We start from the raw sequence: 230,686 nt of genomic DNA, 5'->3' as shown, positions 1-230,686 counted from the left end.
CGGTTAACGCCAAGCTCGAGAGGGCGCAGCCGGTGCTGGAGAAGATGCCCGGATGGCGGACCGATATCTCCAGCGTCCGATCGTTCGGCGAACTGCCGGCCGAAGCTCAGGCGTATGTGCTGCGGCTCGAACAGCTGATCGGGGTGCCGGTGAAGCAAATATCGGTAGGCCCTCATCGGGATCAAATGTTCACACGGTAAAACGGTATGTGAACAAAACGGCCGTTTCCTTCAAGTCAGGAAGGGAGCGGCTTTTTGATTTGTCCGGAGAAATAAAAAAGCCTCAAAAAACAGGACATCGGCTTCACCTCAGAAAGCGGGGTTGACAGTTCCTCATTTCACCCTAAAAATGGGAGTACATGGCCGGATCGATCTATGGCTTCCAAAGGGAGGAAACATTGTGCGTGTACGAACGTTCAATTCTCATACGCTTCATCCGGACGATATCGGAAACAACGGCGGCACCCATCCTCACAGTGAATTGCTGTACATTACAAGAGGACAGGCTCATCTGGAATGGATGGGGGAGACGTATATTTGCGCCGCTCCCTGCTTGTTTCTGCTCACTCCCAATACGCCGCATCGTCTCCAGTGCCACCGTACGCCGATCGACTTCTGGTTTATCGAGCTTCATGTGGAAGAGGATGACCGGTTTGCGACCTCCGAGCAGGCTATCCGATGGAATAGTCTGCAACGGAACGCGGATTACAGCTCGCCCGGGATGACGGCGATCGCCCATACGCTCGAAGCGCTGGTCCGTTCCCTGGAAGCGAAGTACGCGGGCGACGGCGAATATGACGAGGAGATCGTTCTGCTCGATATTCAAAAAATCATCCGGCTCGTTCAAAACCGGCTCCGCACGAATAAACGGACCGTCTTCGACGCTCATTACAAATCGACGAGAGAACTCGCCCAGACGTTAATGCGCCATATGGAGTCCAACTATTTCGAACCGATCGATCTGGCGGCCCTGTCGTTGCAGGTGCATTTCAACCCATCCTACCTCGTACGCGTATTCAAAAGCGAGACCGGGGTGACCCCCATGCAATATTTGAGCAATCTCCGGCTGAGTGCGGCGACGAGTTTTCTGATCCATACCGAGATGGGCATTCAGCAAATTGCCGAGGAAACGGGCTTTAACAGCATCCATTATTTCTCCCGGCTGTTCAAACGTACTTATGGAGTCAGCCCGCAGCAGTGGAGAGCCGAGCGGCGCAGCGCGGCGGAGGAGCCTGCGGATCAGTAGGACAGCGGGCAGCAGGGGGACCGTGTTCGCGTTGGGCGAAAGAGCGTATCCGCAACGAACCGGGTCCGGGCGGACTGAATCCGGCCAATCGTGCGGAAGCTGCGGCAGCAAGTCAATATTGTGCAAATTGATTTCGCAACCGGCAGAAAGAAAGCGGTTTCCCGGTTCGCGGAAGCTGGCGATTTCGTTGGATTCATCTAAAGACCGCCCGGCGCCTTTTCCTTAAGATAAAGCTGTACGGACGGAAATTACTCCAATTATGGGGGGATGATGAGATGATGAAACGTTGTTGGCCGCTGCCGCCGGCGCTTGTCTTGCTGACCCTGTGTGTCAGTTGCAGCCCTGGAGCCGCGAATCAGCCGGAAGAGAATGCCGGGAAGGACGCTCCTCCGTCGCCGGTTACGCTGACGTTGTACATGCAATCCGCATTTCCGATTCAAAATCAGATCATGGACATCATTCACAACAAGTATCCTCATATTACGATCAAACCGCTGCTTAGGGAAAAAGGGCAGATGCCTGAAGATCTTTTGGCGGCGGGCACGTTCCCGGATATCATTTATGCGAGCACACCTTGGTATACCGATTATTTGGACTTGAAAGTGCTTCTGGACTTAAACGAGCTGGCGAAGCTGAAAGGTCTGGATGTCGGCAAGCTCGACCCGCTCGCCATCGACGCGATCAAGATGTGGGGGGAGAAGGGAGAGCTGTATGCGCTGCCGATCTACCGCAACTTTGCCGTCACCTATTACAACAAGGACTTGTTCGACAAGTTCGGCGTTCCTTACCCGAAGGACGGCATGACGTGGAAGCAGGCGATCGAGATCGCCAAGACGATGACCCGCAAAGAAGGCAACGTGGAATACAAAGGACTCGACGCGAGCGAATCGTACTCCGCCATATCGGCGTTGTCCACGCCGTTCGTGAGACCGGATGGCAAGGCGAATCTGCTCCATGAGCGGTTCGCGCTCGCGCTCCATAACTTGAAGGAAATATACGGCATCCCCGGCAATCGGCCCGGCATCAACGTATCGGAGTTTTACAAGGGGACGGTGGCGATGTCCGTATTCTGGAACGTGATTGCATCGTTCGAGGAAATGAGTAAAAAAGGAACCCCGCTCAACTGGGATATGGTCACGACACCGACTTACGACGCCGCGCCGGGCAAGTCGTTTCAGGTCGATTCGCACAATTTGAGCATATCCGCGCACAGCAAACATAAAGAGGAGGCGTTCCAGGTGATCGCTTACCTGCTGTCCAAAGAAGTGCAGGCGGATATTAGCAAAAACGGGTATTTGCCGAGCCTCGTCGATCCCGATCTGGAGAAAGTGTTCGGTGCCAACCTGCAATCGCTAAAAGGGAAAAACGTCTCCGCGATTTTCAAGCAGCAATCGGCGCCGCTGTATAAGATTACCCGATACGACTCGATCGTAATGGGCGAACTGGGCAAGGCGATGAACGAAGTGCTGGACAATCAAAAGGATGTGAACAGCGCTTTGCGGGAGGCGAACGAAAGGGCGGACAAAGCGATTGAGCAGGTAAGGAAACCTTAGCCTGCGAAGAGGTAGAGGAACTATAGGGCGAGTAAGCCGGAATCATTCGGCTGCTCGCCTTTTTGGCGATGAAAGAAAGGATACGTTTCAACACGTCAAAGACTGTCCGGGCGCTGTACCGGCGGTTTTCTCTTACTGTTGTGTGCATTTACCAAAAAAAACAGCTTGCCAAACCGGGAGGTGACTGCTACTATTGGTTTAAGGTTCGAACTTTATACCATTAGAACGAGACGTGGAGGCAAGTCCGATGGAATCATCCTACTTTGCTCGCTTCAAGCAGGTAACACCCAAACGAGTGAGTGATTTTATTCTGGAACAGCTGGAAGAGGCGATTATCCTCAAGGAAGTATTGCCTGACGAGCAATTGCCGCCCGAGAGGGAACTGGCGACGCTGTTCAAAGCAAGCCGGCTCGCGGTAAGGGAAGCAATTGCCGAGCTCGAACAGAAGGGGTTGATCGAAAGGCGTCTCGGTGCAAAGGGCGGAACTTTTGTACTGCCGCTTACCGCCAACACGCATGAGCGGACGATCAAGCAAATCGCCGAGAACTGGGACGAAACGAAAGAAATGCTGGAATACCGCTCGATTATCGAGCCGGAGGCGGCGAGATTGGCTGCGGCGCGGATTACGCCGGATCATCTTGCATTAATCCGCGAATTGGTCGAGAAAAGCAGCGGGGAAGACTGCAGCCGCGAAACGTTCCGTTCGCTTGACGTCCGATTCCATCTGGAGATTGCCCGTGCATCCGGCAATTCGTATATTGAGAACGCTGTCAGGAAGGTTCGCACGAAGATTAATCCCGGTCTCGACCTGATGCCCTACAACCGGCAAATTCAGCTGGCCAGCTATGAGATGCACCGTATTCTGCTGGAAGCGCTCGAGGGGCGCGACGGCGACAGGGCCGGCAAAACGATGAGCTTGCACGTAGGCAAAACGCTGGATGCGCTCAGTCAATTCGTCGAGTAACTTACCCGCTACTGTAAGGAGGTGACAACATGAAGCATTCAGGGCGATTACCCCGGATTGGCGTAGTCGGATATTACATCTCGGAAGAGGAGGCGGTAGGGGGACATATACGGGGCATCCCTAGACAGTCGTTTTCCTTGTTCAGCAACGATATGATTCATGCGATCTTCCAATCGGGAGCGACCCCGATTCCGCTGCCCGTTGTGGACCGGGACAAAATCGGCCGGCAATTGGACACGATTGACGGACTTGTATTTTCGGGCGGAGAAGATGTGGACCCGCGGTTGTACGGGGAAGAGCTGCAGCCGACCTCGCATCGGATCGACCCGGTTCGCGACAAGTACGAGATGGAACTGATGGAGCTTGCTCTCGAAAGAAATATGCCGATATTGTGCATATGCAGAGGAATGCAGCTTCTGAACGTATTTTGCGGCGGGACGCTGCACGCGGACATCGGCGAATTGGCCGATCCGACGCTGACTCACTGGGAGACGAAGGAACCTTGGCGGTCGGTTCATCCGATCGAGCTAAAACCCGATCATTTTGTAAGCGCTGTACTGGGCGGCGCCCAAATCGAAGTCAACAGCATTCATCATCAATCGGTGAACCGGCTGGGGGAAGGGCTGGAAGTTGTCGGCCAATCTTCAGACGATATTGTGGAAGCGATTGCAATGAGAAACCGCAGCAACGTTCTCGCTTTGCAATGGCATCCGGAAATGATTGCACGAAAGGACGAATCGGGCCTGCGCCCGTTTCATTGGCTCAATCAGCAGGCAACCGCAACCAAGAGCGAGTAGAAGGAATTGACGGGAAAGCGTGGAGAGAAAGCAGCTACTGAGGAAGATCAACAGCTCGTATGGATACGCCCAAGCTCAACAACTCAAGGAGGGGTCTGTGCATGTTCGCTAAAAAATCTTGGATGAAATTTTCCGCTGCCGCCGTACTTTCCGGTCTGCTCGTCATTACCGGCTGCGGGGGCGCTGCGACGCCAACACCCGATGCCAAGGCCGGCGACAACAAAGCTTCCGAGCCTCCCAAGAAACTGATTGTCACTTCCTTCGGCGGGGACTATGAAACCGCTCAGAAAGAATATTTGATCAAACCGTTCGAGAAAGAATTCAACGCGAAGGTGGAAGTCGTCACCTTGTATTCGGCCGATGCGCTGGTCCGGATGCGTGCGGAGAAAAACGCTCCGACGCTCGACGTTGTCCAGTTCTCCGGCGGCCAGGAAGTGCAAGCCGCCAAGGAAGGCCTGATCCTGCCGATCGACGAGAAAGCGATGACCAATCTGAAGGATCTGTACAAAGCGGCGCTGAATCCGGGCGGTTACGGTCCGAGCATTGCGTTTGACGCTTTGGGGATCATTTATAACGAGAAAAAAATTACGAAAGCGCCGACGTCGTGGAACGACTTGTGGAATCCGGAATACAAAGGGCATGTGGGACTGGTCGACCTGACGAATACGTTCGGCCTGCAGTTCGCCGTGATGAACGCGAAGCTGGCCGGCGGCGATGAGAACCGGATGGGACCGGGCTTTGAGAAAATCAAAACGCTTCTCCCGCATACGGCCGCCATCGTTGCTTCGACCCCGGATGTGGGCAATCTGTTCGCTCAGGAAGAAGCATGGATCGCCGCCTACGATTCCGGATACGCTTTCAATTTCCGCAAAAAAGGACAACCGATCAAGTTCGTCGTTCCGAAAGAAGGGGCGATGGCTACGTTCATCAACGCGCAGGTTGTCAAAGGGACGAAAAACGCCGAGCTCGCCCAACAGTTCGTCAACTACATGCTGCGGCCGGAAGTTCAGCAGAAGTTCGCTGAGCAGACCGGATTCGCGCCGTCCAACAAAAATGTGAAGCTGTCCGACGACCTGGCGGCCGTTATGCCGTACGGCGAAGCGGCGGTAAACTCTCTGGTGCCGCTTAACTGGGAAGTGGTTAATGCGAACCGCAACGCCTGGACGACCGAGTGGAATAAACTGATCAGCAAATAATCCGGTTGGCCGGGAGGAGCTGCGGGGACGATTGTCGCCAATTATCCCCGCAGCTCCTCCGCGAACAACGGAAAGGACGGAAATCCTATGCTTCGACGCTTGCCTCCGCAGTGGATTTTGATGGCGCCCGGTGCGCTGATAATGTTGTTTTTCTTCATATTGCCGGTAGGACAGCTGCTGCTTTTCAGTTTTTTTCGCTCGACTCCCGATGGAATGATGGAGAAAGCTTTTGTTTTCGACCAATACATGACCTTTTTTAAAGATCCGCATTATTTGAAAATATTAGGGCGCACCTTGGTTCTCGGCATCACGATTAGCTTCATCAGCCTGATCCTCGGCTATTGCCTTGCCTACGGAGTAGCCCGCTCCAATCCGAAACGCAAATATTTGCTGCTGCTTCTGATCGCTTTGCCGCTATTGACGAGCGCTGTTATCCGAAACTTTGGCTGGATCGTCATTTTGGGCCGAAAAGGACTACTCAACCAATTGTTCCTGAACATTGGTTTGATCGATAAACCGCTTGACTTGCTGTATACATCCACTGGTGTAGTTATTGCGATGGTTCATGTGCTGCTGCCATTTATGGTTCTAGTCTTGTACAGCGTGCTGGAAGGGATGGACCGGAACCTGGAGTCCGCCGCGGCGAATATGGGCGCTTCCCCGGCCAAAGTATTCTGGTTCGTGACGCTGCCGCTGTCGCTGCCGGGCATTGTGGCAGGCACGCTGCTCGTGTTCTCGATCTCGATCAGCTTTTATATTACGCCGGCGCTGATCGGAGGTCCGAGGGTGCAGGTGATGGCCACCGAGATCTACAACCAGACGATTCACTCGATGAACTGGCCGTACGCGTCCGCGCTTGCCGTGATCCTGCTTGTTACCGTATTCGTCATTACCAACCTGTACAACCGGGCGCTTAGACGCAGTACTTCGCAGGGGGCGGGTATCTTATGAAGAAACGTTTCTCCTTGTTGACGCTGGTCAACCTGTTGATTTATTTGTTCATCATCGCACCTCTTGCCGTCGTGGTGTTTACTTCTTTCGGTGAGAGCTCTTATCTCGTCTTTCCGCCCAAAGGGTTTACGTTTCATTGGTACATCGAGGTGCTGACAGGCGGCCGCTACACCAAGCCGTTCTGGAACAGCATCTGGATCGCGGCGACGACGACCTGCCTCGCGCTGCCGGTCGGCACGCTGATCGCGCTGGCGTTCAAGAAGTATCAGTTCCGCTCCAAGGAAACGATGCGGTCGTTGTTTTTATCGCCGCTTATCGTACCGACACTGCTGTTCGGGATCGGGCTGCTCATTTTTTACAGCAACCTCGGAGTAAGCGACTACTTTTTCCGTCTGGTGACGGCTCATGTCATATTAACCGTACCGTATGTGGTCCGGACGATGAGCGCGGGCTTTGCCCGGCTGGACGCTTCGGTCGAAGAGGCGTCGCTTATTCTCGGCGCCAGCCCGTGGCAGACGTTCCGGCTTGTGACGATTCCGCTCGTGCGTCCCGCCTTGATGGCCAGCGCCTTCTTCGCCTTCATCATGTCGTTCGACGAGCTCGTGATGGCTTTGTTTCTGACCGGGCCCGGCATGGTGACGCTGCCGATGCTGATTTACTCGGATATTCAGTTTAATATGACTCCGGCGATCGCCGCCGTATCCTCCATTATTATTCTGGGCACCGTACTGATCGGATTAATCGGTATGGGGATGCTGAAACGAAACAAAATTTTGTAACGGGGAGGTCCCTATATGAGTGAACTGCGATTGCGGCAGCTTCGAAAGCAATATGGCGGCAATGTCATTGTCGATAATCTGGATCTGACTGTCGGAAGCGGCGAGATGGTGTCGCTGCTGGGCCCGAGCGGATGCGGCAAAACGACGACGCTGCGGATGATAGCGGGGCTGCTGGAGCCGACGAGCGGTTCGATCCATCTGGCGGAAAAAGAACTGACCCGGGTCGCTCCTTATAAACGTAATGTCGGCTTGGTGTTTCAAAATTATGCATTGTTCCCGCACATGACCATCTTCGATAACGTGGCGTTCGGTCTGCGCCGTCACGGGACGCCCAAGCATGAAGTGAAGGAGCGCGTGCTGCAAGCGCTGCAATCGGTTCAACTGGCGGGAATGGAGCAGCGGATGCCGGCCCAGCTGTCGGGCGGCCAGCAGCAGCGCGTCGCTCTGGCGCGTACGCTCGTGCTGCGTCCTCCGCTAGTTTTGTTCGACGAGCCGTTAAGCAACCTGGATGCGAAATTGCGCCAAATGCTGCGCATCGAAATTCGCCAGCTGCAGAAACGGATCGGATTCACCGCGATTTTCGTCACCCACGACCAGGAAGAGGCGATGGTGTTGTCCGACCGGATCGCGGTGATGAACAAAGGCCATATCGTCCAGCTGGATACGCCGGAGAACGTGTACACCCGCCCGAGCGACTCCTTCGTAGCCGATTTTGTCGGCGATTCGAATCTGCTCGGGGTTCGGGAGCTAAAGACAACTAACGGTAGCCCGGAAATTACGTTAGCCGGAGGGCAGAACATCAAAGCCGCCGATTCCGGAAGCCGGGAGTCGAGCAGTACAGTGATGATCCGCCCGGAAGCCGTCCGGCTGTTCGCGGCAAACGGCGGGCCGGGCGCTCAGCACGAGTCCGACAAGTATAATCAGATTGCGGGGACCGTCCTGTACGTCCACTACACGGGGACATCGTATCTGATCGGACTGCAGGTTCCGGGATTGGACAAGCCGTTTCTGGTCAAGGCTCCGATGCACGGTGCGGAAGCGTCCCCCGTCGTGCGCGAAGGCGACTCCGTCCATGCGGTATGGCCGATCGCGTCCACTCTGCTGCTGTAAACGAAGGTACAACGATCATTTCACTCAAATCGGATATGAAACGGGAGGAATTACAATGACCGATCACAATACGCAAACGTTCGTAATCGCTCAAGGGACGGACGCTTCCACGATGGACCCGTACGCCCATTCGGAGACGACGACGGCCAATATATTGCTGCAAGTATACGACGCTCTCGTCCGCCGCAATCCTTCCATGGACATCGAGCCTTGGCTGGCCGAGAGCTGGCAGGTGATCACTGATACCGTTATCGAATTCCGTCTTCGCGGCGGCGTAACGTTCCACAACGGCGAGAAGTTCGATGCGCAAACGGTGAAGTTCTCGCTGGAACGGATGGTCGATCCGCAGCGCGAGCCCAAGTTCCCGCCTTACGGCCGCTTTAACTCGATCGATCATGTCGACATCGTGGACGACCGGACGGTGCGCGTCGTCACGAATCGTCCCGATCCGAACCTGCTCGCGCAGTTGACCGGACTGATGATCATTCCTCCACAGTATATAGCCGAGCATGGCGAAGCGCATTTCAGCCGCGTTCCGAACGGAACGGGACCGTACAAGTTCGTCCGCTGGGACAAGCCGGGCGGGACGGTAGAGCTGGAGGCGAACGACGGCTACTGGCGGGGCAGCCCGTCGGTTCGGAAGCTGGTCTTCCAGGCCGTGCCGGACGGAAGCGACCGCGTGCAAGGCTTGCACGACGGCTCGATCCATCTGGCGGCCAACTTTCCGCCGCTGATGCGCAAGCAGGTGGAGACCGACCCGGCGTTGTCGGTCGTCGGGACGCCGAGCGTAGGCGTGATTTATATGGGGATCAATACGCATCACCCTATATTGAAAAATAAAAAGCTGCGGCAGGCGATGGCGCATGCGATCGACGTCCGCGAGCTGATTCAGGAAGAGCTCAGCGGCTGCGGTTCTCCGCTGGCCGGTCCGGTGTATCCGCAAGCGTTCGGCGTCGATCCGAAAATCGCCCCTATCGCTTACGATCCCGCGCTTGCCAAACAACTGCTCGCGGAAGCGGGGTATCCGGACGGGGTCGAGGTGAAGCTGGAAGTGCCGGACGGCCGGTTTACGCAGGATAAGGAGATCGCCCAAAGGATCGGGGAGCAGCTCGCCAAGGTCGGCATTCGCCTCCATGTCGATATTCAGCCGTGGCCGCAGTTTATTAGCCGGTTCCGCAATCATGAGTACGATCAGATGTATTATGTGGGCTGGGGCAATTCGACGTTTGATCCCGACGAAGTATACCGCAACGCGTATATTGCTCCCAACCCGTGGAACCCGACCGATTTCCACCATGACGATATGGCCGCGATGGTGATGGAGGCGAGCAATATTTTGGACGCGGAGCGACGGAAGGAACTGTACCGGATGGCGTGTCTCATTTTCCGCGACGAGCTGCCCTGGATTCCGCTGTTCCAGCAATACGACTTGTACGGCTTGAACAAAAAGTGGAACTGGAAGCCGCGCATGGACGAATACATCTACGTCTGCGACATTACGGCGGCCGAATAAGGCGTCCGTCCGCGGGCCACGAAAGCGAAAGCCGTCTTTGGAGCGAATCGGACTTCCTTTCGGGGGCGATCCCCGGGAAGAACCTATATATTGGAGGGAACAGCTATGGCAGCGATCGACGGGATCGGCAAAATGTACATCGGCGGAGAATGGGTGGAGGCGTTGTCCGGCAAAACCCGTGAGATTACGAACCCGGCTACGGGCGAGTGCATCGCCGTCGTGACGGAAGGCGGGCTTGAGGACGTGCGGCGCGCGATCGAAACGGCCCGGCATACGTTTGACGAGACGGGGTGGCGGGATACTTCGTCACGGGAACGGGCGAGACTGTTATTTGCTTTGGCGGACAAAATCGAGCAGCATGTGGACGAGCTGGCACGGCTTGAGACGCTGAACAACGGGAAGCCGCTCGGGGAAGCCGAGTCGGACGTATCGAGCGCGGCCAGCTGCTTCCGCTATTACGCCGGATTGATTACGAAGCCCCACGGGCAAACGTATGAGGTCCCGTATCCGATTCAAGCGATGGTCGTCCGGGAGCCGGTCGGGGTGTGCGGCCAGATCGTGCCGTGGAATTTCCCGCTGATGATGGCGGCGTGGAAGCTCGCTCCGTGTCTCGGCGCCGGAAACGTAACCGTCTTTAAGCCTTCGGAGCTTACGCCGCTGACGGCGATTCGGCTGTTCGAGCTGATCGAGGAAGTCGGATTTCCGAGAGGAGTCGCCAATCTCGTGCTGGGCGAAGGCCGGACGGTCGGCGCGGAGCTGGCCGCCAGCCACCTGGTGGACAAGGTCGCCTTTACCGGCGGTACGGAGACCGGACGTTCGGTCATGAGAGCGGCTGCTGGCAATATCAAAAAAGTGTCTTTGGAGCTGGGCGGCAAATCGCCCAATATCGTGTTTGCCGATGCGGACCCTTCCATCGTCGCGGAATACGTCATGTACGGCATCTATATCGGCTCCGGCCAAGTGTGCTCGGCAGGCTCCCGTCTGCTGATCCAGGACGAAATTTACGATACGTTTATGCAAGAGCTGGTGGACCGGACGAACCAAATTCGGGTAGGCAACGGAATGGAGCCCGGGACGGAGATGGGGCCGCTCGTCTCGCAAGCGCATATGGAGAAAGTGCTGTCCTATATCGAGATCGGGCGTCAGGAAGGAGCGACTGTAGCGGCAGGCGGCCGCCGGATGACGGAGGGGGAATACGCCCGGGGTTACTTCGTCGAGCCGACGATTCTGACCGATACGACGCCCGACATGCGGGTCGTGCAGGAAGAAATATTCGGACCGGTGCTCGTCGTCCAGAGGTTTCGGGATGAGGAGGAAGCGATCCGACTGGCGAACGGTACGGTATTTGGGCTGGCGGGAGCGGTGTTTACGAACGATGCGTCGCGATCGATGCGGGTGGTAAGAAAGGTGCGCTCCGGCATTATGTGGGTGAATACGTACCATCCGACCTATAATGAGGCGCCGTGGGGCGGGTTTAAGCAAAGCGGCCTCGGCCGCGAGCTGGGCACGTTCGGACTGGACGAATATACGGAAGTGAAGCAAGTGAACATCAACATGGAGCTCAAACCTTTAGGATTTTACAAAGGCAAAGGGGAATAGGAGATATGGACACCAAGACGAGACGGTTTGTTTCGATGCAGACTTCCGTTCCCGGTCCCAGGACGGCGGATTTGCTGGAGCGGAGAATAGCCGCCGTGCCGAAGGGGGTAGGCAACAATACGCCGATTTTCGTCGACAAAGCGGAGGGAGCGCAACTTACCGATGTGGACGGCAACGTGTATCTTGATTTCGCCGGGGCGATCGGCACGATTAATGCCGGCCATTGTCCGCCGGAAGTGGTGCAGGCGATCCAGAAGCAGTCGGAAGCGTACATCCATACCTGCTTCCATGTTGCGATGTACGAGCCTTATGTCGAGTTGGCCGAGAAATTGGCGCTGCTTACGCCGGGACGGTTTCCGAAAAAAGCGATGTTTCTGAACAGCGGTGCGGAAGCGGTGGAAAATGCGGTCAAGATTGCCCGCAAATTTACGGGCCGCAGCGGGATCGTCTCCTTCTCCCGGGGGTTTCACGGCCGCACGCTGCTGGGCATGTCCCTGACGAGCAAGGTGAAGCCTTACAAGTTCGGGATGGGTCCGTTCGCGCCGGCTACGTACAAGGCGCAGTACCCGTATCCGCTCCATCGTCCGGAAGGAATGAGCGAGACCAACTATGCGCTTCACTGCGTACGCCAGTTCGAAGATTTTCTGTATACGGAGGCGGCGCCCGAGGACATCGCAGCGGTCATCATGGAGCCTGTACAGGGCGAAGGCGGCTTTATCGTGCCGCCCGCCGCATTCGTTCAAGGGATCTACGACTTGTGCCGCAAACACGGCATTTTGTTTATCGCCGATGAGATTCAGACCGGCTTCGGCCGGACGGGCGAGATGTTCGCCTCCACCCACTTCGGCATCGAACCGGATCTGATTACTCTGTCCAAGTCGATTGCGGCCGGCATGCCGATCAGCGCAGTCGTCGGAAGAGCGGACGTGATGGACGCCCCGAATCCCGGGGAAATCGGCGGCACGTACGGCGGCAGCCCGCTGGGCTGCGCGGCGGCGCTGGCCGTTCTCGAGCTGATGGAACGCGACCGTCTGGTTGAACGTTCCCGGGTCATCGGCGAGACGATCCGGTCGTATTTTCTGTCGCTGCAGTCTAAGCTTCCGCTGATTGCCGACGTTCGCGGGCTCGGGGCGATGTGCGCCGTGGAATTTATTCATCCGGATACGAAGGCTCCGGCCAAGGAGTTCGTCGCCGGGCTGACGAAGGCTTGCTGCGAAAACGGGGTCGTGCTCTTATCGGCAGGCGTCCACGGCAACGTCCTCCGCTTTCTGACGCCGCTTGTCATAACCGACGATCAGTTGCAGGAAGGTCTGGATATTATCGGGTCGCTGGCCGTGTCGCTGGTTACGGCCGAATAAAGGAATGGGGGAGAGAGCCGTGAAGCATTTGTACATGAACGGGGTGTGGAAAGAGGCGTCATCGTACGTCGAGCTCCGCTCCCCGTACTCGGGCGAGAAGATTGTCGACGTTGCGCAAGCGGACGAAGCGGATACCGGGGAAGCGATTCGCGCCGCTTCGGAAGCCGCGGCTGTGATGGCTGCGTTGCCCGCTTTTCGGCGTTCCGCGATTTTGGAGAAAGCGGCCGCTTTACTGGAGGAGCGCAAGGAGGAGATGGCGCGTCTGATCGCCCTGGAAGCGGCCAAGCCGATCCGCACCGCGCGGGGCGAGATCGCCCGGACGATTCAGACATATAAATTCGCCGCCATGGAGGCATGCCGCATTCATGGCGAGACCGTTCCTGTGGACGCGGCGCCGGGCGGGGAGGGACGGATCGCCTTTACGCAGCGCAAGCCGCTCGGCGTAGTCGGGGCGATCACTCCGTTTAACTTCCCGTTTAACCTCGTCGCTCACAAGGTCGGTCCGGCGATTGCGGCGGGCAATACGGTCGTGCTGAAGCCGGCGGGACAAACGCCGCTGTCGGCTCTGGCTCTCGCCGATGTGTTCGCGGAAGCGGGGCTTCCCGCGGGGGCGCTTAATATTGTTCCCGGCAAAGGCTCCGTTGTCGGCGAGAAGCTGGTTCGGGACCCGCGGGTTGCCGCGATTACGTTCACCGGCAGCCCGGAGGTGGGAATCGCGATGAAGCAAAAGGCGGGTCTCAAGCGGGTCACCCTGGAGCTCGGCTCCAATTCCGGCTTGATCATCGACGGGACGGCGGACATTACCCCGGAGCTGATCGACCGGTGTATCGTCGGAGCGTTTTCGTTCAGCGGACAGGTTTGCATTTCGATCCAGCGGATTTTCGTTCATGAAAGCAAGTACGACGAGTTTGCCGAAAAGTTTAAGGAAGCGGCGGAGAAGCTCGTCATCGGCGATCCTCTGGACGAGGCGACCGATCTGTCCGCGATGATCAGCGTCAAGGAAGCGGAGCGCATGCAAGCTTGGGTGGACAGCGCCGTTGCTGCAGGGGCCGTCGTATTGACCGGGGGACGGATGCTCGAGCCCGGGCTGTTCCCGCCGACGATCCTGACCGGAGTGCCGGCGAATGAGCCGGCATCCTGCCAGGAAGTGTTCGGACCGCTGGTTACGCTGACTCCCTTCCGTGAGCTGGACGAAGCGATCGAAGCGATCAACGATTCCCGCTACGGCTTGCAGGCCGGCATCTACACCCGCGATATTCAAGCCGCGATGCGCGCTGCGGACCGGCTTGAGGTCGGCGGGGTGATGATTAACGATTTCCCGACGTTCCGCGTCGACAACATGCCGTACGGCGGCGTGAAGGAAAGCGGATTCGGCCGGGAAGGGGTCAAATACGCGGTCGAAGAAATGACGGAGCTGAAGCTGGTCTGCATCAAGCTGTAACAGACAGGCGGACAAGATAAAGGGGGGATCGGATTGGCTTCCAATACAAGTATCATTATCCGGCTCGAGCTGGCCAAAACGCCGAGCTCCTTCGCGGCTATCGCCGAGGTGATCGGGCAAGCGGGCGGCGATATTGTCGCCGTCGACATGATTCATGCCGGCAAGGAAACGACCACGAGGGATATTACCGTAAATCTGGTAGGCGTTCTCGCCAAGGACATTACAGACCGGCTGCGGGACGTGCCGGGCGTTTCCTTGATCAACGTATCCGACCCGACTTTTCTGGCCCATCTGGGCGGGAAAATCGAAATGATACCGAAAATGCCGATCAAGACGCGCGAAGATTTGTCCAAAGTGTACACGCCGGGTGTGGCGAAAGTATGTATGGCGATTCACGACAATCCGGCCAGCGCGTTTTCGCTGACGATCAAGCGCAATACGGTAGCGGTCGTCACCGACGGAACGGCCGTGCTCGGCCTCGGGGACATCGGTCCGGAAGCGGCGATGCCAGTCATGGAGGGCAAGGCGATGCTGTTCAAGCAGCTTGCCGGAGTCGACGCCTTCCCGATTTCGCTCGCATCCAAAGACACGGAGGAGCTCATCCGCACGATCAAGCTGCTGTCTCCGGCGTTCGGCGGCATCAATCTGGAAGATATTTCGTCGCCGCGCTGCTTCGAGATCGAGGAACGGTTGAAGCGGGAGCTGGATATCCCCGTCTTCCATGACGATCAGCATGGCACGGCCGTCGTCGTCCTGGCCGGGCTGCTGAATGCGCTCAAAATCGTCGGCAAGCCGGTCGACGGCATCCGTGTCGTCGTGACGGGGATCGGGGCGGCCGGAGCGGCGATCCTTAAGATGCTGCTGGCGGCAGGCGTCCGGGATGTGATCGCGGTCGACCGCGATGGGGCTTTGTGCCGGGGCGAGTCTTATCCGAATCCGATGTGGACCTGGGTCGCGGAGCGAACGAATCCACAGATGAAGCGAGGCGCTCTGTCGGACGTGATCAAAGGAGCGGACGTCTTTATCGGCGTTTCCCGCAAAGGGGTGCTGAAGGTCGAGGATATCCAAAAGATGGGCCGCGACCCGATCGTATTTACGATGGCGAACCCCGAGCCGGAGATCGAGCCGGAGCTGGCCGAGCCGCATGTGCGGGTCCTCGCGACCGGTCGGAGCGATTATCCGAACCAGATCAATAACGTGCTTTGTTTCCCAGGCATGTTCCGGGGGGCGCTGGATTGCCGGGCCACGGTCATTAACGAGGAAATGAAGCTGGCCGCGGCTTGGGCGATCGCTTCCGCGGTGAGCGACAAAGAGCTGAACGACCAATACATCATTCCGAGCATCTTCAACGACAAGATTGTGCCGCTTATCCGCAAAGCGGTCATCCAGGCGGCGATCGAGACGAACGTAGCGCGGAGAATCCCTCCCGAGTTCCGCGAGGACAACTAGCAGCCGGCTGGAAGACTAAGCGTCGGGTTTGAAGGAAATGGTACAGCATGGAAAACGGCTCCCCGACTGTAAAGGTCGGGGGGCTTTTGTGTTGTTGTGTTGGGTGTGAATGAGGCATCCGGTTCGGCCGAAGTCACGTTAGGTGTGAGAATGAGGCATACGTGGGCCGAAAATGACGCTAGGAGTGAGAATGAGGCGTACGTCCGCCGAATGGCGCTGACTCCCCCATACCACGCCGAAGTCATCGATTCTAACGAACCTCATCGTTCTTATTGCGGTAAAAACACCTCTATTCTCATCTAACGAACTCCAGCGGTCTTATGGAGTAAAACCGACGTAGAAATGTGCTCGAGAGGAGGAAATAACGTCTCTGGAGTTCATTACCTTCTCAAATTGCAGCATGCTGGCGTAATAAGGGCGGCTGAGTTCGTAAGCTAGCTCCGAGTGCAAGTGCAAGTGCAAGTGTGCAATTTCAATACAAGATCCGCGAGGGCTTTCCGCTAACCACGATCAAGTGTTGGTTCTCCGCTAACTTCCAGGTTCTGATTCATTCATAAAATCATTCATTAAATACGGCAAAAGTTCGGTTTGGATATATTTACAATCCGGCATTTAGAAGTTATAGTAAAGGTGCACTTCTATTTAAATACTCTGTAACATAATAAGAGACGTCGACATCAATTAGAAACAGATTAGGGCTGCAAACAAACAAACAAACGAATGAGGTCTACCTGGTCGGTGTCAACGGGCGGCGGCACATCCGCATTGGAACTTCGAACGATGAATCCGCGGGGCCGGGCTGCCGAGCAGCAAGAGTAACCAACGGATACCAGGTGGGAACCGCCGGAGCGGAGGACGACGAGAGTGAAGGAAGCGGTAAGCATCGGTTCAAGATTGGAAATGTTTGTGGACGACTGGCTTATAGAGGACAAACAAGGTGTCGGTCTGAAGCTTCACTCCCCGGTACGAAAGGAAACGGTACTGGAATTCGACCGGGAATGGGAGGGGGCGTTCAGCGGGTATGTAACCGTGATTCAGCGGGAGGGCAAGGTGCAGGTGTACTACAGGGGCAACTGTACCACGGACCTGTCCGAAGATCAGGTAACCTGCTATGCGGAGAGCGCGGACGGCATTCATTTCGACAAGCCGAATCTCGGGCTCTACGATTACGCCGGATCGAACCGGAACAACATCGTGCTGAAAGGAAGCATCGCCCATAACTTTGCCCCGTTTTACGACACGAATCCTGCGGCGGACCCGAAGGAACGGTACAAGGCGGTAGGTGGCATTCATGGCGATATTATTAATAATCGCGCCGCGCTGCACGGGCTCGTATCCGAGGACGGCCTCCGCTGGACGATGAAACAGCAGGAACCGATCATGACGAACGGCGCCTTCGATTCGCAAAATATCGCGTTTTGGGACGCGAATCGCAGCATGTACCGCTGCTACAACCGTTACTTTACGCCGGACAAGATCCGGGGCGTCCAAAGCGCCTTGTCGGCCAACTTCGTGGAATGGGAGCCGCAGCAGTTGAACCGGTACGCGGAGGGCGTGCCGTTCGAGCATTTCTATACGAATGCGACGATCTTATGTCCGCAGGCCGAGCATATGTACGTGTCGTTTCCGATGAGGTTCATCGAATCGAGGAAGAAGGTAGCGGAGCATCCTTACAACGGATTAAGCGATGCCGTATTTATGACGAGCCGGGACGGGGTGAACTGGGACCGGACGTTCCTCGAGGGCTGGATTCGGCCGGGTCTGGATCGGCGCAACTGGACGGATCGCAACATGGCGACCGCTTACGGCTGCGTGGAGAGCGATACCGAATTGTCATTTTATTTAACGGAAAATTACCGCTGGCAGACGGCCCATTTACACCGGTACGCAGTCCGGAAGCACGGCTTCGCCTCCGTCCATGCCGGATACGAGGAAGGCGAATTCACGACGAGGCCGGTCCGGTTTGCCGGCAGCCGGTTGTTCCTCAACTACTCGACATCGGTCGCGGGCTCCATCCAGGTCGAAGTGCTGGACGAGCAGGGCCGGGCGATCGAGAACCTGTCCTTTGCCGATATGGAGCCGCTTTACGGCGACGAGCTGCAGGGAGAGGTCACGTGGAAGTCGGGGGCCGGGCTGGAGGCACTTGAAGGGAAAACCGTCCGTTTCCGGTTCCGGTTGAAGGATGCGGATCTGTTCGCGATGCAAGTCAAGTAACCTGCTAACTAACAAACCAACAAAACATCAAACGAACAAAACATCAAACCAACTAACTTAACCAACTAACAAGCGATAAATATCAAGCGGTCGCCTCTCGTCGGGAGAAGCGGCCGTTTTTTATTTTGGGAGTAACATATTAAGTTTTCCACGAAACTGAACTCCCAGCATAGGGACGGTGGGTAGCCGAATAGGAGCGGTTTGTACCTCTTAATTTGTCCGAAATCTGCTTAGACGGGGAAATACGAGCGGTTTGAGACTTTTATTCTCTGCGAAAATGGTGCTGACCCGGCCTATTGGTTGGAATAAGGGGTGTAAACGAGGCTGTCGATTCAAAACCAAGTGGAAAAGGAAAATATTACCTTTTGGCGAGTTTTGTCTGGAATCCCCTACCTTACAATCCTTATTCAATCAAGGGATTCCGGACAACCTGTTTGAGCAGAAGATGGAACGGCCTGCTAACACTTCTACACAATGAATCGACAGTCTCGTAAACCGCCTTTATTTACCTCTGTCTTTCGAATATGCCGAAAATAGAGGATGCGAAAGACTCTTAATTCCGTAAAGAGCCTGAACGAATGTGTTTTCTTAAATACTGAAGCTTCTACTCGCAAGTAAGCAGTCGCAAAGCCGGCTCGCTCGCCCCCCGGACAGGTGTCGCTTCAAAGCGCTGCTTCGAGCAGCCGCTGCGTCAAGTCGCTCGCCCCAAGGACCAGATGCCGCTTCAGAGCGATGCTTCAAGCAGCCGCTGCGCCGCCTCGCTCTCCCCCCGGACAGGAGGCGCTTCAAAGCGCTGCTTCAAGCAGCGGCAACGCCGGCCTGCTCGGCCCACGACCAGTTGTCGCTTCAAAGAGCTACTTCGAGCAAGCGTGATGCGGATTCTTAATACATGGTCATGCACCGTGGCAGAGGCTTCGTATAAAAGCTTTTCTTCCCCTAACCAGCCAGGGCGGCGAAACGTGAGGATGGAGCAATAATTTGCTATCCAATCAAAACAATCTCCTATATTTCGCAGCCGGTGCATTTCGTATAATCCAAGTAAGGAGCAAGATCTTCTCCCCATCGCCGGAGAGAAGCGAGTGGGAGGTTCCCCCTCTTCGGCGGTCAGCAATTCTTTACCAAGTCGCGTTATTGTAAGCGGTTTCGAAAAGGTGGGAAACAAACAAGCTTCCAATCGCACAGAGATATGGAAGTTGGGGGTGGTGTTCACTTTCAAAAAGAACATATGTTCGCTATCGTTCATTATGAAGCGAAGACTTGCCGCTGTCCGGCACGATGCAGCTCGATCACATTCCACCGGGAGGTCATGACCATGTCATTCAAAGCAATCGGGTCCGCCCTTATGCTCGGCGTAACGATGGCGGCATTATCCGCATGCGGCGGCGAAAGCCGGCAGCCCGGCACCGCGGAACCCCAGCCCGCCACACCGCCCAAGGCGGAGAAAGCGAAAAAAGACCCGATCACGATGTCCGTCTTCGGACTCGGGGTCAAGGAGGAGGAGTTTAACGACAGGTTTCGAAGCGTGCTGGAGAAGAAGTTTCCGCACATTACGCTGAACTATATCCCGCCGGATAAAGGCAATTCGTTGCCAGAGCTTGTCGCGCGGGGAGAGACGCCCGATCTGATCCGGACCGATGTGCCGAACCTGAAAAACAACTATATCGATCTGAAAATTGCGACGGATCTGAACGAATTCGTCAAATCATCCAATTACGATCTGACCCGGTTCCACGCCCCGTTCATCCAGGAGATGATCGATGCGAGCCAGACGGGCGCTTTGTACGGATTGCCGTACCCGCCCTATTTTCCGATGGTGCTCACTTACAACAAAAGCTTGTTCGACCAGTTCGGCGTTCCCTACCCGAAGGACGGTATGAATTGGGATGAAGTGTACGAGATCGCCAAAAAAATGAGCAGGGCGGAAGGCGACAAAACGTATCGTGGCTTCAGCGCCAACATCATGTCGATGCTGCGGGATAACCCGTACGGCTATCCGATTCTCGATCCCGCTGCCGACCAGTTGTTCGATGCGGAGAAGTGGAAGCCGCTGTTCAGCAACTTCAAGCGGTTTTACGAGCTGCCGAACAACAAGATCGCGACGACCCGTCCGGCCGAAATCAACGAAGCGTTCAATAAAGGAAATGTGGCGATGCAGGTCAACCAGTACAGCCAATATGCCCCGATTCCGAAAGAAATCGAATGGGATATGGTCGCTTACCCGGTGTTGCCGCAGGGTCCGAAGACGCTGACGTGGAGGGGGCCGGCCTATTGGTCCGTTTCCGCGACGAGCAAGCATAAGGAGGAGGCGTTCCAGGTCATCGCCGCCATGGTCTCGGATGAGGTTCAGCTCAGTGACGCGAAAAAAGGAATGCTGCCCACCGTCGTGAACAAATCGATCCGGGATGCATTCGGTCAAGACCGGCCGGACTTGAAACCAAAAAACACGAAAGCGCTGTTCTACTACGAGCAATGGTCGCCGTATTCACCGAAACGCAAAGCCGGATTGGCGAACGTGCCGACGGTCGTCCAGCAGGATTCGATGGCCCAGACGTTCCACGATGTAGCCTCGGAGAAGGTAGATATCAACACCGGACTCCGGCAGCTGGACGAGAAGCTGAAGCAGGAGCTGGCGAAGGAGAAGAGCAAGTGACGTAAGCGAAGCGGTATGATGCAAGCCGCGAGTTGTAGTCGTGCCGTGCGGCGGGCGCGGGGGAGAGCCGGGATTTGAGCGTGGAGGAAAGGAAAGGGAAGGGGGCTCGCTGCAGCCGATAAGCCACCCAATCGGTCCGGCTGCTCGGGCAGGCTGGCATTCCGCAGGAACTTTCCGGCATAAGCCGCCTCTCCCCGTCGGAACGGCAGCCGTTTATTTTTCGATGCGAAGAGCATGCGCCGATTCGTCGCCCAAGCTGAGGCGGTATTGGTTCGGCGTCATGCCGACGATCGATTTGAATACGCGGATGAAATAATTGCTGTTGTCGAAACCCGTCTCGCGTGCGATCGTCTCGATCGATTTGGTCGACTGCGCGAGCTGCGCCGACGCCTTCTCGATGTGGATTTTGCGCAAATATTGCATCGGCTGAATACCGGTTTTGCTCAGAAACACCCGGCTGAAATGGTACTTCGACAGCCCGGCGTTAGCCGCGATATCGTCCAGCGACAGCGGTGCGGCGTATTGGGACTTCATATACCGGATCGCAATCCGAACCGGCTCGGGCGAATCTTTGAACTCCACGATATCGTAGCCTTCGGATATGCGGTTCAGCTCCATGACGAACCGGTAAAGCTGGGACGAGACGTAATATTTGTCGAGCTGGGTATCGTTGTAAATAAGCGAATACAGCTCGCTGATGTAGCGGATCGGCTCCAAATGCTGCTCGAATGAAATGACCGGACCGAACCGTTCGATGAGCGACAGCCAGTGGCGGATGGCGTCTTCTCCGCGTACGGCGATAAACAAAAATTCCCAGTGTCCGAACGATTCGTCGAAATAATACAGATGATCGCTCGGCAGCGTACAGAGGAAGCCGCAATGCTTCGGCACGGCATATTCGCGGTCGCCGTATCGGATCGCTCCTTGGCCGGACAGCGTGAACTGGAAGATAGCGCTTTCACCGTCGGGCCGTTGAATACCGTTCCAGCGATAACTCGGCGAAGTGATATATTCCCAGCCGATGCCGCCGAGGCGCATACTTAACGTCGATGGGGTAAGGTAGCGATACTGAAAACGTTTGCGGCTGCATGACTCATGCGGGAACAGCAATAAGGTCCACCTCGATTCCGGGAATTTGCTGTTTTTCATCAATATTATAGCAAATGAGGCAGCGAATATAAGATTGAATTTTCATAGAACGATAGAGCCAAAAACAACATAGACATTTATTTATTTTCGGAGGGAATGGAACATGAACAAAATGACGTTTATCGGGGCGGGCAGCGTGGCGTTCGCCAAAAATGTGCTGGGCGATTGCATGCTGGTGGAATCGCTGCAGCAATTCGAGTTCGCTTTGTTCGACATCGATGCGGAAAGGCTGAAGGATGCCGACCGGATGCTGAATCATTTGATCGTCAAGCTGGGATCCGGCTGCACCGTCAAATCGTACGGCGACCGGAAGGAAGCGCTCCGCGGAGCGAAATACGTCATCAACACGATCCAGGTCGGGGGTTACGACCCGTGCACGATCACCGATTTCGAAGTGCCGAACAAATACGGCCTGCGTCAGACGATCGCCGATACGGTCGGAATCGGCGGCATTTTCCGCAATTTGCGCACGATTCCGGTGATGCTCGGCATCGCCCGGGATATTCAGGAAGTGTGTCCGGACGCTTTGTTTTTCAACTACACGAATCCGATGGCGGTATTGACGAATGTGATGAATACGTACGGAGGGGTCAAAACCGTCGGCCTGTGCCACAGCGTTCAGGTGTGCGCGTCCCGGCTGTTGAAGCATCTGGAGATGGACGGGAGCGGCGTCCAGTGGAAAATCGCCGGCATCAACCATATGGCGTGGCTGCTCGAAATTACGAGAAACGGCGAAGATTTGTACCCCGAAATTAAGCGCCGCGCCGCCTTAAAGCAGCAGGAAAAACATTTCGACAGAGTCCGGTTCGAGCTGATGCTGCGGTTCGGTTATTACGTAACCGAGTCGTCCGAACATAATGCCGAATACCACCCGTATTTTATCAAGCGGCAGTATCCCGAATTAATCGAGAAGTTCAGCATACCGCTGGACGAATATCCGCGCCGCTGCGTCTGGGCGATCGACCGGTGGAAGACGATGCGCGAGGAGCTAGTCGGCAACAAGGAGCTGACGCATACGCGTTCCAACGAATATATCTCGTACATTATGGATGCGATCGAGACCGACGTACCGTTCAAATTCGGAGGCAACGTGATGAATACCGGACTGATTACGAACCTACCCCGCGAGGCTTGCGTCGAAGTGGCCTGCATCGCCGATTCGAGCGGAGTGACGCCGACGTATGTCGGGGATTTGCCGCCGCAATGCGCCGCGCTGAACCGGACGAACATCAACACCCAGCTGCTCACGATCGAGGCGGCGATGACGCTCAAGAAGGATCATATTTATCAGGCGGCTATGTTGGACCCGCATACGTCAGCGGAGCTGTCGATCGACGATATCGTGGCGATGTGCGACGAGCTGATCGAGCGTCATGGCAATTGGCTGCCGGCTTACCATTAATTCGGGGACGGTTCAGCAATGCCGGATAATCAAAACCAACGTCAAGAGGAGCCGGGTACCGGTCCCAATGGAAGAATGCTGCCGGCGATCCGGAGTCCGATTCCGGGCAACCAAGAGAATCCGTACAGCGGCAACAGCGTTCAAGACGCCGTATCTAGCGCGGCCGGCGCCCCCGGTTACAATCAACTGGCATGACCAGTAACGTTATGGAGGAATCATGAGTATGACAGCTTACGAATTTCAAATGAACGATTCGTTTATCGTAGATAAGCCGGAAGGGGACCGCATGTGCGCCTTTCCCGCTGCGGCCTCGTTTCAAGTGGACAACGGAGGCCGCTGCCATACGAGGCTGTTCGTGTTTTACAGCCAGACGAAAGACGACGCCCATGTCCCCCCGTCGGTGGGGGTGCGGATCTCCGACGATTTGGGGCGGACCTGGCCGGTCTACCAGTCCCACGAGTGGTTTCCGATCTCGCTCGTGCAGCTGGCCGGCGGAGCGATCGGAGGGCCGTCGTTCGTCACGGAGATGATCGGCGGGGACATCTCGAACGAGCAGCGGGTCCGGTGGGTGCAGTCCGCCGACGGCGGGGAGACGTGGACGACGACGGCCGGGAAGCTGGTCGCCCCGGAGCCGATGAAATGTATCGTAGCCGGATCGGGCAGGGGCGGGTTCGCTTTTACATGGGTGATGGACATGGGGAGCGGTATGCTTGGAGCTGCGCTGTACGGTTACTTCGCCGCCGATACGAAGTACCGGACCGTATGGGCGCAGTCGACGGACGGAGGCATTCATTGGAACATCGTGTCTACGATCGCCTACGATCCGGAGGTCGGGCCCGAAGGGTACTGCGAGCCGGCTGTTGCGAGAACGTCGGACGGCTCGCTGCTGTGCGTGATGCGGATCGGCAGCAACAAGCCGCTGTACCAGTCCCGCTCGGCGGACGACGGACTGACCTGGAGCGTGCCGGAGCGGCTGCCGGGACAGGAAGAGGAGCATACGCACAGCGTACTGCCGGCGCTTCGGATGCTCCCGGACGGGATGCTCGTGCTCAGCTACGGTAGGCCGAATACACGGCTGCTGCTGTCGGCGGACGGGACCGGAAGGCGCTGGACCTCGTTCGCGGAGACCTCCCAGGGCACGACGACCGGTTATACCGGCATCGCCGTGACCGGAGAGCGGCAGTTTTTGCTGACAGGAGACAACGGAGCGAATTGGCACTTCGATTTCTCCAAAGGGTTTCCGAATCCGAACCCGTTCTCGATCTGGGGCAGGCTGGTCGATATTGTTGGGCATAACGGGGACTAACCGGAAGTCGAAGTCCGTACTGCAAATGCGGGGAGTGACCCGGCACGGGTCGCAAGGCTGGCCCAACACCGGGAGAGCCAGCAACGGCGACGGGGTTTTGCTACATATAATCCGGGATCGCTAAATCTTATGAAACGGGAGGCTTGCGGATATGACGGAACAACGCGAACCGATGGAAATGCCGATTGAAGAACACGGGGCTGCCGATCAGCCCAAACGGTTGTCAAGGAGAGCGATGCTGTCCTCGCTCGGGCTGGCGGGAGCGGCGCTGGCCGTAGGAGGCGTCGTGGGCGGCACAACAAGTACGGTGCTCGGGGCGGGAGCCACGGTCACGAATCAAGTCTACGGCTGCGGAGCGCAAGGCCCGAACGGACTGGACTGCTGCTTATCCGTCACGATTGGCGAGCTGCGTTCCACGATCGTGCCGGAAGAGGGGCGCGTGTACTTCGTCACCGACGACAAACGCGCCGGTCCTTTCGTATACGTGCCGGGGGATACGACTTCCGCCGACAATGGCGGTACGGTGCTGGTTTCGTCCGCAGGCGCCCGCTTCAAGCGATTGTTCGACGGACCGCTGAACGTCAAATGGTTCGGGGCCAAGGGGGACGGCGTCGCCGACGACGGACCGGCGATCCAGAGCGCGATCGATGCAGGCGGAGCGAGGAGCCATATTTATTTTCCGCAGGGGTCGTACCGGATTACCGCAACGCTGAACGTGAATCATCCCGAGGTGACGCTGTTCTCCGACTTCAAGGCGGAGTACACCCCGCGTATTCTCTGCACCGTGCCGGGAATCTGGATGATCCGGGTCAAGAATTACTCGTTATGCATGAAGGGCATCCAGTTGGACGGAGACGGCGTTCCCGGGCAAAACCCGTTCGTACCGACCGTAAACGGCGTCCTGATCGACCGTTCCGACGGCTCGGGGACCGAGACGCTGTCCAATCTGGACGCGGACATCCAGTTTTGCGGGTTTTTCAAGCTGAACGACTGCGTCCGCTGCGTCGGCCGCAACGTCTTTTTCAATTACAATATCTTCTCGAACAGCGTGAACGGCGTTATCGTCGACCAATACACGAACGCACACTGCCGGGGATACCGGTTCGTCCAGAACCGGTTCCATTCGATGGGCGGAGGGGCGTCCGTGCTTGCCCCGGGGGCGGAATCCTGGTGCATCCGGTTTACGTCGATCCGGGCGTTCGGCAACCAGGTGATCGGCAACATGTTCGATTTCGGCAAAGGTTTTTATCAGGGGCCGGTCGACAGCAGCGTAATCAACGACAATCAGATATACGGCTGCTTCGGCGACGGCATCCGCATCGTCCATTCCGAAGGCGGCACGATCGCTTACCAGCAAAGCTACGAGATCTGCAACAACCTGATCGCGGCTTCGCAAAATTTGAATTGGACCAAGCCGGTCAGCGACGCCACTCCCCAGATGAATTACGGCATCGTGGCGGAAGGCGCTTTGCTGCAAAACGGCTGTATCGCCGGCAATGTCATCACGTATCCCAAAAAAGACGGCATCCGCTTCGCCAACCTGGGCCAGTCTATGGTACAGAACAACTACATCATGTCCCCCAACAAGCGGGCGGACATCGACGGCTCCTTGTACAGCGGCATCTCGATCGGGGCGGGCGCGCAAAATCTGGTGTCCGGCAACATGATCCGCACGACCGTACCGAACGGAGCGGCGCACAAGCACGGCATTTATAATGGGTCGGCGAATTCCCGGCTGATCGATAATTACGGCTTCAACCAGTCGGGCGACTTTATCGTTAATACGGCTCCGGACACGACCGACGTCATCGAGCCGGGCATACCGAAATATGCGGAAACGTACAAGCGCAGCGCCGCGGCCGATACGTTCGGGATGAAGCTGTATACGCATAACGCGTCCGCCCAGAAAACGCTGTATGCCGAAATGGTGGCGATGCAGCAAAGCTCGTCGGCGGGTGCGGAGAAAGCCGATCTATTGTTCAATGCGCTGTCGAACGGGGCGATGAAACCGCTCATGCGCGCGTCCTGGCAAGGCGCTTTGTCCGTTGGGGACCGTGCGGGCAAGGAAACGCTGCAGAACGGTTACGTGAACGCCAAAGCGGTGAACGGCGAATATATATCGCTGATCCCGAGTGCGGCGGTGGCCATTCCGAACGGGTCGATCTTTATCGATACGGCCGATTCGAAGCTGAAGTTCAAAGACGGCAGCGGCGCGATCGTTGCTTTGTCCTGAGTAAGGGGAGCGGCATTGCCGCCGGAGCGGGGCAGGCTGGGGGCAGCGCAGGGACCGAGGAGACCTTATTTGTGCCGCTCGGTGACCGAGCTTGGACAGCCGTGTTTGACCGGTTTCCACGCGCCGGGTGATTGAGCGCTGTACGGAAAGTAAGGTGTTTGGTCGATAGTTTGCAGTTTCACTTTTAGATCGTGGGGTCAGCCGATTACGCGGCGGGCCTTTTTGCATTTGTGCATTCCCGGCTCATGGGGAGGATGGACGGATAGATTGGTAGATAGATACGAAGATAGATTGGTAGATAGAGCCGAATATGAGCAGCAACTTGTACACGGATGGCATCGGTTACCAGGTCCCAACCAGCTCGGATGGGTAGATAGGAGCGGTTTGTACCCTCTATTTGCTCCATAACCAGCTTCGTCGGAGAAATAAGAGCGGTTTGCAACTCTTATATCCGCGAAACCGACGCTTCCCCCACCAATTGGTTGAAATAATTGGTACAAACCGCCTTTATTCGCTACAGATTTCTAGATAGGCCGACAATAGCGGGTGCCAAAGACTCTTATCTCATTCAAGAGTCAGCAAGAAGCTTAGCATTAAATTGCGCCTGACTGCCGGCCGATATCCAGCGAAGATGACGGGATCGCCGGTATGTCAGTCTCATGATGCGCAAAATAGTTCCATCCGATCAAAACATCGTGCTATTGTCGGAAGGCGCTGCAGCGTCTATCGTTAAAAGTGTCGACAGGTAAGCTGCAATTGCAGAAAACACGGTTTGGTATCCAGGTGAAAAAAACGAGGGAGAGTCACACATTCATGTTTTTGTTCGATCAACAAACATCGTCGCTTCAATTTGAGGGTGTGCCGGATATCGCACTGCGCGGACTGTCCGTTCAGGCGATGGTCGCAGGGGAGCCGGCGGTTGTGCTGACGCTGACGGACGTGCAGCTGTGCCGGACGAATGAGAACGAAGACGCCGGCGCAGAAGCCCGCGCAAGCGTAGACACGGCTGATTGCGACGAAGAAGCCCGCGTAAGCGCAGACACGGCCGGCGACTGTGCAGAAACCCGCACAATCGCGGACGCAACTGGCCGTGGCGATGGAACCGGCGCCGCCCGGCCGGACTCCGGCGAATACCGGCTCGCGTTCGGCAGCGCGGACGGAGCGATTGCCGCCCGGCTCGTTCTGCGGCAGCGCGGGGCCTTTCTGGCGGTGCATGTGGAAGCGTCGATCCGCAATCAGACGGCCTATCACGCCCAGCGGACATTCGCGGCCGAAGGAGGCATCCGTCTTGCGTTCCGGGAGCTGTCGGGCCTGCAAGGGCTGCTTGCCGCCGCGAGGCATAAGGAATGGTGGACGCGTCCTCACTTCGATCCGGACCTGCGTCTGCTGCCGCCCCGCACGCAATCGCTGCTGTGGAAAACCGGCGCAGGTTACGGGTATATGCTGCCGCTGTGCGACGAGCTGTACCGGACCGATCTGGCCGGCTCCGAAGGCGGGCTGACCGTGCTTGTCTCCTCCGGCGAGGCCGGGCACGAGACGATCCGTACGGCCGCTCTCGTACTCGGAGCGGATACCGATCCGTTCCGGCTGGCCTCCGCCGCCGCGGACGAAGGGTTTGCCGTGCGCAACAAGGGCGGAAGTCCGCGAACGCGCAAAGCCTATCCGGACATCTTGGAATATGTCGGCTGGTGCAGCTGGGACGCCTTTTATGCCGATGTGGACGAAAAAGGGCTGATGGAAAAAGCAGCGGAGCTTCGCCGGCTCGGCCTGCCGGTCCGCTGGTTTATGATCGACGACGGCTGGTCGGAGGTGAAGGAGCGGAAGCTGGCTGCATTCGGGGCGGATAAACGAAAATTTCCCGGCGGTCTCGCCCGCACGGTAAGCCGGCTGAAGCGGGACCATGGCATCCGCTGGGTCGGAGCTTGGCACAATATCGCCGGCTACTGGGGCGGCATCGATCCGGAGGGTGAAGCGCATGCGGAAGCAAGAACGTTTGTGCACCGGACGCGCAGCGGCCGATGGATTCCTCATCCGGAGGCGGCTCTGAATTTCGGTTTCTGGAATATGTGGCACTCGCAGCTCAAGCGGCAAGGGATCGATTTCGTCAAGGTGGACAATCAAAGCTCGCTGTACGCCTACATGGGCGGCGAACGGTCGATTGCGGCCACCGCTCATGCCGTTCATACCGGACTGGAAGCGTCGGCCGCCCTTCATTTCGGAGGCTGTGTCATCAACTGCATGGGGATGGCTTCCGAGAACGTATGGCATCGTCCGTTGTCGTCCGTCTCGCGCAGCAGTAACGACTTTTTGCCGAAAATCGCCGACGGGTTCGGGGAGCATGCGCTGCAAAACGTGTACAACTCGGTGTACCACGGCCCGTTTTATTGGGGCGATTGGGATATGTTCTGGACGGGGCATCACGACGCGGTCCCGCATATGACGCTGCGTGCCGTAAGCGGCGGACCGGTCTACTTTAGTGACGGCCCGGGGCAGACGGTGCCGGATATCATTCGTCCGCTTATTTACGGGGACGGCAAAATCATCCGCTGCGACCGGATCGGCCAGCCGACGGAGGAATGGCTGACCGTCGATCCGCTCGCGACGCCGCAAGCTTTTAAAGTATGGAATACGGCCGGGGGAGCCGGGATCGTGGCCGCTTTTCACGTCTACAACGGCCGGTGCGCCGTCGAAGGCCGCGTTGGGCCGGGAGATATCCCGCTGCTGGAAGGATCGTCGTCGTCGTATATTGCGTTCGATTCGTTCCGGAAAAAAGCGTACCGCCTGCAAGCGGGCGAGTCGATTCCGGTCCGGCTGTTGCCGCTTGAGGCCGAGCTGTATGTGATCGTCCCGGTGACGGGTGAGTTCACCGCCATCGGCTTAACCGACAAGCTGGTATCTTCCGGCGCTATGCTTGGCACCGAGTACGACGAGCAAGCCGCGACCGTCCGGCTGAAGGACGGAGGGACGTTTGCGTTCGTCTCGGAGAGGAAACCGGCTGCCGCTTTCGTAAACGAAAAGCCTGTGGTGATCGAGGAGGACGAGGACATGTCCGGTCTGTACACGATCATCTGTCCGGCGGCGGATGGGGAGCCGGGACGGGAAGTGACCGTGCGGATCAAGTATGGACCGGTTGCCGCTGCAGCTATAGAGCGCTAGCACCCCATCACTTCTCGATCCGCAGTGTGTGCGCCGATAAAGAGCTGCAGCTTTGGCGGTACTCGTTAGGCGTCATCCCGACCAACTGTTTGAAGATGCGGATGAAGTAATTGCTGCTCTCGAAGCCGGTTTCGCGGGCGATCGCTTCCACTGTTTTGCCGGTTTGAGTAAGCAGCGCCGAAGCTTTCTCGATGCGGATTTTGCGCAAATACACCATCGGCTGCAGCCCGGTTTTCGCATGAAACGTCCGGCTGAAATGGTATCGGGACATCCCTGCGCAAGAGGCCAGCTCATCCAGCGACAGCGGCAGGGCGTATTGGGACTGCATCAGCTGGATCACCCGCCGGATCGGTTCGGGCGTATGCCCCGGCAGTACGATATGGCGCCCTTCGGCCATCCGCTGCATCTCCATCACGAACCGGTACAGCTCGGCGGAGATGGCGAACTTGTCGAACTGCAGGTCCTTATCGTAGATATGGGCGTACAGCCTGCTGACGCATAGAAGGGGCTCCAACTGGTCCTGGAACGAGATGACGGGGCCGAACCACTGAATAAGCGAATTCCAGTGCCGGAGCGCATCTCCTCCTTGTACGGCGATAAACATAAACTCCCAATCTCCGTCGTTTTCGTCGAAATAATAGATATGATCGCCCGGCACGGTACACAAAAACCCGCAATCTTTCGGCACGAAGTATTCTCGGTTCCGGTACCGGATAATTCCTTGCCCGGACAACGTAAATTGGAAGATGGCCCCGTCTTCGGCCTGCCGCTTCAAGCCGTCCCACCGGTACGAGGAGGAGTTGACGTATTCCCAGCCGATGGCGAGCAGGCGGAGGCTGTCGGACATCGGGGTCAAATAGCGGGTATAAAACGACCGCGGAGTCAGCGATTCATGAGGGAAGCGCAATATCGTTCACCTTTTCCGAAAAATTCAGAGTTCTATTACCCCTCATTGTAACGGATATCGGCAATATGGCAATATAGATTCAGTGAATTGAAAGCGGTTCCGAATGTATGCGGAAATATAGGCGCAGCGACAGCAAAATAATGGAATGTACGTCGAACACCACACTTTGCACACATGAAAGGGAGAGGTCGATGAATAAACGAAACAAGTATGTGCTGATTCCTTTGTCCGGATTGCTGCTGCTCGGGGCGGCATGCTCGGACGGAGGCAAGCAGGGCGGGCAAGCCGGAGAAGCGGCGCCCGAGACGAAACAGGAAACGGCGGTAAACAAGGAGCCGATCGAGCTCGTCTTTTACGACGGGGTATCGGATTATAGCGAAGAACGATTTATGAAGGAAATCGGCGAGCCGATCAAGAAAAAGTTTCCGCATATTACGCCGAAGTTCTCGCCGTTTACGAAGCTGACGCAAGTCCAGGATTTAATCTCGGCGGGCCAGCCGCCCGATGTCATCTTCGCTTCCAGCGGCATGTTTAACGACGTAGTCAACAAATACAGCATGCAATCCGACATTACGCCGCTGATCGAGAAATACAAATACGACCTGAAAAAGATCGATCCAGTGTCCGTAGACATGATGAAGGAAACGTCCAAAGGCGGCATGTATGCGCTGCCTACCTTGATGTCCCCGTCGCCGATATACTACAACAAAGATCTGTTCGATAAATTCGGCGTACCGTACCCGAAGGACAACATGACATGGGACGATTTGTACGAGCTGGCGAAAAAGCTGACCCGCAAGGACGGGGCGCAGCAGTATTACGGATTCATGGTCTCCTTCCAGCATCTGATGGTGCGCAACCAGTTTTCGCTCGATCTCGTCGATCCGGCGAGGGAGGAAACTTCTTTCGCGGATGAAAGATGGAACAAGATGGTGGCGAACATCTCCCGGTTTTACGAACTGGACGGCGTAGAGCCGAACGCGCAGAAGATGGGAGCGGCTCATCAGCGCGTTTTGTTTACGAAGGAGAAGTCACTGGCCATGTGGATGCCGGTCAGTACGCTTCTGACAGGTGCCGAGCTGGAAGGGATGAACTGGGATATGGCGGCGTTCCCCGAGTTTAAGGAGCTGCCCGGCACCGGTCCGCAGCCTTATCCGATTTCCTTCTATATCACGACCACGAACAAGCATAAGGACGCCACGTTTGAGGTGATCGCTTATCTCGCATCGGAGGAATACCAGCTGCCGATGGTGAAGCAGGGTCAATTCCCGACAGCGCTCGCAAGCGAACTGCTGCGCAATTCGTTTGGACAGGACACGGCCATGTACAAAGGGAAAAATATTAAGGCGATGCTGCCCGCGAAATATGCGAAAGCTTCGGCGTTTACGAAGTTCAACAACTTGTCCCGCAACCAACTGCAGGCGGTACTGGAAGCCAACGTATTGCAAAAAAAAGATATCAATACCGCGCTGCGCGAGGCGGCCGAACGGACGAATGCGGCGATCAAGGCGGAGAAGGCGAAGTAAAAGTAAACCCAGTAACTCGCGATCCGACTAGTTTACGGTTTAATGCTGCGTGGGATAGAGCGGATGAAACCTGGTATGAGCAAGGACAAGAGAGAAGCAAGGAGCACCGCCGCCGCGGAGTTGCAGAACAAGCACGAGAGGAGCATGTCAATTGTTGATCAAACCTGTCCGGAATATTATCGTGTACAACGACGAGCAGTACAACACGTTCCCGAGTGTCGTCCGAAACCAGAAAGGGCAATATGTCGCCGCCTTTCGGCAGGCTCCTGACCGACTCGGCACGTACGGGCTCGAGCATATCGACCCGTCATCCAAAGCCGCATTCGTCACTTCCCGGGACGGCATCGTCTGGGACGAGAGATCTTCCGTCCTGTACGACGATTTTTTCTGCGGGGTGCAGGACCCGTGCCTGAATGTTCTTGGCGACGGCACCGTATTCGCCACGTTATTCATGTGGAAGGTGGCGGACCGGGAAGAGGTGAAGGACCGTTCCGACTATACGCACCGGGTGTTTGACAAGTGGATGGCCAAACCGGCGGGAGCCTACACGGTGCGTTCCGTGGACGGCGGACAGACGTGGGATCGTCCGGCAGACGTGGCGATACCCGGTGTCTATATCCGGGGCAACTGCGTCGAGACGGAGGACGGAGCCGTATTGGCTCCGTTCTACGGCCCGGCGGACGGCGTCTGGCGCGTTGTCGTCGGCCGGACGGACGACCGGGGCGCTACATGGTCGGTCCACGCGGAGATATTCCCTGAGGAAGGCTACGGTTTCTTCGAGCCGAACTTGTACCGGACGCCTGCGGGCAAGCTGGTGCTGTTCAGCCGCTGCCATAAGAGCAAGCCGGAGCCGGGAGACGGCCAAGCGGCTTACCCGCTCGTGACGAGCGAATCGGCTGACGGAGGACGGACCTGGAGCCATCCGGTCCGCCGTCCGATTTATTCACCGAGCCCGTTCCATGTACTTCCTCTTGCCGACGGCCGGGTGCTGATGTCGTACGGCTACCGGTTCCGGCCCTTCGGCATTCGCGCCGTACTTCTGAATCCGGAATGCGACAATCTGGACACGGCGGAGGAAGTCGTGCTGCGTGAGGACGGACACGGCTCGGATATCGGTTATACGAGCGCCGTTCAACTGGAGGACGGGCGGGTGCTCGTCATGTACTACTATTCGGTGCCGGGGGAGCGGCACCGGTATATCGCGGGGACGGTCTGCGAGATCGATTAGTCCGGCCCCGTTCGTGGGAAGCCGGCGACGGGAAAGAGTGGAGAAAGAAACGAAGAGGAAACGAAAAGAAACGGGAGGAATCGGAAATGAAGCTACCCTTTCATCACCGGACATCATTCGTCGCTTTTGTGGTTTCGTTATGGTTGTTTGCTTTACTGCTCTTTCCCGCCGGCAAGGCATTCGCGGAGGTGCGGCATACGACGATCCCCGACGTAGTCGTTGCGGGGGCGTCAGGCAGCTATAAGCCGTATTTTCCCGATATCGTCAAGGCGGGGAACGGCGATTTGCTTGTCGTATATTATTGGTCGGAGAGTCATGCCGGCGGCAACGGTCAAATCAGGATGAAGCGAAGTACGGACGACGGAGCGACTTGGGGAACGGCGGCTACCGTCATCGACACGGCCTACGACGACCGGGACCCGTCGATAACCGCCTTGTCGGACGGAACGCTGCTCGTATCGTGGTTTACGTACAGCGGGGGCGTGATCGACGTCCGGGTAATCCGGAGTACGGACAACGGAACGACATGGGGCAGTCCGGTGACCGTCGGTACGAATATGCCGTGGGCGGCCACATCTTCCAAAATCATCGAGCTGTCGAACGGCGATTTGTTAATCCCGCTATACGGCCCTTCTCCCGGTCCGGGCCATCAGCAATCTACCGTCGTACGGAGCGCCGATCAGGGAGCGACATGGCTTTCTTCGACGGAGACCGTCATGGGATACTCGTATGGCATCCATATGGTGGAACAGGCTGTCGCCGAGCTGGAGAACGGACATATCCGCGGGCTTATTCGGGTAACGTCTCCGGATAACATGGGATATGAAGTGAATTCTTACGATTACGGGGTAACCTGGGATACTCCCGTCAAGCTGGACGCCAAAATCCACGCTCCTGAGCTGTTCCGCATTCCCGGAACTGATCGCATCTTCCAGGCGTGGAGCGAATTCCAGCATCCGTCCGGCGGCCGCCCGGTTCTCGTGAAGATCGGCGACATCAGCGACCCTTGGAATACCGCGGAAAGCCGGCTGTTATACGCGAATCGGCAAACGTCCGATATGGGCTATTCATCCACCGTACTGTTGGACGGGGGAACGTTGTTTACCGTCTATTACGACGCTCAGAAGCAGATGCTTGGCGGCACGTATTCCAAGCTAAGCGATTGGGAAGGCGATTTCGGCACGAAGATGGACCTCGCAGGGCTGTACGCGGCGTCGGCGATTACCGTGACGACGGATAAGCAATACCTGGACCCGAACAATCCGGCAACCGGCCCGAAAGGAGCGCTGGACGGCAGCATCGCGTACGGCAGCGCCGCTTTCAAAAATGCGGCGGCTACAGCCGGTTCGCCCTCGACGTACCAGATCGATCTGCAGGGTAATCATACGATCGTCGCTCTCGGTGTGCTGCTTAAGGTGGGCTACGCGGAGACGGCGGACGTAAACGTTTCGGCGGACGGCGTCAACTGGGTTACGGTACAGACGTATACGAATGCGAGTATGAACCAAGTCGATTACCGTTATTTCGATTCCCCGCTGTCGATCCGGTATGTGAAAGTGACGGTAACCGCCTCGTCGGGCTGGGCCGGCTTGAATGAAATCCAATTGTACGAAGTCGTTCCGTGAGAGCGGCAGAAAGGCGGACGAATCTGATGAATCCAAGCAGCAATATCCAAGTAGCGGCTTATTATTTTCCGAACTACCATCCCGATCCGAGAAACGACCAGTGGCATGGGAAAGGCTGGACCGAATGGGAGCTGGTCCGCCGGGCGACCCCGCGGTTTGAAGGCCACAACCAGCCGAAGGTGCCGCTCTGGGGGTATGAGGACGAGTCCGATCCGCTCGTTATGGGCAAAAAAATCGATGCAGCCGCAAGCCACGGAATCGATGCGTTTATTTTCGACTGGTATTGGTACGAAGACGGACCATACCTGCAAGGGGCGCTGGAGCGGGGATTTCTGAACGCGCCGAACAACGACCGGATGCAGTTCGCTCTCATGTGGGCGAATCACGACTGGCTGGACATTCATCCCGCGACGAGAAGCCGTCCCTACAAAACGCTCGCTCCCGGCGCGGTATCGAGAAAGGCGTTCCGTGAGGCGTGCGAGCATATGATCCGGACGTATTTCGCTCATCCGTCGTACCTCAGGGTGGACGGCAAGCTGTATATGTCGATCTACGAGCTGATGAGTCTGGTGGCCGGTTTCGGCTCGATCGGGCAGATGCGGGAGGCGCTGGAACAGTTCCGCGGCATGGTGCGGGAGGCGGGGCTTGGCGAGCTGCACCTGAATGCCGTCGTCTGGGGCGTGCAGATTTTGCCCGGTGAGAAAGAAGTGACGAACGCGAATGAAATGCTCGAGCTGCTCGGCTTCGATTCGGTCGCTTCCTACGTCTGGATTCATCATCACAAGCTGGAGAAGTTTCCCGAGACGCCTTACGACGAGATTCGCGAGAAAGCGAAAGGTACGATGGAGACGCTTAGCCGGCAATACCGGCTGCCGTATTACCCGAACGTAACGATGGGCTGGGATTCGTCGCCGCGGACGATCCAGTCCGACCGGTTCGACCCGCTTGGCTACCCGTACATGGCGATGCTCGCGGACAATACGCCGGAGCGGTTCGAGCGGGCGCTGCGGGAGGCCAAGGCATTTCTCGCGAACCGGAGCGGGCCGGGAGAGTCGATTCTGACGATCAACGCCTGGAACGAATGGACGGAAGGCAGCTATCTTGAGCCGGATACGGTGAACGGGATGGCGTATTTGGAAGCGGTGCGGAACGTATTCCGGCGGGAAAGGAACGATTCTCGATGAGCGAAGCAGGGATGACGAGAAGAGCGATGCTGTCTTCGCTCGGCATGGCGGGAGCGGCTTTCGCCGCAGGAGGAATGATGGGAACAAATGCGAACGCCGTATATGGCGCGGGTGCGGCAGATCTTGTGATTACGGATTATGGTGCGGTCCCGGGCGGAACGCAGGATGTATCCGCGGCGATTCAGAATGCGATCGACGATGCCAAGAGCGGCATGATCGGAGCCGTCCGGATTCCGAAAGGCCGCTGGAAAGCAAAAAATCTCGTCGTCGAAAACTGCACGTTGGCATTCGATGACGGAGCCACCTTGGTGTTCGAGCTGGGAGCGCGCGACAACGGGCTGCTGCTGCGGTCTAATGTGCGGCTGTATAACGCCACCTTCGAAGTCACGAATTCGGCGCCGCCGCCTGACGGCAATTTCGGCAACGTATTTCGCATCGGCGATTATGAAGCCGTCCCGGAAGAGACTTACTCCCATATCCGGGTGCAGGGTGCGAAGGTGATCTGCGGCAATGCCGGCCGGGTCGCGCAAGCGGTCGAGGTGCTGGGCTATGTCAGCGATTTTATACTGGAGGATATTAGCTTCTACGGGCCGTTCGACGCGGGAATTATCGTGCATTGGGGCGGAGATGTGGGCGGCACGGACGCTCATAACCAGTTCGTCACCTACTCCTGCCATCCTCATGACGGAGTGATCCGCAATATCCGGTTCTTGCCTCGCGACGGCAAGACGGGCAATTACGGCATTATTTTATCGGCTGTATATGATATTACGGTCGAAAACGTCGTCTCCGACGGCTGGAGCTGTCCGCTTCGCATACTGCCCGGAGACGTCTACGCTCAAGTTGCTCTGAACGACCAGAAAAACAAAGTACAGACCGGGATCGTGATCCGCGACCTCGAAATTGCGGACCCGCCGGTACGGGCTTCCAATAAAGCTTCCGCTCCGATCTTTATCCAAGGATCGTCGGCTACGATCCGGACGCCGGCCGCTCCGACGTATACGCTCGATTCGATCTCGGATATCCGGATCTCCGGGGTCCGTTACGTGCTTTCGCCGGGTAAAGCTTACAGCGGAAGCCCGCTGTTCCTCCTTTATTATTCGGCGGGGATCACGGTGGAAGACGTCACTGTCTCCGGGTTCGAGGCGGTGAATGAATATTTGGCGCTCGTCGAATACTGCAACGATTGCGCGATCGCTTTCACCGGAGCGACCGCGGAGGGCAGCCGCATCTTCGGTTCGTTGAACTGTACGGTCGACGCCCGGACGACCGGCACGCCGGCAGCGCAATCGGGAGGCAAAACCGGTTTGACGGCGGCGGGCAGATCGCTCCCCGCAACGGTTGCGGCAGCGCTTGCGCCGGGGGCGACCTCGATCACGCTGTCGGCTGTCAGCACCGCGCTTACTGTGCCGAGCGGCCAGCGAATCCGGCTGACGAACGGCAAGTCGGTTGTGATCGCCAAGACGACGCCGCTCTCCGCGACCGGGACGAACCATGTCCCGATCGAACGGTCCGAAGTCACGGAAAACGCCGGGGCGGCAGCCGTTATACAAGTGATCTGCTCCGGCTTGAAGATTAAAGGTTCCTTCTCCAAGTGGGAGCAGGGCGTGATGCTGTCCGATGTGAACGGGGCGCTTATCGAGGCTGATTTTGAGCGGAACGGCAAATACGATCTCTTATTGTCCGGGTCACGCGCGGATGCGATCCGGATCAGCCGGTCGCGGTTTCAAAGCGGCGGGCAGAAGCAGGACGGCACGTTGATGGCCAACATCCATCTGGGCACGAACGGCGACAACGTATCGATCGTCGGCTGCGACTTTGAGCCGGTGGGTCTTCCGATTGTGCACCGGAACATCGTCGGCGGCACGGAGCTGTCGAACGTAACGATCAGCGGCAATCATTTCGGCGGGAGCACGCTGCCGTCGATCGCGATCGGGCCTCAATCCGCGGCCGCTTCGCAGCTCGGGAAGATTTGCATGACAGGAAATACGAGCGCAAACGGCACGACGCTTACCGCCCCGGGGACGATTCAAGGCCGGTATGTCGGCGGCTTGTATCAGGGCTTCGCCGAGGATGTGCCGGCGACCGGGTATTGGCGGGCCGGAGACAGCCTGACGAACTTGTCGCCTGCGGCGGGCTCGCCAAAAGGCTGGCGGTGTGTCGCGGCTGGGACGCCCGGGACATGGGTCAGTGAAGGCAATTTGTAAGAAGCAGGTTTAACCATAAATATCCCGTCATCCAATAAGTCGCGATGGCGGGATTTTGCATTCGGAAGCGGGGATCAGATAAGGGAGCAACCTTTCCGGGACGGGCAAAATGAAGATTTACAGCCCATTTAATGTGGGATATAATAAAACTCTAAAGAAGTTATTGATACAATGTAACATAATAAGAGACAAAAGCCCGTCCGTAAAAACTTTTTGATCACATTGCGGATCGAGCACGGTTGTTCAGGGCCGATGTACGGCCCCCTAAATAAAGGAGCGGAGCGAATGTTCGAGAAACTATTTGCATTAGACGGCAAAACAGCTGTCGTTACGGGTGGCAACGGATATTTGGGAAGTTCGGTTGCAAGGGCGCTTGCGGAATTCGGAGCGACGGTAGTTGTGGCCGATCTGCAGAAGCGAGAGCTGGAGCATGAACGGATGCACGCCATCCCGTGCGACGTGTCAGACACCGACTCGATTCGTAGCCTGTTCCGGGAAGCGGACGCCGCATTCGGCCGGATCGACGTGTTGGTCAATTGCGCGACTTACGGCGCGGGTTACGGGCCACTCGGCACCGTGGAGCGGATGAGCGACGAAGATTGGCGGAAGGGGCTGGACGGAGCGGCCGGCACGGTGTTCCGCTGTACGCGCGAGGTGATCCCTTATATGGAGAAGGCGGGACGCGGCAATATAATCAATTTTGCCTCCATGTACGGCGTCGTATCGCCGGACCCTTCCATCTACGGGGACAGCGGCGCGAACAATCCGGCCAACTATGGGGCGGGCAAAGCGGCTGTACTTCAGTTCACCCGCTACTGTGCGGCGCATCTGGCCGGCAAAGGGATTCGCGTCAACAGCGTGACGCCCGGGCCTTTCCCGAATCCGCATACCCAGCAAAACGAGCCTTTTCTGGAGAAGCTCGCCAAGAAGACGATGCTCGGCCGGGGCGGAACGGCGGAAGAGATTGCCGGACCGGTCGTCTTTCTCGCCTCCGACGCATCGAGCTACATGACCGGAGCGAATATCGTCGTCGATGGCGGCTGGACCGCCTGGTAATCGGGCGGGGAATCCAGCGTCTTTTCACATAAGGATCACGTTCGGGGCTTTTGAAAGGTCAGGAGCCTCTCCAAAAACGATCATACTTAAACCGTCCAGTAAAGGAGAAATTCCCTGTATGAACGAGAGTCGCATTCAAGCCATAGTCAACGCCAGACTGGTTACGCCCCGTTCCATCGTGGACAATGGGGTCGTGCTGATCGAGAACGGCCGGATCGCCGATTGCGGGCCGAGAGCAACTGTCACCATACCGATGGGAGCGGCGCTGATCGATGCCGGCAATCAATATGTCGGCCCTGGATTTATCGACATTCACTGCCACGGGGGAGGCGGCTTTTGGTCGTGGGAAGAGCCTTATTTGTTCGCGCTGTCCCATCTGAAGCACGGCACGACCGGCATTCTGCCGACGCTGGTTTACAACCAGAGCCGTGAAGAGATGGCGCAGGGGGTCCGCAACATTATGCAGGTCGGGGAACGGCCCTACAGCTCGGCGATCGTCGGTATTCATATGGAAGGCCCGTTCATCAATCCGAAGTACGGGGCGATTACTTCGCCGATCCGCCCGGTAGACCCCGAAGAATACGGAGAGCTGCTGGCGATCGCGGGCGATACGATCAAAGTATGGACGCTCGCTCCGGAGCTTCCGGGACAAGCCGAGTTTGCGGACGCCGCCGCGCGGTACGGCATCGCCTTATCCGTCGGCCACTCCGAAGCCGATGCGGAGACGATCTTCTCGTTCGTCCGCAAAGGGCTGCAGATCGGCTGCCACTGTACGAACGCTTCGGGCACGACGCCGTCGCCCTCCCGTTTCGAGGGGACGCGGGAGGTCGGTGTGGACGAGGTGGTGCTCGTTCATGACGATATTTATGCGGAAGTCATTCCCGATGCGCACGGCATTCATGTGAGACCGCTGATGTGCAAACTGATCCATAAGACCAAGGGGACGGACCGTGTCATCATTATTACCGATGCGATCGACGAGGCCGGACTGCCGGGAACGGATGGCGGCGAATACGAGGACGTCCGGTTTATCGAAGGAGTGGGCCTCTCCGGCAGCAAGCTGACGATGGACCGGGCGGTCCGGAATATGATGCGCCATACCGGCGCGGGCTTGGTGGATGCGTTCATTATGGCTTCGCTGAATCCCGCCAAAGTGCTGAAGCTGGACCGCGAGATGGGAAGCCTGGAGAAAGGCAAGCTGGCCAATCTTGTGATCGTATCGGAAGCGATCGAGGTCGACCGGGTGATGCTGCGTGGCGTGATTGTGCAATAATTCGACTTCCTGGCAGGGGAACCGAGGTGCTTATGCACGTGATGGGAAAACGATCTGGTTTGCGATTCAGAAAACGACAAAAGCGGACGCCCGCGTACCTGCAATCAGGTAGGGAGCGTCCGCGTTGGGGTTGGGACAGCCGGGCTTGAGAGAACCCGGCTGCTCACGGCTGCGGAGACGGAGATTAGTCCATCGCCACTTTGATGACGACTTTCCGGACTTTGCTCGGTTCATCGACCGCTACACAAGGGCTATGGACGTCATGCGGCGCAAAATATGCGAAGTAGCCGGCATCCAGCTTGAAGTAATTGCCGTTCGCCGAATACAGCGCATAATCGGAATCTTCCTTGTAAGCGGTCGTTTCTTCCGCCGTCTCGATTGGGGCATGTCCGAGCAGTTCCTCGCCCTCGACTACGATCTGGATATCCGCGTATTTGCGGTGCGCTTCCCAGATGCTGTCTTCCTTCCGTTTCGTCTCGTACTCCTGTACGATGGCGAACAAGTGCGGGCCGTCGATCTCATATTTGCCGAGCTCCAGCGTGTGCAGATCGTTGGCGTTCAGAAAGTCGATCGCTTGCTGGAACCGGGGGCTGATCGCTTTGTACGAGCCGAGCCGGGCAACTGAATCTAGTATCATGGCAATCTCTCCTTTTACAATCATGCGGCTGATCTGTCCGTACCTGATGAAAGGCTTCGTGTTGTCGAAGTTCATTGTAGTTGGAACCGCCCGAGTTGTAAAGTTTTTTCGGCTAAAACCGGCCGGAACGAAAGATTGCGATGAACAACCAGCCGAACATGATCAGAGCAAACCCGAAGCCAATCTCGATGACCGGAATTTTCCACAGCACCGTGTCCGGGTTGCCCATCGACAAAGCGATCATCAGACCGACCATGATGATGCAGAACGACAGCAGGACGATGCTGAACGAGATCCGGTTGACGATCCGGTCCATCTTCTTCATCATCCATTCCAGGTCGGGGGCGGTAACCTCAAGCCCGATCTTGCCCTTGCGCGCAAGCGTCATCAGGTCGCGCAGCCTCATCGGCAGCTCGTTCAGCATGTCTACATAATCGGGAATGTGGCGCAGCCAGGCGGAGGCTGCACGGCGGGGATCGAACCGCTCCAGCAGGAGGCGGCGTCCGAACGGCTCGGCGACATCGAAGATGCTGAACGACGGGTCGAGCGCGGTGACGACGCCCTCCATCGTCAGAAACGTTTTGCCGAGCAGCGTCAAATCCGCCGGGATGCGGATATTGTGCCGGAGCGCCAGGGCGAACAAGTCGTTAACGGCTTCGCCCATGCTGACCTCCTTCAGCGGCACTTTGTAATATTTGTCGCGCATCTCGTCGACATCGGCCCGCAGCTCCTGCAGATCGGTCTCGTCCGGCACGAGTCCCATCCGGAAAATCGCGCGAATGACGCCGCTCGTGCTCTGATTGCGCAGGGCGATGACAAACGAGGCGAAATGGTGCTTCATCTCCGGGGACAGCTTGCCGACCATGCCGAAGTCGAGGAGCGCCAGCTTGCCGTCCGGCAGCGCCAATACGTTGCCCGGGTGGGGATCGCCGTGGAAGAAACCGTCGATCAGTACTTGATGCAGAATGGTCGTCGCATACCGCTCCGCAAGCAGTTTCCGGTCGCAGCCCGCTTCCAGCAGACGCTGCTGGTCGGACAGCTTGATGCCGTCGACGAATTCCATCGTCAGCACTTTTTTGGAGGAAAGTTTGCGGTAAACGCCGGGAATCCGGATATAACGCAGCTTGCTGCATATCGCCGCACATTTCTCCGTATTGCGCGCCTCGGCTTCGTAATCGAGCTCTTTCAGCAAAGCTTTGGCCATCTCCTCCATCATATCCGCGAGCCGGTAAGAACGGGCCCACTCCATCCGGTGTTCCGCCAGCTTGGCAAGCTCCGTCAAGATGTCGAGGTCGGTCTCGATGACCGTCCGGATATTGGGGCGTTGCACTTTGACCGCTACGGCGGCGCCGTCCGGCAGTAAAGCCCGGTATACTTGACCGATCGATGCAGCGGCCATAGGGGTTTCCTCGAATTCGGCAAAAAGCCGGGAGAGCGGGGCTCCGAGCTCTTCCTCGATAATACGGGCCGCCTGCTCGAACGGAAACGGGGCGACCCGGTCCTGCAGCCGTTCCAGCTCGACGATCAGCTCGGGAGGAATCAGGTCGGGACGGGTGCTGGCGATCTGCCCCAGCTTCACGAAGGTCGGCCCGAGCTCTTCGAGAAACAGCCGGATTCGCTCCGAGAGCGTTTTGCCGGGCGACGGCTCCTGAGACTTCCGGCGGAGATACGGCAGCGTTTCCGGCAGCCCCAGCTCTTTGGCCACATAACCGAAGCCGTTGCGAACGAACGCCCTGGCGATTTCCTGGTACCGGTGCAGATGCCTAAGCTTTTTCCCTACGTCCATGCGTTCCCTCCTTCCGATAAACTAAAACGAGCCGTAGGGCGCACAGGAGCAGCCCGCTCCGTCCGGGCTCGTCCGGCTGCGGAGTTGGCCTTGACCGAGCAGCCCGCGCTGCTCAGTTTCATCCGGCCGCGAATTGCCCGATGCTTGCTGTGTGGATTAATATCCATCACTTTACGGATAAGCCGCCCGGTCTTAAGACAGCTTAAGCTCCAGCGCGTCAAGCCTGCGTTCCAGCCGTTCCAGCTCCTCTTTGGTGGCATATCGGTCTTCTCCGAGCATCGATTGGACGCGGTCACGAATCATCGAGTCGGCTTTATCCCGCGCTTCCTCGCCTTTCTTCACCAATTCCTCGACGAATTCCTTCGATTCGGCCCGGCTCAGCTCGCCTTTTTTGACCCATTCTTCGGCCAGCTTCTCGATCTGCTCCTTGCTTGCGGCTGCGAGGCCGAACCCCAGGGAAACGGCTTTGTTCAGCATCTCTCTCATAGCGATCTTTCTCCTTTGGCTGTAATGTCGATAGATGCGGATAGTATGCCCCCGATCGCTGTAAACTATTTCCTTGTCCTGAGGGCGAAGGAACAGTTAGAAAAAATGTAAAATAAGCATACAAAAATAACCAGTAATATCGTATAATTGACACATCCCCTATAGAATGAAGGGAGGCTTTACGATGACGCCTTTGGCGGCCAAAATTTTATTGGGCATGACGCTCGTCGCTTTATACTTCATATGGAAAATCGTGTTCAGAGATACGTTAAAGGGCGAAGCGGGCGCTTCGATGATTTTATTCGTCTGTCTCGCTCCGACGGCAGCGATGATCGGCATCGTCCTGCTGCTCTTCTTGGGCAGAATGCTGTATTATTTGATTTCCACCTCTTCCTTGTTCCACTTGTGACGCCCGGCAGCCATACCGCTGCCGTATGCGGACGCGGATAACTAACAATGATAAATCCCGCCAAGGGCTCGGACGGTCGTTCCGTGCCTGGACGGGATTCTTTTTTTTGCCGAAAGGAGAAGGATTAGCGAACGGCCTGAATTCGGCCAAGAGGCCGACTCGCCCGGCTCCAACCGCCGAATACAAGGCAGCGGCTGTGCGGTTGCGCCGAGCAGAGTAAGCAGCTCTCTCCGGCTGCACCGAGCAGGGGGAGCAGCGCTCTCTCCGGCTGCCATTGCTTGGATCTGCCATCCTCCTGGCTTCTTTGCTTCGTCGTTGAATTTCCCTCGAAATAGGTGTAACGTTTTCTCTCATTATGCTACGATGTATATCAATTTTTAAGCTAACTTCTTTTTATAAAAATGAAAATATGAAATATCGCGACATTGCTGCAAAAACCGAAAAGACAGCGTTATCCGGCGAATGTGTCTGATGGATGAGGAGCCGTCAGGAAATGAGGCGTAAATGAAGATTTACAGCCCTTTCAAAGTCGGATATAATGAAATTGCAGATTATAATGGATACACAGTCTCACAATAAGAGACGTTAAAGACTGTTCATCCAGGAGAGGAAACGGATATGACAGAAGCGGATAGGACTGAAACCGATAGGACGTCAGGAGAAACGATCGATAGAACTTCAAGAGAAACGATCGATAAGACGACAATGGATAAGATCGATAGGAATGCAAGCCGGCCGCTCGTCCGGCAAGCGCCCATACGGCTTGCCATGTTAGGGATGGTCGACGGCAACGGACACCCGTATTCGTGGAGCGCGATCTTTAACGGGTACGATCCGGAGGAGATGAAGCGGTGTCCTTTTCCGGGAATCCCCGCTTATCTGGATAAAGAGCCGAAGCATTCGCTTCCGATCGAGGGGGCGCAAGTGACGCATATCTGGACGGACGACCCGGAGGATGCGGTACGTGTAGCGAAAGCGTCGCTTATTCCGAATGTGGCAAGCCGGCCGGAGGACGTCATCGGCGAGGTGGATGCGGTTATCGTCGCTACGGACAAAGGGCATGAGCACGCCAGGCGGTGCCGTCCGTTCGTCGAGGCGGGAATTCCCGTCTTCGTCGATAAGCCGCTTGTGGACAACGAGCAGGACTTGCGTACGTTCGCAAGCTGGATCGGGCAGGGGAAGCCGATCTTGTCCTCCAGCAGTATGCGCTACAGCAAGGAATTCGCACCGTACCGGGAATCGACGCACAATCTGGGCAAAGTCCGGTTTGCGACCATCACGACTCCGAAATCGTGGGAACGGTACGGCATCCACGCCTTGGAGGCGATCTATCCGATCTTCGGCCCGGGCTTCGTCTCGGTGCGCAATACCGGTACGGCGGAGCGGAACGTCGTGCATATCAAGCACGTCAGCGGAGCCGATATCGTCGTGGCGGCGCATGCCGACATGTACGGGTCGTTCGGGCTGCTGCAGCTGTGCGGTACGGCGGAGCATGCGTTTGTCCCGTTTCAGGATACGTTTTATTCGTTCAAGGCGCAGCTGCAAAGCTTTATCGATTACTTACGGACGGGAATACGCCCGTTCCCTTTCTCGGAAACCGCCGAACTGATGAAGATGATTATAGCCGGCATTCGAAGCCGCGAGCAGGACGGACGCGAAATCCCGTTGTCGGAGATCGGTCCTGACTTACACGATCTTTAGGAGGAAAAACGATGCCGGAAATGACCTTTTCGATGCGCCCTAGCCGGGTGCTGCAAAAGCTGAGGGCAGGAGAGGTCGCTTATGCGACGAAGCTTAATCTGGGGGATGCCCGGGCGGCGGAAATTGCGGCGATGAGCGGCTTCGACTGCATCTGGACCGATATGGAGCATGTGCCGAACGACTGGTCGGTGATCGAGAAGCAAATTCTCGCAGCGAAGGTGCACGGCGTCGACACGATCGTGCGGGTAGCCCGCGGCGGCTACAGCGATTACATTCGTCCGCTGGAGATGGATGCGGCCGGGATTATGGTGCCGCACATTATGAGCGCAGCCGATGCGAGAGAGGTGATCCGCAGCACGAAGTTCCATCCGCTCGGATTGCGGCCCGTCGACGGGGGCAATGCTGACGGCGGCTACTGCGGCCTTGGGCTTGCCGATTATTTGAAGCAGGCGAACGAGCAGCGGTTCAACCTTTTGCAGATTGAAGATGTGGAGCCTCTGGAAGAGCTTGAAGAGATTATCGCCCTGCCTGGGCTGGACATTATCTTCTTCGGACCCGGCGACTTCAGCCAATCGATCGGGGCGCCCGGCCAGATGAACCATCCGCTGCTGCTGGAGACGCGCAAGCGGATCGCCGAGCTGGCTGTGAAGCACGGCAAAATTGCCGGGACGGTCGGCTCTACGGGCAACGCCGCCGAGCTGACGGCGATGGGGTACCGGTTCATCAGCATCGGCGCGGATGTAGTCGCCCTGATGCAATATTACAAGTCGATCATGGGAGAGCTTCGCAACCAGAAGGTGGACAACGTCGCAAGCGTGTACGCCGGATTGCCGAAGGAGGCAACGACATGAGCGTTCTGCAATCGTTTTCGCTGGAAGGCAAAGTAGCGCTGGTCACCGGCGGTGCCGGACTATATGGCCGGCAAGTCGCGCTGGCGCTCGCTCAGGCGGGAGCGGCTACGAGCATGACCTCGCGCGACCGCGAACGGCTGCCGGAGCTGAAGGAAAGCTTCGCGGAGGATGGCGTGAGTATCTCCGCCTACTGTCTCGACCAGGAGCAGGAGAAGTCGATCCTGGAGCTGAGAGACAGACTGCTTGCCGATCACGGGCGGATCGATATACTCGTAAACAATGCGGTAGCCCGTACGATGGGGCACTGGAATGATCCGCTGGAGACGTTCGACCAAAGCATGCGGATTAATGCGACGGGACTGTTCGCCATTACCCGTGCCTTCGGGGACCGGATGGCCGAGCAGGGTTCGGGCTCGATCATTAATATCGGCTCGATTCAGGGGATGGTCGGCGCAGACGCTTCGCTTTATAAAGATATGGGCTTCCACGGCTTCGTACCGGACTACTTTTTCCACAAAGGCGGGATGGTTAACTTCACTCGCTTTGCGGCCAGCTATTATGGTCCGAGCAATGTCCGCTGCAACTGCATCAGCCCGGGCGGGCTCGCTTCGCACCGTACGCCGGACGCGTTTATCGAGCGGTACAGCGAGCGGACGATGCTGGGCCGGATGGCGGGCAAGACCGACTTGATGGGCAGCGTCGTTTTTCTCGCTTCGGATGCATCTGCCTATATAACGGGCGCCAACCTGCCGGTAGACGGAGGATATACGGCGAAATAACGCCGGATTGGAAGAGGAAGAGAGAAGCGTTTAGCGGCTGTTAGACGCAGTCAGACACGGAGAGAAGCCGCAGCCCGCTGGCGAACAAAAAGGAGAATCACGATGGGGGAAACAAAACGCGCGACCGGCCAGCCGAAGCTGACTCTCGGCACGGTGCAGCTCGGCCTGCCGTATGGCATTCATAACCGCGACGGAATGCCTTCGGAGGAACGCAGCTTCGGGATTTTGCGGGAAGCCTGGGAGGGTGGCGTCGTCTGCTACGATACGGCAGCTGCTTATGGGCAGTCGGAAGACGTGCTGGGTCGTTTTTTTGAAGGAAAACGTCCTACGATCGTCACGAAAATCCATCTGAATCCCGAGCCCGGAGCAAGCGGCGAACAAATCGGACGGGAGATGCGAAGCTGTATCGAACAATCGCTTTCCCGTCTGCGGATGAATTCGATCCCGGTCGTGATGCTGCACAACACCCGGATCATGGAGCACTTCGGCGACCAAGTTACGGCTGCGTTCCAGATGATGCTCAGGGAAGGGCTAATCGGCCAGGCGGGCATATCCGTCGCCACCAATACGGAGGAAGAGTACCGCTATCTGTCGGTATATCTGGATCATCCCGCTTATGAAGCGATCCAACTGCCGATGAGCGTACTGGACCACCGTCCGGTTGTGAACGGCTGCTTAGGAAGACTTGCCGGAGCGGGGAAGACGGTTTATGTGCGCAGCGTGTTTTTGCAAGGACTTCTTTATATGAAGGAAGACGAAGTACCGGATCATCTGCACGAAGCCAAAAGCCTAGTTCGATCGCTGCAGAACCTTTCCGAAAAATACGGCGTATCGATTGCGCAAATGGCTGTCTCCTACATCCGCGACTTGGAGGGAGTGGACAGTCTCGTCATCGGAGCCGAGACGGAAGAGCAGGTCCGGGCCAATTTCGAGCTGGTCGAAGGTCCGGCGCTGCCCGGCCGTTTACGGGAGGAGATCGCGGAGCGGTTCCGCAGCGTTCCGGAATACGTGGTCACTCCACCCATATGGAGGAAGTAGGCCGGAAGGCCGATGAGCGCGATACGGCAAGGTTCGGGTAACCATACGGAGAGAAGACGGATTGTTCCAGCGAGCAAGCAGCGGGGCAGTCCGTTTTTTTGTGTCAGGTGCCGCAAAATGAGGTAACGTCCGGCTCTTTCCAGGAAGACTACCCTTTGCGGGCGGTTTTTTGATATAATATAATGTAACGCAATAAGAGACGGTACGAATGGCATTTGAAGCGGTACAGAAATGAGCTTTGGTACAAGCTGTAGCGTATCAAAAGTGATCTGTATCATGAAGGGATGCCGGTACGAGACTAAGGAGACTACGCGAAATGGACACGGAACCGAAAAAACCGCAAAAAGACGCCCCTTACTTTATGATCCAGTCCGTCGACCGGACGCTAATGATTTTGCAATGCTTCATCGAGGACCGCCGCCCGCTCGGCGTCAGCGAGATCGCCCGCAAGCTGGAGCTGAACAAAAGCGTGGTGCACCGGCTGATGCTGACGCTGCTGACGCACGGTTATTTGCAGCAGCTCAAAAATACCGATAAATATATGATCGGGCCGAAAGCGTTCGAGCTGGGATCGGTATTTACGAATTCGACGAATCTGGTCGACGAAGGGAAGAAAGTGCTGATCGAGCTGGTGGACCGGATCGGGTCTACCGCTCATTTGGCCATTCTCGAGAAAGACTCCGTGCTGTATCTGGTTAATGTAGAGCCGGATCATATGAAATATTTGTTCGGAGCGATCGGGCAGCGCAGACCCGTCTACAATACGGCGCTAGGCAAATGCTTGACGGCGTGGCTGCCCGAGCAGCAGCTGGACAAGGTGATGGAAGGGTGCAAGTTCGAGAAGCTGACGGATCATACGATTACGTCCATGGACGCATTCCGCAAAGAGCTGGAGCGGGTACGTCAGGTAGGCTTCGCGGTCGACAACGAGGAATCGAGCTACGGTATCCGCTGCTTCGCCGCGCCGATCCGCAATAAAGACGGCGATGTGATCGCCGCCATCAGCACGAGCGGGTACGGCATCGCAGAGGAGAAAATTAACGAGCTCGGCATTACGGTTAAAAGTCTGGCTTCCCAGCTGTCCCGGCGTATTGGATATTTCGATAACTAGGACAGCCTGAGCCTTGGATGCGAGTACGAGCGGACAGAAGGTTGGAGAGTGCCGGCACGCCGATTTGAAGACTTGGATCGGCTCTGACGCAGCGGCCCGTCCGCCAACAACAAACAAGCGACTCTGCCTTAGCCGGCCGGGTCGCTTGTCTAGTTTCCTATATTCCGTACGTCCGATCGATGACAGCTCCGCCCAAGCACACATCCCCATCGTAGAAAACGACGGCTTGTCCCGGCGTAACCGCCTTCTGCGGTTTGTCGAACTCGACCTCGCAGCGGCCTTCGCCCAGGAAGCGGACCGTCACGCCCTGATCGGGCTGGCGGTACCGGAACTTCGCGGTGCAGGCGAGCGGAGCGTCCGGGAGGACCGGATGAATCCAGTTCAGGTCGGTCGCGGTGAGCCCCTTCGTGTACAGATGCGGGTCGGTCTCGCCCTGCACGACGTACAGCACGTTGCTCTCGAGGTCTTTGCCGGCTACGAACCAGGGCTCGCCCGTGCCCGATCCGCCGATGCCGAGTCCTTGCCGCTGCCCGAGCGTGTAATACATCAGACCGTCGTGGCGGCCTTTCACCTCGCCGTCGTACGTGCGGATCTCCCCCGGCTTCGCCGGCAAGTATTGGCTCAGAAACTCCTTGAAGTTCCGTTCCCCGATGAAGCAAACGCCGGTGCTGTCCTTTTTCTTGGCGGTGGCGAGCCCGGCCTCAAGCGCGATTTCCCGCACTTTCGGCTTCGGCAGATGCCCGATCGGGAACATCGCCTTGGAGAGCTGCTCCTGGTTCAGCGCGTTCAGAAAGTACGTCTGATCTTTGTTCGCATCGACGCCCCGAAGCAGACGGTACGCTCCGTCCTTGCGCTCCACTCTCGCATAATGCCCGGTGGCCAAATAGTCGGCGCCGAGCGCAATCGCTTTTTGCAGAAATTCGCCGAACTTGATTTCCCGGTTGCACATGACGTCGGGATTGGGCGTCCGGCCTTTGCGGTACTCATCGAGAAAATATTGGAACACTTTCTCCGAATACTGCTTCTCGAAGTTGACCGTATAAAACGGAATATCGATCTGGGCGCATACGCGGCGCACGTCCTCGGCGTCTTCTTCTGCGGTGCAGTGGCCGAACTCGTCGGTGTCGTCCCAGTTTTTCATAAAGATTCCGATCACGTCATAGCCTTGCTGTTTCAGCAGCAGCGCCGTAACGGACGAATCGACTCCGCCGGACATGCCGACGACGACTCTAGTATTTGCATGATTCGTAGCCATGTTGCCCTACCTCTTTCTATAAGCAAATAGGCGCACTGCGATCGAGGAACCGCTAGTCACCCGGTTGTTCTCCTATATTACCATATAAAAGCGGTTAATTCGAAGAGGGATGACGATTCGCTTCATGAGAGCGTTTCGTTTTGCCGACAAATTCGATCGAAATTAAAAACTTTTCATGAAGATGTCAAGGTTTTCGATACCATAACCGTTCTTTATATGTTAACATATAAATGATATTCGCATCATTATGCAAGTTTTTTCCAAAGATTCGGCCAGCAGAAGCGTTAAGCGGCTTCCTGAACCGGCGGCGCAGCGCCGCATTTCCCCGGTCGTTCATCGTGGAATGACGACAATTCTCGTTTTTCCTCCTTTTCTTTAGATTAACACGTAAATCCAGTCCAATTATTGGCTATGCTATAATTCGGAAGCAATTTCCTTCTTGCAGCTGTTATTTACATAGTTGCTGGGCTAAGCACGTTTCCTTACGAAAGGCACGGAAAGACGATCATCCGGATTGCCGAATAAGCAGGGGACTAACAACCGACGAATGAGGTGTCACCTTGAAAATATCGACGAAAGGCCGATACGGGCTCACCATCATGATGGAACTAGCCACCAGATTCGGCGAGGGACCTACATCTTTGAAAAGTATAGCGGAGAAGCATCAGCTGTCCGAGCATTACCTGGAGCAACTGATCGCGCCGCTTCGCAACGCCGGATTGGTGAAAAGCATCCGGGGCGCATACGGAGGGTACAATTTGTCGCGGATGCCGGATGAAATAACGGCGGGCGATATCATTCGCGTGTTGGAGGGGCCGATCAGCCCCGTCGATTTTACGGATGAGGACGATCCGGCGAAGCGGGATTTGTGGATTCGGATCAAAAACAGCATCGCCGAAGTGCTGGATTCGACCACGCTTGCCAGCTTGATTACGTTCCAGGACGAAGGCAAAAACGAAAATTACATGTTTTATATTTGATCGGGTGACCGTCCGATGAGTCCGATATATCTCGATCATGCAGCTACAACTCCGGTTCGGCCGGAAGTGCTGGAAGCGATGCTTCCTTATTATAAGGAAACGTTCGGCAACCCTTCCAGCCTTCATTCCTTCGGCCGGGAGAGCCGGATCGCCATAAGCCGTTCCCGCGATTCGATCGCGAGGCAGCTCGTCTGCTCGCCTGCCGAGCTGTTATTTACAGGCGGCGGCACCGAAAGCGACAATACGGCGCTGTTCGGGGCGGCCGAGCAGTACGGGACGAACCGCAAACATATTATCACTTCACAGGTCGAGCATCATGCTGTCCTGCACGCCTGCGAACAGCTTGAGCGTAAAGGTTACGAGGTAACGTATATACCGGTCGACGAATCCGGACAGATCCGTCTGGAGGAGCTGATTGCGGCGATCAGGCCCGATACGTTTCTGATCAGCATCATGTATGGCAATAACGAAGTCGGAACGCTTCAGCCGATTCGCGAGATCGGGATGATCGCCCGCGAGCGGGGGATCGTATTCCATGTCGATGCGGTGCAGGCGCTAGGGCTGATGCCGCTGGACTTGTCCGATCTGCCGGTCGATCTGATGAGTTTCACCGCCCACAAAATTTATGGCCCCAAAGGGGTAGGCGCGCTGTACGTGTCCAAGCGGACGACGATCGCCCCTCTGCTGGTAGGCGGCTCTCAGGAGCGCAAACGGCGGGCGGGCACGGAAAACGTAGCCGGCATCGCCGGCTTTGCCAAAGCGGTGGAGCTTGCGGTGCGGGAGCAGGAGAGCAACTTGCAACACGTCAGCCGCTTGCGGGCGCAAATGATCGAAATTTTGCGTTCGGAGCTCGGGAACGACGGCTTTATTGTAAACGGCCACGCTACTGAACGATTGCCCCACATTCTTAATGTAAGCTTCCCCGGTGCCGATACCGAAACGATGCTGATGAGCCTGGATCTGGAAGGGATCGCGGCAGCTAGCGGTTCGGCCTGCACGTCAGGCTCCCTGGAGCTTTCGCACGTCCTTCGCGCGATGCGCCTTCCGGAAGAAGTCAAACGTTCCGCAATCCGGTTTAGCTTCGGATTCTCGCAAAATATTGAACAAATCCGCGCCGCAGCGTTAAAAGTTGCAACCATTTCGCGGCGAATTCGTAATAGTTTGTAAGGCAACTGATCCCCCGTATAGTATGCTAGGAGGTGGGAAGGCGGCGATTGACTGTGCCGCTCCGATACAATGACCGACATCAGGAATAGACGTTCTCGACTGCAGCTTAGAATACGGGTAGCCTAGGACAACCTGCACCTTATGGAATGAAATTCCGAAGGTGCGTGCATGATATAGGTATGCTTTTAACCGGTTTTGCCGCAGGAGGGGACCGCCTGGTCCCCTTTAGGTAAAGCTTAGTGGATGGTGACGAAGCCAGCTTTCATTTTCAGGAGGGCACCACCTTGAGAAGAGCAAAAGACATCATGGGGCTTCCCGTACTCGATATCGAAGCGGGCAAGCAATTAGGCATAGCAAAAGATTTCTTGATCGATCGCGATTGGAATCTTCAAGGTGTACTGCTGGAATCGACAAATTGGTTTGCTTCTCCCCGCTACATCGGATGGGAAGACATCGTATCGATCGGGACGGACGCCGTCACCGTGAAGGACGAGCAGGCTGTCCGCAGTATGGACGACTCCGGGTCCGAATGGGTCGCTTTGCTGGACGGCGGCTTCAAATTAAAGGGCCTGCCGGTCATCACGCTGGACGGGGAAAATCTCGGTTTGGTGGAAGATGTTTACTTTGGAGATAAAATGGATAAAAAGATAGTAGGTTATGAGTTGTCCGACGGTTTCATATCCGACATCAAAGAAGGGCGCAAGTGGCTGCCTTCTCCGCAATCGGCTACGATCGGGGAAGACGCTGTGATGGTGCCGGTCGGCTGCGTCGCACAAGAAACGCCATCATTTCATGAAATAGGGTGAGTATAATGCTGAGATGTCCGAACTGCAATTCAAAGGATATAGGGAAAATCGGCTCCCATCAGTTTTATTGCTGGAGCTGCTTTATCGAATTAACGGTAAACGGAGACAAAATGTCCGTCTACCAGGTAGAGGAAGACGGCACATTGAGTTCGCTGGACGACTTGTTCTTCGAGGAAGAAATGCCTGAAGTTCACGCTAACTAATCGCCGGCTGCAAGCCGCACAGAAACAGCCCGTCCTTTCCGGACGGGTTTCTTGCATTTATACAGCCTTCGGCCGCCCATCGGGCGGTTTTTTCTTTTGAATGAAGTGCCCGGGGTTGTACATATACTGTAACGAGGAAAGGAGGCGCCAGCGGTGGATAAGTTTATGAAGAGCCGGACATTCGTCACATTGGTATACGTGCTGCTCGGACTGGTCATTTTGTTTTTGCTGCAGCAGATCAAACCGATCCTGTCGACCGCATTCGGGTTTTTAAAAGCGGTGCTTGCACCGTTTGTCATAGCGTTGATTATCTCTTACGTCCTGAATCCGATCGTACGGCTGCTGAACGAACGCAAAGTGCCGCGTACGGCCGCAGTTCTGCTCATTTATGCCGTGTTTATTACGTCTGTCGTTGTCGTCGTGATGAATCTGACCCCGATGTTCGTCAAGCAGCTGGGCGAGCTGAACGAGCATATGCCGGAGCTGACCGTCCGGGCGCAAGGGTTGTTCGACGGCTTGAACGAAAACCGTCTGGTGCCCGAGAGCGTCCGCAACGGCATCAACAATGCGCTGTTGAAAGCGGAGGACGCGCTATCGACATTTATTTCGAACCTGGTCAACGGCATCGGCAGCACGATCAATACGCTGATGGTCGCTTTTATCGTCCCGTTCCTGGCCTTTTATATCCTCAAGGATTATCAGCTGATCGAGAAAACCGTACTCGCCACCGTCCCGCGCACCCACCGCAAAAACGCGATCAAGCTGGTAATCGACATCGATACCGCTCTGGGCAACTACATACGGGGCCAGTTTCTCGTCTGCTTGCTCGTAGGTCTGTTCGCTTATCTCGGCTATTGGCTGATCGGAATGCCGTACGCGCTGCTGCTGGCCAGCATCGTGGCGGTATTTAACATTATTCCGTATCTCGGCCCTTTTTTCGGAGCTGCGCCGGCGATCATTATGGCCTCCACCGTATCGCTGAAAATGGTGCTGTTCGTCGTCCTGGTCAATTTTATTGTGCAAATACTGGAAGGAAATGTAATATCCCCGCAAGTCGTAGGGCGCACGCTGCATCTCCATCCGCTGCTGATCATCTTCGCGCTGCTCGTCGGAGGCAAGCTCGCCGGGATTATCGGCCTCATATTGGCCGTCCCGGTATTTGCCGTCCTGAAGGTGATCGTTCAGCACATCTTTATTTATTACGTGCAGCGCAAGCCCACGACGTAGCTTCATGCAACGCCCTTAGCGGTGCAGGCTGCATCCGTTGCAATCAGGTGCGGTGCGCATATGCGGCATACAGCTCCGGACGGCGGTCCCGGAACGGAGCCACGCCCCCCTGGGTCCGGTTTTCCGTCAGCAGACCGAGATCGGCATCGCCGTAGACGAGACCGCCGCGGCTGCCGGAGCCGACCGCCAATATGCCGTCCGGAGGAAACGGTCTGTCGCACGGAGCGAATATGCCTGCACGCGAGAAGCCGACATCGACCTGTTCGACGCCGGCCATGCTGCCGACCAGTCCGCTTAACGCCACGTACAGCTGGTTTTCGATCGCTCTTGCCTGGCTGCAGTTGCGCACCCGCCAGTATCCCGCCGCCGCATCCGTATAGGAAGGGCAGAGAATGATGTCCGCTCCCATATCCGCCACAATGCGCGACCCTTCGGGGAATTCGATGTCATAGCAGATCTGAATCGCAACCTTGCCGATTTCGGTATCGAGAACTTCATATTGGTCGCCGGGCAGCAAGGGCCACGCGCGCTGCTCCTCGGGCGTCAGATGGTTCTTTTTGTGCCGCTCGATCCGCCCGTCGGGGAAAAACAGAAACGCCTCGTTATAATACGCCTTGGATTCCGGGCCGGGGGCGGCAGACGATCCTTCCCGGTGAATATGGGTGCCCGCCAATATCATCATCCCGTACTCGCGGCTTAAATCCGTGAACCGGGTCATATATTCGTCCGTCCGCGCGTGCAAATATTCGCATGCCTCGGCGTTGGTCATCGCAGGGGCGAGGGATAGCAAGTGTCCGGTCAAATATTCGGGAAATACGATCAGCTTCGCCTGCTCGTCGCCGGCTTTAGTTATATAACGGCGGACATTCGCCCAGAACGCTTCACCGGAGCGAAGTCTGGACAGGCCGTATTGGACGGCCGCGATGCGGTTTGTTGGCAACATGTTGTTCCTCCTAGTCGGTGAGCTGCGGGTTTCTCCATTCAACCAGCACGGCTTTGTTCAGAGACTCTTCGTCCTCCAGATAGCCGTCCAGCACTTGAACAGGCTTCAGCCCTTGGCGGATCATGAACGACAGGACCAGATCCTTACGTTCTCCAGCGGCGACTTGCCGGACATATTCCTCGGCGCTTATCGAATGCGCGACTTCGTGGTAGCCGGGGATTCGGCAGCCGGCCATAAACCGTTTCAGGCCGGAACGGACGACGAGCGCTTTGCGCGCCTCGTACAACGCCGCAGCAATGCCCCGCGAGCGGAAGGACGGCCTGACGCAAAGATCGATTCCGTATAAGCTGTCGCCTTCGGGATCGTGGCTGCCGCGAATATAGCCGTTGTCGGACACTTCCTCCCAAGTATGGGGCTCGCCGGTAAATTTGACGAGCAGCGAAGTTGAGGAACCGGCGATCTCGCCGTCGCATATCGCCACCATCGCACCGTCCGGGTAAGTGGCGGCATGAGCGGCGATCTGCTCGGGCTTCCACCACAGCTCTTCCGGAAAGGGAGGAGGGAACGCCTCGCGCTGGACCGTCAGCAAAGCTTCATAATCGTTTATCGTATAAGTGCGAACCGAGATCGACATCCGCAAACGCCTCCCTATATAAGCAGAATAAACAACTTAGAATAATGCCTTGATCGACCTTAGCGGGTCGGTGACGAGCAGGTAAGCGACTCCGCCGCATTCGCGGAGCGTATAGTAGGCCAGCTTGTGCGGCCGGAGCTGCACCGGTTCGACCGTGGACGGGATGCCGAGCATCTCTGCCATCATATCGGCGCGGAACGCGTGAAATCCGTGCGTGACAAGAATCGCCGTGCGCAGGTTATGCTCGTCCATCAGTATGCGGCTGTTTTGCAAATTTTCATAGGTGCTGCGGGACTGATCCTCTACGAGGATGGCGCTTGCAGGAATACCCTGCTGGACTAAATATTTTTTCATTGTCGCCGCTTCCGACGGCTCGCCGGGCAGACCGATTCCGCCCGTTGTTATGATGCGTGCAGCTCTTTTCTCATTCCAGAGGGCGACGGCGACGTCGAGCCGCTCTTTGAGGGCCGGACTCGGCTTGCCGTTCCAGACGGCTGCCCCCAAGATGATCATCGTGTCGCTGTTTGCCCCTGCGGACGTTTTCCAAGTATGCAGAATGAGCCAGCTCATCCCACCGAAATAAAGCGCGACCGCAAGCACGACCGACAGCAGCAGCCGGAGTATGTATCGGAGCGGGTTCCGTTTACGCTTTGGTATCTTCATTTCATATCCCCGCCATTGTCATAAGTATGTCTATTATACCCGGATTCGTCCCTGATCTAAAGTCCGGGAGGATGCTTATGCGAGGCCTTTGCAACAAAAAGCGATTTTGTGTCGAAATTGTGAAACTCGAGTCGCTGAACAACGTAATACATAGTGAACTTACAGCATCGTTCAATATATGGGAAATGCTTGCAGAACTACAGGTGTTGTTTAGCTAGCTATGGTTAGACGGCACCGGCGCGGGGAGGGATCGGATGTGGAGCAACTGTTTTGGGCTTGTTTGGCTGGAGGGGCCTTGTTCGCCCTAGTAACCGTCATCTTCGGAGACCTGATCAGCAACGCGATCGACGGGGTGCTTGATTTCCTGTCGGTCGACGGCTTGTGGAAGATTCGCCCGATGGTGCTCGTTAGCTGGATTACTTCATTTGGCGGGGCCGGACTTTTACTTGCTCATTACACCGCACTCGGGTCGCTATGGGTAGTCGTTATCGCGCTGGCAGCCGCAATCGGTCTGAGCATTCTGGTCTTCGTCGCTTATGTCCGGCCGATGGAAAACAGCGAAAACTCCACAGCCTTCTCGATCCGCGAGCTGTCCGGTCTTATCGGCGAAGTGCTTGTGCCGATCCCGCCCAGAGGATACGGCGAAGTGCTGCTAAAGGTAGGCGCCGGACGGACCAACCAGATCGCAGCCAGCTTCGACGGGAATACGCTTGCGGCCGGGGAAAGGGTAGTCGTCGTTGAGGTCCGGGACGATACGTTGTTCGTATCCCGGCTGGACGATGCGCTCAATGGGGAATAACCCGTAATCAGAGAGGAGAGATTGGATGGAATTTTCAGAAGCTTTGGTCATTCCGGCGATAGTCATCGGCGTAATTGTCGTGCTCGGGCTGGCGTTTTGGGCCAGGTACAAGACGGTTAGCCCGGATGAGGCGATGATTGTAACGGGATCGTTTTTGGGAAGCAAAAATGTGCTCACAGACGATTCGGGACGGCGAATCAAAATCGTACGCGGAGGCGGAGCTTTTATCCTGCCGATTTTCCAGAAAGCGGAGTTCTTATCGTTACTGTCGCTTAAGCTGGACGTATCCACCCCGGAAGTGTATACCGAGCAAGGCGTGCCGGTTATGACGGACGCGGTGGCGATCATCAAGATCGGCAGTGTGGTCGAAGACGTCGCTACGGCGGCGGAGCAATTCATGGGCAAGCCGACCGAGGCGCTGAAGGGAGAAGCGCAGGAAGTGCTGGAAGGGCATCTCCGCTCCATTCTCGGCTCGATGACGGTCGAGGAAGTGTACCGGAACCGCGACAAGTTCGCCCAGGAGGTTCAAGGCGTAGCGGCAAAAGATTTGAAAAAGATGGGGCTGCAGATCGTTTCGTTCACGATCAAGGACGTGCGCGACAAGCACGGTTATCTGGACTCGCTCGGGAAGCCGCGGATCGCCGCGGTGAAGCGCGACGCCGAGATTGCCGAAGCCCAGGCGGTGCGGGATTCCCGGATTCAGAAGGCGAAAGCCGAAGAGGATGGGATGAAGGCCGAGCTTTTGCGGGATACGAACATTGCCGAAGCAGCCAAGGAGAAAGAGCTGAAGACGGCCGCGTTTAAGAAAGACCAGGATATGGCCAAGGCCGAAGCCGACCAAGCCTATCACATCCAGGAAGCGCGTTCGAAACAAAGCGTCGTCGAAGAGCAGATGCAGGTGGAACTGGTCCGTAAAGAGCGGGAAATCGACCTTGAGGCGAAAGAGATTTTGCGCCGCGAGAAGCAGTACGATGCGGAAGTGAAAAAGAAGGCGGACGCCGACCGTTACGCCGTCGAGCAGGCGGCCGAGGCGGATAAGGCGAAGCGTATTCGCGAAGCCGATGCGCTGCAGTACAAGATCGAAGCGGAGGCGAGGGCGAACGCCGAGCAGAAGCGTCTCGAAGGTTTGGCGATCGCCGATGCGGAACGGGCGAAAGGTACGGCCGAGGCGGAAGTGATCCGTCTGCGCGGTCTGGCCGAGGCGGAAGCGAAGCAGAAGCTGGCTGAAGCGTTCGAGAAGTTCGGCGAAGCAGCGGTTCTCGATATTATCGTGAAAATGCTTCCGGAGCTCGCCGGCAAAGTGGCGCAGCCAATCAGCTCGATCGACAAGCTGACGGTCGTCGACACCGGCAACGGGGAAGGCGCCGCACGCTTGAGCAACTATGTGACATCGCTTATGGCGACGGCGCCGGAGATGCTGAAGAGCGTGTCGGGCATCGACCTCGACAAGTTGGTCAAAGGCTTCACCAGCAAGCTATCGGGAGGCGCCGGCGTTGCGAGTGGCGCAGCCGTCGGCCCTGCGCCGGAAATCTCCATCGTTCCTCCGGCTCCGGCCAAACCGTCGGTTTCTGATCCGACTCGCGAATAATACCGTCCTGACGTGCATAGAAGCCGTGACTATCCAGTCTGCGGCTTTTTATTATGCGCACGCAAACGAATCGAATCTGCCTGCGTGGGAAAGCTAATCTCTAAAAGGCGGAGCGGAGGGGACACGACATGAGGCGGAACGGAGCAGCAGCTCAAGCGATAGCCGGGATCAAGGTTCTGGTAATCGCCGGCAGCATTGGTCTGATTGCGGCATTAACCGCATGCGGCGGAGAGAAAAAAGCCAAGGAGGAGCAAAGCAAGCAGCAGCAAACCCAGCAGCCGAGCGTTATCGACCAGGAGCTTAAGAAACAGTTTCAGATGTATAAGGAACTGCAGCAATATGAGCAGGAACAGCAGAAAAAGCTGGAGAAAGCCGAGCAGGAAGCGCAGAAAAAAGAAAAAGAATCCGCAAAAAAATCGGGAGAGAATAGCAAAGGCAGCGGCGGCGGAGAGGGAGACGAGAACGAATAACTTCCCTCTGCGCGACAGCGGCCGGCCGGGCTTGCAACCGCTGGTCACTCGCCGCCGCTGTCGATTTTGCGCAAATACTGCTTGGGGGTGCAGCCGTTAAACCGTTTGAACAGCTCATAAAAATGAGCCATGTTCTCGATGCCGACCGCCCGGGCAATTTCCGTCACATTCTGGCTGCTCGTCACGAGCAGCCGTTCCGCCTTGGCGATCCGCTTCCGGTTGACGTAATCCGTAAACGAGGAGCCCATCGCTTTTTTGAAATATTTGGAGAAGTAAAAGTAACTCATTCCTGCGAGATGGCTAACCCGTTCCATATCGATTTTCTCCGACAGATGGTTGTCCACATGTTCGAGAATCGGCTTCATGACGCCCGGATCGACCAGATCGTGCGCCTGCAGCAGTCCTCTCGTATCCCCGCGCAGCAGCGTCAGCAGCAGATGCTTGATATGCATGCTGGCCGCAATCTCATAACCGGTCGATTTGCCCATAATCTCGTCGTGAATCCGTTCGATGATGCGCCCGACCTCCCGGCGGACGTTCTCGTTCTCCCGGAACATATAGTTCAAGTCCTCCAGCGGGTGGTGCACTTCCGAGAAATGCCGGTAATACCTCATCATCGCCGGATCGAAATAAGCTTCCAGATCGACGTGGAGCACGATATAGACAAGCCCTTCCTCGCTATAGGGACGGCCGCGGTGCAGTTGTGACGAACCGATCACCACCACGTCGCCCGGATGGAGCAGATACGGGCGGTTCGGCGTATGGATTTCGTGGATGCCCTTCTGGACGAGAATGAACTCCACTTCTTTATGATAGTGCCAGCGCACGTTCTGAAGCTGCTCCTGGGTAGCCGCAACAGCCGGCTTCGGTCTCGGGCGGCCCGGCTGCTCGAATTTCCATACCTTGATGCACAGCACCGGATTCTGATAATGGATCGGCTCTTTATAAATTTCCATAGGGGCGGCACCTGCTTTGAGGGACATGACAAAATTGGATACAAAGCCGACAAATGACGGCATATACGTCCTATCCCAAACATTGTATTGTTGGTTCATGAACAAGTCAGAGTAATGTCTGGCCTTGTACTGCTTATGAATCCATTATACATGAAATGGGGAGAGGGAAAGCCATGAAAGTAGCAATCGTCGGCTGCGGCGGCCTAGGCAACGTCCATGCCAGCAGCTATGCGAAAGTTCCCGGCGTAACCGTAGTCGGAGTATGCGATATTCAGCCGGATCTCATGGAGAACATGGCCAAGCGCACAGGCGCGACCGCCTATTCGTCATTTGACGAGATGCTCGAGAAGTCGGGCTGCGAAGTTGTAAGCGTCACCTTGCCGAGCTATCTGCACAAGGAGTATTCGATTCGTGCGGCTAATGCGGGCAAACACGTTATTTGCGAAAAACCGATCGCGCTGAACCTGGAAGACGCGGCGGAGATGATAAGCGTCTGCGAGAAAAATGGCGTGCGGCTGTTTATCGGACATGTCGTCCGTTTCTTCCCGGAGTATGTGCAGATGAGAAATAAAATCAACGACGGTTCCCTCGGCCGGATCGGCGTCGCTCACGCGAAGCGGATCGGCGGACATCCCGGAGACCGCCGTCCGTGGTTCGCCGAGGATGAGAAAAGCGGCGGCGTCGTCATCGACCTGATGATTCACGACCTCGACTTTTTCCGCTGGTCGCTTGGCGAAGTGCGTTCGGTATACGGACTGCGCACCGTCGAAGGCAATGTGGACTACGCTTCCGCCACGCTTGTATTCGAGAGCGGCGCAGTAGCGAACGTGGAAGCGCACTGGGGCTACCCGGGACCGTTCACGACCGCAGCTGAAATTGCCGGCAGCAAAGGGATTATCCGCAGCGACAGCTCGCAAACCAAATCGGTGCAGGTGCGTAAAGCGGCTGCAAAAGACGCAAGCGGACCGTTTGTGGAAGTCCCGCAAAGCCCGGGCTTCACGAATCCGTTCGAGAAGGAAATCCATCACTATATCGATTGCATCCGCGAAAACCGCGAGCCGATCGTAACGGCCCAGGATGCGTACAAGGCACTTGAGATCGGTCTTGCCGTGATGGAATCGGTCCGCACCGGTCAAGCCGTAGTGTTCAATAAAGGGGAGGGATCGCGATGAGCAAGCTTAAAGTGGGCATGATCAGCTTTGCGCACGGACATGCGTTCTCCTATCTCCATGCGCTGCTCGCCTTGCCGGAAGTAGAGCTCGTCGGTATCGCCGACGAAGTCAAAAGCCGTGTGGAAGGCGTCGTAACCAAACACGGGATCGCTTATTACGAAGATTACAGGGATTTGCTGGCTATCTCTGATATGGACGCGGTTGTCATCTGCTCCGAGAACGCGTTTCACGCCCAACAGACAATTGATTCGGCGAACGCCAAAAAACACGTAATCTGCGAAAAGCCGCTTGGCATTTCCGTTGCCGAGATGGAGCGGATGATCGCAGCTTGCAGCGACAACGGCGTACAGTTGATGACCGCATTCCCTTGCCGCTACTTGCCTGCGGTGATTAACGCCAAGCAAGCGGTCGACCGTGGCGAGATCGGCGAGATTATCGCGATCAAAGGGACGAACCGCGGCTCGATGCCGGGCAGATGGTTCGTCGAGCCCGAGCTTTCCGGCGGCGGCGCGCTGCTGGACCATACCGTACACGTGATGGACCTGATGAACTGGTTCACCGGCTCCAAAGTGAACGAAGTGTACGCGTATGCCGCAACGCTGTTCCATGAAGAGCTGAAGGTAGACGACGCGGGGATGATCCATGTCAAATTCGACAACGGCGCGTTCGGCGTACTCGATACAAGCTGGTCGCGTTCCAAGACGTTCCCGACCTGGGGTGACGTAACGATGGAAATCATCGGCACCAAGGGTACGATCTCGGTAGACAGCTTCGCTCAGAAAAACGAGCTGTACAGCGACGATGTCGGTAGAGGGCAATATTTGTACTGGGGCGATTCGATGGACCACTACATGGTCAAATCGTTCGTGGACGCTCTGATCGAAGGCAAAGCGTCTCCGATCAGCGGCGAGGACGGCCTTCGCTCGGCCGAGGTTGCGCTGGCCGGATACGAGTCCGTCAAGAGCGGTCAGCCGGTTAAGCTGTCTTCATGAAATGAAATTGTAAGAAAAAAGCACGATAGCCCGGCGCCCTGAGGGGTACCGGGCTTTTTTTTGCGTTTCATCCGTCGTCAGCCTCATAGACAGCGGGGGAGAATCGCACTATAATCACCGTTATGATTGAATCGGCGGCAGGGACGTCCGGTCATTCCTGAACGTCTGCGTGAGCGGGACCGATCAGGTCGTCGTCCTCTTTGTTGTCCCGCACTGTCTTTTGCAGAACGAAGGAGGACATCGTCAGAAACAAGGCGCATACCGCGTAATACCCTTGTACGGACAACGGCTGATTCAAATTGTAGATACCGACGAACATGGCAATCAGCGCCGTGGCGAAAGCGGCCCAGGACAGAAACGTAAACGCTCCGGAGTTCCGTTTCTTCCCCGCGTCTGCATCTTCCTGGTTGTCCCGGATCGTCTTTTGCAGGACAAAAGCGGACATCGTCAAGTATAAGGCGGCGACTGCGTAGTAACCTTTGACGGACAACGGTTCCTCTAATGTATAGATACCGATAAACATAGCCAGAAACGCACAAGCGAACGATGCCCAGGATAAAAAAGAGAAAGCGGCGGTATTTCTTCTTCTAATCATACGAATACACCTCGATTTGTAGGATGGGCGCCGGACATGCGTCCTGAAACTTCCTGTCGTTCGTAGTTGCCACTGTTGCATCACGTCCTAGCACCTGATCCTAATCTTAGACGGTGAAGCCGCAAGCGAGAAGTACTAACTTTCCATAGTACCGGGCTTCTGCCTGCGGCCGGAACGAAGCGTCGGGTGCCGGGTAAGCGAAGCAAAAGCAAATTCGGGAGAAGTGGGTACAATAAAAAAAAGAAGACCGCTATACGAGCGTTAGTAAGGAAGGGAGTTCTTGCCGTGTCCATTTCGCACGAATCCGGAGTCATCGACGCCATCCGGCAGCAGCATCGGAGAAGCTCCAAGGCGCTGATCGCCAAAAGGGCGATCCTTATTTTTCTCGGCGCGGCGTCCGTATCGGTAGGGCTTGAAATTTTTCTCGTCCCGAACAACATTATCGACGGCGGGGTTGTCGGCATCTCGATTATAAGCAAATATTTGACGGGATTGCCGCTTGGCCTGTTCCTCACTTTGCTGAACTTGCCGTTTCTGTTTATCGGCTACAAATCGATCGGGAAAACGTTCGCTTTATCGACCTTGTACGGAGTTCTCGTGATGTCGGCAGGAACAACGCTGCTGCACCCGGTGGAGCCTCTCACGATGGACCCGCTGCTGGCGGCCGTATTCGGGGGGATCATCGTTGGAATCGGCGTCGGCCTCGTCATCCGGGCCGGCGGGTCGCTGGACGGTACGGAGATCGTGGCGATATTGCTTTACAAAAGATCGCCGTTTTCCGTCGGACAAATCGTGATGTTTTTTAACTTTTTCATACTCGGCAGCGCGGGCTTCGTCTTCGGCTGGGACCGTGCGATGTATTCGCTGATCGCGTATTACATCGCGTTTAAGATGATCGATATCACGATGGCCGGCTTCGACGAATCGAAATCGGTCTGGATCATCAGCGACAAGCACCGGGAGCTGGGGGATGCGCTGCTTGACCGGCTCGGCCGCGGCGTTACGTACTTAAAAGGAGAAGGCGCTTATACCGGCGACGACAAGCAGGTCATTTTCTGCGTCATTACGAGGCTGGAGGAAGCCAAGCTGAAGGCGGTCGTCGAGGAGATCGATCCGGGGGCGTTTCTCGCCGTAGGCAATATTCACGACGTGATGGGCGGGCAGTTCAAGAAGAGGGACATTCATTAGCACAGGGCGGCAAAACCCGCGAACCATTTGACAAGCGAGGGGCGGGGCTATAAAATTAAGGGATGAATGCGTTTCAAAAAAACGGCATATCGCTTAACGCCATGACGAAACGAGTAAGCCATCGCCCTTGATCCAGAGAGAAAGCTCCGGGTCGGACGCTCCTCATGTGTCCGGCAGCGCGCTGCAAGAGCTTTTATGAAGAAGGATGGCCGAAGCTACTTCGGAGCGTGGACGAACTCCACCGGTACGGAACCGTTATTTTCCGGCACAAGGCGATTGCGGGCTGTTTGCGCTGCGGCCGATTCGAGCGGCGTTTCCCGGCAAGGAGGCGTTATCCGCGAAGGACGGTCAGAGGCGGACATCTGCAATAACCAGGGTGGTACCGCGAGAAGAAGACCTCGTCCCTGAATTTTCAGGGGCGATTTTTGTTTTTTTACCCCCACTATCGAATATGGAGGCATGGAACCCGATGAAAGCAAGTGAAATACGCGGGAAGTGGCTGGAGTTTTTTGCGGAGAAAGGACATAAGATTGAGCCGAGCGCCTCGCTTGTGCCCCACAACGACCCTTCTCTGCTCTGGATCAATGCGGGGATGGCGCCGCTGAAGCCGTATTTCGACGGCAGGGTCGTACCGGAAAATCCTCGGATCGCCAACTCGCAAAAATGTATCCGCACCAACGATATCGAAAATGTCGGCAAGACGCGCCGCCACCATACGATGTTCGAGATGCTCGGCAATTTCTCGATCGGGGACTATTTCAAAGAAGAGACGATCACCTGGGCGTGGGAGTTTCTGACCGACAAGAAATGGATCGGCTTCGATCCGGATCGGTTGTCCGTAACCGTATATCCGGAAGATACGGAAGCCTACGAGTTCTGGAACAAAAAAATCGGCATTCCGGAAAACCGCATCTACAAGCTGGAGGAAAACTTCTGGGATATCGGCGAAGGCCCGTGCGGTCCTTGTACGGAAATCTTCTATGACCGCGGCGACAAATACGGCGACCTGAACGATCCGGAATGCTGGCCGGGTGGAGAGAACGAGCGGTTCCTCGAAGTGTGGAACCTCGTATTCTCGCAGTTCAACCATAACAAGGACGGCAGCTACACGCCGCTGCCGAACAAAAATATCGATACCGGAGCGGGACTCGAGCGGTTCGCCTCGATTTTGCAGGACGTCGACTCGAACTTCGATACCGATCTGTTCCAGCCGATTATCCAGAAGACGAGCGCCATCGCCGGCGTTACGTATCATACGAACGAAGAGCATGACATAGCGCTGAAGGTCATCGCCGACCACATTCGTACGGTCGTGTTCTCCGTAGGGGACGGCGTGCTTCCTTCCAACGAAGGGCGCGGCTACATTATCCGCCGTCTGCTGCGCCGTGCGGTGCGCTACGGGAAGTCGCTCGGCATCGACAAGCCGTTCCTGTACGAGCTGACGCCGGTCGTCGGCGAGATTATGGGCGCTTATTATCCCGAGGTGGTCGAGAAGCGGGAATTTATCGAGAAAGTGATCCGGAACGAGGAGGAGCGCTTCCACGAGACGTTGTCCGACGGGCTCGATATGCTTTCGTCGATTATCGCCGGTCTGAAGAAGGAAGGCGGAACGGTAGTCGGCGGCGAGGATGCGTTCCGTCTGTACGACACGTACGGCTTCCCGTTTGACCTGACCGAGGATTTCGCAGCGGAGAACGGCTTTACCGTCGACCGCGCCGGATTCGACAGCGAGATGGAGGCTCAGCGCAGCCGTGCGCGCTCGGCCCGCCAGGAGACGGACAGCATGAAAGTGCAGGGCGGTCCGCTGGCTGATTTTACGGTTAAAACCGAGTTTGTTGGATATACTGATCTGGTAACAAGTGCTAAAATCATCGCAATTGTAAGCGGCGATTCGTTCGTCGACATGGCCGGCAGCGGCGAAGTATGCCAGGTGCTGCTCGACCGCACCCCGTTTTATGCGGAGAGCGGCGGACAAGTCAGCGACCGCGGTACGATTACCGGCGCCCAGCTCGAGGCTTCCGTCGAGGACGTATGGAAAGCTCCGCACGGCCAGACCGTCCATACGGTGAAAGTCGCGAACGGGACGCTTCGCAAGGGAGACACGGTGCAGGCCGCAGTCGAATCCGGCAAGCGCGACGATATCGTCAAAAATCATACGGCGACGCATCTGCTGCACAAGGCGCTCAAGGAAACGCTCGGCGACCATGTCAATCAGGCGGGCTCGCTGGTCGAGCCGGACCGCCTGCGCTTCGACTTCTCCCATTTCGGCAGCATCAGCGCCGAAGAGCTCACCCGCATCGAAGAACGGGTGAACGAGCAGATCTGGAGACAAACGTCCGTCGTTATCGAGTCCAAGCCGATTGCCGAAGCGAAAGCGATGGGCGCGATGGCGCTGTTCGGCGAGAAATACGGCGACGTCGTCCGCGTCGTGCAAGTCGGCGAATACAGCATCGAGCTGTGCGGGGGCTGCCACGTGCGGAATACCGCCGAGATCGGCCTGTTCAAGATCGTCAGCGAAAGCGGCATCGGCTCGGGTGTCCGCCGGATCGAAGCGGTAACCGGACGGAGCGCTTATCTGTACCTGGACGGCCAGCTTCAGCTGCTTCGGGAAGCGGCGTCGCTGCTGAAGTCGAATGTGCCGGACGTGCCGAAGCGGGTCGAAGCGATGCTCGGCCAGATCAAGGAGTTGGGCCGCGAGAACGAGTCGCTTCGCGGCAAGCTGAGCGCGATCGAAGCCGGTTCTTTGACAGACAGCGCCAAGCAGGTCGGAGGCGTCACGCTGCTCACCGCCAAGGTGGATGCAGGCGACATGGACTCCTTGCGCACGATCGTTGACCAGATGAAGGTAAAGCTCGGCTCTGCGGTTATCGTCGTCGGCGCAGTCAGCGACGGCAAGGTGAATCTCGTAGCGGCCGTTACCCCGGATCTGGTGCAGCAGGGCTTCCATGCCGGCAAGCTGGTGAAGGAAGCGGCTTCCCGCTGCGGAGGCGGCGGAGGCGGTCGTCCGGACATGGCCCAGGCTGGAGGCAAAGACCCTTCCAAGCTGGACGAGGCATTGCAGGCGGTCGAATCGCTTGTTGCCGAGCAGGCGGCGAAGTAACGGACGTATGCCCCGCAGCCGGAGTCAGATGCGAACAAGCTGTGAATTTTTAGCCGGTCCGACAGGAATTTTAAGTACGGCGGCGAATAAATAGATGTAGAGCGCATACTAAATATTTACAATAGTATCCGAGTGATGCGTTTCAGCAATAAGGGGGGTGTTCTGGTAATGAATCCGATGGACAAAACGATGAAGTTCGATGTCAAAGCCGAAGGCGTGGAAACATCGCCGAAGGAGGTCCTTCTGGCCGTGTATGACGCCTTGCAGGAGAAAGGGTACAATCCGATCAATCAAATCGTCGGTTATTTGTTATCCGGCGACCCTGCGTTCATACCCCGGCACAACAACGCAAGAAGCCTGATCCGCAAAAGGGAACGGGACGAACTGATCGAGGAGCTGGTCCGTTTCTATTTGCAGCACCATAAATGACCGTCGGCCGGTGGACATTTTCCATCGGCTTCCGTGCATATGTGCGGTGCGCGGTGTGCCCGGCTTATAGCGGGGCGCGAAGCTGCGCACCCCGGCCCGGAAGCCGGGAATCCGGCCGATGCGACCGACGGGAGTACAGTATGGGCCGAATTATAGGACTCGATTACGGCGACAAGACGATCGGCGTTGCGGTAAGCGACGAATTCGGCTGGACGGCGCAAGGCGTCGAGGTGATCCGGCGGAAGAAGCCGGAGGACGATCTGAACCGGCTGCGGCAGTTGGCGGACGAATACGCCGTCTCCGGGTTCGTCGTAGGTCTGCCGAAAAACATGAACAACACGATCGGGCCGCGCGGAGAGCTGTGCATCGCTTTCTCCGAGGTTTTACAGGAAGCGTTCGGGCTTCCCGTCACGATGTGGGACGAACGGTTATCAACCGTATCGGCGCAGCGGACTTTGATCGAAGCCGACGTCAGCCGCAAGAAGCGCAAGCAGGTTATCGACAAGATGGCGGCAGCTATCATTTTACAAAACTATTTGGACTCCAATTCGAAAAGGTGAGGTGTGCGTTATGGCCAAGGAAGAGCTGAACATGGAAGAACCGGAGATCATCTACATCCCCGACGAGGAAGGCAACGAAGAAGAATTCGAGGTGATCATGAAATTTGAGGTCGAGTCCGGCCAATTCCAAGGCAACAAGTACATGATGGTTGTACCTGTCGAATCGGATGATTCCGGAGAAGAGACGGATGAGGTGTACGCCTTCCGTTATGAAGAAGACGGCGACGATCTCCAGCTGTACACGATCGACAACGAGCAGGAGTGGGACGAAGTGGAAGAGACGTTCAACACGCTGGTCGCCGAGATGGAGCAAGAGGAGCAGTCATGAACGCAGCAGATTATGGACAGCCGGAACCGCTTCGGCTGCTTCGCGATACGTACGGGGATGAGATCGTCCTGTTCGACGAGCAGGACGAATCGGTCGCCCACCGGATTGTAGCGGAGTTTCGGTATAACGGGACGGTGTATGCGGTCCTGCAGTCGGATGAGCTCCGCAAAGAGAAGGAAGTAGCCATATTTAAAGTTTCCGTGCCCGACGAGGGCGAGCCCGAGCTGGAGACGATCGAGGATGACGACGAATGGGAAACCGTATCGGAGCTGTATGACGAGATGACTTTCCCAAGCGGAGAACGGCCCTGATTCGGGCAAGCGGAAGACTGGAGATCCGGGCGGGTGACACCGCTCTTTTTTTTCGCGTAAAACATCAAATAGCCTGAAACGGGAAGACATATGGGAGAGGAACCTATTGAAACGAATTGCACTGATCATACTGGGCAGCATGCTGCTTGTGCTTATCCTGGCCGGGGCGGGAACGGCGCTGTATGTGTCCAATGCGCTCAAGCCGGTCGAAGCCGGGGATAAGGAAGTACGCATTCAGGTGGAAGCGGGACTCGGCTCCGGACAGATCGCCAATCTGCTGGAACGCAGCGGGCTGATTCGGGACGCCAAAGTGTTTCGCTATTACTTGATCTACAAAAAAGAAGGCGGCCGGTTCCAGGCGGGGGAGTACGACATGAAGCCGGGGATGGCGCTGGACGATATTATCGCCAAGCTGAACGCCGGCGATACGGTCAAGGAAGAGCTGGTGCGGGTTATGATTCCCGAAGGGCTGACGGTGCCGCAGATCGCGGACAAGCTGGCCGTGCATCCGGGCTTTGACCGCCAAGCGTTTCTCGACTTGATGAGCGGCACAGAGCTGAGCGCGGTCAAGCGGATCGCCGATATTCCGGAGGACGCCCGGATTCGTTACCGGCTGGAAGGTTATTTGTTCCCGGAAACGTATGAACTGAAAAAGGAATTGACGACAAAAGATATCGTAATGCGGCTCACATCGGAGCTGGAACGCAAGCTCGGCGATTTGCCGCCGGACTGGCCGGACAAGCTGAAGGAGCGCGGACTTACGTTCCATCAGCTAATGACCGTCGCCTCGATGATCGAACGCGAAGTCGTGCTGGAACAGGAAAGACCGATCGTTGCCAGCGTCATCTACAACCGGATGAAGATCGGGATGAAGCTGCAGATCGATGCGACCGTGCAGTATGCGCTCGATAAGACGAAGGAACGGCTGTTCGAGAAAGATCTGCTCGTAGACAGTCCTTATAACACTTATAAAATAACCGCTTTGCCGCCGGGGCCGATCGCAAGTCCGAGCCTGAGCTCGATTCGTGCGGCGCTTTATCCGGCAGATACGAAATATATGTTTTATGTCACGAAGTATGACGGCGCACAGGAGCATAACTTCGCTGAGACTTACGATCAACATTTGAAAAACATAGCGGAGAGCAGGAAGAGGTGACCCTGAAGGTATGAGCGGTGAAAGGACTCAACGCCCGGAAGGGCGGACGGAAGCGGATTTCCGCAAGCCGGAGCTGCTGGTGAGCGCGGGCTCGCCGGAGGAAATTGCAGCATTGATTGAGGCGGGGGCCGATGCGGTTCACATCGGGGATATGCGGTTCGGCATGCGGCTGGCGGGAGACATTCCCGAGGAGCGGATCGCGGATGCGATCCGGCTCGCCCACGACAAGGGAGCGAAGGCTTATGTCGTCTGCAACGGCATTTTGCACAACGATGTGCTGCCGGAGCTGCCCGGCTTTTTGAAATGTATTGCCGATGCCGGGGCGGACGGTCTCGTATTCGGGGACCCGGCCGTGCTGATCGCGAGGAGACAGGCGGGAGTCGACATTCCGCTGCATTGGAGCACAGAAATGACAACGACAAATTATAAAACCGCCAACTACTGGGTAACCAAAGGGGCGAGACGCGTCTTTTTGGCCCGCGAGCTCAACATGGACGAAGTGGTCGAGATGGCGCAGAAGGTGCAGGCCGAGGTGCAGGTTCAAGTGCACGGCATGACGAATATTTATCATTCCAAACGGACGCTGCTGTCCAACTACTGGGAGCATCAGGGACACAGTCCGGAGGGCGAAGCGCTGGATGCGGAGCGTAATCTGTTTCTGATCGAGCACGAGCGCAAGGAAGAGAAATTTCCGGTGTACGAGGACCGGAGCGGTACGCATGTGATGAGCTCGGACGACTTGTGCATGCTGGAGAGCTTGCATGAGCTTATGGAGGCCGGCATCGACAGCTTCCGGATCGAGGGGCTGCTGAAGCCGCTCCCGTATAACGAAGCGGTCGTCCGTGCTTACCGGAAGGCGATCGACGCTTATGCGGCCGACCCGGAAGGTTACGTCTTCCAGGAAGAGTGGCTGGACGAGGTGCGCGCGCTGCAGCATCCCGACCGGGAGCTTTCGTTCGGATTTTTCTATAAGGAGCAAGTCTATTGATCGATCAGGCAAGCCGAAAGCCGGCACGATACAAAAACGAGGTGGACGTCCAATGGAAGTAGTGCTGGAACCGAATGTTATAACAAAGCTGAAGCCGGGGCAAAAGCCGGAGCTGCTCGCGCCCGGCGGCAGCCTCGAGAAGCTCAAGTTCGCGATCCACTACGGCGCGGACGCCGTGTATATCGGGGGACAAAAGTACGGTTTGCGGTCCAACGCGGACAATTTTACGTTCGAGGAAATGCGCGAAGCCGTCGAATTTGCCGACCGTTACGGAGCGAAAGTATTCGTCGCCGCCAACATCTATGCGCATAACGAGGATATTGCGGGGATCGAGGATTATTTGCGGAATTTGCAGGAGGCCGGCATTGCCGCGATCATCGTCGCAGACCCGGCGATTATCGAGACGTGCAAGCGCGTGGCGCCGAAGCTGGAGATCCATCTCAGCACGCAGCAGTCGACCGTGAACTGGCAGGCGGTGCAGTTCTGGGTGGAGGAAGGCGTCCACCGGGTCGTGCTCGCCCGGGAGACGACGTTTGAAGAAATTCACGAAATTAAGCGCAATGTGGACGTCGAGATCGAGACATTTATCCACGGGGCGATGTGCAGCTCGTATTCCGGGCGGTGCGTGCTGTCCAATCATTTTACCGACCGGGATTCGAACCGCGGCGGCTGCTGCCAGTCGTGCAGGTGGAAGTACGATTTATTCGAGGAAGGCGATGCGGAGATCGGACAGCTCGTCTCCGAGGAAGAGGCGGTCGGCCGGTTCAAGGAAGGGATGACGGGCACCTCGCTGTTCCGGGGCGAAGATCCGTTCATGATGAGCGCCAAAGATTTGTGCATGATCGAGCATATCCCGGATATGATCCGCTCCGGCGTCGAGAGCTTTAAGATCGAAGGGCGGATGAAGAGTATCCATTACGTAGCGACGGTCGTGAATGCGTATCGGCAGGCGATCGATGCGTATTATGCCGACCCGGACAACTACCAGTTGCAGGAGCAATGGCTGCAGGAAATTTACAAAGCGGCGAACCGGCCGCTGAACACGGGATTTTTCTATGACGCTCCAGGGCATGAGGATCATATTTTCGGACCGGAAGACAAGCGGATCGACTACGATTTTGCCGGTCTGGTCGTCGAGTACGACGAAACGTCCGGAGTGGCGACCGTGCAGCAGCGCAATCATTTCAAGCCGGGACAGGACGTCGAATTTTTTGGCCCCGGGGGGACGTTTTTCAAGATGAAGGTCGGCACCTTGACCGACGAGGAAGGCCGGGAACTCGATGCGGCCCGTCATCCGCTGCAGCGGGTGAAGTTCCAAGTGGATCAGCCGGTCAAGCCGATGGATATGATGCGCAAGCAGGTAGGGAAGAAGAAGTAGCCTTCGGGCCGGCGGGGTCAGCTCGAACCTGTCGAGCCTTCCAGGTTCCCGGGCTTACCGGGTATCGCCGGGCTTTACCGGGGCAGGCGGTCCGATCTGACGTGCGGGAACATTTCCACAGTGTGCGGTATCCGAGCGGTAGTTGGCCGAATCGTACAGGCGCAGGCGTATAAGCCCCTCCGTAACCACGAACCAAGTGGGGACGAAGGGGCTTTGTTAACGCCAGAATGTTAAGTTTACTAAAGCGCCAGCATCCGCACAGGGGCAAACCGCCTTAGCCGAGTTCGTGCAATCCATGTAACACAAATAAAGAGAGCTTTCGCTCTCCGGATTAACTGGCAAGTACCCGCTTGATCAACTTAATGTCCGCGTCGTGCTCCTGGATTTGTTTTTGCAGCTCGGTTAGCGGGGATTGCAGCTCCGATGTGCTCGCGGCCTGTTCTTCGATGAAGCCCAGCTTGCGTTTCACATCGGCGATTTCCCGCTCGTTCACGGCAAGCTTCGCTTCTACGATATCGAATCTGCTGTTCATCTCGCTCTTGACGGACTGCAGCTCACTCTTCACGGTCTGCAGCTCATCCTTAATCGACTTGACGTCGTCCTTCATAGACATCATCTCGGATAAAATCTTCTGAAGTAATTGCTCGCTCATCACTATACCCCCTGATCTACTAATCGGAGTCCAATCTACTACTGCTATTATACCAGACTTCCAGACTTTGGGAAGAGAAAGAAGTGATTTCATCGAAGCGCGCCGGATGCCGTTTGTCCGCCCGCCTCTTTGTCGATACTTGATCGTAACGAAGAAGAGAGCGAAAGAAGGCGGATGTCGGATGCACAATATGCGGCAGCAGCGGAGAATATGGTTCGGATTACTCGCGATCACAGTTGTGATGGCCGCTATGATCGGCCGGCTCGGCTGGATTCAGGTGATCGATGCGGGCAGCTTCTCGCGGCGTGAAATCGATCTGATCGGCAATTCGGTAGCCCAGCGCGAGTACGGAATCGAGCTGGACAGCGGGCGCGGGCATTTTGTCGACCGCAGCGGCCGGCCGCTGACCGGGGAGCAGGTGAAGGCGCTCGTCGTATTTCCGGTAAAACGGACGGAAGAGGAGAACGAGGCGGCGCTGAACGGAATTCCTTCGATTCTGGGTGCGGATCGCGAGGCATGGCGGGAGTTCTACAACCGGCCGGCGGTACCGAAAATGTGGAGCGATCCCGTCACGGGGCAGCCCGTGCCGCTGTCGGACCGGCAAATAAACCGGATCGCGCAGTTGGCCGTTCCGGGTCTCGAAGTGATGCACACGGTCCGGCGTTACCCGGCGGATGCGGTGGCGAAACATCTGATCGGTTTTATCGGCGAAAATCCGGAGCGGATCGGAGCGCTGTACGCGAAGCAGCTGTCGCGCGGCAGCTTGTCCTTGTCGAGCCGGATCGGCGCAGCGGGGCTGGAGAAGACGATGGAGACGTATCTCCAGGGCGCCGGCAAGACGTCGGTCAGCTTGTTCACGGACGGTTTGAACCGGCCGCTGGCCGGGCTTGACGTCAGGCTCATCCGCCCGAATAACCCGTATTATCCGCTGCAGATCGGTACGACGATCGACCGGGACGTGCAGGAGGGCGTTGAGCGTATTTTGGAGAAAGCGGGGATCGCCTCCGGCAGCGCGGTCGTGCTCGATGCGGACAACGCCGACGTTATTGCGATGGCAAGCCGTCCGGATTTCGATCCGTACCGGATCGTTAGCGGGGACGCCAGTTGGGGGAACAAGGCGCTGAAGGCGGTCACGCCGGGCTCGGTGTTCAAAACGGTAGTGGCTGCCGCCGCACTGGAGGAAGGAGTCGTCCAGCCCGGAGAAACGTTCGAATGCAGCGGCTCTTTCGGCAAATACGGCTTGAAATGCTGGCTGCACGGTGGCCATGGCACCCTCACGTTCGAGGAGGCTTATGCGCAGTCATGCAATGTCGTGTTCGCCAAGGTGATGCAGCGGCTCAGCGGTGCAAAGCTGCAGGAGACGGCGCAGCGGCTCGGACTGGAGCTGCAGGTCGGCTGGCATACGGAAGGGAAGGGAGCTTTCGGCTGGAGTCAGTTCGACGGAGAAGAACGGGGGCAAATATTCGACGGGCGAAAGCCGTCGGAAGATGAAGGGATACGCGTCCAGACGGCGATCGGGCAAAGGGACGTGCTCGTGTCCCCGCTGCAGGCGGCGAATCTCGTGGTTACCTTGCTCCATGGCGGTGAAGTTCAAAGCCCGAGAGTCGTCCGGGACATCCGCTTTCGGACAGGGACGATTGTGCAATCATTTCCGGAGCGGAATGCGGAGGTGCCGGCGGACGGCATCTCGAAGCGGACAGCGGATAAGGTAACGTCCTGGATGCGGCAGGTCGTTCTGAGCGGCACGGGCACGCCGCTGAAGCAGGCGAAATGGAACGTGGCCGGCAAGTCGGGTACAGCCCAGACGACGGCGGCGGGACAAGCCGCGGTCCATCAATGGTTTGTCGGCTACGGGCCGATTGAGCGCCCGAAATATGCGGTGGCGGTTGTCGCTTTGAACGAGCCGGAGAACGGCGCAAACCGCGCGACCCGGGCGTTCCGGGAAATCATGGATCTGCTGGAGCGGCAATGAGAATCGGCGCTTGCCCGGGGGCAAACGAACAGGAGGGGATTCGGGCACCGGCATACGATATAGCGATATCCGTACCGGTACTGCCTTTTGCAGATGAATTCCGCGGCATATCGGATAGGCTCGTCTTCCGCTAACGAAGGCTTCGACGACATCGGACGTGACGATGGCTTCGTCAGAAACTTTTAGAGGAGGGATCATGATGGAACGAACACAACAAGAGGAGGGAACTGAAGCGATCCATGCGGCGCCGGCGCCGGCCGAGGAGAACGCTGCCGAGACGGAGAATACGGCGGCGGTCGTTGCCGCGACGGTTCAGCCGGCTTCCGCCAGTGAAGAGGAAAAGGCTGTCATCTCGCGGCAAATAGCCAGCAAATGGGTAAAAAACTCTGTCCTTCAGCAAGATCCGAGGGTTTCGCAGCATATCCCCGAAACCCGTTTTTTTTCGCCTGCCAACGTGTCTGCGATGTTGTCCCGGTACGGCAAGGTTGTGCTAAAGCCGGTCGTGGGCACAGGCGGAGTCGGTGTCATAATGGTGATCAGGACGGGAGCCGGCTACACGATCCGGCATAAACGGAAAGTGACGAGATGCCGGAACTTCCGCAGCATGATGGCCGCGATCGGAGCGATCCGCAGGCGGCGTTCTTATCTGGTGCAGCGCGGGATCAGTCTCGCCAGCATCCGGGGACGGCCGATCGATTACCGGGTCAAGGTGGTAAAGCAGAATCACGTATGGGTGACCCGGGCGATGGTGGGGCGGCTCGCGAACCCCGGATTTTTCGTCACCAACTTGTGCCGCGGCGGAACCATGCTTTCGTCGACGGAAGGCATTCGGCGGTCATTGCCGAAAGCGGCCGTCCGCCGCAAAAAGCAGGAGATGCGCAATGTGACCCGGATCAGCACACAGTTGCTCGAGCGGCATTTTCCCGGCGTGGGACAGCTCGGCTTCGATTACGGGTTCGACCGTTCCGGCAAGCTATGGATATTCGAAGTGAATACAAGGCCGCATTAAGACAACGTTGCATGGCGGAAAGCCGGCACGGTTCCGCCGGAGGGACACGATCTGTGGGAAAGCCCGGAAGGTACGGCGCTCCAAATAAGGCTGTCCTAATAGTGCCCGCATGGGGTGGCATAGAACGTCCCGGCTTCCAAACGAAAGGACCTCAACTTCCATGGCAACGTGGAGGCTGAGGTCCTTTTCTCGAGGAAAACGGTTCCGGGTAAGCTCACAAAATCGAAAGATGACTTTGGAAACAGCCGCTTTGTCCGGAAGTCGGATCAACAGTATCACTCCGCATAGTAATAAAACCTTCCCGGGTCAGCGGGAAGGCTTATAGCGGGAGAGCGGAGCGTTCGTCGCCCGTCGCCGTTGCGGACAGAGCGAGCCGCCTTGCTTCCCGGAACGGCATCAGAAAGCATCTTCGGGCGGCTTCCTCGCCGTAGACCTGACGGATCACGGCTTTGCCCGGCTTAATATTTACCTCGAGCAGCCATAGGCAGCCCGAGCGGTCTATCGCAAAATCAAGCCCCAGATCGGCTAACCTTCTGCCGTAGCGTTCCTCCAGGTAAGGCGGAATATAAACCGACAGCTCGCACAGCTTCTCCATCAGGGCATCCGCCTTGTCCGACGGAAATAGCCGGTTCAAGTAAGCTGCGACTTCGTGGGCGCGCCCGCCGCTTTTGAGATTGGACGTAATGCTGTTGGCCGATCCTTCGCGTATGGCCATGCCGGAGGTCTCCCATTGTCCTGTCCCGTCTTTCTGCATGAGTACGCGGACGTCGAATACCCGCCCCTCCGGATTGCGGATATCGATCCAGCGCTGGAGCAAGTACCCTCCTTTGCGCCTGGCCCGGCGCAGGGCGGCACGGATCGTGCCCGGACCGCCGCTTAAAGCGGGTTTGCCGTTTTCATGCAGACGATAAGCGGACCCGGTGCAGCATAATTTGAGAATGCCGATTCCGCCTTTGCCGTTGATCGGCTTGATCATGATCGCTTCATGCTCGCGGGCATAGGCGATCGCGTCGTCGACCGAGTCCATCGGTTTCGTAGGCAGCAGATGAGAAGCGAGAAGCGGGGATGCGAGCAGATGATTCTGGATGGTCCATTTGTTGCCGAGTCCGTGGCCCGTAAATTGGATACGGGTACGGTTCTTGACGCGGAATACTTGCCGGTTGGTCAAGGGAGTCGTGTAATACCCCAGATCGATAGCCACAGGCGGATGCGCGGCCGATTGCTTTCGCCAGGGCGACCGGCCTTGCCGGACGTATCCGGTGACCGTACCGCGCTCCACATGCACCCCTGCGGGAGTAAACAGAATAACGCCGGAAAATCCGGCAGCGAGCGCAGCGTCGGCATGCCGGGAAAACCGGCCCGGCGATCCGATTTTGTGAGTCATAAGGCCGAGAAGATGTGGATTCATCGCGTATCACCCGCTAACGTTTGCTTGATCCCAATCAGCATATGCCGGCGGCGATCCAAGGTGCGAATAACGGGCGGTACGGAAGGCTTTGAATCCAGGCGGTTTAAGTCCGGGCGTATTCGTGAACAATGGATTACCGTAACACCATTTTGTTGCCACGTGGAGGAGTCGACAGATGAGGACAAATCAATGGGCGCTGCCGGCGCTCGGGCTGTTTCTGCTAGCCGCAGGGACAGGCTGTGCAGCGAAGCAGGCGGCCGGGAGAACTGACTCCGGCGAACCGGACAACGCTGTTCGCGCTGCGATTATAAACACCAAAGGCAAAACGATCGGCTCCGCGCTGCTCACGCCGGAGAAAGAGGGCGTGCGCATCCGTCTCGAGGTGAAAGGACTTGCCCCCGGACCGCACGGCTATCATATTCACGAGACGGGGCGCTGCGAAGCTCCGGGTTTTACCACCGCGGGAGCCCACTTTAATCCCGGAGGCAAAAAGCACGGTCTGCAAAATCCGGAAGGGCCGCACGCCGGCGATTTGCCGAACTTAAACGTAGCTTCCGACGGGACGGCGAAGGCCGATTGGATTGCAGACGGCGTAACGCTGACGAAGGGCGAGCCGAATTCGCTGCTCAAAGAGGGAGGCACCTCGATCGTCATCCACGAAGCGCCGGACGACGGGGTAACGGACCCGTCGGGAAACTCGGGGGCGCGCGTCGCATGCGGGATCATCTCCTGATTGTGCGGACGATCGTCGCAATCGGCTTTGGCCAATTAGACCGCATATCAGCCGCTATTCCACTGCGATTTTCGGACACCGAAGTGGAAGGCCGCTGCCGTTGCGGTCTTTTTTCTGTTACACTGGCAATAGAGGCAACGCTATCAGCGATAGATGGAGAGGAAGCGAACGATGCGTTTATTGGGCGGAGTGGACATAGGCGGAACCAAGTGCGCGGTCAGTATCGGCAGGGAGACGGAGTCGGGCATCGATATTTTAGGGAAAATCGGCTTTCCAACCCCGGCTTCCCCGGGCGAGACGATGGAACGCTTGGGGGAGGCGATGGCGGAACTGATCGACCGGACGGGCGGAGAGGGCCCGGAAGCGATCGGCATCAGCTGCGGAGGTCCGCTGGACAGCCAGGCGGGGCTTATCTTGTCGCCGCCCAATCTGCCGGGATGGGACCGGATCGACTGCGTCACTCCGCTGAGGGAGAGGTTTGACGCGCCCGTAGCGCTGCAGAACGACGCCAACGCCTGCGCGCTGGCCGAATGGAAATGGGGCGCGGGGCGAGGGATGAATCATATGATCTTCCTGACGTTTGGTACGGGGCTGGGTGCCGGGCTTATTCTCAATGGCCGCTTGTATGCGGGGGCGAGCGATATGGCGGGCGAAGCGGGACATATCCGGGTTGCTTCGGACGGTCCGGTCGGCTACGGCAAGGCCGGCTCGTTCGAAGGCTTCTGCAGCGGCGGCGGCATCGCGCGGCTGGCGCGGGCGGAAGCGGAAGCCGCGATCTCGCGGGGGCAGCCTCCGGCCTTCTGCCCTACGCTTCGCAGCCTTGACGGCATAACGGCCAAATCGGTCGGCGAAGCGGCGGTGCAAGGAGACCCGCTCGCGGTCCGCTTGTTCGAGACCGTCGGACGCAAGCTTGGCCGGGGACTGGCGGTGCTGGTCGATCTGCTTAATCCCGAAGCGATCGTGATCGGCAGCATTTACGCGCGTCAGCGGGCTCTGCTGGAGCCGTACGCGCTGGAGGAGCTGCGCAAGGAGGCGCTGCCTCTATCGCTTGAGGCTTGCCGGATCGTTCCGGCCGCCCTGGGGGAATCGGTCGGCGATTATGCCGGCTTGTCGGTCGCGCTGAACGCCCTGGAATCGTGAGGGGCCGGCTTCACTTGACGGAAGGCGAAATAATCGCTTTAATTGAAGTAACCGATTTCCCCGATTATTCCGATTATCCGTAGAAATTGAGGCGTGAATATGAAAAAGTCGTTAACGATCCACGATATTGCGAAAATGGCGGAAGTTTCTTCTGCAACCGTATCGCGAGTGCTCAGCAACAGCAGCTACCCGGTCAGTCCCGAGCTTCGCTCCAAAATATTGCGTATCGCCAAAGAAGCGAACTACGTCCCGAATATGCTCGGCAAACAGCTCAAGACGAAGACGAGCATGACGATCGGGGTTATTATTCCGACGATTACCAACACCTTTTATTCGTCCGTCATCTTGGGGGTGGAGGAGATCGCCCGCAAAAATAATTACCAGGTGCTGCTCTGCAACTCGTTCCAGGACCCGGTTCTCGAGGACAAGTATATTCAGGCAATGTTCGAGAAACAAGTCCGCGGCCTCGTCATTTCTTCGATTTCGAGCGACAAGAAGCAGCTGAAGCATTTTATCGATATGGGCTTAAATGTCGTCGCCCTCGACCAGAAGGTGGAGATGGAGGAAGTGTGCCAGGTCGACTTCGACTACCGTAAAGGCGGAGTCATGGCTACCCGTCACCTGATCTCCAAAGGGCATAAGAAGATCGCTTACGTGACGGCTCCGCTCGACCGGCCGAGCCGGGTCAGCATCTATGACGGCTACGCGTCCGCGATGAAGGAAGCCGGTCTGGAGCCGGTAGTTGTCGAGGCCGGCAACGAGACGTACAGCGGCACCTACGAATTCGAGAACGGCAAGGCGCTTACGCGCAAATTGCTGGCCGGCGGCGAACGCCCTAGCGCGGTATTCGCCTGTAACGATATGACGGCCTTCGGCGTCGTCAACGAGCTGAACGGCCAAGGCTTCAAGGTTCCGGACGATGTGTCCGTCATGGGGTTCGACGGCATCGATTTCGGGCAAATGATTACGCCGCCGCTCTCCACGGTGCTGCAGCCGACTTACGAGATGGGCCGGCTCGCTTGCAACATGCTGCTGGATATGCTGATCGACGGGAAAAAGCCGGACATCGGCATTATGCTGCAGCCGAAGCTGCTTGAACGCGAATCGGTAGCAGACCTGCGCGGCTGATTCTCGGGCCGGACCGCTGGAGGCGCCTGGCGCCTAGCCTGCCAGGCCGGAGGAAGACGCAGGCGGCGAAACCGGCGGCAAGCCGACGAGAGAAAGACCGTTTGGAGCGATATCGCTCCAAACGGTCTTTTGTTGCAGGAAGAGCGCCACCGCACGCCAAGGATCGATATGGCCGTTAGCTTAACTTAACTTAACTTAAATTAACCGGTTCATCGCGGTCTTTTTTAAGAGTGTAGAAAGGAGAAGTTTCATTAAGCCGAACACCTGCTGCTCGGCTCGGAGCAACTCCTGCCGCATACGCGCGTACGCAGGAATGCGCTTTTCCCTTCATCAACCTGCCCCACGGGGCAAAGCCTGCTCAGATGCAGGAATCTTTCTCAATAGTAGACCAAATGACGCCAACTTGCAAACCGCTCTTATTCGCACGCACCCAGCAAGATGTGGTCCCGCCCTTCAGCAACATACCGCGCCGTACCCAGTAATATATGTCGTCCCGCCCTTCAGCATCAGCAACATGCGCCCCGTCCCCGTGATACTAATGCCCACAGTTAAGAGACTGCCCCCAAATTGTTCGCATGTTAAGGAACGTCCCCCTCTCCAGACGAAAGGACCTCAAATTCCACGGTAACGTGGAGGCTGAGGTCCTATTCGAAAGGAAAGGAGAACCGGTTCCAAGCGGGGCTCGAATAATCGCAAAATGATGACTAGTGAGAAAGTCCCGTTTCACACAATTGCCGGAGGGTCACGTGGCGGGACACCTTGCCGTCGTACCTCCGGGGAACAGCTCGAAATCAGTCAAACATTCATAAATCGGATCCGGCGCTTTCCGCTGAATGATCTCGATGAGGCGGATAGCCGGAATTTCTTTTTGATCGCCGCTTAAAATCATTGTTGTTAATTGGGGAATACTAAGTTTAACCAGTTCGGTATATCCGTGACCAATCAGGCTGATCTGCTCCGGTACGGCGATGCCGTGCCGTTTCAGCCCCTGAAGCACGCCGAATTGGATGACGGTGTTCGTACAATACGCTGCCGTGTAGTCGATATCCAGCTCATGGAGCCGGCTGCACAGCTCGTCGCCATCTTCTTCCGCGCCGGATTGGATCAGCGCCTTATCGACTTCGATGCCGGCTTCCTCAAGCGCTTTGCTGTAGCCGGCAAGCTCCCGCTTGTTGATAAGCAGCCGGAGACTTCCGGAGTAAAAGGCGATTCTCCGGTGCCCGAGCTCGATCAGGTGGCGTACCGCCTCATAGCATACTTTGGAGTAATCGGTCGTGACTACGTTAATGTCGGTCCGGTCCGTGCTTCCGTAATAAATGTGAGGGACTTTCGTTTCCTCGAGAATTTCAATAATCGTATCGTCCAGTAAGCCCGACACCAGAATGCCTGCCGTGTCCTGGCTTCTGGCCAGCTCCTTAAGCCGCTGGTGATCGTTCGGGTCCGGCTTGATGCTCATGAACAGCATGGAGTAACCGTAGCGTGCAGCCGCTTCCTCCGTCACCCGCAAATGCTGGAAATAACGGGGGTCGTTAGCGTCGCGGCTATAAAAAACATAACAGATTTTAGGCTTGACATCCATATCTTTGTAGCCCAGCTCCTTGGCTGCCTTCAGGATAAGCTCCTTCGTCTTCTCGGAGACGGTACTGTTCGGCGCGTTGTTCAAAACGAGCGAAACGGCAGTCCGGGAAACGCCTACATAATCGGCGATGTCTTTTTGGGTAACCATGCAGAATCCTCATTCCGTTTAAAATTCCAGGCTTTGGGTAAATAAATGATGTTATGTTATTTCATATTATCGGTCAACCGGCGTCCATAGTCAATCAAAAGTCGATAAAACCTGCTCCTGCCAACGGGTTTCAGCATGTTCGGTGAAAATGACGGCATAGCGAAAGGAGTTTTCCCGACGATTTTTAAAGAAGCCCCCTTTTAAAGAAATATAACATATGTTATAATCTGCTCATGAGAAATCGATTTCTAGGATTTCCAAAATATTCGATATTCAGCGGTATATAAAGGGTTTCAATTAAAATTGCTTAATAACTATGGCGCTTCCTGCATAAACTATGTTATGTTTTATGCAGGAAGCGCACACACCTCAGTAACAGGAACAGTCCTATAAGGATAGAAGCAATACGGCTGTTCTTGATTATATGGCCGGCATTATTATGCAGGTCATGCAGTATACAACAACATTTGGAGGGGTTTGAAGTGAACAAAAAATCGTTCGTTGTTTTGTCTTCTGTGCTAGCGCTTTCAATTGCCGGTTGCTCGTCCTCAACAGAAAACCCGGATAACGGCGGAGGTACAAGTCCGGCCAAGACGGTTTCGCTCAAAATCGGACTTCCCGGTGCCTACGACGTAACGAAAAAAGAAATTATCGACGGCTTTATCGCCAAAAATCCTAATATTAAAGTAGAAGTTCAGGATGCCCCGTGGGGAGACTTTGTCGCCAAAATCGCGACGCAAATTGCCGGCAACACGACTCCGGACGTATGGCTTCAAGAAAACGCGGTTATTCTGGGCTACGGCAAACGCGGAGTCGCTCAGGATCTTTCGGCGTACATTCAGCGCGACCTGAAAGAGGCCGACTACATTCCGGGATTGTTCGCGGCCAAGACGCCGGAAGGGAAAGTATGGGGCGTTCCGCACGGGATTAACCCGATCGCGCTTGCGTATAACAAGAAAGCGTTTACGGATGCGGGCGTTCAGCTGCCGACCGACAACTGGACCTATAACGATCTGATCGAGGCTTCCAAAAAGCTGACCAAAGCAGGCAGCGACGGCAAACCGGCTTCCTTCGGATTCATCGGATCGTCGAGCATTACGCAAGGCTGGTTCCCGTGGATCAAGCAGGCGGGAGGCCAAGCGCTCGACTCGACGCTTACGAAATCGATGTTTAACGATCCGAAGACGATAACCGGGCTGAAGCAGCTTGCCGACGGCATTAAGGAAGGATACTTTACGAACAACGATTTCCTGAAAGCCAATGGCGGCGAGGTGCAGACGTTTGCCACCGGCAAAGCGGCCATGTACTTCCTGCAATACAGCAACCAGGTGACGATGAACAAAAGCTTCCCGGACGCCGATTGGGACGTAGTCAAAATCCCAAAAGGGGTAGACGGCAAACGTTACGTGCCGATGGTAACGAACTCGTGGCTGATCTCCTCCAAGGCGAAGCAGGAAGTGAAGGATGCGGCGTGGGAGTTCCTCAAGTACTACCTGGGCGAGGAAGCGCAGACGATTCTCGCCAACAGCGGCGCATCACTTCCGGTTAAGAAAACGGCCCTGCAGGCAGTGGAGAAAATCACCGGCAAACCAGCGAACAAAAAAGCGTTCACCGACGGCATCGCCGAAGGCGGCGTAACGCTTGACGAGAACGCCAGCTGGAACGAATGGCGCGGAGCGGCTCAGCCGATCATCAACGACATCGTCCTGAACTTCAACATCAGCGCCGAGGAAGGCGCCAAGCAAATTCACGAAAAAGTGCAAACCGTACTGGACAACAACAAGTAACTCGCGGTTATTCCGGGTACCGGGCGGCCTGAGGAAAAAGCGGGGCGGTGAATCGCCGGTCCGCTTTCCCGGGTCGTTTCGACAAATACCCCAAGAGCCGCATTTGGTAGAAAGGTGGTGTTCGGATGCACAAGCAAGGTCACTGGGGATATTTGTTCACGCTTCCCTTTACGATTAATATTCTCGTATTCGTAGCATTTCCGGTCGTATTCTCGGCTTACGTCTCGTTTGTCAAATGGGACTTGTTCAACCCGCCGGAATGGGTCGGGCTGCTAAACTGGCAGCAGCTGTTCGAGCAAAAGGTGTTCTGGATCTCGGTCCGCAACGTGTTTTATTTCGCGCTCGTCTTCGTTCCGCTGCAAACGATCGCCGCACTTATTATCGCCCACTTGCTCAACCAGGCGATTCGCGGTCAGACGCTGCTGAGGCTGTTTTATTTCCTGCCGGTCGTAACGCCTTGGATCGCGGGCGGGGTGCTGTGGGCGTGGCTGTTCAATACGAAGTACGGCCTGATAAACTGGCTGCTGGAGACGATCAATCTGCCTGCGGTCAAATGGCTGGACAGCAAGCACTGGTGGGTCGTCATCGGCAGCGTCGCGCTTGTCAACGTCTGGAAAGGGGTAGGCTCATCGATGATTTTGCTGCTGGCCGGCATGCAGAACATATCGAAGGAGATGAAGGAGGCGTCGCAAATCGACGGAGCTTCGAACTGGATGTACTTCTCGCGGATCGTTTTCCCGCTCGTTTCTCCGATGATTTATATGGTTATGATTTTGTCTACGATCGCCGCGTTTCAGGCGTTCGACGTATTCCTCAGCATGTTCGGCTCGCAGATGAGCAACGTGCCGGAGCGGAATATGGTGACCAATATGCTCATCTACCGGGATGCGTTCCAGCTGTTCAAAATGGGATCGGCTTCGGCAGCCGCCTGGGCGCTCTTCGTAATCATTTTGGGCATCACGCTTTTCCAAAGATATTTTGAGAAAAGGTGGGTGCACTATGATTAATTTCAGCTCAATCGGCAGAATGTTCACTTATATCGTACTCGTAGTCGGCGCCCTGACGATGCTGTTTCCGTTTATCTGGATGTTGTCCACCTCGCTGAAGACGACCGGGGCAGTAGGCCAGCTGCCGCCTCAGCTGATTCCGAATCCGGTCAGCTGGGAAAATTACAAAATCGTCTGGGAGAAAGTAAACTTCGGCCGGTACACATTCAACAGCATGCTGCTTGTTACGATCGAGATGATCGGTTCGCTGCTGTCGTGCGCGCTGATCGCGTTCGGCCTCGCGATGTTCGATTTCAAGCTGCGCAAACCGCTTTATATCGCCATGCTGGCGACCTTGATGATCCCGTTCCAGGTCACGCTCATTCCGAGCTACTTTATCTGGAAGACGTTCGGCATGCTGGACTCGTATTATCCGCTTATCATCCCGAGTTTTCTCGGAGGAGCGTTCGGCATCTTTTTGCTTCATCAGTTTATTAAAGGACTTCCGAAGGAGCTGTACGAAGCGGCGGTCGTCGACGGCTACAACCCGTTAGGCATTTTCTGGCGGATCTACATTCCGCTGTGCAAACCGGCGCTTGCCGCACTGGGCGTGTTTACATTTATGGGCGCCTGGAACAATACGCTCGGCCCGCTCATTTATTTGCAGGATAAGAAGCTGTATACGCTGCCGGTCGGACTGCTTTATCTCAAAAACGATACCGAGGTCAGCACGGCTCTGCTGATGGCCGGCGCTGTTATCGTTACGATCCCGGTAGTTATCGTCTATTTGATCGCCCAGAAGCAGTTTGTTCAAGGGATCGCTTCTACGGGGCTGAAAGGTTAATATGCCGCAACAAACGCGCAGGTGCGATTGGATCGCCGCCGCTTCTCAAGCAGAGCGGAATGCCTATATACGGAACAGGGCGGTCCAATCGGCGGCCATCGCCGGCTGCTGCGGAAGAAAGGAAGGCCGAATCCGCAATTTTCCCCGTTGGCAAATCGCAAAAGGTATGGTAAACTGAGGCAGTAATCGATTTCTATAAAGATGTTTTTTTCTTTGCCTTTCATTGATTTTACAGGTGGGTATGTAAATCGATATCTGTTCAGCATACAGGGGAGAGCCAGCGGTGACAGACAATCGATATCGGTCGGAACCGGCACAGGAATCGAGTGCTATAGGCCGAATTTCCACAAGGGAGAGAACACTTATGAAAAAGTACGCCATCGTCGGCGCCGGGGGAAGGGCGCTCGGTATGTTTGCCAAGCCGCTTGCGACTGAATTGAAGGGTGCGGCGGAGCTCGTCGGGGTATGCGACATCAATCCGATCCGGGCGAACATTTTAAGCGAGCAATCGGGTAACATTCCGGTATTCAGCGATTTCGATACGATGATTCGGGAAGTGAAGCCCGATGCCGTTATCGTTACGACGCCGGACAATTTGCACGATCATTACATTATCCGGGCTCTGGAGGCCGGGTGCGATGCGATCTCCGAGAAACCGATGACGACGGATGCGGAGAAGACGAGAGCGATCTTCGAGGCGGAGAAGCGGACGGGCCGCAAGGTCATCGTTACGTTCAACTGCCGGTTCATGCCCTACGTCGTTCGGATCAAGGAGCTCATCAAGGAAGGAACGATCGGCGACATTCTTCACGTCTCGCTGAACTGGTCGCTCGATACGAGCCACGGCGCTGATTATTTCCGGCGTTGGCACCGCCAGATGAAGAACAGCGGCGGCCTGCTTATTCACAAATCGACTCATCATTTCGATATGGTCAACTGGTGGCTGGACGACGAGCCCGAGACGGTGTATGCGAACGGCTCCCGGTTGTTCTACGGTGCAACCCGTGAGCAGCGCGGCCGCACGTGCTCGACCTGCGACCATACGAAAAGCTGCGATTTTTATTACGACGTCACGGCCAACTCTTTCACGAACTCGTTCTATAAAGAAGCGGAGAAGCATGACGGATATTTCCGCGATCAATGCGTATTCGGTGAAGATATCGACATCTATGACACGATGTCGCTGAACGTCAAATACAAGAAAAACACGCTGCTTACGTATTCGCTTAACGCCTACAGCCCGTATGAAGGCTGGAAAGCGACCTTCGTCGGCACGAAAGGGCGGATCGAAGCGGAAGACAGCCACAGCGGTCCGGGACACGACGAGCCGAACAATACGATCCGGATCTACAATCGCCGCAACGAACTGATGACGCTTCAAAGCCGTAAGGCGGGAGGCGCCCACGGCGGAGGCGACGCTCGGCTTCGCCGGATGATTTTCGTCGGAGACGTGGCGGACCCGCTCGGTCAAATGGCAGGATCGAGAGCCGGAGCGATGTCGCTTCTGATCGGAGCGGCCGCCAACTTGTCGATCGCAAGCGGAGAGCGGATCGTCATCGAAGATTTGCTGAAAGAGACAGAGACCGTGCGGGGCTGAACCTTTTGTCCGGCACGACAACTATAGAATCATGAGGAGGATGACACAATGAACATTCATATTTCGGATACCCCGGAACAGCTGGGCGCGGCTGCGGCTGTGCAGGCTGCGGACGCCATACGGCGCGCGATCGCGGCGAACGGGAAGGCACGTATCGTCTTGTCCACCGGAGCATCCCAGTTCGGATTTTTCCAGGCGTTTATTAAAGAACAGCTCGAGTGGGACAAAATCGAAATGTTCCATCTGGACGAATACGTAGCATTGCCGGAGAGCCACATCGCCAGCTTCCGCAAATATTTGAAGGAGCGGTTCGCCGATCTGATCCCGCTCGGCCGCGCTTATTACGTGAACGGCGAAGGCGACGTAGCGGCGAATATCGCGGCGCTTACCGAAGAGATCCGCAAACAGCCGATCGACGTAGCGCTGATCGGGATCGGCGAGAACAGCCATATCGCCTTCAACGATCCTCCGGCCGATTTCGATACGAAGGAAGCGTACATGGTCGTCGACCTTGATGAAGCGTGCAAGCGGCAGCAGGTCGGAGAAGGCTGGTTCGCGACGGTGGATGACGTGCCGAAGCAGGCGATCACGATGACCGTGCATCAGATCATGCAGGCCAAAACGATTATTTCCTGTGTTCCGCACAAGGTGAAAGCCAATGCGATCAAGATGACGATGGACAACAACGTGACGAATACCGTCCCTTCCACGATGCTGAAGACACATGCCGACTGGACGTTGTATCTCGACAGCGAGTCGGCCTCGATGATTGATGCGGCGGCACTGAAAGCGTAAAATAAAGCTCTACTTTTTACTTCTTAACTTATTGTATGACGAGCGGCGCCTTCGGGCGCCGTTTTCCGTGTGCGCCGAGCGATCCGGACGCGGGCTGGCCTTAAGCGGTCCCGTTATGGATGGGAGAGCCGGCGGAAAATGGCCGGCGCAGCAACATTTAATGTTGACGCAAGCCGGCTTAAGAGCGTATGATGCGGGTGCAGAGCAACGTACAACCAACACGCGCACATACACCGAATATCGTCAAAGGGTGGGAATTAAAAATGAAACTTGCCGCATTTGGGGACAGCATAACTGCAGGACAATATGTAGCGGAGCAGGAGACGTACTTATATAAGCTGCAAGTCCGCTTCGGGTGCGAGACGATCAATGCGGGCGTACCCGGTAATACGACGGCGCAAGGGCTGGCCCGGTTCGAGCGGGACGTCTTGGCGCACCAGCATGACGTATGCATCGTGGCGTTCGGCATGAACGACCATGTTCACACGGCGCCGGGCACGGCGAAAGTTCCGCCCGAAGCGTATCGGGACAATCTGATTACGATCATCGAGCGGTTAAGATCGCATCGTGTCATCCCTGTTTTATGTACGATAAACCCGATTATCGAAGGAGACGCGGGGCGTTATTATAACCGGCGTCACCCGCAGGAATGGTACCGGAACCCTGAAGGGGCGCAGGCCTGGATCGATTCGTACAATCGGATTGTCCGCGAAGTCGCCGCTTCGCTGGAGGTGCCGCTCGCCGATGTCGCCGGACGCTGGGAACGTTATCTGGCGCAGGGCGGTTCATTGGGTGATCTGCTCCGCACGGAAGAGAACAGCGGGACGGACGACGGCGTTCATCCGACGCCGGCCGGGCTGGATCTGTTCGCCGAATGTATCGGCGAAGTGCTGGAGCCATTGCATCTACGCTTAGGCGGGGACGCCTGATTATAGGAATCGCGGCCGGAAGCCCTTATCCCGCAGAAGATCGAACCCGCCTTGGACGCATACGGCCTGCGAATAACCGGAGGAGGGAATCGGATGGCGACGATCGTCGTTCATAAACGAAGCGGCATCAGATATGTTCTGATCGGAACCGGATACGGAGCCTACAAATCACAGCTGCCCGGCGTATTCGGAGGAAGCGTGTTTCCCCGTGAGGAAACGGGCGAGATTCCGCTTGCCGCCGTAAGCGACAAGGGAGGGAACATCGAGTGGATTTTAACCGACGAACTGGTTGTTGCGGAAGTGGATGGACAGCCGCCTCATGTCTGGCTTAAGCAAGAGGCTGAACCAGTCACGGAGCGGGAAGCGGACGAAGGAGGCTTGCCCTCTCATCCAAGCCGCGGTCAGACAGCGGGCGGGGAAGACCAGGCGCAGTCGTATGAGCTGTGTCCCGGCTGCGAACACCGGGTCGTATCGGATGCGAGGGAGTGCCCGTCGTGCGGGCTCGTCCTGATCGTTAGCGTGGATGAGAGTGAAGGCTCAACATAATAACAGTCTCTGGTACCTTCTATTTTGGCAAATGGGGATAACAGAAACGAATAAAGGCGGTTTGCACCGATTATTTTAACCAACTGGTCGGATCTGCACCAATGAATCGACAGCCTCACAAACCGCTCTTATTCGGTTCGGTTTTTCTCCAGCTAGATCGATCAAATGAAAAGACCGGACATGGACAATGAAAGTCCCTTTCCGGTCTTATTCTGTGTTACTGCACGTTGATGAACGGTGTCGCGCCTCCGGTTACGTTCGGCAGCTTGCCGTCCCACTTTTCGATTGCTTTCAACTGGGCTTCGATCTGCCGCAATTCGATCAGCTCCTGAGTGACTTCCTGCTTCTGCAGCCGCAGCGCTTCCGCTTGCGCCTGAGCGCGGGTAATCTCCTGCTCCTTCTCGATCTTGATCCGGTCGAGGTCCAGCTTCGACTTGAGCGCCTGCTGCTCGGCGATCTGTTTCTGCTCGATCGCGCGGTTGAACTCTTCGGAGAACTTGAATTCGGTAATATTGATATCGTCGAGGACGACATTGTACAAGCTCAGCTTTGTCGCCAAAACTTCCTTCACCTTGGCGCTGACTTCCGAGCGTTTGGAGATCAGCTCTTCGGCTGTATATTGGGCGGTGACCGCCTTAAGCGATTCTCCGATCGCCGGGTCGACGATCCGGGCTCTGTACTCCATCCCTACATTCTGATACAAGTTATTAATTGTCGCCCCGTCCAGATGATAGTTCACGGCAAGCGTAGTCGTAACGGTCTGCAAGTCGCGGCTGGCCGATACTTGACTGGACTCGGCTTTCTGAACGCGAACCTCGATCGGCAGGACGGTCTGGATGAACGGAATTTTAAAATGCAACCCCTCTTCCAGCACTTTCGGCTGGACGGCACCCAACTGCAGCACGACGCCGCGATGTCCCGCTTGAACGATCGTGAAGGACTGGATGGCGAGAACGGCTACAAGGACTACAATAACAAGTCCGATAATCCCTTTCGATACGGTACTTGGATTCGGCGGACGGACAGCTCTCGGTTCTGACAATGTTTGGACCCCTTTCTGTATAGGAAGAATGGCATACCCTTTTCATACGAAAAAAAACGTTTTTGGTTTCAAGAAAAATAGGTTTTTAAAAAAAACAACAAGCACCGGCGGTTGTCGCTCGATGCTTGCCTGCTGCAGCGGTTGCCGCGTCCGGCGGCTAGAGGTCGTGAGTTTCCATCCAGGCGCGAAGAAATTTCAGCTTCCGGTCGAAATAATCGTCGTCCTGCCAGGCTCCCCATACCGCGCTGTTCCCCGTATGAAGCCCCAGAAGCCAAATATGCCGGATCGCAACGAACGCCGGGATTGCTTCGAGATCGGGCCGGTTCAAAGGCCGGCTGCTCAAGTACGCATTTAGAAAAGCGTTCCACTGTTCATGATCAAAGCTATCGACCTTGGACTGGACCCTGTCCCACCAAAAGACCGACAGATCGTAGGCGCGCCAGCCCATGCCGCAACAGTCGAAATCGAAGTGCGTAAGTTCGCCGTCCCCGGAAAAGTGAACGTTGGAGCCGTGCAGGTCTCCGTGGCAAACTCCCCAGTCCAGCCCCTCGTCCTGCAGGCTTGCAACCCGCCGTTTGAGCTTGTCGGCCGCATCCAGAACAAACCGGCGGTCTTCCGGTCGGTGTGAAAGAAACGGCAGGAGCTGCTGAAGCGGTTCGTCGAGCAAATGGTGCAAATCCAGCTCGAATCTGCCGCTGCGCGGAGCAAAAAAAACGGCCGCCCGGTGCAGTTCCGCTATGGCGGCTCCGTACGCGACGCTCGCCTCCACATCCCGCTTTTCCTTGCCGGCTGCTTCGGTAAACAACGCTATGTAACGTTTGCCTTCGGGCGCATCCAACCCGGTCAGCCATTCCCCGTCCCGTCTCGGCAGCGGTATGGAAACGGGAATGCCGAACCGGTGAAGATGGAGCAGCAATTCGAGCTCGATTCGGAGCGCCAGTTGAATTTGTAGATTCTCACATAATAGATGCCAGTATTTGTCGCGATCGAGTACGTATCGTTTAGTCCGTTGCTGACAAACCGGCTCGAACGGGGAGTCCCGATCTCGTACAAGCGGGCGGCTTCATGAGCCAGCCGGTCCTTATGAAACACAGTATGCGCTGCGGGGACTATAACCATTCCATCCTCTTCCTCTCCGTCCTGTAGGAAGGACTACAGCCCTAATCGTACACGATTTGCGTGGGAAAGGGACTCGATAGATTGGCTATAGTTAAGATTTCCCAGCATACCCTCCGATTGCATATCGGGATACTCATCGAACGTGTGCCGTTAAAAAGAGAATGCCTGCGGGTACGCAGGCATTGGGCATGGTTGCCGAAAACCGGCAACCGGCATCCCGGCATAAGGCCGGGGACGAGGGATGGCTCGACTCGGAGGCGAAGGGACAGTCCTCTCAGCAGGCGGACGCTTCGATCGAATGGAGATCGACGGAAAATCTCATCCATCTGCCGCCCATCCAGCGCCAGCCGGAAATCGAGGTACGGCCGACGAACGTAATAAACATCCAGTATTCGGCTCCGTTCCTTTGCCAGATGTAAGTGAACTTAAATCGGCAATGCGCAATAGCGCCGGGGTCTAAGGCAAAGGTTCCGGCCGACAGCGGTTTTTGCGGAATTTGTGCCGGGGGAGCTCCGGTTGGAGCCGCATCGTTCTCGCCTAATGGAGACCCGCCGCCAGGCCATCCGCCGCCACCGCCAGGCCACCCGCTACCGCCGCCAGGCCATCCGCCGCCACCGCCAGGCCACATACCACCGCCACCGGGCCATCCGCCGCCACCGCCAGGCCACCCGCTACCGCCGCCACCGCCAGGCCACGCGCCACCGCCGGGCCACGCGCTACCGCCGCCAGGCCATCCGCCGCCACCGCCAGGCCACGCGCCACCGCCGCCAGGCCACGCGCCACCGCCACCAGGCCACCCGCCGCCACTGCCGGGCCACGCGCTACCGCCGCCACCCGGCCACATGCCGCCGCCTTGCGTACCTCCGGGTCCCCACGGACCAGAAGGAGGGAATCCGAGAGAACGCTCATCATCGTCAGGAACTTGCACGTATTGTGCCGGTATATACACCCACATGATTGTACCGACTTCCTTTCACACTGGATAAATGCACATTTCCAATGTATGTAAGCGGAAGCCTATTGACACTTTTGCGGCTCATCCGGACAAGCCCAATTCCGCAGCTCCTTCCCGGGGACGGGCGAAGTGCCGAATCAGACAGGGCCCCGGAAGGGGCAGCCATTACCGCATCCCCATGCCGCTGTTGCGCAGTTTTACGTCGTAGAATACTTTGATGTCCGCTTCGGGGAACTGCTTATCCCAATCCATGCTTTTCCATCTCGCATTGTGATACGCTTTAATGTGGCTGCCGATGCCGAACGCGTCGGTGCGAAACTGATGCTGTAATTTGTGTACGAGATCAGCTGTATATTTCTCCAAATAAGCGGTGGCGTCCTGCTCCAGCTGTTTTATCGTTTGCGGGTTGAACAAGTCGGTCTCAAACGTTTTCTCCAGCAAATTGCTCTCGATAGAGACATAGATCCGTACGATGACTTGATCGCCGTTAAACGTAATCTTTTTTTTGCTCTCGACAAATTCGGTATTGATCGTCGCGAGCTGCTTCGGATTTCCTTCGAAAGGAAAAATGATGTTGCCTCCGTCACTTTTCTCCCGGATTCGCATCAGCCGCCACGTTTCCCGTTCACTCAGTCTGCCGACCATCCGGTCGTCATGGAAAATAGCGACGCCGCTCCATTTGATGTCTTTGCCGTTAACCTCGACATAGTTCAAATAAGGTTCCCTCGACACCGAAGAGAGATCGACGAAAAACGTGCCCAAGTTCACTTCCGGAATGCGTCCGCTGCGCGTCCCGTTTTCGATCATCGTCATAATGAATACGGTCGGAATCTGCTCGAGTGTGGGAGTGGCGGTCAGCAGATTTCGGCCTTCTCCTTTGACGACGATCGGCCACAGCAGCCGGCGTATTTGCGGGTCGCGCCGGAACGGGTCGAGAATCGAGACAAGTCCCGACTTGGCCACTTCTTCGCCGATCGCGATGACACGGGTATGTCCGTAAAACAGCTGCTGGTTTAACCGTTTTTGCAAATTTTCAAAGGCGTCGACGACTGTCCTTCCCATAGCGGACATCACTTCAACCGAATTGGTGCCGTCTCCGCCTCCGCTGCCCGTGCCGGAACCGGCGATCCGGATCGGGATCGGGATTTGGACGGTCAGTAAAATCATATCCGGACGGTCCTTCGGCTTATCGATCGCAATGGCGACGACGGAGGTACGTTCCTCGATTTCGCGGCGATCCCAGCAGCCGGATAACAGCAAGGCCGTGATCAGCATAACGGGCAGCAGCTTCAGCGAGCATAAGCGGGAGCGGGAGCAGTTCATGTAGTCGATGCCTCCTTTTGATCCGATAGGGCTTGGCCGGACTGAGTTTGTCCTTCCCGCTTGCGTCCCCCTTTGGCGAAGGACAGGAGCAGCAGCAATATGGGTACGCAATAGGCGATAATCATTCCCCCGTTGCTAATAAATCGCCCGTACTTCAGCAGCATTTCGCCGTTTTGCGGAACCAGGGAAAACCAATAGTAAGCGGGAAGCAGGAGCAAGGCGATCCAGCGATGGCTTTTCAGCTTAAACGTGCGCCGGGCGATGGCCGCAGTCGCATAATACATGTTGCCTACCGTCGTGAATACGGCCGCCACCCATACTCCGAGAAAAGCCGATTCCAGTCGTTCCAGGATGAGGCCGGGAACTTCGCTTGTTTTGACCAGCTCCAGAGTCGGCCAGGCCAGAAGACGGATTTCCTCTACCCCGAATACGGAAATACTAGAGATGACAATCAGCACATAAATCAAGCCGGGTATGGCGACACCGACCATCCCGCCGGTCATCCGCTTGCTGCCTTGTTCCGTATCGGCGAAAAAGATCGTCATGATCTCGAAGCCGAGATACGAGCTTGCCGTATAGAAAATCCCTTTCATCAAGCCTGCCCAGTTTCCGTCGAACACCGGCAGGAGGTTATCTATTCTCGCGCTTTGAAAAGAAGACAAAGCGATGACGAGCACCGGAATGACGATGATCGGCAATAAGATTTCGTTGACGCGGGCGACCACTTCCTCGTCGTACATGACGAAGACAAATGCTGTGATCAGCATCGTAGCGATAACCACTTCCAGAGGCGTCCGGGTCAACACGGTAGTGACGACGACATCCCCGAACGTACGGGCGACCAATGCCGTCGAGGTGGCCCAAAACAAAAAATAGGCGAGGAAAAGGGGGAAGCCAACCATTCGGCCGATCAACGGATAACGGCGGGGACCGAGCAGGCGGGATGCATACTCGACGATCGTCTGACCCGGATGGCGGTTGGAAAGCTTGATAATGATAGCCAGTGCCAGCATCGCCAGCAGCGTCCCGCCGATCGCTACGATCCATCCGCTCTCTCCCGCCGTCTCCGCCGTTCTCCGGGGCAGTGTCAACACCCCCACGCCGATCAGACTGCTGGCAATAAGGGCGCTCGATTGCCGAATCGTGATCTGAAAAGGTTTATCAGGCTTGTTCCGGTCCTCCGTTGCCCGAGTTCCGCTGCCCGTGCTCGTGCTGCTGCCGCTTGTCCGATCCATGCTGCCCGCCTCCCGTCTCTCCGGCATTGCGCGAAGCGCGCCGTTTGTCCTTCGGTTTGAAAATAGTAGGTCTCATCGTCATCCACTGGAGAGGCGCCCGCAGGAAGGTGTCTTTCAAATCCCCGAACCGGCTGGGAGTCAGAGGAGCCAGATACGGGACGCCAAACGATTTCAGCGAGCACAGGTGAATGATGATTAAGATGAGCAGCAGCATAATGCCGTACAGCCCGAAAAACGCCGCAGCGACCATCATCGGAAACCGCAGCATCCGAAGTGCGATCGCCGCGCTGTAGCTCGGTGCCGCGAACGAGCCGATCGTCGTCAGCGCAACGATGATGACCATGATCGGACTGACGATACCGGCTTGAACCGCTGCTTGTCCGACAACCAACGCTCCGACGATTCCGATGGTCGGACCGATCGGCCCGGGGAGCCGGACGCTCGCTTCCCGCAATATTTCCATCGTAACTTCCATCAGGAACGCTTCCACGATCGATGGGAAAGGCACGGTCGATCGTCCCGCCGCCATGGCGATGACGAGCCGGGAAGGAATCATCTCCGGATGGAACGAGCTGAAGGCGATGTAGAGCGAAGGCAGCAGCAGCGCCATCGCCATGCTGACTACGCGAATCAGCCGGATTAACGTGCCGATCAGAAACCGTTCGTAATAATCTTCCGGACTGTGATAAAATTGCGCGAATACGGCCGGGGCGATCAGGACGAAAGGGGTCCCGTCGCAAATAATGATCACTTTGCCCTCAAGCAGATTGGCCGTCGCTTTGTCCGGTCTTTCCGTGTTCTGAATGAGCGGGAAGGGGGTCCAGTGGCTGTCCTCGATCACCTGCTCCAAATATCCGCTTTCCAGGGCGGCGTCGATGTCGATGGCCCGAATCCGGGTCACCACTTCTTCCACGATTTGCGGGTTCGTAAGTCCTTCCACATGGACGACGGCTACGTCGGTGTTCGACCTCCGGCCGACTGTAATATACTGGATGCGGAGATTCGGATCTTTTAATCTCCGGCGGATCAGGGCCGTATTGATGCATAACGTCTCCGTGAATCCGTCCCTTGGCCCGCGTACGACCGATTCGGTCCGGGGTTCGTCGATCCCGCGCCTTTCCCAGCCTTTGGCGTTAAGCAGAATCGCCGTATCCGAGCCTTCCAGCAGCAGAACCGAGTCGCCGGACAGGATCGTGCGGATAACGCTGTTCAGCCGGTCCGTATGATGCAGTTCGCCGATGGGGATTCCGGTTTTGTCCAGCCAGTCGGCGGATGACGAAAGCGCGTTTTCCGAATCGGGCAGGCTGCCTGCGGCCATAAGCGGCTGTATAATATTTTCATTAATGGTTTCCGTGTTGGTCAGACCGTCGAAGAAAATGACGGCGGCTTGCAGCTTCCCTTTGGCCACAAGAAAACGGCGTATGACCAGATCGCTGCTGTCACCAAAAATCGAACGTACCGCCTCTACGTTCGTGTCCAGATCACCGGTCAGGGGAAGATGCTCATAGGCGGATACGCTTTTCTCGTAACGGTTGTCCAATTCGGCCTGAAATCGTTTGGCCCGGCGCTTCAATAGGTCCGACAATGCAATCGGCTGGCGAAACTTGTAGCTCATCCTGCGGTCACCTCGTTCCATTAGGTTTCCCATTGCAGGAAAAATATACGACGAATAAAGGCTGTCGATTCAATGTGGACAACCAAGTGGAAAGGGAAAAGATTACCTTCTGGCGAGTTTTGTCTGGAATCCCCTACCTTACAATCCTTATTCAATCAAGGGATTCCGGACAACCTGTTTGAGCAGAAGAAGGTAACTTTTCACTTGGAACGCCCTGCTATCACTTCTACTCAATGAATCGACAAGCTTTAGCTCTGAACGTTCCGCAAAATCGTACAAAAAAACCTTCAACCCCGCGATCGAAGGGGCTGAAGGTTCGAATATGTGCGCTCGCCGCTGTAAGGCTCACCCGCCGGACGGAGCGCGGCCGGCTTCCGGTGGCGGCTGGATTACGTCGTTGTCCGCATCCTGCTCCCGCTCGTCTAGCATCGCCCGGACCCGTTCCTCCAAATTGGATTTGATCCGCGAAAGCAACTGGATCTGCTGGTCTAGCTCGGCGATTTTCGTTTCGTATACGGGCAGAACGTCCCGGCAGAACGCTTCTTTATTTTGCATCACACAGTGCAAAAAGCCGGCGATTTGTTCGGTCGTGAAGCCGAGGCTGATATAAAAGCGGATCGTCTCGACCTGTTCGACAGCGAAAGGGCTGTATTCCCGGTAGCCGTTGTGCGAACGTACCGGGCTTATCAGCTTTTGCTGCTCGTAATAGCGCAGCGAGCGAAGGCTGGCGCCGGTTATACTGGCTAGTTCTCCGATTCTCATCGATGCACCCCCCCCCGTTTACTCCGATCTGAATAATGGTTTCAAGCTCAGTATAAATCTTGACACTGATGTCAAGGTCAATAGTTTCTGTCGAAGTTCATTGTAACCGATCCCGGTAAGTCGGGCGAGGGCGGGAAGTCGGGTACAACTTCGAACTTGACTCCGGGCCGTGAGATTTATATAATCGTAGTATCTTTGTACTGGGAGAGATTTTGATGTCGGTGAATGTTCTTAACTAATTTAATTCCATAAGAGGCAGTTGAAGCGCGAGGAGAATGGCCTGTCCAAAACAGGACGTTTATTTCCTATGCCTGCCAGCGAGCCTCGGAATGTAGTTAAGAACAGCGGATATCATCATTGCCCTAGATACCTTTATCTACGCGACGATCCGTGCTGTCTTTGAGCACGGTTTTTTTGTTGTATTTGGCAAACGCGGATAAGGACGAGGAAGGCAAGAATGACTATGCTCATTCTTGGCCTTCCTTTTTTTGTTTAAGTGCGAGTTCAAAAAGTCCGGTTTTCAGCACCGAGAAGATGGGATGAAGCTAGGAAATGAGGAGCGTAGCGGCAGCTTTTGTGAGCACCGGAAGTTCCGGCTGAATTCCATATTCGATGTCGAGCAGGCTTTCGGATCTGCTTCGTGATCAAAAGCGGGCTTTTTTGAACAACCTCTTTAAGAAGCAAAAGAAGATGAGGAGCGATCAATGTGAATAAGTATGCACTGCACAGATTGGAATACGATAAAGTCGTCAATCGGGTGGCGGACTATGCCGTCTCGTACTTGGGGAAACGGCATGTGGAGGGGATGCGCCCGATGACGGAACTCCGGACGGTACGAACGGCGCTGGACGAGACGGCGGAGGCGCTGGCCATCCTGAATAACGGCGCAAGCGTGCCGATCCCCTCGCTAAGCGGAATCGAAACGGTGCTGCAGCTGTCGGGTACGGGATATGTGTTCAACGAACAGGACTTTGCGAACATTCGGCTGTTCTTGCAAGGCTGCGGCCAGCTCCAGACGTATATGGCCGCCAAAGCGTCCGTCGCTCCGCGCATCGCCGGGTATGCGGGCTCGATGCACGAGCTGTCCGGGCTGAAGCGGGAGATCGACCGCTGTATCCGCAACGGGCAAGTAGACGACGGGGCAAGCCGGGATTTGCTGAAAACCCGCCGGAAAATCGCCGCCGTGGCGGAAAAAATCAAAGCGCGGATGGATGCGCTGATGAGCAGGCACCGCTCGATTATGCAGGAACAGTTGTTCAGCGTCCGTTCGGGCCGGTACGTGCTGCCGATTAAGAAGGAGCACCGGAAGCTTGTAGCCGGCTCCGTGCTGGATGAGTCGTCCAGCGGTCAAACCGTGTATATCGAACCTCAGGAGATCGCCCATCTGCAGCATGAGCTTGCAAGTTTGCGCGCCGAGGAGGCGAGGGAGGAGGAGAAGGTGCTCGCTGATCTGACCGGACTGGTGGAGGAAGCCGATTATGAGCTGAAGCTGAATGTAGAGGCGATCGGGACGTATGATTTCCTGTTTGCCAAAGCCAAGTTTGCGCTTGCCGTCAACGGCAGAAACGTCGGGCTGAACGACCGCGGCCTCATCCGTCTGCACAGCGCGGTTCATCCGCTGCTCGGGGGCGGCACGGTCCCGCTCGATTTTACGATCGGAAGATCGTATTCGTCGCTTGTGATTACCGGCCCAAATACCGGAGGCAAAACGATCGCTCTGAAAACGGTCGGTCTGCTCACCCTGATGGCCCAATCCGGTCTGCTCGTACCGGCGGGCGAAGGGAGCGAGCTTGCCGTATTCCGCCACGTGGCGGCGGATATCGGGGACGGCCAGAGCATCGAGCAGTCGCTCAGCACGTTTTCGGCGCATATCCGGAATATGGTCGGCATTTTGGATATAGCGGACGGCTCGACGCTCGTCTTGCTCGACGAGCTGGCTTCCGGAACGGACCCCGGGGAAGGAGTCGGGCTCTCGATCGCCATCCTGGAGGCGCTGCACGAAAGGGGCGCTACGGTCGTCGCTACGACGCACTTTAACGAAATCAAACATTTTGCTTCACAGACTCCGGGATTCCAGAACGCCCGGATGGAATTCGACGCCGAGACGCTGCAGCCGCTGTACCGTCTGCGCATCGGAGAGGCGGGGCAGAGCTATGCATTTCTGATCGCCAAAAAGCTGGGAATACCGGCGGGCATTATCTCGCGCTCGGAACAATTAACGTCCACACGAGGGAGTGGAGCGGACTTTACCGATGGGGCGCGACTGGCGAAGCCGGGGACCGGAGCAAAGCCGGATTATCCGCGCCTTACGGAGCTGGAGCAGGAACGGGAACAGGAACGGGAGCTTGACCAGGAACCGGTGAGCGTTCGGCAGGAGGAGCTTCAGGAAGAGCCGCAGGATCAGCGGCAGGATCAGTCGCAGACACAGCAGCAGGAAGAGCCGCAGGAACAGCGGCGGGACAATCGGCCCGTGAAGCAAGGCCGGCAGGAAAGGACAGGAGCGGGACTGACTTCCGGCGATTCAGGACGGAATGAAGCAGGGGCTGTCCCCGCTCCGAAGCTGGAGGTCGGAGACTGCGTGTTCATCGCTTATCTGGGCAAAACCGGAATCGTCTGCGAAGCGGAGGATGCGAGAGGGAACGTAGGCGTTATGATCCAGAAGCAGCGGTTTAAAATAAACCGGAAACGGCTCGCCTTGCATATCGCCAAAAGCGAGCTGTACCCGGACGATTACGATATGGACATCGTATTTGAATCGAAGGAAGACCGGAAAAAGCGTAAGCTGATGAGCCGCAAACATGCGGAAGGGGTAATGATCGTAAAAAAGCCGGAGACGGACGGGTGAGTTCGCGCCAGTAACCGGATAAGCGGGCGGCAGCCGGCGCCTGAACCGTTGTTCAAGCGGGCAGAGCTGCTCCGTGAACCTGATCTTACATCGTGCTCCGGAGAACAAAAATAAGGCTCAAGCCTTCCCGATTGCCGGGCAGTTTGAGCCTTATTTTAATATTTGAATGTTTAAGATCTTCACCGTGATAAAGCGGGTAAAAGACGCCCTTACTTGTCGAGTCAGCCGGTGCCGCAAGCTGCTTATCATGGCCGTTCGGCTCTCCGCCCTGCTACTAGCTGGGGGAAGGAGTCGAAGAGGAGTGGTCTGCAGCTTTTATGTTGTCCGAAAAGCGGCTTGGGCGCGGAATACGAGCGGTTTGAAGCTGCTAATTTCCGCGAAAAGGCGCAAACTCCTTCAGGTAGTGGAAATAAGGGGTACAAATCGCCTCTATTGATCTCTGGTAGCCCAATATGCCGAAAATAAAGGGTGCCAGAGACCCTTATCTAGTTAGGCAGCCCCTATGCAAGTTGTCTCATCATTCATCGTGGCAAAGGCTCCGTTTAGCCGTTAAGAAGCTTTTCTTATTAACGCAGCAGCTGCGAAGTTTTGACCGCCCATTCCTCCACATAGTGATCGGTTGCCCACTGCGCCATAACGACGGTTTCCTTTGGCTTCAGCTTGATCGTAAGCGCAGGCTCCCCGGACAGCTGATCCGGACTGCCGAATACGAGCAGCAGCCCGTCGGACGATACGACAGTCATATCTTTGGCCGGCGAAGAGAACGAGTCGGATGCGCCGGGAAACCGGGTGCCGAGCTCGCTCCAGGCGCAGCACGGCTCGTCGTGATTGACGACCGTTTTGGGGAGCTGCGCGTTAATTTGCCTGTACGTTTCGAGCAGGGCGGGTTTGGCGGAAGCCGACTCGGCCGCCTGCTCGGCGGTCATCGGAACCCAGCGGCCCTGGCTGCGGGCTACGAACCATTCGTGCGTCGTATAATCGGGCGCCGTCGTATTCACTTGCAGCACCTCGCTCAGCGAGACCGGCTCGCGTTTGCCCGCCAAGCTTGGGATCGTCGTGGTCCACATTTTGCTGCTGGGGCTGGAAACGTTTCCGGCGATCGTTTCGTTCGTCTCACCGATCGAGACGTATTCGTTGCCGGCGAACAAAATTCGTTCGGCATGTACGACCTTTTCATTCGGATTGTCCCGGAACAGTGTCGGAGCGATGCTCCGCGGTTCCGCTGCGCGCTGGGAAGCCGGACGCGCCGCAAAAAACTCGAAGCGGTCCGTCACGGTCTCGTAACGGAGCTGATCGATTTTCCAGAAATCGCGCTTATAAGGTACCAATATGCCGCTGCCTTGAGCGACTACAGCCGGACGGTCGTTTTTGGGTGCGATATACAACGTCCGGTAAGTCACGTCCCGGTCGTCGTTGCGCAGGCCGATCAGCAGCCCGGACTTGAACGATTCCTGCGAATCGTAGCCGGCGCTGAACATAGACAGCTCTTGCTGCTGTGGCTGCTGAATTTCGACTGTATTCGGTATTGCGATTTCCGCCGTTTTGTCGCTGTACAGAACGACAGAGGTGAAGACGGCGAGCATAACGATAATCGAGCATACGTAACCGGCCATCGCAAACCACGACCTGGAACTTTTTTCTTTCTCGTCCACGCGCTCTTCGATCCTCATGCGAAGCTGGTCCGTAAATCCTTTGCGGGGCAAAGGGCCGGATGACAGCTCTCGTTCTAGTTCGGCTTCCATATCGGCGTCAATCTGTTTCATGTATTCCGCGCTCCTTCGCCTTCAAAATGTTAAGCCGCGCATGGTGCAGCCTCGATTTGACCGTTCCGACGCTGATTCCAAGCACGTCGGCGATCTCTTTCATCGATAATTGATGGTGGGCGAATAAAATGAGTACTTCTCTATATTTAGGCGGCAACTGCAACACTTGGGCCCAAATGCCGTTAACCGACATATTTTCCATCGCTTCATTCTCCGCCGAACGGTGAGAGCCGTGGGGGGAGATGACGTCCATTAACGTCACCCTGCGCCAAAACGCGGATCGTTTATAATCAAGCGCTGTATTGCGCGTTATCGTAAGCAGCCATGTTTTTACGGACGATTCTCCGCGAAACGAGGTCAGTCTCCGGTATACTTTCAAGAAGACGTCCTGTGTAATATCGTCGGCCAAATCGGTTTTGCGGCATATGCTGAATGCATAATTCCATACATCGTCGCCGTAGGCCGTCATCAGTTCGCGCAAGATCGCCTTCTGATCAGTCGTCTCGGCTATGTATCTCAAATAATCGAAATTTTCGCTGGCGCCGGTTTCCACTTGCTTCACCTCTTTCATTAGACGGTGCCTCCCCTTGACCGGTTCAAAATCCGGCCCTTGCCAAATTTATGCACTTTCCTAAGTATAACAGGGAGACGCGCGAGCCGCATCGGAAAATGTTGGGGCGGCCCGAATTTTCCCGAAATAGCGCGTTTTTCGAGGCTGTCGATTCATTGTATAGAAGTGATAGCAGGCCGTTCCAAGTGAAAAGTTACCTTCTTCTGCTCAAACAGGTTGTCCGGAATCCCTTGATTGAATAAGGATTGTAAGGTAGGGGATTCCAGACAAAACTCGCCAGAAGGTAATCTTTTCCCTTTCCACTTGGTTGTCCACATTGAATCGACAGCCTCATTTCTATAATTAGTCAGAACGTTTATCACGGAAGTGGCTTAAACTCTCGGAAATCGCCCGTGTCAAGGACCCGGCAGGCGTTTACCTTTGTGCTGCGTTAAAGCTTCCCAGCAGTCTATTGCGTAAATCGTCTGAATCTTCTATAATCTGGTTTAACATTCCAAGACGATGACGGAGACAAGTAAGCCGATCACGGTTCTTACCAGGGACGGAGCGCCGACAGACTGAGAGCGCCCGAATGGACCGGACGGCCGAAATTCACTCCCGAGTCGGGCCTTGAACGAGGAAACTGCGCTTGATTCCGATCGAGCGGTTGCCCCAGTAGAGACGCCCCGGACGCACGCCGTTAACGTGCATCGAGTGAGAACTACGCATGGCTACGCCGGCAGCCGTCGTTTTTCTAATAAGGGTGGTACCGCGGTTCCCCGTCCCTTTTGGACGTGGGGCTTTTTTGCGTTCACAGAAACAAACGGGCTCCGAACAGTGCCCGTTCACAAAAATAAAATAGATGTAGGAGAGAACCCGATGAAAACTACGGAACTGCATGAACTTAGAGGCCGCTTGGACGGCATTAACGAGCAACTGCTGGAGCTGCTGAACGAAAGAGCGCGGATCGGCGTGTTAATCGGCGAAATCAAACAAAGTCTCGATGTGCCGGTTCACGACCCGCAGCGGGAGAAGCAGATGCTCGACCGGCTTGCGGCAAGCAACGAAGGGCCGTTCGACGATCAGACGATCCGTCATTTGTTCAAAGAAATATTCAAAGCTACGCTTCAACTACAGCAGCCCGAGCGCAAGAAGCAGCCGCTGCTTGTAAGCCGCAGGAAGGAGCAGGCGGATACGGTGATCCGGCTCCGGGGTACGGCGATCGGAGGTGCCGATTCGGTGCTCGTCGCAGGACCTTGCTCGGTGGAAAGCCGGGAACAGGTGATGAAGGTCGCCGCCAGCCTGAAGCGCGCGGGGGTGCCGGTTATGCGGGGCGGGGCGTTTAAGCCGCGTACGTCGCCTTACGATTTTCAGGGGCTCGGTTTCGAAGGGCTGCGCCTGCTGAAGGAAGCGGCTGACGAGTACGGTCTGCTGACGATCAGCGAGATTGTCGATCCGAGACATCTGGAGGAAGCGGCCGGGTACATCGATATTGTGCAGATCGGGGCGCGCAACATGCATAATTTCGAGCTGCTGAAAGCGGCGGGCGAATTGCGCAAGCCGGTGCTGCTGAAGCGGGGGCTCGCCGCGACGTTGGACGAATTTCTGCATGCGGCCGAATATATCGTATCCAGAGGGAATACGCAGGTCATGCTGATTGAACGGGGAATTCGCACCTACGAGAAATGGACCCGCAACACGCTCGATATTTCGGCCGTGCCGATTCTGAAGAAAGAAAGCCATCTGCCCGTACTCGTCGATGTGAGCCATTCGACCGGCCGCAAAGATATTATGATCCCGTGCGCCAAGGCGGCGCTCGCAGCCGGAGCGGACGGCATCATGGCGGAGGTGCATCCGAATCCGCCGGCGGCGTTGTCCGATGCAGACCAGCAGCTCGATATCGAGGAATTCGAGGAATTCGTCCGCGAGGTGAAGGCGTCGGGCTTGTACCGGGAAGCCGCCGGCGCGGGTCTCAAGCTCGGGTTGTAATCGTACTGTGAAATAAGTCACATCCGAACTGTCCGGACGGCTGTTATTCTGTATATAGTGAATAACTGCCAAGTAAGGCACCGGAAGGTCGGATGCGTATGCCTTATCACAAGCCACCCCACATTGCGGCGATCGCCGTGGAGTCGGGCGTTTATAAGACGTCGCTCGGCTGGGCCCGCTCATCCGCGTTAGGCGTGATGGCCGGAGCTTTTATCGCACTAGGTTTTTTGCTCCATATCCGCATCGCGGCGGTATTCCCGGACGCATGGTCCGGCGTCGGCGCCCTGGCGGGGGCGGCGGTGTTTCCGCTCGGTCTCATTTTGACTTTGCTGGCGGGCGGCGAACTGCTCACCGGGAATATGATGGCCGTTCCCGTCGCCAGACTGGCCGGGAAAATCTCGACACGGCAGCTGCTCGTGAATTGGGCGTGCGTCACGGCCGGCAATTTTCTCGGCGCGATGCTGGTCGCATACTTATTCGGCCATGTGGCGGGTCTGACCGCGGCCGAACCTTATATGAGCCAGACGGCGGCGATCGCGCTGCATAAGCTGGAGGATACGTTCCTGCAGGCGTTCGTCTCCGGCATCGGCTGCAACTGGCTAGTCGCGTTGGCGGTATGGCTCGCGTACGGAGCAGACGATATCGCCGGCAAAATCGCCGGCATCTGGTTCCCTACGATGGCGTTCGTGGCGATCGGTTTTCAGCACGTGGTTGCGAATATGTTCGTCATCCCGGCCGCCATCTTTGAAGGATACGCGACCTGGGGCGACTACGTCCGCAATTTCATTCCGGTATATCTCGGAAACGCGGTCGGCGGCTCGTTGTTCGTAGGGACGGTGTACTGGTTCGTCTACTTGCGGAAGCCGGGCTCCCGGTCCGCCGCGCCGGGCCGGCGTTCCGCGTAAGCCCTCGGAGCTGACGGGCATGACGGAAATGATCCGCTACAAGGAGATCCGGTCCTTGGAGAAAAAGGCGGATATCGCATCATACACGCTGCCCAGCACGGTAGAGTGCGTATCTAATGAAGCGAAGCGGATCTGCGCCTGCTTCCGGTGGAACGGCAGCGAGCGGGACGTGACGACGCGTTCGATCGAACTGCGGATCCACGGCTCGGCCCGGGTCATCTGGTTGCCGATCAGAATCAGATCGGGATTCAGCGTATTGACGATATTGGCGATGCCGAGCCCGAGGCTCTCGCCGACCTCGTGGAACAGCCGGATCGCTTCCGTAGAACCGCTTTCCGCGAGTTCCACAAGTTTACCCAGCCGCTCGACGCCGAGCGGCTTTGCCGCTTCCAGCAGCGCCTTCTCGGAAGCGTACTGCTCCCAGCATCCTTTATTGCCGCAGCTGCATTTCCTGCCGTTCTGCTCAATCGTCGTATGACCGATCTCGCCGGCGAATCCGCCCGTTCCCGGCAAGATCCGGCCGCCGACGACGATGCCCGCTCCGATGCCGGTGCCGACGCTTAAGTAGACCAGATCGGACGCTTCTTGGCCCGCCCCGTATTGCATCTCGCCGAGCGCTCCGGCGTTCGCCTCGTTGCCGATCGTTACGGGCAGCCCGAGCTCTTCCGCGAGCAGCCGCTGCAGCTCGACCTGCCGCCACTCCAGATTTGGCGCGAACAGCACGGTCCCTTTATCGTCGACGATGCCGGCGACTCCGATCCCGACGCCGACGACGCCGTAAGGGCTGTCCGGAGCGGCATCGGCCAGCGAGCGGACGGTATCTGCAAGAACGGGCAGCACATAGCCGGGCTCGCTCCGCTCCAGCTCGACCTGGCGCTCGCTGACGATTTTTCCGTCCAGATCGGATAGCACGGCAAGCAGATAACGGACGCCGAGATCGACGCCGATTGCGTATCCCGCCGTTTTGTTGAACAACAGCATGACCGGCTTGCGGCCGCCGCTTGAGCGACCGAGTCCGATCTCATAGACGAGCTTTTCTTCGATCAGCTCGCTCACGAGGGTCGATACGGTTCCTTTGTTGAGGCCCGTCATCTCCGACAACTGCGCCCGCGACAGCGGGCTTTCTTTTTTGATCGCTTCCAGGACGATCGTTTTATTTATTTTTTTGACTAAATGCTGATCTCCGGTTGTTTGCAATGGATCTCCCTCGTTTGTACAAGCGTTAAACTAATGAATCCAGTTTATTTTAGTTTGTCCGAAAACACAACCGGTTGGTATCCAAAAACTTTGTTTAACCAATGTACAAAGTTTGGATTGTTTGCTATGATGGTTTTGAAATGATAAATGGTTTTGGTTTTGCTTTGTTCCGGTAATTCGGACGTTAGCCGTTTTATGTCTAATGAAAAACATCCGAGTATGGAGGGATCGGTCTTGTCTTATTTTTCCGGCATCGAGCGGATCGGGTATGAAGGCGCTTCGTCAGGCAACCCGCTCGCATTTAAGCATTACAATCCCGGTGAGATCGTAGCGGGCAAGCCGATGCGCGATCATCTGCGCTTTGCGGTAGCGTACTGGCATGCGTTGACCGGCACGGGAAGCGACCCGTTCGGAGCAGGTACGGCGGAGCGTCCGTGGGACCGGTACACCGGCATGGATTTGGCGAAAGCCCGGGTGGAGGCTGCCTTCGAGCTGATCGTAAAGCTGAACGTTCCTTATTTTTGCTTCCATGACCGCGATATCGCTCCGGAAGGGGATACGCTGCGGGAGACAAACGGCAATCTCGACACAATCGTCGCGATCATTCAGGAGTATATGAAGTCCACCGGAGTCAAGCTGCTGTGGAATACGGCCAATATGTTCACGAATCCGCGGTTCGTCCATGGAGCGGGAACGACGAGCAACGCCGATGTATACGCTTACGCCGCGGCCCAGATCAAGAAAGGGCTGGAAGTCGGCAAAGCGCTCGGCGCGGAAAATTACGTGTTCTGGGGCGGACGGGAAGGCTACGAGACGCTGCTGAATACGGATATGCAGCTGGAACTGGACAATCTCGCGCGGCTGTACCGGATGGCGATCGATTATGCGTCCGAGATCGGATTCGACGCGCAGTTTCTGATCGAGCCGAAGCCGAAGGAGCCGACCAAGCACCAATACGATTTCGATGCGGCGACGACGATCTCGTTTCTCCAGCATTACGGGCTGAAGGATCATTTTAAGCTGAACCTCGAAGCGAACCATGCGACGCTTGCGGGCCATACGTTCGAGCACGAGCTGCGCGTAGCCCGGATGCACGGCATGCTCGGCTCGCTGGATGCGAATCAGGGCGATCTGCTGCTCGGCTGGGATACCGACGAGTTCCCGACCGATCTGTATGCGGCGACGCTGACGATGTACGAGGTGCTGCAAAACGGCGGCATCGGCCGGGGCGGGATTAATTTCGACGCAAAAGTGCGGCGCGGCTCGTTTGAGCCGGACGATTTGTTCCACGCACATATCGCCGGGATGGACGCGTATGCGAAAGGGCTTAAGGTGGCGGCGCGGCTGCTGGAGGACCGGGTGTTCGAGGATGCGATCGACCGTCGGTACGCTACATTTAAAGAAGGCATCGGGCTCGACATTGTCTCCGGCAAAGCCACGCTGGCCAGTCTCGAGGCGTATGCGCTGCAAAACGATACGATCCGCAACCGCTCCGGCCGTCAGGAAAGGCTGAAGGCGGTTCTGAACCAATATTTGCTGGCGGAGCAGTAAATTCGGGTAGAAATGTAGTGGAGAAAGGAGTGCTGCCAGTGGGATATGTCATTGGGGTTGATCTCGGTACAAGCGCGGTTAAGGCGCTGCTGATCGACAAGGAAGGCCGCGTATGCGGGGAGGCGTCGAGAGCCTATCCGCTTATTCAGGAGAAGCCCGGCTATAACGAGCAGGACCCTGAGCTGTGGGTGGACGGAACGGTCGGCGCCTTGCGGGAACTCGTAAAGGAGTCGGGCATCGATCCGGCGGGCGTGGAAGGACTGAGCTTCTCCGGGCAGATGCACGGACTCGTCTTGCTGGATGCGGGCCGGCGGGTGCTCCGTCATGCGATCTTGTGGAACGATACGCGTACGACGAAGGAATGCCGGGAGATTGAAGCCGTGCTCGGCGAGCGGCTGCTCGCTGTCGCCAAAAACAAGGCGCTGGAAGGATTCACGCTGCCGAAGCTGCTCTGGGTGAAGCGGCATGAACCGGAGCTGTATGCGCAAGCCGCCCTGTTCCTGCTGCCCAAAGATTATTTGCGCTACCGGCTGACCGGACAGATCGCCGCCGAGTATTCCGACGCGGCGGGCACGCTGCTGCTCGATGTGGCGGGCAAGCGGTGGAGCTCCGAGATCGCTTTCGCCTGCGGAATCGATTTGTCGCTGTGCGCCCCGCTGGTCGAATCTCACGCGAACACCGGCACCCTGCTGCCGGACATTGCTGCCGAGACCGGCTTGCCGGTTACGGTGAACGTTTATGCAGGCGGCGCGGACAACGCTTGCGGAGCGATCGGCGCAGGGATTATATCCGAAGGGGAGACGCTTTGCAGCATCGGGACATCCGGAGTCGTCCTGTCTTATGCCGGAGACGGCGGGGCGGACTATAAAGGGAAGCTGCACTTTTTCAATCACGGCAAAGCGGACAGCTTTTATGCGATGGGCGTTACGCTTGCGGCCGGCTACAGCCTGCAATGGTTCAAGGACACGTTCGCGCCGGATGTTCCGTTCGAAGAGCTGCTGAAGGGGCTGGACGAGACCGCTCCCGGAGCGGGCGGGCTGCTCTTCACGCCGTATCTCGTCGGGGAGCGGACGCCGCATGCGGATGCGCTGATTCGGGCGAGCTTCATCGCGATGGACGCCTCCCATACGCTTGCGCACTTCACGAGGGCGGTCGTCGAAGGGATCACGTTTTCCTTGAAGGAGTCGCTGGAGCTGCTTCGCGAATCGGGCCAGCGCATCGACTCGCTCGTCTCGATCGGCGGAGGGGCCAAAAACGACAGCTGGCTGCAGCTGCAGGCGGACCTGTTCGAAGCCGATATTCATAAGCTGGAAAGCGAGCAAGGACCGGCGCTCGGAGCCGCGATGCTGGCGGCGTACGGCTGCGGCTGGTTCGATTCGCTCGCAGCATGCGCCTCGGTATTCATCAAGCGGAGCAAGACGTACCGGCCGCGCGCGGCGGAGGCGGCGAAATATGCGGAGCTGTATCCGCTGTATAAGCGGGTGTATGCGGATACGCGCGAGCTTCAAGCGGCTTTGAGCGCGTTCCGTATGTCATAATCGGCAGGATCGGCTATATTATCCGAGGGTAAGGGGGATTTAGGCGATGGAGCAGGTTCGGATCGGCATGATCGGTTATAAATTTATGGGGAAAGCGCATAGCCACGCTTACCGGGATCTCCCGATGTTTTTTCCGGATACGGCGAAACCCGTTATGAAGGTGATCGGCGGACGGAACGGGGAGGCGGTGCGCCGGGCGGCCGCACAGTTCGGCTGGGAGGAAGCTTCGACCGATTGGCGGGAGATCGTCCTGCGCGACGATATCGATCTGATCGACATCAATGCGCCGAGCGATGCGCACAAGGAGATCGCCCTCGCCGCGGCGAAGGCCGGAAAGCATCTGTTCTGCGAGAAGCCGCTGGCGCTGACGCTTGCGGATGCGAGAGAGATGCTGCAGGCGGCCGAGGAAGCCGGCGTTAAGCATATGGTCGGCTTTAATTACCGGTTCGCGCCTGCCGTAAAGCTGGCGAAGAAGCTGATCGAGGAAGGGCGGCTCGGCCGGGTGTACCATTTCCGCGCCGTCTTTTTGCAGGACTGGATTCTCGATCCGGATTTCCCTCTCGTCTGGCGGCTGGATAAACGGGTGGCCGGTTCGGGCGCGCATGGGGATCTCGGGGCGCATCTGATCGATATGGCGCGGTATTTGGTAGGCGAGATGACCGAGGTCGTCGGCATGAGCGAGACGTTCGTCAAGGAACGTCCGATGCCGAGCGAGATGACCGGACTGAGCGCTCTAGGGAGCAAGGACGCTCCAAAAGGCGAGGTTACGGTCGACGATGCGACGTTGTTCCTGGCCCGCTTCGGAAGCGGCGCGCTCGGCAGCTTTGAGGCGACCCGGTTTGCCGCGGGGCACCGCTGTACGAACGGCTTCGAAATAAACGGCAGCCTCGGCAGCGTCAAGTTCGATTTTGAACGGATGAACGAGCTGCAGGTGTATTTCAAGGACGATCCGGCCGACGTGCAAGGATTCCGCCGTGTGCTCGCGACCGATCCCGCTCATGCTTATTCCGAAGCATGGTGGCCTCCGGGACATACGATCGGCTATGAACATACGTTCATCCATGAAATGGTAGAAATGATGCAAGCGTTGCAGGAAAACCGCCAACCCGTGCCGAACTTTCATGACGGAGTGTCGTGCCAGGCGGTTCTCGAAGCGGTGGAGCGGTCGATCGGCGAAAAACGCTGGATCTCGATCGCCGACATGTGAAGGAGGCGCCGGTACATATGAGCAGCAAGCAAGCATTAATCGTTTGGGGCGGCTGGCTCGGACACCAGCCGGAGGAAGTGGCCGCCATTTTCCGGACGGTGCTCGAAGAGGAAGGGTTCCGGGTGGAGCTGTCCGACACGCTGGAGACGTTTGCCGACGAGGAGAAGCTGAAGTCGCTCGATCTGATCGTGCCGGTATGGACGATGGGACAGATCGAGAAGGAGCAGGTTGCGGGCGTATCCAAAGCGGTGCAAAGCGGCGTCGGGATCGCAGGCTGCCATGGCGGCATGTGCGACGCGTTCCGCACGAACGTCGACTGGCAGTTTATGACCGGCGGGCAGTGGGTGGCGCATCCCGGGAACGATTCCGTCGAGTACACCGTGAACATCAAGAGCAGCTCCAGCCCTCTACTCGAAGGCATCGACGATTTCGGCGTCAAGACCGAGCAGTATTACATGCATGTTGATCCGGCTGTCGAAGTGCTCGCTACGACGCGTTTTCCGGTGGCGCCGGGTCCGCATTCGCTGAACAAGGCCGTCGATATGCCGGTCGTCTGGACGAAGCGATGGGGCGTCGGCCGCGTCTTTTACTGTTCGCTCGGGCACGTCGCCAGCGTCGTCGAGATCCCGCAGGTGAAGCTGATGATGCGCCGCGGCTTCGTATGGGCGGCGGAAGGCAAGCGGCGTGCGGAGGAAGCGGCGGCTTCTGCGGCGAAAGGATCGGCTGTAGAGCAGGGCGCGGCGTATACGGGAATGGGAGACAGCCAGCTGTAGTCCGGCGGTATGAGAGCGGACCGCAGCTGCGGAATGGAATAAGCGGGGGAACCGTTCATCTCGATTGAAGGCGGAGGGGTTAAGTTCCATGGAGAAAGTTCGCGTAGGCATTATCGGGTGCGGCAATATTAGCGCCATCTATTTCAAAAACTGCAAAACGTACCGGGCCCTTGAAGTTGTGGCGTGCGCCGATCTGGACGTAAGCCGCGCCCAGGCCCGGGCCGAGGAGTTCGGCGTGGCGAAAGCCTGCTCCGTCGAAGAGCTGCTGGCTGATCCGGCGATCGATCTTGTGATCAATTTGACGATTCCGGCCGCTCATGCGGAAGTATGCTTGCGGGCGCTGAATGCCGGCAAGCATGTGTATGTTGAGAAACCGCTTGCGGTCACGCGTGAAGACGGCCGCAAAATCGTTCAGCTGGCGAAGGAGAAAGGGCTTCGGGTCGGCTGCGCGCCGGATACGTTCCTCGGGGGCGGCATCCAGACAAGCATCAAGCTGATCCGTGACGGCTGGATCGGCCAGCCGGTCGCCGCTACGGCGTTTATGCTGAGCCGCGGTCCGGAGAACTGGCATCCCGATCCGGTATTTTTCTATAAAGCCGGCGGCGGCCCGATGTTCGATATGGGACCTTATTATTTGACCGCGCTGGTGGCGGCGCTTGGTCCGATCAGCCGGATCGCGGGCATGACCAAGACGAGCTTCCCGGAACGGCGCATTACGAGCGAGCCGAAATACGGCCAAATGATTCAGGTCGACACCCCGACGCATATCGCGGGCTTGCTCGAATTCGCTTCCGGCGCGATCGGTACGATCATCACGAGCTTCGACGTGATGGGCGGTTCGGGCTTGCCCCGCATCGAAATCTACGGAAGCGAAGGCTCGCTGAAGGTACCCGACCCGAACACGTTCGGCGGACCGGTGCTGTACCGCCGCATAGGGGCGAAGGACTGGACCGAGATTCCGCTGTCGCACGGCTTTGCCGAGAATAGCCGCGGCGTCGGCGTGCTCGATATCGCCCGAGCGATTGCGGAAAACCGGCCGCATCGCGCGAACGGCGATCTGGCCTACCACGTGCTGGAGGCGATGCACGGCTTCCATGACGCTTCCGATCAAGGGAAGCATTATGAGATGCACAGCTCGTGCGAATCTCCGGAGCCGATGCCGATGAATGCGGACAGCACCTGGCTGTAGGCTATTGTAAGGCCTCGCAGCGCTGTCTGGCAGATGCTTGGGTTGTTCCGCTTGGCGTGAGTTTGCGGCTCGCCTTGCGGAGCAACCGCACCATTCCATCTAAATTAACCAAACTAATCCAACATAATTTTACCTTAGTAACCTCTCCTATCCCTCCTAGCTACCTCGCATTGTTTCGTGTTCCCTCATACGCTCGTGCTTTTAAACAGGTCATTTGCTATTCCGATTGAAAGACTCCCCATCACCGAAATCATCGAAACCGGCAGGAAATGTCGGACGGATGTCGTATAACCATACTAATTTGTCCATAATGGAAGTAGATGGAGAAGTCGGACGGGTCTATGCTGTATACGGACGATGCAGGTATTTGGGAGGGAAAACCGTCTCAGGACGGTCCGCCGCTGTCCTATTTAATCCGCTGGGAGGAGATTTTCCGGGTTCACTATTCCCGCAGCGAGAGAGAATGGTTGCCGGGCCGGACGTTCATTATGGATTACGAGAACGGACATTATGTCGAAATTAGCGACGATCGGGACGGATGGGGCGAATTGGCGGGCGTGCCGGACCGGCATCCCCCGATTCGGGATTCGTCGTTGTAAGAGAACACGATCGAAGCGTGCGAGCGCGAGCAAATCGTGACGATTTTCGTGAACGACGGGAGGTTCAAGCCGAAATCGCTCTAGGAAGCGGAGTTTACGAAATGACAAACGGGGACTGGAAGCACGGCGCTGTTCGCCGAGGAACCGGGCCGCGTACTGAAGTGATTCAGTAAGAAGCGGCGGCCTGCCCGGCCGACGCCGTCCGCTCCATTCCCGCCGGCAAATGGAGCGGCATCTTTGAACCTTGAGCAGCGCGTCAACCGGCCATCGATTTGACCGTCAACGTAATCGTGCCAATCATGAAGGCCATGCCAACCGCCATAATAAACTCCCGGATGTAATAAGCGATCTTCGGCGACAGCCCGAATTCTTTCTCTTTGTCCAGCGATTTTAATCGGGCCAAGTACCGTTCTTTGCGCTCCTTGTACGATTTGAGCATAAATGCGCAAAACACGATGCCCCATAATACCGAGGCTACAAGCACCATTTGCCAAATATCGTTGAAGTAACCGACGAGAATACCGGCGACGATGTGGATTTTCAACCTGCCTGCCCCCCCTGATCTGAAGTAAATTGCAGCATTGCTTCACTGCGGGTCCGCTGCAATCCAGTATACCATATCGGGGCGTCCGGCGCCCGCGGAGACTCGATCGGCGGAGCTGCATACAGGCTGTGGCCCAAAGGTCCGTAACCGGAAGGGGAAATGTCGAAATGTTGTCCGAAGGGAAACTTTCCTATGGGGAATAACGTCTAACTTTGTAAGGGTAACCAATAGAAAGGCGGGGGGACTTTTTGGTTAACGATAAAGCTGGATCAAGCAAAAAAAGCTGGAAGACGATACTGGCTGCGTTGTGCGTAGCGGCACTATCGTTAGCGGGGGCGGCTCCGGCATATGCCGATGTGCCTAACGGCTGGCCTTGGAGCGATGCGCCTACAGGCGTTGAGGAAGCGGCCGATTCCCGGGCGGTGCGGATTGATTTCGAAGGCCAGATCGTGATGTGGCCGGCGGCTCCTGCGATGAAGGACGGGACTACGGTCGTCCCGGCGAGAGCGCTGCTGGAGGGCATCGGCTACAGCCTGGAGTGGAACTCCGGGCAGCTCGAGCTGACGGCAAGCCGCGCAGTCGGCGAGACACTCGTATTCCGCGTAGGACACGGAGAAATGAACGTCAAAGGCGGCACAGCGGTTGAACTGCCGGTCACACCGTATATCGAAGGAGACCTGATGTGGGTTCCGTTGCGGATGCCGGCTGAGGCCAGCGGCTTGAAAGTCAGCTGGAACGAGTTGGATCAATCCGCCGTGGTGAGCGACCCGAATGCGCCGGTGCGCTTCAGCGTAGGAACCCGTTCGGACAACGGCGTTCTGGACGCTTCGGACAAGCTGACCGAATACTTCAAGACGGAGTGGAAGTCCGATATCCGCTTCTCGATTTATGCGCCGGAACAATACAACGACCGGGTCAATATCCGGATCGCGGCAGGAGATCCGACCGATCTGATGCTGCTCGGCAACCCTTACCGCTACTCGGATGAACTGCTCCAGTCGTTCGCGGCCGATCTGACGGATATGCTCGAGAAGTATCCGCGGCTGAAAGCGCTGGCGTCCGGCGATGCCGCGGCTGCACGCAGCATCGGCGGAAGGCTGTACGGCATTCCGCGCCCGAGTCACCCGAATGCTGCGGCTTTTCCCGCGATCCGCCAAGATTGGCTGGACCGCCTCGGACTCATCATGCCGGAGACGATGGACCAATTGTTGGCGGTGTTGGATAAGTTCGTTCATAACGATCCGGATGGGGACGGCAAGCATAATACGATCGGCATTACGGGACGTGTGGACGGCAACGGGCTCGGCACCTTGTCCTGGGTGGAGCAGGCGTTCACGGGAAGTCCCGTGCGGTTTGCCGCGGCCGGCGGGAAAGTCGTCGATAACGCGACGGGGAAAGAACAGCGGGCCGCGCTGGACTGGCTCGCTCGCGCCTATAAGGCCGGCTTGATCGACAAAGAGTTCGCGCTGACCGGCAGCGAGCGCGTCGTATCCAAGCTCAGTCAAGGCCGGGTCGGTCTTGCCGCGATCACCGCTGAACAGGCGGCGAAGCTGACCGTCGAAGCCGGCACGTCCGACAAATTTTCCGCGCGCTGGATGCCGATTCCTGGGCTGAAGGGGACAAGCGGAGCGATTGCGCCTTGGAGCACGGAGGAGTCCGGGCTTTACATCATCCCGCGTACGGTGCCGAAGGACAAAGCGGAAGCGATCCTGGACTGGCTCGACCGCGGAATCGCCGCAAGCGAAAGCGATTGGAGCGGCATATCCGGACTCGGCGAAGCGGACCGGGCCGTGCTGGACAATGTGTTCGGCACGACGTCGCTGCTTCCGCAGAAGGCGCTGTTCGACCAGCTGTCCGATTCGACCCGGGACGGGTACCGGTACGCGGTGTACGCTTGGCAGGACGTGTCGTATGCCGGCAAAACGCTGCCGCAGGCAAACGCTTTGTTCGCAACGGGCGAATACGGCGAGCTGAACCGCAAGCTTCAGGAGTTAAAAGTCAAAGTCATAAGCGGCGAAGCGTCGCTGGACGACTGGGACCGTCATGTGAAGGAAATGACTGATTCCAAAGAGTATCGGGATATGATGGGGAAGCTGAACGGCTTCCTTCGATAAACCAAGCCGTAACGATCGCAAAATGAGAATACCGGAAAACGACAAACCCTCTACATCCGCGGAACGGCGGTATTGGAGGGTTTGTTGGTGTCCGCTGATTGGCGACTGCCTGTTTGCGCGTAGCCTGTTGGTGTGCCTGTTGACGTCTGCCTGTTTGCGCTGCCGTTTATATAGTACCGCCGCCTAATACAATTTCAGAGCTTATCCTATGGGATGAAAAGACGTTAGCCAGCGGCCGGGTCTCCTTTTCAAGCCACATCAGTAGCTCTGAATTTGAACTAGTCTTCCTTGATTTTGAAGCTGCGGGCCCAGTATAAAATCGGGGTCGACGCTATCGATATGATCATTTTGAACAAATAGGTCGTAATGAAAATTTGCAGCCAAATGTCGAACGGATATTCGGTCGCAAACGCGATCGTGCAGAAGACGAGCGAATCGACCAGCTGGCTGAGCAGGGTGCTGCCGTTGATGCGAATCCAGAATTGGTTGCGCACCGGGAACTTGCGTTTCAGGTAAGCGAACACGCGGACATCGAGAAACTGGCTGACGAAGTAGGCGCACAAGCTGCCCGCCGCGATTTGCGGCAGCAGGCCGAAAATCGTCTGCAGCGATTCCTGGGCGAGATCGCCTTCCTGGGGAACGAACGCCAGCGTCATCTGCATAATGACCAGCGAAGCGAGCATGCTGAAAAACCCGAACCATACCGCCTGCCTGGCCGCCTGCGTACCGTACTTTTCGTTCAGCAGATCGGTGGACATGTAAATCGACGTATAGATCGTATTGCCGAGGGTCATGACGATTCCGCCTGTCACGAGCAAAGGCATCTCGATCGTTTTTGTCACCTGGATGTTGGCGAGAACCGTCGCAAAGCCGATCCAGGAATACAACCCCTTCTTGCCGAATAACCGGTAGCACAGCAAAAACAGCCCGAAATGAACGAGCATAAACAAGATGCCCCAAACCAAATTGAACATCGAATAATGCCTCCTTAGTTTTGATAACGCGGGATGGTTACGAACCGCGGCCGGTCAAAAAAATCCGACAGCTACCATCATACCAGTTTCCGATAAGATGACAATCTTTTTTTGAGTGGCAAGGGGAGACGTGATCCACCAGTCGTTATGTTGTGGTATCTGTTGTAAACTTCTTGTTAATAAATTGTTACATAGTTGTATTCAATTCACACCAAATTCACATATTTATACATATAATATACATGTGATTGTAAGCGCTTCATATACACGAGGAGGTCGAATGATCGTGAATCAGAGACGAATCAGTTTAATGGTTGTAACCGCTTTAACGGCATCAGCGCTAGCAGCATGCGGCGGAGCCGGAGGGAGCCAGGGCGGACAAGCGGCCGGCCCGGAGGCGAAAGATAATCCTCCGGCCGCCAGCAAGCCGGTCAATACCGGACCGAGAGAGATCACGATGTACACGGCAGGCGGCACCATTGACGAGAAAGCGTTCGATTCGATGTACGGCGATGCGATTCGCAAAAAGTTCCCGGATGTGACGGTCAAATTTATTCCGAATACAAAAGGCTCCACCTTGCCTGATCTGATCGCGGCCGGTACGACGATCGATATTATATTCGACTCGATCGGTTATGCGGAGTCGTTCCGTAATTACGGCATCCATATGGATATGACGCCTTTCATCAAAGCGAGCGGATTGGATCTGAACCAGTTTGAACAAACCGCGATCGAGTTCCAGCGGAAAATCGGCAACGGGCAAATTCATTCGCTCCCGGTATGGACCGCTTCGGCCGGATTGTTCTACAACAAAGATTTGTTCGACAAGTTCGGAGTCGGTTACCCGAAGGACAATATGACCTGGTCGGAAATACTCGAGATCGCCAAAAAGTTGACTCGTAAAGACGGCGACATCCAATACGTTGGTTATGTGACGGCGGCGGGCTCGCAGGCCAATACGAACCAGCTTGGGCTCAAATACGTCGATTCGAAAACCGGCAAGGCGCAAATCGATAATGAAGACTGGACGAAGTTCATGCAGAGCATCGTGCCGTTTTTCCAGATCAGCGGAATGACCTGGACGGCGGAAAATACGACGGTAGCGGCGATGCGGGCGATGTTCGAGAAGGACCGGACCGCAGCCATGTATACGAACTACAGCGGAGGCACGCCTCCGGAGGATATGAACTGGGACGTAGTGAAAGTGCCTTCGTACGAGCAGGCGCCCGGCGTAGGTCCGCAAAGCTATCCGGCCTACTTGTCGATGACGACGCTGAGCAAAAACAAAGAGCTCGCCTTCGACGTCATTCATTACCTCGTCTCGAAAGAATATCAGCTGCTGAATACGAAAGCGGGCCGCGCCACCGTGCTGAACGATAAAGAAATTATTAAAACGTACGGCGAATCGATGGCCAAGTTCAAGGGCAAAAACATTACCGCGATGTTCCCGGAGAAACGGGCGCCGATCGGCGATTACACGGCAGCGGATACGGCGGCTGCATCTCAATTTTCGAGCGCGTTTACGAAAATTATTTTGAACCAGAAAGATATCAATACGGCTTTGCGCGAAGCGAACGAGGCGGCGAACAAAGCGATTGAGGAGATTAAACAGAAAAACGCGAAATAACGCGCCTGTTCAGAAACGAAAGCTGCCGCCTGAGGGCTTCCCGCCGGGCGGCTTTTTTGTGCGCGATGGGGGACGTTCGAGGCTGCCGGGGAAGCGGCGGCGATCCCGCCGAGAGCGCGCGGAGCGGCAGGTGCGGACGGAGTGTGCGGGGAATAGTCCGGTTCAGGCGAATCATTGGCAGCGGCCCATCCCGGGTCATCCGCAGGGCCGTACCCTCGTGCAGGCATTTCGCAAAATCGTAAAGCTCAAGGAAAGAAAGCTGAACACCGGCGGCGGATTAGGTAGTATACTGGAGGTAACCATACTGGAGGGAAGCTAATGACTGCAATTAAAAGCTTATCGAGTCAAGACGAGTTTGTCGGCTATTACTTATTGAAGGAACTGGAAGTCAAACAAACCAATTCAACGCCTGCCAAAGACTATTTCGATATCGTCCTGTGCGATTCGAGCGGTCAACTGCCGGCTAAATACTGGGACGTCTCGCCTACCGACAAGGAAACGTTTTTCCCGATGGGGCTCGTCAAGGTGCAAGGGCTCGTTCAGACTTACCGGGAGAAGCTGCAGATCAAGATCACGCGAATGCGCAAAACGACGCCGGAGGACGGTGTCGTGCTCACCGATTTTATCCGTTCGGCTCCGATCAGTCCGGCGGACCTGCTTGCTGCGATCAAGCAAACGGTGGAATCCATCACGGATCGGGATATACATACGATCGTTTCCTATTGCGTGAAAAAGGTGGAAGATAAGCTGTCCCATTATCCGGCTGCCAAGACGCATCATCACGCCTATTTTGCAGGGCTGGCGTATCATATCGCGAGAATGCTGGAGCTCGGGGAATTCGTCTGCAAGCAGCGGCCTTTCCTCAATCCGGATCTGATCAAGGCGGGCATCGTGCTGCATGATATCGCGAAGCCGGAAGAGATGATCGCGCAGATGGGGATCGTGTCCGACTACAGCGTCCAAGGCAAGCTGATCGGCCATATTTCGATGGCCTCCAACTGGATTACCGAGGCCGCCCTGTTCGAAGGAATCGATCTGCAATCGGAGCGGGTGCTTGCCTTGCAGCATCTTGTCTTGTCCCATCACAATCTGGGAGAATGGGGCAGCCCCGTGCAGCCGCAAACCGCCGAGGCCGTCGCGCTGCACCATATCGACGCGCTGGACGCCAAGCTGCAAATGGTGGAGGACGCCTTGCAAACGACGCCGGAGCACGAAGAATGGACGCCGATGATCCGGGGGCTGGAGAACAAGGCGATCTACCGGATGAAATGGTGAGTATGACCGCTGGGACAGGGAAAGTGGATGTTGGAATAATATGATCGTAATGAGAATAGCGGGAGCCGGGAAAAGCCTTTCGTTTGTTGAAGGGCTTTTTTGGTGTGTAATGAAGACGGTGAGCGGAAATGGATGGTTGAAACAGGATCGAATTTCCTGTATGATTGCATTATGTATCAAATGATATATAACAAATGATATTCAAAAGAAGGGAAGGCTCATGCCGCCTAAAGCCAAATTTACGAAACAATCGATCATCGACGCCGCCTTCGAAATCGCTAAAGTGGAAGGACTCGGCGGGATTACGATCCGGAAAGTAGCCGATAAGTTGGGAAGCTCGATCGCGCCGATCTATGTTAATTTCAAAGACGTCGAGGAGCTGACCGGCGAGGTCGTCCGCAGCATCTTCGAGCTGTCCCGGCGTTTGCTGAAGGAGCACGATACCGGCAACCCGTTTCACGATATCGGTGCGGCCAGTTTGCGATTCGCCAGAGAATACAGCGTGCTGTTCCGCGATCTGGCGCTGAAGCCGAATGATCATATGAGCGGGTACGAGGAAGAACTGACCGTTCTGGTCGCCCATATGAAGTCTGATCCGGAGCTCGAAGGGTTCACGGAGGAGGAACTGAAGGGGCTGCTGTTCAAAATGAGAATTTTCCAGCTGGGCCTCTCCGTCATGGTGGCGAACGGCTTGCTGCCGGACGGCTTCGGCGAGGAGATGGAGCAAGGGCTGCTGGACAGCACCGCCAAGGAACTGATTGCAGCGGCGCGGATGCGAAAGAAAGGACTATCGATCTAGTCGGTTGAGGGGGAAACGGTATGGCAGTTCATAAAGCACAGTCCCGTATTGAAGAACGATTCAGAAAAACGGTGGGCGACAATCCGGGTGTCCGTAACGCTTATTATTTGGTTCACTCCGACCGGCTCGGCATCCATCTGAGTATGGCCGAGGGCAGGACCGGCGGCAGCCCCGCGAAACCCGGACAGCGCTATCTGATCGCCAGCATCAGTAAGCTGTTCACCTCGGTTCTGACGTCGATGCTGATCGAGGAGAACAGGCTGGATTACGAGGATACGGTGGCGAAATACCTGGATGCGGATCTTCTGAAGGGGCTGCATCGGTATAAGGGGAACGAGTATTCGAACGAAATCCGGATCAAGCATTTGCTCGGCCATACTTCCGGTCTTCACGACTTTTTCGAAGATAAGCCGAAGCAGGGCAAGCCGATGCTGGAGCTGATCCAGGACGAGCCGGATCGGCTGTGGACCCCGCGGGAAGTGGTGGAATGGTCGAAGGCGCATCTGGAGCCGCATTTTCCCCCGGGAGCAGGGTTTCATTATTCGGACACCGGCTACCATCTGCTCGGCTTGATCATCGAGCAGGCGCTCGGGAAGCCGCTGCATGAGGCGTTCGACCAGTATTTGTTCCGGCCGCTAGGCATGAAGCATACGTCGCTGCATTTATACTCGGAGCCGGAAGAGGATAACGGCTATCCGCTCGCCGATGTGTATATCGGCGACAATCGGATGACGGATCATCAGAGCTTGAGCGTGGATTACGCAGGAGGCGCCATCGTATCGACGTCGGAAGATTTGCTGATCTTCATGAAGGCGCTGGCGAAGCATGAGCTGATCAGCAAGCAGCGGTTCGAGGCGATGCAAGTCTGGTCGAAGTTCCAGGTCGGCATCGACTACGGCTACGGGCTGGTCCGGTTCAAACCCATTCCGCTGCTGCTTCCGAAACGGTATCAAGTGTGGGGCAATTTCGGCTCTACCGGCTCGTTTTTGTTTTATCAGGCGGAGCTGGACCTTTATTTGATCGGCAGCTTCAACCAGCTTCGTTCTACGGGGAAGGCGCTGCGGATGATGTTCAAAACGATCGATATCGTATCCAGACACGGCAAGCGGTAAGGCGGCCGGCCAAAAAAGCTGCATTATTTTTTGACGTACAGGCACGACTGGGTAGTCGCCCACATACATTAAAATGATCTTTTCCTAAGGGGTGACACATGTGCTTGGTTTCTTCGGTGCCGTATCCATTTTCATCAAGCAGCTTCTGTTGCTGGTATCGTACGTCAAAAATAATGCATTTCCGCAGCCGCTTGCCGAGGAGGACGAGGAAAAGCATCTCCGTCTGATGGCCGGAGGAAATCAGCATTCGCGCAATGTGCTGATTGAACATAATTTGCGGCTGGTCGCCCATATCGTCAAAAAATTCGACAATACCGGCGAAGACCTCGAAGATTTGATCTCCATCGGGACGATCGGCCTGATCAAGGCGATTGAGTCGTTCTCGCCTGACAAAGGAACCAAATTGGCTACGTTTGCGGCTCGTTGTATCGAGAACGAAATCCTCATGCATTTGAGATCGCTTAAGAAAACCCGCAAGGATGTGTCGCTGCACGACCCGATCGGAACCGATAAGGAAGGCAACGAAATCACGTTGATAGATATTCTCGGCACGGAAGCCGACGATGTCGTGGACAAAGTGCAATTAAAGATCGAGAAGTCGAAAATATACAAAAACCTCGACATTCTCGACGACCGCGAGAAGGAAGTTGTCGTCGGCCGGTTCGGCCTGGAGCACGGCGGAGAAGAGCGGACGCAGCGGGAAATCGCCAAGGAGCTCGGCATCTCGCGCTCGTACGTGTCGCGGATCGAGAAGCGGGCACTGATGAAGCTGTACCATGAGTTTTACAAGGCGAAGCGGTGAATGTGTTGGATGTGGAATGACGCGGACCGCAGAACGGGCAAGCGAGCTTGATCGCATGACATAACGGGGCAGCTGGAGCATCGACCGGCTGCTTCGTTTCACTTTCAGACAACGGCTGATAACGTTATCCGATAACACTTCCTGTGGTATACTATCAGTGATAATCATTCTCACACAGGTGGCGAGTTTATGGGGAAAGGGAAGGCGGCGGCGGAGTCCCGTGCCGTATCGGGTGACGCAGCGGTGGAGTCATGGGCCAGAGTGGAACGTACCGTAACCTATATGAACGATCATTATGGAGAAGAAATAACGAGAGACCGGCTGGCCAGCATCGCCGGCGTCGATCCTTCGCATTACTCCAGAATGTTTAAGAAGTATAAAAACATTAGTCCTACCGATTATTTAACCCGGGTCCGGATCGAGCAAGCCAAAACGCTGCTGCGAAAACCGGAGCTTTCCATCGCCCGGATCGCGAAGCTGGTAGGTTATGGCGATCCTTATCATTTCAGCAGGCGATTCAAACAATGGGTTGGAGTCGCCCCGGCTTACTACAGGCCGGCGATCGCCATAGCGGCGCTGGACGGCTACGGACATTGTAAAGCGCTCGGAATTACGCCGGTTGCGTTGAATTCAGCCGACTCCGGTACATGCCTCCCGGACGCCGATGAAAGCTCGATCGATCTTCATCTTTACTGCGATACCGATGAGAGACTGGCCGAGCAGTTAAAGGTGATCCGGCCGGACTTTATTATCTCGATGGACTCCCGGCGGGTGCCGGAGCTTTCCCTCATCTCACCGGTTGTCCATATCAACGTACTGGAGGACCCGATTTACGGCCAATTGCGGAATATGGCGGAGGCGCTGGGAAAACGGACGGAAGCGGAGGCGTGGATCAGCAATTACGAGCGGCGAAGATTACAATTGCGGAAGCACGTATCGGATGTGATCGGCACTCCCAAGGTAGCCATCATGCGAGTACGCGAGAAGTTCATTCAGATATACGGCATGCAAAATATGGGCTACCCGCTGTACCATTCGCTAGATTTGGCTCCTCCGGACAAAATTGCGGTACTCCATGAATGTAATGTTCATTTTCATTCCAGTGTGATCGGCATGGAGGAGCTCTCCTTTTATCCGGCGGACCATTTATTTGTCGTGGTTCAGCCGGATGAAGGTTCGCAGCGACGGTGGGATCAGATCGCGGCCAGTCCGGCCTACCGGAGCTATCCGGCCGTCGCGGCCGGGAAGGTGTACATGGTGGATGTAACACGATGGCTCGCTTATGACCCGATCTCCATCTCGTGTCAGATGGAAGAGGCGGCTATGCTGCTAACCGGGGACAGCCCGGCTCACAAATATCCATCCGTCGTGCAATCTGCGTCTATGGTGCAAGCATGCAAATTCCAGTAGGATTAATGATGATAGTAATAATCATTATCAAGTACTTGCGGGAGGAACGTATGCAGCACATCAGGAGCAACCGGGAGCGGATATTTGTTGTTGGAGCTATAGCGATCATGATCTTATTCCTTCTGGCCGCTTGCGGGAATCGCAGCGGCGGAGAGCCGTGGGAGGCCAAGTCTTCGGCGGACGCTTCACGAACGGAGGAACCCGCCGGCGCGGAGCAAGGAACGAGGACGGTCAAGGACGATCTTGGCAGACAAGTCGAAATTCCGGCGAAACCGGAACGAATTATTGCCGGAGAATTCGCCAGCGAGCTGTTGTCCTTGGGCGTCAAGCCGGTCGGGGCCGGAGATAACGGCTTTAAGGTAGTGTACACTTTAAACGCGATGGCGGGAGTGGAGCGGATCGGAGATCCGCCGAACCCGGAGAAAATACTGTCGTTGAAGCCGGACCTGATCATTGCTCCGACCGTTTTTCAAGACATTTATGCAAAACAAATGGAGCAGTTGGACAAAGTCGCCCCGATTTTTTATATTTCCTTCGATCAGGACCCTATTTATGATATTTTTACGAAGGTCGCGGAGCTGGTAGGGAAGACGAAGGAGGCCCAGGCGTGGATTGCCGAATACGAGCGGGAAGCGGCAGCGGCGCGTAAGCAGCTGGCTTCGGCGCTTGGCGATCAGACCGTGTCTATCTTTCGGGTGGAGAAGGGGCGGCTGCGTATTTATTTAAACCGGAATTTTGCCGGATACATGCTGCGCAGCAGCCTGCAAGTCAAAGCTCCCGCTGCCGTAGCAGCCGAGATGATGAAAAACAAAAACAGCTCGGCCGTAGAGATTTCCCTGGAATCGCTGCCGCAGTACGCAGGAGACCATCTCTTCCTCATTGTGCGCGGCGAAGGCGCCGACCAGCAGGCGTTTCAGGAAATCCAGCGATCCGGCTTATGGAACTCTCTGGAGGCGGTCAAACGGGGGAACGTCCATTTCCTGGATACCGACAAATATTACGGCTCGGATATCGTCACCATTCGCGAAACGATGAAGGAAGCCGCACAAATGCTAGCCGGCTCTGTTCAAAAATAGATGGTGACGGGATGCCGCTACCGGTTATCTGAGCAGGCTTCGTACCCAAAAGACCGTCCGGGATGTCCCCGGACGGTTAAGTGTTCAAAAAGATAGCTGGCCAGCGTCAGCCGGAATGCTTCTGCCGCTGACAATACCTGTCTAGGCGCATGTTTTTGGCCAAAGGAACGCTAACCTAACATTCCGCCTGCGTCATCTCGTTCGTGAACACGGTTTTGTACTGGTCGGGCGTCATCTTGACGGCCGATTCGGGAGCATAATGGAACTGGAGCGCCCGTCTCCGCTTATTCGATAAATTCGGCGGCGTGCCGTGATGGAGCAAGCCGGAGAAGACGAGAATCCCGCCCGACCGCAGGGGCACGGCTTCGTCCTTCTGTACGTCTACCGCGGTATCGCATAGCTGCCAGTCTCTTACAGCGTAATGCGGCACCGGGCCGTTTTTGTGGGAACGCGGAATGACATGCATGCATCCGTTGTCGAGAGCGGCCTCGTCCAAGGCGATCCACACCCCGGCAACCATTTTCGTAAATGAGAAATTGGAATAGGCCATATCCTGATGCCAGGGCTTCTCAATCCCGGCTTCCTTGGACGGAGGCTTGAGCAGCGCCTGGTCTTCGCAGAAACGCGGCTTTTCGCCGAACACCATCTCCAGCACCTTCCTAATTTTCGGATGATAGCAGATGTGATGCAGATTCGGGCAGTAGTCGATAAATTTATGAAGCTTGCGGACCGTAAACTCGTGTTCCTCCGGCGTAAGGAAATGGCCGGCTTCTTCCATCTCGCGTTTGCCTTTGAAATATTGGATTTTCGGTCCGACGATTTTTCCGTGAATCGTATCGGAGATGTCTTGAATCGCCTTCTCCAGCTCGTCTGCGCTCAGCACCCCGTCAATCGCCACATAACCCAGTTCCCGGTAATTACGCACCGTCTCCTCCGTTATGTCGTCCACCGTCCCGACCCGATGCTTGGCCAGTTTGTCGTAACGATACAATCGCTGCGCGATGTCCTGCGGATTCGCTGCCGGATTGAACATGGCCATCCTCCTTCACCCGTTTGATCGTATCGTAACAGATGATAGTAGGAACCGGAATGCGCGATGTCGTATATTGATGTCCTGAAACGTATAGGAGCCGGGCGAAGCGTCAGCGGGATTACGACTGTCGGGAGCCGGGAGCGGGCCGGGACAGTCTGGCGTTAGCCAAGTATTGGGACGGAGCTACGTTGAACACCCGCTTGAAGCTTTTGCTGAATGCGTAGACGTCGCTGTAGCCCATACGTTCGGCTACCTGGGAGACGCTCATTCGGGTTTCCACCAGCAGATCACGGGCGCTCTCCACTTTGGTCTTCGCGATGAACGCCTTCAGCGTAACTCCGCTGCAAGCTTTGAACAGCCGGCTCATATAGGAAGGGGACATGCCCACCGCATCGGCCATTTCCTCCAAGTCGACATCGACGCCCCGGGCTTCCCGGATGTAAGCCATCATCTGGCGGACCCGCTGCATTTGCTTGACCGAGCCCGGTCCGTAATCGCGGGGAACCAGGTGCAGCCGGAACAGCCGCACGAAAAACTGTTTCATCAGGCTGTCGAATTCGAGCTCCTGCAGCGGCGCCGGAACATCAAGCAGCTCCATGATCGCATACAGCAGGTTCTCCGCGCGAAAAGCGCCGCCGGTTACCGTAAACCGCGGAAACGGAAAAAGCGGTACCTTACCGCCCGCGTCCGCAACCTGAAAATGCAAATACAGCACCGTCAGCCGGTCGTGCGGATCTTGCACCGCTTTCGGAAGGTCGCCGGGACGCATGATCAGGCAGCTCTGTTTCTGAAGCTCGAACCGCTCGCCGCCGAGCGTCATCGTGCCTTTGCCGGACAACACATAGAAGATATCGTAGTCATGGAACGGAGTCTGGTGATCCCAGTACCATCCCGGCGCGCAGTCCCGTTTGCCGTAAGATGGACTTGGCAGAAAAGTAACGGATTCCAAAGGGTGGTTCACGGTTAAGCGCCTCCATTTCCTTCCCATTCGTTCCAAAGCACTCTCAGTTTACTTCAAACGTCCGGACGGTTCCAGCTCCGTTTCGGCGCCGTTTTTTCGCAATCGTCAAGAAGCTGCAGCAAGCGAACTGCGACGCCTTCGGCATCGGAGGAAAGCTGATAGCCCATCATTCCGATACGTGGAAGCAGCTGGACTGGGATACGGATTACGAGAAAGTGAAGGTTCGCCCGGAAGTCCGCGTGCGCATTGTGCAAAAAGGAGTGCTTAGATAAACCGGAGACAGGGCCGCAGGAGGGCTCTGTCTTTTTTTTTGCGCGTTGCGGCAAATTGTAGTTGATTTGTAAAGGTTGTTTGATATAATGATAACGATTATCATTATCAATATAATTTGGAGGGTGGAACATGATGAGTCGGAATCGATTGCGGGTTGTATCGGCGGTGGTCTACATGATCATCGCGCTGGCCGTTGCGGCTGGATGCGGACAAGCGTCCGTCAAGGAGGACGGGAGCGGTTCGAACGGCGCCGGGGCGTCCGCTGGAGCGTCGTCCACCGGAGCGGTGGCCGGCGCTGCCCAGACGGAGGATAAGGGAACGAAGGTATACGAGGCGGTCAACGGCAAAATCGAGGTGCCCAAACAGCCGAAGCGTGTACTCGTACTGGGGGACAGTTACTACGGGTATTTGCTGGCGCTCGGCATTCAGCCGATCGGTGTCACCGAGCATGTGAAGAGCAATCCGTATTTTGCCGGATATGTGGACGTTCCGAATTTGGGCGACGGGAAGTCGACCGAGAAAGTGCTGGAGCTGCAGCCGGATTTGATTATCGTCTTCCAAAGCGATGACGGCAGTATCGATCAATTGTCCAAAATCGCGCCAACGGTGGCGATCGCTTACGGCAAGCTTCCGCTGCGCGAGCAGCTGCTGGAATTCGGCAAGCTGACGGGCCGGGAAAAGCAGGCCGCAGACTGGATCGCGAAGTGGGATCAGAAGATCAAGGATGCCGAGCCGAAAGTGAAAGCCGCCGTCGGCGACCAAACCGTATCGATTCTCCAGCCTTACGCGAAAGGGATCTACGCCTTCGGACATAATTACGGAAGAGGCGGCGAGATTTTGTACGGCGAGTTTAAGCTGAAGGCGCCTTCGCCGATTCAGAAGGACGCGATCGACAACGGCAAGGGGTGGGCGAGCCTGTCGCTGGAGGTGCTCCCCGAGTATGCCGGCGATTATATATTTACCAGCCCGTGGACAGGAGATCAGGGCGATCCGGATGCCGTGTACGGAAGTACGATATGGAAAAACCTTCCTGCCGTTAAAAACAACCGGGTTTTCGAACTAAACAAAGATGCGGCCTATTTCAACGATCCGGTATCGATGGAAAAACATCTGGATTTTATCGTTCAAAAGTTGACCGGAAGCCGTTAGTACCGGGGCAAATCATTACTGAGGAGCGGAGAAAGGAATGATCGTATTCTGTGGCGAAATAAGAGAGTATGATACGAACATCCAAAACGTATAGTTGGAAGCATGTGGTGCTTTTTTTAGTTTTTCTGATCGTTCTGCTCAGTCTTCGGGTATTCTGGTTCCAGCATTCCCTAGGTCCGGCTCCGACTGCGGTTCAAGGCGTGCTGGATCTGAGGGGATGGGACTTCAGCAGTAAGCGGACGATCCAACTGAACGGCGAATGGGAGCTGTATCCCGAAGCTCTCGTCTTAAATGAAGACATGCGGTCGTCCGGGGAGGGGCGCCAATATATTCAGGTTCCAGGCGATTGGGAAGGAACGATCGACGAACAGACAGGTTCCCCGTCTGGTTATGGAACATATAGGCTGCGAATCCTCGCCGATCCTTTGCCGGATCAGCCGTATACGTTCTGGATCACCGATATTCAGGCGGCTTCCCGACTCGAAATTAATGGGGAATTCGCCGGTGAATTCGGCCAACTGGGAGAAAGCGCAGCCGCGTATAAACCGAAATCGGCATCTTACACCGCTTCTTACAACCACGCGGGTACGAACGAGATTGAGCTGCTGGTGACCGTAGCAAACTTCGACAACACGATACATGGAGGCATCGTAAAGCCGATACGCTTCGGAACGCAGGCGGCGGTCGACACGGAACGGTGGTACTCGATCGGGTTCCAGCTCGTTACGTTTACCGTCCTGCTGCTTCACGGGGTGTATGCCATCGTTTTATTTTTGTTTAATCCGCAGCAAAAAGCTTTTCTCGTTTTTTTCCTTTTGCTGCTTGCGGCCGGCATTACAATCGTGTCGGATCACGACAAGCTGCTGCAGCTATGGCTTCCGCTGAATTATACGTGGTCGTTTAAAATAAGGCTCCTCTCGTACATGTGGCTGACCTTCTTCATGGTGCTGCTTGCCCGGTATTTCTCGGATACTCCGTCCGGCTTTACCCGGTTCAGACTGTATGCCGCTGTATTGGGCGCGTACTCGGCATTTATTGTGGCTGCTCCAGTGACACTCGTTTATTATAGCTACGGCTTCCGTGTATTTTCCGTATTGTACATGCTTCCGTTTATCTGGTTTGTGTATCTGATCGGAAAAGTGGCTCGCAGGAAGGAGCCGGACGCCTTCTTCCTGCTTGTCGCAGCGACGAGTATCGCCTCCAGCGTTATATGGGGGATGATCAGTCCGTACGGCAAGGTCAGCGCGATCTACTACCCGATCGACATTATTGCGGCGATCGTCGGCTTCTCCGCGTACTGGTTCAAGCGGTACGTCCGCAACGCGCAGGACAATGCGAAGCTGAACGAGCAACTGCGCAAATCGGACAAGCTGAAGGATCAATTTCTCGCCCAGACGTCCCATGAGCTGAGGACGCCGCTGCACGCCATTATGAATATCGCCCGGACTGTGGCGAACAGGGAGAAGCCGGTGATGGGGGGCAGAAGCTTGCGCGACATGGAGCTGCTGGTCTCGATCAGCCGTCAGATGTCCCGGCTGCTCGACGATCTGCTGGATGTGGTGCGGCTGAAGGAGGAACGGATTCAGCTGCATCGCAAGCCTGTGCACGTGCAATCTGTAGCGTCCGGCGTTATGGGGATGCTTGTCTTCATGACCGATAACAAACCGATTGCTCTCCAGATGGACATCCCCGAGTCGATGCCGCCGGTGCTCGCCGACGAGAAACGGCTGGTGCAAATTATTCAAAATCTGGTCCATAACGCGATCACCTACACGAATGAAGGCTCGGTGACGATGACCGCGGAAGCGAAGGACGGGATGCTCTTCACGTATGTGACGGATACGGGATCGGGGATGGACGAAGAAACGTTGGCCCGCATCTTTCTGCCGTACGAGCAAGGGACGCCCGGGCTTGACCGCAGCAGAGGGATCGGTCTCGGATTAAGCATCTGCAAGCAGCTCGTCGAGCTTCAGGGCGGAACGCTAACCGTGCGATCGGAGCCGGGCAAAGGTTCGGAGTTCAGCTTCACGCTGCCGCTTGCGGCGGTGTCCGAGTCTTCTTCCTCCGCGCCCGCGTTCGGGCTTCCGGTCGAGGAGGAGATCGCAGCGGCGGACCGGACCGGGGCGAACCGTCCGTCAGACGGGGACAAACTCGTCGCTGCCTCCCCGCTGCCGGACGTATCGCCGCCTCTGGCGGCCGGCAAAATCCATATTCTCGCGGTCGACGACGATCCGATCAATCTGAAAGTGCTATCCGGCATTCTTTCGGCAGAGTCTTACCAAGTCCGGACGACGACGTCCCCCCGCCAGGCGCTGGAGCTGCTCGCCGCCGGCCAGTGGGATCTCGTTATCGCGGACGTAATGATGCCGGAGATGTCCGGCTACGAGTTGACGCGCCAGATCAGGGAACGATACGCCATATCCGAGCTGCCGGTCTTGCTGTTGACCGCTCGCAGCCAGCCGGAGGACAGCTATGCCGGCTTTCAATCCGGAGCGAACGATTACGTCACGAAGCCGGTCGACGCCCTGGATCTGAAATACCGGATCTGGTCGCTCGCCGCCGTCAAGCAATCGTTGAAGGAACGGCTGCGCATGGAGGCCGCTTACTTGCAATCGCAAATCCATCCTCATTTTTTGTTTAACACATTAAACTCGATTATGGCTCTAAGCGAACTCGACACTGACAAGATGCGGAAATTGGGCGACGCCTTTACGTCGTATTTGCGTATCAGCTTCGATTTCCTGAACGCGGGGGAGCTGGTCGGCCTTTCCCATGAGCTGGAGCTGGTCGAAGCTTATCTGTATATCGAAAAAGAGCGGTTCGAGGAACGGCTGACCGTCGTCTGGGAGGTGGAACCGGACATCGAGCTGCTGCTTCCGCCGCTGACGATCCAGCCGCTGGTCGAAAATGCGGTGAAGCACGGGGTATGCAGCCGGGTGCAGGGAGGCACCGTTCGCATCCGGATCTTGAGGCTGCAAGGCGCCGTTCATTTCGAGGTGCAGGATGACGGCCGCGGAATGGACGAGGAGACGGTGAACAGACTGCTCAGCCGGACGACAAGCCGCGGCGGAATCGGCTTGATCAATACGAATCGGCGATTGAAGCAGTTGTACGGCAAAGGATTGTCGGTACGCAGCAAGCCGGGCGAAGGGACGAGCGTCTCGTTTGAGATTCCGGAAACGGTGCGGAGCGCGCAAGCGGCGCTTGCGGACGAAGCCTGACCCGAGACGAATGACAACGCGCAAGCTGAAGCTGTACGGACAAAATCCCCGGAGGGGCCGCCTATTGCGGCTCACCGGGGATTTTTCGACAGAAACCGGACGGCGTGACTGATCAGTACCGGCAAAACGGAGATGTGGCCTTCTTCGGCAAACGATTTGAACGATACGTCCAGCCGGGAATGGTTCGGCGCGGACAAGCGGGCGGCCATCGCTTCGGCTTTATCGTAAGCGTTGCTCTTGTGCGTACGCTCCTGTTCGCCCATCGCGATCAGGAGGCCGATCCGGCCGCCGTCGTCGCTCAGCCTCGCCGATAAGGTCCGCTCCTTCTCGAGCAGAGCGCTCTCATTCCAATGAATCGACGGGCTGCCTGCAATATACGTTTGGAAACCGCCGGGGTGGGTAAGGAAAGCGTGCAGGACAAACAATCCTCCGAGCGAATGGCCGAATATCGACTGGCGGGCCGGATCGACCGGATGCATGGCGGCGATCGCCGGCTTCAGCTCGTCTTCGATAAAAGTCAAAAAGCCGGCCGCGCCGCCCTGCTCGGGCCATTCCCCGCCCGTCGGGTGCTTCGGCAGCTCGGACCGGGGGACGGGCATCGTAAAGTCGTAATGCCGGTTAGGGTGAAACGGTTCCTCGGTTTCGTAGCCGATCCCGACGACGATAGCGGGAAATACGCCCGTTTTCTCGGGAGCGCGCGATTGGGCGCGAATCGTTTCGGTCATCGTTGCGAACACGGAATTGGCGTCGAGCACATAAATGACCGGATAGCCGGAGGCCGTCGGCGATTGGGAGGGCACGCTAATAAAGATGCGGTACGTTCGGCCCCGGTATTCGGCGGTCATCTGCTGGGACCGCGGGATGTGGACAGGCTGCTGCTGGAGTGAAGTCATCGGTTTGGCTCCCCGTATCGTAGTAGCATTTCTCTAATTGAGATTGATTATCATTATAATCGGGAGAGCAAACATTTGGCAACCGTCGACTGTTTCTTGCGTCCGGAACCGGAGCGGGGGGAAACGGCGGGCTGCGGCGGAGGTCGGCGTATTCCGCCTTACGATTGCGATGCGCCATCACCATACCGACTACGCGAGACGGACAGCCAGCGTGTGACGGAGCTGCGCCGGGAGTTGCTTATGGTGAGAAAAGGTTGGCGTGCTCAGACTGGGCTTGACCGGGGAACGGGTTCATGCTACTTTTAATACTGATAATCATTCTCAATTATAGAAGGGGCGTAACCAGGATGTTTCATCGACTTCCTGATCAGCTGCCCGGGCCGGCAGCCTTGGACCGCTTATGGATCAAGCTGCGGAGCGTGGACGGGCAGCGCGGCCGTCTGGAGCAGCAACTGATCGATTCTTATATGCTTATCGCAGCTACGGGGGGACAAGGCTGTCTGACCATCGATCTGGACGAGTACCGTCTGCGTCCGGATACGATCTATGTCGCATGGCCGGGGCAAACGATAGGGGTATCCGGCGGTACGGAAGGGCTGGAGCTGTACCGGATTTCATTCGAGGTGCGGCACGATTCGGAAGCCGCAGAGCCGTTTCCGCTAAAGGGAGAAATAACGCTGTATCCGGAGTCGCAAACGGCTATCCAATGCGAGCTGCTGCTGGGGTACAGCCGCAGCGAAGACCCGCTCGAGAGGTTCCGGGGACAAGCCGCCTTCCACGAGCTGCTGTACGGAGTGATGAAACATAAGCGGCAGCTGCCGGTGGACGACTCGCTCAGCGCGCTGGAAAGAACGCGCCAATTCATCGAAAGCCGCTACAATGAAAATTTGACGATTGAGCAGCTGGCGCGGATCGCCGAGCTCAGCCCGAAATATTTTGTGGATCTGTTCAAGAAGACATACGGCAAAAGCGCAATCGATTACGTGACCGAGGTCAGGGTCAATCATGCCAAACAATTGATGGTGCAGTCCGAAACGAAGCTGCGCGATATCGCTCATCAGGTCGGATACAGCGACGAGTTTTATTTCAGCCGAAAATTCAAACAGGCTGCGGGCGTATCCCCTTCGGCCTACATGAAGAAGCGCCGCCGCAAAATCGCCGCCTACACGTCGGCCATCCTCGGACACTTGCTGGCGCTCGGCATCGTGCCGTACGCGGCTCCGATGCATCCGAAATGGACGGCGTCCTATCATAAGAAATACCGCTCCGACATCCCCGTTCATTTGAGCGCCTACCGGTTCAATCACGATTGGGAGGCGAATGTGGAGGCGCTGGCGCATGCCCGGCCGGATCTGATCCTGTGTCATGCGGATTATCTTCGTCCCGATGAGCTGCTCAAGCTGGAGGCGATCGCTCCGGTACATAGCCTGACACAGCCCGCTGCCGACTGGCGGCAGCAACTGCGGACGATTGCAGGATGGCTCGATGCGACGGCCGAGGCGGAGCGCTGGCTCGGCGAGTACGAGAGAAAGCTGGCGGCGGCGCGCGAACTGCTGAAGCGTGAAATACAGGACGATACGGTGCTTGTCCTCAGCATTCATAAGAATACGTGCCTGCTCTGTCCGAGACGGGGGATGCGGGAAGTGCTGTACGGCGATCTGCGCTTGAATGCGCCGGGCGGGTTCGACGAAGCCGTATGCGGCCGGACGGTAAGCTTCTCCGAACTGGCCGACATCGATGCCGGCCGGATTCTGGTCAACGTCTGCCAAGAGACGGAATCGCTCGCGTTCTGGCAGTCGCTGCAAGCGAATCCGCTGTGGAAAGATTTGAGGGCGGTCCGCCGCAATTACGTCCATCCGATTTCCTCCGACCCTTGGCGGGAATATTCGGCTTCCGCCGCGGAGCGGATGGTGGACGACATGATTCGTCACGTATATGGAGATCATCCAGTTCATTTCCGGAAATTGTCCATGTTCGGGAGAACCGATGTTGATTATAATTCTAAATGAGAATTGTTTTCAATTAACTGATAACGGTTCTCGTATATTGTGCGGATGCCGCTATCTTGGAGGCTGACAAGTTGGAAGGAACGATCAATCGGCATACTTACAACGGCAGAGTTCTTACGGTGTATGTTCCGCCGCAATACGGAACCATTTCCGGGAAGCTGCCGGTCGTATACGTGCACGACGGGGATGAGCTGTTCTCTCCGGAGGTAAGCGACAGTTTGACGGTGCTGGAGCGGATGACGGCAGACGGGTTGGTGCAGCCGCTGCTGCTGGTGGGCATCGATCCGAAGGAACGCCGCGACGAGTATACGCCTTGGCGGGCCCCAAAGCTGACGGCGCAGTTCAACGACTTTGCCGGAGAAGGGCCGGCGTATCTCGCGTATATCGTCGAGGAGCTGATGCCGTTTATCGCGGAGCGCTACCGGACGGAGAGCGGTCCCGGTCATACCGGCATGATCGGCGCGTCCCTCGGCGGGCTGATCTCGATGTTCGCCGCCTATGAGCATCCCGGCGTATTCGGCCGAATCGGTTCCATCTCCGGTTCGTACTGGTACGAGAGGTTCGTCGAGTATATGAAGGAGAAGCCGATCGCCGACGGGGAGCGGCGGATCTACATGTATGTCGGGACCGCGGAAGGCGCAACGAAAACTAATATTCAGAAAACCATGGTCGCCCGGACGTTTGAAGCACATGAAGTGCTGCTTGCCGGCGGGTTCACGCCGGACCGGCTGAAGCTGCATGTCGAAGAAGGAGCGTCCCATGAGCTCAGCTGCTTTACGGATCGTTTTCCGGAGGCGCTGCAATGGATGTTTCCAAACGGGTAAACAAAGAGAGGGGAACGAGAAACGTGAATAAGAAATTGATGTTGACAGGACTTGCTGCTTTGATGCTGGGACTTACCGCTTGCGGAGCGAAGGAGACGGCCGCCCCGGCTACAGGGAATACGGGAACGACCCATGCAGGAAGCGGAAGCCAGACTCCGGCGGCTTCGGCACCGGCGGCCGCCAATCAGGCGGCTCCGAAAAAGCTGACGTACCTCGGCAAGGAGTACACGATAACCGTTCCTACGGACAAAATCGTCATCACCGGATCGGTCGAATCGATGGAAGACGCGCTGGTGCTCGGCGTTAAGCCGATCGGGGCGCTGACCGTGGGCGGCAAATTCCCGGCGATCTTCTCCAAAATTACCGAAGGCTCTACCGGCATCGGGGAGAAAACGCAGCCGAGCCTGGAGACGATTCTCAAGCTCAAGCCGGACGTTATCCTCGCCAGCACGAAGTTTCCTGCGGAAACGCTGGAGAAGCTGGGCAAAGTCGGCACCACGGTTCCGGTATCGCACATCTCGACGGACTGGGAGGCGAACCTCAATCTGCTCGCAGAACTGACAGGCAAGCAGGAATTGGCGAAGAAGGCGCTGCAGTCGTACAAGGACGAGGTCAAAGCGGTGAAGGAGAAGCTCGGACCGGTATTCAAGGACAAGAAGGTCGTTATCATCCGGGTTCGCTCGGGCAGCATCAATCTGTATCCGCAGGACGTATTCTTCAATCCGTCCATCTACGCGGAGCTCGGAGCCGCCGTGCCGGAGGAAGTCAAGCAGGCCAAGGCGCAGCAGACCGTCTCGCTCGAGAAGTTCTCGGAGATGAATCCGGACTACGTATTCGTCCAGTTCGCCGAAGAGGAAAATGCGGATAATCCGAAGGCGCTGCAAGATTTGCAGAACAATCCGATCTGGAAAAGCATCAATGCGGTCAAAAACGGCAACGTCTTCGTGAACCTCGTCGATCCGGCGGCTCAAGGCGGCACGGCTTACAGCAAGATCGCGTTCCTCGATGCGGTCAAGTCCAGCAAATTGATGCAGGCGAAGTGAGCGGAGCCCTATGCGATTCCAGTTGCGCACCTCCGCCGTCATCCTGTGGACCGCGCCGGTTGCGATCGTTCTGACGATGCTGCTGTCCGTGCTGTACGGAGCCAAGCAGATCGATATCGGGACGATCCGTGATTCGCTGTTCCGGTTTGACGAAGGGAATGTGAACCATCAGATTATAATGCATTCCAGAATTCCGCGTGTGATGGGAGCGCTGCTGGTCGGCGCTTTCCTCGCCGTCTCGGGAGCGCTTATGCAGGGGATGACAAGAAACTATCTTGCATCCCCTTCGATTATGGGCGTGTCCGACGGGTCGGCGTTTGCGATTACGCTGTGCATGGTGTTTCTGCCGAACAGTTCGTCGATGGATATGATCCTGTATTCGTTCGCAGGCTCGGCGCTCAGCATCGTGCTCGTGTTCGGCCTCGCCTCGCTTCTTCCCGGCGGTCTGTCTCCGGTCAGGATGGCGATCCTCGGCACGATTATCGGAACGTTCCTGAGCAGCGTCTCCGCGGCGTTGTCGACTTACTTTCAAGTATCGCAAAATATAAGCTTCTGGTATAACGCCCGGTTGCACCAGTTGGACCCGGCGTTGATCAAGCTGGCCATTCCGTTCGCGGTCGTCGGCATAATCATGGCGCTCCTGCTGTCCAAGTCGATATCCGTACTGGCGCTTGGCGAAGACGTCGCCGTCTCCCTCGGCCAAAAGACGGCGATTATTAAGCTGGCGGCGACGCTGTGCGTCGTTATTCTGACCGGCATATCGGTGGCGATTGCCGGGAAGATCGGCTTCGTCGGCCTGATCGTGCCCCATATCGCGCGTTTTCTGACCGGTCTCGATTACAAATGGATCATCCCTTGCTCGGCCGTGCTGGGCGGCGTGTTCCTGGCGCTTTGCGACGTGCTGAGCCGGTTTCTCAACTATCCGTTCGAGATGCCGATCGGGGTCGTGACGGCGATGCTCGGCGTACCGTTTTTCCTCTACCTGATCCGGACGAGAGGGGGAGAAAAACGTGCATAAAGGGACAACCGGACGTTTTGCGGCCGTGATGGCCGTCGGCGTCGGCATCATTCTGGTGACCTTTTATATGAGCCTGACCAACGGCGCGTTCGATATGGCGGTTAAGGATGTGTTTACCACGTTGCTGGGGATCAATCCGCAGCAGGATTTCGTCTTCGTTATTTTCGAGCTGCGGCTGCCCCGCATCGTGATCGCCATCCTGGTAGGCATGGGACTCGCCATCGCGGGGGCCGTCCTGCAGGGCGTGACGCGTAACGGGCTGGCCGATCCGGGCATACTGGGCATTAATGCCGGAGCCGGGGCGGCTATCGTTATTTTTTTGTTTTTTTATCAAGGGCAGATTAAAGGGACCGGACTAGCCGCCATTATGGCGATGCCTCTGTTCGGGCTGGCGGGCGGGCTCGCCGCAGCGCTGCTTATCTACGCCATCTCCTGGAAGGACGGCCGGCTGGAGCCGCAGCGTCTGCTGCTGACGGGAATCGCCGCCGCTGCCGGACTGGGTGCCGTCTCGCTTTACCTGACGTTAAAGATGAACGCTAAAGACTTCGAGATGGTGGCGGTCTGGACGTCGGGGAGCATCTACAATGCGAACTGGAAATACATCGGCGCGGTTGTGCCGTGGCTGGTGCTGCTCATCCCGGTTATTATCCGGAAGTCGTACATCCTCGATCTTCTTCAACTGGACGAGAACAGCGTCAGAAGCGTGGGCGTAGCGTCGGAGAAGGAGAAGGCGCTGCTGCTGCTGTGCAGCATCGGTCTGGTCAGCGCCTGCGTGTCGGTATCCGGCGGCATCGGTTTTATCGGCTTGATGGCCCCGCATATCGCGAGGCGGCTTGTCGGAGGAGCGCATCGGCGGATATTGCCGGTGTGCGGATTAGTCGGGGCGCTGCTCGTCCTCGCCTCCGACTTTATCGGAAGAATGGTGTTTGCTCCCGCCGAGCTCCCGGTCGGCATCGTGATCGCGATTATCGGCGTGCCGTATTTTATTTTCCTGCTGTACCGGAACAAAAAGCGGGCGTAGTTTTCAGTCTGCTTCGCTTCCGGAACATCCGGGCAGGAGGAGCCTCCCGTTCCGGTCGAAGGACAGGGCGAGAGGTCCTTCGACCACCGTACAGTCCGGCCGGTCCCGAAGCTCCTCGCAGACCGGCTCAGATACCCAAATTTCATCAAGATGAAGCGTGTTTTTGATGTACACCAGCCGGACCTTCCGAGGGTCCGGCGTTTTTAATGCAAACATCGCTTGGTCCACAAGCTCCCGGTCGTTAGCGAAGCTCATCGGGACGGCCGCCCGCATCACGAAACCGCTGGTCAGGCAATTGAGATACGTAGCCTGCTTGTCGATACTGCCGGCCACGGCATCCGTCGTAAAATCGGCCAGCCCGATTCCGGCGGCATTGCCACGGGACGCAGACGACAGCCCCAATACCCCGACATACGTAATATCCGGGAGCTTCGGCTCCGCTACCCCGTGAATTCTCATCCGGCCGATGATATTGGCATCCATGCCGGTGCCGCTGTAGTTTTTGCCCATCTCTCCGACGAGACACAGATCGATCCGGTGAACCGGCAACGAAGGCATCATCCGCTTCGCTTCCAGCAGCAGTCTTTTCTCGGCGGCAAACAGCGACCCGGCCGGAATGCCTTCCATGATCGCGGTCTGCTCTTCGGCATTCTCCACGATGGCGATCCCGCCGATAACCGGCGCCTTCTCCAGACAGACGCGCGCGATGGAGGGAATCGCGGCGGCAAGCTGCTTGGCCCCCAAGCTGTGGACGCTGTTCGCTCCGGGCGCGCGGCCGAGTCCGACGGCGAGCATCTTCAGCAGTCCGCTCTCGTAATCGCCCTGAAACGCGGTATGCGGCTTAATCCGGTTGATGATAAGGATACCGTCGGCTTCGAACGCCTCCTTGGCCATATATACCGGAAGGCCGGCGACGCCTGCGGCTGTGTTCGAGGTTGCAGCCGAGGTCGCAGGGACCGGCTCTCCCGCCGTCGCGCCGAGCCGGACCACTTCGCTGGAGCAGCGGATCTCCGCTCCGACCGACCGCTCCGTAATGCCCAGACTGGCCAGCACCTCACGCTGTCCTTCCGCTTCGCCGCTCCCGTGACTGCCCATGGCGGAGACGAGGAAGGGGCGGTACCCTCTCTGCCGAAGCTGGTCGACGACCGTACGCAGTATAACGTCGATGCTTCGGATGCCCCGCGATCCGGCGGTAATCGCAATGGCCGCGCCGGACGGCAGGGCGGCTTCCTTTAGCGACTGCTCCACTGCGCCGCGTAACGCGGAAGGAAGATCGTCGATCCGGCTATCGGGAACGTGCTGCCTGATTTTGTACAAACGTACGGGTGATTCGGCCGTCAAGTTTGTCTCCTCCTGACTTCTATAAGTGCGTGTTTGAACACCTCTATAAATGACTTACCTACTCCAACAGCCTTTTTAGCAGTTGAGTCCGGTTTGTGGCGTTCAGCTTACCGAGCATCGATTTTATATGTTTTTTGACCGTAACCTCGCTCAAATACAAGGTCGAGGCAATCTCCGCGTTCGTGCGTCCCTGCTCCAGCAGCTTCGCCACTTCCTTCTCCCGCGCCGTTATATCGGTCCGTTCCAAGATCCGGTCTCGGGATGCGTTTTCCGGCACGGCTACCTCAGCGGGAGGCTGCGGCGGAGGGAAAAGGCCTGCCTGCCCGGTAACCTGTAACATTTTATGGATGTAGCTGAGCACTTGCTCGTTATGTAAGTCGAGTACGAACGTCGCCGTTTCGGTTATGCCGTCGTAATTGCGATGGGTGCCGTACGGTGCGGTTTCGAAGCCGAGGCTTTTGTGAGTTTCTACGAAGTACGGATGAGGCGACGGCGATTCGACGATCAGCTCGCCGGTGAAGATCAGGGAATGGAGCAGATGACCGATTGCAGTTTGCTGGGAAGCGTCTGCGAAGTCGGCGGTATCGATCGTCTCGATAAACCAGCCGGCTCTCGTATGGCCGGGTACGTTCAGCCGTTTCGCCATATCGGGAGGCAGGTGGTTGAAGTACGCCGCCGAGCGCGGAGCTTTCTTCAAATAAGGCAGCGTGTTCGCATTAATCGGTATAATGACCGCGACTCCGATGATGGCGCCTCCCGCGTCTTTCATGACCCGGACGACATCGTATCCGAGCGTGAACAAGGCGCCGAAGTCGATGTCTTTGATCGTGAAGCACGTCTGCTCCGCCGTAAGGTGAAAATGAAACGAACCGTCCGTATAAGGGTCGTACAGCTCGATCCGGGTATCCTTCGCATTGGCGTACCGGTCCCGGGCGTATAACTCGAGCGCTTCCCGGTAATTGGCGCCTGCCGTCTCGAAGTGCCGGGGCGACAGCTCGAACCAGTTCATAAACGCGCGGATCAAGGCGTCACCGATATAATACATCAATTCTATCGCTTCTCTGGCGGTAGGAGACGGCCGGCCCGATTCGGTCAACTGCTGGTAATAATAAGCCAGCGCCCGCGAGCGGATCGACTCGTAACGCTTCGGAGTCCGGGCGAGAAGCTCCCGGTTGACCGCCTCTCTCATCAGGCTGTGTACGGTCCACCCGCGGTCGACTTTGCGGATGAAGGAGAAGCGGATGAGCTGATAAAACTCGGAGGCGGTAATCTCCCGGTCCATGATGAACGACAAGTTCTCCTGGTTAAATTGCCGAAGCACCGAAGCCGCTTCGATAAAAGGACGCATATGCTCGCCCGGCACTTCCCGCAGCCAGCGGCTTACGATAAACGAGAGCGTATCGTGATCGTCCGCGTACAGCTGAGCTTCGCCGGTGGGGGACTGACCCAAGAGGAGGGTAAGCAGCGACATCGTCAAAGGATGGCCTCCGGAATGACGCCATATCCGCTGAATCGTCGGCTGGTCGAATATATGGGTATATTCCGCGAAACGGACGACCGACTCGTAATCCAGATCCGCGAGAGGAAGCTTTACGAGAAGCTGCCTCCATGCCGGGGACAAATACCAAACTTCGGACAACGCATACCGTCCTGAGATGACAATCAGTACGTGTTTATCGAGTTTCTTCAGAAAAAACTCCCGCAGCCATTGATCGAGCGCCTCCAAATGCTCGTAAGCGTCGATCAGGAGAACGACACGCCGCCCGGAAGCCGTTTCGTTCAGCGCAGATACGCATTCGACGGGGAGGCGCGCCGGGTCGGAGGAATCATCGCCGGGCCATTCGAGTGAGTCCAGGATGTGGCGGCAGAACGCTTCCGGCGTTTTGACGAAGCCTTCGCTGTCGATCGTAACGGTGATCCCGCCGCTTGCTTGCGCCAGCTTGTCGTACTCGTCGAGCAGCGTGCTTTTGCCGATTCCGGCCGTGCCGTATACGTTTACTATTTTTTTGGACCGGGAGCTGTCGTGAAAATGTTGCAGGAAGGCGGCGATTTCCCGCTGTCTTCCGACGAGCATTTGGCTCTCAAGCTCATCCAGCCGTTCGTCCTCTGCCATCGATTACACCTTCTTCGATCAGGATCGGAAATTACTGGCATTCCTTATTTTACTCGGATTCGGCTCAAAGCGATATAGAAATATGGGGTTGGGGTATCCATTCGGATACCCCATTTGTATCTGACCGGATACTTATTCCCGGATCGGGTCCGTGATAAGGTTAGGGTAGAACGAAGGAGGAGGGAACGGGTGCAGGGATGACCAATCCATTTCGACTGGGCAGCGCCGCGCTGTACGCCCGGGATGCTAAGAAACTGGCGTCGTTTTACCGGTCGGTATTCGATATGCAGCTCGCGGCGTTCTGCCGGAGGCACGAGGATCAGACGTTTCTTGCTTTCCGGCCGGAGACGGACTATTACGAGATCAGCTTTGTCGGCGATCCGCGGCAGGTACAGATGACGTTTTATGCAGAATCGCTCGGTGCGCTGCAAGGTTTATGGAGGAATGTCCGGTCGCGGGGCATTCGCGTACACGGGCCGTATACCGAAGGCTGGGGAGTTTCTTTTCAATTCGGCGATCCGGAAGGGAACCGGATCGAGGTGTTATGGCCGCAGCGGTTGAAGATCAGCCGCAGCGCGATCCGGGCGATTCAGCTGGAATCGTGGACAGATGCGGACATCGGAAAATGGCAAAGCGAGAATCGGGAGGAACAACCGCAGCAATCGGATGAGGCCGGGGAATGAAGGAGGAGCAGCGAAACGATGGAAGGGGAAGGGATCGAGATCGTCCTGACGATCGACAAGAAGGAGGCTTACGTGAACGGGAAGCTGCACACGCTGGCTGCTCAGGCGGTATTCAGGGACAGCAGGATGTCCGTACCGGTTCGTTTGGTACTCGAAAATGTCAACATGAAAGTGTTGTTCGACGATGAGGAGATTTTCATTACCGATGCTGTGGAGTAGAAAAAGTCGTAGCGGGCCGTAAGGCTCTGTTTTTGAAGATACGAAATGTAACAAAAAAATCGTTTGATACCCGGGAGGGACTTGTTTTGAGTTTGCGCAGAGGAAAGCGGGACTGGTGGAGACGAACCGTTCACGCCTGTTTGGTCGTTATTATTTTGATGAGCACGTTATCGCCGGTCCTTCAAGCGTCGTCGTCGGATGTAGACGGTTTGACGGCTGCGGAGGCCAAAGAGCTGCTGGAGAAACTGTTAAGCGGAGGCGGGTTAAATTCAAGCGGAGAAGGCGCGGATAACGCGGGGGAAATCCGCACGATTCAGGCCGCGACGCTGGAGCGGCCTCCGGGTGCGCCCGGAGGGCCGTCGGGATTTGGAGTGACGGGAGCGGTATACGGCCCGGCTTCTTTGCTTCCGAACGATCCGCTGCTGCCGCAGCAATGGGCGTTCGGGGCGATCGAAGCGGAAGCGGCGTGGAATACGGTTACCCGCGCGGCTTACGGTGCCATGCCGCCGGTCGTCGTAGCCGTCATCGACAACGGGTTCGACACGGCCCATCCGGATCTTGCCGGCAAGCTGCTGCCGCTGATCGACTGCTCGGGTGACGGAGAGATTCCGTGCGTGGATACGGCTCCGGGGATACGGGCCGTGAACAAGCTGACGGGCGGGGAAGAGCGGGGAACGCACGCCGCAGGCATCATCGCCGCAACTGCCAACAACGGGATCGGGATAACCGGCGCGGCCGGGACGATGCCGGTATCGATTTTGCCGGTTCAGGCGGCCGACAGCGCTTTTAACGTAGCGGCTGCAGTCAGCAGAGCGATGGAGTGGAGAGGAGCGTCGGGTGAGCGGGTAAGCGTCATCTACATCGGCCCCGGGTTCAGGGAGTATGATCCTCCGGCCTACTTGTCCGGTGTGATCGCAGAAGCTTATGCGCAGCAGATCGTCATAGTAGCGGGGGGCGGAGACGACGGAACGCCGGTGCGCAACGGGGAAACCGACGCGTACTACCCGGCGGCGCTGCCGCAGGTGATATCGGCGGGAGCCTTGAGCCGGTTGTCGGTCCCGTTGGCCGGATCGAATCCGGGAACAACCGTCATGGCGCCCGGCGAGGAGATCCTAAGCGCGCTGCCGTCCGGGCAGTACGGCACGAAAACCGGTTCGGCCAGCGCCGCCGCATATGTCGCGGCAGCTGCGGCGCTCGTTCGCGCCGTACAGCCGGAGCTCACGGCGGGCGAGGTGCGCCAGGCGATAACGGCCGGTGCATCCGGTACGTCATGGAGCATGAATCGGACGCTGTTATCCGTTCTACCCGACCCCGGGGATCGGACGGCTCCGGTATGGCCGGCCGGGAGCGCTATCCACGCACCGGCGGTCGGTCACAATGCGGTCCGGCTGGAATGGACGCCGGCGGGCGGCGAGACCGGACTCATCCGGTACGTTTTATATCGGGACGGGGCGCCGCTGCCGGGGGGTTCCGAATCTCCGGCGAACATTCGCGGACTGACGCCCGGCACCACTTACGTGTTCAAGGTCGAAGCGGCCGATTTGTCCGGCAATCGGACGACAGACGGCCCGTACGTGACGATCCAGACGAAGCCGCCCATCGTTACGGAAAAGATCAGCGTGAATGGGCTTGGCGAGCCGGGGAACGGCGACAGCCGGTATTCGTCCGTCAGCGAGGACGGCAGGTGGGTGGTGTTCGGCTCCGAAGCGGCCAATCTGGTCGCGGGCGATACGAACGGCAAGGAAGACATTTTCCTCCGCGACAGAATGAACCGGATGACGAAACGGATCAGCATGTCGCAAGGCGGTCTGGAGGCCAACGGCAGCAGTCATGCGCCGGTTATGAGCATGGACGGCAGATTCATCCTGTTTTCTTCCTTCGCGACGAACTTGCTCGCCGCTCCGGAGTCCGGCTCGACGGAAGATCTCTACTTGTACGACGGCGAGACGGGCGGTTTGGAAAAAGTAGCCGAAGACGTAAGCGCCGGTTACGTATACGTGTACGAGAGGCCGTATGCGATGAGCGAGAACGGCCGGTACGTCGCCTTTGCTTCTTACGGGACGAACGGTGTGGAGGATGATTTCAACAACAATTGGGACGTATTCGTCAAGGACCGGTGGAGCGGTCAGACAACCCGGATTACGGACCGGATGTACGGCAGCTTCAAGTATCCCCACACGACCCGGATCTCGATGACGCCGGACGGCCGATATATTGTGTTCACCTCCGATGAGCACGATCTGGTGCCGGGCGATACGAACGGCAGATCAGACGTGTTCGTGTACGACCGGAAGACGGGTCTTACCGAACGGGTCAGCCTATCTTCTTCGGGCGAAGAGGGGAACTCCGCCAGCGAGAGCGGATCGATCAGCGCGGACGGACGGTATGTCGTTTTTACGTCGTATGCGAACAATTTTATTCCGGGTGACGACAGCTACAACCTGGATTTATTCGTCCGCGACAGAATCGCGAAAACGACGGAGATCGTAAACGTGACCCTGTCGGCGGAACCGGGCTTCGGATCGAACGAATCGCCCTCGATCAGCGCGAACGGCAGGTGGATCGTGTTTTACTCGAACGATGAGCTGCACCCGGGCGCGTACAACCGGAACGTCTACCTGCACGACCGCGAGACCCTTCAGACGGAGCTGATGAGCGCATCTCCGGCTGGCGAGCCGGGCAACGCCGACAGCATCCGCGGAGCTGTAAGCTGGAACGGCAAATATGCGGTTTTCGATTCGGTCGCTTCCAACTTGGCAGGCGAACCGGAAGGAGAATCCTCTTACGGGCATATCTATTTCAGGGAACTGCCGGTTTACGCGAACAGCGACCGGACACCGCCCGTATGGGGCGAAGGCGCCGCTCTTGCTGCAGCGCAAACGGGCGGCACCTATGCGGCGCTCCGCTGGACGCCGGCGCTGGATGAAGCAAGTCCGGCGATCTATAAGGTATACCGCGACGGCGTACTGCTGGATATCGTACCGGAACCGGCTTATCTCGTTACCGGATTGTCGCCGGGCAGAACGTACTCGTTCGCCGTAGAGCCGGGCGATACGTTCTACAACTGGAGCGCGGCGCGGATATCGGCGTCGGCTTCGACGCTTGCCCAGCCTGAGACGACGCCGCCGGAAACCGCAAGCGGCATCGCATTGCTGCCGGAACTCGGAGGTTTGGAGGTCGGCTGGACCGACCCGGCTTCTCTCGATTATGTCGGGACCATCGTGAAGTGGCGGAAGAAAGGGGCGATCGGCTACAAAGAAACGGCTCGGATCGCGCCGAGCGTACAGACGGCGGCTATGCACGGACTTACGAACGGAACCGAATACGAGGTCGTGCTCGTCAGCCTAGATGCGGACGGCAACCGTTCCGAAAGCGCCCCGGCCACAGCCCGTGTGACCCAAGGGCGGCAAATCACCCGCGTAAACGTCTCCGGCTCCGGGGAACAAAGCAACCAAACGAGCTTGCGTCCGGATGTGAGCGATGACGGAAGATACGTCGTATTTGATTCGGATGCGGACAATTTGGTCGAACGGGACGAGAACGGAAAAACGGATGTATTCCTGTATGACCGCGTTGCCGACACGATCGAGCTGATCAGTAAAACCGGAAACGGAGCTTCCGCCGACCAGATGAGCTTCGAACCGAAAATTAGCGGCGACGGGCGATATATCGTCTTTACCTCATATGCCGGGAATCTGATAACGGACGACGCGGCCGGCCCGGCGGCGGATGTGTTTCTGTACGACCGGCATACCGGACGTATGGCCAAAATCAGCTATCCGGCCGAAGGCGGGGCGGGCAACGGCGACAGCTACAGGCCGGCTATAAGCGGCGACGGCTCGAGAATTGTCTTCCTTTCCTATGCCAAGCTGGTGCCGGACGCACCGGAGCAGCTGAATGTATACCTGTACGAGCGGGAGACGGACTCCGTGTCGCTGCTGCGGCTGGCGGACGGAACGATCGCGAACGACGACAGCGGTCCGCCTGTGATTAGCGGCAACGGTCAGTATATTGCTTTCGCTACGGAAGGAAGCAACATGGACCGGACCGATACGGACCGCTACCTGGACGTTTATTTATTCCATATTCCCGACAAAACGGTCAAGCGGATCTCGACATTCCCGGGCGACCGGACGATTTCCTACGATCCGTCCATTAGCGAGGACGGACGTTACGTGGCGTTCAAGTACGAAGATCACAGCGATTATAATCTGTTTCCGGTTATTTACGTGTACGACCGGGACCGGGATGAGACGGTTGCGGCTAGCCGTTCTGTCACCGGAGGACTGCCGGACGGAGACAGCGAATCGCCTTCCATAAGCGGCGACGGCCGGTATGTCCTTTACGCTTCGAGAGCGGCCAATCTGGCTGCAGGCGACTCCAACGGCGTATACGACGTATATGCGTTCGATCGGCTTACCGGGGAGACGGCTCCGCTAAGTCTTACGTATGCAGGCGGATGGGGGGGCGGCAGCTCCAGAGTGCCCGCGGTCAGCGGCGACGGAACGTACGTGGTGTTCGAATCGGAAGCTTCCGATCTGATCACGGGCGATACGAACGGTGTACCCGATCTGTTCCTCGCACTTTTGCAGGCGCCGCCTCCCGACGATACGGTTCCTCCGGTGTTCCCGGAGGGTGGCCGCGCCCTGGTGAAGGAAGCGGGAGCCGACTTTGTGACGCTGAGCTGGCAGGCGGCAAGCGACGACCGTGCTGTTACGGGCTATCGTGTTTATTACGGCGGCGCAACTTACGTCTCTTTTCCCGATCCTGCAACGGAAGGAACCGTTTGGGGGCTTCTGCCCGGTACTGAATATACATTTACGGTAAAAGCGGTGGATGCGGCAGGAAACGAGAGTGCGAACGGATTAACGGTCGTTGCGGCGACAAAGAGCGGATCGGAGGTGCGGTTAAACGACGTCAGGGCGACGACCGAGCGGAGCGGCTCCGGCTACGCTTATCTGAACGGAACAGTGCGGCTCGAAGCGGAAGGAAGTCCCGGTGGGAGCGCAGAAGCCCGTATCGACTATGTGAAGGCGGACGATACGACTGACAGCTTGCTTATCCCGCTTACCGCTTCCGGTGCGGCAAGTCCGCTTTATGCGGGAGAATTCGCCATCCCGGAGGGCGTCAAGCTGATCCGCAGCGCGGAAGTAACTTTAACTGTAGCGGCCGCATCCGCGAAGCTGAGCAAGACGCTGGATATTCCCGTAGGCGGCAGCTTGAAGCTGCACATCCGCTCCGAGGACGGATCGAGGCTCCAAAATGCGGTGCTGACGCTGAGCGGCGGCGCGTTGCAGGGCGAACAGAAAGTAACGCTGACCGGCAACGGCTCCTATACGTTCGGCGGTCTCCCTTCAGGCGAAGGCTATGAGCTGAAGCTCCGCTCCTCGCTTGGCCGCGAGCTGCCTTTGAGGGAATCGGATCAAGGATATACGGTCCGTCAGGGGCTGACGGCGGAAGCGACCGTCCATCTCCGCGTGTTCCTCCAGGTCGTCTATGCCGGCGGCGGGATCGCCGACATCACGTGGACGATTCCGGCGGACGAAACGGATTTGGCGGGCTTCGTGATTTACCGGAAGACAGGCGGCGCCGCTCCGGTCGAAGTCGGCCGAGTAAACGATCCGTCGGTTACGAAGTTCACCGATACGGGACTGGCAAGCGGAGCTTCGTATTCATATGAGGTGTACAAACGGACTGCAGCGGGCACGCAGATTCCTTTCTCCGACGAAGTGACCGTTTTTACTCCGGAATTGTCGATTGCCGATCCGGTATGGAACGTGGATACGATCCGGGTGGGCGGCTCGAAATATGCCGTAACGGGCAGCGGCCTCCAGGTCCGGTTCAAAGGCGAAGCGAACCGCAGCGCCAAGATGACATTGGAGTATAAAACGTGGTTCGACGCTGCCGGGCAACTGCTGGAAGAGCCGGCGCAGCAGACGAAAGAAATCGCGATGGAGCCGGACCCCGAAGCTCCGAACGGGTACAAAGGGACGTTTGTGCTGGATGATGGGATCTCCGAGGTGCGACGCGTAAAACTGTCCGTCACGGACGCTTCCGGCCGGAGCGCGGAAAGAGAGGTGACCGGACTGTATTATCCGGTTGCCGGCAAACTGAAAGTGAACGTATATCCGATACCGGAAGATTTCGGGAAATACGACGGCAATATAACCGTCCGGGGGAAATCGTACGCAACGTGGAGCGAGATCGGGACGGGCGGCGGGGAGATTGCGATTCCGCTTCCTTCCGGAACGGATTATTCGTTCACGATTATGGGCAGCAACAGAACCGTTATTTGGAATAAGGCAAACATCGGCATTCAAAACGGATTGCAGACGGAAGTTCAACTGGAGCCGCCGGCCAGAGTGCGCATCACGGTACTTGACGCCAAAGGCCAGCCGCTTCCGAACGTGAAATACGTCCTTCGCGGAAAGCGCGGGTCGGTCGACCAAGGGACGACGGGACCGGACGGTATCATCGTCTCCCAAAAAGCGTTGTTCGTCGGGGAAACGGTCACCTTAACGACGGACATGAGCGATCAGCCGGCCTATAAGCCCTTCACCGCTTCCTTCGTGCTGGACCGGGAGCATTATGAGCAGTCGGTCTCACCGGTGGCGAAGCCTAGCGGTACATTGTTCGGCAGCGCCTTGGACCCGGCTGGCAAGCCGACCCCGGACGCCGCCGTCCACATCTACAATGAATCGTTCCGCAGCGTCGCAGCGGTTGACGAGAACGGCATGTACAGCATGGAAGTGCCGGCAGGCTCCGTCACTGTGGAGGCGGTAAGCAAATCGAATGCGCTGGTGCGTTCGAAGCCGGCCCGTATGGACGTAACGGAAGGCGAGCGGGTTCAGAGAGACCCGAAGCTGCTGAACATGGATGCGAGGATCAACATTAATTTGTATACCAAATTGCCCGGCGGCAATTGGCAAGGTCCGCTCGATCTCGATTGGAGAGTCGCGATCCATATGCACCTGACGTCCACGCATTCGGTGCTGGAGCACGGGAACCCGGCGCGTATCCGGGCGCAGGAGGGCGATGTCGTCAAAATATGCGCCGACGGCCGGGAGGCCGGTCTGTCCAAGGGTTGTGCGGAGACGACGATCGACGAGAACCGGAACGGCGCCGTTGATCTGTATCTCGAAAGCGCCGGCTCGTCGGTTACCGGTTCGATCGTTTATCCGGAGGGCTCCGCTTCGGCAAGCTACCGGGGGGATTTGTACCGGCTGAGCGAGCAGGGACGGTTGAATTTGCAGCGGATCGTTTGGCTGAACAGCGGACCTTTTAGACTGGACATTGCCGAGGAAGGTAATTACATGCTGTATGTCAGCGACAACCCGTCTCGTCCAACGGCTGCTCAAACCGTAAGCTTCCGGCTCGGGGCGGGCGAATTGAAGCCGCTCGGCGACATTCGGCTGAGCAGCAGCGGGAAGTTCAAAGGCAGAAGCGGAACGAGTCTCCAGCTTTTGTCCGGACCGGCCACGCTTGGCAGTGCAGCTGCTATCCGAATCAGCTACGCCAATACGGGAGAACCCCGGGGGCAGGCGGAGCAATCGAAGCTTACGATCGGGCTGCCGGAAGGCACCGCGATTGTACCGGGCAGCGTCACGGTGGGGGGACAACCGGGCGAAGCACGGGTGCAGGGACAAACTGCGGAGATTCCGGTGGGAACTGTTGGGGCAGGCGCTTCGGGAGTCGTATTGTTCCAGCTGTCGATCGACCAGGTGGACTCGAATCAGGAGAAGGTTTTGTCCGCTTCGCTGCACTATGCGTACGGAGGTGAGGAACGCGAGGAGTTTCTCGGAGTGCTCCCGATTGATACGGTGCCGATCACGCTTGCGGCGCCGGAGACGGTTACCGGTTACTCGATGAAAGTGAACGGAAAGGCGCCTGCGGGTGAACAGGTGACCGTATATGACGGAAATGTGCCGCTTGGTCAGGCGGTAAGCTCGCCGGCCGGATATTGGTACCTTTCCGTACAATTGCCCGAATCCCGCGAGCCCGAACACCGGCTGCGGGCGGAGACGGTCGTCGGCGGACGGCACGTATCGAGCGCGACGGCTCTCGTGAGCATTGATCCTGAAGCGGCGCTGCTGGAGGAAATGTCGATGATGCAGGCGGATGGACGCAGGATGACGTTCCGCCCGTCCGAAGGGCAGGCTATATTCCCCTACGTCGTCGTGCCGGGTAAGCCGTTCCTGTTCGAGATGAGCTTCAGCCAGCCGGAACGCATTAGCGACGTAACGGTGCAGATGGGCAACAACATCGCTAATGCTCAAAAGGTGGATGACTTATTCAAGGCGACCATTCCGACAACAGACGATATCGGTCCGGTATGGGTGTCCTACCGGGTCAAGCCGAAGTGGGTTCCGGATACGGTTGGCGGCATGCCGACAGAGGAGCAGTTCCGCAGCCGGCTGCCGTCCCGTATGCAAAATTATTCGATCGAGAAAATCACGATTCCCGACGCGGACTTAAATGCCGTACTTAACGGGACGGCGGACTCGGCCAAGTCGGCGGTGATCGACGCCAAAGTGCCCGGCGATATGAATGCGCAGGCGCAGATTACGGTTCAGCGAATGCCGGATTACGAGCCGACGCCGGACGAATACAGGCAGGCGGAGTATACCGGACTTCCCGTCTACGGCACGTCGGTCAGTTACAAGAAAAAGGGCAATTCGCTCGTCATCGATTTCAGCATCAACATTCCGGCGGAAGAAATCAGGGAAGCGGGAAGTCTGGCCGCAGGCTTGCAGCGGCTCGGCCAAAAGGCGGCCGGGACGACGGGCAAAGCTGGCCAGGGCGAAGTCCGCATCATGTCCGGCGGCAAAAAAGAAATGATCAAGCTCGCGCTTCAACTGACGCTTGACGCCCTGACCGATCACGTGCCGGATGTTATGGCGCTGATTGACAAACTAAAAAGCTTAAAGGATCTCGCAGGCGCATCGAAACTGTTCGAAAAAGCCGAGAAGCTGCTGATCCGTGCGCAAAATTTGTGTGATCCGAGAGCTAGCGAGTATTACACGAGATGGGCGGAGGAAATCGGCACGACGATCATGATCCATGAAGGGATCAAGTGGACGCTTCAGGCGGCCGGTCTCGTTCTGGGTCCCGAAACGCTCGGGCTCAGTACGGCTCTTGGGTTCTGGCTGAGCGGGCTGCTGGCGGAAAACGTGCTCGACTCGCTCGTCGAAGACGAACAAGGCAAGCTGGAGAAGGCGCTGGATCAATTTAAGTGCAAGCTGAAGCCTTATCCGGAGAAAAAACCGCAAGCCGATCCGAAATTTATATGGGACCCGAGCGGTTATGTGTACGAAGGGCTGCCGGACAATCGCGTTCCGGATGTGAAGGCCACCGTGCTGGAGCAAGATCCGGTCAGCGGATTATGGAACGTCTGGGATGCCGCCTGGTACGGTCAGGCCAATCCTCAGTATACGAACGGGGAAGGGCGGTACGGCTGGGACGTGCCGAAGGGCAGATGGCAGGTCATGTATGAGAAGGAAGGGTATGAGACGGCCTACAGCCATGAGATGGAAGTGCCGCCGCCGCATTTCGACGTGAACGTTCCGATCGTATCTTATCAGCCGCCGGAAGTTACTTCCGTTACGGCCCAGCCGGGAGGCGGCTCGGTGGACGTCTACTTCTCGAAGCCGGTTAACGCGGACGATCTGGCGCCGGAGCTGATCCGCTTAGACGGACGGGAAGGCACCGTCACCGGAAGCGTGTACGGGATCGGACCGGTGACGGTCGGCGACCGGACGCTTGCGAATGGCATCCGGTTCCAGCCTGCGGCGCCGCTGACGGCCGGCGAGTCGTATGAAGTAACGGTAAGCCGTTCGGTTACAAGCTATGCGGACATTCCGCTTCAAGCCGATGTCCACCGTACGGTTGCGGTGTCCGGGCAGGATATTGCTCCCCCTTCCGATGTAGTCGAAGTCAGAGAAGGAATGACGTCCGATTCGATTACGCTGATCTGGAACGACCCGGCAGACCCGGATTTCGATAAAGTGCGCGTATACTGGAAAAAATCGTCCGATCCGTCCTATGGTGCTCCGCTTGATGTGAGCAAAGGGATGAAATGGGTGTCGGTGAGCGGACTGGAGCAGGGCGACTATTCGTTCCGGCTGGCAACCGCCGATACGAACGGCAACGAATCGGCCGGAGTCGTACTGACGCGTACGATCGGAGAGCGCGAACGGGACGATTACTCTCCGCCGCTTCCGATCCTTGATCTGAAGGTAACCGCAGCGGAATCGGACCGTCTCCAGGTCGCTTGGACCGATCCGGCCGCTCCGGATCTGGCGAAGCTGAATCTGAGCTGGAAGCCGGCCGGAAGCTTCGCCCTGGCGAAGACGGCCGCTGTCGATCCGGGAGTCGGGACGTATACGATCTCGGGACTGGAGCCGAATACCGAATATGAGCTCACGATCCAGGCTGTGGACCGGAGCGGTAACCCGTCGATAGGAAGTCAGCTCTCTGCCGCGACGAAGGCGGCGAACGGCAAACCGCTGCCGGGTCCGGGCGGCGGAGGCGGATATGCGCCGGTTCCTCCGAAAGTACCGGGAGCAGGCTCGGAATGGATCATTGAGCAAAAAGGCGGAACATACTCCGCATATGACGGCAAAGTGAAGGTAGTCGTGCAGGAAGGGGCTGTCCCTGCGGGCAGCAAGCTGACGGTCGTGCAAAGCGAAAGCCCGGCGGCGCAGCCGGGATCGGGATATTCGTTAACATCCCCGGTTTACGAGCTGAATCTCGGGACGATCCGACCGAAGCAGCCGCTAACGCTGCTGATCGAATACGACCCTGCTCTGTTAAACGGATTGGATGCAGCCCGTCTTGGATTGTATAAGCGGGACACGATGGCTGCGGCCGGATGGGGATATGTCGGGGGAATTGTACAGGAGAAGGAGCATCGGGTCCGCAGGGACGTGACGGAATCCGGCCAGTACGCCATACTTCTGTATGAACGCAGCTTTAGCGATTTGGCGGGGCACTGGAGCCGGCCGGACGTAGATGTTCTCGTCAGCCGACATATCGTGAACGGGGTATCGGAGAACCGGTTCGAGCCGGACCGGGCGATCACCCGCGCGGAAATGATGAAGATGCTCGTCGAGACGCTGATCGGTGCCGGTTTGCAAAAGCTGGATGCTCCGGAAGCACCGACTTTCCGGGACGTTTCGAAGGAAGCGTGGTATTACGCGTACGTCGAAACGGCATCCCGCGCCGGGATTGCGCAAGGCGCAGACGGCATGTTCCGTCCGGGCGATCCGGTGACGCGCGAAGAAATGTCGCTGTTCGTCGGCCGGGCCGTAAATCTGCTTAGCCGCGACGCTTCGGAGCAGCCTGACGGCGACACGTCGCTGGACCGATTCGAAGACGCCGGCCGGATCTCGGAATGGGCGAAGAGCGGTATGGCCCGCGCCGTCAGTCTCGGTTTCATCCAGGGGATGACGGAACGGACGATCGAACCTCAGGCAGAAGCGTCCCGCGCGCAGGCGGCTGTTCTGCTGCTGCGTTTGCTGGCCCGTTACGGATATATAAGCGAGTAGGTCAGAAGCCGCCCGGTGAGGGCGGCTTTTGCCTTGCCCCCTTATCCGGAAGATCGGATACGAACATTCCTTATAGAGATAGTTCAAAAAGTCCACTTTTGATCACGAAGCAGATACAGGAAGCCTGCTCGACATCGAATATGGAAATTCAGCCGGAACTTCCGGTGCTCACAAAAGCACCCACTACACTCCGTCCTCATTTCCTAGCTTCATCCCATCTTCTCGGTGCTGAAAACCGGACTTTTTGAACTCGCACTTATAGGGGGTGACGACAGCAAATGATAACGAAACGTTGTCTATTTTGTGATAAAATCGTGCCGGTCAAAGAAAAGGGCGAATACAGCTGGTTTGTCGGCTGCAGTTGTGCGCCCGACAGCCACTACAGTTTGCGTACGGACAGCTATGAGCCGTTTGCCGCGCTTTCTTATCAAGTGAAGCACCAGACGTTCCCGATCGTCTCCGGTTATATCCGCGACATGAGCGAATGCGGAGAAACGGTTGCTCTGGCGATCGACGATCTGGAGCCGATCTGCGAGTCTCCGCGCGTACCGGCCTCGATCGAAGAGAAGGCCGACCTGCTGCTCACTTATTTCCACAGGCGTTGTTCGGGGCCGAACGAAGCGGTCGTCATCCGGCAACTGCCCGAGCAGTACAACTTGACGTATTCGCCGAACTTGCAGGAGTTCATCCATATTATAGAGAAGCTCCGGGAAGAACGGCTGATCGAGCGGGCCGGATCGACCATCCGGCTGACGGACAAAGGGTGGCAGGAAGCGGCCGCCAAAGCCGGAGGCAAACAGTTGAAGCCCTGCTTCGTAATACTGGCCGATCACGAGGAGATGCGGACGGAATGGGCCGAGAAAGTATTTCCGAAACTCGAAGGGTGCGGGTACTTTCCGAGACTGGCCGGCAAGCCGGAGGCGGGCAAGGTCGGAGACGATACGATCCGGCTCATGTCCGGCAGCAAGCTGCTGATCGCGGATTTATCGGTGCCATCGCCCGAAGTGTACTTTGCCGCAGGGCTGGCGCTCGGCCTGGACGTACCGGTCGTCTGGACGGTGAACCGGAAGGAGGCGGACCGTCTGCCGATCCAGACGGATCAGGTGCGCCCGTTCGTGTGGGACCGGGCCGAAGAGCTTGCCGATCTGCTTCAGCATCGGATTCGGGCTTTGTGATTTGGCGTGCGGCTTCCCGCTAGGCGGTTCGGGGTTGAAATTTTGTGAACGAACCGACTGGCAGAGGCCATAATTGACAGAGGCGGCAGTGACAGCGACAGCGGAAGAAAAACTTCCTTTATTTGAACGATTGCGCTTCAGATCGGCTTATAGAGGAAGATTTGCTTCCGCTATTTAGGGGTAAAGGACGAGCGAGGCTCGTTTTTGCGGGAATAACGGAAGTGTTTCTTCCGGTTAAAGTTGAAATCGGGGGGGATTACGTGAATAGCGGAAATGATTCTTCCGGTTTATTGCTGAATCCGAGGGGTTCCTTGAATGACGGAAATGACCCTTCCGCTGCAGCCAGCCGGCGACCGATTACTCAACTAGCGTCTTGAACCACCAGCTCTGCATCGTCAGCGTGGGTAATCCAGCCTAGTACCATCTGCTCAGCACCATCAGCAGAGCACCATCGTCTCAATACCAACAACGTGGCACCATCTTCCTTGCATGATCAGCACTACATCTTCAGCACTTCTCCATCGGCTCTGAATCATCGGCCCTGTACCATCAGCCCGGGACCCCCACCCGCTCGCACCATCCCCGGTTCTATCACACGCCCGCCCTATCACGGCTTTTCATCCTAAGTCCGTATGAATGCCCGTCTGCGACAAGGAAGGGCAGACGCGCGAAGATAGATGGTTGACAAGCGAAAGGAGTTGCGATAACTTGTGGATAGGCTTATGTTCATTCCATTTCGGGAGCGCTCCCAGATGGACAGTCAGGAGGTAGTCACACGATGAAGAAACTGGTAGACCTGCTGCGGCAGAAGATGGCTTTGATCGTCAGCGTGCCTTCCAACTCGCTTTCTATGATACAGGCGGCGGTGGAAGGAGGGGCGGATGCGATAAAAATACATTTTAATGTCGAGCACCGGGCCAGCGGAACGATGTTCGGGAAGCCGGAGCAATATGCCGGGCTCGCGGAAGAGATCGCCCGGATATTCCCGGGGCCGATCGGCTGCGTGCCGGGGGATTCGCCCGAGAAGGTGACGAAGGAGACGATCGACCGGCTCGTTGGTTACGGCTTCGACTTCGTCTCGCTGTACGCCCATCATGCCCCCGCCTGGATCTGCACAGAGCGCAGAATCAGTATGATGGCCGCCGTCAGCGGCGACTACACGGAACGGGAAGCGGCGTCGTTCTGGACGCTGCCGATTGACGTATTGGAGGCGTCGATCGTACCGGGGACGGAATACGGCACCCCGCTGACGGTCCGGGATTTGCTCGCCTACCGAGGACTTGTCGAAGCGTCGGGCAAACCTGTTGTCGTACCGAGCCAGCGCCGCATTACTCCCGACGATCTGGAAGCGCTGCAATTGACCGGCGTGCGCGGCGTCATGATCGGAGCGATCGTAACGGGGACCGAGGCGTCGTCGATCTACGAGACGACGAAACGTTTCCGCCGGGCGATGGACGCCCTGAACGGAAACGGCTGAGCGATTGCGTTCAGGCCTCGAACGATGAGTTGCACGAAAACCAAATCTGAGTATAGTTTTTTGGGAGCGCTCACGGTTCTGCGATCGGATTTAACGATCTCCGCCTTTTCGTGAACGGTAGTATGGAACTGATAAAAATAAGGATAAACGGACAGGAGAGATTAGGATGACGGCAAGCAAGCAAGGAAGCGCGGATAACATGGGACAATACGACGTCATCGTCGCGGGAGGAGGGCCGTCCGGAACGGCGGCGGCTATCGCGTCCGCCCGCGGAGGAGCGAAGACGCTGCTGATCGAGCGGTACGGTTTCCTCGGCGGGATGATTACGAACGCTCTGGTCGGGCCGATGCAAAGCTTTCATTCGAAAGACGAACAGCTCGTCCTGGGCATAGCCGAAGAGGCGATAGCGAAACTCGTGGAGCTCGGAGGATCTCCGGGGCATGTGAAAGATATGGTCGGCTTCGCCCCGTCCGTCACGCCGGTCGATGTGGAGAAGCTGAAATACGTGCTCCAGCAAATGTGCGTGGATAGCGGCGTCGAGCTTATGCTGCATACGGTCGTCACCGGAGCGGACGTGTCGGAAGGACGGATCGAGCAGCTGCATGTGTACAACAAGTCCGGGCCGCAGACGGTGCAAGCGCCGGTAGTCGTCGATTGTACGGGGGACGGGGATGTGATCTGGCAAGCCGGCGTTCCGTTTCTTAAAGGAAGAGAAAAGGACGGTCTCGCTCAGCCGATGACGATGATGTTCCGGATGGGCGGCGTCGATCTGCAACGGGTAAGAACGTACATGGCGCTCCATCCGGACGAGTTCGTGCTGGCCGAGGACTGGGAGAACTGCTCCCATGTGGGCGTGTCGGGCTTCTTCTCGCTCGTCCGCGAGGCGAGGCGAGCGGGCGAGCTGACGATCGAGCGCGACCGCGTGTTGTTGTTCGAGCTCCCGGCCCCGGGTGAGGTGAGCGTTAACATGACCCGTGTTATCCGTTACGACGCAACCGACGGGCAGGCGCTTACGCAGGCGGAGATCGTATCCCGCGGACAGGTCATGGAAGCGGTGCGGTTTCTGAACAAGCGGATTCCGGGCTTCGAGAACGCCGTCTTGATCAACTGCGGCACTCAGATCGGCGTGAGGGAATCGCGCCGCATGCAAGGCGTGTATACACTCACCGGTGAAGACGTGCTGGCCGGACGCAAGTTCGACGATGTGATCGCCCGGGGTTCGTACCCGATCGACATCCATTCTCCGGACAGCGGCGATCTGGACGCCACCGAGATGAAGTCCGCCTCATCCTACGACATCCCGTACCGCTCTCTGCTCAACGATACGGCGCGTAACCTGATTGCAGCGGGACGCTGCATATCCGCTACGCACGAAGCGCTTGCTTCGGCGAGAGTATCGCCGACGGCGATGGCGATCGGGGAAGCGGCGGGCACGGCGGCGGCGCTGGCCGCTGTATCGGGGGCAGAGCCCCTGCAACTGGACATCCGGCTGCTTCAGGAGAAGCTGATCGAACAGGGTTGCAATCTCGGGCTGCAGCCGGAAGGGAGATAAGATGAAGCCTATCGCCTTAGTCCCGTTAGACAGCCGGCCTTGCTGCCGGTCGTTTCCCGAATCGATCGCAGCGATCGGAGGGTTCCGCCTGCTTACGCCGCCGGTCGAACGGCTCGGCCGGTTCATGCTGCCTGGCGATTGTTCCGGTGTGCGGGACTGGCTTAGCGAGGCGGCTTCGCAAGCGGACGGCATCGTCGTGGCGGCCGATCAGCTCGCTTACGGCGGGCTGATCGCCTCCAGAACCTGCGAGAGAAGCTTCGAGCAGGCGATGGAGACGCTGGACGTGCTGCGGGAGATCAAGGAACGGTATCCGTCCAAGCCGATCTATGTGGCCAGCGTCCTGATGCGAATTACGATTACCGGTAAAAACGCGCTGTTCGCCAAGTATTGGAAGCTGGTAGCCGACTACGCCAAGCTATACGACCGGGTCCACCGCCTGCAGGAGAGCGGCCTGGAGGAAGAGCTTGCCCGCGTGCACTCGCAAATTCCGCAAGAGGTGCTGGAGGACTTCTTCCGCGCGCGCGAGCGGAATAAACTCGTACACCTCAAGCTGATCGAATGGGCGGGTGCAGGCGTGATCGATTACTTGGCGATTACGCAGGAGGATGCAAGCCCGGTGGGCGTCCATATTCCTGAGCAGCAAGAGCTGCAGCGCGTGATGTACGAGCAGCGGGCGCAAGCGAAGACGATCCTGTACCCGGGCGCCGACGAAGCGGCTCAGACGCTGCTTACCCGGATGATGCAGACGTTGTCGGGCCGCCGGGTGAAGGTGTATCCGCGGTTTTCGTCGGAAGCCGGCAAGCTGGCTATCCCGGCCTTTGAGGACCGGCCCGTGGAGGAGACGGTCAGGGCGCATCTGTGGTCGGCGGGCGCGATCGTCGTAGGCGCTGCTCAGGAAGCGGAACTGATATTGTCCGTAAACCCTCCGATGTCGGGTAAACCGGACGGCGGTCAGGAGCCTCACGGATTAAAAGCCTGTTTCGATTCGCGCCATATGCTCACCGATCTGGTCGAAAGCGCCCGTTATGACATGTTGCAAGGCCGCCGGGTCGCCGTCGCCGATGTAGCGATGCCGAACGCCTCAGACGTGGAGCTGGTCCGGTATTTGCTGGACGAACGGCTGTTTACGGGGCTTACCGCTTATGCCGGCTGGAATACAGCCGGCAATACGCTCGGCACCTGCATCGCGCATGCGGTGGCGCGGACGCTGCAGACGATGGGCGCTTCCTCTTCCAATAAAACGGAGGCGGATACCGAGCATTATTCGTTTCTGCTCTCCAGGCTGATGGACGAATGGGGCTATCAGGCCCAGGCGAGAGGCGAAGTCAATGGCTGGATATCGGAGCAGGGTTTGAGCGGAAGTCCGTGGGATCTGGAGTCGGACTACGACCGGGTTAACTCCAAGGCCGCCGAGATCGTGCGTCAGCTGTTCGACAAGACGAAGCCGCAACTGCTCGGACCTGTGTTCCCTGCCGCCGGAGGGGCGGGCGGCGCGATCATCGGCGCGGAGCTGGACACGGTGCGGTTGCCGTGGAACCGGACGTTCGAGGCGGAGGTCCGTGTCCGGGTCTCGCTTGCGGATGACGGCGATCCAACTACAGTTTGACAAGTGGCGCCCGACACTGAAATAATGAAAGAAAAAGAAGCGCGGTGATAGCGATTGTCGTATACGCTCGAGTCCATAGCCAAACTGTCCGGCGTCTCCAGAGGGACCGTTTCGCGGGTCATTAACAATCAGCCCGGCGTGAAGCCGGCCGTCCGGGAACGCGTGCTGGGCGTAATAGCGGAAACAGGTTATGTGCCCAATCCCCAGGCGCGAAGCTTGGCCGGAGGCCGGACGGAAAATATCGGAGTTGTCGTATTCGGCAATAGCCCCCTGTTTTTGTCGCACCATCTATTTTTCGAAGTGCTGCAGGGTATCCAGAGCCATTCGACGCTGAACGCTTACGATCTGGTGCTGTTCTCCAACCGGAGCGACCGGGACGCCGAATATTGGAAAAGGATCGGCGACAAACGCAAAGTGGACGGGCTCATCATAATGGGGGAGCGGATTGAGGAGTCGTATTTGCAGTATTATTACGAGCGGGACATTCCGTTCGTATTGGTCGGCAAACGGCTAAGCGACAATATCCCGCTGTTCTGCGTGACGTCCGATTACCGGAAGGGCGCCTATGAAGGAACGAAGCATCTGCTCGATCAGGGACAACGCAAAATCGTTTTGATCCGGGGGCTGCTTAACACGTATCACGAGAACGAACGGTATGCCGGCTACGTGCAGGCGCTGGAAGAAGCCGGTCTGGCACCGGACGAGTCGCTCATGCTGTTCGGACAAGCCGAGAAGCAGACGGCTTACGCCGAGATGAGCCGGCTGCTGGAGGGCGGCGCAATGTTTGACGGCGTATTTTCCGGCAACGATCTGATGGCGTTCGGAGCGATCGAAGCGATGAAGGAGCGGGGACTGCGTATCCCGCAGGACGTCGCCGTCGTCGGGTACGACGATATCGAAGCGGCCCAATATTTCGCCCCACCGCTGACGTCTGTCCGGCAGGATAAGCGGAGGATCGGCCAGGAAGCGACGCAGCTGCTGATGAAACTGCTCCATAATCAGATCGACCGGTCCGTGCCAAGCGATATTATCATCGAAAGCAGGCTCGTGATCCGGGACAGCTCGCGAAGCCGTTAATGCGATCCTGTTGCGTTAGCCGGACAAGTTCAACGCCTTCATATACATCCGATCCATCCATCGATAACGACGAAGCCGTCTTCTCGTAGATTTTTCTACGAAGAAACGGCTTTTCTAGTATACTAATAAAGGTTGACAGGCTAGGCATCCTAATATATTATGGATTGACAATTAAACATACTAATCCTATGGGAATAATATACTAATATTGGTAGTTGCCGTCGTATGGAGGGAAAACCATGGAAACATTGCTGCAAGTGGATCAGATACTGACGGTTTTTCGTACGGAGGCAGGCGAAGTGACTTCAGTCGACCAGGTCAGCTTTGATCTGTACAAGGGCGAGACCGTCGCACTGGTCGGAGAATCCGGCAGCGGCAAAAGTGTGACGGCTCTGTCGATCCTCGGACTGCTCGGCAAAAACGGCCGGGTCAAGCAAGGGACGATCTCGCTTGAGGGCAGGCAGCTGCTGGAGGCGACTCCCGAACAAATGCGCCAAATCCGGGGCAACGAAATCTCGATCATTTTTCAGGAGCCGATGACTTCGCTTAACCCGGTGTTCTCGATCGGCAGCCAGCTCACCGAAGGAATCCGGATTCATAAAAAGTGGGGCAAAAAGCAAGCGCGGGAATACGCGGTCGGCTTGCTGAAGAAGGTCGGCATCTCCCGGGCGGAAGCGATTATGAAGGAGTATCCGCACGCTTTGTCCGGCGGGATGAGGCAGCGGGTGATGATCGCGATGGCGCTCGCCTGCCAGCCCCGTCTCGTCATTGCCGACGAACCTACTACCGCGCTGGATGTAACGATTCAGGCGCAAATCTTAAACGTATTAAAAGCGGCCAGACAAGAATACGGCCTGTCCATGCTGCTTATTACGCACGATCTCGGTGTCGTTGCGGAGATGGCTGACCGGGTGCTGGTCATGTACGCCGGACAAGTCGTCGAAGAAGCGGACGTGCATACATTGTTCGCAGCGCCGAAGCATCCGTATACGCAGGGCTTAATGGGCTCTATCCCGCGTCTCGATGCGCCTTCAGGCGAACGGCTGCCCGCCATCCCCGGGACGGTTCCGAGTCTGACCCGGATGCCGGAAGGCTGCCGGTTCCACAACCGGTGTCCTTATGCGGCTGACCAATGCCGTGCCGAACAGCCTCCCTTGCTTCCTGCAGGAGAACATCATTCGGCCCGCTGCTGGTTTGCAAACGACTTGGCGGCTGCGAACCGGCCGGGGGAACAGGAGGCCGGAAATGGACAAGTCCGTTGAACCGATTGAACAGATAGGATCGAATGCACAGATAGAACCGATCCGGCAGCCTTTGCTGCAAGTCGAGGCGCTCAAGAAATATTATCCGATCCGAAGCGGGTTGTTTCTAAAGCAAAAAGCGTTCGTCAAAGCGCTGGACGGGTTCTCGTTGTCCATCTACCCGGGTGAAACGGTCGGCTTGGTGGGGGAATCCGGCTGCGGCAAATCAACGGCCGGCAAGCTGATCGTCAGGCTAGAGGACCCGACGGAAGGAACGATCCGGTTCGAGGATCAGGATATTACGTCGCTCACCGGCAGCAAGATGAGAAGTATTCGCCAGCGGCTGCAGATCGTGTTTCAAGATCCGTATTCGTCCTTGAATCCGAGACAACGGATCGGCAGTCTGCTTGCCGAACCGCTGATCGTGCACGGGATGGAACGTGCGGCCGCTAACGTCCGGGCAGAGGAGCTGCTGGAGCTGGTCGGCTTGTCGAAGGCGCACAAGCACCGCTTCCCGCACGAATTCTCAGGCGGACAAAGACAGCGGATCGGGGTGGCGAGGGCGATCTCGCTGAACCCGAAGCTGATCGTCTGCGACGAGCCGGTATCGGCGCTTGATGCGTCCATTCAGGCGCAAATTTTGAACTTGCTTAAAGATTTGCAAAACCAGTTCCAATTCTCTTACTTATTTATCGCGCACGGCCTGGGAGCCGTCCGGTATATAAGCGACCGGATCGCGGTTATGTATTTGGGCAAAATCGTAGAGATCGCCAAAACGGAAACGTTGTTCCGCGCTCCCCGGCACCCGTATACGAGAGCGCTGCTGGACGCGTATCCGGTGCCCGACCCGAAGCAACGGGGAAAGGAGCGGGTCGTGCTGGAGGGGGAAGTCCCCAGCTCGGTGAATCCGCCGTCCGGATGCCGGTTCCGCACGAGATGCCCTTTCGCGCAGCCTGTATGCAGCGAGCTGGAGCCTGAACTTGCGGGCAGCGGGGATCATGTGGCGGCCTGCCACTTCCCGCTTCATTAAACGAACCGCGACACGAAGGAGAGAAACGCTCATGATGGCATACGTGGTACGCAGGGTCCTTCTCGCGATCCCCGTGCTGTTCGGCATAACGGTTATAAATTTCATTATTATCAATCTGTCGCCCGGCGATCCGGTAGACATGTACATCGATCCGCATACGACGGAAACCGAGATCGCGCTCAAGAAAGAGCAGCTTGGTCTCAACGAGCCGCTTTGGGTCCAATACTTCTTATGGCTCGGCAATATGCTGAAAGGGGATTTCGGGTATTCGTTCAGCTCGTACGAGCCGGTGACGACGATACTGCTGGAGCGGATCGGACCTACGCTGCTGCTGATGGGAGCGGCGATTGCAGTCGCCTATCTCATCGCCATTCCGATCGGCATGATCAGCGCGATCCGGCCTTATTCCAAGCTCGACTATTCGATTACCGGCCTGTCGTTCCTGGGGATCTCGATCCCGAACTTCTTCCTCGGCTTAACGGTCATTTACTTATTCTCGCTTCATTGGCAGCTGCTGCCGTCGGGCGGTATGAGAACGCTGGGAGGCGACGAAGGAATCGGCGATTTGCTGCAGCATCTGGTGCTGCCGGCCCTCGTATTAAGCACGGGGATTGCGGGACAGATGGTCCGTTATGTGCGGGCGAGCATGCTTGAGGTGCTTGGACAAGATTATTTGCGGACGGCGAAGGCCAAGGGCGTCAAGCCTTTTTACGTGGTCGTCAAGCACGGGTTCCGCAACGCGCTCATCCCGGTCATTACGGTGATCGGTCTCGATATCTCGGTATTGATCGGCGGCTCGGTCATTACCGAGAAAATGTTCCAATGGCCCGGGATGGGTCAGTTGACGATGCAGGCCATATTGTCCCGGGACTATCCGGTCCTGATGGCGATCAACTTATGGGCGGCCGTCGTCGTCCTGACCGTTAATTTAATTACCGATATTTTATATTCGTATGCGGACCCGCGCATCCGTTACCGATAGAAGGGAGGGGGAGGTTTTATGCAACAGCAACAGCGGAAGACAGATCCGGCAGCCGCTGCCGGCTCCCTTCCCGGACAGCCGTGGACGGATGCGGACGAGGGAAGCGGGAGATCGGGATGGGCCCGGTTCCGGCAGCACCGGCTGGCGGTGGCCGGTCTGGCGTTTATGATAGTGCTGACCGCAGTTGCGCTGCTCGCCCCTTGGCTGGCGCCGCACGATCCGTATGAGGTCACGGCGGTTTTCCAGGGAGCGCCGTCGGCGGACTACCTACTCGGTACCGACCAGATCGGCAGGGATGTGTTCAGCCGGCTGATCTACGCTTCCCGGGTATCGCTGCTGGTAGGCATCGGCGCGGTCGCCATCTATATGGTCATCGGCACGCTGCTCGGCTTGCTGGCCGGTTATTTCGGCGGCTGGGTCGATACGCTGATCATGCGGCTAGTCGATATTATGATGTCGTTTCCGGCGCTGCTCGTGATCCTCGTACTGGTCAGCATTGTCGGACCGAGTTTGTTTAACGTCATTCTGGTGCTCGGGCTGCTTGGCTGGCCGGCGGTTACGAGAATTGTGCGCGGCAGCGTGCTTACCATCAAGCAGGCCGATTACATCAAAGCGGGTATCGCCTTGGGGCTGCCGACCCACCGACTGTTATTCCGCCATATTTTGCTGAACGCGTCGGCGCCGATTCTGGTCAAAGCGACCTTCGGCGTAGCGACGGCGATCTTGACGGAAGCTTCGCTCAGCTTCCTCGGCGTAGGCGTTCAGCCGCCGACGGCGAGCTGGGGCAATATGCTGACCGAAGCGCAAAGCCTGACGACGCTTGCCAACCAGTACTGGTTATGGGTTCCGCCTGGACTGATGATCGTACTGACGGTTCTGTCGGTAAACTTCATCGGCGACGGCATTTGCGACACGCTCGATCCGAAGAGTATAAGCTAACGGTTTATGGTTCACCACATAGATGTCGTCTTCCTGCGAAGAGGACTCCATAGACACAATTTAAGAAAAAGAAGGGGACCGTACACATGAAACCTCTGTTCAAATCAGCCGCCATTCTGCTTCTGTCCACATCGCTGCTCCTGGCTGCCTGCTCGTCCAAAAATTCGGGACAAACGCCGGAAGCCGGCGGTGCAACCGGCGAATCGAAGGGCAAGCCGAAAATCGTCAACGTGGGCGTCTTTAATGCCCCGATCTCGTTTAACCCGTTGATCAGCTCCAAAGACTTGTCGTCCGCGGAAATCGGCACGATGCTGTTCGAGCCGCTGCTGAACCGGATTCAGCCGCTGGAGTTTTTGCCCCAGCTCGCGGAGTCGTTCGATACGAAGGATAAACAAACGTACACGGTCAAGCTGAATGCCAAAGCGAAATGGACTGACGGCAAGCCGGTAACGACCGATGACGTCGCGTTCACGCTGCTGCTGATCGCCAATCCGAAGGCCGAATCGAGCCTCGGCTCCAGCATTTCGTTTCTGGAAGGTGTAAACGGGGACGGCAAGCTGGAGGACGGCAAAACCGACATATCGGGATTCAAAGTCATCGATGCCCAGGCGTTCGAGCTGAAAGCGAAAACGCCGACAGACCCTAACATAATTAAGGAGCAGTTCGGCATGAAGTTCAAGCCGCTGCCGAAGCATGTGCTGAAAGACGTGAAGCCTGAGGAGCTCGCGAAGCATCCGTTCATGCAAAAGCCCGACGTCACGAGCGGAGCGTTCAAATTCGTCCAATACCAGAAAGATCAATACGTAGAGCTTGCCGCGAACAAAGAGTATTACCGCGGAACGCCGAAGCTGGACAAAATCTTTGTCAAAATAATGCCTAGCGCCAACCTCGTAGCCCAGCTGCAAAGCGGGGAAATCGATATGAACTACGGGCTGGGCATCGGCAATCTGCCGGACCAGGACTTCGAGACGGTGAAGAAAAACGCGAACCTGCGCACGAAGCTGGAGCCTCAAGTGGGGATTCAGGGAATGATGATCAATACGAAGACAATCCCGGACGTGAAGGTGCGCCAGGCGATCGCCTACGCGACGAACCGCCAGCTCATTGTCGACAACCTGATGAAGGGCGACGCAGAAATTTTCGATAGCGTGTATCCGTCCTTAAGCGCGTACCAGAACAAATCGCTCAAGCCGACTCCGTTCGATCCGGAGAAAGCGAAAGCTCTGCTGAAAGAAGCCGGATGGGATGCGAACAAGGAGCTTGATTTCGTCGTACCGGCAGGCAACCTGATCCGCGAGCAATCGGCGCAAATTATCGCTGAAAACTTGAAGGCGGTTGGCATCAAGACGAAAATCAGCAAGTACGATTTCGCGACGGTCAGCCAAAAATCGCTCAAGCATGAATTCGATCTGCTGCTCACCGGCATGTACATGAATATCGACCCGGATTCGTCCGCGTATTATCACAGCAAGGGCAACAGCAATTCGCCGGCGTACAGCAATCCGGAAGTCGACCAGCTGCTCGAGAAGGGCAAGTCGGAAGCGGACGAGAAGGTGCGCAAGCAGATTTACGATCAAGTTCAGGTTATCGTCCAAAAAGATATGCCGCTGCTCACGCTGTATTACAACCCGACGCTGATCGCGGTCAACAAACGGGTGACGAAAGGCGAACCGCGCCTGTTCGGAACGACTTATGACGTGCATGAGTGGGACGTAGCGCAATAAGACGGCAAGACGACAAGACGAGGACGGCTCGTTCGCCTTGTTCCGCCGCACTGGCCGGGACAGGGTGAACGTCTTGCACAAGAAGAGAGAAAGGGTGAGCGGTATGGCTCAAGCGAAAAAACAAATTCAAGTGACTGCACAGTGGCTCGGCCGGCGCCGCTTCGAAGCGAAAGGCCCGAGCGGATACCCGCTAGTGATGGATTCGAATACGGAGAACGGCGGCGACGGTTCGGGCAACAGCCCGCTGGAGCTCGTGATCATGGGCTTGATCGGCTGCATGGGCATCGGCGTAACCAAGCTGCTCGAGAAAATGCGTCAATCGCTCGAGTCGCTCGAGATTACGGCGGACGGCATTCGCGCCGACGAGATCCCGCACGGGGTGACGGAGGTGCACCTTACCTTCGACGCCAAGGGCGAAGTGGCCGCTTCCCGGATCTGGCAGGCGATCAAGCTTGAGGCGGAGCAGTATTGCCCGGTTGCCGCTTCCTTGAAGGCGGCGATTATTCCGCACCTCGTGCTTAACGGCGTCGAGACCGCGCCGCCTGCGGACAGCACGGAGCCGGAGCCTTCCTGATTACGATCAGCAAGGGCAGCAAATGATGTTTTATGATGAAGCCGATACCGTCCAGCCTCTGGATCAGGTATCGGCTTTGTATGTGTTCAGGAAGTTAATCATTTCGCGGTTTACGACGGTCGCCTGCTCGACGGTCAGACAGTGGCCGGCTTGCGGGATTATTCGGATATGGGCATGGGGGAGGAGTCCGGCCGCTTTCCGCCGTACGGTCTCCGGGTTGCAGATCACTTCGTGATCGCCGATTAGAAGTAATACGGGAGCTTCGAATCCCGCCCAAGCATTGTCCGGATATACGCCGGGAAAAACAGCAAACTGCGAGCGGCAATAAGTATAAGCGGCCGTTACCATCTCCATGACATCCGGCGGCAGCGAATTCCCGGGCGCACAAAACCAGCTCCAGGCGCGTTTGATCAGCCGGGGAGCGGGCATCAGCATAGCCGGGTAGACATACCTCAGCAGCTTGAGAATAGGGGCGGGCTGAAACGTTGCAATAGGCGCGAGCAAAAGGAGCCGGCTGATTTTGTAGGGCCGTGCCAGCGCATAACCTGCGCACAACCAGCCTCCCATGGAGTGACCGACCAGAGTCATCGGCCCGGCGGTTAAGGCGGCGGCGACTTGATCCAGCCAATCGATCGCGTCGCCGGGCGAACGGATGCGTCTGGTTACCGTGCTTTTGCCGAAATCCCCGGGGACGTCGATGCAGTATGTGCGGTACGCTTGCAGCTCGTTGATCGTCGGATACCAGATCGACGAATTAACCGTCATTCCGTGAACGAACAGCAACGGCTCGCCGTTCCGCGGACCGCTGGCTATAACGTGACAAGCGCCGTAAGTGGTGGAGATCGTAAACACCTCGTACGGGCAGCTCCAGCTTTTCATCACGGTATCGTAAGCATTCAGCAGCTTTGGGGAGTCCGATTCTCTTTTATAGATCGACAGCGGTCTAGTCAATGGAACTCCTCCCGGCAGAAGGGCGATCGATTGCTCCAGGTTGCAAGGACGACTTCAGCAGCCGCTTGAGCAGCTCGAATTGATCCTGAATCCGGATGCGTTCATCCCCGGTAATAATGCTTTCCACGAAGATGCCGTCCAAATACGAGATCAGGAAGTGGATCAGCGTATCGGAAGATTGGACCGGTTGAAATTCACCGCTGCGGATTCCGCTGTCGATCAGAGCTTTGATGCTGTCATAGACGGCGTTATAACGCTCGGCGATCATTTGCTTGCGGAGTTCGTCCCGTCTTCCCACGATAAAAAACTCGTACAAACAAGGAGCTAATCCGGATTCCGCCAGCCCGGCCCGCTTCTGTTGATGATCCAGAAACGAGGCGAGAGCATCCCAGCATCCTGCCGCTTGGTTTGCGTCGATATCTACCTCCATCGCTCCATACTGCCGTTTCAGCAGCTCGTAGAACAGCTCTTCCTTGCTTGAGAAATACATATATACTCCGCCGAAGCTCCGGCCGGTCTCGGCGACGATGTCTTTCATGGTTGCGGCCTCGTAGCCTTGACGTCCAAATACGGTTTTGGCCGCTTGGAGAATATCGTTTTTTACCGTTTCTTTTTGTTGGTCGCTAATTTTGGGCATAAGCTTCACCTCGATAAAATAAACGAGAACCTTCTCGCTTAATATTATAGCGAGAGACTACTCGTTTTACAAGGGGCATGGATTCCGGCCTAACGCATCGCCGGTGAATGCAAAAAAGGGTGCAAGCTTATCGCTGCACCCCGGTGAGGATTGAACTTATTTATGGAGCATCTGGAATACTTGCTCGACGTCTTTGTCGCCGCGTCCCGACAAGTTGATGATCAGGATCTGGTCCCCGCTCATCGTCGGAGCCAGCTTCTTCGCGTGAGCGACGGCATGCGAGCTTTCCAGCGCCGGGATAATCCCTTCCGTACGCGACAGCTCCTGGAACGCTTCCAGTACTTCTTCGTTCGTCACGGTGACGTATTCGGCCCGGCCGGACACTTTCAAGTGGCTGTGCTCCGGTCCGATGCCCGGATAGTCAAGTCCGGCTGCGATCGAGTAGGTAGGCTTCGGATTGCCGTCCTCGTCGAGCAGCACGAGGCAGCGGAAGCCGTGGATGACGCCCGGCACGCCTTGGGTCAGCGTAGGGGCCTGGTCCGGTTCGACGCCGATCAGGCGGACGGACGGCTCGTCGATGTAATGCGCGAACGCGCCGATCGCGTTGCTGCCTCCGCCTACGCAGGCGAGTACCGCGTCAGGCAGACGGCCTTCCTTCTCCAAGATTTGCCGTTTCGATTCTTCGCTTACGATGGATTGGAAATGCTTGACCATCGTCGGGAACGGGTGAGGGCCTACGGCGGAACCAAGCAAATAAAACGTCGTTTTGTAATTTTCTACGAGATCGTTCAAAGCTTCGTCTACCGCGTCTTTCAGCCGGGCTTGTCCTTTCGTAACCGGAACGACCTTCGCTCCGAGCAGCTCCATCCGGAATACGTTCAGCGCCTGACGGCGGGTATCTTCCGCTCCCATGTAGATGACGCATTCCATATCGAACATCGCACACGCCGTCGCGGTAGCCACGCCGTGCTGGCCGGCGCCGGTTTCCGCGATGACCCGCTTGGCGCCCATCCGTTTGGCGAGCAAGATTTGGCCGACCACGTTGTTGATCTTGTGGGCTCCGGTATGATTCAAGTCTTCCCGCTTCAAGTATATTTTCGCTCCGCCCCATTTTTTCGTCAGCTGCGCCGCGAAGGTAAGCGGATTTTCGCGTCCCACATATTCTCGCAAATAATAGTTCAACTCTTCCTTGAACTCCGGGTCGTCCTTGTACTTGTAAAATTGAGCGGTCAAGTAATCCATAGCTTCCTGCAGCATCGGAGGGATGAAACTGCCGCCAAACTCTCCGAAATATCCTTCACGCACGTCCTGTTGACTCATGTGCAAACGCCTCCAAATCATTACAAGTATAAGTCCCGTTCTCATCTTAATGAATGCCGGTCCGGTTTGTCAAAGCAAATTGTAGCCGCCGCGGCAGGACGGCTCCGGAAGGCCGAAAAACCTCCCGGGCTCTGGGGTTGCCCGGAAGGTTTCGTTCGGTCGGTCGGTTGCGGTTACCCGCTCATTACTTGCTGCCCGATTTGATTTTGGCGATTTCCTTCTCCGCTTCTTCCGCCGCTGTCCGCAGGGCGGTATTGACGTCGACTCCGCCTTTCGTGAGCGTATACATCATTTTCTCGAACTGCAGGGCGACTGTACGGTTGTGCTGTGCTGCTACGAACGGGGCGGCCGGTTTACTGATCAGAAGAGATTTGACGTTTTTGCCCTTCAAGTTCGGGTTATCCTGTCCATACACATCTTTTACCTGTTTGTTATTAATGACAGGCAAGCCCAAAGCTTGTTTCGCGATATGCGTCTGCATCTCGTCGCTCGTCATGTAGGAGATCGCATCGAAGGCCGCTTCCTTATGCTTGCTAATGCTTGTGATATAGGCTAGCGTCAGCATCGACTGCGCCCCTACGCCGCGCTTGTCGCTGAATTCGGGGAGTTGAACCACATCCCAGTTCACTTCCTGCGGTGTCGTAGGAATCGTATAGGCGTACATGGCAGCGGTTTTGCTTTTTAGGAACAAGTTGGAGATCCCGGAGAACGAGCCTTCCTTCGTCACGTTGCCCGGAATTTCATAAAACCGGGATAAATTTCTCGTGAAAGCGGCCCATTTCTCATCCGTATGAATGATCGGCTTGTCGGTTTTCGGATCGATGAAGCCTAGCGATTGCTGGTTCAGCCAGCCCATATTGTAGAACTGCGTAATAAATCCTCTGTATTCGGTTCCGTCCACCGTACGCGTCATCTGTTTGGCCAGCTCATAGGTTTCGTCCCACGTCATGCCGTCCTTCGGGTACGGTTTGCCGAATTGATCGAAGATGTCTTTGTTGTACATGAGACCGAGGGTATTCATCCGAAAGGGAAGCGCATACATTCCGCCGCCTGACAACGTTTGCACCGCTTGGAGGATGCTGGGATCAAGCTGGGACAAATCATATTTGTTTTTCTTGATCAGCTCGCTCATATCGTATTCGAATTTAAAAGGAGCGATCAGCCTGTAGTGATTCAGGTCCGCATTCAGCATAACGTCGATAGGATCACCTGCGGCAATCATGGACGTAATATGCGCTTCCGGATTCGTATCGGGAGAGGAGACAAATTTTATCGTAATATGAGGATATTTTTTTACGATCAAGTTCCCGTATTGCTCCATGAACGTTTCCGGGAGCACGCCTGCGCTCGGATCGTAAAACGTAAGCGTTACCGGCTCTTTAGGTTTCTCGGCCTGGCTCTCGCCCTGAACTTCCGCCGGCTTGCTTCCCCCGGAGCATCCGAACAATACGGCCGCTGTCAGCGATAGGACCCCTGCTGTTTTCAAGCTCTGTCTGAACATGCTTGATCTCTCCCTTTTTGGTAAATTTAACTTGTGTAAGCGCTGTATTTAATACTACAATAGAAACCAGAATCGAGTGCGACATTGTTTAAGCGCCATCGGTCACTTTTTTACCAGTTGTATGTTCCAATGGGTCGTTCGATATCGGAATCCACTTCTGAATAGAGAGGCGAAGCGGCATGAGCACGAAGAAAGTACCGATCTATGAAGACTTTGTCGGCGGCGTTCCAAATCTGATTATTGGCAACGAGCGGTTTTATATCGATATCCGTGATTCGCGCCATTCTTATTTGCACCACCACAATTTTGCAGAGATCTCGTTTTTCTTTGAAGGCAGCGGGGTTGAGACGATCAACGGGGTGGAGTATGAGCTGAAGCAGGGCAGTGTAACGGTCATTCTTCCCCACCATATGCATATCATCAGGACTGATAAGGAGCGACAGCTTCGCAAATATTGCTGCATGTTCGATCTGCAGCTGTTGTCGGGGATGAAGGAAGACAGCTGGTTTTCGCGGATGCTGTACGGAATCGGTTCGGGCACGCCTTCGTCGGTGCGCTTCAAAGGCCAGGAGAGCGAACGGATGGAAGGAATCTTCGGCCATCTGCTGCAGGAGTTCCATAATACGAGCAGTCCCGGACGGCCGAATATGATCAAGGCGAAGCTGAACGAAGCGATGCTGCTGTTTATCCGCAAAGGGCTGGACGTCGCCTCCTCTTCGGGTTCCCGAACCTCGTCGCCGTCGGCCGAAGAGACGCCGCTGTTATGGCCGATTTTAAAATATTTGCATACGCACTGCACCGAGAAGCTGACGTTGACCGAGCTGTCCAGCCAGTTCCATCTGAGCGTGCCGTATATGAGCCGTTTTTTCAAAGAGCACGTCGGTATGGGGTTTGTCGAGTATTTGCACCGGCTGCGCATCCAGCGCGCCACCAACATGCTGCTGTACACGGATAAGACGATTACCGATATCGCCTATGAGGTGGGGTTCGACAATTCCCGCACGTTTTCCCGCGTCTTTCGGGAGCAGAAGGGCCGCTCGGCCCGGGAGTACCGCCTCGTACAAATGAAATAATCCATCTACTAGGAGCCCCGGGAGGGCTTCTTTTTTGTTTTATCAGCAATTATATCGTTGTAGTGGCTCTAAATCTCGGTAAACGCCAGCGTCAAAGACGCCGGTAGGCGTTTATCCTTGTTTCTTAAAATGTCGTTATCGATGTTTAGTATTAGTTATTTATTGAGAAAATAAGTTCGAGTAAGCTGGAACCGAGGCTAAATAAAACCTATCGATGGAGGGTCAACATGAAACATATACAAGGGAAGCGCGTGTTATCGGTCGGCGTTACCGCTTTGCTTACGGCCGCTTTGGCAGCCGGCTGCGCAGGGGGAACGAATAACAATACAAACCAGGGCGCTCAGCCGGGAGGAGGAGCCGCAGCGGGGGACAAGCCGTTCCAGGGCAAAAGCATTACGTTCGTCACGGCGAACCATCCGTGGGGCGAGGCGATCAAGCCGCTGCTGCCGGAATTCGAAGCGAAGACGGGCATGAAGGTGAATGTGCAGAGCTTCTTCGAGGATCAGCTCACCCAGAAGCTGACCGTGCAGTTTACGGCCAACTCCGCGACGCCGGACGTCTTCATGTACCGCCCGCTGCAGGAAGGCAAGCTGTTCTACAAAAACGGCTGGGTAAGTCCGCTGGATGAATTCCCGAACAAGGACGCCAGCTACGACTTCGCCGATTTCTCCAAATCCTCGATCGGTTCGGTAACCGTCGACGGCAAGCTGGCGGGCATTCCGATTATCACGGAGCAGGAGATTTTATACTACCGCAAAGACTTGTTGCAAAACGCAGGCATTGCCGTTCCGAAAACGATGGACGAACTCGTGGCCGCAGCGAAGAAGCTTCACGACCCGTCCAAGGAAATATACGGCTTCGTCGCCCGGGGACAGCGTTCGCCGCTCGTTACGCAAGTGTCGTCGTTCGTCTTCTCCGAAGGAGGCGACTTCCATAACGGCAACAAAGCGACGATTAATACGCCGGAAGCGATCAAGGCTTTTACGACGTACGGAACGCTGCTGAAGGACTACGGCCCTCCGGGAGTGCTGAATATGTCCTGGCCGCAGGCGTTCGGGATTTTCGCCCAAGGCAAAGTCGCCTTCATCACCGATGCGAACTCCTTGTACGGAAACGTGACCGATCCGGAGAAATCGAAGGTGTCCGATAAAGTCGGCTTCGCGATGTTCCCGGGCGGGGCAGGCGGCTCCAAGCCTTACAGCATCACGTCCTGGGGACTGGCGATGAACTCCAAAACCGCGAACAAGGAAGCGTCGTGGGAATTCATCAAATGGGCGACCAGCAAAGAAGTCGTGCTGAAAACGCAGCAAGCCGGCAATCCGGGCGCGCGCGCATCCGTATGGGATATGGCCGAAGGGGTAACCGGTTTCCCGGCCGAGCTCGTTCCGATCATCAAGGAAAGCGCCAAAGTCGGCGTCGACCACGACCGGCCGGTTGTGATCAGCGTCGGCGAAGCGCGGGATGCCGTAGGCGAGATCGTTCAGCAGGTTATGGCCGGACAAACGAACATTAAAGAAACGGCCGACAAGGCGAACGCCGCCCTTCAGGCGATCATGGATAAAGACAACGCCAAATAACAGCCGCTCAGCCGGTTATCCGTTCAAAAGGGTCAGCCAATGACCCTTTTTAACACTAAGAGTTGCTGTAACGTGTACGAGTGAAATAACAAGGAAAGAGCAATCCTAACAACAACGAAAACAGTTTCGTCGAAAGGCTTCGATCCGAAGCTTTTCTTCTTGTTCGATTTCCGAATTTGCAAGAAAGGTGGGAGTGACCCCCGTGCAATACAACTGGTTCGACCGGAATTTGAAATGGATCTACACCTTGCCCGCAGTGGTGTTCGTACTCATCATGATGCTGTTCCCGATTATCTACACGGTACGGATCAGCTTCTTCGAATGGAGCATGTCGGCGACGACGCCTCCGAAATGGGTCGGGTTAAGCAACTATATGGCGCTGCTGAACGACGGACGGTTTTGGCACGCGGTCTGGGCTACGTTTTATTTTACGATCGTGGCGCTGGTAATCCAGGTCGTTCTCGGCGTCGCGATCGCCGTGCTGCTGTCCCGTCAATTCAGGGGCAAAAACCTCGTGAAAACGGTATTTTTGCTTCCGATGGTCGCAACGCCGGTAGCGATGGGTCTCGTCTGGATGCTGATCTACGAACCGACGATCGGCGCGGCCAATATGATGCTGAAGTCGCTTGGCTTTAAGCCGCTGCTGTGGCTGGCTTCGACCAGCGAAGTCATTCCGTCGCTCATCATCGTCGACGTCTGGCAGTGGACCCCGATGATCTCGCTGATCGTTATGGCGGGCATCGCGACCCTGCCCAGCGATCCGTATGAAGCGGCCGATGTGGACGGAGCGAACGCCTGGACCAAGTTCACGAATATTACGCTTCCGCTGCTGAGACCGACGATTCTCGTCGCAGCCATGCTGCGGCTCATCGACGTTCTGAAGACGTTCGACATTATCTATGCAACGACCCAGGGCGGACCTAACTTCGCCTCCGAGACGCTGAATTTGTACGGCTACGTGCTCGGATTCCAGTATTTCAAGCTGGGGATGGCTTCCGCGCTGCTGGTACTGTTCTTCGCCCTTGTATTGGGACTGACGCTGTTTATGATCTGGATGCGTAAACGATTGGAGGCGGCGGCATGATGAGAAAGAAAAGAGGCGTCAATCTGCTGCTTTCCCTGTTGACGCTGCTTGTGTTGTTCGTATTTGCTTTCCCGTTCGTCTGGATGCTGATCGCGTCCTTTAAGACGCAATCGCAGATTATGTCTACGGAAAACATCCTGATCTTCGAGCCTACGTTCAAAAACTATTTGAGCGTCTTCCGGGAATACGACTTCCTGGAGTTTATATGGAACAGCTTGATCGTCGCCGTAGGCTCCACGCTGCTGTCGCTTCTGCTCGGCCTGCCTGCGGCTTATGCGATCGCCAGACACCATCTGCACAAGCTGGGACTCGTGATTCTCGTGGCGCGGATTATCCCCGGGATAACGTTCCTGATCCCGTGGTTTATCCTGTTCTCCCAGATCAATCTGGTCGATACCTACACGTCGCTGATTTTGAGCCATATGCTGGTCGGGCTGCCGTTCATCATCTGGATCATGATCTCGTTTTTCGAGGCGCTGCCGACCGAGATCGAAGAAGCCGGGCTGATTGACGGATGTACGCACCATGAAGTGTTCCTGCGGATCATCCTGCCGATATCTGGTCCCGGGGTTATTACTTCGTCGTTGCTGTCGTTCATCTTCTCGTGGAACAACTTCATGTTCTCGATCATTCTCGCCGGGGACAAGACGAAGACGCTTCCGATCGCGGTGTTTAATTTTATGTCGTATTCGGAAATCAACTGGGGCGCCCTGATGGCGGCGGCTTGTATCATTACGCTGCCCGTGCTTATCATCGCGCTGCTCGCCCAGAAATATATCGTTAGCGGCCTGGCTGCCGGCGCCGTCAAAGGATAATGGGTTCTTCGCGGTTTTTTTTGTACCGGATCAACATTTTCGGCAAAATCGTCCTGATGGTCGTGCTGCTGCTCGCACCGGTTTTGATCCTGTACAGCTTCTCCAACCGGATCACGAATCAGGTCGTTCACGAGCAGTTGCAGTCGTCCAACCTGAATCAGCTGTCGGTGTTTATGCACCAGGTCGATTCGGCGATCGACAATTTATCGATGTTTCCGGTTATTTTAGGGCAGGACCCGCATATCCGCGATTATTTGGACCGCAGTCATGTGGGGCTAACTGATCTGTTGAAGGAACAGGGGCGGATTACCGAGAAGCTCGGCCTGCAAAGCGTGTCGAGCGGCTGGTCCAACGATTTGACGATCGTGTTCCCCGGGGAGCGGAAAGTGCTCTCGTCGAACATTTATTTAAACGGGGGAACGGACTGGCCGTGGGACGAGCGGGTCCGCAGCGGCTGGACGTACGGGAAAGACCGCTCGCGCGGTTATCCTACCGATGCGTTTATCCGCGAGGTGGCCGAGCCGGCGGGCGCCAGGACGGCGGGGGAAGCGGCCGCCTTGTACCAGATCAGCGTGCCGGTGCAAAATTTGAACGAGCTGCTCGACGTATTCAAGAAAGACAAGGACAGCGATCCGTTTCTGTTTCACCCGGATTATGCACCGCTTACAAGCAGCACCGCCTCGGATGAGAAGGTGAAGGATATCGTCCGCCTGCTCGGCGGGCAAACGCTTAAGGAGCAAGGGCAGGAACGGTTTGCGATTGCAGGCGAAGACTATCTGATCAGCTACGTCCGCTCGAAGCATCTCGGCTGGTATTTGACCGATTACGCCCCCGTGGAACAGGTGCTTCTGCCGATTACGAAAACGGGCTACTTGTTTTACGGGTCCGTCGGCCTGCTTCTACTGATGGGGCTGCTTGCTTCGTTTTTGCTGTACCGCAATGTGCAAATTCCGATTATCAATCTCGTACGCAGCATGCAAAGGCTGAAGCGGGGCGATTTATCGGCCCGGATCGGCTACCGCTCGAAAAATGAGTTCGACTACCTGATTTTGCGTTATAACGAAATGGCCGAACAGATCCAGGTGCTGGTGGAGGACGTGTACGCAGAGAAGCTTCGCGCGCGGGAAGCGACGCTGAAGCAGCTGCAATCGCAAATTCATCCGCATTTTTTGTACAACTCGTTATTTTTTATTATTAATTCGGCGATGATCGATGACCGGGACTCGGTTGTGGCGATGGCGCAAAATTTGGCCGAGTTTTACCGGTATACGACCCGGGTGGACCGGGAGACGGTCACGCTGAAGGATGAGCTTGATTTTATCGGTCATTATTTGGAAATTCAAAATTTGCGGATGCGCCGGCTGGAATACGAAATTGCCGTGCCTGCGGGAATGATGGACGAGGTCGTGCCCCGGCTTATTATTCAGCCCTTGGTCGAAAACGCCATCATCCACGGAATCGAGCGCAAGCCGGGCAGCGGGCGGATCGTCATCCGCGGAGAGCAGGATGAGGACTTTAACCGGATCGTCGTGCAGGATAACGGAGCCGGGGCGGCGGAGGAGGAGCTGCAGTCGCTTCGCCGGGAGCTCGGACAGCAGGTCCCGGACGATATCGGCTGCGGAACCTGGAACGTGCACCGGCGGCTCTTTTATCAATTCGGCGAAGGCTCGGGCCTCTCGTTCCACCCGGTGCCGGAAGGCGGGCTCAAGGCCGTGCTGACCTGGCGGCGGAAAGCAATCAGGCCCGGCGGCGACCCGGACGGGAGAGGAGCTTCCTAGATGGTGCAGCTGCTAATCGTGGATGACGAGATCCATGTGGTGGAACGGCTGACCTCCACGATCGATTGGAGCGAGGTCGGCGTCGAGCAAGTGTACGGCGTCCATTCCGCTGAGGAGGCGCTCGCCCTGCTCGAGCGGATGTCCATCGACATTGTGTTGTCGGATATCCGGATGCCCGGGTTGTCCGGCTTGCAGTTGATCGGAGAGATCCGGCGGCGGTGGCCGAAAACCAAATGTATTTTGTTGTCCGGGTTTTCGGATTTCCAGTATGCGAAGGAAGCGATCCTCCACCAGAGCGAGGATTACTTGCTCAAGCCGGTAACGGAGCGGGATCTCGTGGATACGGTCCGGCGGGTGATGGACAAGATGAAGCGGGAGTGGGAGGAGGTCGTCTCCAAGCAGCGGCTCGCGTACACGCTGAAGGAGCACCTGCCGCTGCTGCGCGGCAATCTGCTGAACGACCTGCTGCAAGGACGCAAATTGTCCGAGTCGTCGTTAAGTGACAAGATGCAGATGCTGGAAATGACCGATTATAACGGAAAGCGGTTCGCCCTGATGACGATTCGGCTGGAGGAATATTTTCTTCAGTACGACGCCCACAGCTTGTCACTGATGGAGTATGCGATCGGCAACATGGTGGAGGAGCTGTTCGGGGGGCGGTTCGACAGCTGGTATGCGAAGGATGCCCACGACTACCTCGTGTTCGTCCTCACAGGCAAGCCCGGCACGGACGGCGGGGAAGATTCCGTCTGGCTGGAGCGCACCGCGTCGTTGCTGCAGGCGGCGGTGAACCGGTACCTGAAAGGGAAAATATCGGTGCTCGTCAGCTGCTGGGGGACGTTCCCCGCCGATCTGTTCGGCTTGTACAGCCGGTCGGTGGAAGCGTTCCGCCGCACGGTCGGCAGCGAGCAGGAGCTGTTCCTGCGGCTGGACGACGAGCCGTTGTCCACGGAGATCGAATCGCTGCAGACGTTGTACGAGCCTCCGTCGTTTATTCATTTGCTGGAGGCGGCCAGATGGGACGGCATCGAAGAGAAGCTGAAGAGCGTCTTCGCGGAGCTGGAGCAGCGGTATGCGGAATCGCAGGAGCATCTGCTCGAAGCTTATTTCTGCATTGCCTCCGCGTATGCGTATATCGCTCACAAGGGCGGCCGCCGTTTATCGTCCGTGATCGGAGCGGACTATGACAAGATGACGCGCGGGACCCCGTTTCGCTCGGTGAACCAGCTGAAGGAATGGTCACTGCTGACGCTGAACCGGATTCGCGACGATATGGCCCGGGATACGCAGCATTCCAGAGCTTCGGTCATCAACAACATCCGCTCCTTCGTGGAGCAGCGCATCTCGGAGGACGTCTCACTGCAGTCGATTGCCGATTACGTCCATCTGCATCCGGTATATGTCTCCAAAATCTACAAGCTGGAGACGGGCGACAACCTGAGCGATTATGTGCATCGCGTCCGGATGGACAAGGCGGAATATATGCTGCGCAGCGGACAGGATAAAATCTATGAAATTGCCGCCAGACTCGGGTATCAGCGGCCTCATTCCTTTAATCACGCGTTTAAGAAGCAGTTTGGGATGACGCCGCAGGAATATCGCGACACCTATTCATAAGGGAGGGTTCCTAAACCGATGAAAATTACGAAGATGGAGCTGTTTAAAGTTCCGCCGAGATGGCTGTTTCTGAAAGTGGAAACCGACGAAGGCATATCCGGATGGGGCGAGCCGGTCGTCGAAGGGAAGGCCGATACGGTCCATGCCGCCGTGACGGAGATGAGCGACTATTTGATCGGCCAGGACCCGATGCGGATCGAAGATATTTTCCAGGTGTTGTACCGCGGCGGCTTCTATCGCGGGGGACCGATTCTCTCAAGCGCGATCTCGGGAATCGAGCAGGCGCTGTGGGATATCAAGGGCAAGTTTTACAATGCCCCAATCTACGACCTGCTTGGTGGGGCTTGCCGCGACCGGACGCGGGTGTATTCGTGGATCGGGGGAGACCGTCCCAGCGATGTGGGCGAGGCGGCGCGACGTCAGGTGGACGCCGGATTTACGGCGGTGAAGATGAACGCGACGGAAGAGATGCATTTCATCGATTCGATTCCGAAGGTGGAGGCGGCGATCGCCCGGATCGCAGCGGTCCGCGAGGCCGTAGGGAAAGAAATCGGCATCGGCATCGATTTTCACGGCAGGGTTCATAAGTCGATGGCCAAAATATTGGTGAAGGAGCTCGAGCCGTACCGTCCGATGTTTATCGAGGAGCCTGTGCTGCCGGAAAACAACGAAGCATTGAAGGAAATCGCGAAGTACACGTCGTGCCCGATCGCTACGGGCGAGCGGATGTACACCCGCTGGGGCTTTAAGGAATTGCTCGCCCAAGGCATCGTCGATATTATTCAGCCGGACTTGTCGCACGCTGGAGGCATTCTCGAGACCCGGAAAATCGCGGCGATGGCCGAAGCTTACGATGTGGCCGTCGCTCCGCACTGCCCGCTCGGACCGATTGCGCTCGCTTCGTGCCTGCAGCTCGATACGTGCTCGCCGAACGCCTTTATCCAGGAGCAAAGCTTGGGGATTCACTACAACCAGGGGTCCGATCTGCTCGATTATTTGAAGGACCCTTCGGTGTTCGCCTACAAGGACGGCTTCGTCGCCAACTTGACCGGTCCGGGACTCGGCATTGAAGTGAACGAGGACAAAGTAAGAGAAATGGCGGCGGTCGGCCACAATTGGCGCAATCCGGTGTGGCGCCAGGAGGACGGCACGGTGGCGGAGTGGTAAGGGACCCGATGGTGTGCGTGCGTGTGAACGTGCCGATCTGCGAGGAACTATTAAATCGCGTGGGCAGGAATGCTCATTATGTGCCAGAAAGATCAAGAACATAACTGTGCTAAAGGGAATGAAGGAGGCTGTCGATTCAATGTGGACAACCAAGTGGAAGGGAAAGATTACGTTCCGGCGAGTTTTGTCTGGAATCCCCTCCTTGCAATCCTAATTAATCAAGGGATTCCCGACAACCTGTTGGAGCAGAAGCAGGTAACTTTTCACTTGGAACGGCCTGCTGTCACTTCTACGGCAGTATTCATGAAGGGGATTCCTTCCTTGGCGTTAGAGAACGTATACTCAGGTCCGATCTAACGAATCGTATGGTGCTTATCGCTGAAAAACGACATTATTCCAGACGTAACGAATCCGGGGATCGTTATTGAACCCAAAGTGGAGAAAAAGCGATCCGATTTGCGGAAATAACGATACGAGAATTCGTTACAAATTCAAACACTCGCATTCGGCTCTGATAACGGTTGCTGGGTTCGTTAGCGATACCACCGCAAAAAGACAACGCGACTAGGGCGAGCGGCTGGAGCGAAGGAAGGGGGTGGTACCCGTTCCCTTCCACATGCAACGTATGGATTTGCGTGCCAAAGGACCGTCAGGGTGATTTCCCCTGACGGTTTTCCTTCGAGATCAGAATGTTAGGTTACTCACCGAATGAAAGCGAAGATGAGTTCGGAATTCAAAGGATTCCGGACAACCTGTCTGAGCAGAAGAAGGTAACTTTTCACTTGGAACGGCCTGCTAACACTTCTACACAATGAATCGACAGCCTCTAGCCGCAGACGATCTGCTACCAACGTCGTGGAAAAGGCTTCGTATCCGGGCGCGGTCCGCCGCACGCACATTAACCAGCATCCTGCCTTCCGATAATGCTATAATTAGGAAGCTGCCACGATTACCAATTCACAGGGGAGCCTGTAACGAGGGAGGAACAAGGGATGAGGAAGCTGCGCTTTGGAGTATTGGGTACCGGACATATTATCGGAAAAGCGGGTCCTGCGCTGCAGCAAGCCGCGAACGGCGAATGGATCGGCGTAGCCGGGAGAAATGCGGAGAACGGCAGAAAAGCGGCGGATACATACGGGGTGCCGAACGTCTACGCATCCTATGCGGAGCTTCTGGACGATCCGGAGATCGACGCGGTATATATCGCCCTGCTGAACCATCTGCATGCCGAATGGGCAGAAGAAGCGGTCCGGAAAGGCAAACACGTTCTGCTCGAAAAACCGTTTACGATGAACGCCGCAGATTCGCAAAAAATCGTCGATTTGGCGAAAGCGAACAACGTTCACATCGAGGAAGCGTTCGTCTCCCGTTACCAGGAAGGACATCATTTCGCCAAAGCCGCCATTCGCGACGGAGCGATCGGCGACGCCGTCTATTTCCGCGGACATTTTGCTTTCACCGCACAGGAGCATAGCACCAGACTGGTGAACGAATGGGGAGGCGGCGGTGTATACGATATCGGCTGCTACCTCGTGAACTGGAGCCGTTATTTGTTCGGGGAAGAGCCGGAGTCGGCTGACTGCCGCCTGATCCGGAAGGACGGCGACGGGGTCGATATGCGGTATGCCGGCACGCTGCAGTTCCCCGGAGGCGGGACCGCTCTTCTGACCGGCGGTCTGGATATGCCGTATGGGTGCGGCTATGAGGTGCTGGGGACGAAGGGCAAGCTGGAGGTCAAGCAAACGGCCAACGCACAAGCCGTAACTTTGCAGGTGACGGTGAACGGCGAGACGAGCGAGTTCACGACGGACCGGATTACCCCGTTCCGGCTGCAAGCGGAACAATTCGCCAAACATGTCCTCGAAGGCAATTATTTGCCGGACGGAGGAGAGGCGATTATGGCGCAAGCCCGCGTCCTGGATGCGTTATTCGCCTCGGATGCCAGCCGCAGCCGGGTTCGGATCGGCTAGCTGTCCGTCCGCTCCGATGTTCATTCACACAATCTTCACAACTCCCGTTCTATAATGATTACGAAAATAAGGGGGGGAGTCAACGTGAAGAACGACGAAGAACATCCGGACGAACAAGCCAAACGCAACAAAGCGAAACTCGTCCGGCGGTATTTGCAGTTCGTAAAGCCTTACCGGTATTATATTATGGCGATCGTAGCACTTGGCTTGCTGCAGTTCATCGTTCCTCTCGCCAGCCCTTGGCTGACGAAAATCCTGATCGACGACGTGCTGGGCCAAAAGCCGGACTCCGGCTGGACGCTGCAGCGCGTCGTAACTACTTTTGCCGTCCTCTATGGGGTAAGCGTCATCGTAAGCTTTGCCCGCAACAACGTGACGTCACGGCTCGGCAGCCGGATGGTGGCCGGGATTCGCAGACAGCTGTACGAACATATTCAGAAACTGTCGCAGCGATTTTACGACAGCCGGCAGGTCGGAAGCATATTATCCAGAGTCATTAACGATGTGAACGGGGCGCAAAACCTGGTCGGTTCGAACGTAATCAATGTGGCGTTCGATATGATCATGGTTATTTTTGCGGCCTGTTTCCTGTTTTCTCTGAACGTAAAGCTGGCTTTGCTGTCGCTCTGGATTTTGCCGATCTACTATTTGACGTTTACCAATTTGAACGTGCGCATCCGCTTCGCCTCCCGCTCGGTGAACCGGCAGATGGAGCGGATCTCCGGGGTGCTGGTCGAGCGCATCTCCGGGATGAAGATCGTGCAGTCGTTCAACCGCGAGCAGACGGAGCTGCAGCGGTTCGACCGCCAGTCGGAGCAGCATATCAACCATTCGCTCTCCGCACAGCTGTTGTCCAATACGCTCGGCCGGATCAGCCAGACGGTCGGCTATTCGGGGACGCTTATCACCTGGGCGATCGGAGGAGCCCTCGTTCTGCAGGGCGAGATGACGATCGGCTCCCTGGTCGCCTTTAACGCTTATTTGGGCCAGCTGTACGGACCGATCCAGCGTTTCGCCGAAGTGAACGTTACGATCCAAAATGCGATGACGAATATCGAGCGGATTTTCGAAGTATTCGATATCGAGCCTGATGTTAAAAATGCGGAGCGGCCGCTCCCGATGAAGAACTGCGCCGGCGATATCCGCTTCGACAACGTTTCGTTTACGTACGAGACGGAGCTGCCGGTCTCCAAGGGCGACAAGGGCGCGCCGGTCGACCCGGATATCGTGGAGAAAATGAAGCCGCCGAAATCGTTTTACTGGATTCCTCCGAAAACGAAACCCGATCCGCCGCCGACGACAATCGAGACCCGGGTCGCGCTGAAACGGATCAGCTTTCACGCCAAGCCCGGACAGGTCGTCGCCCTGGTCGGCCCGAGCGGAGCGGGCAAGTCGACGCTGATCAATTTCATCCCGCGGTTTTACGACGTGAATGAGGGCGCCGTGTATGTGGACGGCCGGAATATTAAAGAATACGATATCTACGACCTGCGCAAGCAAATCGCCGTCGTCCTCCAGGATAACATCTTGTTTTCGGGAACCGTATACGACAATATCGCCTACGGGCGGCCGGAAGCGACGATGGAGGAAGTGTTCGAAGCGGCGAAGGCGGCGAATGCCCATGAATTTATTATGAAGTGGGACAAAGGATACGACACGGTGCTCGGCGAGCGCGGCGTCCGGCTGTCCGGAGGGCAGAAGCAGCGGCTCGCGATCGCCCGGGCGCTGCTGAAGGACCCGAGAATTCTCATACTCGACGAAGCGACGTCTGCGCTCGATGCCGAATCGGAAGAGCTGGTCACCGAAGCGCTTAATAATTTGATGAAAAACCGGACCACCTTCGTCATCGCCCACCGTCTGGCCACCGTCGTCCGGGCGGATCAGATCATCGTGATCGACAACGGCGAAATCGCCGAGTGCGGCACCCACGACGAGCTGATGAAGCGGAACGGGCTGTACCGCGAGCTGTACAGCAAGCAATTAAAAGCGATGCGTCCCAAAGGGATGGAGCAGTATATGCTGAGATAAAGGGTTACAAACGCATATGGAAGCGAAGCTAACCTGTCAGGCAGGATGTTCCTGACGGGTTGGCTTGTTGTGCAGGAAATGGAAATGATAAGCCTGCTAACCTAGCGGAGCGGAAACCGTTGGATGCGGGAGATTGATTCGGGTAATCTATAAGAGTTGGAGACAGATCATGTCAAAACACGGATACGGGAGGACTCGAATATGGACTACAGAATCGAGAAGGATACGCTCGGCGAAGTGAAGGTCCCGGCGGTTAAGCTGTGGGCCGCTCAGACGCAGCGCAGCTTTGAAAATTTCAAAATCGGAACGGAGCGGATGCCTGCGGAGCTGATCCACGTATTTGCGATGCTCAAGAGCAGTGCCGCGGCGGCAAACCTGCAGCTGGGGAAGCTGGACGCGGAGAAAGCCGAGGCGATCATCGCAGCGGCCGATGAGGTAACGCAGGGGCAGTGGGACGATCATTTCCCGCTCGTCGTCTGGCAGACGGGCAGCGGCACCCAGTCGAATATGAACGTGAACGAAGTGATCGCGAACCTCGGCAACCGGCATTTGGAGCGGAAGGGAAGCGCGTCAAGGATTCATCCGAATGACGATGTCAACAAATCGCAAAGCTCCAATGACACGTTCCCTACGGCCATGCATGTGGCCGCGCTCCTAGCTGTCGAAGACCGCGTTCTGCCGGCGATCGCCAAGCTGAAGGCGACGTTTGCGGAGAAGAGCGAATCGTTCCGCGAGCTGATCAAAATCGGCCGCACCCACCTGCAGGACGCGACGCCGCTGACGCTGGGACAGGAGATCAGCGGCTGGCACCGGATGCTCGACAAGACGGAGCGGATGATCCGCGACAGCGCCACCCATCTGCGCGAGCTGGCGATCGGCGGAACCGCCGTCGGCACCGGAATTAACGCGCATCCGAAGTTCGGAGCGCTTGTGGCGGAGGAGCTGGGCAAGCGGACAAGCAAAACGTTCGTTTCGGCCGAGAATAAATTCCATGCACTCACCAGCCACGATGAAATCGTATTCGTTCATGGCGCCCTGAAGGCGCTGGCCGCCGATCTGATGAAGATCGCCAATGACGTGCGCTGGCTGGCCAGCGGTCCGCGAAGCGGGCTCGGAGAAATTAAAATTCCCGAGAACGAGCCGGGCAGCTCTATTATGCCGGGGAAAGTGAACCCGACGCAAAGCGAAGCGATGACGATGGTTGTCTGCCAGGTGATGGGCAACGATGCGGCGATCGGTTTTGCGGCGAGCCAAGGAAATTTCGAACTGAACGTGTTCAAGCCCGTGATCATCTACAATTTCCTGCAGTCCGCCCGTCTGCTAGCAGACGCGATTCATTCCTTTAACGATCACTGCGCGGTCGGCATCGAACCGAACCGGGACGTCATCCGCCACCATCTGGAGCAGTCGCTGATGCTCGTCACCGCCTTGAACCCGCATATCGGCTACGAAAAAGCCGCGCTGGTCGCGAAAACGGCGCACAAGGAAGGCATTACGCTGAAGGAGGCGGCTGTCCGAAGCGGGCTGCTGACCGAAGAAGAGTTTGACCGGATCGTCCGGCCCGAGCTGATGATCCGGCCGCAGGAAAGCTGAAAGGGACCGTCCCGGCGGGGTTCTTGGCTCCGCCGCTCCGAAATGCTACTATTATACTAACAACGGGTAGACAGATTCGGAGGGAATGGATTTGGATTACGCAGAGACGGCTACAGTACTGATTGTCGAGGATGATAAGGAAATCCGCGAGCTGATTCGCCTATATTTGGTCAAAAGCGGCTTTCGAGTCGAAGAAGCGAATGACGGCGTCTCCGCTTTGCGCGTATTTGAATCGGCAAGGCCGGATCTTGTATTGCTCGATATACAATTGCCCGGGGGGGACGGTCTTACGCTGTGCGAACAGCTCCGCAGCGTGTCGAACGTTCCAATCGTGTTCGTCAGCGCCCGCGGCGAGGCCGAAGATATCGTGCATGGACTTAGTCTCGGAGCCGACGACTATATTCCGAAGCCGTTCGACCCCGCGGTCGTCGTGGCGAGAGTGAAAGCGAACTTGCGCCGCGCTCCGATCTATCGCAGATACGACGCCCCGGTACCCGTTCCTTCCCGGGAACGGACGATTCCGTCCGAAGGGATTCATATCGATACGAGAAAAATGACCGTCCACGTGAACGGTCAAGAAGTAAGGATGTCGGCCAAAGAATTTATGCTGCTTGCCTTTCTCGCCAGCCGTCCGGACGAGGTGTTCTCCGCCTCCGAGCTGTACGAGCACGTATGGGGGAGCGACAGCAACGACGATCCGCGCACGGTTATGGTCCACATCTATAATATCCGCAAAAAGCTGGAGCAGGACCCGGCCAATCCCCGGTATATCATCAGCGTCCGGGGAATGGGCTACCGGTATGAAGGGACTGCCGCACGCTGACACAAGCTTGAATGTGTCCGGTTGCTTTGGTTCGGGCATTCGGTGGCCCGCTCGCCCGGCGTGCGCGAAGGCCGGATCGGCTTGACGGCATGGCGTAAAGCTGGCGCTGCTCCTCATCCCTTCTGGGGCGGCAGGAAGCCGAGTACGGTCATATCGTCTCTTTGCGGCTCATCGCCCCTGTACCGGTCGATTTCCGCTTCCAGCATCGTCCGCTGCCGGTCGAAGGGAGCGTCTCCATTCGCCGTCACCCACATTTTCCACCGCGTCTTTCCGTACGAGTAGTTTTTGTCCCCGCCGTTTTGATCCGCCAGCCCGTCTGTAGTCATATAATGGATTGAATCCGGTCCGACCTCGATTACTTTGTTCGTGTAAGGGTAGTCGACGGGCGTCTTTCGGTAGCCGACCGACTTGCGGTCGCCTTCGTATTCCGCCAGCCCGTCCGGCGTCCGGACGAGCAGCGAACAGCCCGCTCCCGCAAATACGGTCGCGGTATCGGTCAGCAGACATAACCCGATGTCGAGTCCGTCGTCGGTTAATCCTTCTTTCCCGTTCTGATTAAGCGTCTGCTTGATCGAGCGGTTCAACCGGGTCAAGATCGCAGCCGGATCGTCCGAATCGGAATGTACGAGCTGATCGAGCAAGGAAACGGTCATAATGGACATAAGCGCTCCCGGCACTCCGTGACCGGTGCAATCTCCCACTGCTATCAGAAGACCGCGCTTCACGCGTTTCAGCCAATAGAAGTCCCCGCCGACGCGATCCCGGGGCTTCCACAAAATAAAGTGGCCCGGCAGCGCTTCCTTCAGCTCGGCATCCGTCGGTAGAGCCGAGACTTGAATGCGGCTGGCGTAGTCGAGACTATCGAGAATTTTCTCGTTTTGCTCGGCGAGCTCCTTGGTCCGGGTCGCGATTTGCCGCTCCAGCTCCTCGTTAAGCTCGATCGCCCGTTTGTAAGGGTCGGCCAGCTTGCGCGACATATAAGTAAAGAAAAAAACGACGGTCAGCAGGGAGATCGCGACGGCGGCAGCCGTCTGCCATTGAATCGTTTTCAGAAACGAGATCGCTTCGTTGCGGTCAACGGCTACGACGAGCGACCATTCGCTGGATGCGATCGGAAAAAGCATGACGTCCTTCCGGTTGCCGTCCGCATCCACGTATTCGGTCACCGCCCGTTCCCGGTCCATCATCGACAGCAAGCGGTCGGCCGATTCCGTAGGCATATAATCGCGCATGTTGTGCCCGTTCTGGGCGAATTCGTCGGACAAATAAATTTCCCCGGACTTGTCCGTCAGCCACAGGTTGCCGTGAAGCCCGTATTTGTACTCCCCGAACTGCTGGGACATATCCTGCAGACTGAGCCCGATGCCGACGACGGAGATGGGCACGCCGTTATGGCGCATGAGCGCATTAACGAAAATAAACGTATCTTTGCGCTCCTCGTTGTAGTCGATGTCGAGCTGAACCGGCCTGCCGTCCTCCAGCGTCCTGAAAAACCAGGCATCGTCCGGGTCGCTTCTCGTCATCGTATCGAGCAGTTGACCTTGTTCCGTCCAATACTGCCCGGTCAGAACGCTGACGATAAACGAATTGTCGTATTGGAACTGCTCGGTCATGCGGCGAATCGTCTCCAGCGCTACCGTCTCTTCTCCGCCCAGGCGTTCCCCGCCCAGTATCCATTCGTTCAAATCGCGGTTGCCGGCGAGCAGCCGGGCCGTCTCCATCGCCCGTTCGATCCGTCCGTCGATTTTCGAAGCGATCGAACCGCCGATATATTCGAGATCGGTTTCCTTCAACTTTTTGACGGACTGGCCTTTCGTAATGTAGTAGGCGATAACGCCGGTCAAAATGATCGAAAACACGATGAGTACGGTTGCGAACACCGTTACTTTGGCCGCTCCGGCATCGTAGAGAGGATTGGCGCGCAGCCGCGATCGGTCGGTGGAGCGGGGGCCGCTCATGGCTCGTCGGACTCCTTGGCGATGATATCGAAAGGCAGGCTTAAATCTTCCTTCAGCTCTTCCGCGCATTCGAATTCGCTTTCATTATCCGGGCTGCAGTACCACCGTACGCTGACCCGTTTCCCGTCCATATAGGCGGTATCGAATCTGTCCAGCAACATCATCAGGCATTTGGTACTGCTCGTATTGATGTAAGGCATCTGGAATTCGATCGCCGATTCGGTGTCGGACGGGAGCCGGGACAAATAGCTGTCGATCCATTCGAAGATCGGCTCGTAAAACTTAAAGGCGTTCTCCGGATACGATTGCCCGGTTATCGCCAGTACGCGGGTATTCTCGTCAAAGGTTACGGCAGGAGTGCTCTTCGTAGCGACAAGGTGTAAAGGTTCCATTTATACGACCGCCTTTAAAGTGAAAAAAGCTAATTGCTCGTCCAGCTCGGTAACGAAGTATTCCAGACTGCCGGCCTTGCGGGCGATATCGATCAGGCCCAGACCTGCGCCGTCGGAAACGTCCGGCGTCTCCTCGCGGAGCTTTTCTTTGTAAAGCTTCTTCAGCTCGGCCTTGTCCATCGCGACTAACGAATCGATCTGTGAGGTAAGCTGCTTCAAATCTTCCTTCTCGACGGCGTTGCCGGAGCAGACGAAGTAGCCGTCTTCGGCTTTGCCGATCGTGACGATGCTGGAGTGCGCGATTTTCTCGTAGTTGGCGCTGATTTTTCTGGAGGAGCAGTAGTTATTTATATTTTGCGTCTGCTCGATAAAGATGGAGAAGATGACGGTCACTTCATTGCGCGGACGGTCCTCGTTCTCCAGATACGTTTTGACGGCCGTTCCGTATTCCTCAATAAGGCTTTGTGACAGCTTGCCTGCAAAACTGATTAATATGCCGTGCTCGCGCAGCATATTTTGGACATGAATGAGGTGTTGGTGAATCAACGGCTTCTTCCCCCTGTATCAATATGGTTGTCGGCGACTGCCGCTTACCGGTCCGCGGCGGCGGCGGCCGCATCGCTGTATACCGGAATGGAGAAATGGAACCGGCTCCCCGCCCCCGGAACGCTTGAAGCGCCGATCACGCCGCCGTGACGGCCGATGATTTCCCTGGAGATGGACAATCCGAGACCGCTCCCTTGGACTTCGCTTGTACGGGGAGCTTCGCCCCGGTAAAACCTTTCGAATATATAGGGAAGCTCGCCCGGGTCGATTCCTTCCCCGGTATCCTCGACGAATAAGTTGAACCAGAACGGGGAAGACGGCTCCCGGTGCGGTCTGATCAATACCGAGGCTTCCGGCGGACTCGCCGTGATGGACCCGTATACGCGCACAGATCCGCCTTGCGGCGTATATTTCAGCGCGTTGTCGACAAAGTTGGTGACAACCTGCTCGATCCGGAGCGAGTCTATATAGATGACGGCCGAATCTTTCTGGTTCAGGAGCAGCAGCTCGTCTTCGTCGGGAGCGGGACCTTTCAGCAAATGCACTTGACGGCGCTCTGCAACAAGCGACTTGAAACGCAGCGATTCGTACCAGCGGCCGAGCGGCCGGGGTTCTAAATGAAACGGAAGTTGATTGGCCTTCAGCGTAGAGAGCTGAAACAAATCGGAGATCAGCTGATTGATCGTCAGCAGCTTCTGGTAAACCATCGGCAAGTAATGTTCGTCAGGCTCGATCACGCGATCCATAAATGCTTTGACATATCCTTGAACGGAAGTGATCGGAGTCCGGAGTTCGTGGGAAATGTCGGATACCAGCTGCTTGCGCAGTTGTTCCTGGTTCTGCAGCTCGGCATGGGCGGCCCTCAGCTCCTGCTCGCGGTGCTTCAGCGTCCTGCCTTGAATATCGCTGATCCGCGACAGCTTCATCGTCGTTTTGAGCAGTTTCTCGTAATGGCGGACAAGCTGCTCGTAATCTTCCGGCTCCGGACTGCCGCCTTGAGTGAGTTTTCTTCGGGCGGCACTCAATATGCGCTGTTCTTCGGCAAAGACATCATGTTCGGTAACCGTCTCGGACTCCATATTTCGACCTCTCTCCAGGCACATTATAGCTCCATATTATATCACACCCTTCTAAAATCTTTTAGAGGTTGTTCAAAAAGTCCGCTTTTGATCATGTAGCCGATCAGAAGCCTGCTCGACTCGCACTTTTATAAGTTTCGAGCATAAAATAGTAACTTTGCTTGATATAATTCGTAACAGGAGAGTCTATCCGCAAGAGGAGCGGAGACTGGGGAACGGACTGGACCAAGGTCCGGGTCGGAAACCGACGGCGGTCCGTGTTACGGAAAACGTATCGGAGTTATGATGTAGTCATAAGAGTTACTGATAGGCGGGTGAATGATCATGAACGGAAAAATATTGCTGCTCTCCGGGCCGTTCGGGGAAGGCCACAAGCAGGCGGCTCAGGCGCTGCTGGAAACGTGCCGGCTGACGAGGCCGTCGGCGGAAGCGGTCACGGTCGATTTCATGGAGTGGACCTTGCCGCGGCTGCATGGCTGGAGCAAGGCGGTGTTCCACCAGGGCGTGCAAAAATTTCCTTCCGTATACGGATATTTGTTCCGGAGAACGAAAAAACCTTCGGCCTTCTCAACGTTAACCGGACGGCTGCGCTGGTACGGGCTGAAACGGATCGCGAAGCTGCTTGCGGAAGTGAAACCTTCCGTAGTCGTCAGCACGTTTCCGCTGGCGGCGGCCGCGATGTCGGCGATGAAGTTGGCGGGGCTGACCGATGTGCCGACCGTAACGGTCATTACGGATCACACCGATCACAGTTACTGGGTGCATCCGGGCACGGACCGCTACGTCGTCGGCTCGGAGAAAGTGAGATCCGGGCTGCTCGAGATCGGAGTGCCGGACTACCGGATTACGGTAACCGGCATACCGGTACGGCCTCCGTTCTGCACGGGAGGCTCGTCATGCGAGCGTCCGGCGCTGAGAGCGAAGCTCGGCTTGCGTACGGATATGCCGGTGCTGCTTATGATGGGCGGCGGCTACGGGATGATGCATGAAGGCATGGTCCGGCTGATGGAGGAAGAAGCGCGAAAGGGCACTTCGCAGGTGATCGTTGTCTGCGGCCATAACGAAAAACTGCGAACGAAGTTGGAGGAGCGGCTGAATGCCGCCGTACCCGGCCATGGCGTGAGGCTGACCGGATTTGTCACCAATATGGAAGAATATATGGCCGCTTCGGACCTGATCGTTACGAAGCCGGGCGGTCTGACGACCACCGAGGCGATCGCGATGCGGCTGCCGATAGTGCTGTTCCGTCCGCTGCCGGGTCAGGAGGAGGACAACGCCGACTTCCTGACGGAAGCGGGGGTGGCGGTTCGCGCCCGCGTGGAGAGAGAGCTTGTGGCCGTTGTGGGCAAGCTTCTCGATGAACCGGAGCGCCTTGCGGCCATGAGAGCTCATGCGGAACGGCTTCATATGGAGACTTCGTCGTTTCACGCGCTCGACGCCATCTTCTCGGCCCGGCACATTCCGCTGCCCCGGTGGGAAAATTCGGTGGTTCACTCGGTTTACGAGAACGCGCATTAACCGGGCGGCTGTCCCTTACACATCCGGAGATTGGGCATATACTGGGAACTGAGACGTGAAGACGAACACGATGGGAGCCGTTGGATATGCCGATCCGCTCGGAAGCTTTGCTGGTGTTGATCCTTTTTGTGCTGCTCGTCATCGTTCTGGTCGTATTCGCTTCTTAGCCGGAGTAGGGACGCCAGGTAAAGCTGCAGGTGAAAGCCGCTTGATCATGCAGATGATCGGGCGTTTTTTTTTATCACCGTACTAATGCGGAGAAGGAGGCATCTCCTTGTCGGGTCAGCAAGTATCGCAAGTTGCTCATTGCGGGTGGCCGTTTGGACTTTTTGCCCTGCTACGCTTCAAGCGGGAGGGAGCCGATAGGAGCGTTTTGTACTTGTTATTTTGTGCGAAACCCGCTTGGATGGGGAAATAAGAGCGGTTCGGGACTGTTAAAATCGGCGAAAACCTCGTTCGTTTCCCTATACCGAAAATAGAATATGACAAAGACCCTTATCTTGTGATAGGGACGCGGGCTCGTAGGCACTTCGCTCTAGCGAAGCCACACACGTCTTGTCGCAAGTTCGCAAGAAAGGGAGTTGCATTTACGGCCTCCTCTGAAGTCGAGTTGTTCCCCCGAAACCTCATCAACGAGCGGCTGCAGCCCAGGCACGCATTCCGCCCGCTAACGTATGGGTGTGCACGTCAAAAACCGTCCGGACGCCTTACCGGACGGCTTTCTTATGGTTCTTCCGAATTAAAAACCTTTGTATTGCGGCTCCTCGTTTTCCAGTTGTTGAACGCGTGCATTAACCTGATCGACGACTTGCTGGGTTGTTTGCGCACAGTTCTGGAATACCGATTTGGCCTCCTGATTTTGAGTGCTCAACGCAAACTGCTCCAGGCTCGCCTGAGCGCTCTTGAGCGACGCGAGGCATGTTTTTACATCGGATGCTACGGTCATGGGTTTCACCTCCCTTTTTATTAACAACACTACTATTCCCAAAAGACGGCATCTCATTTATGTAAAAAACTGTCACGAAAGGAGATCGTTGCTCTAACTAATAATAACTAACGTCGTCTGGATACAACCTTTGATCGACCTAAGGTAATCTGGATTAAAATGGAAAGTCCAAAACTAAACGAAAGTAACGGTGAGAATGATGCCGCCATGGATTGAAATTGCTTGGAGATCCGCTTGCGCCGTTGTAGTGCTGTTCGCATTGACCAGATTGCTCGGGCAAAAACAGCTGTCACAATTGAATTATTTCCACTACATCGCAGGCATTACGATCGGCAATATCGCAGGTTTTATTTCACTTGAAATTGAAGCTCATTTCTTGTTGGGCGTTACCGGAATTCTAGTTTGGACCTTCCTTCCGCTTTCGCTGGAATGGCTGTCGTTAAAAAGTAAGTCCATTCGGGATATAACCGACGGACAAGCTACGGTATTAATCAAGGAAGGCAAAATATTGGAAGATAATTTGAAAAAAGTGCGGTTTACTTCGGACGAATTGCTTGAGGAGCTGCGCAGAAAAGGGACGTTTCGCGTGGCCGACGTCGAATTCGCCGTACTGGAGACCGACGGCGGCGTCAGCGTGCTGTTAACGAAAGAAAACCAGCCGCTCACCCCCAAATCGCTCGGTGTGAAGGTAGCCAACGAAAGGGAACCGCAGACCGTTATTATGGACGGCACGATTATTGACGAGCCGCTGGCGACTGCGGGACTTAGCCGCGGATGGCTGGCGGCCGAGCTGGAGAAGCTAGGGGTAGCGCTGGAGAACGTTTATTTGGCTCAGGTGGATACGTACGGGCAGCTTACGGTCGATTTGTACGACGATAAACTGAAAATCCCAGAGCCGAGTCAAAAAGATTTGCTGTGGGCGACGTTAAAAAAATGCGAAGCCGATCTGGAGCTGTTTGCGCTGTCGACCGACGAGTGGAAAGCCAAACGGTCGTACGACCAGTGCGCCGCATCGATGAAAAGCGTGCTGGAACGATGCGAGCCCTTCTTAACGCGATAACAGTCCGAAATTACCGATATGAGGAGAGATACGCATGGCAACGATGGCCGCGAAAAAGAAAAAGCTCACTCCCGTTCAGCAGGAGTACCAGACGCTCGCCAAAAAGAAGGAGCCCCCGAGACCTCTCGTCAAAAATTGCGTGCGAGCTTTCGTGGCCGGAGGCGTGATCTGCGTAATCGGGCAGCTGCTGACGGAAATGTTCATTCACTTCTTCGGTTTCACCGAAAAAACGGCGGGCAGTCCGACGGTGGCCGTACTGATCTTTATTTCGGTCGTATTGACGAGCCTGGGCGTGTACGACAAGCTTGCCCAGTGGGCCGGAGCCGGTACGGCCGTTCCGGTAACGGGCTTCGCCAACTCAATGTGTTCGGCCGCGATCGAGCATCGCAGCGAAGGGCTCGTTCTCGGAACGGGCGGCAACATGTTTAAGCTGGCCGGTTCGGTCATCGTGTTCGGGACGGTGGCCGCGTTTATCATCGGGATTATCCACATGCTGCTGGATTGGGGAGGGTTTTGACATGCTGACGGGACATCAGACGTGGAAATTTCCGACCCCGCCCGTCATCCTGTCGACGGCTACGGTCGTCGGCCCGGACGAAGGGGAAGGGCCGCTGGTGAACGATTTCGACATCGTGCACGGAGACTTGATGCTGGGGCAGGACAGCTGGGAGAAGGCGGAACGCGTGCTGCTCGAAGAATCGACCAAGCTGGCCGTGGAGAATGCCGGTTTGACGAACGGGGATATCCAATGTTTCGTCGCCGGAGATTTGATGAACCAGATCATCAGCGCTACGTTCGCCGCCCGCACGTTGTCGGTTCCGTATCTGGGCGTATTCGGCGCCTGCTCCACCTCGATGGAAAGCCTGGCGATCGCGTCGCTGCTGGTCAGCTCCGGAGCGGCCAATCATGCGCTCGCTGCGACAAGCAGCCATAACTGTACGGTGGAGAAGCAGTTTCGTTACCCGACCGAATACGGGTCGCAGAAGCCTCCTACCGCTCAATACACGGTGACCGGCTCCGGAGCCGCCGTACTGGGCCGGGAAGGCCGAGGACCGCGTGTAACGTCCGCCACGATCGGGCGCGTCGTCGATATGGGGATTACCGACCCGTTCAACATGGGAGCCGCGATGGCGCCGGCGGCGGTGGATACGATTGAGGCGCACTTGCGCGATTTGAATATCGAGCCGGGGTATTACGATATGATCGTAACAGGCGACCTGGCTACCGTCGGGTATTCGATCGCGAACGAACTGTTCGAGAAGCATCGCATCCCGATGCATCAAACAAACTATTACGATTGCGGCCTGCTCGTGTACGACGTGAATACCCAGGACGTCCAGGCCGGAGGCAGCGGCTGCGCCTGTTCGGCGGTCGTCACCTACGGACATTTGCTGAAAAAGATTAAAAGTGGCGAGATGGACCGGCTGCTCGTCGTCGCTACCGGAGCGCTGTTGTCCCCGCTTTCTTTTCAGCAAGGGGAGAACATTCCTTGCATCGCGCACGCGGTCGCCATCGAAAGCGGAAGGAGAGGCTGAATATGAATCTCATGCAGTTTGTCTGGGCGTTCGTCATCGGCGGCGCCATATGCGTGATCGGCCAGCTGCTGATGGACGGCGTCAAGCTGACGCCGGCTCATACGATGAGCACGCTCGTCGTGGCCGGTGCGGTCGTGGACGGTATTGTGATCGGCAACAAAAGCTTGTACGACCGGTTCATCGAATTTGCCGGCGCCGGTGCGACCGTGCCGATTACGAGCTTCGGCAACTCGCTTGTGCACGGAGCTTTGCAGGAGTACAAGCTTCACGGTGCGACTGGCATCATTACCGGGATTTTCGAGGTGACGAGCGCCGGAGTGTCGGCCGCGATTATTTTCTCCTTCCTCGCCGCAACCTTTGTCAAACCCAAAGGATGAGGGCAGCGGAGGAACAAGCCGCACACTTCATAGGAGAAGGAACAGCCGACTCCTGCAAGATCAGGCTATATGCTGCGGATGGATCTGGGTTTGGCGATCAGCCGGCCTGTTTCCATACAGCGGATAAGCCCCGATTTTGCAGGAGTGCGGCTGGTTTCTTTTTATGGGCACAACTGGAAAAAAGTCCTGAAAGGTGCTTTGATGCATAATTGAACTCGTGGTATAATTAAATCTGTTTTAAATAAAACCTAAATCGCTTTCAACTGATGATAGTTAGCTAGATATAAAAGAGTAATCCATTCGGGTGGACGGGGAGAAGAAACCTATGGGGAAATGGTTGGGGATCGCGGCTTCATATTTCAAAAAACGATATATGCTGCTGCTGCTTACCGGATGGCTCGTCCTCTTTATGGAGTCGATTAGCCGGAATCAGATTTGGGGCGCGCTGTCATGGAGTTTTTTGCATATTCCCGCTTTTGTGCTGAATGCCGTATTCATATTCGGCGCTTTGCTCGTACTCACTTCCGTGACCGGAAGAATGAGGCTTTCCTACTGGCTGGTCTCCGCCACGGGTTTTACGCTGGCCCTGATCAGCGGCGTCAAGCTGAAGATGATCGGAATACCTCTGCTGCCCTGGGATTTCGTGCTGACCGGAGAAGCGAGCGATATGGTGGAATATTTAAAAAATATTTTCACCGTCCAGCTTGTCACCGATGTGGTCATTTTCTTCGCGGTCAGCTGGCTGCTACTGTATAGAACGAGTCATGTCGTGAAAGTGATCCGCTGGAAAGAACGGCTTGCTTTTGCGCTGCTCGCCGTCTTGTTCGTCGCTGTCGTGTATTGGGACAAACCGTTGCCGGTCAAAGCGGCGTTCGGGATCGGCCCCATCCCTTGGGACCAGTCGGAGCATGTGGGAACGAACGGCCTGCTGCTCGCCACCGTTCTGAATCTCGACTATATGAACGTGAATAAAATGGAAGATTATGACAGTGAAAAAATATCTGCAATTGTGACGGCCGGAACGAAGCCCGCTCTTCCCGAATCCTCCGTCAAGCCAAATGTGATCGTCGTGCTCAGCGAATCGCTGTGGGACCCGACGCAGCTGACAACCGTCAAATTCAGCGAGGACCCGATGCCTTTCCTGCACGAGCTCCAGCAAAAAACGGCTAGCGGCTCGCTGCTCTCGCCCCAGTTCGGAGGCGGAACGGCGAACGTAGAGTTCGAAGTGTTGTCCGGCAACTCGATGCGGTTTTTGCCGCAGGGAACGATTCCGTACAACCAGCACATCACGCACGGAATCGATTCGATAGCGAGCATTATGAGCAGGAAGCACGGTTATCATGCGACCGCAATCAGCCCTTATCACAGATGGTATTTTAATAGCGATAAAGTGTATCAGAACTTCGGGTTTTCCCAGTATATATCGCTCGAGTTTTTTAATCCGGTGTACGAAGGACCGTATATCGCGGACAGCGAAGTCGCTAAAATCATTATGGACCAAACGGAAAAAACGGCTGGGCGGGATTTCGTTTTCGCCAATACGATGCAAAATCATTTTCATTATTACCCGGGAAAGTTTAAGGAAAATACGATCAGCGTGGAAGGCGATATCCCGGAAGATACGAGAGGGATACTGGAAACATACGCGCAGGGCGCAAAGGGCGCCGACGATATGCTGAAAACGCTGGTGGAGCACTATCAACGCTCCGACGAGCCGACGATCATCGCATTTTTTGGCGACCATCTGCCGTATCTGGGCGACGATTACAAAGCATATAAGGACACCAAGTGGATTACCGGCGAGAACGATCCGGACTTCCTGAACAAGATATATCGGACGCCGCTCGTCGTCTGGAGCAACTATTTGCCCGAACAAAAAGAAAAGCTTAATATGAGCCCTTCCTTCCTAGGCCCGTACCTGCTCGACAAGGCGAAGCTGTCCGGCAATTATTACACCGATTTTTTGCTTGAGCTGTCGAAGAAATATCCGGTCATACCGCCGCAAAATTATTATGCCGAGATGAAGATCGATTTCGCCGACATCAAACGGTACGAGATGCTGCAGTATGACATTATGTTCGGGGAACGGTACGCCTACGGAGATCTCAAGAGCAAGATCGTCAATCCGAACTTTGTTCTCGGCCTCGGGCCGATGCGGATCGAGCTGGTTACGCCCGATAAGATCAAAGCCGGCAAAGAGACGGAGATCACGGTCAGAGGCGCGAATATTCCTGCGCTTGGCGTTGTCTGCGCGAACGGAAAGGTGCTGCCGACAAAGCCGGATGAGACCGGAGCGTTAATCGCGAAGCTGCCGGCGGACGCGTGGAAGTCCGGAACGGTAGATCTGCAAGTCAAAGTGATCGACAGCAAAGAGATTATCGTGGCCGAATCCGCCGTCTACAAGCTGCAAAGCGAATCCAAATAATATCCGAAAGAGCCGATCGTCCGCAAGCGGATGCCGGCTCTTAATTTTAATTTGCGCCATGATGCTGCTTTGCGGGGGTGTAATCCTTTCTGATCTTTATGCGAACGGAGATCCTATTACGTCGAGGGAGCCCAGGACGTACACCCTGGCGCGGACTTGGTGTACGTTCTAATAAAAAGTAAGCGACTAACTGAAACTTTTGCCGGTTGGAAACGTATACATTATGATGCGAAAACCGTTGTACGGAATGAGAGTAAAGCAGCCTGCCTTCGAACAGTCAGACACTTTTTTCTAACGTCCGGGGACTATACGCGGTTTTTCAATTCTTGTAGAATAGAATAAGCAGCTTTGTAAGAAGGTTTCCGCCCGCCTTCCAGGGGCGTCGAAACGGCTTTGAAGCGGGGAACGCTTCACTCGAACGGAACTACGGATCATGGAGAGGAGCAGGACGATATGGATGCACCTGTCATGGAAGATTTTACCTTATTGAAGCAGCTGAAGACAAATTTGGAATCCTGCATTCTGGGCAAACAGGCCGAAGTCGAATTGCTGTTAACCGCAGTGCTCGCCGGAGGACACGTACTGCTCGAAGATGTGCCCGGAACCGGAAAAACGGTTCTCATTAAAGCGTTAGCCAAATCCGTACAAGGACAGTTCCGCCGCATCCAGTGCAACCCCGATTTATTGCCGACGGATATTACCGGAGTCGCGATTTACCATCCGAAGGAAGAAACGTTTATGTTCCGGCCTGGTCCGGTTATGACGAATATTTTGTTGGCCGACGAGATCAACCGCGCTACAACGAAGACCCAGTCGGCTTTGCTGGAAGCGATGGAGGAGCACAGCGTCACGGTCGACGGAGACTGCCATGCGCTGCCTGAGCCGTTCATCCTGCTGGCTACGCAAAACCCGATCGATTTCGAAGGCACTTACGTGCTTCCGGAAGCGCAGCTCGACCGGTTTATGATGAAATTCAGCCTTGGCTATCCGGATCACGAGACGGAGAAAAAGATGCTGTTCTCCCAGGCAAGCGGTCATCCGCTTGACAGGCTGGAGCCCATAGCCGATGTAGGACGTATAACCGATCTGCAGCAAAAGGTAAGACAGGTGCATGTCGACGATGCCGTTGCCGACTACGTCGTGTCCATCGCCCGGAAGACGCGCGAGCATTCTTCCGTATTTTTGGGAGCGAGCCCACGCGCGACGATCGCCCTGCTGCAAGCCTCCAAGGCGTTTGCGTACATACGCGAACGGGAGTACGTCATCCCCGACGATATTAAATTTTTGACCCCATACGTGTTCGGACACCGGATGATTTTACACTCCGAAGCAAGAATCGAAGGGATGACCGTAGAATCGGTTCTCCAGTCGATCTTCCAGCAGGTGAGGGTTCCCGTCCGGCTCGAGAAATAACGGGTTACGCGCGGAAATGGGGTGAGCGATAAACGATGTGGATTTTTGCCAGATATTCAGCCCGCTTCTGGGGTATTTTCTCCTTGTTCGCTTTCAGTCTTCTGTTTTTGCTGTTCCAGGGCGGAAAGCTCGCTTTTATGGTTTTCATTATCGTCGCCGCGTTATGCCTGTATTTGGCGTTAAGCCGCTGGAGCGGCATATCCAAAACCGAGGGCAGCCGGTCCTTGCTTAACAGCGAGCACGAAGCCGTCGTCGAAGCAGGGACGTCGCTCGCAGTCAAAATCGATGTGCATATTCCCGGCCTGTGGCCGATTCCTTACGTATCGATCAAGGACCACCTGGTCCGCCGGGGCGGGGAGGAGCACGTGTTCGAGACATTCCTGATCCCCGACTGGAAGCGCCGCGGGGAAGTGTCCTATCGGACGCCGCCGCTGCGCAGAGGCTATTACCATTTCGGAGATACCGATTGCGCAACCGAAGATATTTTCGGCTTATTCCAGCACCGGGGACGGCTGGAGATGCCGCATACGTTCGGCGTCCTTCCCCAAAAGACGCATATCCGCGACTGGAAGCAGCTGCACCAGCTGTTCCGCGGCATGCACCACCATTCGGCAACGACCCGCTCCCATCGGGAGACGACGCAGATCAACGGCGTCCGTGAATACATTTACGGGGACCGGTTATCGCGGATTCACTGGAACGCGACGGCTAAGACCGGGACGTGGAAATCGAAGGAGTTCGAACGGGAGTCTTTGCCGAAAACCGTCATTCTGCTCGACCGGAACATCCGCGCTTATCGCAGCAAGGAGCATTTCGAGCTGGCGGTATCGATCGTCGCCTCGCTGATCGATTACGGCGCGAGCCGGGACTTGGCGCTTGGGCTGCTGTCAGTAGGCAAAAACTCCAAATATTTCGAACCGAAGCTGAGCGCGAGCCATCAGAAAACGATTATGAACCATCTGATCGACGTCGAGCCGGACGGCCAGCACGCGCTGATCGATGTGCTGAGAGACCGGGCGCGTCTGTTTATGCCGGGCGTGTTTTTTACGATCGTATCTCCCCAGTATGGCGAGACGATGATTCAGTCGTTGTCCTGGATCGAGCAGCGCCAGATGAACCCTTGTCATATGTGGGTCGCTAGCGACGTCCCGTCTGCCGACCAGGAACGCTGGAAGCGGCAGCTGCAGACGACGGGAACCATGGGATACGCCGTCGCCTCGCTCGACGAGCTTGCTCTTGCGCTGGGAGGACGGTGACCTATGGATAATCAACGCTGGTGGAGCAGGCTGCTGCTCCAGGACTGGGCGGACCGGATGACGGCCGTGCTGACGGGGTTGTTCCTGTTTCAGTTCGTCCTGTGGATCGAGAAAGAAAATCAGGTTTGGCTGCCGGAGACGGTGCGGATCGTCGAACTGACTTTGCTTGTCGTTCTGGCGGTAGAACTGTTTCCGAAGCTGATCTGGGCCGCGCGCCGCCTGCTGCAGATCGCCCTCGTCTTCTGGGTGACGGGGGCCGTAACCGGCTTCGTAACGCAGTGGCCTGCTCCCGTTAAGTTTCGCGAGCTTGGCGGCGTGCTTGCCGACAATTTCATGCAGCTTGCGCCTTTTATCTGGTTCGCCCTGGCGGCGTGGCTGGTCGCGCTGGTCGCCAATTGGTGGCTGAAAGCCAAGTGGCGGATTATGGTTGCGCTCGTGTTATCGGTATCCATATTCGCCATTCGCGATTCGTTCAGCTATCTGGTTTTGTGGAAGCAAGTGGCCATTCTTATTTTTTGCGGCCTGTTTCTGCTGGTGATCCGCCACTTTGCCGGACTGAAGAGAAAAAATCCGGTCGGCTGGTCCCACTTGGCCGAATATCCCGCTTACATTGCGCTTCCGATCATTATGCTCGTGTCGCTGGTTATTTTCCTCGGCACGCTCGCTCCGGATGTCCGTGCGATCATGACCGACCCGTATACGCTGTGGAAAAATATGCGGGGCGAGCAAATAACGGTATTCAATAAAGGGTTCAGTACGAGCTCCGTGCTCGGCGGCGATTCCTCGTCGGGCTACAGCCGCAACGACTCGACGCTTGGCGGCGAATTTTCGTTCGACTACACGCCGGTGTTGTCGATCTCGACCACGCACCGCAGCTATTGGCGCGGCGAGACGCGTTCGCTGTATACAGGCAAGGGCTGGATCGTCAGCGATATCGAGCGAAGAACTCCGCTCGTGCCGGCGGCGCTGGAAGCGGAGCTGCCCGAGGACGCGCGGCTGGCGCCGACTCAGCTCAAGACGGTGGAAGTGACGCAGACGGTAACCGTGCTGAGCGAAGCGGACGAGGAGTACCCGGTGCTTTTCGGAGCGTATGCGGTCGATAAAGTGCAGTCGGTCGTCCGCAGCGGTGGCAACGTAAATCTGGCACCGCTCCAATGGTCGCCGCGTCTGGCCGAGCTGCGCTGGAACGGAAGCGCCAGACAGGCTTACCCGGAGACGTACACGGTTACGTCGCAGGTGCCGATCATCGAGGAGGCCGAGCTGCGTAAAGTGCCGTCCGTCCTGACGAGCCGGGTCGGACTTGAGGAGTATTTGTTTTTGCCAGAAACGCTGCCTAACCGGGTGAGAGATCTGGCTTTGCAGGTTACGCAGTCGGGAACGAACATGTATGACAAAGTGAAGCTGCTCGAGCAATATTTGTCGACCACGTTCCCTTACACGAACACGCCTGATCTGGGCAAGGGCCGGAGCCGCGATTTCGTGGACCGCTTCTTGTTCGAGATCAAGGAAGGGTACTGTGACTATTATTCGACGGCGATGGCGGTTATGGCCCGCTCGCTCGGCTTCCCCGCCCGCTGGGTAAAAGGGTATACGCCGGGGGCAAGCGCCTTCGATCAGGCGATGCTCGGGATCGAGGAGGAACTGCTTAACCCGGACGGAGCCGGAGATTACACGGTACGGAATTCGGACGCCCATTCCTGGGTCGAGATTTACTTCCAGGGGTACGGCTGGATTCCGTTCGAGCCGACGGCCGGTTTTGCGCTTCCGCTCTTCGCCGAGGAGGAAGAGATCGTTACGGCTCCCGTAACGGAATCGTCGACCGATACGCCCGATTCGGCTGCCGGAGACAGCCGCGTGATTCCTGTTGCGGTCGGTACCGGAGCAGGTGTGCTCGGAATCTCGATTCTGGCCGGGATGTTGTGGGTAAACCGGAGGAAGTTTACGTTCATGCGGACGTTCAAGCCGCTCGGACGGAATCTGGACGCGAACCAGAGGGCGGTACTCGAGTTCGAGAAGCTGATCCGGTACGCCAGACGCAAAGGGTATTCGCGCTCAGACCACGAAACGGTCAGGGAGATGGCGGAGCGCTGGATCGTCAAAGACAAATGGCTGCAGAAAGATATGGAATCGCTGCTGCTGCTGTTTGAGAAAGCGAAATACAGCGACGCCCGTATCAGCGAGGAGGAGCTCTCGGTCTTCTCGCGGACGGTCCATAAGCTGAGGGAACAGATGTAAGCGAACGTGCAAGAAGCCGGCAGGAACGACCAGCGTCGTTTCCGCCGGCTTTTTCTGGATCGGGGAGCGCTCAGCGGGCGGGATACCGGTGGTGAAGGGCCGAAGGCGGATTGGTATCCGCAAAATCGCTCTGCCGCAAGCGGGCGTCCGTCAAGCCGGCGAGTCCGATTCCCTTTTGCAGGGTATGGACATCTATGGTATAGTTTGTCGTATATATAAGGATGCAAAGGAGTTTGAACAGCGATTGCTGAAAAAATTGATTCCGCAAAAAAGCGTCCACTCGATATACGAGATTGATGTTCAGACGTTGTGGATGTCCGGTGTCCGGGGCATTATTACGGATCTGGACAATACGCTCGTGGGTGCGAAGCATCCCCAGGCGACGCCGGAGCTGCTCGATTGGCTGAGGCGTCTGCAGGAGATCGGCTTTCAGGTGGTCATCGTCTCCAATAACAATCGGCTTCGCGTGTCGACGTTCTCCGAGCCGTTGTCTATCCCTTACATATTCCGTGCGAAGAAGCCCGGGAATGCCGCGTTTCGCCGAGCGCTGCAAATCATGTCGCTCGCTCCGGACCAGACCGTCGTCATCGGCGATCAGATGCTGACCGACGTTCTCGGCGGAAACCGACTCGGACTGTACACGATTCTGGTTCGTCCGATCGAGCTGCGAGACGAAGGATTTTTTACCAAAGTGAACCGCAGAATCGAAAAGGTCGCGCTGTCTTGGATGAAGCGCAAAGGCCTAATGGAATGGGAGGACACGTAACATGGCGGAGCATAACCTGCGCTGTTCCGGGTGCGGGATCCAGGTCCAGACAGAGAAGCCGGAAGAGCTCGGGTACGCGCCCGAAGCGGCTTTGAAGCGCGATCCGCTCTTATGTCAGCGCTGCTTCCGGATTAAGCATTACAATGAAATGTCCAGCGTAACACCCGATCAGGACGAATTTCTCAAAATATTAAGCGGGATCGGCGGTACGGATGCGTTAATCGTGCATATCGTCGACCTGTTCGATTTTGAAGGAAGCCTGATCGGCGGCTTGCACCGTTTTGTCGGCAGCAACCCGGTCGTGCTCGTCGTCAACAAGATCGATCTGCTGCCCAAAGCGATCAACACCAACCGGATCTTGAACTGGGTGCAGCGCATGGCGAAGGAGAACGGGCTCAAAACCGCGGAAATCGTCCTATGCAGCGCCAAGAAAAATATCGGCTTCGACCGCGTCGTCGAAGCGGTAGCCAGACTCCGCAAAGATAAGGACGTCTACGTGGTCGGCGCTACCAATGTCGGCAAGTCGACCTTGATCAATCGTCTCATCCGGGATTACAGCGATCTGGAGGCCGAGCTGACCGTCTCCCCGTATCCGGGCACTACGCTTGATCTGGTCCAGATTCCTCTGGACGACGGGCGGTTCATTATCGATACGCCGGGGATCGTCTACAAGCACCGGCTTACGGAGCTGATCGACAAGAAGGATATGCAGACGCTGCTGCCGGATAAGCCGATCAAGCCGGCGGTTTATCAGTTGAACGAGCAGCAGACGTTGTACTTTGGCGCATTGGCCCGTTTTGATTTTGTACAGGGCGCCAGACAATCGTTCACTTGCTATGTATCCAACGCGGTGCCGATTCACCGGACGAAGCTGGAGCGTGCGGATGAGCTTTATGCGGCGCATAAAGGCGAAATGCTCGCTCCTCCTCACAAGGACCGGCTGGAGTTATTACCGCCGCTCGTCAAGCATGCGTTCCGCATTCCGAAAGGAAGCTTGTCCGATATATTGATATCCGGACTGGGCTGGATCGCGATCAACAGCGATGCCGGCGCGCAAGTCGTCGTTCATGCGCCTAAAGGCGTAAAAGTGGCCGTACGCAGCTCTTTGATCTGAAGAGCGGCGGACGGTCGTCGTCATCTTGAAGTACGGGGAGAAGAGCCAGGATGAAGCAGGGGAATATGGACACTGCAACGGTCATGCATGGCGTGTTCGGGGACCCGATCAAACATTCCAAGTCGCCGGTTATGCATAACCGGGCTTTCCGCGAGCTTGGACTGAATGCCGCCTATGCCGCGTTTCACGTCCGGCAGGGTCAACTGAAGGATGCGGTCGCCGGAATACGCGCCATGCAGTTTCGCGGAGTGAACGTAACGATTCCGCACAAGCTCGAAGTGATGGATTACCTGGATGAGATTTCCGAGGATGCCGTGGCGATCGGGGCGGTCAATACGATCGTTAACGACGACGGCAAGCTGACGGGCTACAATACCGACGGGATCGGATATGTCCGCTCCTTGAAGGAGGAGGCCGGATTTGCGGCGGCCGGCAAGAAGGTGCTGATGCTTGGAGCCGGCGGAGCCGCTCGCGGCGTGGCGTATGCGCTTGCCAAAGAAGGCGCGTCCGCGGTTTACATCGCCAACCGGACCGTATCGAAAGCGGTTCAGCTAGCCGATTCGATCCGTCCGTTCACGACATCCGAAGGCATCGGCTTCGACTCGATCGCGGACGTCCGGGACGAGATCGATCTGATCGTGCATAATACGGAAGTCGGCATGCATCCGAACGTGGACGAAGTGCTGATCGATACTTCGTGGTTCCACGAAGGGCTGACCGTCAGCGATATCGTCTACAATCCGCTCGTTACCCGCTTGCTGCGGGAAGCTGCGGAGCGGGGGGCCAAGACGCACGGCGGACTGGGCATGTTCATATACCAGGGCGCCTATGCGTTTGAATATTGGACCGGACGCGAAGCTCCGGTTGCCGCGATGCGGGAAGCGGTGCTGGAGGCATTTGGAAGCTAACAGGAGCTAGAGGTTTTTGAGGGGGACCATACGGATGTTAACAGGAAAACAAAAACGGCATTTACGGTCGCTCGCCCACCATTTGAATCCGATTTTTCAAGTCGGCAAAGGCGGCACGAACGAGCATCTGATTCAACATATCCAGGAAGCGCTGGAAGTCCGGGAATTGATCAAAGTATCGGTGCTTAACAATTGTCTGGATGACAGCGACGAGATTGCGGCCGAGCTGGCCGAGAAGTCCGGCGCCGAGCTTGTGCAGCGGATCGGCAAGACGATTGTGCTTTACAAGGAATCGAAAGAGCACAAGCAGATCGTGCTCCCTTAACGGGTGTACGCGCAATACAATATTGGTGTCCGAGAGGACAAGCGGAATAACTGCACATTCAGCGAATGGGCAGGGCGGGAGTGTCGGGGATGAAGGTAGGCATTATGGGAGGAACGTTCGACCCGATTCATCAAGGACATCTGCTGGCCGCGGAGCGCGCGAGGGAGGAAGCCGGGCTGGACGAGGTATGGTTCATGCCTTCCAGCACGCCACCGCATAAGCCGAACGCGCCAAAAGCGTCGGCCGAGCAGCGGCTCGCGATGGTTGAAGCGGCGATAGCCGGCAATCCGTTTTTTCGGGCGGAGCCGCGCGAGATTCGCCGCGGAGGCACCTCGTATACGGTCGATACGGTCCGGGAGCTGAAAGCCGCGTATCCCGGATACGAGTTCTATTATATTATCGGCGCCGATATGGTGCAGTATTTGCCCCACTGGGTCCGGATCGAGGAGCTTGCCCGGATGATTACGTTTATCGGGCTAACCCGGCCGGGCTACTCCACGGATGTGAGCGGGCTGCACGAGACGATTCGGGACAAAGTGCTGCAGGTAACGATGCCGCAGGTCGACATTTCCTCCACGTTAATCCGGAATATGCGAAGCTGCGGCCAATCGGTTCGATATCTCGTACCGGAGACGGTCGTATCTTATATCGAGGGGAATCGGCTGTATGAATCGTGAATCATTACTGGAAGCGACCCGCAGTCAGATGCCGGCAAGACGATGGGAGCATACGCTTGGCGTCATGAGCTCGGCGGTCGCTCTGGCGAAGCGTTACGGCGCGGACCCGGAGCGGGCGGAGCTTGCCGCATTGCTGCACGATTACTGCAAATATTGGCCGATCGACGAGCAGCGCCGGGTATATGCCGAAGAAGGGCTCGACCCGGAACTGCTGGACTACGATCCGCAGCTGCTGCACGGCCCGATTGCGGCCGAGGTCGTCCGCAAACGTCACGGCATCGCCGACGAGGAAGTGCTGGATGCGATCCGGTACCATACGTCCGGCCGGGAGAACATGACGCTGCTTGACAAAATGGTTTGTTTGGCCGATTATATCGAACCGGGCCGGGATTTCCCCGGTGTGCATATAATCCGGGAAATTGCCGACCATAGCTTGGAGAGAGCGCTGATAGCCGGCTTGGATTCGACGATCCGGTTTTTGCTCGATAAGGGAAAGAAAGTATATCCGCTGACGCTTGCTGCCCGCAATGCGCTTCTTGAAGAGGCGGGCCGGGCCGGATTCGGAACGAAATAAAGGTTTGCCTATGCCAAGCAACAGTTAGTCTAAAGGAGGATGCAGATGAGCCAATCACCGGATCATTTGATGAACGAGATCGTAAAAGCGGTAGATGACAAAAAAGCGCACAATATCGTTGTGCTGAATTTGAAGGGCATATCGCTGCTGGCCGATTATTTCGTAATCTGTCACGGGAATTCCGATACGCAGGTACAAGCGATCGTCCAGGAAGTGCGCAAGAAAGCCGAAGCGATGGGGACGACGGTCCGGGGAATTGAAGGGTTCGATACGGCCCGCTGGGTGCTTGTAGACTTGGGCGATGTCGTGGTCCACGTCTTCCACCGGGATGAACGCGAGTATTACAATATCGAGCGTCTGTGGTCGGATGCGAAGGTGGTCGAGCTCGTATGAGATCGTCGGAGGAACGGATGGATGCCGGAAAGGTAGCGAAGCTGACGGTGGCGCGCGAAGTGCCGCCGAACGGCTTCTTTTTGACGAACGGGACCCGCGATGTGCTGCTTCATTACAGCGAAGTGGTGGGGACGATCCAGCCCGGCGATGAAGTGGAAGCGTTTTTGTTCCACGATACGGAAGACCGGCTCGCCGCTACGATGAAAACGCCGAAAATCCGGTTAGGTGAAATCGGCTTGCTGGAAGTGGCCGACATTCATCCGAGATTCGGCTGTTTTCTGGAAATGGGGCTTGGACGCCAGCTGCTGCTGCCTGCTTCCGAGCTTCCGGAAGCGAAGGAGCTCCGGCCGAATCCGGGCGACTGCGTGTATGTGAGATTGGAGCACGACCGTCAGGGACGGATGACCGCGAAGCTGGCGGGAGAGAAAGAACTCGTGCCGCTGGCGTTCCGTGCGCCGGATTCGTGGAAGAACAGCTGGGTCGATGCGATCGTCTACAAGCAGCTGCAGATGGGCACATTCGTCGTATGCGACGGAGGCGTGCTCGGATTCGGAGCGATCGGGATGATCCATGAGAAAGAACGGACCCGGCCGCTGCGTCTGGGCGAGAAAATCCAGGTGCGGGTCGTGTTCGTCCGGGACGACGGCCGGGTCAACCTGTCGATGCGCCAGCCGAAGCAGATCGGCCGGGAAGAGGATGCGGAGCGTATACTCAGCTTCCTGCGGGCCAGACCGGGAGGTTCGATGCCCTATTCCGACGAGACGCCGGCCGATGTGATCGCCTCCAAGTTCAACATTAGCAAGGCGGCGTTCAAGCGCGCGCTCGGCAAGCTGATGAAGGAAGGGCTGATCACCCAGAAGGGCAACTGGACGCATTTGGCGAATAGCGACGAGGAATAGTTTTACGCGGCAGCTCCTGGCGTTAACGGATGAAGGAGGACGGCTCGGCGGATCAAGTCCGAGTGCGGTGCTTGGTAGTGCGGGGCGTTTTCCGTTTCAGAGTAAAGCTTACGTTTTTCTGGGAAGCTAAGCCCATTCGATTGGCAACAAAAGCTGCCGTATTGCGCAGGGTCATTCTTACAGCTTCGCCCAAGCTTCGTTCCGAAGCTTTCTTTTTTTTGGATGATTTTGGTCGAGGGGGACCGGTACAGATGCGTTATGAACAATTCGCATACATCTACGACAAGCTGATGGAGGATATGCCTTATCCGCAATGGCTCCGGTTCATCCGCCAATGCTGGGACAGCTACGGCAAGCCGCAAACGGTCGTTGATCTCGGCTGCGGGACGGGAAACTTGACGATTCCGCTGGCTCAATCGGGCCTTCGCGTGTTCGGAATCGATTTGTCGGACGATATGCTGGCCGTGGCGCAAGAGAAAACGGAACAGCGCCACCGCACGTTTCCGTTCGCTTCGGGCGGCTCCGTCACCTGGCTGCAGCAGGATATGACCGAATGGGAGCTGACCGAGCCGGTCGATTCGGTTATTTCGTGCTGCGACTGCATCAACTATTTGACCGAGGAGACGGATCTGGCCGGGACATTCCGCCGCACGTTCGCCGGATTGAAGGAAGGAGGCACGTTTATTTTCGACGTACATACCGAGCATCAGCTGAGATCTTATGCGGAGATGCAGCCCTTCCTGCTTAACGACGACGACGTTTCTTATATATGGACAAGCGAACTGGACGAGGAGCGGTGCGAGATCGAGCATGATTTGGCGATTTTCGTCCGCGAGTCGGAATGGCTGGCTGCGGATTCACAGACGAAGGAACCGGCGCGCGACCTGAAGGATACGAACGGAGCCCGGTATGTGAGGATCGACGAGACACATGTGCAGAGGGCGTATCCGCTGGAGCGGATCGAATCGCTGCTGCGGGAAGCCGGGTTTTCCCGGATTCACCGGTTCGCCGATTTTAAGCTCAAGCCGCCGGTTGCGGAGACCGAACGCGTCTTTTTCGTATGCGTCAAAACGTCCGGGGAGTGAGTGCCATGAACGCGAATGTGCTGAAACGCGCGGAATCGTTCGCCAGGTCGTTTCATGAGGGCGACGCTTCCGGCCACGACTGGACGCATATCGAGCGGGTCGTCCGGATGACAAGGACGATAGCGGCCGCCGAGAAGGCGGACCCGATCATATGCGAGCTGGCGGCGCTGCTGCACGACGTGGCCGATCCGAAGCTGAATGCTTCCAAGGAAGCGGGGATCGCGAGCGTGCGCGGGTTTCTCGATAGTCTTCCGATTCCGGCCGACGCCGCGGATCACGTGATCGCTATTATCGCCACGATGTCGTACAGCGAGGGGCCCGGTCGGCCGATGGCGACGACGGAAGGAAGAGTCGTCCGTGATGCGGACCGGTTGGATGCGATCGGTGCGATCGGCATCGCGAGAACGTTCGCCTATGCGGGCTGGAAGGGGCATCCGCTGCATGATGCGGCGCTCGCTCCGAGAGCAACGTGGACGCAGGAATCGTACGGCAGGGAGCGTTCAACGGCGATCAACCATTTTTACGAAAAGCTGCTGAAACTGAAAAGTCTGCTTCATACCGAAACTGCGCGAAAAATCGCGGATGAAAGACACCGTTTTATGGAAAGCTACTTGGAGCAGTTCCACAAAGAATGGAGCGGGAACGGCTAATCCGGTCCGGTCGTGCGGCGTGCATAAGCGCGGGGAAACACGGAGGGAACGGGTCGCCGGTTCCTTCACGCCTATCTATATCAAAATTAGAACGATATTGTTCTAATTTAGCTATTACCAATATATTTCGATTCAGGTATAATGGAGACATAGTATGCATACATGAAACCGCGCTGCTTGTGGACGGGTGCGGAGCTGGAGGGAGCTGCTTCAATGAAGACCGGGGATGCGGGCATATTGTTTCCTTGGAGGACTGTATACGGGCCTAACTTAGGGTACGTTCAGGAACAGTACGAAATATACGAATCCGACCCGAATTCGGTGGACCCGACTTTTCGGGAATTGTTTGCGCGCGTTGGCGCGCCGCCAGCTACAGAGACAGAAGGGACGGCACAGCCGGCCGCTGCGCACGCGCAGGCGGTAGACGGCCTTTCCTTGCAAAAGGCGGTCGCTGCCGGAAAGCTGATCTGGAATATTCGCACTTACGGCCATTTGGCGGCGGACATCGATCCGCTGGGCTTAAGCGCATCTGCCGATACACGCTTGATCGAGCCGGAAACGTTTGGACTGACGAAGGAAGATTTGGAAGCTCTGCCTGCGACTTTGATCTGGGAAAATGCTCCGGACGACGTCGTTAACGGCTGGGAAGCGATCGAACGGCTTCGCAGCACCTATACGCGGACGATCGCTTATGAGTTCGCTCATGTTCATGAAGAGCAGGAGCGGGAATGGCTGAACAAGCGCGCCGAGAACGGCGAACCGCTGGCCGAACCGGCAACCGTGAAGGAAAAAACCGAGCTGCTCGGCCGATTGATCGATGCGGAGCAATTCGAGGCGTTTCTGCACCGGACTTTCGTCGGTCAGAAGCGGTTTTCCGTAGAAGGAAACGACGCCTTGATTCCGCTGCTCGACGAGATCGTCCGCTCGGTCGCACGTGACGGGGCCGGCCATCTGCTGATGGGAATGGCGCACCGCGGAAGACTGAACGTGCTGGCTCATATTCTCGGCAAGCCGTACAGCCGCATTTTCGCGGAATTTCACCATTCGCCGAATAAAGACCTGGTGCCGTCGGAAGGCTCGACAGGCATTAACTACGGCTGGACCGGCGATGTGAAATACCACCTTGGCGCAGACCGTTCGGTAGCGGATCACGGCAATACGATCCGGATCGTGCTCGCGAACAACCCGAGCCATCTGGAATTTGTCAATCCGGTCGTCGAAGGCTTTGCCCGCGCGGCCCAGGAAGACCGCGGACAGGCCGGATGGCCGCAGCACGACCCGAGCAAGGCCGCAGCCGTGCTGATTCACGGCGACGCCGCATTTGCGGGCGAGGGCATCGTTCCGGAGACGCTGAACTTCAACCGTCTGACGGGATACCGCAACGGCGGGACGATCCATATTATCGTCAACAACAGGCTCGGATTTACGACGGACAGCGCCGATTCGCGCTCGACTCACTATGCGAGCGACTTGGCGAAAGGGTTCGAAATTCCGGTCGTGCACGTCAATGCCGACGATCCGGAAGCGTGCGTCGCCGCCGCCCGGATGGCCTGCGAGTTCCGCGACCTGTTCAAGAAAGACTTCCTGATCGATCTGATCGGTTACCGCAGATACGGTCATAACGAATCGGACGATCCGGAGTCGACACAGCCGCTCATGTATTCTAAGGTGCGCAACCATCCGACTGTCAGCGAGCTCTACGCATCCCAGCTGGAGAAGGAAGGCGTCATTACCCGGGACCAATACGAGCAGATGAAGCAGGAGACGGTCTCCCGTCTTCAGGAAGCTTATGAAGATATGAAAAACGCCGATAAGCTGGGCGAAGACCGCACATGGGCGGCGGCGGACAGCGAGGCTGCTCCGGCGGAGCTCGTCACGGCGGTGCCGCTCGATAAGCTGCGCGAGATCAATCAAGATCTGTTGAAGCGTCCGGCAAGCTTCAACCCGTATCCGAAGCTGCAGCGTATCCTGGAGCGTAGGGCGGGCGCGCTGGACGAAGGCGGCAAGGTCGACTGGGCGCTGGCCGAAACGCTCGCGTTCGCGACGATCCTGGCCGACGGCAAGCCGGTCCGGCTGAGCGGACAAGATTCGCAGCGCGGCACGTTCGCGCACCGGAACATCGTGCTTCATGATCCGCAGACCGGCGAGACGTATTGTCCGCTGCACGATCTGCCGCAAGCGAAAGCGTCGTTCGCGGTTCATAACAGTCCGCTGTCCGAAGCGTCCGTTCTCGGCTTCGAGTACGGGTACAACGTATTCGCTCCCGAAACGTTCGTGCTGTGGGAAGCGCAATATGGCGATTTTGCCAATGCGGGCCAAGTAATCATCGACCAGTTCATCTCCGCCGGACGCGGCAAATGGCGTCAGAAGTCGAGCCTCACCTTGCTGCTGCCTCACGGCTACGAAGGGCAAGGGCCGGAGCACTCAAGCGCACGTCTGGAACGTTTCCTGCAGCTGTCCGGGGAAGAGAACTGGACGGTCGTTAATATGACGAAGGCTTCGCAATATTTCCACCTGCTGCGCAAGCAGGCGATGCTCTCCGAGACGGAGGACGCGCGTCCGCTTATCGTGATGGCGCCGAAGAGCCTTATCCGCAACCCGCGGGTCGCCTCGGCCGGTACGGAGCTTAGCGAAGGCGCGTTCCAGCCGGTGCTGGAGCAGCAAGGAACCGGGCTTCAAGCGGAACAGGTCGAACGAATCGTCTTGTGCAGCGGGAAAATCGCCGTCGATCTGGAAGAGGCGATCTCGGAAAACGGGCAGTCGCAGCAGGAATGGCTTCACATTATTCGCGTGGAGCAGCTGTATCCGTTCCCTGCCGAGGAAATCTCGAACATTTTCGCACGGTACGGCAATTTGAAAGAAATCGTATGGGTTCAGGAAGAACCTAAAAATATGGGCGCTTGGTTCTTTATGGAGCCGAGAATCCGTGAAATTGCCCCGCAAGGCGCAGAGGTCCGGTATATCGGACGCCGGGAGCGTTCCAGTACCGCAAGCGGTTATCAAACCGTCCATACGTTCGAGCAGCGTCAAATCATTGAGAACGTTCAAGATCGAAGCTTCTTCGATAACAACCGATAAGGAGGCCGCGGCTGTGTCAGACATCAAAATACCCGAGATGGGCGAATCGATCACCGAAGGAACGATATCCAAATGGATGGTGAAAGTTGGAGATCGTGTCGGAGCAGGCGATCTGCTTCTTGAATTGGAAACGGACAAGGTCAATTTGGAGGTAAGCGCCGAATCCGCCGGCGTTATTGCAGAAATCCGCAGAGGCGAAGGCGATACGGTTCAAGTAGGTGAAGTCGTAGGAACGATCGGCGCCGCGGGAGCGGAGCCGACTGCACCCGCTGCACCTGCCGTGGAGGCGCAGCCTTCTGCGGCTCCGGCTCCAGCCGCACCGGCGGAAGCCGCTTCCGCTCCGGTACAGGCCGCTCCGTCGGTTATCGCGGCATCGGCTCCGGGCGTCGCCGCTTCCCCTTCGGCCAGAAAGCTGGCCAGAGAGCGCGGAATCGACCTGCAGCAAGTTCAGCCGAGCGATCCGAACGGACGGATCAGCCGTACCGACGTCAGCTCCGCGCAGGATCAGGCGCCTGCCGCGCCGGCTGCCCGTCCGCAAACGACAAGCGGCATTACGGCGGCATCGGCATCGGAAGATCCGACCAAGCCGGTTGAGATCATTAAGATGTCGAGACGCCGTCAGACGATCGCGACCCGCCTTGTGGAAGCTCAGCGCACGGCAGCGATGCTGACTACGTTTAACGAGGTCGACATGACCCGGATTCTCGATATCCGCAAACGCCGCAAGCAGTCGTTCCAGGAGAAAAACGATGTCGGCCTCGGCTTTATGTCCTTTTTCACCAAAGCGGTTGTCGGCGCGCTGAAGAAGTACCCGCTGCTTAACGCGGAAATCGACGGCGACCGGATTATCGCCAAAAAATATTACGACATCGGGATCGCGGTCGCGGCCAAGGAAGGACTGGTCGTTCCGGTCGTACGTGATGCAGACCGTCTCGGCTTCGCCGAGATCGAGAAACGGATCGCCGATTTGGCAGGCAAGGCGCGGGCGAACACGCTCCAGCTGTCCGACCTGCAAGGCGGCACCTTCTCGATTACGAACGGCGGCGTCTTCGGCTCGTTGCTGTCCACGCCGATTTTGAACACACCGCAGGTAGGCATTCTCGGGATGCACAAAATCCAGTGGCGTCCGATCGCGCTGGACGAGCAGCGGATGGAAAACCGGCCGATGATGTACATCGCCCTGTCGTACGATCACCGGATCGTCGACGGCGCCGAAGCGGTACGTTTCCTTGTGACCATCAAGGAACTGCTGGAAGATCCGGAATCGCTGCTGCTTGAAGGATAAGCGGGCACGTTCCCGGTAACGGGTTGCATATATCCCGAAGGGGATCGACAGAAGCATTGGATGCTGTCGATCCTCTTTTTTTGTAGGAAGCGCGGGGGGCGGATGGAGCGGGAGCCGAACGGTTTCTGCCCGCTGGAAAGGTTGCCCGGTAACGGTTGCGTTTACGCAGACAGGGCGGGGAGGGGGCGCAAGAATGGATTCGTATGGAAAAGTGTCCGAACACGCAAAGAAAGTAGCAGGTATAGTAAGTAGCAAATGTTAATTTAGAAAGTAGCCGATATAGGAAGTAGCAAATGTTAGTTTTCAGTGAAGGCGAGCCGTTTCCGTTCGTGAGGAGCCTCCTTTTTAACAACTTCTCTTGGGCAACTCCTCTTGGGCAATTTCTCTTGAACAGCCCTCTTGAGTACTTCCTCTTGGGCAGACGGCCTGGTGGCACCGGACCCGAGGGGAAATAGAAGTCTTTTGCGAGGCTGTCGATTCATTGTGTAGAAGTGTTAGCAGGCCGTTCCAAGTGAAAAGTTACCTTCTTCTGCTCAGACAGGTTGTCCTGAATCCCTTGATTGAATAAGGATTGTAAGGTAGGGGATTCCAGACAAAACTCGCCAGAAGGTAATCTTTTCCCTTTCCACTTGGTTTTGTCCACATTGAATCGACAGCCTCTTAATCACCTCTTATTTAGCCGCTTTTTCGCGTTTTTGGGGAAAATGGCTAAAATAACGGTCTCAAATCGCTCTTATTTTGGAAAAATAATCTATTAGTTGAAGAATAAGAGCTGCAAACCGCTCTTATTGGGGAAATCTCGTGCCATGCCCTAGCCAGAACTGCCTATATCCCCGCATACCGTCGAACCACGGCCGCTTTCCGAACCAAGAAACATCCCGCTAGTACGCATACCCCCGAACCAAGAAGCTACTACTCCGCAAACATACACATACGCCTCAAACCCGCATCTAGCTCCAAATCAGAACCCGCCCGCCCCAGCCCCCTCATGTACCTCAAACCACGGCCGCTCCCCGAACCAAGAAACATCCCGCTAGTGCGCATACCTTCGAACCAAAAAGCCACTACTTCGAGACACACACATACGCCTCGAACCCACATCTAGCTCCAAATCAGAACCTGCCCGCCCCAGCCCTCACATACGCCTCGAACCACGCACCGCTCCTCGAACCGAATCTGCCCCCACCAACAAGCATTCGCCTCAACCAGTCTCGATGCCGCGTCCCGTCTGCCGCTCCCGTAATCTATAAGCCTACTATTTTTTTAGTATATGGAAATATTTTGGCATCTGGCGGAATAGAGTAGGATAAGCCCCTTTCCCGATAACCGGGTCAACAAGACGGCGATTGTGAAGTAAAAGGAGGTTGCTTGTTCTGCATGATTACTAGATCCCCTTACGTTTCGCCGGACGATCTCTATTTATTCAATCAAGGCCAACTGCTTCGGGCATACCGGAGCTTCGGCGCTCATCTGTGCGAGCTGGACGGACAAGGCGGCACAGCCTTTGCCGTATGGGCTCCGAACGCGCTGGAGGTGCGGGTCGCGGGGGAGTTTAACGGCTGGGACGGCACGAACCATCCGCTGACCCCCGCCGGGACGACGGGCGTGTGGACCGGCTTTGCCGCGGACGTCGGCGAAGGCGCGCTGTACAAATACGAGCTGATCGACGCGGAAGGACGAAAACGGCTCAAGGCCGATCCGTTCGCGTTCCAGTCGGAGCTGCGTCCCGGAACGGCTTCGGTCGTCGCCCGGCTGGACGGCTACGAGTGGCGGGACGAGCAATGGTTGCAGCACAAACAGCAGCATCCGCCGTACGAACGCCCGATGCTTATCTATGAAGTGCATCTCGGCTCGTGGAGGCTCGAAGCGCCCGAACAGTTCCGGACGTATGCGCAGTTGGCTGATGAATTGGTAGACTACGTCTGCTCGATCGGCTATACCCATATCGAACTGCTGCCGCTGACCGAGCATCCGCTCGACCGGTCGTGGGGCTATCAGGCGACCGGGTATTACTCGGCTACCAGCCGTTATGGCCCGCCCGAAGGACTGAAGCTGCTTGTGGACCGCTGCCATCAGAGAGGGATCGGCGTCCTGCTCGACTGGGTGCCCGGCCATTTCTGCAAAGACGATCACGGACTCCGGCTGTTCGACGGTACCCCGCTGTACGAGGATTCCGATCCGAGACGGGCGGAGAAGCCGAACTGGGGAACGCTCGCCTTTCACTTCGGCAAGCCCGAGGTACAAAGCTTTCTTTTGTCGAACGCCTTGTTTTGGCTCGACGTTTATCATATCGACGGCTTCCGGGTGGACGCGGTCGCCAGCATGATCGATTTGCATTTCGACAAGCCGGACGGGATACGGACGTGGAACCGCCATGGCGGAACCGAGCATCTGGAGGCGCTCGATTTCTTGCGCCGGCTGAACGAAACGGTGTTCGGCCACTATCCGGACAGTCTGATGATCGCCGAGGATTCGTCGGCTTGGCCGGGCGTCACGTCGCCGACCTACAAGGGCGGCCTCGGCTTCAACTACAAGTGGAATATGGGCTGGATGAACGACATGCTCCGCTATATGGGGACCGATCCCGCGGATCGTCCGGCCTGCCACAACCTGACGACGTTTCCAATGATGTACGCCTATTCCGAAAACTACATCCTGCCGCTTTCCCACGACGAGGTCGTGCACGGCAAACGGTCGCTCCTGCACAAAATGCCTGGCGCTTATGAAGAAAAGTTTGCAAATTTGCGGCTGTTTTACGGGTACTGGTTTTGTTTTCCCGGTAAAAAGCTGCTGTTCATGGGCGGCGAATACGGCCAATTCGACGAATGGAAGGACGACGCCGGACTGGACTGGATGCTGCTCGATTACCCGCTGCACGCTGCCGTGAACCGGTATATGCACAGGATGAGCGAGGTGTACGCTTCTCTTCCTCCGCTCTGGGAGCTGGACCATTCCCCGGAAGGGTTCCGCTGGATCGATCCCGATAATGCCGAGCAGAGCGTCCTCTCGTTCGTCCGGTACAGCCGGGAGGAGGGGCGCCATGTAGTGGCCGTATGCAACTTCTCGGGCCGCGCTTATTCCGATTTCCGGATCGGCGTACCGGCTGCGCCGGCTTACCGGATGTTAATCAACAGCGACGCCGCCGAATACGGCGGCCGCACGACCGCCGCTTGGCCTTTGGTCAAGACGGAGCGGACGAAACGGAACGGACAGCCCGTCAGCTTGACGCTGAACGTGCCGCCGCTCGCCTTTATCCTGCTTGAGCCGCTCCGGTCCGCTGGCAGGCAGCGCAAAATGAACCAATAACCCCCCGAGAGGAGAATCGATATATATGCGACGTAACGAATGCATCGCCATGCTGCTGGCCGGAGGGGAAGGACGCCGGCTGGGCGTATTGACGAAAGATTTGGCCAAGCCTGCGGTCCATTTTGGAGGGAAATACCGGATCATCGATTTTACGCTCAGCAATTGCGTCAATTCCGGGATCGAGACGGTTGGCGTGCTGACCCAATACCAGCCGCTCGTGCTGAACCGGTATCTCGGCATCGGCACTCCGTGGGGGCTCGACCGGCGGGAGGGCGGGATGCATGTGCTCCCTCCGTTCGTCCGGCAGAAGGGTGGCGTGTGGTACAAAGGGACGGCCAACGCGATTTCCCAAAATATCCGGTTTATCGAGCGGTACGATCCCGAATACGTGCTGATCATCTCGGGGGACCACATCTACAAGATGGATTACAATGAACTGCTCCATACGCATAAAACAAGCCGTGCGGACGCCACGATCGCGGTCATCCAGGTTCCTTGGGAGGAGGCGAGCCGGTTCGGCGTGTTAAGCGTCGACGAAGACGGAAGGATCGTCGAATTCGCCGAAAAACCGAAACAGCCGAAGAGCAACCTGGCCTCCATGGGCGTATACATGTTCTCCTGGCGGGCGCTTCGCGAGGCGCTCCTGCAGGATGAGTCGGACAGCGGCTCCTCCAACGACTTCGGCAAGGATGTCATTCCGGCACTGCTGCGAAACGGCTCCCGATTGTATTCCCACCGGTTTGAAGGATATTGGAAAGATGTCGGCACGATCGACAGTTTATGGGAGGCGAATATGGATCTGCTCGAAGATAAACCGGCTCTGGACCTGTACGACCGTTCTTGGCGCATCTACTCTGTGAATCCGAACCGCCCGGCCCAGTACATATCGCCATATGCGAGCGTGGAAAGCTCGCTGATCAACGAAGGCTGCGTCGTGGAAGGACGCGTGAGCCGCTCCGTCCTGTTCCACGGGGTACGGGCCGAGGCGGGCTGCCTGATCGAGGATTCGGTCATTATGCCCCATGCGGTTATCGGCAAAGGAGCGACGATCATCCGCGCGATCGTCGGAGAAGGCGCCGTCGTAGGCGAAGGGTGCACGATCGGCAGCTACGATTCGCCCGAGATCGCCGTCGTGGCGAGCGGGGCGGAGATCGAGACGCTGCAATCTCATGAGGAGGCGAATCCGGTATGAAACATTTGATGATGGGCGTCATCAATCTTATTCACGAGCAGGAGGAGATGGGACCGCTGACCGCGGGCCGCTGTCTCGCCACCGTTCCGTTCGGCAGCCGGTATCGGCTTATCGATTTTGTATTGTCCTCGATGGTGAATTCAGGCATTTCCAACGTCGCCGTGTTCGCCCATACGAAATACCGTTCGCTGATGGACCATCTCGGCTCCGGCAGCAACTGGGATTTGCATCATAAGCAGAGCGGGCTGTTCGTGCTGCCGCCGGCGATCGAAAATCAGACAGACTTCGGCCGGGGCGATCTGTATCATTTTTACCGTCACCGCGATTATTTTACGCGTACCTCGCAGGATTACGTCGTCATCGCCCGCAGCCATATGGTCTGCAATATTGACTTTACGCGCGTCCTGGAGCAGCATCGGGAACGGGGCTCGGATATTACCGTCGTCTGCAAAAGAGAGCCGGGACCGCTACCCGGATTGTGCCGGAAGGTGAAACTGGACGAAGCGGGGCGCGTGCTCGATATGCAGGATCATTTCGGTCGGCTCGAGAGCGACGTCGTCTCGATGGAGATGTACGTGCTGCACAAGGAGCAACTGCTGAATCTGGTTGACACCTCGCTTGCCCAAGGGCGCGATCATTTTGTCGGACATGCGGTCATGTCGCGGCTCGGCGAGCTGAACGTACACGCTTACATGCACGACGGCGTACTCGGCGTCGTTAATACGATCCCGGCCTATTACCGGCACAATATGGAGCTGCTCCAGCCCGAAGTGTGGAACGAGCTGTTCCAGCGGCCGGGGCCGGTCTATACGAAGGTGAAGGACGAGCCGCCGGCCCGCTACCGCCGCGGCTCCGAGGTGGCGCATTCGCTGATCGCCAACGGCTGCGAGATTGAAGGCACCGTGTACGGCAGCATCTTGTTCCGCGGCGTCAAAATCCGCGAAGGGGCCGTTATCAGCAACTGTATTATTATGCAGAACGGGATTGTCGGGGCAAGCGGTTCGTTGGAAAACTGCATCCTCGACAAAGAAGTGAGCATCCGTCCGTTTCAAGGGCTCAAGGGTTCGGCGGGCACGCCATTTGTCGCGGGCAAGCGGAACGTCATCTGAATCGGATCGGCCGCCGGGCCGCCGCGGACCATTATTACGCGGCGGCTGCCGGTATACGGAGGAGGGATTCCATGAACGTCTGGTTCGTAGCCTCGGAGGCGGCGCCGCTCGTGAAGACGGGAGGGCTGGCCGACGTTGCGGGGGCACTGCCCAAAGCGCTGGGCTCGCTCGGGATCGACGTCACGGTCGTATTGCCGAAATACGGGGCGATTCCGGCTTCCTATACAGCGTCCAGCGTCCCGCGCGGACATTTCCGCGTGTCGCTCGGCTGGCGTTCCGTCTATTGCGGGCTGGAGGAGCTGACTGTGGACGGAGTGCGTTTTCTGCTGATCGATAACGAGACCTATTTCAAGCGCGACCAGCTGTACGGTTATGGAGACGAAGCGGAACGATTCGTCTTTTTCAGCATGGCGGTTCTGGAGGTGATGGCAAGGTGCGACCGGCTGCCGGATGTGCTCCACTGCCATGACTGGCAAACCGGTCTCGTGCCCTTTCTGCTGCGCACCCGGTATTCGTATCTTCCGCAGTTCCGCAGCATCCGCACCGTATTTACGATTCATAATCTGCATTATCAGGGCGTGTTCGGACGGGAGCTTCTGCAAGATCTGCTCGGGGCCGGAGACGACATGTTCGGACAGGATGGCTTGGAGTTTTACGGTGCGGGAAGCTGCATGAAAGCGGGGATCCGCTACGCGGACAAGCTGACGACCGTCAGTCCTTCCTATGCGGCGGAAATTCAGAGCCCCGAATACGGGGAAAGGCTGGACGGACTGCTCCGGCAGCGGGCCGGAGATTTGACCGGCATCGTCAATGGCATAGATACAAGCAGTTACGATCCCGCCGGCGATCCGCACCTGGCTGCGCCGTATTTGCGCTCGTCCGGCGGCAAGCGGCTCAATAAGCGGCCGCTCCAGCAGGAGCTGGGGCTTCTGCCGGACGAAGAGGTCCCTGTCATCGGCATCGTCTCCCGGCTGGTCGCCCAGAAGGGGCTTGAGCTGATCGGCGAGGCGCTGCCCGCTCTGATGGCCGAGGATGTGCAGCTTGCCGTACTCGGCTCCGGCGACGCCCGCTATGAGCGGATGCTGCTCGACGGGGCCGCTGCCTACCCGGGCCGGCTGGCCGTGCGGCTTCGCTTTGACGAAGGGCTGGCGCGGCGGATCTATGCCGGTTCGGACCTGTTTCTGATGCCGTCACTGTTCGAGCCGTGCGGGCTCAGTCAACTGATCTCGCTGCGTTATGGAACGTTGCCGATCGTACGGGAAACCGGGGGGCTGCGCGATACGGTACAGTCCTACAACGAATATACGGGAAAAGGGAATGGCTTCAGCTTCGGGCCGGCGGCCGCCCATGATTTGGCGTATACGGTGCGGCGGGCGCTGTCGTTTTACCGGGACCGGGAAGCATGGGAGCGGATCGTGCGCAACGGGGAGTTGTCGGACATCGGCTGGGAAACGTCTGCCGGACGTTATGCGGATCTGTACCGGGAGTTGTTGAAGGGATAGACCGGCTGGTCTTTTGTCCATCTGCCAGAACGTTTAGGTTCTTTACCGTGCCAAAGTGAAAGGAAGGGACGGGGTTCCCTTACTTGACGTTAGAGAACGTATATTCAGGTTCGATCGATGACTAACGAATCGTATCGTGCTTATGGCTGAAAAGCGACGTTTGTGCAGACTTAACGAATCCAGGTATCGTTATCGAACCGAAAGCGGAAAAAAACGATCCAATTTGCGGGGAATAACATTACAAGAGTTCGTTACAAATTCAAACGTCCGCATTCGGCTCCGATAACGACTGCTGGGTTCGTTAGCCATACCACCGCATGAAGACAACACGACTTGAACAGCGGTTGGAGTCGCACCCTTTTCCTTCCGACGGGCTGTCGTATGGGTTTGAAGACCAAGACCGAAGGAGTCTCCAAAGTTTTTTTCACGATTTAAAGTTTTTTCACGATTTCGCGAGGCTCACTTCAAGTGCGAGTTCAAAAAGTCCGGTTATCAGCACCGAGAAGATGGGATGAAGCTAGGAAATGAGGAGCGGAGCGTAGTGGGAGCTTTTGTGAGCACCGGAAGTTCCGGCTGAATTCTATATTCGATGTCGAGCACGCTTCCTGATCGGCTTCGTGATCAAAAGTGGGCTTTTTGAAACATCCTCTTGGAACCGGTTTTCCTCAAGAAAAAGGACTTCAGTCTCCACATATCGTGGAAATTGAAGTCCTTTCGTTTAAAAGTGGAGACATCCCCCTGTCAGGAGAATCCTTCCGGGACAGCCCTTTTTATAGTTGCTTTCCGGAGGGGCGGTCGGCGGGCGCGGACAGGCGTTACGATTATCCGCTGGCTGATCAGCCCGCAAGCCGCATCCCGCCGCTTGTCCGCACGAGACGCGGCACGATTGGGAAGGAGGCGACCCGGTCGGCCGATACCTCATAAAATGTCCAGCGGATGCAAGTAAATGGCAAGCATGGAGATGGAGGGTATGTAACAATGTACCCGTATATTCGTTTTTTCATGAAATGTAAGCGCGTTCATCAAAATCGAAAGTAGGGGATTCGGATGATCAGATTACGTTTTGCATCGGTTGCGTTGTCCGTTGCGGTGGCGGGAGCTTTGGCTGCTGCGTGCAGTCAAGGGCAGGAGAAGGAGCCGGAACAGGCGGCTCCGGCAGCAAGCAATCCCGTTGAAACAAATGTAAGCGAATACAAGGGAGGCCCGGCCGAGCTGCTCATTCAGGATATCAACTCGGGCACGACAGACGAGCAGTTTCAGAAGTTTTTCGTCGAACCGCTCAAAGCCAAATACCCCCAAATCACTCTCGTGCAAACCCGTGAGACGCTGGATAAGCTTCTGGCGGCGGGAACGCCCCCCGACATCGTGCTGGTCAGCAACGCCGGACTGGGCACCGTGCTCGAGGCCGATATCCCCGAAGATTTGACGCAAATGATCAAAACGCACAAAGTGAATCTCAGCTCGATGGAACAGGCGGTCGTTCAGCAGACGGAGCGGCTCGGCGACCAGAAGGCGTTTTACGGAATGCCGTTCGCGATGAATTATGGTGCGATGGTGTACAACAAAGATATATTCGACAAGTTCGGCATCGCCTATCCGAAGGAAGTCATGACTTACGAAGAAGCTCTGGAGCTCGGCAAAAAATTAACCCGCGTCGACGGAGGCACGAACTATATCGGCATTATGCCGCCCGATCTGAGACAATTGTACTGGCAATACGGCGTGCCGGTATTCGACAAGTCGAAAAACAAATCGGTGCTCACTACCGACAAGCATGCCCAGGTGTTCTCGATGCTGAAGCAGTTTTATACAATTCCCGGGTACGTGGAAGGCGGGAAATACAGCCACTCGGTCGACCTGTTTTTCAAGGAGCAGCGGATGGCGATGTATCCGAACTGGGTGTCGGCGATCATCACGTTTTTCACCAGGGCGGAGACGAAGGACGCGTTCAAATGGGATATCGTCGCACATCCGGGCTACAGCGACAAGCCGGGTCTCGGCAAAGAGGTCGATTACCACATGGCGGTCGTCAACAAGTCGGGCAAGCACAAGGAAGCGGCTTATCAAGTGCTGCTCAGTCTGATCAGTGAAGGGGTGCAGACGAAGCTTAGCAAAGCCGGCCGTCTCTCGATTCTGACGAATAGCGAGATCCGTAAAGTGTACGGCGAGGAAAGCGAGATTTATAAAGGGAAAAACTTGCAGTCGATCTTTAAAGTCTCGCCTTCGCCGCTTCCGGATGCGTCCAAATATGACGCGAAAATCAACGCCCTGCTGATCGGGGAAGTGACCAAAAGTGTCGTGATCGACGCCACCGACATCAATACGGCGCTGCGCAACGCCGAAGAGAAGGCGAACAAGGAAATTGTCGTACCGTAAACGGTAAACCGGAAACGGATTCGGTGCGCTCGCCGCGCGGCTACCGGACCGGTATGGCCGCGAAGCGTTTCAGGCTTGGGTCGATTGGGGCGGTATTGCGGTTATCCGTCATGTCACAAACGGCTTTAAGGTGCACGTCACGGACTCTCAAGGCTCCGCCGCGGAAACCGAGTTATCCTTAAGCGTACACGGGTATGGATGGGAGCCGGCCGCGGCGGGGATTATTCCTCGCCGAGCCGGCTCATCAGCCGTTTCATCTTCGATTCCGTATCGGACCCGACCGATGGCGTATACACGCTGCAGCGCAAGTCGGTACGGCCCTGCACCTGCATGGACGTGAGGTCGAACAACATTTTGCCCGCCTTCGCGTGACGAAATTCGATGAACACCTCTGGAGCCGAGCTGACATCGTTAATGTCCCATAACCTTCGAAACTCCCCGTTCTGCCCGCTCAGCCTCTCGATAAAATCGGCATACCATTTGTCGCCTACGTATTGGCCGTAATAGTAGCGGAATATGGCCAGAAACCCCCGTACGAAATCGTCCCAGTTCACCGCCAGAGCGCGCAGCTCCTTGCGGGTGAACAGCAGCCAGATCAGGTTGCGTTCCCCGGGCGGCACCTGCTCGAAATTCATAAAGACGGCCGCGGCGGCCCGGTTCCAGCCGACGATGTTGCATTTGCGGTCAGAGACGATCGTAGGACAGTAGCGAAGCTGACCGACGATTTGGCTAAGCGCGGGCGGCAGTCCCGGCTCGGGTTCGGGAGGCGGTGCCGCAGCCGGCTGCTCCAAGGCGAGCATATGCAAATATTTGCGCTCTTCCTCGTTGAATTGCAGGGCGAAAGCGATCCGGTCGAGCACTTGCGCGGACATTTTAATGTCCCGTCCCTGCTCGAGCCATGTGTACCAGGTCGTGCTGACGCCGGCGATCTGCGCCACTTCCTCCCGCCTAAGCCCCGGCGTTCTTCTCCGGCCTCCCGAAGGCAATCCGGCCGATTGCGGCTGAAGTCTGGCCCGGTGTGTCGTCAAAAATTCGGACAACGCCTGAAGTCTTTGGTCGCGGTTCATAACGTGCCTCCCGTGTATAGGTTATCCTAGCATCTATTATACTAGGATAACCTATAACTTGTAATAGGATAAATCCTGTGACATTCTATGGATAAGAGGTCGTGCAGCGGCCATCAGCCAATGCCGGCCGGTTCTACTCAGGAAGGAATGAGTGCGAATGAACAGCAATCGGGTAGTTATAACGGGAATGGGCGTCATCACACCGCTCGGTCTTACGGTGGATATGATGTGGTCGGCGATGCGGGCCGGCAAGTCGGCCATTTCCGCGATCGATACGTTTGACGTCTCTGCCTACAAGACGAAAATTGCCGGAATCATCCGTGATTTTGACGCGGACGAAACGATCGGCCGGAAGGAAGCGCGCCGGATGGACCGGTTCGTCCAATTCGCGGTAGCGGCCGCGAAGCAGGCGCTCGACGATGCGGCGATGTCGCTGGAGTCGGCCGACAAGGAAAGGATCGGGGTGTATATCGGCTCCGGAATCGGAGGCATCCGGACGATGCTGGACAATTACCGGACGCTGCTCGAGCGGGGGCCGGGAAGAGTGAGTCCGTCGGTCGTGCCGATGATGATTGCGAACATGGCGGCCGCGCAGGTCAGCATCCTGTACGGGCTGAAGGGACCGGTGCTGGCCCCGGTAACGGCATGCGCGACCGGCAATAACGCGATCGGCGAAGCGTTCCATCTCATTCGCCGCGGGGGAGCGGACGCCGTTATCGCCGGCGGAGCGGAAGCGACGCTCATTGATTTGGCGCTGGCCGGCTTCGGCAACGCGACTGCCATGTCGACGCGGAACGAAGAGCCGGAACGGGCCAGCCGGCCGTTCGACGCGGAGCGTGACGGGTTCGTAGCGTCTGAGGGGGCCGGCGTGCTCGTGCTGGAGTCGCTGGATCATGCGATACGGCGCGGTGCGCGAATCCACGCCGAGGTCGTCGGATACGGCTCCAGCTCCGACGCCTATCACGTCGTGGCGACCGATCCGGACGGCGATGGCGCTTTCCGGGCGATGCGGGAGACGCTTGCGGACGCGGGTTTGCGCCTGGAGGAAGTCGATGTGATCAGCGCCCACGCGACGAGCACGCCGCTCGGGGACCTGTCCGAGACGAGGGCGATCAAGCGACTGTTCGGCGCCGGAGCCGGACGGATTCCGGTAACTGCGAACAAATCGATGCTCGGCCATATGCTCGGCGCGGCGGGAGGCGTCGAAGCGGTCGCATTGGTGAAAATGATTCAGGACGGAATCATTCCGCCGACTCTGAATCTGGATCGTCCGGACCCGGAATGCGATCTCGATTACGTGCCGAACCGGGCGAGGGCTTGCGAGGTTCGGGTCGGCCTGTCGAATTCGTTCGGCTTCGGCGGGCATAATGCGGTGATCGCGATCCGCAAGTACGAGCGATAAACAGGCAAGCTTCGCGGGTGACAGCCGATTGGGAGGAGAGCCGAAACCTACGGCCGGGGTGTTCCAAGACGAACGCATTTTTTCGACAAGCCGGTCCGCCCCGCGTCCCCGCTCCCGCCGGCGGGCGACGACGAAGTTCCTTGGTGAGCGGTTTTGATCGGTTTGGGGGCAACTTCCTGCCATAACGCAGGAAGTTGAGGCTGTCGATTCATTGAGTAGAAGTGATAGCAGGGCGTTCCAAGTGAAAAGTTACCTTCTTCTGCTCAAACAGGTTGTCCACATTGAATCGACAGCCTCGAAGTTGCCCGTTCAGCCGTTATTTTGATGAGGATTCCTGCTTGTTGGCAGGCATTCGATTTTGAAGACCGCCAACTTTTTGCTTCTGCAGCGAGAAGAAGAAGGGGCGGCGTCCCACCGTATGCTTGACGGAAACGTCGACGAACGGGCAGAAAGATTTATTGCAACAAGTGTATTGACGTTCCTCTCCGAAACGTATATGATAGCAAGTAGCAACGTATTATGGTATGACCATCGTACATATTATAATCGTTCAAATTTTATCTCGAAGAAGTGGTCATACCATAGTACCAAAATTCAACGAAGCCTTTCAGGGAAGTCTGGGCCAACGGCTCGGGCACACCCCAACGGACCGTCATCGATTCGCCTCACAACCTCCGCTTT

General features: G+C 56.7%; 185 protein-coding genes and 2 pseudogenes (1 of these 187 running past the window's edge). 144 read left to right on the top strand and 43 right to left on the bottom strand.

Features of this window, described 5'->3' with window-relative positions; translation table 11 throughout:
* The 16 genes from AC3Y2E_RS04740 to AC3Y2E_RS04665 form a co-directional block, all read left to right on the top strand.
* Positions 1–200 carry the 3' end of an adenylosuccinate synthase gene (locus tag AC3Y2E_RS04740; RefSeq protein WP_379207677.1) on the top strand. It extends 1,078 nt beyond the left edge of the window, so the window shows 200 of its 1,278 coding nt (coding positions 1,079–1,278); the start codon falls outside the window, past its left edge; the stop codon is at positions 198–200.
* Between the two features lie 199 nt (positions 201–399).
* A complete protein-coding gene (locus AC3Y2E_RS04735; protein ID WP_379207675.1) occupies positions 400–1,245 on the top strand; it encodes an AraC family transcriptional regulator in 846 nt (281 codons plus the stop codon).
* 275 nt (positions 1,246–1,520) lie between these two features.
* The gene (locus AC3Y2E_RS04730; protein WP_379207673.1) at positions 1,521–2,798 is read left to right on the top strand and encodes an ABC transporter substrate-binding protein; all 1,278 of its coding nucleotides are present in this window, start codon (positions 1,521–1,523) and stop codon (positions 2,796–2,798) included.
* 247 nt (positions 2,799–3,045) lie between these two features.
* Entirely contained in the window at positions 3,046–3,762 is a 717-nt protein-coding gene (locus tag AC3Y2E_RS04725) for a FadR/GntR family transcriptional regulator (RefSeq protein ID WP_379207671.1), read from the top strand.
* A 29-nt stretch (positions 3,763–3,791) separates the two neighbouring features.
* On the top strand, positions 3,792–4,559 hold the full coding sequence (locus AC3Y2E_RS04720; protein WP_379207669.1) for a gamma-glutamyl-gamma-aminobutyrate hydrolase family protein: 768 nt from the start codon (positions 3,792–3,794) through the stop codon (positions 4,557–4,559).
* 101 nt (positions 4,560–4,660) lie between these two features.
* Positions 4,661–5,755 carry an ABC transporter substrate-binding protein gene (locus tag AC3Y2E_RS04715; RefSeq protein WP_190930929.1) on the top strand — a complete coding sequence of 365 codons (1,095 nt, stop codon included), beginning with the start codon at positions 4,661–4,663 and terminating at the stop codon, positions 5,753–5,755.
* Positions 5,756–5,842: 87 nt separating this feature from the next.
* Complete coding sequence (locus AC3Y2E_RS04710) at positions 5,843–6,706, top strand: ABC transporter permease (protein ID WP_190930928.1); 864 nt, start codon at positions 5,843–5,845, stop codon at positions 6,704–6,706.
* Entirely contained in the window at positions 6,703–7,485 is a 783-nt protein-coding gene (locus AC3Y2E_RS04705; protein WP_190930927.1) for an ABC transporter permease, read from the top strand. Before AC3Y2E_RS04710 ends, AC3Y2E_RS04705 begins: the two co-directional genes overlap by 4 nt.
* 15 nt (positions 7,486–7,500) lie before the next feature.
* On the top strand, positions 7,501–8,595 hold the full coding sequence (locus tag AC3Y2E_RS04700) for an ABC transporter ATP-binding protein (RefSeq protein ID WP_379207665.1): 1,095 nt from the start codon (positions 7,501–7,503) through the stop codon (positions 8,593–8,595).
* Positions 8,596–8,650: 55 nt separating this feature from the next.
* Entirely contained in the window at positions 8,651–10,108 is a 1,458-nt protein-coding gene (locus AC3Y2E_RS04695) for an ABC transporter substrate-binding protein (protein WP_379207663.1), read from the top strand.
* A gap of 105 nt (positions 10,109–10,213) precedes the next feature.
* Positions 10,214–11,707, top strand: a complete 1,494-nt coding sequence (locus AC3Y2E_RS04690; protein ID WP_379207660.1) for an aldehyde dehydrogenase family protein — start codon at positions 10,214–10,216, stop codon at positions 11,705–11,707.
* A gap of 5 nt (positions 11,708–11,712) precedes the next feature.
* A complete protein-coding gene (gabT, locus tag AC3Y2E_RS04685) occupies positions 11,713–13,065 on the top strand; it encodes a 4-aminobutyrate--2-oxoglutarate transaminase (protein ID WP_379207658.1) in 1,353 nt (450 codons plus the stop codon).
* A 4-nt stretch (positions 13,066–13,069) separates the two neighbouring features.
* The gene (locus AC3Y2E_RS04680) at positions 13,070–14,506 is read left to right on the top strand and encodes an aldehyde dehydrogenase family protein (protein WP_379207656.1); all 1,437 of its coding nucleotides are present in this window, start codon (positions 13,070–13,072) and stop codon (positions 14,504–14,506) included.
* Positions 14,507–14,539: 33 nt separating this feature from the next.
* Complete coding sequence (locus AC3Y2E_RS04675) at positions 14,540–15,955, top strand: NAD-dependent malic enzyme (RefSeq protein WP_379207654.1); 1,416 nt, start codon at positions 14,540–14,542, stop codon at positions 15,953–15,955.
* Between the two features lie 864 nt (positions 15,956–16,819).
* Positions 16,820–18,169, top strand: coding sequence for a hypothetical protein (locus AC3Y2E_RS04670; RefSeq protein WP_379207652.1), 1,350 nt, complete (start codon positions 16,820–16,822; stop codon positions 18,167–18,169).
* Positions 18,170–19,481: 1,312 nt separating this feature from the next.
* Positions 19,482–20,819 carry an ABC transporter substrate-binding protein gene (locus AC3Y2E_RS04665; RefSeq protein ID WP_379207650.1) on the top strand — a complete coding sequence of 446 codons (1,338 nt, stop codon included), beginning with the start codon at positions 19,482–19,484 and terminating at the stop codon, positions 20,817–20,819.
* Between the two features lie 213 nt (positions 20,820–21,032).
* On the opposite strand, the gene AC3Y2E_RS04660 is transcribed toward AC3Y2E_RS04665, so the two are convergent.
* Positions 21,033–21,929: an AraC family transcriptional regulator gene (locus AC3Y2E_RS04660; protein WP_379207647.1), complete on the bottom strand. Its 897-nt coding sequence runs from the start codon at positions 21,927–21,929 to the stop codon at positions 21,033–21,035.
* Between the two features lie 142 nt (positions 21,930–22,071).
* On the opposite strand from AC3Y2E_RS04660, the gene AC3Y2E_RS04655 reads away from it, so the two are divergent.
* The 5 genes from AC3Y2E_RS04655 to AC3Y2E_RS04635 all read left to right on the top strand — a co-directional run bounded on the left by AC3Y2E_RS04655 (position 22,072) and on the right by AC3Y2E_RS04635 (position 30,065).
* Entirely contained in the window at positions 22,072–23,370 is a 1,299-nt protein-coding gene (locus AC3Y2E_RS04655; protein WP_379207645.1) for an alpha-glucosidase/alpha-galactosidase, read from the top strand.
* 18 nt (positions 23,371–23,388) lie between these two features.
* Entirely contained in the window at positions 23,389–23,565 is a 177-nt protein-coding gene (locus tag AC3Y2E_RS04650) for a hypothetical protein (RefSeq protein WP_379207643.1), read from the top strand.
* Positions 23,566–23,593: 28 nt separating this feature from the next.
* Positions 23,594–24,676, top strand: a complete 1,083-nt coding sequence (locus tag AC3Y2E_RS04645) for a sialidase family protein (RefSeq protein ID WP_379207640.1) — start codon at positions 23,594–23,596, stop codon at positions 24,674–24,676.
* 151 nt (positions 24,677–24,827) lie between these two features.
* On the top strand, positions 24,828–26,909 hold the full coding sequence (locus AC3Y2E_RS04640) for a putative phage tail protein (protein WP_379207638.1): 2,082 nt from the start codon (positions 24,828–24,830) through the stop codon (positions 26,907–26,909).
* Positions 26,910–27,722: 813 nt separating this feature from the next.
* Complete coding sequence (locus tag AC3Y2E_RS04635; RefSeq protein ID WP_379207635.1) at positions 27,723–30,065, top strand: Sip1-related alpha-galactosidase; 2,343 nt, start codon at positions 27,723–27,725, stop codon at positions 30,063–30,065.
* Positions 30,066–30,072: 7 nt separating this feature from the next.
* On the opposite strand, the gene AC3Y2E_RS04630 is transcribed toward AC3Y2E_RS04635, so the two are convergent.
* Positions 30,073–30,972 carry a helix-turn-helix domain-containing protein gene (locus tag AC3Y2E_RS04630; RefSeq protein ID WP_379207632.1) on the bottom strand — a complete coding sequence of 300 codons (900 nt, stop codon included), beginning with the start codon at positions 30,970–30,972 and terminating at the stop codon, positions 30,073–30,075.
* 191 nt (positions 30,973–31,163) lie between these two features.
* Here AC3Y2E_RS04630 and AC3Y2E_RS04625 point away from each other — a divergent pair, with 191 nt between their 5' ends.
* The 7 genes from AC3Y2E_RS04625 to AC3Y2E_RS04595 all read left to right on the top strand — a co-directional run bounded on the left by AC3Y2E_RS04625 (position 31,164) and on the right by AC3Y2E_RS04595 (position 41,071).
* The gene (locus AC3Y2E_RS04625) at positions 31,164–32,498 is read left to right on the top strand and encodes an ABC transporter substrate-binding protein (protein ID WP_379207629.1); all 1,335 of its coding nucleotides are present in this window, start codon (positions 31,164–31,166) and stop codon (positions 32,496–32,498) included.
* Positions 32,499–32,649: 151 nt separating this feature from the next.
* The gene (locus AC3Y2E_RS04620) at positions 32,650–33,726 is read left to right on the top strand and encodes a sialidase family protein (protein ID WP_379207626.1); all 1,077 of its coding nucleotides are present in this window, start codon (positions 32,650–32,652) and stop codon (positions 33,724–33,726) included.
* Positions 33,727–33,812: 86 nt separating this feature from the next.
* Positions 33,813–35,351 carry a discoidin domain-containing protein gene (locus AC3Y2E_RS04615; protein WP_379207624.1) on the top strand — a complete coding sequence of 513 codons (1,539 nt, stop codon included), beginning with the start codon at positions 33,813–33,815 and terminating at the stop codon, positions 35,349–35,351.
* A gap of 26 nt (positions 35,352–35,377) precedes the next feature.
* A complete protein-coding gene (locus AC3Y2E_RS04610) occupies positions 35,378–36,535 on the top strand; it encodes a glycosyltransferase WbsX family protein (protein WP_379207622.1) in 1,158 nt (385 codons plus the stop codon).
* Positions 36,532–38,742, top strand: coding sequence for a hypothetical protein (locus AC3Y2E_RS04605; RefSeq protein WP_379207620.1), 2,211 nt, complete (start codon positions 36,532–36,534; stop codon positions 38,740–38,742). The genes AC3Y2E_RS04610 and AC3Y2E_RS04605 overlap by 4 nt, the downstream gene beginning before the upstream one ends.
* Before the next feature lie 285 nt (positions 38,743–39,027).
* A complete protein-coding gene (locus tag AC3Y2E_RS04600; RefSeq protein ID WP_379207617.1) occupies positions 39,028–39,798 on the top strand; it encodes an SDR family oxidoreductase in 771 nt (256 codons plus the stop codon).
* 118 nt (positions 39,799–39,916) lie between these two features.
* Positions 39,917–41,071 (top strand): N-acetylglucosamine-6-phosphate deacetylase, encoded by a 1,155-nt coding sequence (locus tag AC3Y2E_RS04595; RefSeq protein ID WP_379207615.1) that lies wholly within the window; start codon positions 39,917–39,919, stop codon positions 41,069–41,071.
* Positions 41,072–41,255: 184 nt separating this feature from the next.
* Here the strand turns inward: AC3Y2E_RS04595 and AC3Y2E_RS04590 are convergent, their stop codons facing one another.
* The 3 genes from AC3Y2E_RS04590 to AC3Y2E_RS04580 all read right to left on the bottom strand — a co-directional run bounded on the left by AC3Y2E_RS04590 (position 41,256) and on the right by AC3Y2E_RS04580 (position 43,980).
* Positions 41,256–41,708 (bottom strand): NanQ anomerase/TabA/YiaL family protein, encoded by a 453-nt coding sequence (locus tag AC3Y2E_RS04590; protein ID WP_379207613.1) that lies wholly within the window; start codon positions 41,706–41,708, stop codon positions 41,256–41,258.
* Between the two features lie 112 nt (positions 41,709–41,820).
* Positions 41,821–43,494, bottom strand: coding sequence for an ABC1 kinase family protein (locus tag AC3Y2E_RS04585; RefSeq protein WP_379207611.1), 1,674 nt, complete (start codon positions 43,492–43,494; stop codon positions 41,821–41,823).
* Between the two features lie 192 nt (positions 43,495–43,686).
* Positions 43,687–43,980, bottom strand: a complete 294-nt coding sequence (locus tag AC3Y2E_RS04580; protein WP_190930918.1) for a phasin family protein — start codon at positions 43,978–43,980, stop codon at positions 43,687–43,689.
* A 184-nt stretch (positions 43,981–44,164) separates the two neighbouring features.
* Between AC3Y2E_RS04580 and AC3Y2E_RS04575 the strand changes: the two genes are divergently transcribed.
* From AC3Y2E_RS04575 to AC3Y2E_RS04550, 6 genes are all read left to right on the top strand, one after another.
* On the top strand, positions 44,165–44,389 hold the full coding sequence (locus AC3Y2E_RS04575) for a hypothetical protein (RefSeq protein ID WP_190930917.1): 225 nt from the start codon (positions 44,165–44,167) through the stop codon (positions 44,387–44,389).
* 618 nt (positions 44,390–45,007) lie between these two features.
* Positions 45,008–46,090, top strand: a complete 1,083-nt coding sequence (locus tag AC3Y2E_RS04570) for a Gfo/Idh/MocA family oxidoreductase (RefSeq protein ID WP_379207608.1) — start codon at positions 45,008–45,010, stop codon at positions 46,088–46,090.
* A gap of 11 nt (positions 46,091–46,101) precedes the next feature.
* Entirely contained in the window at positions 46,102–46,941 is an 840-nt protein-coding gene (locus AC3Y2E_RS04565; RefSeq protein ID WP_379207606.1) for an HpcH/HpaI aldolase family protein, read from the top strand.
* Positions 46,938–47,720 carry an SDR family oxidoreductase gene (locus tag AC3Y2E_RS04560; protein WP_379207604.1) on the top strand — a complete coding sequence of 261 codons (783 nt, stop codon included), beginning with the start codon at positions 46,938–46,940 and terminating at the stop codon, positions 47,718–47,720. The genes AC3Y2E_RS04565 and AC3Y2E_RS04560 overlap by 4 nt, the downstream gene beginning before the upstream one ends.
* A 102-nt stretch (positions 47,721–47,822) precedes the next feature.
* A complete protein-coding gene (locus AC3Y2E_RS04555; protein ID WP_379207602.1) occupies positions 47,823–48,758 on the top strand; it encodes an aldo/keto reductase in 936 nt (311 codons plus the stop codon).
* A 316-nt stretch (positions 48,759–49,074) separates the two neighbouring features.
* Positions 49,075–49,869 carry an IclR family transcriptional regulator gene (locus tag AC3Y2E_RS04550; RefSeq protein ID WP_379207600.1) on the top strand — a complete coding sequence of 265 codons (795 nt, stop codon included), beginning with the start codon at positions 49,075–49,077 and terminating at the stop codon, positions 49,867–49,869.
* 157 nt (positions 49,870–50,026) lie between these two features.
* Here AC3Y2E_RS04550 and mnmA read toward each other — a convergent pair whose 3' ends face one another.
* Positions 50,027–51,124 (bottom strand): tRNA 2-thiouridine(34) synthase MnmA, encoded by a 1,098-nt coding sequence (gene mnmA / locus AC3Y2E_RS04545; protein WP_379207598.1) that lies wholly within the window; start codon positions 51,122–51,124, stop codon positions 50,027–50,029.
* 560 nt (positions 51,125–51,684) lie between these two features.
* Between mnmA and cymR the strand changes: the two genes are divergently transcribed.
* From cymR to AC3Y2E_RS04520, 5 genes are all read left to right on the top strand, one after another.
* Complete coding sequence (gene cymR, locus AC3Y2E_RS04540) at positions 51,685–52,104, top strand: cysteine metabolism transcriptional regulator CymR (protein WP_190930911.1); 420 nt, start codon at positions 51,685–51,687, stop codon at positions 52,102–52,104.
* Positions 52,105–52,119: 15 nt separating this feature from the next.
* Positions 52,120–53,271, top strand: coding sequence for a cysteine desulfurase family protein (locus tag AC3Y2E_RS04535; protein WP_379207595.1), 1,152 nt, complete (start codon positions 52,120–52,122; stop codon positions 53,269–53,271).
* A 284-nt stretch (positions 53,272–53,555) separates the two neighbouring features.
* A complete protein-coding gene (locus AC3Y2E_RS04530) occupies positions 53,556–54,077 on the top strand; it encodes a PRC-barrel domain-containing protein (protein ID WP_379207592.1) in 522 nt (173 codons plus the stop codon).
* 5 nt (positions 54,078–54,082) lie between these two features.
* Positions 54,083–54,280, top strand: a complete 198-nt coding sequence (locus AC3Y2E_RS04525) for a hypothetical protein (RefSeq protein ID WP_190930908.1) — start codon at positions 54,083–54,085, stop codon at positions 54,278–54,280.
* Between the two features lie 153 nt (positions 54,281–54,433).
* Entirely contained in the window at positions 54,434–55,507 is a 1,074-nt protein-coding gene (locus AC3Y2E_RS04520; RefSeq protein ID WP_190930907.1) for an AI-2E family transporter, read from the top strand.
* Positions 55,508–55,550: 43 nt separating this feature from the next.
* Here the strand turns inward: AC3Y2E_RS04520 and AC3Y2E_RS04515 are convergent, their stop codons facing one another.
* From AC3Y2E_RS04515 to AC3Y2E_RS04505, 3 genes are read right to left on the bottom strand one after another with little or no spacing between them, the layout of a single operon-like run.
* The gene (locus AC3Y2E_RS04515) at positions 55,551–56,450 is read right to left on the bottom strand and encodes a carbon-nitrogen hydrolase family protein (protein ID WP_379207589.1); all 900 of its coding nucleotides are present in this window, start codon (positions 56,448–56,450) and stop codon (positions 55,551–55,553) included.
* Positions 56,451–56,460: 10 nt separating this feature from the next.
* Positions 56,461–57,084: a GNAT family N-acetyltransferase gene (locus tag AC3Y2E_RS04510; RefSeq protein WP_379207586.1), complete on the bottom strand. Its 624-nt coding sequence runs from the start codon at positions 57,082–57,084 to the stop codon at positions 56,461–56,463.
* 36 nt (positions 57,085–57,120) lie between these two features.
* A complete protein-coding gene (locus AC3Y2E_RS04505; RefSeq protein ID WP_379207584.1) occupies positions 57,121–57,747 on the bottom strand; it encodes a YdcF family protein in 627 nt (208 codons plus the stop codon).
* A 256-nt stretch (positions 57,748–58,003) separates the two neighbouring features.
* Between AC3Y2E_RS04505 and AC3Y2E_RS04500 the strand changes: the two genes are divergently transcribed.
* The 3 genes from AC3Y2E_RS04500 (at position 58,004) to AC3Y2E_RS04490 (ending at position 60,604) form a co-directional block, all read left to right on the top strand.
* Positions 58,004–58,546, top strand: a complete 543-nt coding sequence (locus AC3Y2E_RS04500) for an NfeD family membrane protein (protein ID WP_379207582.1) — start codon at positions 58,004–58,006, stop codon at positions 58,544–58,546.
* Between the two features lie 25 nt (positions 58,547–58,571).
* Positions 58,572–60,134 carry a flotillin lipid rafts scaffold protein FloT gene (gene floT / locus AC3Y2E_RS04495; protein WP_379207580.1) on the top strand — a complete coding sequence of 521 codons (1,563 nt, stop codon included), beginning with the start codon at positions 58,572–58,574 and terminating at the stop codon, positions 60,132–60,134.
* A 128-nt stretch (positions 60,135–60,262) separates the two neighbouring features.
* On the top strand, positions 60,263–60,604 hold the full coding sequence (locus AC3Y2E_RS04490) for a hypothetical protein (RefSeq protein ID WP_379207578.1): 342 nt from the start codon (positions 60,263–60,265) through the stop codon (positions 60,602–60,604).
* 44 nt (positions 60,605–60,648) lie between these two features.
* Here AC3Y2E_RS04490 and AC3Y2E_RS04485 read toward each other — a convergent pair whose 3' ends face one another.
* Positions 60,649–61,560: a helix-turn-helix domain-containing protein gene (locus AC3Y2E_RS04485; protein WP_379207576.1), complete on the bottom strand. Its 912-nt coding sequence runs from the start codon at positions 61,558–61,560 to the stop codon at positions 60,649–60,651.
* A 173-nt stretch (positions 61,561–61,733) separates the two neighbouring features.
* Here AC3Y2E_RS04485 and AC3Y2E_RS04480 point away from each other — a divergent pair, with 173 nt between their 5' ends.
* Positions 61,734–62,732 carry a Gfo/Idh/MocA family protein gene (locus AC3Y2E_RS04480; protein ID WP_332076022.1) on the top strand — a complete coding sequence of 333 codons (999 nt, stop codon included), beginning with the start codon at positions 61,734–61,736 and terminating at the stop codon, positions 62,730–62,732.
* Positions 62,729–63,724 carry a Gfo/Idh/MocA family protein gene (locus AC3Y2E_RS04475; protein WP_379207573.1) on the top strand — a complete coding sequence of 332 codons (996 nt, stop codon included), beginning with the start codon at positions 62,729–62,731 and terminating at the stop codon, positions 63,722–63,724. The genes AC3Y2E_RS04480 and AC3Y2E_RS04475 overlap by 4 nt, the downstream gene beginning before the upstream one ends.
* Before the next feature lie 151 nt (positions 63,725–63,875).
* Here AC3Y2E_RS04475 and AC3Y2E_RS04470 read toward each other — a convergent pair whose 3' ends face one another.
* Both AC3Y2E_RS04470 and AC3Y2E_RS04465 read right to left on the bottom strand, forming a co-directional pair.
* The gene (locus AC3Y2E_RS04470; RefSeq protein WP_332076031.1) at positions 63,876–64,079 is read right to left on the bottom strand and encodes a YiaA/YiaB family inner membrane protein; all 204 of its coding nucleotides are present in this window, start codon (positions 64,077–64,079) and stop codon (positions 63,876–63,878) included.
* A 42-nt stretch (positions 64,080–64,121) separates the two neighbouring features.
* Positions 64,122–64,316 (bottom strand): annotated as a pseudogene (locus tag AC3Y2E_RS04465) (YiaA/YiaB family inner membrane protein); the annotation flags it as partial.
* Between the two features lie 357 nt (positions 64,317–64,673).
* Between AC3Y2E_RS04465 and AC3Y2E_RS04460 the strand changes: the two are divergent.
* The 9 genes from AC3Y2E_RS04460 to AC3Y2E_RS04420 all read left to right on the top strand — a co-directional run bounded on the left by AC3Y2E_RS04460 (position 64,674) and on the right by AC3Y2E_RS04420 (position 73,757).
* Complete coding sequence (locus tag AC3Y2E_RS04460; protein ID WP_379207774.1) at positions 64,674–65,507, top strand: YitT family protein; 834 nt, start codon at positions 64,674–64,676, stop codon at positions 65,505–65,507.
* A gap of 469 nt (positions 65,508–65,976) precedes the next feature.
* Positions 65,977–68,607 carry an alanine--tRNA ligase gene (alaS, locus tag AC3Y2E_RS04455; protein ID WP_379207571.1) on the top strand — a complete coding sequence of 877 codons (2,631 nt, stop codon included), beginning with the start codon at positions 65,977–65,979 and terminating at the stop codon, positions 68,605–68,607.
* Positions 68,608–68,775: 168 nt separating this feature from the next.
* Positions 68,776–69,036, top strand: a complete 261-nt coding sequence (locus tag AC3Y2E_RS04450) for an IreB family regulatory phosphoprotein (protein ID WP_110841271.1) — start codon at positions 68,776–68,778, stop codon at positions 69,034–69,036.
* A gap of 140 nt (positions 69,037–69,176) precedes the next feature.
* Complete coding sequence (gene ruvX, locus AC3Y2E_RS04445) at positions 69,177–69,596, top strand: Holliday junction resolvase RuvX (RefSeq protein WP_379207569.1); 420 nt, start codon at positions 69,177–69,179, stop codon at positions 69,594–69,596.
* 10 nt (positions 69,597–69,606) lie between these two features.
* Positions 69,607–69,924 (top strand): DUF1292 domain-containing protein, encoded by a 318-nt coding sequence (locus tag AC3Y2E_RS04440; protein ID WP_190930895.1) that lies wholly within the window; start codon positions 69,607–69,609, stop codon positions 69,922–69,924.
* Positions 69,921–70,235, top strand: coding sequence for a DUF1292 domain-containing protein (locus tag AC3Y2E_RS04435; RefSeq protein ID WP_379207566.1), 315 nt, complete (start codon positions 69,921–69,923; stop codon positions 70,233–70,235). Before AC3Y2E_RS04440 ends, AC3Y2E_RS04435 begins: the two co-directional genes overlap by 4 nt.
* Before the next feature lie 106 nt (positions 70,236–70,341).
* Positions 70,342–71,391 carry an endolytic transglycosylase MltG gene (gene mltG / locus AC3Y2E_RS04430; protein ID WP_379207563.1) on the top strand — a complete coding sequence of 350 codons (1,050 nt, stop codon included), beginning with the start codon at positions 70,342–70,344 and terminating at the stop codon, positions 71,389–71,391.
* A gap of 10 nt (positions 71,392–71,401) precedes the next feature.
* Positions 71,402–72,379, top strand: coding sequence for a peptidase U32 family protein (locus tag AC3Y2E_RS04425; protein WP_379207561.1), 978 nt, complete (start codon positions 71,402–71,404; stop codon positions 72,377–72,379).
* A gap of 52 nt (positions 72,380–72,431) precedes the next feature.
* Positions 72,432–73,757 (top strand): peptidase U32 family protein, encoded by a 1,326-nt coding sequence (locus AC3Y2E_RS04420; RefSeq protein WP_379207559.1) that lies wholly within the window; start codon positions 72,432–72,434, stop codon positions 73,755–73,757.
* A 331-nt stretch (positions 73,758–74,088) separates the two neighbouring features.
* Here AC3Y2E_RS04420 and AC3Y2E_RS04415 read toward each other — a convergent pair whose 3' ends face one another.
* Positions 74,089–74,409 carry a hypothetical protein gene (locus tag AC3Y2E_RS04415; RefSeq protein WP_379207557.1) on the bottom strand — a complete coding sequence of 107 codons (321 nt, stop codon included), beginning with the start codon at positions 74,407–74,409 and terminating at the stop codon, positions 74,089–74,091.
* 181 nt (positions 74,410–74,590) lie between these two features.
* Here AC3Y2E_RS04415 and AC3Y2E_RS04410 point away from each other — a divergent pair, with 181 nt between their 5' ends.
* Positions 74,591–76,381 carry a peptidoglycan D,D-transpeptidase FtsI family protein gene (locus AC3Y2E_RS04410; protein WP_379207554.1) on the top strand — a complete coding sequence of 597 codons (1,791 nt, stop codon included), beginning with the start codon at positions 74,591–74,593 and terminating at the stop codon, positions 76,379–76,381.
* A gap of 199 nt (positions 76,382–76,580) precedes the next feature.
* Positions 76,581–77,390, top strand: a complete 810-nt coding sequence (locus tag AC3Y2E_RS04405) for a YheC/YheD family protein (protein ID WP_379207552.1) — start codon at positions 76,581–76,583, stop codon at positions 77,388–77,390.
* Between the two features lie 319 nt (positions 77,391–77,709).
* Here the strand turns inward: AC3Y2E_RS04405 and AC3Y2E_RS04400 are convergent, their stop codons facing one another.
* Positions 77,710–78,798, bottom strand: coding sequence for a YheC/YheD family endospore coat-associated protein (locus AC3Y2E_RS04400; RefSeq protein WP_379207549.1), 1,089 nt, complete (start codon positions 78,796–78,798; stop codon positions 77,710–77,712).
* 175 nt (positions 78,799–78,973) lie between these two features.
* On the opposite strand from AC3Y2E_RS04400, the gene AC3Y2E_RS04395 reads away from it, so the two are divergent.
* The 3 genes from AC3Y2E_RS04395 (at position 78,974) to AC3Y2E_RS04385 (ending at position 81,799) form a co-directional block, all read left to right on the top strand.
* On the top strand, positions 78,974–79,531 hold the full coding sequence (locus AC3Y2E_RS04395) for a superoxide dismutase family protein (RefSeq protein WP_379207546.1): 558 nt from the start codon (positions 78,974–78,976) through the stop codon (positions 79,529–79,531).
* 171 nt (positions 79,532–79,702) lie between these two features.
* Positions 79,703–80,671: an ROK family protein gene (locus AC3Y2E_RS04390; protein ID WP_379207543.1), complete on the top strand. Its 969-nt coding sequence runs from the start codon at positions 79,703–79,705 to the stop codon at positions 80,669–80,671.
* A gap of 99 nt (positions 80,672–80,770) precedes the next feature.
* The gene (locus AC3Y2E_RS04385) at positions 80,771–81,799 is read left to right on the top strand and encodes a LacI family DNA-binding transcriptional regulator (protein ID WP_190930884.1); all 1,029 of its coding nucleotides are present in this window, start codon (positions 80,771–80,773) and stop codon (positions 81,797–81,799) included.
* A gap of 742 nt (positions 81,800–82,541) precedes the next feature.
* Here AC3Y2E_RS04385 and AC3Y2E_RS04380 read toward each other — a convergent pair.
* A complete protein-coding gene (locus tag AC3Y2E_RS04380; protein WP_379207540.1) occupies positions 82,542–83,525 on the bottom strand; it encodes a LacI family DNA-binding transcriptional regulator in 984 nt (327 codons plus the stop codon).
* Positions 83,526–84,007: 482 nt separating this feature from the next.
* Between AC3Y2E_RS04380 and AC3Y2E_RS04375 the strand changes: the two genes are divergently transcribed.
* The 7 genes from AC3Y2E_RS04375 (at position 84,008) to AC3Y2E_RS04345 (ending at position 91,009) form a co-directional block, all read left to right on the top strand.
* A complete protein-coding gene (locus AC3Y2E_RS04375; RefSeq protein ID WP_332076008.1) occupies positions 84,008–85,312 on the top strand; it encodes an ABC transporter substrate-binding protein in 1,305 nt (434 codons plus the stop codon).
* Between the two features lie 125 nt (positions 85,313–85,437).
* Positions 85,438–86,319, top strand: coding sequence for a carbohydrate ABC transporter permease (locus AC3Y2E_RS04370; RefSeq protein ID WP_379207537.1), 882 nt, complete (start codon positions 85,438–85,440; stop codon positions 86,317–86,319).
* Complete coding sequence (locus tag AC3Y2E_RS04365; RefSeq protein WP_379207534.1) at positions 86,312–87,142, top strand: carbohydrate ABC transporter permease; 831 nt, start codon at positions 86,312–86,314, stop codon at positions 87,140–87,142. Before AC3Y2E_RS04370 ends, AC3Y2E_RS04365 begins: the two co-directional genes overlap by 8 nt.
* Before the next feature lie 364 nt (positions 87,143–87,506).
* Entirely contained in the window at positions 87,507–88,739 is a 1,233-nt protein-coding gene (locus AC3Y2E_RS04360) for a Gfo/Idh/MocA family protein (protein WP_190930879.1), read from the top strand.
* Between the two features lie 48 nt (positions 88,740–88,787).
* The gene (locus AC3Y2E_RS04355; protein ID WP_379207531.1) at positions 88,788–89,534 is read left to right on the top strand and encodes a 6-phosphogluconolactonase; all 747 of its coding nucleotides are present in this window, start codon (positions 88,788–88,790) and stop codon (positions 89,532–89,534) included.
* Between the two features lie 263 nt (positions 89,535–89,797).
* The gene (locus AC3Y2E_RS04350; protein ID WP_379207529.1) at positions 89,798–90,463 is read left to right on the top strand and encodes an SGNH/GDSL hydrolase family protein; all 666 of its coding nucleotides are present in this window, start codon (positions 89,798–89,800) and stop codon (positions 90,461–90,463) included.
* A gap of 93 nt (positions 90,464–90,556) precedes the next feature.
* The gene (locus tag AC3Y2E_RS04345) at positions 90,557–91,009 is read left to right on the top strand and encodes a hypothetical protein (RefSeq protein ID WP_379207526.1); all 453 of its coding nucleotides are present in this window, start codon (positions 90,557–90,559) and stop codon (positions 91,007–91,009) included.
* 217 nt (positions 91,010–91,226) lie between these two features.
* Here AC3Y2E_RS04345 and AC3Y2E_RS04340 read toward each other — a convergent pair whose 3' ends face one another.
* The 8 genes from AC3Y2E_RS04340 to AC3Y2E_RS04305 form a co-directional block, all read right to left on the bottom strand.
* Entirely contained in the window at positions 91,227–91,997 is a 771-nt protein-coding gene (locus AC3Y2E_RS04340; RefSeq protein WP_317891286.1) for a prohibitin family protein, read from the bottom strand.
* A gap of 211 nt (positions 91,998–92,208) precedes the next feature.
* Positions 92,209–92,967, bottom strand: coding sequence for a phosphotransferase enzyme family protein (locus tag AC3Y2E_RS04335; protein ID WP_379207524.1), 759 nt, complete (start codon positions 92,965–92,967; stop codon positions 92,209–92,211).
* On the bottom strand, positions 92,895–93,170 hold the full coding sequence (locus tag AC3Y2E_RS04330) for a hypothetical protein (protein ID WP_379207522.1): 276 nt from the start codon (positions 93,168–93,170) through the stop codon (positions 92,895–92,897). Before AC3Y2E_RS04330 ends, AC3Y2E_RS04335 begins: the two co-directional genes overlap by 73 nt.
* Positions 93,171–93,444: 274 nt before the next feature.
* Positions 93,445–93,798: a collagen-like protein gene (locus tag AC3Y2E_RS04325; RefSeq protein ID WP_379207520.1), complete on the bottom strand. Its 354-nt coding sequence runs from the start codon at positions 93,796–93,798 to the stop codon at positions 93,445–93,447.
* A 492-nt stretch (positions 93,799–94,290) separates the two neighbouring features.
* Entirely contained in the window at positions 94,291–95,448 is a 1,158-nt protein-coding gene (locus tag AC3Y2E_RS04320) for a Ger(x)C family spore germination protein (protein WP_379207518.1), read from the bottom strand.
* Positions 95,445–96,683, bottom strand: coding sequence for a GerAB/ArcD/ProY family transporter (locus AC3Y2E_RS04315; RefSeq protein ID WP_379207515.1), 1,239 nt, complete (start codon positions 96,681–96,683; stop codon positions 95,445–95,447). The genes AC3Y2E_RS04320 and AC3Y2E_RS04315 overlap by 4 nt, the downstream gene beginning before the upstream one ends.
* Entirely contained in the window at positions 96,610–98,298 is a 1,689-nt protein-coding gene (locus tag AC3Y2E_RS04310) for a spore germination protein (RefSeq protein ID WP_379207513.1), read from the bottom strand. Before AC3Y2E_RS04310 ends, AC3Y2E_RS04315 begins: the two co-directional genes overlap by 74 nt.
* Positions 98,299–98,643: 345 nt before the next feature.
* Entirely contained in the window at positions 98,644–99,060 is a 417-nt protein-coding gene (locus tag AC3Y2E_RS04305; protein ID WP_379207510.1) for a MerR family transcriptional regulator, read from the bottom strand.
* A 706-nt stretch (positions 99,061–99,766) separates the two neighbouring features.
* On the opposite strand from AC3Y2E_RS04305, the gene AC3Y2E_RS04300 reads away from it, so the two are divergent.
* Positions 99,767–101,905: an endonuclease MutS2 gene (locus AC3Y2E_RS04300; protein ID WP_379207508.1), complete on the top strand. Its 2,139-nt coding sequence runs from the start codon at positions 99,767–99,769 to the stop codon at positions 101,903–101,905.
* A 566-nt stretch (positions 101,906–102,471) separates the two neighbouring features.
* Here AC3Y2E_RS04300 and AC3Y2E_RS04295 read toward each other — a convergent pair.
* Both AC3Y2E_RS04295 and AC3Y2E_RS04290 read right to left on the bottom strand, forming a co-directional pair.
* On the bottom strand, positions 102,472–103,668 hold the full coding sequence (locus AC3Y2E_RS04295; RefSeq protein WP_379207506.1) for a hypothetical protein: 1,197 nt from the start codon (positions 103,666–103,668) through the stop codon (positions 102,472–102,474).
* Complete coding sequence (locus tag AC3Y2E_RS04290; RefSeq protein ID WP_190930866.1) at positions 103,655–104,239, bottom strand: RNA polymerase sigma factor; 585 nt, start codon at positions 104,237–104,239, stop codon at positions 103,655–103,657. Before AC3Y2E_RS04290 ends, AC3Y2E_RS04295 begins: the two co-directional genes overlap by 14 nt.
* An 858-nt stretch (positions 104,240–105,097) precedes the next feature.
* Here AC3Y2E_RS04290 and AC3Y2E_RS04285 point away from each other — a divergent pair.
* Together AC3Y2E_RS04285 and AC3Y2E_RS04280 are read left to right on the top strand one after the other, a co-directional pair.
* Positions 105,098–106,207: a bifunctional 3-deoxy-7-phosphoheptulonate synthase/chorismate mutase gene (locus AC3Y2E_RS04285; protein ID WP_379207502.1), complete on the top strand. Its 1,110-nt coding sequence runs from the start codon at positions 105,098–105,100 to the stop codon at positions 106,205–106,207.
* 98 nt (positions 106,208–106,305) lie between these two features.
* On the top strand, positions 106,306–107,112 hold the full coding sequence (locus tag AC3Y2E_RS04280; protein ID WP_379207499.1) for a formate/nitrite transporter family protein: 807 nt from the start codon (positions 106,306–106,308) through the stop codon (positions 107,110–107,112).
* Positions 107,113–107,148: 36 nt separating this feature from the next.
* On the opposite strand, the gene AC3Y2E_RS04275 is transcribed toward AC3Y2E_RS04280, so the two are convergent.
* Positions 107,149–108,309 carry an ROK family protein gene (locus AC3Y2E_RS04275; protein ID WP_379207496.1) on the bottom strand — a complete coding sequence of 387 codons (1,161 nt, stop codon included), beginning with the start codon at positions 108,307–108,309 and terminating at the stop codon, positions 107,149–107,151.
* A gap of 234 nt (positions 108,310–108,543) precedes the next feature.
* On the opposite strand from AC3Y2E_RS04275, the gene xylA reads away from it, so the two are divergent.
* The 6 genes and pseudogenes from xylA (at position 108,544) to AC3Y2E_RS04245 (ending at position 115,166) form a co-directional block, all read left to right on the top strand.
* Positions 108,544–109,860 carry a xylose isomerase gene (xylA, locus tag AC3Y2E_RS04270; RefSeq protein ID WP_379207494.1) on the top strand — a complete coding sequence of 439 codons (1,317 nt, stop codon included), beginning with the start codon at positions 108,544–108,546 and terminating at the stop codon, positions 109,858–109,860.
* Positions 109,833–111,398 (top strand): annotated as a pseudogene (gene xylB / locus AC3Y2E_RS04265) (xylulokinase); the annotation flags it as partial. The gene xylA and the pseudogene xylB, both read left to right, overlap by 28 nt.
* A gap of 46 nt (positions 111,399–111,444) precedes the next feature.
* Positions 111,445–112,605 (top strand): Gfo/Idh/MocA family protein, encoded by a 1,161-nt coding sequence (locus tag AC3Y2E_RS04260; protein WP_379207492.1) that lies wholly within the window; start codon positions 111,445–111,447, stop codon positions 112,603–112,605.
* A gap of 17 nt (positions 112,606–112,622) precedes the next feature.
* On the top strand, positions 112,623–113,378 hold the full coding sequence (locus AC3Y2E_RS04255; RefSeq protein WP_379207489.1) for a ThuA domain-containing protein: 756 nt from the start codon (positions 112,623–112,625) through the stop codon (positions 113,376–113,378).
* Between the two features lie 88 nt (positions 113,379–113,466).
* Positions 113,467–114,567 (top strand): Gfo/Idh/MocA family protein, encoded by a 1,101-nt coding sequence (locus AC3Y2E_RS04250; protein ID WP_379207487.1) that lies wholly within the window; start codon positions 113,467–113,469, stop codon positions 114,565–114,567.
* Between the two features lie 320 nt (positions 114,568–114,887).
* Positions 114,888–115,166, top strand: coding sequence for a hypothetical protein (locus AC3Y2E_RS04245; RefSeq protein ID WP_379207484.1), 279 nt, complete (start codon positions 114,888–114,890; stop codon positions 115,164–115,166).
* 256 nt (positions 115,167–115,422) lie between these two features.
* Here the strand turns inward: AC3Y2E_RS04245 and AC3Y2E_RS04240 are convergent, their stop codons facing one another.
* Positions 115,423–115,710, bottom strand: coding sequence for a hypothetical protein (locus AC3Y2E_RS04240; protein WP_332075981.1), 288 nt, complete (start codon positions 115,708–115,710; stop codon positions 115,423–115,425).
* 248 nt (positions 115,711–115,958) lie between these two features.
* On the opposite strand from AC3Y2E_RS04240, the gene AC3Y2E_RS04235 reads away from it, so the two are divergent.
* Positions 115,959–117,824 carry an extracellular solute-binding protein gene (locus AC3Y2E_RS04235; RefSeq protein ID WP_379207482.1) on the top strand — a complete coding sequence of 622 codons (1,866 nt, stop codon included), beginning with the start codon at positions 115,959–115,961 and terminating at the stop codon, positions 117,822–117,824.
* Between the two features lie 278 nt (positions 117,825–118,102).
* Here the strand turns inward: AC3Y2E_RS04235 and AC3Y2E_RS04230 are convergent, their stop codons facing one another.
* Entirely contained in the window at positions 118,103–118,798 is a 696-nt protein-coding gene (locus tag AC3Y2E_RS04230) for a queuosine precursor transporter (protein ID WP_379207480.1), read from the bottom strand.
* Positions 118,799–119,084: 286 nt separating this feature from the next.
* Between AC3Y2E_RS04230 and AC3Y2E_RS04225 the strand changes: the two genes are divergently transcribed.
* The 8 genes from AC3Y2E_RS04225 to AC3Y2E_RS04190 all read left to right on the top strand — a co-directional run bounded on the left by AC3Y2E_RS04225 (position 119,085) and on the right by AC3Y2E_RS04190 (position 126,899).
* Positions 119,085–120,425 carry an extracellular solute-binding protein gene (locus AC3Y2E_RS04225; protein ID WP_379207477.1) on the top strand — a complete coding sequence of 447 codons (1,341 nt, stop codon included), beginning with the start codon at positions 119,085–119,087 and terminating at the stop codon, positions 120,423–120,425.
* A gap of 58 nt (positions 120,426–120,483) precedes the next feature.
* On the top strand, positions 120,484–120,744 hold the full coding sequence (locus tag AC3Y2E_RS04220; protein WP_379207475.1) for a hypothetical protein: 261 nt from the start codon (positions 120,484–120,486) through the stop codon (positions 120,742–120,744).
* Positions 120,744–121,700: a 3'-5' exoribonuclease YhaM family protein gene (locus AC3Y2E_RS04215; protein ID WP_379207473.1), complete on the top strand. Its 957-nt coding sequence runs from the start codon at positions 120,744–120,746 to the stop codon at positions 121,698–121,700. Before AC3Y2E_RS04220 ends, AC3Y2E_RS04215 begins: the two co-directional genes overlap by 1 nt.
* 220 nt (positions 121,701–121,920) lie before the next feature.
* A complete protein-coding gene (locus tag AC3Y2E_RS04210; RefSeq protein WP_379207471.1) occupies positions 121,921–122,499 on the top strand; it encodes a TetR/AcrR family transcriptional regulator in 579 nt (192 codons plus the stop codon).
* A 20-nt stretch (positions 122,500–122,519) separates the two neighbouring features.
* Positions 122,520–123,611 (top strand): serine hydrolase domain-containing protein, encoded by a 1,092-nt coding sequence (locus AC3Y2E_RS04205; RefSeq protein ID WP_379207466.1) that lies wholly within the window; start codon positions 122,520–122,522, stop codon positions 123,609–123,611.
* Between the two features lie 100 nt (positions 123,612–123,711).
* Positions 123,712–124,413: an RNA polymerase sporulation sigma factor SigK gene (gene sigK / locus AC3Y2E_RS04200; RefSeq protein ID WP_379207464.1), complete on the top strand. Its 702-nt coding sequence runs from the start codon at positions 123,712–123,714 to the stop codon at positions 124,411–124,413.
* A gap of 189 nt (positions 124,414–124,602) precedes the next feature.
* Positions 124,603–125,823, top strand: coding sequence for a helix-turn-helix domain-containing protein (locus AC3Y2E_RS04195; RefSeq protein WP_379207462.1), 1,221 nt, complete (start codon positions 124,603–124,605; stop codon positions 125,821–125,823).
* A 50-nt stretch (positions 125,824–125,873) separates the two neighbouring features.
* Positions 125,874–126,899, top strand: a complete 1,026-nt coding sequence (locus AC3Y2E_RS04190; protein ID WP_379207459.1) for an ABC transporter substrate-binding protein — start codon at positions 125,874–125,876, stop codon at positions 126,897–126,899.
* 175 nt (positions 126,900–127,074) lie between these two features.
* Here AC3Y2E_RS04190 and AC3Y2E_RS04185 read toward each other — a convergent pair whose 3' ends face one another.
* On the bottom strand, positions 127,075–127,932 hold the full coding sequence (locus AC3Y2E_RS04185) for a phytanoyl-CoA dioxygenase family protein (protein WP_379207457.1): 858 nt from the start codon (positions 127,930–127,932) through the stop codon (positions 127,075–127,077).
* Between the two features lie 118 nt (positions 127,933–128,050).
* Positions 128,051–128,893 (bottom strand): AraC family transcriptional regulator, encoded by an 843-nt coding sequence (locus tag AC3Y2E_RS04180; protein WP_379207454.1) that lies wholly within the window; start codon positions 128,891–128,893, stop codon positions 128,051–128,053.
* On the opposite strand from AC3Y2E_RS04180, the gene AC3Y2E_RS04175 reads away from it, so the two are divergent.
* From AC3Y2E_RS04175 to AC3Y2E_RS04165, 3 genes are all read left to right on the top strand, one after another.
* Positions 128,875–129,165 (top strand): Ger(x)C family spore germination C-terminal domain-containing protein, encoded by a 291-nt coding sequence (locus tag AC3Y2E_RS04175; RefSeq protein ID WP_379207771.1) that lies wholly within the window; start codon positions 128,875–128,877, stop codon positions 129,163–129,165. The two genes, AC3Y2E_RS04180 and AC3Y2E_RS04175, sit on opposite strands and share 19 nt — an antisense overlap.
* Before the next feature lie 130 nt (positions 129,166–129,295).
* Entirely contained in the window at positions 129,296–130,315 is a 1,020-nt protein-coding gene (locus AC3Y2E_RS04170; protein ID WP_379207452.1) for an iron-hydroxamate ABC transporter substrate-binding protein, read from the top strand.
* 107 nt (positions 130,316–130,422) lie between these two features.
* Positions 130,423–133,536 (top strand): hybrid sensor histidine kinase/response regulator, encoded by a 3,114-nt coding sequence (locus tag AC3Y2E_RS04165; RefSeq protein WP_379207450.1) that lies wholly within the window; start codon positions 130,423–130,425, stop codon positions 133,534–133,536.
* A 71-nt stretch (positions 133,537–133,607) separates the two neighbouring features.
* Here the strand turns inward: AC3Y2E_RS04165 and AC3Y2E_RS04160 are convergent, their stop codons facing one another.
* A complete protein-coding gene (locus tag AC3Y2E_RS04160) occupies positions 133,608–134,429 on the bottom strand; it encodes an alpha/beta hydrolase (RefSeq protein WP_379207448.1) in 822 nt (273 codons plus the stop codon).
* Positions 134,430–134,776: 347 nt separating this feature from the next.
* Here AC3Y2E_RS04160 and AC3Y2E_RS04155 point away from each other — a divergent pair, with 347 nt between their 5' ends.
* From AC3Y2E_RS04155 to AC3Y2E_RS04135, 5 genes are all read left to right on the top strand, one after another.
* Positions 134,777–136,438, top strand: a complete 1,662-nt coding sequence (locus AC3Y2E_RS04155; protein ID WP_379207445.1) for an ABC transporter substrate-binding protein — start codon at positions 134,777–134,779, stop codon at positions 136,436–136,438.
* A gap of 71 nt (positions 136,439–136,509) precedes the next feature.
* Complete coding sequence (locus tag AC3Y2E_RS04150; protein WP_379207443.1) at positions 136,510–137,262, top strand: alpha/beta hydrolase; 753 nt, start codon at positions 136,510–136,512, stop codon at positions 137,260–137,262.
* A gap of 38 nt (positions 137,263–137,300) precedes the next feature.
* Positions 137,301–138,305 carry an ABC transporter substrate-binding protein gene (locus AC3Y2E_RS04145; RefSeq protein ID WP_379207769.1) on the top strand — a complete coding sequence of 335 codons (1,005 nt, stop codon included), beginning with the start codon at positions 137,301–137,303 and terminating at the stop codon, positions 138,303–138,305.
* 10 nt (positions 138,306–138,315) lie between these two features.
* Positions 138,316–139,323 carry a FecCD family ABC transporter permease gene (locus AC3Y2E_RS04140; protein WP_379207441.1) on the top strand — a complete coding sequence of 336 codons (1,008 nt, stop codon included), beginning with the start codon at positions 138,316–138,318 and terminating at the stop codon, positions 139,321–139,323.
* A gap of 28 nt (positions 139,324–139,351) precedes the next feature.
* Positions 139,352–140,344, top strand: coding sequence for a FecCD family ABC transporter permease (locus AC3Y2E_RS04135; RefSeq protein ID WP_379207767.1), 993 nt, complete (start codon positions 139,352–139,354; stop codon positions 140,342–140,344).
* Positions 140,345–140,347: 3 nt separating this feature from the next.
* Here the strand turns inward: AC3Y2E_RS04135 and AC3Y2E_RS04130 are convergent, their stop codons facing one another.
* Together AC3Y2E_RS04130 and AC3Y2E_RS04125 are read right to left on the bottom strand one after the other, a co-directional pair.
* Entirely contained in the window at positions 140,348–141,685 is a 1,338-nt protein-coding gene (locus tag AC3Y2E_RS04130; protein ID WP_379207438.1) for a nickel pincer cofactor-dependent isomerase, group 22, read from the bottom strand.
* Between the two features lie 58 nt (positions 141,686–141,743).
* Positions 141,744–143,798, bottom strand: a complete 2,055-nt coding sequence (locus AC3Y2E_RS04125; RefSeq protein WP_379207436.1) for a LuxR C-terminal-related transcriptional regulator — start codon at positions 143,796–143,798, stop codon at positions 141,744–141,746.
* A gap of 197 nt (positions 143,799–143,995) precedes the next feature.
* On the opposite strand from AC3Y2E_RS04125, the gene AC3Y2E_RS04120 reads away from it, so the two are divergent.
* The 14 genes from AC3Y2E_RS04120 to AC3Y2E_RS04055 all read left to right on the top strand — a co-directional run bounded on the left by AC3Y2E_RS04120 (position 143,996) and on the right by AC3Y2E_RS04055 (position 169,623).
* The gene (locus tag AC3Y2E_RS04120) at positions 143,996–144,481 is read left to right on the top strand and encodes a VOC family protein (protein ID WP_379207433.1); all 486 of its coding nucleotides are present in this window, start codon (positions 143,996–143,998) and stop codon (positions 144,479–144,481) included.
* Positions 144,482–144,499: 18 nt separating this feature from the next.
* On the top strand, positions 144,500–144,700 hold the full coding sequence (locus AC3Y2E_RS04115) for a stalk domain-containing protein (protein ID WP_190931721.1): 201 nt from the start codon (positions 144,500–144,502) through the stop codon (positions 144,698–144,700).
* An 86-nt stretch (positions 144,701–144,786) separates the two neighbouring features.
* On the top strand, positions 144,787–156,246 hold the full coding sequence (locus AC3Y2E_RS04110; protein ID WP_379207430.1) for a fibronectin type III domain-containing protein: 11,460 nt from the start codon (positions 144,787–144,789) through the stop codon (positions 156,244–156,246).
* A gap of 278 nt (positions 156,247–156,524) precedes the next feature.
* Positions 156,525–157,421, top strand: coding sequence for a hypothetical protein (locus AC3Y2E_RS04105; RefSeq protein WP_379207428.1), 897 nt, complete (start codon positions 156,525–156,527; stop codon positions 157,419–157,421).
* Between the two features lie 778 nt (positions 157,422–158,199).
* Positions 158,200–158,898 carry a hypothetical protein gene (locus AC3Y2E_RS04100; RefSeq protein WP_379207426.1) on the top strand — a complete coding sequence of 233 codons (699 nt, stop codon included), beginning with the start codon at positions 158,200–158,202 and terminating at the stop codon, positions 158,896–158,898.
* 166 nt (positions 158,899–159,064) lie between these two features.
* A complete protein-coding gene (locus tag AC3Y2E_RS04095) occupies positions 159,065–160,450 on the top strand; it encodes an FAD-dependent oxidoreductase (RefSeq protein WP_379207424.1) in 1,386 nt (461 codons plus the stop codon).
* Position 160,451: 1 nt separating this feature from the next.
* On the top strand, positions 160,452–162,056 hold the full coding sequence (locus AC3Y2E_RS04090; RefSeq protein WP_379207422.1) for a DUF4127 family protein: 1,605 nt from the start codon (positions 160,452–160,454) through the stop codon (positions 162,054–162,056).
* Positions 162,057–162,110: 54 nt separating this feature from the next.
* On the top strand, positions 162,111–163,133 hold the full coding sequence (locus tag AC3Y2E_RS04085; protein WP_379207419.1) for a LacI family DNA-binding transcriptional regulator: 1,023 nt from the start codon (positions 162,111–162,113) through the stop codon (positions 163,131–163,133).
* A gap of 239 nt (positions 163,134–163,372) precedes the next feature.
* Positions 163,373–164,395, top strand: a complete 1,023-nt coding sequence (locus tag AC3Y2E_RS04080) for an ABC transporter ATP-binding protein (protein ID WP_379207417.1) — start codon at positions 163,373–163,375, stop codon at positions 164,393–164,395.
* Complete coding sequence (locus AC3Y2E_RS04075; protein WP_379207414.1) at positions 164,379–165,404, top strand: ABC transporter ATP-binding protein; 1,026 nt, start codon at positions 164,379–164,381, stop codon at positions 165,402–165,404. The genes AC3Y2E_RS04080 and AC3Y2E_RS04075 overlap by 17 nt, the downstream gene beginning before the upstream one ends.
* A gap of 31 nt (positions 165,405–165,435) precedes the next feature.
* The gene (locus tag AC3Y2E_RS04070) at positions 165,436–166,386 is read left to right on the top strand and encodes an ABC transporter permease (protein ID WP_379207412.1); all 951 of its coding nucleotides are present in this window, start codon (positions 165,436–165,438) and stop codon (positions 166,384–166,386) included.
* Between the two features lie 18 nt (positions 166,387–166,404).
* Entirely contained in the window at positions 166,405–167,325 is a 921-nt protein-coding gene (opp4C, locus tag AC3Y2E_RS04065; RefSeq protein WP_379207409.1) for an oligopeptide ABC transporter permease, read from the top strand.
* Positions 167,326–167,411: 86 nt separating this feature from the next.
* Positions 167,412–169,049 (top strand): ABC transporter substrate-binding protein, encoded by a 1,638-nt coding sequence (locus AC3Y2E_RS04060; RefSeq protein ID WP_379207407.1) that lies wholly within the window; start codon positions 167,412–167,414, stop codon positions 169,047–169,049.
* Between the two features lie 103 nt (positions 169,050–169,152).
* Positions 169,153–169,623 carry an OsmC family protein gene (locus tag AC3Y2E_RS04055; protein WP_379207765.1) on the top strand — a complete coding sequence of 157 codons (471 nt, stop codon included), beginning with the start codon at positions 169,153–169,155 and terminating at the stop codon, positions 169,621–169,623.
* Between the two features lie 63 nt (positions 169,624–169,686).
* On the opposite strand, the gene AC3Y2E_RS04050 is transcribed toward AC3Y2E_RS04055, so the two are convergent.
* The 4 genes from AC3Y2E_RS04050 to AC3Y2E_RS04035 form a co-directional block, all read right to left on the bottom strand.
* Positions 169,687–170,574, bottom strand: a complete 888-nt coding sequence (locus AC3Y2E_RS04050; RefSeq protein WP_379207405.1) for an alpha/beta fold hydrolase — start codon at positions 170,572–170,574, stop codon at positions 169,687–169,689.
* A complete protein-coding gene (locus tag AC3Y2E_RS04045) occupies positions 170,567–171,211 on the bottom strand; it encodes a TetR family transcriptional regulator (RefSeq protein WP_379207402.1) in 645 nt (214 codons plus the stop codon). Before AC3Y2E_RS04045 ends, AC3Y2E_RS04050 begins: the two co-directional genes overlap by 8 nt.
* Before the next feature lie 156 nt (positions 171,212–171,367).
* Entirely contained in the window at positions 171,368–172,531 is a 1,164-nt protein-coding gene (trpB, locus tag AC3Y2E_RS04040) for a tryptophan synthase subunit beta (RefSeq protein ID WP_379207400.1), read from the bottom strand.
* Between the two features lie 184 nt (positions 172,532–172,715).
* Positions 172,716–174,032, bottom strand: coding sequence for an ABC transporter substrate-binding protein (locus AC3Y2E_RS04035; protein WP_379207397.1), 1,317 nt, complete (start codon positions 174,030–174,032; stop codon positions 172,716–172,718).
* Positions 174,033–174,211: 179 nt separating this feature from the next.
* Here AC3Y2E_RS04035 and AC3Y2E_RS04030 point away from each other — a divergent pair, with 179 nt between their 5' ends.
* From AC3Y2E_RS04030 to AC3Y2E_RS03980, 11 genes are all read left to right on the top strand, one after another.
* On the top strand, positions 174,212–175,105 hold the full coding sequence (locus tag AC3Y2E_RS04030; protein WP_379207394.1) for an AraC family transcriptional regulator: 894 nt from the start codon (positions 174,212–174,214) through the stop codon (positions 175,103–175,105).
* Between the two features lie 227 nt (positions 175,106–175,332).
* Positions 175,333–176,682 carry an ABC transporter substrate-binding protein gene (locus AC3Y2E_RS04025; RefSeq protein WP_379207392.1) on the top strand — a complete coding sequence of 450 codons (1,350 nt, stop codon included), beginning with the start codon at positions 175,333–175,335 and terminating at the stop codon, positions 176,680–176,682.
* Between the two features lie 202 nt (positions 176,683–176,884).
* Complete coding sequence (locus AC3Y2E_RS04020) at positions 176,885–177,766, top strand: carbohydrate ABC transporter permease (RefSeq protein ID WP_379207390.1); 882 nt, start codon at positions 176,885–176,887, stop codon at positions 177,764–177,766.
* Positions 177,763–178,581 (top strand): carbohydrate ABC transporter permease, encoded by an 819-nt coding sequence (locus AC3Y2E_RS04015; RefSeq protein ID WP_190931738.1) that lies wholly within the window; start codon positions 177,763–177,765, stop codon positions 178,579–178,581. Before AC3Y2E_RS04020 ends, AC3Y2E_RS04015 begins: the two co-directional genes overlap by 4 nt.
* The gene (locus tag AC3Y2E_RS04010; RefSeq protein WP_379207386.1) at positions 178,581–180,359 is read left to right on the top strand and encodes a histidine kinase; all 1,779 of its coding nucleotides are present in this window, start codon (positions 178,581–178,583) and stop codon (positions 180,357–180,359) included. Before AC3Y2E_RS04015 ends, AC3Y2E_RS04010 begins: the two co-directional genes overlap by 1 nt.
* Positions 180,360–181,976, top strand: a complete 1,617-nt coding sequence (locus AC3Y2E_RS04005; protein WP_379207384.1) for a response regulator transcription factor — start codon at positions 180,360–180,362, stop codon at positions 181,974–181,976.
* Between the two features lie 18 nt (positions 181,977–181,994).
* On the top strand, positions 181,995–183,143 hold the full coding sequence (gene dgoD / locus AC3Y2E_RS04000) for a galactonate dehydratase (protein WP_379207382.1): 1,149 nt from the start codon (positions 181,995–181,997) through the stop codon (positions 183,141–183,143).
* A gap of 992 nt (positions 183,144–184,135) precedes the next feature.
* Entirely contained in the window at positions 184,136–185,113 is a 978-nt protein-coding gene (locus AC3Y2E_RS03995; RefSeq protein WP_379207380.1) for a Gfo/Idh/MocA family protein, read from the top strand.
* A gap of 84 nt (positions 185,114–185,197) precedes the next feature.
* A complete protein-coding gene (locus AC3Y2E_RS03990) occupies positions 185,198–187,141 on the top strand; it encodes an ABC transporter ATP-binding protein (protein WP_332074161.1) in 1,944 nt (647 codons plus the stop codon).
* Positions 187,142–187,342: 201 nt separating this feature from the next.
* Positions 187,343–188,734: a class II fumarate hydratase gene (fumC, locus tag AC3Y2E_RS03985; protein ID WP_332074162.1), complete on the top strand. Its 1,392-nt coding sequence runs from the start codon at positions 187,343–187,345 to the stop codon at positions 188,732–188,734.
* A gap of 91 nt (positions 188,735–188,825) precedes the next feature.
* On the top strand, positions 188,826–189,557 hold the full coding sequence (locus tag AC3Y2E_RS03980; RefSeq protein ID WP_379207376.1) for a response regulator transcription factor: 732 nt from the start codon (positions 188,826–188,828) through the stop codon (positions 189,555–189,557).
* 113 nt (positions 189,558–189,670) lie between these two features.
* On the opposite strand, the gene AC3Y2E_RS03975 is transcribed toward AC3Y2E_RS03980, so the two are convergent.
* From AC3Y2E_RS03975 to AC3Y2E_RS03960, 4 genes are read right to left on the bottom strand one after another with little or no spacing between them, the layout of a single operon-like run.
* Entirely contained in the window at positions 189,671–191,515 is a 1,845-nt protein-coding gene (locus AC3Y2E_RS03975; protein ID WP_379207373.1) for a SpoIIE family protein phosphatase, read from the bottom strand.
* Positions 191,512–191,907 (bottom strand): DUF1987 domain-containing protein, encoded by a 396-nt coding sequence (locus AC3Y2E_RS03970; protein ID WP_379207371.1) that lies wholly within the window; start codon positions 191,905–191,907, stop codon positions 191,512–191,514. Before AC3Y2E_RS03970 ends, AC3Y2E_RS03975 begins: the two co-directional genes overlap by 4 nt.
* Entirely contained in the window at positions 191,908–192,453 is a 546-nt protein-coding gene (locus AC3Y2E_RS03965; RefSeq protein WP_379207368.1) for a SiaB family protein kinase, read from the bottom strand. It abuts the gene before it with no gap.
* A 44-nt stretch (positions 192,454–192,497) separates the two neighbouring features.
* The gene (locus tag AC3Y2E_RS03960) at positions 192,498–193,532 is read right to left on the bottom strand and encodes a sensor histidine kinase (protein WP_379207366.1); all 1,035 of its coding nucleotides are present in this window, start codon (positions 193,530–193,532) and stop codon (positions 192,498–192,500) included.
* Positions 193,533–193,856: 324 nt separating this feature from the next.
* Here AC3Y2E_RS03960 and AC3Y2E_RS03955 point away from each other — a divergent pair, with 324 nt between their 5' ends.
* Both AC3Y2E_RS03955 and AC3Y2E_RS03950 read left to right on the top strand, forming a co-directional pair.
* A complete protein-coding gene (locus tag AC3Y2E_RS03955) occupies positions 193,857–195,050 on the top strand; it encodes an MGDG synthase family glycosyltransferase (protein WP_379207364.1) in 1,194 nt (397 codons plus the stop codon).
* A 55-nt stretch (positions 195,051–195,105) separates the two neighbouring features.
* The gene (locus tag AC3Y2E_RS03950; protein ID WP_379207362.1) at positions 195,106–195,303 is read left to right on the top strand and encodes a hypothetical protein; all 198 of its coding nucleotides are present in this window, start codon (positions 195,106–195,108) and stop codon (positions 195,301–195,303) included.
* 486 nt (positions 195,304–195,789) lie between these two features.
* Here AC3Y2E_RS03950 and AC3Y2E_RS03945 read toward each other — a convergent pair whose 3' ends face one another.
* A complete protein-coding gene (locus AC3Y2E_RS03945) occupies positions 195,790–195,996 on the bottom strand; it encodes a DUF1657 domain-containing protein (protein WP_190932348.1) in 207 nt (68 codons plus the stop codon).
* Positions 195,997–196,195: 199 nt separating this feature from the next.
* Between AC3Y2E_RS03945 and AC3Y2E_RS03940 the strand changes: the two genes are divergently transcribed.
* The 25 genes from AC3Y2E_RS03940 to AC3Y2E_RS03820 all read left to right on the top strand — a co-directional run bounded on the left by AC3Y2E_RS03940 (position 196,196) and on the right by AC3Y2E_RS03820 (position 227,536).
* Positions 196,196–197,056 carry a DUF421 domain-containing protein gene (locus tag AC3Y2E_RS03940; RefSeq protein WP_379207763.1) on the top strand — a complete coding sequence of 287 codons (861 nt, stop codon included), beginning with the start codon at positions 196,196–196,198 and terminating at the stop codon, positions 197,054–197,056.
* 34 nt (positions 197,057–197,090) lie between these two features.
* Positions 197,091–197,573 (top strand): stage V sporulation protein AC, encoded by a 483-nt coding sequence (gene spoVAC, locus AC3Y2E_RS03935; RefSeq protein ID WP_379207359.1) that lies wholly within the window; start codon positions 197,091–197,093, stop codon positions 197,571–197,573.
* Position 197,574: 1 nt separating this feature from the next.
* Complete coding sequence (gene spoVAD, locus AC3Y2E_RS03930; RefSeq protein ID WP_379207357.1) at positions 197,575–198,591, top strand: stage V sporulation protein AD; 1,017 nt, start codon at positions 197,575–197,577, stop codon at positions 198,589–198,591.
* Between the two features lie 11 nt (positions 198,592–198,602).
* Positions 198,603–198,968, top strand: coding sequence for a stage V sporulation protein AE (gene spoVAE, locus AC3Y2E_RS03925; protein WP_190932367.1), 366 nt, complete (start codon positions 198,603–198,605; stop codon positions 198,966–198,968).
* Between the two features lie 325 nt (positions 198,969–199,293).
* Positions 199,294–201,393, top strand: coding sequence for an LTA synthase family protein (locus AC3Y2E_RS03920; protein ID WP_379207355.1), 2,100 nt, complete (start codon positions 199,294–199,296; stop codon positions 201,391–201,393).
* Positions 201,394–201,846: 453 nt separating this feature from the next.
* On the top strand, positions 201,847–202,806 hold the full coding sequence (locus AC3Y2E_RS03915; RefSeq protein ID WP_379207353.1) for an AAA family ATPase: 960 nt from the start codon (positions 201,847–201,849) through the stop codon (positions 202,804–202,806).
* 35 nt (positions 202,807–202,841) lie between these two features.
* The gene (locus AC3Y2E_RS03910; RefSeq protein ID WP_379207351.1) at positions 202,842–204,062 is read left to right on the top strand and encodes a DUF58 domain-containing protein; all 1,221 of its coding nucleotides are present in this window, start codon (positions 202,842–202,844) and stop codon (positions 204,060–204,062) included.
* A 3-nt stretch (positions 204,063–204,065) separates the two neighbouring features.
* Complete coding sequence (locus tag AC3Y2E_RS03905) at positions 204,066–206,297, top strand: transglutaminase TgpA family protein (protein ID WP_379207348.1); 2,232 nt, start codon at positions 204,066–204,068, stop codon at positions 206,295–206,297.
* 184 nt (positions 206,298–206,481) lie between these two features.
* Positions 206,482–207,063, top strand: a complete 582-nt coding sequence (locus AC3Y2E_RS03900; protein ID WP_190932369.1) for a YqeG family HAD IIIA-type phosphatase — start codon at positions 206,482–206,484, stop codon at positions 207,061–207,063.
* Between the two features lies 1 nt (position 207,064).
* Positions 207,065–208,177: a ribosome biogenesis GTPase YqeH gene (yqeH, locus tag AC3Y2E_RS03895; RefSeq protein WP_379207346.1), complete on the top strand. Its 1,113-nt coding sequence runs from the start codon at positions 207,065–207,067 to the stop codon at positions 208,175–208,177.
* A gap of 50 nt (positions 208,178–208,227) precedes the next feature.
* On the top strand, positions 208,228–209,085 hold the full coding sequence (gene aroE, locus AC3Y2E_RS03890; protein ID WP_332074174.1) for a shikimate dehydrogenase: 858 nt from the start codon (positions 208,228–208,230) through the stop codon (positions 209,083–209,085).
* 34 nt (positions 209,086–209,119) lie between these two features.
* Positions 209,120–209,410 (top strand): ribosome assembly RNA-binding protein YhbY, encoded by a 291-nt coding sequence (yhbY, locus tag AC3Y2E_RS03885; protein WP_332074175.1) that lies wholly within the window; start codon positions 209,120–209,122, stop codon positions 209,408–209,410.
* Positions 209,411–209,499: 89 nt separating this feature from the next.
* Positions 209,500–210,087, top strand: a complete 588-nt coding sequence (locus AC3Y2E_RS03880) for a nicotinate-nucleotide adenylyltransferase (RefSeq protein WP_379207342.1) — start codon at positions 209,500–209,502, stop codon at positions 210,085–210,087.
* Positions 210,077–210,661, top strand: coding sequence for a bis(5'-nucleosyl)-tetraphosphatase (symmetrical) YqeK (gene yqeK, locus AC3Y2E_RS03875; RefSeq protein WP_190932358.1), 585 nt, complete (start codon positions 210,077–210,079; stop codon positions 210,659–210,661). The genes AC3Y2E_RS03880 and yqeK overlap by 11 nt, the downstream gene beginning before the upstream one ends.
* A 45-nt stretch (positions 210,662–210,706) precedes the next feature.
* Positions 210,707–211,054 (top strand): ribosome silencing factor, encoded by a 348-nt coding sequence (rsfS, locus tag AC3Y2E_RS03870; RefSeq protein WP_190932359.1) that lies wholly within the window; start codon positions 210,707–210,709, stop codon positions 211,052–211,054.
* On the top strand, positions 211,051–211,953 hold the full coding sequence (locus AC3Y2E_RS03865; protein WP_379207338.1) for a CvfB family protein: 903 nt from the start codon (positions 211,051–211,053) through the stop codon (positions 211,951–211,953). The genes rsfS and AC3Y2E_RS03865 overlap by 4 nt, the downstream gene beginning before the upstream one ends.
* A gap of 251 nt (positions 211,954–212,204) precedes the next feature.
* Positions 212,205–213,038: a class I SAM-dependent DNA methyltransferase gene (locus AC3Y2E_RS03860; RefSeq protein ID WP_379207336.1), complete on the top strand. Its 834-nt coding sequence runs from the start codon at positions 212,205–212,207 to the stop codon at positions 213,036–213,038.
* A gap of 5 nt (positions 213,039–213,043) precedes the next feature.
* Positions 213,044–213,688 carry an HD domain-containing protein gene (locus tag AC3Y2E_RS03855; RefSeq protein WP_379207334.1) on the top strand — a complete coding sequence of 215 codons (645 nt, stop codon included), beginning with the start codon at positions 213,044–213,046 and terminating at the stop codon, positions 213,686–213,688.
* A gap of 213 nt (positions 213,689–213,901) precedes the next feature.
* The gene (locus tag AC3Y2E_RS03850; RefSeq protein WP_379207332.1) at positions 213,902–216,766 is read left to right on the top strand and encodes a 2-oxoglutarate dehydrogenase E1 component; all 2,865 of its coding nucleotides are present in this window, start codon (positions 213,902–213,904) and stop codon (positions 216,764–216,766) included.
* A gap of 13 nt (positions 216,767–216,779) precedes the next feature.
* Positions 216,780–218,051 carry a 2-oxoglutarate dehydrogenase complex dihydrolipoyllysine-residue succinyltransferase gene (odhB, locus tag AC3Y2E_RS03845; RefSeq protein WP_379207330.1) on the top strand — a complete coding sequence of 424 codons (1,272 nt, stop codon included), beginning with the start codon at positions 216,780–216,782 and terminating at the stop codon, positions 218,049–218,051.
* A gap of 1,377 nt (positions 218,052–219,428) precedes the next feature.
* On the top strand, positions 219,429–221,357 hold the full coding sequence (glgB, locus tag AC3Y2E_RS03840; RefSeq protein ID WP_379207328.1) for a 1,4-alpha-glucan branching protein GlgB: 1,929 nt from the start codon (positions 219,429–219,431) through the stop codon (positions 221,355–221,357).
* A gap of 25 nt (positions 221,358–221,382) precedes the next feature.
* Complete coding sequence (locus AC3Y2E_RS03835) at positions 221,383–222,549, top strand: glucose-1-phosphate adenylyltransferase (RefSeq protein ID WP_379207326.1); 1,167 nt, start codon at positions 221,383–221,385, stop codon at positions 222,547–222,549.
* The gene (gene glgD, locus AC3Y2E_RS03830; protein WP_379207324.1) at positions 222,546–223,658 is read left to right on the top strand and encodes a glucose-1-phosphate adenylyltransferase subunit GlgD; all 1,113 of its coding nucleotides are present in this window, start codon (positions 222,546–222,548) and stop codon (positions 223,656–223,658) included. The genes AC3Y2E_RS03835 and glgD overlap by 4 nt, the downstream gene beginning before the upstream one ends.
* A gap of 71 nt (positions 223,659–223,729) precedes the next feature.
* On the top strand, positions 223,730–225,160 hold the full coding sequence (gene glgA, locus AC3Y2E_RS03825) for a glycogen synthase GlgA (RefSeq protein ID WP_379207322.1): 1,431 nt from the start codon (positions 223,730–223,732) through the stop codon (positions 225,158–225,160).
* A 1,047-nt stretch (positions 225,161–226,207) separates the two neighbouring features.
* Complete coding sequence (locus AC3Y2E_RS03820; RefSeq protein WP_332074187.1) at positions 226,208–227,536, top strand: ABC transporter substrate-binding protein; 1,329 nt, start codon at positions 226,208–226,210, stop codon at positions 227,534–227,536.
* A gap of 221 nt (positions 227,537–227,757) precedes the next feature.
* Here the strand turns inward: AC3Y2E_RS03820 and AC3Y2E_RS03815 are convergent, their stop codons facing one another.
* Positions 227,758–228,603, bottom strand: a complete 846-nt coding sequence (locus AC3Y2E_RS03815) for a helix-turn-helix transcriptional regulator (protein WP_379207319.1) — start codon at positions 228,601–228,603, stop codon at positions 227,758–227,760.
* 157 nt (positions 228,604–228,760) lie between these two features.
* On the opposite strand from AC3Y2E_RS03815, the gene fabF reads away from it, so the two are divergent.
* Positions 228,761–230,005 carry a beta-ketoacyl-ACP synthase II gene (gene fabF / locus AC3Y2E_RS03810; RefSeq protein ID WP_379207317.1) on the top strand — a complete coding sequence of 415 codons (1,245 nt, stop codon included), beginning with the start codon at positions 228,761–228,763 and terminating at the stop codon, positions 230,003–230,005.
* The last annotated feature ends 681 nt before the right edge of the window (positions 230,006–230,686 follow it).

Source organism: Paenibacillus sp. MAH-35, assembly GCF_058135425.1.
The sequence above is the reverse complement of the archived record's forward strand: the minus strand, read 5'-3'. Positions and strand labels throughout refer to the sequence as shown.

Bases quoted from the DNA above. Each gene is read 5' to 3' on its own strand.
- AC3Y2E_RS04730 (WP_379207673.1), top strand. From the start codon at position 1,521: ATGATGAAACGTTGTTGGCCGCTGCCGCCGGCGCTTGTCTTGCTGACC.
- AC3Y2E_RS04725 (WP_379207671.1), top strand. From the start codon at position 3,046: ATGGAATCATCCTACTTTGCTCGCTTCAAGCAGGTAACACCCAAACGA.
- AC3Y2E_RS04720 (WP_379207669.1), top strand. From the start codon at position 3,792: ATGAAGCATTCAGGGCGATTACCCCGGATTGGCGTAGTCGGATATTAC.
- AC3Y2E_RS04715 (WP_190930929.1), top strand. From the start codon at position 4,661: ATGTTCGCTAAAAAATCTTGGATGAAATTTTCCGCTGCCGCCGTACTT.
- AC3Y2E_RS04710 (WP_190930928.1), top strand. From the start codon at position 5,843: ATGCTTCGACGCTTGCCTCCGCAGTGGATTTTGATGGCGCCCGGTGCG.
- AC3Y2E_RS04705 (WP_190930927.1), top strand. From the start codon at position 6,703: ATGAAGAAACGTTTCTCCTTGTTGACGCTGGTCAACCTGTTGATTTAT.
- AC3Y2E_RS04700 (WP_379207665.1), top strand. From the start codon at position 7,501: ATGAGTGAACTGCGATTGCGGCAGCTTCGAAAGCAATATGGCGGCAAT.
- AC3Y2E_RS04695 (WP_379207663.1), top strand. From the start codon at position 8,651: ATGACCGATCACAATACGCAAACGTTCGTAATCGCTCAAGGGACGGAC.
- AC3Y2E_RS04690 (WP_379207660.1), top strand. From the start codon at position 10,214: ATGGCAGCGATCGACGGGATCGGCAAAATGTACATCGGCGGAGAATGG.
- gabT (WP_379207658.1), top strand. From the start codon at position 11,713: ATGGACACCAAGACGAGACGGTTTGTTTCGATGCAGACTTCCGTTCCC.
- AC3Y2E_RS04680 (WP_379207656.1), top strand. From the start codon at position 13,070: ATGGGGGAGAGAGCCGTGAAGCATTTGTACATGAACGGGGTGTGGAAA.
- AC3Y2E_RS04665 (WP_379207650.1), top strand. From the start codon at position 19,482: ATGTCATTCAAAGCAATCGGGTCCGCCCTTATGCTCGGCGTAACGATG.
- AC3Y2E_RS04655 (WP_379207645.1), top strand. From the start codon at position 22,072: ATGAACAAAATGACGTTTATCGGGGCGGGCAGCGTGGCGTTCGCCAAA.
- AC3Y2E_RS04650 (WP_379207643.1), top strand. From the start codon at position 23,389: ATGCCGGATAATCAAAACCAACGTCAAGAGGAGCCGGGTACCGGTCCC.
- AC3Y2E_RS04645 (WP_379207640.1), top strand. From the start codon at position 23,594: ATGACAGCTTACGAATTTCAAATGAACGATTCGTTTATCGTAGATAAG.
- AC3Y2E_RS04640 (WP_379207638.1), top strand. From the start codon at position 24,828: ATGACGGAACAACGCGAACCGATGGAAATGCCGATTGAAGAACACGGG.
- AC3Y2E_RS04635 (WP_379207635.1), top strand. From the start codon at position 27,723: ATGTTTTTGTTCGATCAACAAACATCGTCGCTTCAATTTGAGGGTGTG.
- AC3Y2E_RS04625 (WP_379207629.1), top strand. From the start codon at position 31,164: ATGAATAAACGAAACAAGTATGTGCTGATTCCTTTGTCCGGATTGCTG.
- AC3Y2E_RS04615 (WP_379207624.1), top strand. From the start codon at position 33,813: ATGAAGCTACCCTTTCATCACCGGACATCATTCGTCGCTTTTGTGGTT.
- AC3Y2E_RS04610 (WP_379207622.1), top strand. From the start codon at position 35,378: ATGAATCCAAGCAGCAATATCCAAGTAGCGGCTTATTATTTTCCGAAC.
- AC3Y2E_RS04605 (WP_379207620.1), top strand. From the start codon at position 36,532: ATGAGCGAAGCAGGGATGACGAGAAGAGCGATGCTGTCTTCGCTCGGC.
- AC3Y2E_RS04600 (WP_379207617.1), top strand. From the start codon at position 39,028: ATGTTCGAGAAACTATTTGCATTAGACGGCAAAACAGCTGTCGTTACG.
- AC3Y2E_RS04595 (WP_379207615.1), top strand. From the start codon at position 39,917: ATGAACGAGAGTCGCATTCAAGCCATAGTCAACGCCAGACTGGTTACG.
- AC3Y2E_RS04590 (WP_379207613.1), bottom strand. From the start codon at position 41,708: ATGATACTAGATTCAGTTGCCCGGCTCGGCTCGTACAAAGCGATCAGC.
- AC3Y2E_RS04585 (WP_379207611.1), bottom strand. From the start codon at position 43,494: ATGGACGTAGGGAAAAAGCTTAGGCATCTGCACCGGTACCAGGAAATC.
- AC3Y2E_RS04580 (WP_190930918.1), bottom strand. From the start codon at position 43,980: ATGAGAGAGATGCTGAACAAAGCCGTTTCCCTGGGGTTCGGCCTCGCA.
- AC3Y2E_RS04575 (WP_190930917.1), top strand. From the start codon at position 44,165: ATGACGCCTTTGGCGGCCAAAATTTTATTGGGCATGACGCTCGTCGCT.
- AC3Y2E_RS04570 (WP_379207608.1), top strand. From the start codon at position 45,008: ATGACAGAAGCGGATAGGACTGAAACCGATAGGACGTCAGGAGAAACG.
- AC3Y2E_RS04565 (WP_379207606.1), top strand. From the start codon at position 46,102: ATGCCGGAAATGACCTTTTCGATGCGCCCTAGCCGGGTGCTGCAAAAG.
- AC3Y2E_RS04560 (WP_379207604.1), top strand. From the start codon at position 46,938: ATGAGCGTTCTGCAATCGTTTTCGCTGGAAGGCAAAGTAGCGCTGGTC.
- AC3Y2E_RS04555 (WP_379207602.1), top strand. From the start codon at position 47,823: ATGGGGGAAACAAAACGCGCGACCGGCCAGCCGAAGCTGACTCTCGGC.
- AC3Y2E_RS04550 (WP_379207600.1), top strand. From the start codon at position 49,075: ATGGACACGGAACCGAAAAAACCGCAAAAAGACGCCCCTTACTTTATG.
- mnmA (WP_379207598.1), bottom strand. From the start codon at position 51,124: ATGGCTACGAATCATGCAAATACTAGAGTCGTCGTCGGCATGTCCGGC.
- AC3Y2E_RS04535 (WP_379207595.1), top strand. From the start codon at position 52,120: ATGAGTCCGATATATCTCGATCATGCAGCTACAACTCCGGTTCGGCCG.
- AC3Y2E_RS04525 (WP_190930908.1), top strand. From the start codon at position 54,083: ATGCTGAGATGTCCGAACTGCAATTCAAAGGATATAGGGAAAATCGGC.
- AC3Y2E_RS04515 (WP_379207589.1), bottom strand. From the start codon at position 56,450: ATGTTGCCAACAAACCGCATCGCGGCCGTCCAATACGGCCTGTCCAGA.
- AC3Y2E_RS04510 (WP_379207586.1), bottom strand. From the start codon at position 57,084: ATGTCGATCTCGGTTCGCACTTATACGATAAACGATTATGAAGCTTTG.
- AC3Y2E_RS04505 (WP_379207584.1), bottom strand. From the start codon at position 57,747: ATGAAGATACCAAAGCGTAAACGGAACCCGCTCCGATACATACTCCGG.
- floT (WP_379207580.1), top strand. From the start codon at position 58,572: ATGGAATTTTCAGAAGCTTTGGTCATTCCGGCGATAGTCATCGGCGTA.
- AC3Y2E_RS04490 (WP_379207578.1), top strand. From the start codon at position 60,263: ATGAGGCGGAACGGAGCAGCAGCTCAAGCGATAGCCGGGATCAAGGTT.
- AC3Y2E_RS04485 (WP_379207576.1), bottom strand. From the start codon at position 61,560: ATGGAAATTTATAAAGAGCCGATCCATTATCAGAATCCGGTGCTGTGC.
- AC3Y2E_RS04480 (WP_332076022.1), top strand. From the start codon at position 61,734: ATGAAAGTAGCAATCGTCGGCTGCGGCGGCCTAGGCAACGTCCATGCC.
- AC3Y2E_RS04475 (WP_379207573.1), top strand. From the start codon at position 62,729: ATGAGCAAGCTTAAAGTGGGCATGATCAGCTTTGCGCACGGACATGCG.
- alaS (WP_379207571.1), top strand. From the start codon at position 65,977: ATGAAAGCAAGTGAAATACGCGGGAAGTGGCTGGAGTTTTTTGCGGAG.
- AC3Y2E_RS04450 (WP_110841271.1), top strand. From the start codon at position 68,776: ATGAATCCGATGGACAAAACGATGAAGTTCGATGTCAAAGCCGAAGGC.
- ruvX (WP_379207569.1), top strand. From the start codon at position 69,177: ATGGGCCGAATTATAGGACTCGATTACGGCGACAAGACGATCGGCGTT.
- AC3Y2E_RS04440 (WP_190930895.1), top strand. From the start codon at position 69,607: ATGGCCAAGGAAGAGCTGAACATGGAAGAACCGGAGATCATCTACATC.
- AC3Y2E_RS04435 (WP_379207566.1), top strand. From the start codon at position 69,921: ATGAACGCAGCAGATTATGGACAGCCGGAACCGCTTCGGCTGCTTCGC.
- AC3Y2E_RS04425 (WP_379207561.1), top strand. From the start codon at position 71,402: ATGAGCGGTGAAAGGACTCAACGCCCGGAAGGGCGGACGGAAGCGGAT.
- AC3Y2E_RS04420 (WP_379207559.1), top strand. From the start codon at position 72,432: ATGGAAGTAGTGCTGGAACCGAATGTTATAACAAAGCTGAAGCCGGGG.
- AC3Y2E_RS04415 (WP_379207557.1), bottom strand. From the start codon at position 74,409: ATGAGCGAGCAATTACTTCAGAAGATTTTATCCGAGATGATGTCTATG.
- AC3Y2E_RS04410 (WP_379207554.1), top strand. From the start codon at position 74,591: ATGCACAATATGCGGCAGCAGCGGAGAATATGGTTCGGATTACTCGCG.
- AC3Y2E_RS04405 (WP_379207552.1), top strand. From the start codon at position 76,581: ATGGAACGAACACAACAAGAGGAGGGAACTGAAGCGATCCATGCGGCG.
- AC3Y2E_RS04400 (WP_379207549.1), bottom strand. From the start codon at position 78,798: ATGAATCCACATCTTCTCGGCCTTATGACTCACAAAATCGGATCGCCG.
- AC3Y2E_RS04395 (WP_379207546.1), top strand. From the start codon at position 78,974: ATGAGGACAAATCAATGGGCGCTGCCGGCGCTCGGGCTGTTTCTGCTA.
- AC3Y2E_RS04390 (WP_379207543.1), top strand. From the start codon at position 79,703: ATGCGTTTATTGGGCGGAGTGGACATAGGCGGAACCAAGTGCGCGGTC.
- AC3Y2E_RS04385 (WP_190930884.1), top strand. From the start codon at position 80,771: ATGAAAAAGTCGTTAACGATCCACGATATTGCGAAAATGGCGGAAGTT.
- AC3Y2E_RS04380 (WP_379207540.1), bottom strand. From the start codon at position 83,525: ATGGTTACCCAAAAAGACATCGCCGATTATGTAGGCGTTTCCCGGACT.
- AC3Y2E_RS04370 (WP_379207537.1), top strand. From the start codon at position 85,438: ATGCACAAGCAAGGTCACTGGGGATATTTGTTCACGCTTCCCTTTACG.
- AC3Y2E_RS04365 (WP_379207534.1), top strand. From the start codon at position 86,312: ATGATTAATTTCAGCTCAATCGGCAGAATGTTCACTTATATCGTACTC.
- AC3Y2E_RS04360 (WP_190930879.1), top strand. From the start codon at position 87,507: ATGAAAAAGTACGCCATCGTCGGCGCCGGGGGAAGGGCGCTCGGTATG.
- AC3Y2E_RS04355 (WP_379207531.1), top strand. From the start codon at position 88,788: ATGAACATTCATATTTCGGATACCCCGGAACAGCTGGGCGCGGCTGCG.
- AC3Y2E_RS04350 (WP_379207529.1), top strand. From the start codon at position 89,798: ATGAAACTTGCCGCATTTGGGGACAGCATAACTGCAGGACAATATGTA.
- AC3Y2E_RS04345 (WP_379207526.1), top strand. From the start codon at position 90,557: ATGGCGACGATCGTCGTTCATAAACGAAGCGGCATCAGATATGTTCTG.
- AC3Y2E_RS04330 (WP_379207522.1), bottom strand. From the start codon at position 93,170: ATGGTTATAGTCCCCGCAGCGCATACTGTGTTTCATAAGGACCGGCTG.
- AC3Y2E_RS04325 (WP_379207520.1), bottom strand. From the start codon at position 93,798: ATGTGGCCTGGCGGTGGCGGCGGATGGCCTGGCGGCGGTAGCGGGTGG.
- AC3Y2E_RS04320 (WP_379207518.1), bottom strand. From the start codon at position 95,448: ATGAACTGCTCCCGCTCCCGCTTATGCTCGCTGAAGCTGCTGCCCGTT.
- AC3Y2E_RS04315 (WP_379207515.1), bottom strand. From the start codon at position 96,683: ATGGATCGGACAAGCGGCAGCAGCACGAGCACGGGCAGCGGAACTCGG.
- AC3Y2E_RS04310 (WP_379207513.1), bottom strand. From the start codon at position 98,298: ATGAGCTACAAGTTTCGCCAGCCGATTGCATTGTCGGACCTATTGAAG.
- AC3Y2E_RS04305 (WP_379207510.1), bottom strand. From the start codon at position 99,060: ATGAGAATCGGAGAACTAGCCAGTATAACCGGCGCCAGCCTTCGCTCG.
- AC3Y2E_RS04295 (WP_379207506.1), bottom strand. From the start codon at position 103,668: ATGAAACAGATTGACGCCGATATGGAAGCCGAACTAGAACGAGAGCTG.
- AC3Y2E_RS04290 (WP_190930866.1), bottom strand. From the start codon at position 104,239: ATGAAAGAGGTGAAGCAAGTGGAAACCGGCGCCAGCGAAAATTTCGAT.
- AC3Y2E_RS04285 (WP_379207502.1), top strand. From the start codon at position 105,098: ATGAAAACTACGGAACTGCATGAACTTAGAGGCCGCTTGGACGGCATT.
- AC3Y2E_RS04280 (WP_379207499.1), top strand. From the start codon at position 106,306: ATGCCTTATCACAAGCCACCCCACATTGCGGCGATCGCCGTGGAGTCG.
- AC3Y2E_RS04260 (WP_379207492.1), top strand. From the start codon at position 111,445: ATGGAGCAGGTTCGGATCGGCATGATCGGTTATAAATTTATGGGGAAA.
- AC3Y2E_RS04255 (WP_379207489.1), top strand. From the start codon at position 112,623: ATGAGCAGCAAGCAAGCATTAATCGTTTGGGGCGGCTGGCTCGGACAC.
- AC3Y2E_RS04250 (WP_379207487.1), top strand. From the start codon at position 113,467: ATGGAGAAAGTTCGCGTAGGCATTATCGGGTGCGGCAATATTAGCGCC.
- AC3Y2E_RS04245 (WP_379207484.1), top strand. From the start codon at position 114,888: ATGGAGAAGTCGGACGGGTCTATGCTGTATACGGACGATGCAGGTATT.
- AC3Y2E_RS04230 (WP_379207480.1), bottom strand. From the start codon at position 118,798: ATGTTCAATTTGGTTTGGGGCATCTTGTTTATGCTCGTTCATTTCGGG.
- AC3Y2E_RS04215 (WP_379207473.1), top strand. From the start codon at position 120,744: ATGACTGCAATTAAAAGCTTATCGAGTCAAGACGAGTTTGTCGGCTAT.
- AC3Y2E_RS04210 (WP_379207471.1), top strand. From the start codon at position 121,921: ATGCCGCCTAAAGCCAAATTTACGAAACAATCGATCATCGACGCCGCC.
- AC3Y2E_RS04205 (WP_379207466.1), top strand. From the start codon at position 122,520: ATGGCAGTTCATAAAGCACAGTCCCGTATTGAAGAACGATTCAGAAAA.
- AC3Y2E_RS04195 (WP_379207462.1), top strand. From the start codon at position 124,603: ATGGGGAAAGGGAAGGCGGCGGCGGAGTCCCGTGCCGTATCGGGTGAC.
- AC3Y2E_RS04190 (WP_379207459.1), top strand. From the start codon at position 125,874: ATGCAGCACATCAGGAGCAACCGGGAGCGGATATTTGTTGTTGGAGCT.
- AC3Y2E_RS04185 (WP_379207457.1), bottom strand. From the start codon at position 127,932: ATGTTCAATCCGGCAGCGAATCCGCAGGACATCGCGCAGCGATTGTAT.
- AC3Y2E_RS04170 (WP_379207452.1), top strand. From the start codon at position 129,296: ATGATGAGTCGGAATCGATTGCGGGTTGTATCGGCGGTGGTCTACATG.
- AC3Y2E_RS04160 (WP_379207448.1), bottom strand. From the start codon at position 134,429: ATGACTTCACTCCAGCAGCAGCCTGTCCACATCCCGCGGTCCCAGCAG.
- AC3Y2E_RS04155 (WP_379207445.1), top strand. From the start codon at position 134,777: ATGTTTCATCGACTTCCTGATCAGCTGCCCGGGCCGGCAGCCTTGGAC.
- AC3Y2E_RS04145 (WP_379207769.1), top strand. From the start codon at position 137,301: ATGTTGACAGGACTTGCTGCTTTGATGCTGGGACTTACCGCTTGCGGA.
- AC3Y2E_RS04140 (WP_379207441.1), top strand. From the start codon at position 138,316: ATGCGATTCCAGTTGCGCACCTCCGCCGTCATCCTGTGGACCGCGCCG.
- AC3Y2E_RS04135 (WP_379207767.1), top strand. From the start codon at position 139,352: ATGGCCGTCGGCGTCGGCATCATTCTGGTGACCTTTTATATGAGCCTG.
- AC3Y2E_RS04125 (WP_379207436.1), bottom strand. From the start codon at position 143,798: ATGGCAGAGGACGAACGGCTGGATGAGCTTGAGAGCCAAATGCTCGTC.
- AC3Y2E_RS04120 (WP_379207433.1), top strand. From the start codon at position 143,996: ATGACCAATCCATTTCGACTGGGCAGCGCCGCGCTGTACGCCCGGGAT.
- AC3Y2E_RS04115 (WP_190931721.1), top strand. From the start codon at position 144,500: ATGGAAGGGGAAGGGATCGAGATCGTCCTGACGATCGACAAGAAGGAG.
- AC3Y2E_RS04105 (WP_379207428.1), top strand. From the start codon at position 156,525: ATGATAACGAAACGTTGTCTATTTTGTGATAAAATCGTGCCGGTCAAA.
- AC3Y2E_RS04100 (WP_379207426.1), top strand. From the start codon at position 158,200: ATGAAGAAACTGGTAGACCTGCTGCGGCAGAAGATGGCTTTGATCGTC.
- AC3Y2E_RS04095 (WP_379207424.1), top strand. From the start codon at position 159,065: ATGACGGCAAGCAAGCAAGGAAGCGCGGATAACATGGGACAATACGAC.
- AC3Y2E_RS04090 (WP_379207422.1), top strand. From the start codon at position 160,452: ATGAAGCCTATCGCCTTAGTCCCGTTAGACAGCCGGCCTTGCTGCCGG.
- AC3Y2E_RS04080 (WP_379207417.1), top strand. From the start codon at position 163,373: ATGGAAACATTGCTGCAAGTGGATCAGATACTGACGGTTTTTCGTACG.
- AC3Y2E_RS04075 (WP_379207414.1), top strand. From the start codon at position 164,379: ATGGACAAGTCCGTTGAACCGATTGAACAGATAGGATCGAATGCACAG.
- AC3Y2E_RS04070 (WP_379207412.1), top strand. From the start codon at position 165,436: ATGATGGCATACGTGGTACGCAGGGTCCTTCTCGCGATCCCCGTGCTG.
- opp4C (WP_379207409.1), top strand. From the start codon at position 166,405: ATGCAACAGCAACAGCGGAAGACAGATCCGGCAGCCGCTGCCGGCTCC.
- AC3Y2E_RS04060 (WP_379207407.1), top strand. From the start codon at position 167,412: ATGAAACCTCTGTTCAAATCAGCCGCCATTCTGCTTCTGTCCACATCG.
- AC3Y2E_RS04055 (WP_379207765.1), top strand. From the start codon at position 169,153: ATGGCTCAAGCGAAAAAACAAATTCAAGTGACTGCACAGTGGCTCGGC.
- AC3Y2E_RS04045 (WP_379207402.1), bottom strand. From the start codon at position 171,211: ATGCCCAAAATTAGCGACCAACAAAAAGAAACGGTAAAAAACGATATT.
- trpB (WP_379207400.1), bottom strand. From the start codon at position 172,531: ATGAGTCAACAGGACGTGCGTGAAGGATATTTCGGAGAGTTTGGCGGC.
- AC3Y2E_RS04035 (WP_379207397.1), bottom strand. From the start codon at position 174,032: ATGTTCAGACAGAGCTTGAAAACAGCAGGGGTCCTATCGCTGACAGCG.
- AC3Y2E_RS04030 (WP_379207394.1), top strand. From the start codon at position 174,212: ATGAGCACGAAGAAAGTACCGATCTATGAAGACTTTGTCGGCGGCGTT.
- AC3Y2E_RS04025 (WP_379207392.1), top strand. From the start codon at position 175,333: ATGAAACATATACAAGGGAAGCGCGTGTTATCGGTCGGCGTTACCGCT.
- AC3Y2E_RS04015 (WP_190931738.1), top strand. From the start codon at position 177,763: ATGATGAGAAAGAAAAGAGGCGTCAATCTGCTGCTTTCCCTGTTGACG.
- AC3Y2E_RS04010 (WP_379207386.1), top strand. From the start codon at position 178,581: ATGGGTTCTTCGCGGTTTTTTTTGTACCGGATCAACATTTTCGGCAAA.
- AC3Y2E_RS04005 (WP_379207384.1), top strand. From the start codon at position 180,360: ATGGTGCAGCTGCTAATCGTGGATGACGAGATCCATGTGGTGGAACGG.
- dgoD (WP_379207382.1), top strand. From the start codon at position 181,995: ATGAAAATTACGAAGATGGAGCTGTTTAAAGTTCCGCCGAGATGGCTG.
- AC3Y2E_RS03995 (WP_379207380.1), top strand. From the start codon at position 184,136: ATGAGGAAGCTGCGCTTTGGAGTATTGGGTACCGGACATATTATCGGA.
- fumC (WP_332074162.1), top strand. From the start codon at position 187,343: ATGGACTACAGAATCGAGAAGGATACGCTCGGCGAAGTGAAGGTCCCG.
- AC3Y2E_RS03975 (WP_379207373.1), bottom strand. From the start codon at position 191,515: ATGAGCGGCCCCCGCTCCACCGACCGATCGCGGCTGCGCGCCAATCCT.
- AC3Y2E_RS03970 (WP_379207371.1), bottom strand. From the start codon at position 191,907: ATGGAACCTTTACACCTTGTCGCTACGAAGAGCACTCCTGCCGTAACC.
- AC3Y2E_RS03960 (WP_379207366.1), bottom strand. From the start codon at position 193,532: ATGGAGTCCGAGACGGTTACCGAACATGATGTCTTTGCCGAAGAACAG.
- AC3Y2E_RS03955 (WP_379207364.1), top strand. From the start codon at position 193,857: ATGAACGGAAAAATATTGCTGCTCTCCGGGCCGTTCGGGGAAGGCCAC.
- AC3Y2E_RS03945 (WP_190932348.1), bottom strand. From the start codon at position 195,996: ATGACCGTAGCATCCGATGTAAAAACATGCCTCGCGTCGCTCAAGAGC.
- AC3Y2E_RS03940 (WP_379207763.1), top strand. From the start codon at position 196,196: ATGCCGCCATGGATTGAAATTGCTTGGAGATCCGCTTGCGCCGTTGTA.
- spoVAC (WP_379207359.1), top strand. From the start codon at position 197,091: ATGGCAACGATGGCCGCGAAAAAGAAAAAGCTCACTCCCGTTCAGCAG.
- spoVAD (WP_379207357.1), top strand. From the start codon at position 197,575: ATGCTGACGGGACATCAGACGTGGAAATTTCCGACCCCGCCCGTCATC.
- spoVAE (WP_190932367.1), top strand. From the start codon at position 198,603: ATGCAGTTTGTCTGGGCGTTCGTCATCGGCGGCGCCATATGCGTGATC.
- AC3Y2E_RS03920 (WP_379207355.1), top strand. From the start codon at position 199,294: ATGGGGAAATGGTTGGGGATCGCGGCTTCATATTTCAAAAAACGATAT.
- AC3Y2E_RS03915 (WP_379207353.1), top strand. From the start codon at position 201,847: ATGGATGCACCTGTCATGGAAGATTTTACCTTATTGAAGCAGCTGAAG.
- AC3Y2E_RS03910 (WP_379207351.1), top strand. From the start codon at position 202,842: ATGTGGATTTTTGCCAGATATTCAGCCCGCTTCTGGGGTATTTTCTCC.
- AC3Y2E_RS03905 (WP_379207348.1), top strand. From the start codon at position 204,066: ATGGATAATCAACGCTGGTGGAGCAGGCTGCTGCTCCAGGACTGGGCG.
- AC3Y2E_RS03900 (WP_190932369.1), top strand. From the start codon at position 206,482: ATGGACATCTATGGTATAGTTTGTCGTATATATAAGGATGCAAAGGAG.
- yqeH (WP_379207346.1), top strand. From the start codon at position 207,065: ATGGCGGAGCATAACCTGCGCTGTTCCGGGTGCGGGATCCAGGTCCAG.
- aroE (WP_332074174.1), top strand. From the start codon at position 208,228: ATGAAGCAGGGGAATATGGACACTGCAACGGTCATGCATGGCGTGTTC.
- yhbY (WP_332074175.1), top strand. From the start codon at position 209,120: ATGTTAACAGGAAAACAAAAACGGCATTTACGGTCGCTCGCCCACCAT.
- AC3Y2E_RS03880 (WP_379207342.1), top strand. From the start codon at position 209,500: ATGAAGGTAGGCATTATGGGAGGAACGTTCGACCCGATTCATCAAGGA.
- yqeK (WP_190932358.1), top strand. From the start codon at position 210,077: ATGAATCGTGAATCATTACTGGAAGCGACCCGCAGTCAGATGCCGGCA.
- rsfS (WP_190932359.1), top strand. From the start codon at position 210,707: ATGAGCCAATCACCGGATCATTTGATGAACGAGATCGTAAAAGCGGTA.
- AC3Y2E_RS03865 (WP_379207338.1), top strand. From the start codon at position 211,051: ATGAGATCGTCGGAGGAACGGATGGATGCCGGAAAGGTAGCGAAGCTG.
- AC3Y2E_RS03860 (WP_379207336.1), top strand. From the start codon at position 212,205: ATGCGTTATGAACAATTCGCATACATCTACGACAAGCTGATGGAGGAT.
- AC3Y2E_RS03855 (WP_379207334.1), top strand. From the start codon at position 213,044: ATGAACGCGAATGTGCTGAAACGCGCGGAATCGTTCGCCAGGTCGTTT.
- AC3Y2E_RS03850 (WP_379207332.1), top strand. From the start codon at position 213,902: ATGAAGACCGGGGATGCGGGCATATTGTTTCCTTGGAGGACTGTATAC.
- glgB (WP_379207328.1), top strand. From the start codon at position 219,429: ATGATTACTAGATCCCCTTACGTTTCGCCGGACGATCTCTATTTATTC.
- AC3Y2E_RS03835 (WP_379207326.1), top strand. From the start codon at position 221,383: ATGCGACGTAACGAATGCATCGCCATGCTGCTGGCCGGAGGGGAAGGA.
- glgD (WP_379207324.1), top strand. From the start codon at position 222,546: ATGAAACATTTGATGATGGGCGTCATCAATCTTATTCACGAGCAGGAG.
- glgA (WP_379207322.1), top strand. From the start codon at position 223,730: ATGAACGTCTGGTTCGTAGCCTCGGAGGCGGCGCCGCTCGTGAAGACG.
- AC3Y2E_RS03820 (WP_332074187.1), top strand. From the start codon at position 226,208: ATGATCAGATTACGTTTTGCATCGGTTGCGTTGTCCGTTGCGGTGGCG.
- AC3Y2E_RS03815 (WP_379207319.1), bottom strand. From the start codon at position 228,603: ATGAACCGCGACCAAAGACTTCAGGCGTTGTCCGAATTTTTGACGACA.
- fabF (WP_379207317.1), top strand. From the start codon at position 228,761: ATGAACAGCAATCGGGTAGTTATAACGGGAATGGGCGTCATCACACCG.